Below are 164,945 nucleotides of genomic sequence, written 5' to 3'. Positions count from 1 at the left end.
CCCGGTGAGCTTCACCCCACCGGCCTGAGCCCGGGCCACCAGCTCGGCGACCAGACCGTCATCCACGGCGCCCGCCCCACTCACAACGGCCTCCCCGACCTCGATGTCACTCGCCACGTCAGTCATCAACTGTCGCTTCCAGCTCGGGAGTCACACCGCTCACCGTACAGACCCTTTCTGCGCCGTTCTCGGCGTTCGCTGCCCAGCGTGCCCCGGCGGGCAGGATCGTTGATCCACTGCCCGCCCAGGACGCGGGCGGCGCGGCCACCACTGACCGCCCAGATCGAAGTCAGGTACCTGTAGCCGAACCGTCCTGCGGCCCCGTACGCGTCCGTCAGCGCGGGACCCGCCGCAGTCCCCGCGGCAGTCCATGCTGGTGAGCCTGGCCCAGCATCGTCCGCAGGTGCTACGCGTCCCTGTGTCGACGTGTGCGGGAGCGGTACCCGGGACGTTTCCCCTAAGAATGATGCCGGTGCGGCCGAACCAGCGGGCAGCGCCGACGGGTTTCGCCACGGCGTCAAGCCGCGTCCCAGAGTCCTGCGTCCAGGACCCGGGCCGCCTTGGTGATGCTCCCTGGCATCAGGTGCCGGTAGGTGCGGTATGTCTCCTCGATCGACTTGTGCCCCATCCACTCGGCCACGTCGGTGATCGGGATGCCGCTGCCCAGCGCGTTGGAGGCGAAGTAGTGCCGGAAGCCGTACATCCCATCCCGTCCACTGAGGGCAGTTCATTGAAGAGCGTGCGGACGCGTCGGCGTTCCATCGGCTCCGTGTAGTACCCGCTCGGTCCCCGCAGCAGATACCCCTCCTTCGTCGTGCCGTGCTTCGCCTCATGGCGTTCGATCGCCTCCCGTACCGAGCGGGGTAGCGGAACCTCGCGGAACTCCCCCGCCTTGCGGTGCTTCAGCTTCGCCGGCCGGTGCGTGTTGGAGTGGATCTGCTCGTGCACCCGGTACACGTCGTCCGCCACCATGTTGTGGATATTCACGGCCCGGGCTTCGCCGTTTCGTAGTCCGCACCCGGCCATCATCACGATCTCCAGAGCAAGGTCGTCACCCGCGACAGCCAGAGCCTGCTTCAGATAGGCCGTCCGGAATGACCACCCTCTGGCGCACGTACTCCGGCTCTTGCACTCCCTTGATCGGGTCACCCGCCATCGCGCCCTTGTCGTAGGCGTCCGCAGAATCGCCTTGAGGGTGCGCAGGATGTTGACCTGATTGCCCCGGCCGACACCGTCGGCCTCCAACTCGTCCAAGAAACGCTCCACCAAGATGGGAGTTACGGATATCAGCTTCCGTGAGCCCAGGCGCGGAATGATATGGACGTTGATGGAGCTGTTGACGTGCTCGCCCGTGGAGTATGCGGTCATCCGGCGCTGGCGGGGCAGCCACTGCTTCGCGTAGTCCGCGACCGTCTTCTGCCCCAGCTCCCGGCGCGCTTCCACGACAGACGGCGCCGTTCTTCTCCGCATAGATCTGCGTGAGGCGATCGATCGCGTCATCCTGCGTGCCGAACCCGCCCTCCTCGACCTGCTTCCCCAGACCGTTACGGAAACGGATCGTGTACGGGTGCGGGCACCGCGTCGGCCTGGCACAGCCGCAGTCTTTGAAGAACGACCCCATACCGCGGGCGAGTTGACGAGCCACGTGACGCACCTTCCGAGCAGGAGCCGGGCATCCGCGCCCAGGCCCCCGCCGCGGCGATCAGCAAGCCAGGACGCCCTCGCACCCGATGCTGACCATTTGCTGACCTGAGCGGTCCTACCATGCCTCTGACCTGCGCAAACGCCCAGATGCTAGATCTTGGACTTGAACATTGTTCGGAACATGGACCAACTCCCGATGTGTCTGCTCCCTGCCTGCTTCTGCGGGTCAAGGGCGTTGTCCGGAGAGTACATCGATCGGCGTGTCCGGTCAGCTGTCGCCGGGGGTGAAGGATGCGCTGTCGAGGGCCTCGCGCCGCCGTGTCCGCGCCCGCGTCGTTCCCCGCGCAGCGGCGCCCACGTACTTGCCGGCCTGAATTCCGCAACAGCCGACCGTCCTGCCTCAAGTCGGACCGCTCGTGCTTGTGCAGTGGGGGAATGATCAGTGACGCGGACGGCTCCGGTGGTGACGCCGGCGGGGAACGGCCGGACGCGACGGCGTGGCACCGGGCCGTCAGTCACGACCCGGCCACCGTGCAACGCCGGCGGCCGGACGTCTGGCCGGAAATCCCAGTGCGGCGGCGCCACCGAGCCGCGCCGGCCGCAGTTGGGCCCTCCCGCGGGCGAGACCGCCGGCTACGCCACCGGGCGCGAGTGAACAGCTCGCGAGGTGCCGGTAGAGCGGCCGGACCGCGGGACTGATCGACTCAGCCGCCGCTCTTGCGCCTGAACGACCGCTGGCCCGCAGCCGGGCCGTGCGCGGCACGCACCTTCGACCCATCGGAGTTGGCGGCGACATTGGCCGCGTCCGTCTGCGCACCGCGCTTGCGCGCCAGGGCTTCACGGAACTTGCGCTTGAGGTCGTAGTTGCCGTCGCTGTCCGGCGCCAGAGGGGGCGTCTCGGGGGCAGCCGGCTCCGAACCTTCCGTAGATGCGGGCTCTGCGGTCATGGTGACCTCCTGGGTTCGGGGGTGGGCCAGCACAGCTTGTCATGCCGGAGCAGTGCGGGGCGCCGGCAACCCCCGCGATTCAGCCGGAGATCGTGTTCCCCACGAGGTGAGAGGGATGTCCGGGACCCCAGACGTACCCGCCCGCTTCTTGCGGCGTGCCACCTTGACCGGTGTTCCGGTGCCGGAGGGCGGTCCCGCCCCGGCGAAGCCGTCCGTCAGTCCCTGCCGATGACGACCACTTCGTCCTCGGCCGTCCAGCGGCGCCGCTCGTCCTTGGGCGGATTGACCCGCACGCCGTAGCCGGGGCTCGTCGAGGAGTCGTCGTGGCCGCGGTAGCCGATGGCGCACTCACCTCGATGACGTGCCGCGGCCACCACCGTGGCGAAGGACGTCTCACGCCCGGGCAGTACATAGTCGGTCGCCGGCCGCAGGCGGACACCGGTGCCGTCTGCGGAGAACAGTTCCTCGAACACGGCTGCCAGGTGCGGGTTCTGGGAGATCTGCGCCATGAGCAGGCCGATGAGCGTGCCACTGATGATCACGTCGGCTCCGGGGCCGATGGGGGCCAGCGCCCGGTTGCGGTCGTCGATCAGTTCGGTGACAACCGGCAGTGCGCGCCCGGTGGCTTCCTCGAGTTGGCGCAGCAGCAGGAGGGTGACGAGCGTGCGGTTGTCGGGGTCGTCCGGAGGCTGTCCGGGGACGGGGTCCCGGCCGAGCACGATCACACTGTCGTAGGAGTAGACGTCCAGACGTCGCAGGGTTTCGGGTCGGGTGACGTCCCCGTGGTGCAGTGTCAGGCACAGACCGGTACCGCTGGTCGCGTCGGCCTCGTTCACCTGCCGGACCGTCGCTTCACCCTGGTCCGCCACCACGTCGACGGCTGATCCGGGCCGGGCGCGGCGTCGCAGCTGGTCGACTATGAGTGGTGCTCGACGATTCCAGCCCAGCAGGAGAACCCGCTCCGCTCGCGCGGGCGTCGAAGGGCCGGATGCCATCGCCGTCTCCTCGACCAGGTCCACGCAGTCGCCCAGCCAGGCCGTGTCGTCGTCGCGGGAGATGACGACGAGCAGGTCGTCCGCAGCGATGGGTGTCTCCGGCGGCGGGTTGAGCAGGGGGGTGTCTCCTCGCATGATGCCGACGACGCTCGACGTCGGGTAGGACAGCAGCGCGTCGCCGAACGGGCGGCCGGTCAGGGCCGGCTCGGTGATCAGGTAGAACTCGTCGCCGGCGAAGTCGAGGAGTTCCTGGTGAACGAGGGAGAGCCCGGGGCGGCGGGCGGCCTGGACGATCAGCCGGGCGGTGACGGTGTCACTCTCCAGGACGATGCCGCCCGGTCCGGCGGCGAGACAGGCGGCCAGGCGGTACCGGTCGTCCCGGACGGCGGCGACGACGGGCGGACGGGTTCTCTCTCCGGCCAGGACCGCCCTGAGCGCCAGCAGTGTCTTGACCACCTCCGCATCGGCGTGGGGCTCGTCGTGAGGGAGGATCAGCACGACACCGGCCGTGGCCGGGCTGGTCAGGGGGAGCACGGCCGGGTCGGTGGTGGGACCGCTGCGGCAGATCAGCCGCGTACGGCCGGCGGGGCCCACCTTCGTGCTCAGTGCCTCCTCCATGAGGGTCTTGTCCCGGTCGGCCAGCACCGCCACCGCGCCGCGCCGCTGGTTGGCGTTGGCGGCCACCAGCTCGCTCACCACCGTGAAGACCTGCTCCGACCACCCCAGGACCACGGCGTGCCCGTGTTCGAGCACGGTGGAACGGCCCCGCCGCAACGCGGTGAGCCGCTCCGTGAGCGCCGTCGTGATCAGGCCGACGAGCGTCGAGACGTACAGCAGGGTGACCAGTGCGAGCAGCATCGACGTCATCACCCGCAGCGGCGTACCGGTCGCACCGCCCAGCCGCAGTGTCTCCCCGGTGAGGTGCCATACCTTCGCCAGCCGGTCCGTCAGGGACGCCGGCACGTCAGGGTCGGTCCACACCAGCACCGCGCTGGCCGGGACGACGACGGCCAGGCACAGCAGCGCCATCCAGCCGACGAGAGCGGCGGCACCGCGGGCCAGCGTGCTGTCGAACCAGTAGCGGGCTCTGTCACCGAACGGAGTGCGCCGCTGCGCCACCCTTCCCCCCTCCATCGCCTCGCCCTCTCGCAAGGCCGCGTCGGCGCCGCGTACGCGATGCGCCGCGCAGGCCCGCCGGAGAGCACGGATGTGGATACGCATGTCGCAGTGTGCGGGCTCGATCGCCGCGTCGGACGGAGTTCGCGCAGCGTTCATCCCTTCGGGTTTCCCGAGCCCGTCACGTCGGCAGCCCCGCTGTGACGTCAGGGTTTGCCGCCGCTCAGCTCCTTCGAGTCAACGCGGGCGCAAACGTTCATGGAGCGCTGGCTTGGCCCGCCTCCGACGCGGTGAGGCCCGCGAGGAGCCGGATCAGCCGGCTTTCGCTGCCTCGTGCACGGCACTCGCAGCCGCGCGGTTGTCGCGTTCCAGACGTCGTGACCTCGCCCGCAGCCCCAGGAACACCAGCAGTCCACAGGGTGACAGCAGGACGGTGAGGATCAGCAGCGGCCCCATCAGCCAGGCGGAGATGCCCAGCCGCCGCGCCTCCCGGTACATCCACTGCCCGATCAGGAGGTCCCAGGCGATGACCTGAGCCCAGATGGCTCCCGCGCCGTCCGGGAGTGCCGTCAGTTCGCGGAAGGCGACGAGATTCGGATCGCTGACCGTGGTCCAGAGTTCGGGGAACACCGGCACCGCGAGCGCGAAGTAGACGAGCAGGACGGGCAGCACGGTCAGTGGTGACCCGGCGATCCGGGCGGTCGGGCCCCACGCCGGGGCGAGGATCATGAGCAGCCAGACGGGTGTGGCCAGCCAGAAGGCGAGGTCGAAGAGGACTGCGGTCATGACACGAGCTCCTTGGGGACGTCGGCGACGGCGGTGTCGGCCGCCTCGGCACGGGATCGGGTGGGAGCCCGCAGGCACCCGTACGTCCCGAGATTTGAGCCGCAAGACCGGCGTGTCGGTGCCGACGATCAAGTACTACGTCCGTGAGGGCCTGCTGCCTCCCGGCGAGCTGAGCAGCCCGAACCAGGCGGCGTACGACGAGACGCACGAGCGCCGGCTGCGGCTGATCCGCGCCCTTCTCGACGTGGGCGGCCTGAAGGTGGCCGCGATCGCGGACGTGCTGGCGGCCGTGGACGACCCCGACCGGCCGCTGCACCACGTGCTGGGCGTCGCGTCGGATCACCTCGGCACCGGGCACGCCGCGTACGACGACGCCGAGTCGGCGGCCGCGGACGCCGTCGTCGCCGACCTCATCTCCCGGCGCGACTGGCGGGTGCACGCGTCGGACCCCGCCGCGGCCGAGCTGTCCAAGGCACTCGCCGCCATGGCCCGGCTGGGGCACGCGGCGTTCGTCGGAGTGCTCGACGACTACGCCGACGCCGCCGAGCAGGTCGCCGAGGCCGACCTCGGGTACGTCGCCCGGCAGGTGGCGGTCGCGGACGCCGTGGAGAGCGTGGTGATCGGGACCGTCCTGGGCGAGGCGGTGTTCAGCGCGATGCGCAGGCTCGCCCACGCGGACGCGTCAGCCGCGCTGTACGGCACCGATGGGCCACCGGGAGGCAAGGCGAACTGATGTGACCACGGGCGGGAAGGAGCCCGCCGGACCGCCCGCGGGCAGGGCGGCCGAATGCGCCGGACGACGCTGCGCGTAAGCGGGAGAAGCCGGACGCCACGCTGGTGGAACCCGAACTGATGAGGGAAGTCGACGTCGCGCGGGACGCGTCCGGCCGGCGGCGGCATCCCGCGCGCCGGGACCGCACCCGCCCCGCCCTCTCCCCCACCGACGTCCGCCGCCTGCCGCCGCGCTGACGCGGCACGGGCGCGGCGGTCCCGGCCGGCGCGCAACCGGCCGAGCGACGCTCCGGTCCCCGACCACGGCCGCGGCGCGTCCGGCCGACGCGGCGGCGGCGGCGGCGGTTCAGGATGCCGCGCGACGCTTCGCCGGTGCGAAGGCGTACAGGTCCAGGATCTCCGGCCGGGGCGCGACGCCGGGGCCTCCGGCGCGCACCCAGGCGGCGATGTCCTCGGTCGCGTCCGGGTCGTTGACCAATCCCAGCCACACCGGCCGCCCCCCGGCGGCACGGCCCTCGGCGGAGGGCTGTACGACGATGACGTTGGCCTGGTCGCAGACGTCGAGGCAGTCGGAGACGCGCACCGGCGCCACCTCGCGCAGGCGCTCGGTCTGGGCCGTGTGGTCGACGCCGGTCACCTTGGGGCTGCCGCAGCAGCAGTCCCGGCACACGACGATCCGGCACGGTACCGAACCGCTCACCGTTTCGTCGGTCGGGTCGTCGGTCGGGTCGTCGGTCGTCGCTCCGTCAGGCGCGGCGGGCATGGCGCACCGGTCCTCTCTCCGGGGAGATCCGCCCCGGTGGTTCGCGTCGAGGAGGCGACCGCGTGAGTCTCCTGGCTCTCGGGTCGATGCTCGTCCCGGCCTTCCCGCCCGCTGGGGGCCGTGGCCGTGTCGGGATCCGCTCGCCGAACACAGTGGCGGGACCGCGCCGGATTCACACCGGCTTCCTCGTTCCGCCGTCGCCTTTGTCGCCGGCCATCCTCCCATCGCCGGTGCGCCGGCACCACGGTGCCCCTTGTGCTCACCCGACAGCGAGCCGGCGGGGAAGTTCAGGAGCCGTTCCCCGCCGGAGCCGTTCCCCGCAGGGACCTGACCGTCATTCCGTCTCCTGTTCGTGCGGGGCCGTAGCGGGCGGTTCGGCCGGACGGTCCCGCCCCCCGTCCCGGCCGGACGCCACCACGAGGAGGAGTCCCACGACGACGGCGCCGGCGGCGATCCGGCCCGCGGCGCGCAGCGTCCAGCCCAACTTGGTCACACCGTCGCGGGCCCCGGGCGCGCCCAGTCGCTCGGCCCGCCGGGCGGGTCGCAGCAGCCGCAGCGACAGCAGGACCGCCACTGGCAGTTGCAGCAGCCACAGCACGGTACGCGGCCACTCGCCGTACCAGACGTTGGTGCCGTAGAGCAGTGTGTGCCACACGCTCAGCACGTACACGACGATCACGAAGCGGTGCAGCCTGCGCCAGGCGTTCGCGCCGATGCGGTGCCGCACATAGAACAACAGCCCCAGGGGAATCGCCAGGTACAGGGCGCCCTGACCGATCGGGATGGCGATCCGGCCGGTCCCGGAGTCGTACCAGCCCGGCACGAACGTATCCGCGAAGCCCACCCAGAGTCGCTCTGCCCAGGCCACCTTCGTTTCATAACGGACGAGTTCCGCGGCGAACATCAGCGCGTGCGCGAACATCAGCGCCGTCGTGGTCAGGCTCGTGGTGCGGTGCCAGCGCTCCAGCACCTGCCGTGAGACCGGCAGCCGGGCGGGACGCGGTCCCGACAGCAACAGCCCGAGCATGACCGTGCCCCAGGCCCACAGCAGTGCCGACCAGCCGAACGCCTGGCTGAGCAGATACATCCAGTAGGTGCCGGGGTCGTTCATGAACGGCATGACCGCGACCGTGTCCGAGTCCCCCGACTCCATGCGCGCGTACAACAACGCGAAGACGGCCGCGGTGACCAGCACCGCCGCTGTGGCGTCGGGCACGGCGGACCTCAGATCCCCTCGCAGGGCGACGCGATCCGCGGGAGTCCGTTCCCGTCCGGGCACGGGGGTCCTTCCGCTCTTATCCGGCCTCGCGTCTGGCTGCATCAAGGGCCTCCCGGGAGCCGAACACCGCAGGGACGGTGCGCGTGTGTCGTGGGGCAACCAGTCTGACCAGGGGGACAGCGAGGGTCCGAGAGACAATCCGGCCAAGCGGTGACGACACCTGTCGGCCCGTCAGCCACGATGGGGCTGGACGTGGCGCGCTTCCGCGCCCGCGTGTTCGTCCGGGTCCCCGGAAGCGGAAGGGCTCCCGCCGGCACCTTGCCCGCGGGAGCCCTTCGCTGTGCCGCCTGCCGTGAAGGGTGAGAAGATAGTGGGGAGTGTTGATCAGGCGATGGTCCTAGGACCGATGTCGCCGGACCTTCCTCGACGGCGAGGGCGCACTGCGGCACGTTGTTGGCATGCTTGAGCAGGGTGCCGCCTCGCCCGACGTTCGACTACCACGACACCTGCCTCTTCGAAGGCACCATCCACCTGCTGCACGAAGCCGGACGGCTGGATGACGCTGCCCTGGCGCTCCTCGACGAGCGCGGCGCCGAGTTCGTCGAAGAGCACCAGTCCTGGTTCAGCTCGAACCGGATCTGGCTGCTGGGCGAGGCCGGCCGGCACGAGGAGGCCCTCGCCTACGCCGAGACGCTGCCGCCGGACACGTACGGCCTGACGGTCGGCAAGGCGTGGATCCTGGCGGATGACGCCCGCGTGCGAGGTCCAGGTCTCAGGTCAGGACGGTGGGGAGTTCGTGTACGGGCACGGCGTGGACAGCGGCCGGGACGAGGACCGGACGCCCGAGCGGGGTCTTTGTCCGGGGACCGGCGTCGGGATCCGTGTCGGGTTCCCGACGCGAAGGTGCTGGGCGAGGGCCCTGCTGCCGCTCGCGCAGTGCACCGTGCGACGTTCCGGCTCCCGACGGGCGAACCGGCGGCCGGCTGCTTGCGGTCCGGGTCATCCGCGGGCCGCGCGACGGGCCGCGCGGGCCCTGGGCAGGTACCGCAGGCGCTCGGGCAGCAGCGGGACCACCGTGCGCACGACGGTCCCGAAGCGGCGCAGTCTGCGCTCGTCGCGTGCCGTCCAGGGCAGGCCGAGGTGGTCACGGACGGCGGGCGGAAGGAGGCCGGTCGTGACGAAGACGTGCAGCCGCGCCAGGGGCGGGCGGAGCACCGGCCAGAGTCGGCGGAGGAAGGGGCCCGCACCGGGCGGCGGCGGGATCGGCCGTCGGGGGTCGAGCAGTTCCGAGACGACGGCCGTCTTCTCCAGTTCCTCACGCACCATCGTGTCGAAGTACGGCCAGAACTCCTGTGGCGTCCGCGGCATGTCGCGCCGGTTGATGCCGAGGATGCTCCCGAGACGGAGGAGTTCGTCGTAGAGGCGGCGGTCGTCCGTCTCGTCGAGCGGGTGGAACAGGTACTGCGCGGCACTGAGGAAGACGGGGTAGGCGGTGGCGTGCACCCAGGCGTAGTGGGCGGGGGTCAGTGCGTGGTAGGCGCGGCCGCGGGTGTCGGTACCGCTGATGGTCCTGTGCAGCCGGCGGAGCCTGCGGCCCTCCTCGAGGGCCTGTTCGCCGCCGTAGACCCACAGTTGCAGGGAGTCCAGCGAGCGCTCGGCCCGGCCCCAGGGGTCGGTGCGGAACACGGAGTGGTCGTCGACGCCCGCGCCGACCGCCGGGTGGGCGACCTGGAGCACCAGGGCGGCCGGCAGGGAGAGCAGCAGCCGGACGTCACCGGCGATGTCCCAGAGGATGGAGCCCGGCGCGAAGGGGACGGGCTCGACGCGGGTGTCCGGACCGGGTGCGGAACCGGTGTCCGGACCGGGTGCGGAACCGGTGTCCGGACCGGGTGCGGAACCGGTGTCCGGACCGGGTGCGGAACCGGTGTCCGGACCGGTGTGGGTGTGTCCGCCGTCCATGTCACCACGCTCCCGGGGGCCGCCCGGCGGCGGGGTCGGCGCCCGGCCGGCGGGTGGCCCCGCAGGTGGTGGCCGGGAAGACGGCGATCTTCAGTGGCGGCGGTACGAGGGCCGCCGGAAGGCACACCCGTCGCGCCAAGCGCCGCAGGGCGGCAGGCCGCCGCAGAGCGGGTGGGCACGGGTGCGGCGCAGGGCGACCACGAACCCCTCGACGCCCCTGTCCCGCACGGTCGGCAACGGAGCGACGGCGTCGTCCGGCTTCCGTCCCGGGCCGTGCGAGGGCACGGGCGAGCAGGCAGTCGTTCACAGAGGTCTTCATGGTGTCTCTCACGGTACCGGCCCGCCTCCGCGAGCAAAATCGACCCGTATTGCACACCTATGTCACCTGAGCACGCGAACACCTTCCCTACATTTCCTATCGATTTACTGGGAAAGTGTTGACCGGCCGTTCGATGGGTGCGCAGGATGATGCACAAGAGATGAACGGACGTGAACTCGGCCCTGCTCACCCTGAGTTCGACCTCGATCGTGAGGAGGACCCCGCCATGGGCGTTGCCGCCACGCCGTCCCGTCCCGCCTCGGGGTCCGGCCGGACCGGGCCCGGGCGTGCGTACTGGCTGCGCGTGGCCCGCGAGACGGCGGACGACCTGACCACGGACGCGGTGACCCGGGACCAGGCGGGCAAGCCCCCGTTCGACGAGGTGTCCCGGCTGCGCGAAGCGGGGTTGCTGACGCTGCTCGTACCGGCCGAGTCCGGGGGCGGCGGCGCGGACTGGGCCACGGCGTACACCGTTGTCCGGGAGATCGCCGCGGCCGACGGCGCGATCGGCCAACTGCTGGGCTGTCACTACTTCCTGTCGTGGAGCGCCGGGTTCTTCGCCGGGCCCTCTCTGGCCGCCCGGGTCGAACAGCGGTCCGCGGCCGAGCAATGGTGCTGGGGTGGTGGTCTCGCCCGTCAGGAACCCCGTCTGACGCTGGCCGGAACAGGCCGGGGCCGGGTGCTCGACGGCCGGCAGAGCTACACCACCGGGGTCCTGGTGGCCGACCGTCTCATCGTGCGGGCCGTGCGGACCGATACCGGCGAACCCCTCGCCGTCGTCGTCGATCCCACCCGTCATGGCGTGGGGATCCACGACGACGCCGACCCCTTCGGCCAGCGGCTCGCGGCCGGCGGCAGCGTGGAGTTCGACTCCGTGAGGGTGGCCGCCGACGACGTACTCGGATCCCTGTCCGCGGACGAGGACGTCCTGTCGCCCCTGTCCGCTCTGGTGTCGCCGGTCGGGCGTCTCCTGTCGGTCCAGCTCCGGCTCGGCATGGCCGAGGGAGTGCTCGCCGAAGCCCGGGACTACCGCAGGACCGGCCACGCGCCCTGGCACCCGGACCGGCCGGCCGGCCCTCCCCAGGACCCGCAGGTGCTGACCGCGTTCGGAGAGCTCACCGTGCTCACCCGCTCCGCCTCCGCGCTCACCGATCAAGCGCGGGAGGCGGTGCACCACGGGCTGGCACGCGGCGAAGACCTCACCTACGACGAGTACGCGGAGATCTCGGTCCTCGTGGCCGTGGCCGAAGCCGCCGCCTCCCGGGCCGTGCAGGAGTCCACCGCCCGCGCCTTCGACATCGTCGGCGCCCGCTCCGCCTCCTCGCGGCTGGGCTTCGACCGCTTCTGGCGCAACGCCCGGACGCACACCTTGTACGAGCCGGTGGCCCACCGGCTCCGCGATGTCGGGGACTACTTCCTCAACGGTGCCCACCCGCCGTTCGTCCTGCCCGCCTGAACGCAGGACGCCCCCGGAACCGGGGCGGGGCGGCCAGGTCGGCAGGGCGTTCAACGGCTCGGTCGCAGGCGGCGGCGCCTCCCACCGCACCCCCGCCGCGGTCCGAGCCCCGGCCGCCGTGCCGGGGCCCCGGACCCGTCTCCCCACCCGGCGGCCGCCCGCGGCAGTGCCGACCGGAGCCTTGCGGAATACTGGACGCATGCGGATCTCAGCCAGGGCGGATTACGCGGTACGGGCCGCGCTGCAGCTCGCCGCGTCACGGGATGACGGGCCACTGAAGGCCGAGGCCATCGCCGACGCCCAGGACATCCCGCACAAGTTCCTCGAAAGCATCCTCAACGACATGCGCCGGGGCGGTCTCGTCCTGAGCCAGCGGGGCGGCAACGGCGGCTACCGGCTGGCCAGGCCCGCCGATTCCATCAGCATCGCCGATGTCATCCGCGTCGTGGACGGACCGCTGGTCTCGGTACGTGGGGTCCGGCCCCCGGAACTGTCCTACACCGGCCCCGCCGAGTCGCTGCTCCCCTTGTGGATCGCCCTGCGGTCCAACGTGCGCGAGATCCTCGACGGCGTGTCACTCGCCGACGTCGCCTCCGCCCGACTGCCCGCAGGAGTGTCCGCGCTGACCGAGACGCCGGACGCCTGGGTGAACCCCTGACCCTCCGGGTCAGCCGCCGCCGATCCCACTGAGCAAGACGGCGGCGTCCATCATATGAACACCCCCTTGGGGCGGGCGTCGTCTTCTGCCACGATCCCTAGCATCCAGGTAGGAAAACTAGGGATCCATGGGGGGGTGCAGGGCCATGCGCACGCTCGACCGCACCGTCCGCTCGCTGCCGCAGCTGACCTCGCGTCGCCACATCGATTTCGGCCGTACGTCCAGCGCCATCTGTCGGACCGTCTGAAACCCCCCGCGAGCCCCTGTTCGTCATCCCTTGAGAGGACACCTCCGTGTCTGCCGCAAGACCGCTCACCACCCTGCGCACCATCGCCCTCGTGGCGGCGCTCCCGCTCCTGCTGACCGCCTGCGGGTACGGATCCGAGGCCGCCGACGACGCCGAGCAGCCCGCCGCCGCGGCGGGCGCCGAGAAACTCTCCGCCGGTGAAGTGACGATCGGCTACTTCCCCAACCTCACCCACGCCACCGCTCTGGTCGGCGTCGAGGAAGGGCTGTTGCAGAAGGAGCTCGGCGGCACCACGATCAAGACCTCGACCTTCAACGCCGGCCCCTCCGAGATCGAGGCGCTGAACGCCGGGTCCATCGACATCGGCTGGATCGGCCCCTCCCCCGCCATCAACGGCTACACCAAGTCGAACGGCAAGAACCTGCGCATCATCGGCGGTTCCGCCTCCGGCGGCGTGAAGCTCGTCGTCGATCCGGAGAAGATCAAGTCCCTGAAGGACGTCAAGGGCAAGAAGATCGCCACGCCGCAGCTCGGCAACACCCAGGACGTCGCGTTCCTCAACTGGATCGCGGAGCAGGGCTGGAAGGTTGACGCCCAGAGCGGCAAGGGCGACGTCTCCGTCGTCCGCACCGACAACAAGGTCACCCCCGACGCCTACAAGTCCGGTTCCATCGACGGCGCCTGGGTGCCGGAGCCGACCGCGTCCAAGCTGGTCGCCGAGGGTGCGAAGGTGCTGCTCGACGAGTCGACGCTGTGGCCCGACGACAAGTTCGTGATCACGAACATCATCGTGTCGCAGACGTTCCTGAAGGAGCACCCGGACGTCGTCGAGGCGGTGCTGCGCGGTTCGGTGCGGACCAATCAGTGGATCAACGCCCACCCGGAGCAGGCGAAGGCGTCCGCCAACGCGGCGCTGAAGGAGTTGTCGGGCAAGGAGCTGCCCGCCGACGTCATCGACCCGGCCTGGAAGTCCATCGCCTTCCTCGACGACCCGCTGGCCTCCACCCTCGACTCCGAGGCGGACCACGCGGTCAAGGCCGGCCTGCTGGAGAAGCCCGATCTGAAGGGCATCTACGACCTCACCCTGCTCAACAAGGTCCTCGCGGCCGAGGGCGAGAACGAGGTCGACGACGCCGGTCTCGGCGCCGAGTAGTTCGACCACCGGACCCGATGAGTTCCCAGGAGGTGACGACCGTGGCCACCACTGTCACCAGGGCCGCCGAGGACGCCACGGCGGTGACGTACGCCGCCCGTGTCGAGCACGTCTCGAAGTCCTTCCCCGCACCGGGCACGCCCGGCGGACAACAGCTCGTGCTGGACGACATCACACTCGATGTCGCACCGGGGGAGTTCGTCACCCTCCTGGGAGCCTCCGGCTGCGGCAAGTCCACCCTGCTCAACCTGGTGGCGGGGCTGGACCTGCCGTCCGCCGGCTCGATCGGCACGGACGGCAGGCCCGCCCTGATGTTCCAGGAGCACGCCCTGTTCCCGTGGCTGACCGCGGGCAAGAACGTGGAACTCGCCCTGAGGCTGCGCGGTGTCGCCAAGCCGGAGCGCCGGCAGGAGGCGGAACGGCTGCTGGAACTCGTACGGCTCCAGGGCTCGTACCGCAAGCGGGTGCACGAACTGTCGGGCGGGATGCGCCAGCGCGTCGCGCTGGCCCGGGCGCTGGCCCAGGACAGCCGGCTCCTGCTGATGGACGAGCCGTTCGCCGCCCTCGACGCGATCACCCGCGACGTGCTGCACGACGAACTGACCCGCATCTGGCAGGAGACGGGGGTGTCGGTGCTGTTCGTGACGCACAACGTGCGCGAGGCGGTCCGGCTGGCCGGGCGGGTTGTGCTGCTGTCCTCCCGGCCGGGCCGGATCGCCCGGGAGTGGACGGTCGGCATTCCGCAGCCGCGCCGCATCGAGGACAGTGCGGTCGCCGAACTGTCCGCCGAGATCACCGAAGAACTGCGTGGGGAGATCCGCCGCCATGGCCGACACTGACACCGGCGCCCGCACGGACGCCTCCCCGGCGGCCGGGGTCCCACGGGACGCCCACGCCCTGGCGGGACTGGAGGCCGGGCTCGACGCCCTGGACACGGTGCGGACCCCCCGTACGCCGCTGCGCGAGACCCTCGTGCGCAAGGTCCTGCCGCCCGTCGGCGCCGTCGCGCTGGTGCTGGTCGTCTGGCAGCTGCTGGTGTGGGCCGGGGTCGCTCCCGCGTACAAACTGCCCGCGCCGTCCGCGGTGTGGGGCGAGGTGCGCGTCGCCTGGCTGGAGGGCACGCTGCTCGACTACATCTGGACCAGCGTCTCCCGCGGCCTGCTCGGCTTCTTGATGGCGCTCGCCCTAGGTACACCGCTCGGCCTGCTGGTGGCGCGGGTGAGGTTCGTCCGGGCGGCCCTCGGGCCGCTCCTGTCCGGCCTGCAGTCCCTGCCGTCCGTGGCCTGGGTGCCGCCCGCCGTGATCTGGCTGGGCCTGAACGACTCCATGATGTACGCCGTGATCCTGCTCGGCGCGGTCCCGTCGATCACGAACGGCCTGGTCGCGGGCATCGACCAGATCCCGCCGCTGTTCCTGCGGGCCGGCCGCACGCTGGGCGCCACGGGAGCGCGCGGTGCCTGGCACATCGTGATGCCCGCGGCACTGCCCGGCTACCTGGCGGGGCTGAAGCAGGGCTGGGCGTTCTCCTGGCGTTCGCTGATGGCCGCCGAGATCATCGCCTCCTCGCCCGATCTGGGTATCGGTCTCGGCCAGTTGCTGGAGAACGGGCGGAACAACTCCAGCATGTCGCAGGTGTTCCTGGCCATCTTCCTGATCCTGATCGTCGGCATCGCCATCGACCTGCTGGCCTTCAGCCCGCTGGAGCGGTGGGTGCTGCGCGGCCGGGGCCTGCTGGTCACCCGCTGAGCGAACCCCCGGGTGCACCCGGCCGCACCATGTCGGCCGGGTGCACCGGGGGTTCGGTTCGTCAGTGGCCCGCGGTGACGCCCGAGAGCTCGTTGCTGCTCTTCGGCAAGGTCACGGACTTCAGCTTCTCACCGGACTCGATGCCGACGGCGTGCAGCGCCCGCTTGCCCGGCTCGGAGACGTACGCCGTGTGGTCGCGAACGAACAGGGTGGGCCGGGGCTGCTGCCAGTCCAGCGGCTCCTGCCACTCGCCGACGACGGAGATCTTCTTCTCGATCTTGCCCGTCTCGGGGTCGATGACGTGCAGGACGCCGTTGGTGCCGAGGACGAGCGCCTCACCGTGCGGGCCGCGGCCCAGCGAGCGGAACGAGTAGCTGGTGCCCAGGTCGACCAGGCGCAGCTTCGCGGTCCGGGTGTCGATGAGGGAGATGCGCGTGGGCCGCTCCAGTTCGGCCTCGGGGTCGGTCTTGTAGTCGCCGAGGAGGACCGGGGACGCGTCGCTGCCCGCCTGGTTGCCGATGCGGCCGTAGTCGTCGGGGGCCTCGACCTTGGTGAACTCGCCGCCCTTGTAGATCAGTACGCCGTCCTCGCAGCCGACGGCGACGGCCTCGCCCTTCGCGGCGGCCTCGCCGTGGACGCCGGGGCAGTTCTCGGCGCGTTCGATCTCCTTGTTGTCCTTGTCGAGGACGAGGGCACCGGTGCGCTTCTCCTCGGTGCCCAGGGTGCTGAGGAGTTCGCCGTTGCTCAGTTCGATGGCGACACCGTGGTGGGCCTCGGCGGAGGCGTAGGTGCGTCCCTGGGGCTTCTTGCCGCCGGCCAGGTCGTCAGGGTCGAAGACGTTGACCTCACCGGTGCCGTCGGTGAACAGGACGGTCTTGCCGGCGTGGCGGACGACGTGGCCGGGCTTGGCACCCGGGTACTCGACGCCGGTGAAGGCCTGCTCGTCGGCGTTCAGTATGCGGAACCCGGCGTCGGTGGAGACGACGACGTGGGAGGCGTCGCCGGCGGGGTTCACGCGGTTGAAGCCGGGCAGTTCGATGGTCTTGGCGACCTTCAGGCTCTCGCCGTCCAGGACGTACAGGCCGCCGTCGAAGGTGGCGACCAGCGGGTCCTTCACCGGCACGGCCTTGGCCGCCGGCGACTTCTCCGGTGCCGCGGTGTCGGCCGGGGAGCCGTCCCCGCCGCCGCAGGCTGTCAGGACGGTGGCGACGGCCAGGGCGAGGGCGGTGCCGGTGAGGGCTCTGGTGCGGGTCGGCTTGTTCATGGGTGTTCCTCTTTCGTGGTCGGGGTTTCAGTCGCCGGTGAGGCCGTCGGTCATGGCCGTGGTGTTGGCGCGCATCATCTGCAGGTAGGTGGCGGCACCCTTGCCCTGCTCGGTCAGGGACTCGGAGTAGAGCTCGACGACCCGCACCTGGCCGCCCAGTTCCTTGCGCAGGACCTCGGCCAGCCGCTTGGGCTGGGAGGAGTCGGCGAAGACGGTGCGCACACCGGCCTCCCGCATGGCCTCGGTGAGCGAGCGCAGGTCGGAGGAGCTGGGCGAGGCGAGGGTCGTGCCGCTGGGGATGACCGCGCCGATCACGCGGAAGCCGAAGCGGTCGGCGAGGTAGCCGAAGACGTGGTGGTTGGTGACCAGGGCGCGCCGCTCCTCGGGGACGGTGCCGAAGGTGTCCTCCATCCACGTGGTGAGGTCGGCGAGTCGGCGGTCGTAGCGGTCGGCGTTGGCGCGGACGGTCTTCTCGTCGACGCCGTCGACGTGCTCGACGACCTGGTCGGCGATCAGGCCGGCGGCCTCGCGCACCCGGTCGGGGTCGGTCCAGAAGTGCGGGTCGGGCTGTCCGGCCCCGTCCTCGGGGCCGCCGTCGTCGTGCGCCTGGAAGGTGAGGGCGTCCACCGCCTTGCCGGCCTCGAAGGTGGCGACGCCGGACTCCCGGGCGGCGTCGACGTGGCGCAGCACGTTCTCCTCCAGGCCGAGCCCGTTGAAGACGACGAGGTCGGCCTGTTCGAGTTCGGCGGCCTGCACGGCCGACAGGCCGAAGGAGTGCGGGTCGGCGTTGGGCTTCATCAGGACGGTGATGTCGGCCTGGTCGCCGACGATCTCGCGGGTGATGTCGCCGAGGATGTTGGTCGTCACGACCACGCGGGCCTGCTCCTCGCCGCTCGCGCAGGCGGTGGCGGTGGTGAGTGAGGCGAAGGCGACGAGGGTGACGAGCAGGCGGCGCAGCCGCGGCGTGGTGCGCTTCGGTGTCGTCATCGTCCGGTCTCCACCATCAGGGCCGGCTCGATGTCCAGGTCGAAGGTGCGCGCGATGCGCAGGTTGTCGTTGTAGTCGATCTCGTACACGCGTCGGCCCTCGGGGTCGTTGAGGTAGGCGCGGCTGCGGTCGACCTCGATGACCGGGCCGGTCCCGCCCTGCGCGGTGGCGTCCTCCAGCAGCCGCTCGGTGCGGGTCAGGTGCTTGCCGGTGGCGATGTCGTAGCCGTGCAGGGATCCGTCGGTCTGCAGGACGAGCAGCGGGGAGCCCTCGCCGGCGGTGTTGGCGGCGACGACGGGCCCGGTGGGCACCCGGGTCCAGGTGCGGTCGGTGACGTCCAGGACCCATACAGCCCGGTGGCCGGCGGGCGCGGTGAGGGTGTCGCTGCCGGCGCGGTGGTGGAAGGCGGTGGCGCGTTCCTTCGCGGAAACGTCGCCGTCGTACGGGATGCGTTCGGCGGTGAACTCGCCGTCGTCCTCGCGGACGAGCAGGGCGCCGTCGGCGCAGCCGAGGACGACTCCGCGCCGGGTGACGGCGTCGCCGCTCGGGTCCTCGCAGCGGGCGCCGGGGGTGGCGACGCGCTTGCCGTCGCGGTCGTACACCGTGAGTTCGGCGGTTCCCTCGCCGTCGTCCGTGAGGGCGAGCAGGTGCTCCGCGTAGGGAACGACGGCCGCCGTGTGCGTTCCGGGCAGCGTGGTCGGGGAGCCGGTCCGGCCCTTCTCCAGTGCGGTGCGGTCGTAGAGCGCGGTCCGGCCGTCCTCGTCGGTCACCGCGGTCACGGCGGCGTCGCTGCGGACCTGTGCGCCGGAGCCGGCCGGAAGATCGCCGACGGCGCGGATCGCCGCGCGGTAGTAGTGCACGTGGTCGCCGTGGTCCACCATCCAGGAGCCGGCGTCGAGGACCCGGGTGCCGTCGGCGGTGTGGAGGAAGCCGAACCGGCCGTCCGTGGTGAGGCGTGCGGTGTCCTTCGTGCCGGACACCTTGTGCGTCGTGCCGGTGATCAGGTCCAGGACCCGGGTGTTCCCGGTGCCCGGGTCGTTGAGCAGCAGCCGGGACTGCTGCTCGGCGCTCTCCTTGGCGCCTTCGACGTACCCGTGCGGGGTGGTGGCGGAGGGGCTGCTCGACGGGGCGGACGCGTCGTCGTCCTGGGCCGAGCAGCCGGTGACGAGCAGGGCGGCGGCCAGCAGCGCGGCCGGTGTGCGGGCGGCGGTGGCCCGGCGGGCGGGTATGCGGGCAGACAAGACGATCGCCTCGGATTTCGTTCAGTCGGTGGCCGCGGCGGGGGCGCCGCCGGGGCGGGCACGGCGGCGATGGCGCAGTCCGGATGCCAGGTGGGAGAGGAAGAACAGGACCACGGCGAGGGCCGAGACGGTCGCGCCGGCGGCGGTGCCCAGGTGCCAGGACAGCAGCAGTCCGCCGAAGGTGGCGGCGACGCCCAGGACGGTCGCGAGGGCCATGACGCCCCGCACGCTGCGCGCCCAGGGCAGCGCGGCGGCCGGCGGGGCGATGAGCAGGCCCAGGACCAGCAGCGTGCCCACGATGTGGAAGGAGGCGACGATGGCCAGGGCGAGCAGACCGAGCAGGACGGCGTGGGCGAGGCGGGGGCGCAGGCCGAGGGTGCGGGCCTTGCGCGGGTCGAACGCCAGGGCGAGGAAGGCGCGGTGGCCGAGGGCCGAGACGGCGAGGGCCAGCAGCAGCGCCACGCCCAGCAGCACCAGGTCCTGTTCCCGGACGGCGAGGACGTCGCCGAAGAGGAAGCCGGTGAGGTCGACCGCGAAGGACTGCGACCGCGACACGATGATCACGCCCAGCGACAGCATGCCCACGAACAGCAGGCCGATGCCGGTGTCCTGGGACAGCCTCGGGGTCCGGCCGAGGACGGTGACGCCCGCAGTCATGACGGCCGCGCTCAGCAGCGCCCCCACCAGCAGGTTGCCGCCGAACAGCGCGGCGAGCGCGACGCCCGGCAGCAGTCCGTGGGACATGGCGTCACCGAGGAAGGCCATTCCTCTGAGCACCACCCAGGTGCCGGCCAGGGCACAGATCGCCGACACCAACATTCCGCCCCACAAGGCCCTTTGCACGAAGGTCACCTCGAAGGGGCCTGTCAACCACTCCATGGCGAGCACACTACAATGAAAACCATGTTCAAAACACCGCGCCCCTCCCCCGCCCCCACGGAAGAACGGACGCCCCGCGTCCGTTTCACCGGTCTGTCCGCCGGCTATCCGGGCCGCCCGGTTCTGCATCAACTCGACGCACACATACCGGCGTTGGCGGTCACGGCACTCGTCGGCCCGAACGGGAGCGGGAAGTCCACGCTGCTCGGAGTGCTGGCCGGCGTGATCCGCCCCACAGCGGGCGCGGTCCACCACGCCGGTGACCGGTCTCCGGCGTTCGTCCCGCAGCGCGGCGCCGTCGGGGACGCGCTCCCGCTGACGGTCCGGCAGACGGTGGAGATGGGGCGCTGGGGCGACCGCGGACCGTGGCGCCGGCCGACCCGCCGGGACCACGCCCTGGTGGACACGGCGCTCGAACGGCTGGGCATCGGCCACCTCGCCGCGCGCCAACTGGGCGAACTCTCCGGCGGACAGCGGCAGCGGGCACTCATCGCCCAGGGGCTCACCCAGGAGTCGGACCTGCTGCTCCTGGACGAGCCGACGACCGGGCTCGACCCCGAGGCGCGGGAGCAGATCGCGGCGCTGCTGACGGAGCTGGTCACCGACGGGGTGACCGTCGTCCAGGCCACCCACGACCTGGGCGCGGCACGCTCGGCGGACGCGTGCCTCCTGCTCCGCGAGGGACGACTGGCCGCCCGGGGACGCCCGGAGCGGGTGATCACCACCGAGACACTCACCCAGATCTGGCAGCCGGCCTGAGACGGACCGGACGGCCCGCCGGAAACGGGCCGGACAGCCGCCTGCAAACGGGCCGGACGCCCCGCCGGAAACGACCGGACGGCCGCCCGGGGTCCGGATCCGGCCACGACCGGCGCGCCACGCCACGCCCCCGCGACCTCCCGGCTACCGCAAATGAAAACCGTTGTCTTATGCTGGCCGGACGGACGCGAGGCCCGCACCCGCGCGGCACCTCGGCCGCGCTCCCGTACGGGCTCCCCGGCCTCACCGGCCGTACGCCCCGCTACGACCGTTCCCCCCTTCCCGGAAGGAAGCCGCCATGGCCGTACCCAAGCGCAAGATGTCCCGCAGCAACACCCGCCACCGCCGCGCGCAGTGGAAGGCGAGCACGCCGAACCTGGTCCCCGTCACCGTGGGCGGCGTCACCTACCGCGTCCCGCAGCACCTCGTGCGCGCCTACCAGCGCGGCCTGCTGCGCCCCGAGGGCTGACGCGGATGCCCTCCCGACGGCTGCCCGTCACCGTACTGTCGGGCTTCCTGGGCGCCGGCAAGACCACGCTGCTCAACCACGTCCTCTCCAACCGCGAGGGGCTGCGCGTGGCGGTGATCGTCAACGACATGAGCGAGGTCAACATCGACGCCGCCCTGGTGCGCGGGGGCGAGGCCGCCCTCTCCCGCACCGAGGAGCGCCTGGTGGAGATGACCAACGGCTGCATCTGCTGCACGCTGCGGGACGATCTGCTGGAGGAGGTCGAACGCCTGGCCCTGGAGGGCCGGTTCGACTACCTGCTCATCGAGTCCAGCGGCATCTCCGAGCCCATGCCGGTCGCCGCGACGTTCGCCTTCGCCCGCGACGACGGCGCCGTCCTGGGGGACGTGGCCCGCCTGGACACCATGGTCACCGTCGTCGACGCCGCCAACTTCCTCACCGAGCTGGGCACCGGCGACGACCTCGCCGAGCGCGGTCTGGCGCCCTACGAGGACGACGAGCGGACCGTCAGCGACCTGCTGGTCGACCAGGTCGAGTTCGCCGACGTGCTGGTGCTCAACAAGCTGGACCTGGTCGGCGAAGCCGACGCGGACCGGCTGCGCGGGGTGCTCACCCGGCTCAACCCGACGGCCCGTCTGATTCCCGCCGTACGGGGACGGGTGGAGGCCCGCGCCGTCCTGGAGACCGGACGGTTCGACCTGGAGCGCGCGCAGCAGGCGCCGGGCTGGGTGCGGGAGCTGAACGGCGACCACGTCCCGGAGACCGAGGAGTACGGCATCTCCTCGCTGGTGTTCCGCTCCCCCGCCGCCTTCCATCCCGGACGGCTGTGGGACTTCGTCACCGGGGAGCTGGACAGTGGGCGGCACGGACGGGTGCTGCGCTCCAAGGGGTTCTTCACCCTGGCCGGGCGGGCGGGCGTGACGGGCCTGTGGTCGCAGGCCGGTTCCGTCGGCCGGTTCGAGCCGTCCGGCGTGCGGGACGCCGACGCGCCGCACGCGCAGGAGATCGTGTTCATCGGGGTCGGGCTGCGCGAGGCGGACCTGCGCGAGTCACTGTCCCGCTGTCTGATGGCCGAGGGCGAGCCGGTCCCGGCCGACGATCCCTTCCCCGCCTGGGACACCGGTGAGGTCTGCGACCTCGAACACGACCACCGCAGTCCGGCGACGGTCTCCTGAGCGGTGTCGTCATGGCGATCCCCGGGGCGACAGGAAGCACACTCATGCACGAGAGGACCCGGGCCGAGTGGCGGGCAACCCGGCAGCGGGCCGCCGTCCTGCGGGCCCTGCACGCCTGTGACACCTTCGTCTCGGCCCAGGCCCTGCACGCCGCGCTGACGGCGGACGGTGTGACGGTGGGGCTGACCACCGTCTACCGCACCCTCCGCCTGTTGGAGGCGAGCGGCCACGTCGACGTGGTGCGCGACAGTGACGGTGAACGCCTGTACCGGCCCAGGCCGGACGACGGTCACCGTCACTACGTCGTCTGCCGGGAGTGCGGCCTCAGCCTGGCGGTCGACTCGGAAGAGGTCGAACGGTGGGTGGCGAGGATCGCACGCGACATCGGGTTCCACGCGGTGGACCACACCGTCGAGCTGACGGGTGTGTGCGCCCGGTGCCGCCCCGCGAGCGGGGGCCGGCGGGATCAGTGGTCGTCCCAGTGATCCTCGTGGGCGGCGTGCCGGTGGCCGTCATGGACGTAGTCGACGTGGTCGCCGTGCGGGACGGCGACGTGCCCGCAGCCCTCCTGGTGGCGGTGGCCGTGACCCTCGTGCGGGGCGTGGCGGTCGCTGGTGCACTCGTCCACGTGACCGTCGTGGGAGCGGTGGATGTGGCCGTCGTGGACGTAGTCGACGTGGTCGCCGTGCGGGACGGCGACGTGCCCGCAGCCTTCGTGGTGCCGGTGGTCGTGGCCCTCGTGGGTGCGGTGCTCGGTGGCGGACGTCATGACGTACTCCCGGTGCCGTTCGGACGGGCGACCGCCCGTCGTCGACGGCCACTGCCGCGTTACCGGTTCACCGTAGAACGGCGCCCCTCCCCGCGCACGCGGAGCGAGGACCTGGGGTTTCCCGGGCGACCCCCACCCCTGACGTTCCTCCCGCGCACGCGGCGCGAGGTCCGCGCGGACCGGGCCGCCACGCGGGTGACAAGCTGCCGGTGTGACCACGCATGAGACTGTGCACGCGCCCGCCCTCACCCAGATCAGCCGGACCGAGGACGCCACCCCCACCGTCAGGCGGGAGCTGACCGGCTGCTGGGCGGCCGTCATCAACGCCGGCGGTGCCGTCGTCCCGATGGACTGCCCGCTGCCCCCGGTGACCCCGTCGACGCTCGAGCCGGCGATGGAACGGATCGCCGCGCAACTGTCCCCGCAGCGCCTCAGACTGCTGATGGCGACGGTGGGCGGCTCGCTCGCGGGCTGGATGCTGTTGCGCCGGGAGCAGCACCCGCTCGTGGCGCACTGCGGTGTGGTGAACCACGTGCAGACCCATGTCCGTTTCCGGGGTCTGGGCGTCGGTACCGCGCTGATGCGGCATGCGGCGCAGGTCGCGCGTGAGGAGATGGGCCTGGAGCGGCTGCAGCTCACCGCGCGGGACGGTCTGGGCCTGGACCGCTTCTATCGCAAGGCCGGCTGGTCCGAGGTCGGCCGGTGGCCGGGCGCGCTGCGGGTGGCGCCCGGTGACGACCGGGACGAGATCCTCATGAGCCTGGAGCTGTGAGGGCGGCCGTACCCCCGGCGCTCACGTGTCGGCGTCGTCCTTGACCGCCACCAGTACGGCGCTGTCGCCGAACTGCCAGACGGGCGTGACATGCCGGAAGCCCGCCTGCCGCAGCAGCGCGGCATGGCGGCCCGTGGTCAGGTCCTCGTCGCCCGCGCCTCCCCCGAGGCCCGCGAGGCGCTGCTCGCGTTCCGCGAACAGGTCGGCGAGTTCGGGGTCCCGGGCCGCCGCGGTCCACCAGGACTGCCAGTCCTCGTGGGCGTGGCCGCCCGTCCGTTCGGCGCGGCGGCGGCCCACGTACGCGGTGAGGTCCGCGCACGGCGCCTCGTCCGGCGGGAAGTGGTCGCCGTTGACCAGGACGCCGCCGGGGCGCAGCAGGGCCGCGAGACGGCGGTAGGTGTCCAGCAGCACGGGCTCGGGGAGGTAGTGCAGGGCCGTCGTGGAGACGGCGGCGTCCAACGGGCGTTCCAGCCCGAGGGCGTCGGTCCAGCCGTTCTCGCCGATCACCGCGTCGACATAGCGTGCGCTGTCGGAGTGGTGGGTGCGGCCCAGCTCCAGCAGCAGCGGGTCCATGTCGACGGCGACGATCTCCGCCTGCGGCAGCCGGTCGGCGAGCCGGGCGGACAGGGATCCGGGTCCGCAGCCGAGGTCGAGCAGGAGCGGCCGGGCGCGGCCGACCGTGGCGTGCTCGACGACATCCGTGATCACCGTGAACCGCTCCTCGCGGTCCACCGCGTACCGCTGCTGCTGCAGTTCCCAGCGCTCCACCCACGCTTTGGCCGTATCCATGCTCACGCCCATCGCTCGCGCACCTCCACCGTCTGCCGTGCCCGTCTTTCCCGGTCACCTCCGAATCTACAGGTGGAAACGGTTATCAGTTGCCTCTCAGGCCAGTGACTCGAGTACGCTCAGCAACCGGTCGACCTCCTCCACCGTGTTGTACACGTGCAGACTGACCCGCACCGATCCGTCCTTCTCACCCCTCCCGGCCTGGCAGAGGTTGTCGGCGCGCACCATGAAGCCGTGGCTGTAGAGGATGAACCCCAGGTCGTCGGAGGGGATGTCGCGGTGCCGGAACGTGACGATGCCGTGCCGGCGCTGGGCCGCGGGCAGCGCGGAGCCGGCGGCCAGACTGACCTGACACCCGAGGATCTCGTACGGGTCGAGGTGGCGCAGCCGGTCGGTCAGCCGGCCGGTGAGGCCGGCGGTCCAGCGCGCTATCCGGTCCGGTCCGGCCGCCTCCAGCCAGTCCAGCGCGGCCCGCAGCGACACGATGCCCGCCGTGTTGGGCGTCCCCTGCCAGCCGCCCGGACGGAACACCGGCCCGCGCGCGTTGCGCGCCCACACCGCCCCGGTTCCCGGCAGCGCCATCGCCTTGTGCCCGGAGAACACCACGAAGTCGACGTCCAGCTCGCCCACGTCGACGGGCAGATGGCCGACGCTCTGGGCGGCGTCCAGGCAGATCGGCACGTCCGGGCCGACCGCCGCGCGGATGCGGTGCACGTTCATGTCGCCGCCGTAGACGTGGTGGACGTGCGTGGCGGCCACGAACCGGGTGCGCGGGCCGACGATCCCGTCGAGGACGCGGTGGTCGTAGTCGCCGGAGACCTCCTGGTACGGCAGCGCCCGCACGCGGACGTCGACCCCCCGCTCGGCCAGCAGCCTCTGGGCTTCGAGCCAGGGGTCGAGATTGGCCCGGTGGTCGGCGTGCGGCACCAGGATCTCGTCGCCGTCGGTGAGGTACGGGACCAGCCAGTCGCGGGCGACGCCGCGCAGGCCCTCGGTGGTGCCGCTGGTGAAGTGGACGCCGGAGCGGTCCGGTGCGGGATCGTGCAGGAATTCCTTGACCCGTTGCCGGGTCTGCGCCACCAGTTCCGTGGTGCGGTTGGCCCAGGGGTACGTTCCCCGGCCCGCGTTGGCGTTCGACGTGGTGAGGTAGGTCTGTACGGCGTCCAGAACGGCGCGCGGCTTCTGCGACGTCGCCGCGCTGTCGAGGTACGCCGACTCCGGGTGCGCCGTGACGATCGGGAACTGCTCCCTCAACTCCCGCTGCCACAGCGCCTCCTCGTCGTGCCCCGTCCCGGGGAGCGGGCCCGCCGCGCTCATTCGCGCACCAGCGGCGCGCCCGCGTCCCGCCAGGCGACGATCCCGCCGGCCAGGCTGCGCACGTCGGGATGGCCCATCCGGGTCAGCAGGGCGGCGTAGCGCAGGGACTTCTCACCGACGGGGCAGGCCAGCAGCACCGGTGTGCGCTTGCTGAACGGGAGGCCGCCGCGCACCAGTTCGTCGAACACCTCGTCGACGATGTTGACCGAGCCCTCGATGTGCAGGGCGGCGTAGGCGTGCGGGCTGCGCAGGTCGACGACGAGCGGGCGGGGATCGCCCTCCGCGGTCCAGCGGCGGGCGTCGGCGACGGCGATGGCACGGGCCTCCGCCTGCGCCTCGGCGTCGGTGAGGGACGCCGCGGTGTGTCCCCGGTTCACCTGGCCCAGCAGCTCGGGGCGGCGCCTGCGCACGTAGCTGAGGTAGCTCTCGGCCCGGTCGCACACGATGAACACGGCCGTGCGGCGCTCCCCCGTGCCGTCCAACTCGGCGTCCGCGTCCTGGAGATGGCGTACCGCGCCCTGGTAGGCGGCGCCTCCGGTCGGTCCCGACAGCAGTCCGCAGCGGCGGATCAGGGTGACCATCCCGTCGATGGCCTCCCCGGAGGTCACCGACTCGATGGTGTCGTACGTCCCCGGGTCGAACAGGCCGACCTGGTGGACCTCGTCGATGGTGCGGATGCCGGGGATGAAGTCGGACTTGTGGGCGACCAGGCCGAGGACCCGGACGGCCGGGTCGTGTTCGCGCAGGACGCGCGCGACACCGGTGGACGAACCGGCCGTGCCCACGCAGGCGATGAACCAGTCCGGTACCCGGCCGTCCAGGTCCTTCACTATCTCGGGCCCGGTGCCCGCCGCGTGCGCCTCGGTGTTGCGCGGGTTGAAGTACTGGTCGGTGTGCAGGTAGGTGCTGTCCGGATCGGAGAGCGCCCGGTGGAAGTGGGTCAGCGGGTCGTCCGTGTCGGTCGGGTCCAGGCACTCGCTGCGCCCGGGCAGTTCCTCGATCTCGGCGCCGAGGAGCAGCAGCAACTCCTTGATCTCCGGGACCCGCATCCGGTTGGTGACGCTTCTGAACTTCAGTCCGTGCATGCCGGCCAGCAGCGCCAGCGCCTTGGCGGTGTTGCCGCTGGAGAGCTCGACGACCGTCCCTTCGCCATCGGCGCCCTCCAGATGGGGCCGGGCCATGTGCCAGGCGGGCCGGTCCTTGACGGACCCGAACGGGTTGAGCATCTCCAGCTTCGCGTAGAGGTCGATGTTGCGCAGGCCGTGCACGGCCGGGTCGATGCGCACCAGCGGTGTGTTGCCGATGGCCTCGGTGATGCTGTCGTACCTCATGCGGTCGTTCCCCCCGGGGGTGTGATCGGCCAGTAGTCCTCGTCCGGGCACCAGCGCCAGGAATCGCCCTCCCGCTCCACCGCGACCGTCCGCGCGAGCGGCTGCCGCTGGGCGTGGTGGGCGTGGAAGTCCATCGCGTACCCGGAGGTGTTGGCGAAGGCCAGCAGATCGCCCGTGCGCGGCAGCCGGGGCAGGTGGACCAGGCGTCGGGTGATCAGGTCGGCCTCCAGGCACAGGTTTCCGGCGAGATAGACCCCGACCGGTCCCTCCTGCTCCTCGTCCCCGCCCGGCTCGCCGCGCGGCAGCAGCACCGGGTCCATGAGGACACCGTGTTCCTCCAGGCTCATGTCCCCCGCGTTCATGCCGAGGCGCACCAGGTACTGGCCCAGGTCCTCGCCCGCCGGCCGTACGTCCAGCACCCGGGCCAGTGACAGACCGCTCTGATCGACCAGGGCACGGCCGGGCTCGATGTACAGGTCGTGGAGGTGCTCCAGCAGGAGGGTGGCCGCCGGGCGGCCCAGGACCGGGGCGGGCAACGAGAGCAGTTCGTCCAGGTAGCCGGGGCCGGCGGTGGGGCGGTGGGCGGGGTACAGCGCGGCGGTCCCGCGCACCGTGCCGCCCTCGTTGCGCAGTCCGTAGCCGTGACCGCGCCAGGTCAGGGGCGGGCGGACGCCGAGCACCGCCTCGCTCAGCGCGGTGGTCCAGCGTTCCCACTCCTCGGCGTCGGCGAGGTATCCGACGCCGAACCCGCCGCCGATGTCGACGGCACGCGGCGCGAGTCCGCGCGCCCGGCACTCGTCCATGAACAGCACGCACTGCTCCAGGGCCCGTGCCTTCTCCTCCACACCGGTGGTGTCCAGGTGGTAGGCGACGCCCGTCAACTCGACCGCGTCCGCGTGCCGTTCGAGGGCGGACAGCAGTACCTCCGCCTCGCGCACGGGGGTGCCGAAGCGGCTGCGCCGCGCCAGCAGCCGGGTCCCCGTTCCCCCCTGAGCGGTGGACTCGAAGCCGGACAGGCGCACCAGTACGGCGACCCGGCCGAGACCGTGCCCGCGCACCAGGCCGGCCAACTGCTCCAGCTCGCCGGGCGAGTCGAGGTTCACCGTCGCCCCCACCCGCGCCGCCAGCCACAGGAACTCCGCGTCCTTGGGACCGGTCGCCATGATCCGGTCTCCGGTGAAGCCGCTGCCCAGCGCATGCCGCAGTTCCTCCAGCGAGGCCACGTCGATGCCGACGGCGGCACCGTCCTCGGCCGCCAGTCGCCGCACCAGGGCGCTGGACCGGTTCGCCTTGTGCGCGAAGTACACCCGCCCCGACAGGTGGTGGCGGCGGTAGACGGCGCGGAAACGCTCCGCGTTCTCGGCGACGACCTCGGGGAGCAGCACGTTGAGCGGCGACCCCAGTGCGTCGACGAGCGAGTGCAGAAACGTTTGGGCCCTCAGCAGCGAGGCGAGCGGCGGATCGATCCGCGGCCTCAGATACAAGGGCACGTCCACATGTGACCCCTCCCGTGTCGTCCGACCGTCGATCCGACGATCGTTCGGGGGTAGTCGTTTCCATCTACACCCGTCGCTAAGCCTCACCAGGGCCTATGCGGTGCGGAGTTCACTGTTCGTGAGGGGCGGTGGCGAGTACGCGGTTGAGCGCGCTGCCGGGGCGGCCGGTCAGTTCCTCCCAGGTGCCCTCCTCGGTGACGCGGCCGGCTTCGAGGACGGCGATGCGGTCGGCTCGGCGGATGGTGGCGCGGCGGTGCGCGATGACGAGGGTGGTGCGCCCCTCCTCGTCCAGTGCCGCGGCGAGCCGGGCGTCGCCGGCGTTGTCCAGGTGGGCGGTGGACTCGTCGAGCACGAGCACCCTCGGCCGGGCCAGGAGCGCGCGGGCGAGGGCGATGCGGGCCCGCTGACCGCCCGACAGGGTGGAGCCGCGCTCGCCGACCGGTGTGTCCATCGGGGCGATCCGGTCGACACCGCACAGGCGGGCCGTCTCGGCGAGCAGACCGTCGTCCGCGTCGGGGGCGGCGAGCCTGAGGTTCTCGGCGAGGGTGCCGTGGAAGAGGGGCGTGTCCTGGCCCACCAGCGCGAGGGCACCCCGGAGTTCGGCGTCGCTCACCTCGCGCACGTCGACGGGGTCGCCGTCGGCAGGGAGCAGCTCGACCGCTCCTGCGGACGGGTCCCAGAAGCGGGCCAGCAGGTGGGCGCAGGTCGACTTGCCGGCCCCCGAGGCGCCGACCAGTGCGAGGGTCCGCCCCGCGGGGACGGTCAGCTCGACGCCGTCCAGCACGGGTCCGTTGCCGTAGTCGAAGCGCACCCCGCGCAACCGGACACCCAGCGGGCCGGGGGGCAGGGGGCGGGGTGCGGCGGGCGGCGGGGCGAGGGCGGGGGCCTTGACGGCCGCGTCGACCCTGGCGGCGGCCGCGCGCAGGGCCACGGCCTGGCTCAGCGACCTGGCCGACTCGGCGACCGGGCCGAGGACCGACAGGGCGAGCGCCATCGCCGCCGGAGCCCAAGCGCCGTGCAGGCGTCCGGCGGTCAGGGACTGCGCCGCCGCGGCCACCACGCCGAGCACGGCGGCCACGATCAGCAGGTCGCGGACCGCGGAGGCGACCGCCTCCCAGGTGGCCTCGGCCCGCTGTGCCGCGCCCACCTGCCGGCCCCGCTCGGCCAGCCGCCGGCGCCGTTCGGCCAGGGCGCCGAAGGCGAGCAGTTCACGCAGCCCGTCGACGGTCTCCACGGTGTCCGCCGAGAGCCTCGCGGCGGCCGTCCGGGTGCGGCTGCCGCGCGCCGCGCGGGGGCGGGCGTCGGCGAAGGGCGCCGCGGCGAGCAGCACCGCGACCGGCAGCACGGCCGCCAGCAGCCACGGCTCCACCGTGGCCAGGACCACGGAGCCGCCGGTGAGGACCGTGCCCGCCGCCAGCAGTTGGGCGGTGGTGTGGGCGTAGAAGAACTCCAGCGCCTCCACGTCCGCCATGGCCGTGGCGGCGAGGTCCCCGCTGCGCCGGCCGGCGACCCGGGCGGGCGCGCTGCGGGCGAGGCCGTCGAAGACCCGTACGCGCAGGGCGGCGAGGACCCGGTAGGCCAGGTCGTGCGAGAGGTCCATCTCGCGCCAGGTCATCAGGGCGCGCACCACGACGAGGGCGACGAGCGCGGTGACGGTGGCGGCGGAGGGGGCGCGGTTCTCGATGACGGCGGTGCCCACCGTGTGCGCGGCGAGCGTCACCAGCGCGACGAGAACCCCCTGTTCCAGGAGTGCGGCGGCGCAGGTGCGGGCCGTCATGGCGCGGTGCCCGGCGAGTGCGGGCAGCAGGGCGCGCAGGGAGCCCCGCGCGGGCAGGCCGGCCTCGGGGCCGGTGGTGTCGGCGGTGCCGGTCATGCGGCGAGTCCTCCCGGGTGGGTGTGGCCGGCCTCGACGAGCCGCGCGTAGACGCCTCCGGCCTCGACCAGTGCGGCGTGGTCGCCGACGGCGTCGACCCGTCCGGCGTCGAGGACGACGATGCGGTCGGCGTGCCGGACGGCGGCGAGCCGGTGGGCGACGACCAGGACGGTCCGGCCGCCGGCGGCCTTGAGCAGTTCGCGGACGATCCCGGCCTCGCGGCGTTCGTCGACCGCGCTGGTCGCCTCGTCGAGGACGAGCACGGGTGTGTCCGCGAGCAGGGCCCGCGCGAGGGCGAGCCGCTGGCGCTGCCCGCCGGAGAGGGTGGCGCCGCGCTCGCCGACCACGGTGGCGTAGCCGTCGGGCAGGGCGGCGATCTCGTCGTGGATGCCGGCGGTGCGGGCCGCGCGGACCAGTTCGTCGTCCGTCGCGTCCGGGCGGGCCAGGCGCAGGTTGTCGGCGACGGTGGCGTGGAAGAGGTACGTCTCCTGCGACACGACGGCGATGCCCTGCCGCAGCGAGTCGAGGGCGTACGCGGTCGTGGGGCGGCCGTCGAGGGTGATGCCGCCCTCCCGCGGGTCGTGGTGGCGCAGCAGCAGGGCGAGCAGTGTGGACTTGCCCGCGCCGGACGGGCCGACGATCGCGGTGGTGCGTCCCGCCTCGGCGGTGAAGGTGACGCCGTGCAGCGCGGGTGTCCCCGCCCCGTCGTAGGTGAACGCCACGTCCTGGAACCGTATTTCGGGCGGTCCCGCCCAGTGTGCCGGAGCGGTGGCGGTGTCCGGGACGGCGGGCTCGGCGGTGCGCAGCGCGGCGATCCCGTCCGCGGCCGACACCCCCAGGTATCCGGCGTGCCACTCGCGGGCCAGGTCGCGGACCGGGCGGAAGCACTCGGAGGCCAGCAGCAGCACCAGGTAGGTGCCGGTCGCGGTGGTGGATCCGGTGACGGCCGACCAGCACGCGAGGAGCGCGGCGGCCGCGGTGCCGCCCTGGATGGCCAGGTCGGTGAGGCCGGTGTCGACCAGGGACACCCGCAGTTTGGCGACGGTCGCCCGGTGCAGCGCCGCCGAGCGCCGCTCCAGGCGTTCGCGGGTGCGGCCGACCGCGCCGGCGGCCCGCAGGGCGGGCATGCCCTGAAGCGCCTCCAGGTAGTCGGCGCCCAGTCCTTCGTAGGTGTCCCAGTGTTCCTTGCCGCGTTCGGCGAGGAGCCGGTCCCAGGCGCGCGGTCCGGCGAGGGCGAGCAGCAGGGCGGGGACCAGGCCGAGCAGGGCGGCCGGTTCCACCGCGGCCAGTGCGGCCAGCACCAGGGGCGGCACGGTCAGGGTGATCAGGAGCTGGGGCAGGTAGCGGGAGACGTAGGCGTCGACGCCCTCCACACCGTCGACGAGGGTGGTGCGTACGGCTCCGGCGCGGGCGGTGGTCAGGTGGGCGGGACCCAGTCGGCCGAGGTGGGCGACGAGTTCGTCCCGCAGGGCGACCCTGACCCGGGCTCCGGCGCGGGTGGCGGTGCGCCGCTGCCAGGTGGTGAGCGCGGCGCGGGCGGCGACGACGGCGAGCACGGCGGCGAGCAGCCACGGCAGCCCGCCGGTGTCGCCGCGGGCCAGACGGGCGAGGGCGAGGGCCAGCAGCGCGGCCTGCACGAGGTGGGTGAGGGTGCCGGCCCCTTGCAGGAGGGTGGCCGTGAGCAGGGGGCGCCGGGCGTGCCGGGCGGCGCGGCGCAGTTCGGGGTGGACGATCACGTGGTGTTCTCCTCGTCGGCGGGGCGGGTGCCGAGGGCCAGTCCGTGGACGATCCAGTCCCGGCCCGGTGGGGCGCCGAGCGCGGCGCCGAGGTCCGCCCGCTGCCAGGAGCCGACGGGCCGGGCGGCGAGTCCGTGGCGGCGGGCGGTGAGGTGGGCCAGGTGGACGGCGAAGCCGGCCCGCAGGTGGGTACGGCGGATGAGCGGCGCGCCGGCGTCCGCCGGGCAGCCGTGGGCGAGCAGGACGGCGCCCGCGTCCGCGATCCACGCCTGGCCGGCGGCCCAGGCCGCGAGCGTCGGGCGGGCCTCGCCGGACGCCCGCCGCCGCGGTGACGTGCCGTCACCGGCCGGCTCGACCAGCCCCGGCCGCGGTCCCCCGACGGCGGCACACCAGCCCACCTCCCCGGCCCCCGCCCACGCGGCCACGGCGAGCACCGCCGACAACGCCCGCGGCGTGGGGGTCCCGGTCAGCGGCGGGGGGTCACTGCGGCGGGACAGCAGCTCGGGGGGCGTGGGTGGTGGGAAGGACGGGAGGAGGTCCGCGAGCGAGGGCGGTCGGACGGACACGGAGGGGCCGGGGGGCGGGAGCGGCTCGGCGGACGCAGCAGCACCGACCGGCGAGGGCAACCCGGCAGACACACCAGCACCGATCGGCGCGCGTGCTCCGGCAGACGGAGACGGACCGACCGTCGAGGGCAATCCCGCAGACACAGAAGAACCGGCGGGCGCGCATGCTCCGCCAGGCGCAGCGGAACCGACGGTCAAGGGTGCTTCAGCAGACGCGGAATGACCGCTCGGCGGGGGAATGTGCACCGCGGCGAGCGGGCTGTCGGTGCGGCCGTTCAGTCGGGGCTCCGTGGCGGTCGCGCCCAGTGCGTGGGCCGCGAGGTAGAGGGCTCCGGCGGCGTGTCCGGTGTCCAGGAGCAGCAGCGGCCAGGCCCGGTGGGCGTAGTGGGAGACCGTGCGGCGCGCGGTGACGGAGAGTTCGGCGGTCACGCCCGGCGGCGTGCCGTCGGGTTGCCGGCCGAGGCGGTGGACGCGGTGGCGCAGCGGGTCGTAGCCGTAGCGTCCCGGCGGTAGCGAGCAGCCGGTGCCCACGACGAGTTCGGTGTCGACCGGGTGGAGCGCGCCTGCGGACGAGGCGGGCCGCAGGCGTCCGGAGTCGTCCGAGGCCGCCAGGGAGAGGCGCAGCAGCGCGCCCAGGTCGAGCTCCCCCGGGCCGGCCTGGGGGACCGGGAGCGGCGGGCCCGGCCAGGCCCGGACGGCGGGCCCGGCGGGTGTGTCGGGGCCCGGCCGCTCGGCGGAGCGGGCGCGGGCGAGTGCGGCGACGAGGTCCACCGGACGGTCGTCGCGGGTATGTTCCACGGGAGCGGACCTCACATGTGGGGCGGGGGCGCGAGGGTGAAGTCCTCCGGTGCGCTCGGCGCGGTCGTGCGCCAGCCCCGTCGCAGGGCGGTCTCGGCGAGCCGCGGGCAGCCGAAGTAGCCGAAGGCGGCGGGGGCGTTGGGGAGGAGCCCGGAGACGAGGACGCGGGCGACGCGCAGTGCCGTCTCGGCCACGTCCTCGGTGGTGAGGTCGAACGTCATGACGCGGTGGCCGCCCTCGCGGAGCGCGCGGTCGAGCCGGTCCCGGCTGCCGGGTTCGACCGCGTCGAGGGGCACCGTGCCGAGGGCGGGCTCGGTGAAGCGCCGCGCCTCGGCGGCCATCCGCTCGTCCAGCCAGACCTGGACGTGGGCGCCGAGGTCACGGACGTGCTCGAACTGCGGGCCGCACACGTCGAGGTAGCGGTGGTCGGGGCGGTGGTCGAGGTAGAGGCCGCGGGCGAGCAGGCCGGCCTCCACGGCCTGGAACACCCAGCCGTCGGGGCCGGTCAGGCCCTGGGTGAAGACCCAGGTGTGGACGGCTTCCAGCACGGCCTTGCGGGCGGCCTCCGCCGGGTCGTACTTGCAGGCGAACCCGGCGGCGTACAGGCCGAGCCGCGGATCGTGCACGAGGGCGGCCATGCAGGGGGCGAACTCCGAGGGCATCTCGACCAGATGGACGTCGAGCGCGGATCCTGCGAGGTCGTCGGCGAGGCCGGGCACGGTGTCCGGGTCGATGCCCCGGGCCGGGCCGTCGAGGTGCCACCACAGTTCCAGCGCGTCGCGTTCGACGATCTCCAGCAGGCAGCGTTCGACGGCGTCGTCGAGGCCCTGCCCGGTGGCGATGCCGGCGTAGTTGAGGTGGTGGGTGCGGGGCAGTGAACGCAGGTCGCCCTGGCGCCAGTTGAGGTGGGTGAGGGCGACGGGCGCCCACACCGCGGCGGTGCCGCCGTCCGGCAGCCGCTCCTCGCCGCGCGTCCACAGGGCGGGGGTGTCGGGGGTGAGGGGCCGGTACGGGAACTTCTCCCGGGCGTACTGCCAGGGCGCGTAGGCGGGCAGGTCGCCGGGGCCGTACAACCGCAGGCCCTGGTCGGACAGTTCGGCGGCGGTGGCGCGCAGCGGGGCGTCGGGGTGGCCGGGGGGCGGGACGCGGTTGCCGCAGTACCGTTCGATTCCCTCGGCTATCGCGGCGATGCGCGCCCCTTCGGGGTCGCCGAAGGTGGTGCCGAGGGAGACCCGGTCGGCGGGCCACAGGCCGAGTCTGCGGGCGTCGGATATCTCGGCGGTGAGCGCGGTGTAGCGGGGCGGGGCACCGGCGGGGTGCTCGACGGGCTTGACCTTGCGGACGATGCCGCAGACGGGATCGACCAGGGCTTCCAGCGGCAGCGCCGTCATCGCAGGATCTCCTCGGCGGGCTCGGTGGGGGTGGGACGGGTGGGGAGCACGTGCAGCGTGAGCGCCACGCTCTCGGGGTCGACCTCGCGTGGCGAGGGGAGCAGGCGGTCCGCCGTGACCGGGTCGGCCCCGGTGTGGGGGTTGCGGGCGTGGGCCGGGAAGTGGTGTCCGGCGATCTCCAGGCGGAGCCGGGTGCCCGCCCGCAGCCGGCGCGCGAGCCGGCCGAGCTCCACGGTGAACCCGGTTTCCCGGCCGGCCGGGTCCGCGCGCCGGACGACGCCTACGGCGAGCCGTCGCGCCGCCCCTTCCGGGGTGAGGGCGACGAGCCGTACGGCCCAGTCGGCGGACGGGGTGCCGGCGGTGGCCCGCAGCCGTACCCGTACGGGTCCGAGCGCGTCGAGCGGGCGGGGCAGCGGCGGGGTGGCCAGCAGGCACCGGTCGGGCGGCCCCCCGGTGGGGACGGTGAGGTCGTCGGAGCGGACCGGACGGTCGGGGTCGGCGGTGAAGGCGGCGCCGTGCAGCAACCGGACCCGCAGGGTGCGCGGTCGGCCCTCGGTGGCGGCGGGCACCCACAGGTTGCCTCCGCCCAGCGCCAGCGCGCCGTGGCGCCCGGGGGCGAGTTCGCCGCCGAGGGCGCGACGGGTCCAGCGCACGTACAGGTCGCCGAGTGCCACCCGGTGGGCGGGTCCGGCGTCGGGCCCGGGCGCGCCGGCCAGGCCGTGGCCCCAAGGGCCCAGCAGCAGTCGCGCCGAGGGCCCGCCCCAGGCGCGCCACAGCGCGACGGTGTCCTCGGTGAAGTGGTCGTGGTGGCCGCCCACCGCGAGCAGCGGTACGGCGGCGTGCGCCGCCCGCGTGGTGAGGCGGCCGCGGTCGTGGTGCCGCCACAGGCCCGCCCAGGAGGGCAGGTCCCGGCCCAGTCGTCGCGGGAGGGCGGTGAGCGGCAGGTGGGTGAGCAGCCCGGGGTCGGCGGCGAGGGCCTTGTCCAGGGCGCTCTCGTCCGAGTCCGGCCGGTCGCCGTGGGCGGCCCACCAGCCGGCGCGGGTCAGCAGCCGTTCCACGCCGGAGGGTTCGCGGGCCGTCTCGGCGGCGCCCAGTGCCGGAACGGCGGCGATGACGGCGTCGGGCCGGGCGTCGCCGGGCGCTTCGAGGGCCAGCACGACGGCGCAGTGGGCGGCGTAGGAGGCGCCGGCGGCGACCAGCCGTCCGTCGCTCCAGGGCTGCCGCCGGATCCAGCGGGCCGTGGCCGCTCCGTCGGCGGCCTCGTTCCGGTAGGGGTGCCACTCCCCCGGTGACGCGAAGCGGCCCCGCACGTCCTGGACGACGGCGGCGAAGCCGCGGCGGGCCCAGCCGCGCGCCTCGGCCCGGTGGCGTGTGCGGTCGTACGGGGTGCGGATCAGGACGGTGGGGAAGGGCCCGTCGCCGTCCGGGAGATGGGTGTCCGTGGCGAGCCCGCCGACCGTCGCGGTGGGCGGTGTCATCCGTTCTTCTTCGGCATCGGGGCGGCGCCGGGCACCGGGAGGGCGTTGGGCATCGGGGCGACGTCGGGCACCGGCAGGACGGGGTGCTCGGTGACGGTGAGCGTGCGCAGGTCGACGCGGCGCAGCCGGCGCCGGGCGGGGAGGCCGCCGGTGTCGGGGGCGTCGGTGGCCCACCGGTGGAGGTCGTCGGCGAGCAACGCGGCGAGCAGTCCGGCGGCGGGCCCGTTGAGCCCGCCCGGCGTGCCGGAGGTGCGGGGTCCGCTCCAGTAGGCGGCCAGTTCGCGGTGGGCGGGGGTGGCGGCGAGGCGCCGGGCGCGGACGTGGACGGAGGTGACGTCCCCGGGAGCGGCGGCCAGCGGCTCCAGGTACGCCTGCCTTCCCTCGCGGTGGCAGCGCAGCCAGGCGACGCCGTGCCCGGGCAGCCGGTCGGCGGCGTCCCACAGTCCGCCGGGGACGGGTCCGTCGAGGCACCACACCACGGCTGCGGGGTCGTCGCGCAGCAGGTCCTCCAGGTGTTCCGGCGGCGCGGCGGGGGTGTGCGGCGCGGCGCCCAGGGCGGTCAGCTGTGCGGCGAGCGGCCGGGTCAGGACCGGGTCGCCGAGGAGCCGTACGGACCGGCGGGCGGCGGGCCACTCGGAGTGCCGCGGCTCCTCCGTCAGGTAGCCGGCCTCCCCGAACGCCCGCAGGACGCGCCGGAGTTCACCGTCGTCCGGGGCCGGTGCGGTGCCGGAGAGCACGGCGAGCAGGGTGTCCTGGTCGGCGCCCCCCGTCCTGACGCCGAGGAACTCGCCCTCGGCGGTCCGCAGGGCGAGACCCCGCCCGGGCACGGCGACGACCTCGACACCGGGTGCGAGCCTGCTGCGGGACACGGCGATCCTCCTGGCGAGTGGGGCGGGTGAGGGGTGTGGGCCCGCCCGGAAGGCAGGGGGCGGGCCCACGGTCGAGGGGGTGAGCCCTCGCTTACTCCTCGGTGTCCTCGAACGGGTTCTCGACGAGGGCGTTGGAGTGGGAGGCCGAGTCGTGGGCCAGCTGGCCCGGGTCGGCGATGGGCGCGAAGACCTGCTCGTTGTCCATGAACTCTCCTTTGTCATCAGGGAGATACGGCGTTCGGATGAGCGCCATGACAGGAACCCTAATGAATCTGATTTTCATATTCAAGATCGGGGAGGGGGTGATCTGGGTAACACACCGGCCAGCCGCCCTCGGGGTCCCGGCCGACCCGGCCCGCCACCCTGAGGACATCCGCCAGCAACCCCGGCGTGACGACGTCCTTCGGCGTACCGTCGGCCACCACGCGGCCGTCGCGCAGGGCCACGACGCGTTCGGCGAACCGGGCCGCGTGGGCCAGGTCGTGCAGCACCATCACCACGGTGAGCCCGCGTTCCTCCCGCAGCCGCACCACCGTCTGCAGCACGTCGAGCTGGTGGTGCAGGTCCAGGTAGGTGGTCGGCTCGTCCAGCAGCAGGACGCCGGTGTCCTGGGCCAGCGCCATGGCCAGCCGCACCCGCTGCCGCTCACCCCCGGACAGCGCGTCGACGTCCCGGTCGGCCCACGCCTCCACCCCGACGTCGCGCAGCGCCCGGTGCACGACGGGGTCGTCGCCCTCGCGCAGCATGCCCAGCGGGCCGCGCGCCGCGTACCGCCCCTGGCGCACCAGATGACGTACCGTCATACCCGGCACGGCGGGCGCGGATTGGTGCAGCAGCGCCACCCTGCGGGCCGTGGCGCGCCGGGAGAGCCGCGCGACGTCGTCCCCGCCGAGCAGCACCCGCCCCGCGTCCGGCCGCAGCAGCCCGGCGGCCAGCCGCAACAGGGTCGACTTGCCGCAGCCGTTGAGGCCGATGAGCGCGGTCAGTTCCCCCGGCCACACGGTCAGGTCGACCCCACGCAGCACGGGTCGTGCGGGGTAGCCGAAGTGGACCCCCTCGACGTGGATCCCCACGGACTCGGTCATGCTCTGTCCTTAAGTCGACTTCAGAACGAACGGCTCGGCGTGCGGCGCACGACGACCAGCAGCAGGGCGGCACCGAGGCCGGCAGTGAGCGCGCCGACCGGCAGCGTGAGCCGTCCGGAGTCCAGCCCCGCGGCGAGCAGCCGCGAGGACAGCTGCGCCGCCGCGTCCGCCCCGCAGACCACGACCGCGCCCACCAGGGCCGCGCCGGGCAGGCTCACCCGCAGGTCCGCACCGAACAGGGCCACGGCCAGGTGCGGGACGAGCAGTCCCACGAAGCCCAGCGCCCCGACGGCGGCCACCGCACCGGCGGTGAGCGCCACCGCGCACAGCAGGGCGAGGGTGCGGGCCCGCCGGGCGGCGAGGCCCGCGGTGAGCGCGATGTCGTCGCCGCAGCGCAGCAGGGTCAGCGGCCCGGCCAGCAGCCAGGCCGCGGCACCCCAGACCAGCGCCCACGGCCACAGCAGGTGCCAGTGCTCCCACACCCGGCCCTCCGTGGTGCCGACCAGCCACTGGACGACGCTGCCCAGTTCGCCCGGTTCCACGAGCAGCACCATGGCGGTGAGCCCGCCCAGCACCGCAGAGACCAGGACACCCTGGACGGCGGTCTGCGCCGGGTCGCCCCGGCCGCGCCCGGCGAGCAGCCACAGCAGGGCCGCTCCCGCGCATCCGCCGGCGCACGCGGCGAGCACCACGGCCAGCGGCGAGTCCCACCCGGCGAGTCCGAGTGCCGTCGCGGTGACGGCGCCGAGCACCGCGCCCGGGGTCACGCCGGTCACCTCGGGACCGGCGAGGGGGTTGCGCAGCGCGGACTGCAGGACCAGCCCGGCGACGGCGAGGCACGCTCCCGCGCCGAGCGCCACCAGCAGCCTGGGCACCCGCAGGTTCAGCAGGATGTGACGCTCCGTCGTGTCACCGCCGCCGCCCAGGACCTCCCAGACCGTGCCCGGGGACATTCCTCGCCCCGCCACCAGTTCGACCGCCGCGCACACGACGGCCAGTGCCGTGAGCGCCCCGAAACGCCGGCTCACCGCGCGTCCTCCGTTGCCGTCGGCCCAGGGGCGGGACGGGCCCCGACGGGGCCGTCACTCCCGGACTGCTCTTCACGTGCGTCCTGCGGCGCCCCCGCGCCGGCGGGGACGGCCCGTACACCCGGCGCCGGCGTGTGCCCGGCGGTGGACCCCGCCGTGGCGCGCCGGGCCCGGGTGCGGCCGCCGGACCGCATCAGGGCGACCCCGGCGGGCACCCCCAGCAGGGCCGTCCAGGCGCCCACCGGTGTCTCCACGGGCGCCAGCGCCAGCCGGGCCGGCACATCGGCGACGGTGACGACGACGGCGCCCCACACGGCGGACCAGCACAGCCAACGCACCGCCCCCGCGCCGGGGTTGAACCAGCGGGCCAGGTGCGGGGCGAGGAAGCCCACCCAGGCGACGGGCCCGCACACGGCCGTCACCGGGGCGATCAGCACCACGGCGATGGCCAGCGCGGCCAGCCGTGCCCGCTGGGCGCGCACCCCCAGCGCCTCGGCGTCCTCGTCGCCGAGCCGCATCACCGACAGCACCGGGGCGCACACCACCAGGGCGGGGGCCGCGACGAGCAGCCACGGCCACAGGCCGGTCACGTCGTCCCAGGTCCGGGCGGAGAGGGAGCCGAGCAGATAGCGGTAGATCAGCTGGAGGTCGAGCTGGTCGGCCATCACCATCAGCACGAGCAGCGCGGCCTGCAGCGCGGCGGCGACCGCCGCGCCGGTCAGCAGCACGGCGGACGGGCTGCGGCCGAGCCCGGCGGCGAGCAGGGTGAGCCCGCCGCCGAGGGCGGCCCCCCCGATGGCCAGCAGGGGTTGCACGGCGGCCGGCAGGGACAGCGCGAGGACCAGCGGCGCGGCCACCCCGAGCGCCGCCCCTGAGGAGACGCCCAGCATCTCCGGGACCGCCAGCGGATTGCGCAGGGCCTCCTGCAGCACGAGTCCGGCGGCGCCCAGGCAGGCGCCGGCGACGATCGCCAGCACCAGCCGGGGGACGCGCAGTTCGGTGACGACGATGCCGGCGAGCGTGGTGTCCCCCTCCAGCACCGCGCCGACGAGCCGGTGCGGCGGTACGTCGGGGGTGCCGAGGCTCAGGGCGCAGACCGAGGAGACCGCCAACAGGACGACCGCCAGGAGCGGTTGCGCTGCCGGTGCGCGGAGTGCGGGCCGCCGTGAGCGCACCGCGGCCGGGCCCGGTTCGGGCGCGCTCACCGCAGCGCGGCCGCGGCCTCGTCGAGGACGATGCCCAGCGACCGGGTGCCGCGGCCCTTGGCCCACACCTCCGAGTTCACCTCGTGGACGTCGCCGTTGCGCACGGCCGGGATCTTGCTCCAGAGGGGGTTCTTCGCCAGCTTCTCCGAGAGCTTGCCGTCCGCGTCGCCGAAGCTCATGGTCTCGACGAACAGGACGTCGACGTCGGCGGCGAGGATCTCCTCCAGGCTGTAACTGCCCTCCACGCCACGGGACTTCCAGGGGTAGTCGGTGAACTTCGGGAACAGGCTGGCGGTCGCGTCGGCCTCGGGGGTGGCGACGCCGAAGTTCTCGTCACTGCCGTAGATGATGAGCGCGGTCTTGTCGCTCGGGGTCTTCTCGGCCGCGGCGAGCGTGGTCCGGAATGCCTTCTCGGCCTTCTCCCCCTCGTCGGTGCGGCCGGTGAGCGCGGCGACGTCGCGCAGATAGCCCACGCTGTCCTCCCACGTCTCGGGCTGCATGGCCCAGAAGGTGGTGGCGTCCTTCAGCGCCGGGGCGAGCTTGCCGTGGGTGTCCCCCAGACCGATCACGAGGTCGGGCTTGTGGGAGAGGATCGCCTCCACCTCCGGCGCGATGAACCCGCCGGGGATGACGTCCACCTCCTTCGCCTTCCGCTCCCCCAGGAAGTCGGGGTGTGCGAGCAGGGCGCTGTTCGTGGCCGTCGGGACGATGCCCAGCTCGGTCAGGATGTCGTCGCAGAGCGCGAACAGGCAGACGATGCGCTCCGGCTGCTTCTTCAGGGAGACCTTGGTGCCGCCCGTGTCGGTCAGCTCCGTGGTGGCCTCGATGGGCTCGACGGTGACCTCGGTCTTCGCGGTGGGCCGGGCCTTGTCGCTCGTGGATCCGTCGTCGGACGACGTACCGCAGCCGGCCAGGAGCGAACCCACGGCCGCCGCGGTGATGCAACCGCGGACGAGCCGCGACGGTGAACGCAGCATCGATGCCCTCGCTTCTCTCTTCTCGGAAACCCGGAACGCACCGAAGATACATGATAATCGTTTTCACAAACCGGTTTTCTGGAGGAACGGACCCATGCCCGATGCCGCTTGCGTGCTGCTCGCCTCCGACCACGTGGAGGGATACGTCCATGTGCTGACGGTGCCGGACGGCACGGTCACCGCCCGTCTCACCGGCCGTCACCTCTCCGAGCACGCCGGGTTCCTGGCGCTGCCCGGCGGGCGGGTGGCCTGTGTCGACGACCGCCGGGGTGAGCTGCTGGTGCTCGATCCCTTCGGTGACGAGCTCGTGGAACGCGCGGTCCCGGTCGCCGTACCGGCCGAACACCTCGCCTGCGACCCGTCCGGCCGTCTGCTGGCCGTCACCACCGGCCTGGGCCGCAACACCGAGCCGTGGTCGGACCTGTTGACGGTCGTCGACCTGGCCACGGGAGAGGCGGCCCGGGTGCGCACCCGCGTCGGCGAACCGGGGGTGACGGTGCTCGGCGGTGACGATCCGCTGGTCGTGCTGCGGCACCGGGAGCCCGGCGCGCTCGCCGTCCACCGCTTCGCCGATCTCCTCGCGGCAGCGCCCGGCTGCCCCCCGGTCACTCCTCACGCCGTGCTGCCGCTGCCGGACGACGGGCACGGGGACGCGCAGGCTCCCGCCTCGCGGGAGGTGTTCGCGGCCACGGGCGAGGGGGTGCACCGGGCCCGGCGCGACGGCGACGGACTCGTCGCCGGGACGGTGATCCCCTGGGGGTCGTCCGCCCGGGGCTGGTACCTGCGCCTCGACACCCGCCGGCAGGCCCTGTGGAGCACGCTGCGCGGTGGCGCCCCCGATCCGCTGCGGTGGCCGGAGTGGACCAACCAGGCGTGGCGCCACGACCTGGCGACGGGCCGCACCCGGCCCACCGAACTCGGCCCCGGTCTGGTGTTCCGGCTGGCCCTCGCCCGGGACCACACCGCCTTCACCCGCATCCACCCCGACGGCGACGAACTGGTCCTGCTCGGCACCGACGACACCGTCCGCCGCGTCCCCCTGCCCGCCATGGACGGCGCCCCGCGGCGCGGCGGCACCCCGTGGGAGGGGGTCCAGCGCCGCGCGGTGGCCGCCTCGCCGGACTCCGACTGGGTCGCCGTCACCCGCGGCGGCCACGGCGAGGTGCACCTCGTCCACGCCGGAACCGGCGAGGAGGCGGCCCGCCTGCGGCCGGGCACGCCGCTCCACCACGGCGGCCACCTGGTGCTGCGCACACTCGACGACGGCGCCGACGGGGATCCGGTGGGCCGGTGACGGGGCCGACGTCCGCCGTGGGCCGGTGACAGGACACACGGCTGCCACTGGCCGCGAAGCCCCCACCGTGGGCCGGTGAGCGGGCCGCCCGGCCGACTGTGGCCCCCGGTGGGAGGGGGCCGCAGCCGAGCCCGCCCGGAAGGAATGAACCGCGCGGGTCTGTTCACCCGGACGGCATGGTTCGGTCCAACGACGAGGTCGCCGCACTGCTCGCCGAGTACGCGGACCTGATCTCGATCACCGGCGGAGAGGCGTACCGGGCGCGCGTCTACGAGAAGGCCGCCCGCGCCATCGGCGGCCACCACGCCGACGTCGCCACGCTCGACGTCAAGGGACTGCGGGAGATCCCCGGGGTCGGCAAGTCGATCGCCGAGAAGGTCACGGAGTACTTCCGCAGCGGCAGCGTGTCGGCGGTGGAGGAGCTGCGCGCGAGGATCCCCGCCGGTGTGCGCCGGCTGACGGCCATCCCCACCCTCGGCCCCAAGAAGGCCCACGCCCTGTACGAGGAGCTCGGCATCTCATCGGTCGACGAGCTGGTGGACGCCGTTCACGCGGAGAAGCTGAGGGACCTGAAGGGCTTCGGACCCCGGACGGAGGAGAAGATCCTGCGCGGCGTCGAACTCCTGCGGTCGGCCGGTGACCGTGTGCTGCTGGACGTGGCCATGGAGCTCGCCGAGGACCTGGTGGGCCGGCTGTCCGAGGTGCCCGGCTGCCGGCGCTGCGCGTACGCCGGGTCGCTGCGCCGCGTCCGGGAGACGATCGGGGACATCGACGTCCTCGTCGCGGCCCGGAGGTCGGCTCCGCTGATGCGTGCGTTCACCGAGCTGCCCTACGTCACCGAGGTCGTCGCGCAGGGGACGGCCAAGACCTCGGTCCGCACCGACCGCGGCCTCGCCGTCGACCTGCGGGTCGTCTCGCCGGATGCGTGGGGTGCGGCGTTGCAGTACTTCACCGGCTCGAAGGCGCACAACATCCGCACCCGGGAGCTGGCCGTACGCCAGGGGTTCAAGCTGTCCGAGTACGGGCTGTTCGACGCCGAAAGCGGGGAAAAGATCGTCTCGGAGACCGAGGAGGAGGTGTACGCCCGGCTGGGCCTGCCCTGGATCCCGCCGACGCTGCGCGAGGACCGCGGGGAGATCGAGGCGGGGCTGGGCGGTGACCTGCCCGAACTTCTCCAGGAGGCGGACCTGCGGGGCGACCTGCACACGCACACCGACCTGACCGACGGCCTCGCCCCCCTGGAGAACATGGTGGCCGCGGCCGCCGAGCGCGGCTACGCCTACTACGCGGTGACCGACCACGCCCCGAACCTGTCCATGCAGCGGATGACCGACGAGCGGATGCTCGCCCAGCGGGAGCAGGTGCGGAAGCTGGACGGTGCGTACGGCAGGCGCGGCGGGCGCGGTGGAATGCGGCTGCTGCACGGCACGGAACTGAACATCGATCCCGACGGCGAGGTGGACTGGCCGCCGGAGTTCCTGGCCGGGTTCGACCTGTGCGTGGCCTCCGTGCACTCGCACTTCGACCAGACCCGCGAGCAGCTGACCCGTCGGATCGTGCGGGCCTGCGAGAACCCGTTCGTCAACATCATCGGCCACCCCACCGCCCGCATCATCGGCAGGCGGCCGGGCATCGACGCCGACCTCGACGAGGTGTTCGCGGCGTGCGCGCGGACCGGTACCGCGCTGGAGATCAACTCCCACCCGGACCGGCTCGATCTCCGGGACGAGGACATCCTGCGGGCCAGGCGGCACGGGGTGAGGTTCGCCGTCGACAGCGACGCGCACTCCGTGGTGCACCTGTCCCACGTCCGCTACGGCGTGGGGACGGCGCAGCGCGGCTGGCTCACCCGGAACGACGTGATCAACACCTGGCCGGAGGCCCGGCTGCGGCGCTTCCTCCGCGAAGGGCGGAAGGAGCGGACACGACGCGGTACCGACGCACACCCGTAAGAGCCCGAACAAGGAAAGGAAAGACCATGCCCGCCACTCGCCCACCCGACTTCGAGCACGCCATCCACACCACGAACATCTGGCTCAAAGCGGTATCGGAGGCTCTGGGAACGGACGACCGCCACCTCGCCCACCGGGTCCTGCGCGCCTGGCTGCACACGTTTCGCGACCGGCTCACCGTCGACGTGGCCGCCCACTTCGCGGCGCAGCTTCCCGAACTGCTGCGGGGCGTCTACTACGACGGCTGGAGCCCCAGCGCCGTACCGATCAAGTACGACCGTGACGGCTATGTGAACCGTTTCGTCCAGGAAGCCAGGGTCAAGGCCGAGGACGTGCCCCAGATCGCCTCCGCCGTCACCGCCGTCGTACGGGCACACTTCTCCCCCGGGACCCTGGAGTCGGCACTGGAGCAACTGCCGCACGACATCCGCGGGCTGCTCCTCCAGCCGGCCGCCTGACCACCGGACGGCAGCCGCGCGAAGGCCGATATCGCGTGAGGCCGGTATCGCGCGAAGGCCGTATCACGCGAAGCCGGTACCACCAGGCGGCCGGTATCACCAGGCGGCAGCCGGGCGCGGGCCGGCACCGCGGGTCAGCGGCGCAGGGCGGTCTCCCGCTGCATGTACGACAGTTTCTCGGGATTGCGCACGGCGTAGAGCCCGGTGACGAGGCCGTCGTCGACGCGTACCGCCACGACGGTGTCGATCGCGCCGTCGAGCCGGAGGATCAGCGCCGGGTGGCCGTTGACCTGCGCCGGCCGCAGCGACGCACCGGCGGGGAGCCTGCCCATCCCGGCGTGCAGCAGCCGGGCCACCTTGTCGGCCCCCACGACGGGCCGCAGGACGGCCTGCTTGATGCCGCCGCCGTCGCCCAGGAGGACGACGTCAGGCGCCATGATGTCGAGCAGGCCCTGCAGATCACCCGTCTCGACCGCCCGTCGGAACGCGTCGAGCGCGCCCTTCGTCTGGGCCGGTGACACGGCCCCGCGCGGCCGGCGCGCCGCGACATGGGCGCGGGCCCGGTGCGCGATCTGGCGGACCGCGGCCGGGCTCTTGTCGACGGCGTCCGCGATCTCGTCGTACTCGAGGTCGAACACCTCGCGCAGCACGAACACCGCCCGTTCGGTCGGCGTGAGCGTCTCCATCACCAGCATCATCGCCATCGAGACGCTGTCGGCGAGCTCGACGTCCTCGGCCACGTCGGGCGACGTCAGCAGCGGCTCGGGCAGCCAGGAACCGACGTAGGACTCCTTGCGGCGGCCGAGCGTGCGCAGTCGGCCCAGCGCCTGGCGCGTGGTGATCCGGACCAGATACGCGCGCCGGTCCCGCACGGTGTCCAGATCGACGTCCGCCCACCGCAGCCAGGTCTCCTGCAGGACGTCCTCCGCGTCGGCGGCCGAGCCGAGCATCTCGTAGGCGACGGTGAACAGCAGGTTGCGGTGGGTGATGAACGCCTCGGTGGCGGGGCCGGTGCGTCCGCCGCCCGTGGACCGCCCCGCCGCGTCCCCGTCGCGCTCGCTGTACTCGCCCCTCACGGCTGCTCCCGCCTGTTCGCCTTCGATGATCGCCACGCGCACAAGACGCCGGTCACCGCCGTTCTGTGACATCCCTGCGTCGTGGCTCACGTCACACCACCACCCCGTCACAGGGAGCGGTCCGCCGGCATCTCGTGTTCGTCAACGCAACACCACACGTGAGGACGACGTCATGGACGCTCGATTCAACCTGTTCGAGAACAAGATCGCCGCCAAGTTCGCCAAGCGGTTCGCAGGAGCCGCCCTGGTGATCCAGGACTCGCCGCTGCCGAAGTCCACGCAGGAGCTGGTGTCGCTGCGCGCCAGCCAGATCAACGGCTGCGGTCACTGCGTCGACATGCACGTCAAGGAGGCCGCTGCCGCCGGCGAGAGCGCGGTCCGGCTCCACCTGGTCGCCGCGTGGCGCGAGTCCACGGTGTTCAACGAGGCCGAGCAGGCCGCTCTGGCGCTCGCCGAGGAGGGCACCCGGCTCGCCGACGCCCACCAGGGCGTGTCGGACGAGACGTGGGCCCAGGTCCGCAAGCACTACGACGACGACCAGATCGCCGCGCTGGTCGCCCAGGTCGCCTTGATCAACGCCGCCAACCGGCTCGCCGTGATCGTGCACCAGAAGGGCGGCTCCTACGAGGCCGGCATGTTCACCGCCGCACTCGACGCCTGACCGACACCGAAACCGGGCCCGTCCCCGGATCATCCGATCCGGGGACGGGCCCGCGTCGTTCGCACGGCGCTACACCGCCGGGGGCGCCGACAGCTTCACCGGTGTCGGCAGGCTCGGCCGGCCTGCGTGAGCCGGCCTTCCTGCGGGACCGCACGCCGGTCGATGAGGGCCGTCAGCAGATCTACGGCACGCAGATCGCCGGCGTGAAGGACGGAGCACCGGTTCCGTGGCCCTGTGAAGAGCCCGAGCGCATGGACGAACTCCGTGCGGAAGTCGGCATCGAGCCCTTCGACGAGTACGTCGCCAAGTTCTCCATGACCTGACACCCCGTTCCGGGCCTTCTGCTTGACCTGAACCTCGGTCGAGGTCCTAGCGTGCGCCGAAAGTGATCACCGGCCGACGGCAGGAGAAGACAGCGATGATCCTTGTGACGGGTGCCACCGGAAACATCGGACGCGCTCTGGTACGGCAGTTGCACAGGTCCGGCGCCTTACCCGTACGAGGCCTGACCCGTGACGCCGCCCGAGCCTCGTTCCCCGACGGAGTCGAAGCCGTCGAGGGCGACCTCGCCCGGCCCGTCTCGCTGAAGCCGGCGCTGGACGGAGTGCGTTCTCTGTTCCTCGTGCCGGGCACGGGTGCGGACGCGGACGTTCTCACGGCCGCCCGGCAGGCGGGTGTGGAGCACGTGGTGCTCGTGTCCTCCATCACGGTGCGAACCCATCCGCACCTGCCCGCCGCCGCCGAGAACCTGACCGTCGAGCGGCTGCTCCAGGGCAGCGGGATGAGCTGGACGATCCTGCGTCCGACACAGTTCGCGTCGAACGCCCTGTGGTGGGCGGAGTCGATCCGGGAGCACCGGTCGATCCGGGTGCCCTATGCGGACATCGGACTTCCCGCCGTCCACCCGGCAGACATCGCGGCGGTGGCACGGGCGGCGCTGTCCGAGCCGGGTCACGGCGGGCGGACGTACGCGCTGACCGGGCCGGCACGGATCACTCCCCGGCAGCAGGCACAAGCGATCGGGGCGGCCCTGGGACGCGACGTGTCCGTCGTGGAGATCAGCCGGGAAGAGGCGCACCGGCAGATGGCCTCCTTCATGGGAGACCGGACCGCGCACGCGGTGCTCGACCTGATGGGTGGGGACGTCAACGACGAACTGCTCAGGGTGCACGACACGGTTCCGCGTGTTACCGGCTCCCCTGCCAAGCCCTTCCGACAGTGGGCCGCGGAGAACGTCGCCGCGTTCCGCTGACGGCCCGCGAGGACAGGCTGAGAGCACGCCTGATCGCTCGGCACGAACATGCACCATCCGCTACGGCGGCACAACGGCGTGATGATCCACTGGCACGTCGAGCGGGAAAACGTCTGCATCTACTCCCAGCTCAAGAGCTGTCCGTCGTCCGAGGTCGCGGCCATGATCGAGGGCCTGCTGCGGCACCGCACCGGTGCCGGGATCGAGTCCGGCCACGTCGACACGCACGGCGCGAGCGTCGTCTCTGCCGGCGCAGCCGGCCGATCACGCACGCGGACACGATGAGGGACTTCCCGGGCTTCATCGACCGGGCCCCCGACCCGCGAGCCGGCCTCGCGATAACTCCTCCACCATGTGATCCAAGTCACATGTAGTTCCTGTCAGCAATCCGGGTGCTGTTCCGCTCAATCACCGAAGGCAAGCGAACCGACAGGAGCTATTCATGAAGCACCGCATCGTCGTTCTCGGCGCCGGCTATTCCGGGGCCTACGTGGCCGGGAACCTGGCCCGCCGGCTGTCCCCGGCGGACACCGGGATCACCGTGGTCAACGCTGAGCCGGACTTCGTCCAGCGGCTGCGGCTGCACCAGTTCGCGGCCGGCCAGGAGATCGAGGCTCCGAAGCTCACCGACGTCTTCGCGGGCACGGGGATAGGACTGCGCCTGGCCCGTGTCACCGCCATCGACCCCGAGCGCCAGGTCGTCGCCGTGGCCGACGCCGAGGGCGGCGGCGAGCTCGGCTACGACACGCTGTTCTACGCGCTCGGCAGCCACGGGGACGACGGCGGCGTTCCCGGCGTGGCCGAGTACGCCTTCGACGTCGCCGCCCGGCCCTCGGCGCTGCGCCTGCGCGAGCGTCTGGAGAGCCTGGGCAGGCGGGGCGAAGGCGGGAGTGTACTGGTCGTCGGCGACGGGCTGACCGGCATCGAGACCGCCACCGAGATCGCCGAATCCCGGCCCAACCTGTCGGTGACGCTCATCGCCCGCAGCGAGCTGGGCGCCCGGCTCTCCGCCGGAGCCCGCGGCCACCTGCGCCAGGCCTGCGGCCGGCTGGGCATCACGGTCCTGGAGCACAGCGTCGTCGAGGCTGTCGAAGCGGCGCGGGTGCTGTGCGCCGACGGCACCGCCGTGGCGTCCGACGCGACAGTGTGGACAGCCGGGTTCGCGGTCAGCACCATCGCCGCCGTCGGCGGCCTTGAGGTCACCGGCAACGGCCGGATCGTCGTCGATCGCACCATGCGGTCGGTCTCGCACCCGAATGTCTACGCCGCTGGCGACAGCGCCTACGCCATCGGCGACAACGGCCAGCCGCTGCCGATGTCCTGCGCGTCGGCGGGCTGCACCGGCATGCAGGCCACAGCCGCGATCGTGGGACGCCTGACCGGCCGCAAGGTCCCGAACACCAAGCTGGAATACCTGGGCAACCACATCAGCCTCGGGCGGCGGGACGGGATCCTGCAGATGGTCGACGACGAAGCGCAGGCGAAGCCGACGTACATGGGCGGTCGGAAGGCCGCGCGGATCAAGGCGGGCATCCTCAAGATGTCGCTGTGGACCACCTCGCACCCGACGTTCGGCCTACCCAAGCGCAAGCGCCGCCTGGCCGCCGCCCCGGACACGTCCGCGCATGCGTCCGCCGAGAAGGCGGTCGCGTAACCGCCTGGGGTGGCCCGCGTGGACAGCACCTCCACTGATCGCTTCGACACCAGTCGGTTCCAGGCCAGCCGGAACCGACTGGCCTCGCTGGCGTACCGGCTGTTGGGCTCCGCCGCCGACGCCGAGGACGTGGTGCAGGACGCGTTCCTGCACTGGGAGGCCGCCAACCGGCAGCTGATCAAGGTGCCGGAGGCATGGCTGACCAAGGTCGTCACCAACCTGTGCCTCGACCGGCTCCGCTCGGCACAGGCCCGCCGTGAACGCGCCGTCGGCGCCTGGCTGCCGGAACCGCTCCTCGACGGCGACCCGATGCTCGGCCCGGCCGACACGTTCGAGCAGCGCGAATCGGTCTCCCTGGCCGTGCTGACTCTCATGGAGCGCCTGTCGCCCGTCGAGCGTGCCGTCTACGTCCTGCGCGAGGCGTTCTCCTACAGCCACGCCGAGATCGCCCAGATCCTCGTCATCACCGAGTCCGCGAGCCAGCAGCACCTCCACCGGTCCCGGCGCCGCATCACCGCCGCACGCCGCGGCGGCGGCGAGGCCGACCCGGCATCCGCCCGCAGGATTGTCGAGGAATTCCTCGCCGCCGCCTCCTCGGGCCGCACCGAACAACTGGTGGCGCTGCTCACCGACGACGCGACCGCGATCTCCGACGGCGCCGGCCTGACCGAGAAGCTGCGGCGATACGACACTCCGCAGCGCATCGCCGCCATCGCACGGGCCGGCTTCAAACCCACACCCGCGAAACGGCGACTCGCCGGCGGCACGCCCACCATCCACTACGCGCTCGTCAACGGCGCCCCCGCCATCCTCTTCGTGCTCGGCGACCGGGTCGTCGGCTCCGTGACGTTCGACATCACCAACGGCAGGATCGCGACCGTGCGCGGCATCGCCGCCCCCACTCGCCTCGCCCGCCTCACCGAAGCCTGGCAGCAGCACCAACCGGACACGCCGCTCATCGCCCAGTGGTGATGCGCCCGCGTTTCATGGTGCGCTCGTGGAACACCTGCCGCGCAGCGATCGCGTGAGCGACGACTTCCAGCGCGTTGAAGCGCACGACTGCCCGATGTCCACAGTCGCGGGCGGCGGTCGACAGCGGGGTACCGCGGTGCTCTTTCTGTACCGCGACTACTCACACCCGGTTCTCTTGCCGTGTCCTGGCGGCCCTCGTGGTGCACTCCGCCCACACCGTCTTGCCACCCGGGTGGTGGGATTCGCAGCCCCAGGCGTCGGCGAGCGAGGCGACGAGAAGCAGGCCCCGTCCGGACTCACCGTCGGCATCGGCCTCCGGTGTCCGCACGGGCAGACGTTCGCCCCGCGCGTCGGTGACCTCGATCCGCAGGGTGGTGGGTGTCAGGGTGAGGGCGAGGCGTGCGTTCCTGCCCCGCACCCGGCCGTGCAGGGCGGCGTTGGCGGTCAGTTCCGCGATGAGGAGGGACACCGTGGCCGTGTCGTCGTCAGTGGCGGCGGCTTCCGGCCATCCCTGCTGTGTGGCGAGCCAGTGCTCGGCGGCATGGCGGGCGCCGTGCGCGCCCCGCGCCGTGGTGGGAAACATGATGCGGAAGTGGCTCGTGACGACGGTCGGTTCACCGGGTGCGGTGACAGTTTCCTGATTCACATCACCGAGGGTGACCGACACGTCCTACCGTGTGGAGCACTCCGGGCGGTACGCAGGGTGACTGTCCCGGCGCGGACGGTGTGATGTACGGGCGTACGGCCATGACCTGACCGGGGGGTCGCCGGTTCGTCCCCGGTACAAGGAAACAGGGTGGTGGTACGGCATGGGATCACAGCCGGGTACGGGAGTTCCCACGGGCGGCGAGGCGGACGGCACGGACGAGGTCGCGGACCTGTTCCGGGCTCTCGGCCGGCAGATCAAGGTCGCCCGGGAGCGGGCCGGGCTGAGCCAGAAGGAGCTGGGCGACCGGCTCGGGTACGGGGAGGAGACGATCTCCTCGGTCGAGCGGGCACGACGGACGCCTCAGCCCGCACTGCTGGTAGCAGTGGACCAGTTGCTGGAGTGTGGGGGTCTGCTGGCTTCTGCGGCGGAGGACGTGGAGCGGGCCAAGACGCGGCGCCGGGTGCGGCATCCGGAGTGGTTCCGGGATTATGCGCGGTTGGAGGCGGAGGCGGTTGAACTGCGCTACTTCGCCAACCAGGCGGTGCCCGGCTTGTTCCAGACCCCGGACTACGCCCGCGCCGTCTTCGCCAGTCGACAGCCGTTTTTCGATGAGGAGACCATCGAACAGCGAGTAACCGCGAGGATGGCTCGGCAGGAGTTGATGACACGGTGGCCACCACCGACTGTGAGCGCAACCATTCAAGAAAGCATTCTGCGTCAACCCTTCGGCGGTCCAGACGTACAGCGCGGACAGTTGGAACAACTGCTGCGGACGGGACGCTTGCGTCATGTGGAAATCCAGGTCATGCCGACCTCGAGCGAAGAGCACGCAGGTATGGGCGGCCCCTTCACGCTACTCACCCCCAAAGGCAAGCCGCAGGTGGCCTATCTGGAAGTCCAGCACATCAGCCGCCTCATCACTGACCAGGAAGAGGTGCGCGTTCTGGCCGCGAAACATGGCAGCATCCGAGGGCAGGCGCTCACCCCACGCGAGTCCTTGCGCCTCATCGAGAAGATGCTGGGAGACCTATGAACACCGAACAGCTCGCACAGCTCACCTGGTTGAAGAGCAGCTACAGCGGCGATGAAGGCGGCGAGTGCGTCGAAGTCGCCCCCGCCACGACCGTCATACACGTACGGGACTCCAAGGAACGCGGCGGACCGCAGCTCGCGTTCCCGCGGCGCGCATGGTACGGGTTCGTCGCGGGTCTGGGGCGGGACCGCGACCGTATCTGACCCACTCCCCCGATGCGATGCCCCGTCCGAGGTCAGGTCGCCGTTCACGGACCGAAGGACGGTGGACGGGCCGGGCGTTGCCCGGGACGGTGGTGAGCAGCTACAGCAGCAGCCGGGGCGCCGCGGCGCACTTCCTCCACGCAGCCGGGACCGGTGTGGAACGGGGGTTCGCCTCCGTCGGAGTCGGCCCGAAAGGATCGGATCGGACGGTCCCTGTCTGAAGTGGCGGAGGCCGGATTGAGGCAGCGAGCGGCCCCCGGCCGGTGTGCACCGGCCGGGGGCCGTGTCGGAGGGTACGGGTCACGCCTGCGCGGCCGGCTCCTGGGTGAAGGCCGCGTGGAAGCGGCGCGTGTGGTCGACCCGGCGTTCCGGGCCGGTCAGGGTGACCGTCGCCGTGAGGCGGGCGTCCGTGCTCGACGCGGAGAGACGCAGCTCCAGGTCCCCGGGTTCGATGACGCGGTGGCCGTCGCGGCCGGTGAAGGAGGCCACGTCGGCCGGGACCGTGACACGGACGCGGCGGGCCTCCCCCGGCTCCAGCGGCACCCGCGTGTAGCCGACAAGGCGCTGCACCGGCTGGACGACGGAGGCGACCGGGTCGTGCAGGTAGAGCTGGACGACCTCGGTGCCGGACCGGTCACCGGTGTTGCGGACGGTGAGTGTCAGGGCGAACTCGCCGTCGGTCGCGGCCTGTTCGGCGTCCACGGCGAGGTCGCTCCAGGCGAACGCCGTGTACGTCAGGCCGTGGCCGAAGCCGAACGCCGGGGTCGGGTCGATGTTGGACACCTCGCTGGCCTGGGCGAGGCGTGCGCCGAGGTAGGTGGTCGGCTGGGCGCCCGGCCCGCTCGGCACGCTGACCGGAAGCCGACCTGAGGGGTTCGTGCGGCCGCTGAGCACCCCGGCGATCGCGTGGGTGCCCGCGACCCCGGGGAAGAAGGACTGCACGATCGCGGCGGACTCGGTGACGGCGCGGCCGAGCGCGTACGGCCGTCCGGCGAGCAGGACGGTCACCACCGGCCTGCCGGAGTCGAGCAGCGCGTCGAGCAGCTGCTGCTGGGCGCCGGGCAGGACGAGGGACTCCGCGTCACAGCCCTCGCCGCTGGTGCCGCGCCCGAACAGGCCCGCGCGGTCACCGAGGACGGCGACGACGACGTCCGCCTCGCGGGCCGCCTCCACCGCCTCGCCGATACCGGCCAGGTCCCCGTCGTCGACGCCGGTGCCGCGGGCGACCGTGATCTCCGCGTCGGGGAACTCGGCGGCCAGGGTGTCCCGGAGGGTGGGCAGGTCGATGCCGACCGGGGTCTGCGGGTGGTGCACGCCGACGTGCAGCGGGAAGGAGTAGCAGCCGAGGACGGCGGTCGGCTCGGCCGCGTTGGGGCCGACCAGGGCGATGCGGCGCGGCCGGGCGAGCGGGAGGGTGCCGTCGTTGGTGAGCAGGACGACCGCCTTCTCGGCGATCTCGCGGGCCAGTTCGCGGTTCTCGGGCCGGTCCAGGTCGACCTTGCCGCGCAGCGCGTCCGGGTCGTCGAAGTCGACGCCGTCGAGCGCGGGCGGCACGGGGCTCCAGTCCGGGTCGAGCAGGCCGAGCATCGCCTTCTGGCCGAGGACGCGGCGCAGGGCGCGGTCGATCACCGACTCCGGGATCCGGCCCTCGGCGACGGCCTCGGCGAGCGGCGCGCCGAACGTCTTGACAGTGGGCAGTTCGATGTCGACGCCCGCCCTCAGCGCGGTGCCCGCGGCGTCGGCCCAGTCGCCCGCGACGCCGTGCAGGGTCTTGAGGAAGGCGATGCCGAAGTAGTCGGCGACGACGGTGCCGTCGAAGCCCCACGTCTCGCGGAGCAGCCCGGTCAGCAGCGTCTCGTCGGCGGCGGCGGGCACACCGTCGATGTCGTTGTAGGCGTGCATCACGGACCGGGCGCCGCCCTCGCGGATGGCCATCTCGAACGGCGGCAGCAGGACGTCGGCCCGCTCGCGGGCGCCCATGGGGGCGGGGGCGAGATTGCGTCCGGCACGGGAGGCCGAGTAGCCGACGAAGTGCTTGAGGGTGGCGACGATGCCGGCGGACTCCAGCCCCTGCACGTATGCCGTGCCGATGGTGCCGACGAGGTACGGGTCCTCGCCGATGGTCTCCTCCACCCGGCCCCAGCGGGCGTCGCGCACCACGTCCAGGACGGGGGCGAGACCCTGGTGGACGCCGACGGAGCGCATGTCGCGGCCGATGGCGGCGGCCATGCGGCGCACCACCTCGGGGTCGAAGGTGGCGCCCCAGGACAGCGGGACGGGGTAGGCGGTGGCGCCCCAGGCCGCGAAACCGGCCAGGCACTCCTCGTGCGCGACGGCGGGGATGCCGAAGCGGTTCGCCGAGGCGATGCGGGCCTGGGTGCGCTGCAGGGAGAGCGCGCCGAGCGCGGGGTCGACGGGGACGGTGCCGAAGGGGCGGGTCAGCTGGCCCAGTCCGGTGGGCAGGAGCGCGTCGAGGTCGACGGCCTCCTCCATGTCGTGCTGGTGCGGGGCCACTTCGCCGCCGTTGTCGGAGGCGCCGACCCACACGCCGTACAGCTGGGCGATCTTCTCGTCCAGGGTCATCGCGCCGATGAGCGCGTCGACTCTGACGGCGAGGGGGTGGGTGGAATCGTTCCAGAGGGGGATTTCGGGGGTGGTCTCTACGGCCACGTTGGCGGTCACTTTCCTCCGACACCCATCAGCCCCTGGACCAGGGCGCGACGGGCGAACAGGTAGACGAGCAGGATGGGCACCATGGACAACACCACGGCCCCCAGCAGACCGGGGATGTCGATGCCGTGTGCGGTCTGGAAGTTGTACAGACCCAGGGTGACCACCTTGGTGGAGTCGGACTGGGTCAGGACGAGCGGGAACAGGAAGCCGTTCCATGCCTGGAGTGCGGAGAAGACCACGATCGTGGACAGTCCGCCCCTCGACAGCGGCAGGACGAGCTGGAAGAACATGCGCCGCGGGGTGGCGCCGTCCATGGCCATGGCCTCATACAGCTCCGTGGAGATGTCGCGCATCGCGCCGCTGAGGATCAGCGCCGACATGGGCAGGCAGAACGCGGCCGTGGGCAGGATGACGCCGAGCAGGTTGTCGTACAGTCCTGCCTCGCTGATCAGGTAGAACATCGGCACGATCACGGCCTGGGCGGGGATGGCGAGGCCGAGCAGGAACAGCCGGAAGATCGCCGACGTGGTCCTGCCCCGGCTGCGCACGATGGCGTAGGCGAGCGGCGGGACCAGCAGCAGCACGATGCCGATGACGCAGGCGGTGACGACGAGCGTGTTGAAGAAGTACTGGCCGAAGCCGGAGTCGAAGGCGGCGGTGTAGTTGTCCAGGGTGAAGCTGTCCGGGATCGAGACCGGGCCGTTGTCGGCGTAGTCCTGGCGGGTGCGCAGGGTCGCGGCGAGCATCACGTACAGCGGCAGGCCGACCAGGAAGAGCCAGAACAGGGAGCCGGCGCCGGCCAGGTAGTGGGGACGGCGCCTCATGACACACCCTCCATGGTGCTGCGCATCTTGTCGTAGCCGGAGACCCGGACGACGACCAGCGAGATGATCGTGGCCGCGACGACCAGGGCCAGGGCGATGGCGGAGCCGGCGCCGAAGTCGAAGCCCTTGAACGCCTTGTCGTACATGTAGTAGGCGCTGATGGTGGTGTCGGTGCCGGGGCCGCCCTGGGTCAGGATGAGGACCGTCTCGAACGTGGTCAGGCCTCCGACGATCATCAGGATCATCGAGGTGATCATCGAGTTGCGCAGCTGCGGCAGTGTGATGTGGAAGAACTGCCGGTACCGGCCCGCTCCGTCGATCTCCGCGGCCTGGTAGAGCACCTGGGGGACGGCCCGGGCGGCGCCCTGGTAGATCAGCGTGTGGAAGGGGGTGAACTGCCAGGTGCTGACGAACGCCAGCACCCCTATGGCGGTGGCCTGTTCACCGAACAGGTTGCCGTCGCCGAACAGCCAGGGGGCGTCGGCCGGGATGCCGAAGTTCGGGTCGAGCAGCGCCCGCCACAGCACGGAGACGGCCGTCGCGGACAGCAGCAGCGGAATGAAGTAGATGACGGACAGTACGGCCCGGTTGCGCTGGTGGCCGGCGGCCCAGACGCCGAGCACGATGCTCAGCGGCGTCTGGATGACCACGCCGAGCACGGTCAGGAGCAGGGTCAGCCAGATGCTCTTGAGCATCACCGGGTCGTCCATCAGGCGCGACCAGTTGTCCGTGCCGACGAACTCGGGCGAGCTGATCCCGTCCCAGCTCATGAAGGACAGCACCGCCACCATGATCAGCGGGACGATCGCGAAGAGGGCGAAGAACACTGCGGCGGGCAGCGCCCAGGCGAAGCCGGGGCGACCCACCTTCGTTGCGGACGAGGCGGGCGGCCGCCGCCGGGACCCCTTGCGGGGGCCGGCGGCGGGCCGAGCGCTCGTGATCTCTGTGGTCATGAGCCGTTCGTCACTCGGTCGGGAGGGCCTGCATGGCCTGGATGAAGCCGTCCGTGTCGAGCTGTCCGTTGAAGAACTGCTGGACGGCCTTGTGCATGTTCGAGCTCGCCTTCTGCGGGTACGCCTGGTCCCAGGACAGCTGGAACGACGGGGCGTCGGCGACCAGGTCGTACTGGAAGCGCGAGTACTCGGGGGTGCCAGAGCTGTCGATGAAGTCGTCGGTGTTGGTCGTGGTCGGCAGGTTGCCGATGTCGAGCTGTGCCTTGACGAACTCGTCGGAGTACATGAGCTTCAGGAACTCGGCGACGGCCTCGGGGTGCTTGGTCTTCTTCATCACCGAGTAGTAGTTGTTGGTGTTGCCGGCGACGTTGGCCGGATCGCCCTTGCCGCCCTCGACGGTCGGGAAGGCGGTGTAACCGAGGTCCTTCTCGGCGAACTCCGCGTGGTCCGTCAGCTGCTGGGAGTAGTACCAGGAGCCCATCAGCTCGAAGCCGGCCTTGCCCGAGGCCACCAGTGCGACCGAGCCGCCGTTGGTGTACTTGACGGAGTCGTAGTTCTTGCCGAAGGCGCCGGCGTCGACGAGCTCCCTGATCATGTTCAGGGCCTTCTTGCTGTCCGGGCTCTCCCAGGCGCTCTTGTCGCCGCCGACGGCCTGCTTGAAGAGGTCCGGGCCGGCCACGCGGTCGAAGAGGTACTGGAACCACATCTGCGTCGGCCAGACGTCGCCGCCGCCGAGCGCGATCGGCGTGACGCCCTTGTCCTTGAGCTTCCCGACCGCGTCGAGCAGTTCGTCCCAGGACTTCGGCGGCGTGACGCCCGCCTCGTCGAGGACCTTCTTGTTGTGGAAGAGCAGGACCGGCTGGGTGCCGCGCATCGGGATGCCGTACGGCTTGCCGTCGACGACCGCGCTGTTGAAGACGGACGGCAGGAACTTGTTCTCCAGCTCCGGGTTCTTCTTGATGAAGTCGTCCAGCGGCATCAGCAGATCGGCCTTGACGAACGGCTTGATGCTGCCGCCGCCCCAGTTGAAGAAGACGTCCGGCGCCTGGGGCGTGCTGATGATCGTCTGCAACTTCTGCTGGTAGTCCGCACCGGGGATGGTGTCGAGGACGGCCTTGACGTCGGACGTCTTGTTGAACGTCTCGACGATCCGCTCCTCGACCTTGTTGCTGGCGTCCCCGTAGACCAGGACATGGATCTTGCCGTCGTCCGACGACGCCCCGCCGTTCCCGTCCCCGCAGGCCGAGAGACTCAGCGCCAGGGCGAGCGTCGCACCGCAGGCGACCAGTCTGGGCAAGCGCGCACGTGTGATCATCGTTCGCCTTTCGAAAGTTTCGGCGCCTTCACCGAAAGTCCATGCCGTGGGACAGTAGGTCAGACGGGAGTTTCGGTCAACGGTCGGGTCGGTACTCGCCCAAACCGTTATCGACGGGCGGTGCCTTATCCTGCGGGTATGCACGAAGACCACGAGGTGAGCGGCAGAGTGACCATCGCCGAGGTCGCGAAAGAGGCCGGTGTTTCGATGCCGACAGTTTCGAAGGTCCTCAACGGCCGTTCGGATGTCTCCCGCGCCACCCGGGCCAAGGTCGAGCGGCTTCTCGACACCCACGGCTACCGCCGGCGCAGCCAGGCGGCGTCCCGCTCCCCGCTCATCGAGATCGTCTTCCACGAGCTGGACAGCATCTGGGCGATGGAGCTGATCCGGGGCGTGGACAACGTTGCCAGGGAGAACCGCGCGACGGTGGTGCTCACCGAGAGCGGCACCCGGCACACGCCCGCGCCGGAATGGCTTCCCGGCGTACTGCGACGCAGACCGCTGGGCGTCGTGCTGGTCTTCTCCACGCTCCCGGAGGAGATCAAGCGCCAACTCAGGGCGGCGGCCATCCCGTTCGTCGTCATCGACCCGGCGGGCGACCCCGACCCGGACGTCCCCTCGGTCGGCTCCGCGAACTGGGCCGGCGGCCTCGCCGCCACCCGCCATCTCACCGACCTCGGTCACGAGCGGGTGGCGATCATCACCGGCCCCGAGGACATGCTGCGCTCGCACGCCTCGACGGCTATCGCTCGGCCATGGCGATGGCGGGCCTCAAGACCGATCCTCGTCTGATGCGCTTCGGCGACTTCCACGTGCAGGGCGGCTTCGACAACGCCATGGAACTGCTGGAGGGGCCCGACCGGCCGACGGCCGTCTTCGCGGGCAGCGACCTCCAGGCACTCGGCGTACTGGAGGCGGCCCGGCTCAAGGGTCTGCGCGTACCGGAGGACCTGTCGGTGGTCGGCTACGACGACGTACCGCCGGCCCAGTGGTCGAGCCCGCCGCTGACCACGGTCCACCAGCCGCTCAGGCACATGGCGGAGGAGGCGGCCCGCATGCTGCTCCGCCCGGACGACCCCGGCACGGCCGCCCAGCGCATCGAGCTGGCGACACACCTGGTGACCCGGCAGAGCACGGCCCGGCTGGAGGGGCGCGAGGCGACGGCGCGCCCCGGAAACACCGAGTCCGCTCGCCCGATCGGAAACTGACGCGCGAAATGCCGGTCAGGGGTCCGGTGCGTCTCCGGGGAGCTTGAGGGGCCTCTCGGCGGTGCTCCGGGGCCTCTCGACGCCGCTCCGGAAGTCCTTGGGGAACACTCCGCAGGCGCGCCGAAAGGTGCGGCAGAAGTCGGCGGGGTGCCGGAATCCCCACCGGGTCGCGATCTCGCCGATCGTGCGGTGCCGCAGCCGGGGGTCGGCGAGGTCGGTGCGGGTGCGTTCCAGCCGGCGGCGCCGGAGATCACGGCGCCGACCGTCCCGGGCTCCGTGCGGCCTGTCCCTGTCGTGGCGCTGCTTGTCAAGGGACTGCGGTTCATCCGTGACCCTGACGTTCGTCCGCAGCAAGCCGGCCGAAGTCGCGCGGCTCAACAGCCGACCGCCGGCAGCCCTCGGAGTCCCGACTCCCCGGCCCCACCGCCAATGACAGCTGGTGATCGGGCTCGCGAGGGGCAGGCCGACCCGACCGATGGGCGCTTGTGGCGGGACGGTCGCTGAGGTGGTCTCGGTCGGTCAGCCTGCTGTCGGGCCCGGCTCTCGCGTGAACCCGTGGCTCCGCTCCACTTTCGCCACATGCAGCGTGTAGCTCTGGTACCACTCGGCTCGCCCGCGCTTCTGCGCCGCGCGGTGCTCGGCGTTGGTCCGCCACTCCGTGAGGGCCTCGGCGTCGCGGAAGTAGCTGACGGTGATACCCAGCCCGCCAGGAGTCTGCGCGTGCTCCATCCCCAGGTACCCCGGGACATCCTTCACCAGGTCTTCCATGCGTGCGTTGGACTCACTGAAGCCGCTCTGGTCCTGGGCTCGCACCGTAGTGAAGACAGCCACGTAGTAGGGGGGTTCATAGGCCCCGACGGGCACGACAGGCGCTTCCGAGTGATTGCTCGTGGCGCCACCGTGAGGCGGGATGCGCCGCCGCGCGTCCACCTCTATCTCGATCTTCATCCGCGGGTCGGCGAGACCGCACATGAGCATCGTGGCGGCCGGCCGAACATCTCCGAAGCAGCGGCGCAGGACCGGCCAGCAGGATTCGAAGTCTGCGCGGTCGGGCAGTAGATAGCGCACGCGCACCACGTCGGCGAAGGTGCACCCCGCCTCGGCCAGTGCGACCTCGATGTTGCGCAGGCACTGCTCGGCCTGCTCCACCACATCGTCGGAGATCGTCATGGTGGCGTAGTCGAAACCGGTCGTCCCGGACACATGCACCCAGTCGCCGTCGACCACAGCACGGGCATAACCGATCTGCTCCTCGAAGGTCGAGCTGCTGAGGACCGCGCGTCGCTCCGTCATGCGCCGAACGCTAGATGACCAGCACTGATACGTCTAATACGGCCGCACGCATGACCTGATATCTCTAAGCGTATGGAGCGCCCCGAACTCCCCCTACCGCAACTGCACGCCTTCGTCGTGCTCGCAGAGGAACTTCACTTCGGCCGGGCGGCCGCCCGCCTGGGCATCGCCCAACCGCCGCTGAGCCAGCAGATCCGCCGTCTGGAGGACAAGGTCGGTCACGCGCTGTTCACCCGCGCCCCAGGGCGCATCACCCTGACCCCAGCCGGCAGCGAACTGCTGCCCGCCGCCCGGCGGGCACTCACCGACCTCTCGGACGGTCTGGCCGCAGCCCGGGCCGTCGGCAGTGGCAGTGCCGGCCGCCTACGGATCGGCTTCGCCGGCTCCCTCGCGCTGACGGTCCTGCCCGGCCTGCTGCGCACCTTCCGTCACCAGTTCCCCGGCGTGCACCTGGACATCCACGAGATGACCACCGCTCCGCAGATCGCCGCCCTGCACGACAAGACCATCGACATCGGTCTACTGCGCGAACCCCCCTCCGACGAGACGGAGCTCGGCTTCAGGACGGTACTCAGCGAGCCTTTCGTGGCCGTGCTGCCGTCCACCCATCCTCTGGCCACCCAACGGACCGTACAGCTCGCACAGTTCGCGGACTCGCCCTTCGTGCTGATGCCCCGCACGGTCGGCCCGTCACTGCACGACCAGATCATCGGCCTGTGCACCTCAGCGGGTTTCACACCGCGGATAGTCCAGCACGCAGTGGAGTGGCAAACCGTGTGCGCCCTCGTGGGAACCGGTCTGGGCGTCTCCCTGGCCCCGGCGAGCATCCGACGCATCCGCCTCAAAGGCGTCGCCTTCCGCAGGATCGAACCCCGCACCGCCCGCACACGAGTGGCCGTCGCCTGGCGCGAGAACGACCATAATCCCCTGGTCAGATGCCTGCTGGCGGCCATCAGCCAGGATCCGCCGAACAGCACACCCAGCCGCTCGTCGGGCTGACGATTCGAACACAACGGACGATCATTCGGGCAACCTCGATCGCCCGCAGCCACTGCCGCAGCGCCTCGGCGGCGTCGCCGAGCTGCGCGATCTCCGCCCGCCGGGCCACCAGTTCCCCGGAGCGCGTCCGCAGCACGGCCGCCGGCAACGCCTCCCGGGTCGGGACGTGCCGGTACAGCGTGGCCGGCCCGACGCCCGCCTCCTTGGCCACCGCCTCCAGCGACGTGCCGACCCCGTACTTCAGGAAGTGCCGCTGCGTCGCTTCGAGGAGGGCGGCACGGTTGCGCTGGACGTCTTTCGGGCATGGAGGCGCACTTACGGGAGGACGATGTTGCGGCCGGGGCCGCCTTCGAGGGCGTCCTTTCCGGTGCCCCCGCAGACGAGGTCGTCGCCGCCTTCGCCGTCCAGTGTGTCGTTGCCGGGGCCGCCGAGGACGATGTCGCGGCCGTCCCCGCCCATGGCGTGGTCGTCGCCGGGGCCGGCGTGCACGGTGTCGTCACCGCCGTAGCCCTCGATCATGTCGTCGCCCCGGCCGCCCCACATCTGCTGGTCGCCGCTGTCACCCATCAGGTGGTCCATGCCGTCGCCGCCGTGCAGGGCGGCGGGTCCCATGACCATGTCGTTCCCCGCGCCGCCCAGCACCGTGCGTGCGGTGTGGGCGTGCAGTTCGTCGTCGCCGGGGCCGCCGTTGACGGTGCCGATCCCGGGGGTGAAGGCGGCGATCGTGTCGTTGCCGTCGCCGAGGAAGACGTCGATCCTGTCGGGCCGGGGGCTGTCGGCGGGCAGTTCGCAGACGACGGAGGTGGTGTCCTCGGCTCTGGAGTACGCGCAGTGGTCGCCCGGTTCGAGCGGGACCACGTCGCTGAAGCCGATCCGCCGGATCCCGTCGCTGGTGTACATGGAGAAGATGTTGAGGTTGTTGGTCTGCCCTGCGGCGGCGGTGAAGACGATCGACTGAGTCGCCCAGTCGGCTCCGACGCGGGCCTTCGCCTCGGTGGCGGTGGCGGCGGCTGCCGGGCCGACGGCGAGGCCGGCGGTGAACAGGGTCACGGCGACCGCGCTGACGGCGGCTCGGTTTCGGTTCATGAGACCTCATCTCGGTGGAGTGACGGTGGACCGACCTGCTCGGCGTGGTGCTGCCGGGGACCGGGCGGACCCGGTCGTGAACGCAGTCTCCCCTGTGCGTCCGGATCTGCAAGACCGCGAATTGACGCGGTCGGACTCGCCGAGGCGCAAACAGTGTGGGAGCGTCGGGTGATCGACCGGGAGGAGCTCGTCGAGGCCCTGGCCGCTCCGGACGTGGCGGGAGTGCCCGCTGCGGGGTGCGCGGGGCGGTATCGGCGGTGGTCGAGAAGGCCCTTGACGCGGGGGCCGTCGTGCCGCACTGGCACGAGGCGGCGACCGTGGAGGTGCTCGCGGTGGCCTACCGACGGATCGTCGAGCTGGTGGCCGCTACGTGGCTGAGGGCGGAGGGCCCGGCGGGGGAACCATCATTCGACTCCCGGCTCACGGCAGATTGCCTGCTCTCCGCCCACCCCTGTAATCAACTCCGTTCGTTTCATTGACATTTCACTCCGACGTCCTACCGTTGGGAGCGCTCCCATCACAGCCTTGCAACGGGAAGGAGTTCCCCCCACATGCGCACACAGAGTCCGTTAACCGGGCGTTCGCGGTCGTCCCTCCGCCGGCCTCTCCAGGCGCTCGTCATGCTGTTCGCCGTGGTTGTCGGCGCACTGACCTGGTCGGCCCCCGCCCAGGCTCACGGCACCATCGTCGGCCCCGCCTCCCGCGCGTACCAGTGCTGGAAGACGTGGGGCAGCAACCACACGAACCCGGCCATGCAGACCGAAGACCCCATGTGTTGGCAGGCCTTCCAGGCCAACCCCGACACCATGTGGAACTGGATGAGCGCGCTCCGCGACGGCCTCGGTGGCCAGTTCCAGGCGCGGACCCCCGACGGGACGCTCTGCAGCAACAACCTCTCGAGGAACGCCAGCCTGAACAAGCCCGGGCAGTGGAAGACCACCACCGTCGGCAACAACTTCTCGGTCCACCTGTACGACCAGGCGTCCCACGGTGCCGACTACTTCAAGGTCTACGTGAGCAAGCAGGGCTTCGACCCCAAGACCCAGACCCTGGGCTGGGGCAACCTCGACTTCATCACGCAGACCGGCCGCTTCGCCCCGGCGCAGGACATCACGTTCCCCGTCCAGACCTCCGGCTACACCGGACACCACGTCCTGTTCGTGATCTGGCAGGCCTCGCACCTCGACCAGGCCTACATGTGGTGCAGCGACGTGAACTTCGGCTGAGCCGGGGAGCGCCGCACACGGCACCGGCCTCTGCCGGGCGCCGGTAACCCGCCGCCCGGCCGGCCGAGCTCCGTCGGGGCAGGGGACCCATTTGGTCACCCTGCCCCGACGGGGCTTCCCGCGCTTCCGGCGTGTTCGGCGGGGAAACACCAGTTCGGTGCGGTCCCGGCGGACCATGATGCTGCTGGCCTCGTCGGGCGGCAGCCCGGTCCCGGCGATTGCTCAACCGGCCGAGAGGCCCTGCGCTGTCTCCTGATCCGCCGCGGGATCTCCTTCCAGCGCACGAAAACCTGGAAGGAGTCCCCGGACCCGGACTTCGACACCACGCTGGACCGCATCGAGTTCGCCCTCACCGAGCGGCCGGGCCGGACGTTCGCTCCGGACGAGTTCGGGCCGCTCTGCAACCGCCCGACCGCGGGATCGTGCTGGGCTCCGGTGTTGCCGACGTTCTACACGCAGTACGGCCCCGGACACGCGAGTGTGGTCCGGTACGCCCACGGCCGATGGCCGCGACACCGGTGGGGCACGGCACGTCACCGGGGCGACGGTGGTGCGCCGGCGCCCGTTGGTGCGCACGCGTTCCGGGGTACTCGCCCGTTGCCGGGGCGCCGGCCACCGCGGACGGCCGCACCATGAGGACGGCCGCACCATGAGGAAGGACACCGCCTCATGCATCACGATGAGATCATCGGAAAAGTGCAGGCTCTCAGTCAGCTGCCGGACCGGGGGTCGGCCGACCGCGCGACCCGGGCCGTGCTGAGCACGCTGGCCGAACGGCTGCCGCCGGGGCTGGCGGGCCATGTGGCCGCCCAGCTGCCGCCGACCCTGGCCACCCCCATGCGGCAGGCCACGGACTCCACCGCCGACGGGCCGGTGAGCTCCTCGGGCGAGCGCTTCGGGCTGACCGCGTTCGTCGGGCGGATCGCCGGTCGCGCGGAGACGGACGAGGACGCGGCCCTGCGCGAGGCCGCCGCCGTACTGGAAGTGCTCGACGCAGCTCTCGCCCCCGAGCTGACGGAGAAGGTGGCCGGGGCGCTGCCCGCGGACATCCGGGGCCTGCTTCCCGTCGGCCGTGCCGCCGAGGACACGGACTGAGGAGGTGACCGGGCATGGTCGTGGCATCCGTGACGGTTCCCTCGGGTGGGGCAGCCCTGCCCGGTGATCTCGGCCTCCCCTCCGGGGCTCGCGGGATGGTGCTGTTCGCGCACGGCAGTGGCAGCTCGCGGTTCAGCCCCCGCAACCGTGCCGTCGCCACCGCGTTGCGGGGGGCGGGGTTCGGCACGCTGCTGCTGGACCTGCTGACCGAGGAAGAGGACCGCGAGGACGAAGCGACGGGCCGGCACCGCTTCGACATCGACCTGCTGGCCGGACGTCTGGCGCATGCCGTCGACTGGCTGGGGCGACGCCCGGACACCGCGGACCTCGCGGTGGGCCTGTTCGGGGCGAGCACGGGAGCGGCGGCGGCACTGGTGGCGGCCGCCGAGCGTCCCCGGCGGGTGTCGGCGGTCGTGTCGCGGGGCGGACGCCCCGACCTGGCGGGCGACGCGCTCGAACTGGTCGCGTGCCCGGTGCTGCTCGTGGTGGGCGGCGACGACGAGACGGTACTGGGCCTCAATCGCCAGGCCGCCGACCGCTTGTCCGCGGTGCACCACGTCCACGTCGTACCCGGCGCGACCCATCTGTTCCCCGAACCCGGAGCACTGGAGCAGGTCGCCGACCTCGCCGCCGGCTGGTTCCGCGAGCACCTGTGACGGGCAGGCGGCGGCGAGCCGCGGCGTGGTGCGTGCCGCGGCTCGCCCGTGCTCAGCCCGCTCTCAGCTCCCGCTCAGCCCGTGCTGCAGGTGACGGTCGGCCAGGTCCAGTTGCCGTTGGCCTGGATCGTCACCCCCCAGTTGTCGCCGCTGCCGTTGGACTTGGCGACGAGGGTCTGGCTGTCGGGATAGGACGCGCTCGCGTTCCAGGTCGAGGAGACCTTCGCCGGGGACGGCACCTTCATCGTCACGGTCCAGTTGCTCGCACCGCTCACCGAGACATTGAGGTTGTACCGGTCGCTCCAGCGGCTTCCCGCGGACAGGGTGGCGGTACACGCACTGCCGCCACCGCCGCCGGAACCGTCGGGGGCGACGGCGCGGCCGGTCCGCGGGGAGATCATGCCCGCGCACAGGCCGCGGGAGGCCAGGTTCTGCGCGATGCGCGGGATCGCGGCGACGGTGTTGGCCGGCCAGTCGTGCATCAGGATGATCTGGCCGTCATTGAGCCGGGAGGCGGCCTGAACGATGGCGTCGGTGCTCGCGTTGTTCCAGTCCTGCGAGTCGACGTCCCAGATGATCTCGGTCAGGCCGTACTTGCTCTCGACCGAACGCAGCGTCGAGTTGGTCTCCCCGTACGGCGGACGGAACAGCTTCGGCGTGCCGCCGCCGGCGGCCGCGATCGCCTGCTGGGTGCGGGAGATCTCCGAGTCCATCTGTGCCTGGCTCAGCTGAGTCATGTGCGGGTGGGTGTAACTGTGGTTGGCGACCCACATGCCGGCGTCGACCTGGGCCTTGACCAGGGAGGGGTTGGCGGCCGCGTACTGGCCCTGGTTGAACATCGTGGCCCGCAGGCCGTTCTGCCTGAGCGCGTTGAGCAGGCTCGTCGTGGTGCCGGCCGACGGGCCGTCGTCGAAGGTGAGTCCGACGTACCCGTTGCAGGCGGCGGCGTACGACGGGGTGGCGTCGAGGGCCGAGGTCACGGTGCCCGCCAGGGTCAGGGCGGCGACGGCCAGTCCCGACACCAGGGTTCGGGTGGCCGGCGGTCGTTTTCCGGTGGTCATGTGCGGTGGTCCTCCTCGGACGGTGGTCAGCCGGCGCTGCAGGAGACCGTCGGCCAGGTCCAGTTGCCGTTGGTCTGGATCGTCGCGCCCCAGTTGTTGCCGCTGCCGTTGGACTTGGCGACGAGGGTCTGGCTGTCCGGGTAGGACGCGCTGACGTTCCAGGTCGAGGAGACCTTCGCCGGGGAGGGGACCCTCATCGTCACGGTCCAGTTGCTGGAGCCGCTCACCGAGACGTCGAGGTTGTAGCGGTCGCCGAACTTCTCGCCGGCCGACAGCGTCGCGTTGCAGCCGCCGTTGTTGCCGCCGCCACCGCCACCACCGCCTCCGCCGCCGGAGCCGGACTCACTCACCGTGATGTTGGAGCTGCCGCTGCTCTGGTAGCCCTCGGTGGCCATGATCATGTAGTTGTGGTTGCCCAGGTTCATCCCCTTGCCGGCCCACGCGTCGAAGTGGTTGCCGCTGGTGATGGTGCCGCCGGTGCGCTTCGACTGCCGGACGCTCCAGTACTGGTCGAAGGTCCTGGTGCCCTCGATGGAGGGGGCGTTGTACCGGGTGGTCTTGTAGATGTCGTACGTGCCGCCGTCGGTGGTGACGGTGCCCTTGTACTCGCCGGTGGGCCGGTAGGTGCCCCAGTTGTCGACGATGTAGTACTCGATGAGCGGGCTGGTGGTCCATCCGTAGAGCGTCAGGTACGCGTTGCCGGACGGGTTGAAGGAGCCGGAGTAGTTGACGGTCTTGCGACCGCCGGTGCTCCAGCCCTTGCCGGCGACGAAGTTGCCGGTGTTCCTCCACTGGGTGCTGTAGTTGCCGCCGGATCCCAGGTCCATGGAGACGGTTCCCTGGGAGTCGGTCCAGAACGAGTACCACCAGCCGTTGTTGGTGCCGGTCTGGTTCGTGGTGACGGCGGCGGTGGCGGTGGTGGCGGTCAGGAGCAGCGCGGTGACGGCGGCCAGCGCGATGGTCCAGACACTCCTGACGCTGAGCAACAGGCGGCCGCGTCTGCGGCTCTTCGGGTGAACGGCCACGTTCATGTGGTGCGCCTCCTGTGACGGCTCGGTGGGGAGGTCAATGCCGGACAGTGTTGGCCTGCGCGCGTCGACCGTCAACAGTTTCGGTGAAGATTTCGAAATCTTCGAGTGATCAAATCGACGAGTGGATCTGCGTCATCACAGCTCAACGCCATCACTGAACCGGTTGAGCCGCAGGGTGCCACGGCGAGCGTCGGGTACGCATCGAACCTCGATGCAAAGACGACGAAAGTTTCGAAGAAACCCCGGATCGCCGGGTCGTCGTCATGGGACGCGACCGGGACTTCCGCCCCCGCCGAACCCCCGCAGGTGCGGCACGTACGGCGAACGCGTTGCCCGACTCCGGCAGTTCACGGGGATGGTGTCCCGTCACTCGTGACCTCGCCCTCCCGGCTCACATGGGTGTCGTCCAGCGCGGGGCCGTCTCCGCCCAGGCGGTGTCCCAGTCGGCCAGGTTGCGGCGGCGCAGGGCGAGGCCGGTCAGGGCGTGGGCGGCGGCGCCGGTGAGGGCGACGCCGATGGCGGCGAGAAGGGCCCAGCCCATGGTGCGGCTGCGGATCTCCTTGCGGGTCAGCGGCGGGCCGGTCGCCTCGCCGTCGGCCGTGATCCAGACGCGCACGGTGGTGCCGGCGGTCAGCCCCGGCTGGACCTCCGTCCGTGTGGTGCGGGTCCGCCCGTCGCGGGTGACCACGCGGACCTCGACCGGGTAGCGGGTTCTCTTCTCCTCGTCCGAGCCGGGCTCCGGGTGACGGGGGGCGTCCCGGGTCAGGGTCGCGGTCGTCTCGTACCGGGTCAGGGTCTGATGGCGGGCGGTGTCCTCGTAATGGCGGCGGGCGGCGTCGCCCACGAGGGCGGCGGCCACCGGCGCCACGGCCAGTACGGCGATCAGCAGCGCGAGACCGGCCCAGGCCTGGAGTGCGTCGGTGCGGCGGCGCAGCGGGTTGTGCCGCCAGCGCCACAACAGGGGGCGTGGGGGAGGGCCGGGGGGTGGCTGCGCGGGAGGTGTCTCGCCCGCCACGACATGGCTCCTTTCGGTGTCGGGATACAGACGGCGGCGGGACGGGTCAGACGGTTCCGGTGAGCGACGGGTGGTGGTGCGCCGCGGCGAGCAGGCCGGCGGCGCCCCGGACGGCGGCCGTGTGCGGGGACGGCACCGGCTGGACCGGGCAGCCGAGTCCGCCCGGGAGATCACGGGTGATGTCGGGGCGCAGCGCGCCCCCGCCGGCCAGGAGGACGCCTCGGCGCAGGGCGACGCGGGTGAGCGCGGTACGGTCCTGCCGCAGCATCGCGGTCACCATGTCGACGACCGCTTCGGTGATCTCGCCGGGTGCCGTGCCGTCGGTGAGGTCGTCGGTGCCCAGCGCGGTGCGGCGGGCGTCGGTGACCGCGCCGTCGGCGAGCAGCACCACCTCGGTCAGGTGGGCGCCGATGTCCACGACCAGCAACGGCCGGACGTGGTCGGCGCCCGCGGCCAGGGCCACCGCCCGCGCGCCCGGGACGGTGAGTACGGCGCGCGGGCGCAGGATCCCGACGGCCGTACGGGCGGCGGTCCGGAAGGGGAGCCCGCCCAGGACCGGCGCCGTGACGACGACCAGGGGGCGGCCGAACCGGGGCAGCCGGTGCCCGAGCAGCCGGTCCAGCATCCGGGCCGTACCGGCGGTGTCGACGATCGTGCCGCGCTGGACGGGATGGACGGCACCGGTGCCGGGGAAGGTCACGGTGGGCACGTCGAGGACCATGCCCCGCCCGGCGATCCACGCGCGTGTGCGGGCGCTGCCCAGGTCGAGCGCGAGACCTGAGCAGCGCCGGCACAGCGGCCACTGCCGGTGCCGTGCGGATGCCGGTCGGGGATGCCGGATCACGGTCACCGGCCGGCCTCCCTGACCTGCTGGCAGCGCCCGCAGTAGCGGGCCTGGGGGACGATCAGCAGGCGGTGGCGTTCGACGGGACGGCGGCACAGGTGGCAGGCGCCGTAGCGCCCGGAGTCCATCCGGGCGAGCGCCGCCTCGACGTCGGCGAGCACCATGCGGGCGGAGGCGGCGAGTTGGACGCCGACCTCGATCCGGGCGGCGTTCGCCCGCAGGCGCCGGTCGTCGGCACGGCTCGTGGAGCCGGCGGCGAACTGCCGCAGCTGCTCCTGCCGGAACAGCCGCTGCTCGTTCAGGTTCTCGCGCAGCGCGGCGAGGTCCTCGGGGGTGAGGACCGTGTCGCGCTCGCCGATGGTCTGGTGGGACACCACTGCACCCCTTGGGTTTGGGCAGAGCGGGAGCGAAGGACGGGACGAAGGGTCAGATCGCGCGGCGCTGGCAGGTGACGCAGTGCCGGGTGTGCGGGAGGATCTCCAGCCGCTCCGGCGGCACGGCCTTGCCGCAGCCCAGGCAGACGCCGTAGGTGCCGTCGTCGACGCGGGCGAAGGCCTCGTCGATCTCCGCCAGGACCCGCTCGATGGCGTCCTTCTGCGTGGACATCAGGTGGTCGTCGGGACTCTGCCCGGTTTCGTCGAGGGCCTTGAGCTGTGCCACCCGGGTCGACCGGGCGTGTTCGAGGCGCTGCCTGACCTCGTCGGCGGCCGGGGAGGCGACACGGATCTCGGTGCGGGGGTCGGTGCGGGGCAGGTCGAGCGACACGGGGTCCTCCTCGGTGACGTACGGGTGATGTCCTCACCCTCGCCCGTTCCTCGCTCCGGGCCCATCGGGCGCGGTACCCATCTGTGCGGGGTCCGGGGACCCACCCCGCACGGCATGGGTCGGGCGGGCAGGCGGAAATGGGGCACGGGGCCCATCGACGCGGCCCGCCCGGTCCGTGCACGCTGGCCGCTGTCCGCCGGGACCAGGAGGCCGCTGCCGCATCAGGGCGCACGGTGACCGACAGTAGAGGCAGACGAGAAAGAGGAAGGCGTGACCTCCGTGTCCCTGTACTGGCGGATCTTCGGGCTCAACGCGGTGGTGCTGGGCACGGCCACCGCGCTGCTGCTGTGGGCTCCGGTGACCGTGTCCGTTCCGGTGCTGCTCACCGAGGCGGTGATCCTCGTCGCCGGGCTGGGCGTCATGCTCGTCGCCAACGCGGCCCTGCTGCGCATCGGGCTCGCCCCGCTGGACCGGGTGACCCGGCTGATGACCACCGTCGACCTGCTGCGTCCCGGCCAGCGGCTGCCCGTGCGCGGGGGCGGTGAGGTCGCCGAGCTGGTCAGCACCTTCAACTCCATGCTGGAGCGGCTGGAGGGGGAGCGCGTCGCGAGCAGTGCCCGCGCGATCCTCGCCCAGGAGGGCGAGCGGCGCCGTATCGCCCAGGAGCTGCACGACGAGGTCGGGCAGAGCATGACGGCCGTGCTGCTGGCCCTGAAGCGGGCCTCGGACGAGGCGTCCGAGCCGCTGCGCGGTGAACTCCAGCAGGCACAGGAGATCACCCGGGGAAGCCTCGACGAGGTCCGCCGGCTGGTGCGCCGGCTGCGTCCGGGCGTACTGGACGATCTCGGCCTGGTCAGTGCGGTCACCTCGCTCGCCACCGAGTTCGCCACGCACACCGGGCTGCGCGTGCTGCGCCGCTTCGACTCCGATCTGCCCGCTCTCGACCACGAGACGGAGCTGGTGATCTACCGTGTGGCACAGGAGGGTCTGACCAACGCCGCGCGGCATGCCGAGGCGCGGCGCGTGCAGGTGAGCCTGCGCGGTGCCGACGCGTGCGTCGTCCTCGAGGTGAGCGACGACGGGCGCGGCATCGGTGCCGCACGGGAGGGTGCCGGGCTCCGCGGGATGCGGGAACGGGCCCTGCTGATCGGGGCCGCCCTGGACATCTCGAGCCCGGACGGGACCTCCGTGCCAGGAACCGGTACCCGGATCCGGCTGACCGTGCCCGCCGTCAGGAAGCAGTCATGACCCACCAGGACACCCACGACGGCCACCGGCCGGGGACGACGATCCGGATTCTGCTCGCCGACGACCACGCGCTGGTGCGGCGCGGGGTCCGGCTCATCCTCGACCGGGAGCCGGACCTGGAGGTGGTCGCCGAGGCCGGTGACGGTGCGGAGGCGATCGCCATGGCCCGCACCCAGGACGTCGACCTGGCCGTCCTGGACATCGCCATGCCGCGGCTGACCGGTCTGCAGGCCGCCCGCGAGCTGACCGCGCTGAGGCCGGGGCTGCGCATTCTGATGCTGACGATGCACGACAACGAGCAGTATCTGTTCCAGGCGCTCAAGGCCGGGGCCGGCGGTTACGTGCTGAAGTCCGTCGCCGACCGCGATCTGGTCGCCGCCTGCCGGGCCGCGATGCGGGACGAGCCGTTCCTGTACCCGGGCGCGGTGACCGCCCTGATCCGCAACTACCTCGACCGGGTGCGGCACGGGGAAGAGGCGCCCGAGCAGTTGCTGACCCCGCGCGAGGAGGAGGTGCTCAAGCTCGTCGCCGAGGGGCACTCGTCGAAGGAGATCGCCGAGCTGCTGTTCATCAGCGTCAAGACGGTGCAGCGGCACCGCGAGAACCTGCTGCACAAGCTGGGGCTGCGGGACCGCCTGGAACTGACCCGGTACGCCATCCGCGCCGGGCTCGTCGAACCTTGACCACCGACCGGCGGGGCCGCGCCGCCCGCTTCCCGTTCCGCGCCGCCCGCTTCCCGCTCGGCACCGCCCGCTTCCCGTTCCGCGCCGTCGCGGCCCTCGCCGCGCTCGCGGCCGTCCTGTTGACCGCCGGGTTCACCATCGGCACCGCGCTCGTCCCCACCGCCCCGGCCCCGGCCACCGCACCGTTCTCCCCCGCGTCCCCCTCCCCCGCGACGTACTCGACCGACACCCGTCCCTACAGCGACGACGCCTACGTCGGTGCCCGCACCCTGCTCGCCAGGCCGGAGCGGGACACCGGTGAGCGCACGGGGTTCGCCGGTCCTCTGCCCTTCACCGCGGCGCACACACCGCCGATTCCGCCCCGCCCGGCGCGTCCCGCGCCGGTGGCCGGGCATGCGCCGCCCGCCGCCGCGCACATGCCGTTCGATCCGGGGCGGGCTCCGCCCACGGCCTCCAGCACCTGAGATCCCCCTCTTCCTTCCTTTCCGCGTGCCTGCTGGAGGCATCTGTGAAACGTCCCGCCCGCGTCAGGGCGTTGTTCGCGTTCGCCGTGATCGCCGTATCCGTGTTCATCGCCGCCACCGTCCCGGTCCGTCTCGGGCTCGACCTGCGGGGCGGCACCCAGATCGTGCTGGAGACCCGTTCCACCGACACCGCCGAGGCCGACGTCGAGGCCACCGACCGCACCCTGGAGGTCCTGCGCGGCCGCATCGACGCGCTCGGCGTCGCCGAACCGAGCATCGTCCGCTCCGGTGACCACCGGATCATCGTCGAACTGCCCGGCGTCCAGGACCCGAGGAAGGCCGCCGACGTCCTGGGCCGTACCGCGCAGCTCTCCGTCCACCCGGTGCTCGGCGCCGCCGCCGCGTCCGGGGAGCCGCAGGGGAAGGGCGAACGCCTCCTGCCCGACGAGTCCGGTGAGCGGCTCCGGCTGGGCAGCGCGTCGCTCACCGGCCAGGACGTGAAGGGCGCCGAGGCCCTCTTCGACCAGCAGAGCGGCGCCGGCTGGCACGTCACCGTGGACTTCGAGGACGGCCGGGGGTGGGCCCGGCTGACCGGTGAGGCCGCCTGCCACCCGGCGGGCGATCCGCAGCGCCGGGTCGCGATCGTGCTGGACGGCAAGATCATCTCGTCGCCGCAGGTCGACCCGTCCGTGTCCTGCGGCGCGGGCATCACCGGAGGGTCCACCCAGATCACCGGTTCCTTCACCAGCGACGAGGCCAAGGAGCTCGCCCTCCTCGTCCACGGCGGCGCCCTGCCGGTGCCGGTCGAGACGGTGGAGCAGCGGACCGTGGGCCCGACGCTGGGCGCCGAGGCCATCGAGGCCAGTGCCTGGGCGGCCGTCGTCGGCACCGCCCTGACCGCGCTCTTCATCATCGTCGTCTACCGGCTCATGGGCGTCCTGGCGACGCTGGCCCTGCTCTGCTACGGCGTCATCTCCTACGCCGGTCTGGCGGCTCTGGGGGCGACCCTGACCCTGCCCGGCCTCGCCGGTTTCGTGCTGGCCATCGGTATGGCCGTGGACGCCAACGTGCTGGTCTTCGAACGGGCCCGGGAGGAGTACGGTGCCCGCGACCGGCCCAGCGGCCGCTCGGCCCTGACCGCCGGGTTCAAGGGCGCCTTCAGTGCCATCGCGGACTCCAACGTCACCACGCTGATCGCGGCGGCGCTGCTGTTCGTGCTCGCCTCCGGTCCGGTGAAGGGTTTCGGTGTCACGCTGGGCATCGGTGTCCTCGCCTCCATGATCAGTGCCCTGGTGATCACCCGGGTTCTCGCCGAGTTCGCCGTCGCCCGCCGCCGGGTGCACCGCCGTCCCGGGATCACCGGTCTGGCCTCCATCGGCCGGGTCCGTGCGTACCTCACCCGCCGCGACCCCCAGCTGATGCGGCGCCCGCGCCGCTGGCTGGCGATGTCCGCCGTCGTGCTCGTCGTCGCCGGCGCGGGCATCGCGGTGCGCGGGCTGAACTTCGGTGTGGAGTTCACCGGCGGCCGGCTGATCGAGTACTCCACCGGCACCGCCGTCGACCCGGACCGGGCCCGCGCCGCCCTCGCCGACGCCGGCTTCCCGCAGGCCGTCGTGCAGTCCTCCGGGGAGAACCGGCTGACGGTGCGCACCGAGGAGCTGACCAACGCGCAGGCCGTCGAGGTGGCCGACGCCATCGACGAGGCCGGCGGCGGGGCGGAGAAGGTCCGCGACGAGCTGATCGGCCCGAGCCTCGGCGACGAGCTGCGCCGCAACGCGCTGATCGCGCTCGGTCTGGCACTCGGCGCGCAGCTGCTGTACCTGGCCGTCCGGTTCCGCTGGATGTTCGGTACGGGGGCGGTGGCCGCCCTGGCACACGACGTGGTGATCCTCACCGGAATCTTCGCCTGGCTGGGCAAGCCGATCGACGGCGTGTTCCTGGCCGCGCTGCTCACCGTGATCGGTTACTCGGTGAACGACTCCGTCGTGGTCTTCGACCGGATCCGCGAGCTGTGGCGGAAGGACGCCAGGGCGCCCCTGGCCCAGGTCACCAACCGGGCGATCCTGCAGACGGTGCCCCGCACGGTCAACACCGGTATCGGCGTGATCTTCATCCTGGCCGCGCTGGCCCTGCTGGGCGGTGACTCGCTCACCGACTTCGCGCTCGCCCTGCTGATCGGCGTCGGCGTGGGCACGTACTCGTCGGTCCTGACCGCCTCGCCGCTCGCCGTCGAACTCGGCGCGTACACCGGCGCCGGCGGTGACGGCCGCGGTCGGGGCCGGGGCCGGGGCGCTTCCGGGCGCGCGACGTCCGGCGCCGGGGAGCGCCCGGGCCGGGCCAGGACCACCAGCGGGAGGAAGTGACGCCGAGCGGTCCCCCGAAGCCGCCGGCACACGCGAGCGCCGCCGCCGACCCCGGTTGTTCCGGAGTCGGCGGCGGCGCGGTGCGCGGCCGGCCGTGGGTGCTCCCCGCGCGGGGCCCTCGTGAGGGATCTACACCGCCGCCGGTGCGCCGCGGTCGTGGTCCGGTTCGTGCTCCTGCGCCCGGGCGGCGAACTGGGTGCGGTGCAGTTCGGCGTAGCGTCCGTCGGCTGCCAGCAGCTGTGCGTGCGTGCCGCGTTCCACGATCCGCCCGGCCTCGACGACGAGGATGAGGTCGGCGGCGCGGACGGTGGACAGCCGGTGCGCGATCACGACCGCCGTCCTGCCCTCGAGGGCCTCCGTGAGGGCCTCCTGGACGGCGACCTCGGAGGTGTTGTCCAGATGGGCGGTGGCCTCGTCGAGGATGACGACGCGCTGGCGGGCGAGCAGCAGCCGGGCGATGGTCATGCGCTGGCGTTCGCCGCCGGAGAGCCGGTAGCCGCGCTCGCCGACCACCGTGTCGAGACCGTCGGGCAGGGACCGTACGAGGTCGTCGAGACGGGCCCGGCGCAGGGCGTCCCACAGGTCGGGCTCGCTCGCGTCCGGGGCGGCGAGCAGCAGGTTGGCGCGGACCGTGTCGTGGAAGAGGTGGCCGTCCTGGGTGACCATGCCGAGGGTGGCGCGCAGTGAGCCGGCGGTCAGGTCGCGGACGTCGACGCCGCCCACGCGGACGGCTCCGGCGTCGACGTCGTAGAGCCGTGGCAACAGCTGCGCGATGGTCGACTTGCCGGCGCCGGAGGAGCCGACGAGGGCGACGGTCTGCCCGGGTTCGGCACGGAAGGAGATGCCGTGCAGGACCTCGTCGCCGCCGCGCGGGTCGAGGGAGGCGACCTCCTCCAGGGAGGCCAGGGAGACCTTGTCGGCGGGCGGGTAGCCGAAGCGGACGTCGTCGAACTCGACGGAGACCGGGCCCTCGGGCACCTCCCGCGCGTCCGGCTTCTCCTGGATGAGCGGCTCGAGATCGAGGACCTCGAAGACCCGCTCGAAACTGACCAGCGCGCTCATCACCTCCACCCGTGCACCGGCGAGCGAGGTCAGCGGGGCGTAGAGCCGGGTGAGGAGCAGCGCCAGCGCCACCACGGCGCCGGGTTCCAGGGCGCCGCGCAGGGCGAACCAGCCGCCGAGGCCGTAGACCAGGGCCAGGGCGAGGGCCGAGACGAGGGTCAGCGCGGTGATGAACACCGTCTGCGCCGTGGCCGTGCGTACGCCGATGTCCCGCACCCGGCGGGCCCGCACCGCGAACTCCTCCGACTCCTCCTGCGGACGCCCGAACAGTTTCACCAGGGTGGCGCCGGGCGCGGAGAACCGCTCCGTCATCCGGGTGCCCATGGCCGCGTTCAGGGTGGCGGCCTCGCGCTGCATACCGGCCATGCGGCGGCCCATGCGCCGCGCGGGCAGCACGAACACCGGCAGCAGCACCAGCGCGAGCAGGGTGATCTGCCAGGACAGGGTGAGCATCACGGCGAGGGTGAGGACCAGGGTGACCAGGTTGCCGACCACGGTCGACAGGGTGTTGCTGAAGGCCCGCTGGGCGCCGATGACGTCGTTGTTGAGACGGGAGACGAGCGCACCCGTACGAGTGCGTGTGAAGAACGCGACCGGCATCCGCTGCACGTGGTCGAACACCGCTGTCCGCAGGTCGAGGATGAGTTCCTCGCCGAGTGCCGCGGACAGCCTCCGGCCGAGTACGCCGAGTGCCGCCTCCACGACCGCGATCACCGCGATGAGCAGGGCCAGACGGACGACGGTGGCCTCGTCGCCGCCGGACACGATCGTGTCCACGACGCGCCCGGCGAGTACGGGGGTGGCGACGGCGAGCGCCGCGGTCGCCGTGCCGAGCAGCACGAACAGGGTCAGACGGCGGCGGTGCGGGCGGGCGAAGGCGCCGATGCGGCGCAGCGTCGCCCGGGTGACGGGGCGGTGCTCGTCCTCGGCGGTCATGACGCTGCGCAGCTGTGTCCACGCGGTGGTCTCCATGCTCATGTCCGAGACGGTAGTACCTCAAGCATGATTGAGGTCAACGACGGCGCCGTCCCGCGCCACCGGCCGCCGCCCAGCCGTCACCGGCCGTCCGGCCGGCCGCAACCCGCCGTTGGCGCGCGGCGGACAGGCTCGGTGGCCGTGACGGGGACGATCCGCCGGATCCTGTGTGTACTGCCGCTGCTGCTGGTGACCGTGGTCGCGGTGCAGCACCGGTCGGTGCTGGCCGAGGGCTTCGCCCAGCTGGGGACCGCCCGGTGGCCCTGGCTGCTGGCCGCGGCCGGCGCGACCTGTCTGACCTGGGTGGCGGCCGCGTGCACCCGGCAGGGCGCGGTCCCCGAACGGCTCCCCGCACGGCGGCTGCTGGTCACGCAGTTCGCGGCGGGCGCGGCGAACCATCTGCTGCCCACGGGACTGGGCGCGAGCGCGGTCAATCTCCGGTTCATGACGGTGTGCGGGCTGCCCGCGGCCCGTTCCTCGGCCGCCCTGGCCCTGTATCTGCTGGCGGAGTCCGTCGGCCGGGTGGGTCTGCTGGCCGCCCTGCTCGTCGCGTTCCCGGGCGCGCTGCGGTTCGCATCGCTGCTGCCCGAGGGCTGGTTCGGCCCGCTGCTGCTCGCGGTCGGTGCGGTGCTGCTCGTCGCGGCGGGTGTGCTCGCGGCCGTACGGCGGTTGCGGGCGGCGGTGTGGTCGTTCCTGCGGACGGCGCTGGGCGAGGCGCGGTCGGTGCACGCCCTGCCCTCCCGGGCGCTGGCGCTGTGGGGCGGGGCGCTGGCCTTCCCCGCGTTGCAGGCGGCCTCGCTGGTGCTGGTGGGACGGGCGTTCGGGCTGTCGGTGCCGCCCGCCCACATGGCGGTGGCGTATCTGGCGGCGACGGTCGCGGTGGCGCTGGTCCCCACGCCGGGCGGGCTGGGCTCGGTGGAGGCGGCGCTGGTCGTGGCGCTGGTGGCGGTGGGCGGGGCCGCGGCGGTCGCCACGGCGGTGGTGCTGGTCTTCCGGGTCATCACGGTGTGGCTGCCGCTGGTGCCGGGCGCGGTGACACTGGGTGCGCTGGTGCGGCTGAAGGTGATCTGACCGGCGGGGTGGGACGGCACGGCCCGTTCACGGATCCGTGAGGCCGGAAGGAGGCCGGAACCAGGGCGGGGCGAGACCGGGATCAGGGCGGAACGAACGCGGGACGAGGCCGAGGCCGGTACGAACCGCCCTTCGGGATGCGGCAGGATGAGCGATCGTGCCGACCGCGGGCCGGACGGTCCGGCGCCCGAGTACATCCGGTAGCGAACGAGCAGGTGACGACACGTGACACGACTTCACATAGGGCCGTTGGCCGCAGTGTTCGCCGGAGGTGAGCGGTGACCCGCGCGCTCACCATGGACGATCTGGTGCTGGCCGGCATCGCCCTCGCCGCGGGCCTGCTGGCGGCGTTCCTGTTGCGGATGCTGCTGCGCTGGCTGGGCCGGCACGCGGACCGCACCCGCTGGCGCGGGGACGACGTCGCCGTGGACGCGCTGCGCATGATCGCGCCGTGGGCGGCACTCGCGGCGGGCGCGGCCACCGCGGCGGCGGCGCTGCCGCTGACCCGGACCGTGCAGCACAACGTCAACCAGACGCTGACCCTGCTGGTCATCTTCGCCGCGACCGTCGCGGCGGCGCGGGTGGTGGCGGGGCTGGTGCGCTCGGTCACCCAGTCCCGCTCCGGTGTCGCCGGGTCGGCCACGATCTTCATGAACATCACCCGGATCCTGGTCCTGGCGATCGGTTTCCTGGTGGGGCTGCAGACGGTGGGCATCTCCATCGCCCCGCTGCTCACCGCCCTCGGCGTCGGCGGTCTGGCGGTCGCGCTGGCGTTGCAGGACACGCTCGCCAACCTGTTCGCGGGCATCCACATCCTCGCCTCCAAGACCGTGCAGCCGGGTGACTACATCCGGCTGAGCAGCGGCGAGGAGGGCTATGTCGAGGACATCAACTGGCGCCAGACGACCGTCCGTGAGCTGTCCAACAACCTGGTGGTCATCCCGAACGGCCAGCTCGCCAAGACGAACATGACCAACTTCATGCGGCCCGAGCAGCAGCTGACCATCCTGGTCCAGGCCGGGGTGTCGTACGACAGTGACCTGGAACAGGTGGAGCGGGTCACCATGGACGTCGTCGCCGAGGTGATGACCGAGATCACGGGAGCCGTGCCGGAACACGAGCCGGCGGTGCGCTTCCACACCTTCGGTGACTCCCGTATCGGCTTCACCGTCATCCTGGGCGTCGGAGAGTTCAGCGACCAGTACCGGATCAAGCACGAGTTCATCAAGCGCCTGCACCGCCGCTACCGCGAGGAGGGCATCCGCATCCCGTCGCCCGCTCGGACGGTGGCGCTCCAGCAGGGCGCGGTGGTCATCCCCCAGCAGCGCGACACCGAGCCCGCGCCGGACGACATGACCACCGGCCGGCCGGTCTGAGGGTCCCGGCGGGCGATCTCCCGCCACGACCCGCGTGATCGTGGCGGGAGGTTGCCCGGAACTCGGCGTGGACCCCTGTCGAGCCGGGGGCCGTCACAAGATATCTTGATGTCGAGCAATGTTGCAGACGTGGAGCGGAGCACCCGGTGACTGACTCGACCATCATCTATACGCACACTGACGAGGCCCCCGCCCTGGCGACGTATTCCTTCCTGCCGGTGGTCCGGGCCTACGCCTCTCAGGCGGGTGTCACCGTGGAGACGCGTGACATCTCGCTGGCCGGGCGCATCATCGCCCTGTTCCCGGAGTACCTGACCGAGGACCAGCGCATCCCGGACGCCCTCGCCGAGCTCGGTGACCTGGCCAAGACGCCCGCGGCCAACATCATCAAGCTGCCGAACATCTCGGCGTCGATCCCGCAGCTCAAGGCCGCGATCGCCGAGCTCAAGGGCCAGGGCTACGCGCTGCCGGACTACCCGGACGACCCGAAGACCGACGAGGAGCGCGAGATCCGCGCCCGCTACGACAAGGTCAAGGGTTCCGCCGTGAACCCGGTCCTGCGTGAGGGCAACTCCGACCGCCGCGCCCCCGCCTCGGTGAAGAACTACGCCAAGACCCACCCGCACCGCATGGGCGCCTGGACCGCCGAGTCCAAGACCAACGTGGCGACCATGGGTGAGAACGACTTCCGCTCCACCGAGAAGTCGGTCGTCGTCGCCGAGGACGGCGCCCTGCGTATCGAGCTGGTCGGTGACGACGGCACCACCACCGTGCTGCGCGAGTCCGTACCCGTCCTCAAGGACGAGGTCGTCGACGCCTCCGTGATGCGGGTCGCCGCGCTGCGCGAGTTCCTCACCGCGCAGGTCGCCCGCGCCAAGCAGCAGGGCGTGCTGTTCTCCGTGCACCTGAAGGCCACGATGATGAAGGTCTCCGACCCGATCGTCTTCGGCCACGTGGTGCGCGCCTTCTTCCCGAAGACGTTCGCGCGGTACGGCGAGCAGCTCGCCGCGGCCGGCCTCACCCCGAACGACGGTCTGGGCGGCATCTACAAGGGCCTGGAGTCCCTGCCCGAGGGCGCCGCGATCAAGGCGTCCTTCGATGCCGAGCTCGCCGAGGGCCCGGCGCTGGCCATGGTCGACTCCGACAAGGGCATCACCAACCTGCACGTCCCCTCGGACGTCATCGTCGACGCCTCCATGCCGGCCATGATCCGCACCTCCGGCCACATGTGGGGCCCGGACGGCGAGGAGGCCGACACCCTCGCGGTGCTCCCGGACTCCAGCTACGCCGGCGTCTACCAGGCCGTGATCGACGACTGCCGCGCCAACGGCGCCTACGACCCGTCCACCATGGGCTCGGTCCCGAACGTCGGTCTGATGGCGCAGAAGGCCGAGGAGTACGGCAGCCACGACAAGACCTTCGAGATCCCCACCACGGGTACGGTCCGCCTGGTCGACCGGAACGGCGACACCGTCCTCGAGCAGGCCGTGTCCGCCGGTGACATCTTCCGGGCCTGCCAGACCAAGGACGCCCCGATCCGCGACTGGGTGAAGCTGGCCGTCACCCGCGCCCGCGCCACCGGCGACCCGGCGGTCTTCTGGCTGGACGAGGACCGCGCCCACGACGCCAACCTCATCGCCAAGGTGAAGCAGTACCTCACCGAGCACGACACCGAGGGCCTGGACATCCGGATCCTGAACCCGGTCGAGGCGACCAAGCTGTCGGTGGAGCGCATCCGCCGCGGCGAGAACACCATCTCCGTCACCGGCAACGTGCTGCGCGACTACCTGACCGACCTGTTCCCGATCCTGGAGCTGGGCACCAGCGCCAAGATGCTGTCGGTCGTCCCGCTGATGGCGGGCGGCGGCCTGTTCGAGACGGGTGCGGGCGGCTCGGCGCCGAAGCACGTGCAGCAGCTGGTCAAGGAGAACTACCTGCGCTGGGACTCGCTCGGCGAGTTCTTCGCCCTGGTGCCGTCGCTGGAGCAGTACGCCGCGACCACGGGCAACACCCGCGCCAAGGTCCTCGCCGACACCCTCGACCGCGCCACGGCGACCTTCCTCAACGAGGACAAGTCCCCGACCCGTCGCGTCGGCGGCATCGACAACCGCGGCAGCCACTTCTACCTGTCCCTGTACTGGGCGCAGGAGCTGGCCCGGCAGACCGACGACGCGGACCTGGCCAAGGCCTTCGGTCCGTTCGCCGAGACGCTCGCCGCGAACGAGCAGAAGATCGTCGACGAGCTGAACGCCGTCCAGGGCAAGCCGGCCGAGATCGGCGGCTACTACCAGCCCGACCCGGCCAAGGCCGCCGAGATCATGCGCCCGTCCGCCACGTGGAACGAGGCGCTGGCGTCCCTGAGCTGACGTAGGTCCGGGCGCCTTCGCACTCCGCCCCGGCCCGGCCACGCGCCCGGCCGGGGCGGAGCCGTGTCCGCCTGCCGTCCCGGCACGGGGCCGGCAGGGCGTCGGTCAGTGCCCGGGGCACGACCACCGGAAATCGGGGACCAGCAGCGATGTCAGTGCCGTGTGGCACCTTGGTCATGTCGTGCACCACTGACAACGCCCTGGGAGCAACCGTATGACCGATGTGCCGCCGTCCTTCGCGTTCCTTGCCGGTGCTCCGGACTCCCCCGTGATCCTCCATGTGCCGCATTCCGCGCGGGAGATACCGGGTGATGTGCGGTCCGGGATCGTGCTGGAGGACGCCGCGCTGGAGCGGGAGCTGGACCACATCACCGACGCCCACACCGCCGGGATCGCGGAGGCGGCGGTCCGTGCGGCTGGTGTCGCGCCGTGGCGGTTCGTGAACCGGCTCTCGCGTCTGGTCGTCGATCCGGAGCGGTTTCCGGACGAGCGGGAGGAGATGCTGGCCGTCGGGATGGGCGCGGTCTACACGCGGACCACGCACAAGGACGTGCTGCGGTCCGACGGGTTCGACGCCGGGCCGCTGATCGAGCGGTACTTCCGTCCGTACGCCCGGGCGATGACGGAAGCGGTCGCCGACCGGCTCGCCGCGACCGGGCGGGCCGTGATCATCGACGTGCACTCGTATCCGAGCGCGCCGCTGCCCTACGAGTTGCACGGCGAGGGGCCGCGGCCGGAGGTCTGCCTGGGCACCGACTCCTTCCACACCCCGCCGGGGCTGCTCGCCGCCGCACGTGAGGCGTTCGCTCCGTGCGGGGAGACCGGGCTGGACAGCCCGTTCGCCGGGACGTACGTACCGTTGGAGTTCTACGGGAAGCGGGCCGAGGTGACCGCGCTGATGGTGGAGATCCGCCGGGACACGTACATGTCCGAACCGGGCGGTCCCGCGGGGCCGGGGCTGCACCGGCTCGGCTCGGCACTCGCCGCACTCGTCGACGCCGTCTCCCGCTGACGCCACCACCACGGCGGCACGGTCCCGGCGACAGCGCACAGTCGCGGGCCCGGCAGGCTTCCGCTGCCTCTGCCGCCCGCCGGCCTTCCGCTTCCGCCGGGCGGACTCCACACCCACCCGGCTCGGGACCGCCACGTCACGGGGGCGGCCATGTCACGGGGACGGGCGTGGCCCGGCGCGGAACCCGGCGCGGAGCGGAAGCCGGCAGGGTGTCGGTCGACGGTTCGCGGCGCGGTGGATCGGTCGGCCGACACGGCACGGAAGGGACGAGGGCGAGGTCACGTCGTCGAAGACCCGGCCCCGCCTCCCTCGCCCCTGCCCGAAGGGCTCAGGCGCGCAGCCACTCCGTCACGACCACGTCCCCGCCGGTGTGCAGGCGCAGGGCGAACGGCCCGGAGGGGGGCGTGTCGGCGGTGAAACGGCCCATGTCGTCGGCCGCGAGCGGGGTGACGGCCTGCGGCCCCCCGAGCACCTCGATGCGGGCCGACTGGGGCGGCAGCACCTGGCCCATCAGACCCTGCGCGGTCACCTCGACGTCCAGGGTCACCTCGCCGGCGTTGAAGGTGAGCATGCGCGGCGCGTCCGTCACTCCCCTGACCGGGATGGCGTCGACGAGCGAGTCGAAGGTCAGCGCGGCCACGCGGGCGTCGAGGTCGTGCAGCGCGTAGGCGTCGACGGCGATCTGCAGCAGCGCCGGAGGCAGCGGGTCCAGGACGGCCGCCGCCTGCCGGAGTTCCTCCTCCAGCAGCCCGGTGTCGAAGTCCTCGCCGGGATCCGCGTCGAACCCGGCGTCGTCGTTCATGTCGCTCATGTCGTTCACAAGGTCCCCCGTGCCTCGAGCCGGGCCCGCAGCCGGCGCAGACAGCGCTGGCGCAGCGGCCCGATGCTGCCCACCGCGATGTCGAGCGCGGCGGACACCTCCTGGTAGCTGGGCGGCGGCGACGCGATCAGAACGCGCAGCAACTGCCTGCACCGCTCGCCCAGTTCCTCGAACTCCTGCCACAGTCGCCGCACGCGTTCGCTCTGCGCGGCCGCCTCCTCCGTCTCCAGCAGCGACTGCTCCGGCGTACCGTCCTCGCTGACCCGGTCCAGCAGCTGCGGATCGTCCGTCAGCATCAGCCGACGCGCGTTGCGGTGCACCTTCAGGCACTCGTGGCGCGCGGTGCTGGCCAGCCAGGAGCCCGCCTTCTCCGGTTCGCGGATCCGCCCCAGATGCTGGGTGAACCGGAACCACACCGTCTGGTAGACCTCGTGCGCGTCGGCGTCGGAGAGCCGGTGCGCGCGCACCACGGACCACACCAGTGGGCCCAGCCCTTCCACGATCGCCTTCCAGGCCGCCGCGTCACCGTCGACAGCGGACTGGACCAACGCGCCGACTTCGTTACGCTCCACGGTCCCACCCCTCGTGTACGGCACGTCATCGTACGCCGCGGAGGGGACCACTCCGCTCCTCATGCCCGTGCGGAGGGGGGTGAGATCTGCACCGGCCGCCAGGTGGGCGGAAGGAGCGCCGGGACGTGCGCCCCGCGCACTTCGGCGACCTCGGTGGTGGTGTCCATCAGTTGCCGACGCGCCTTGCGCGGGTCGGTCTGCGCCTGTGCGGTCATGAGGGAGGCGATCATGCCGACGGCGACGGGCGTGGCGAACGACGTTCCGCTCCACTGCGCGAGCCCTTCGAACATCACCTGGTCCGGCTTGGCGGAGCCGCCGTCCTCACTCAGTACGCCGGTGTGGCGCGGGTGGTGGCAGGTGCAGGGGTAGGTGAAGCCGTAGCGGCAGCTGTCGTAGGTGGAGTGCTGGTACACGTACGGCACGGGGGTGTCGAAGCCGGTGAGGGCGCTGGTGAGGCGCTCACCGGGGGCGTAGGCCTTCACCCAGCCGCCGTGGTTGCTGAAGCAGGCGCCGAATTCGCCGTCCCCGCGCAGCGCGCCGACGGACAGCACGGCGTTCTCGTAACCGGGCAGGTCGGCGTAGGCGGCGGGCCAGAAGGGGGTGGCGCTGCCGTTGTTGCCGGCGGCGGCGACCAGCAGGGTGGGCTGCTCACGGAGTTCCCGCATGAACGCGTCGACGCCGAGGAGGCCGTCGGTGCGGCCGTTGGAGGTACCGGCGGACAGGCTGATGACGTCGGGCCAGCCGTCCCGGTCGACGGCCTCGAAGAGCTTCTCGCCGAACTCGGACTCCAGGATGGCGCCGGCGTCGTTGAGCGTGCCGCGGACGGTGATGTCGGTGTTGGGGGCGACGGCGGCGACGAGTCCGGCGATGAACGTGCCGTGGCCGCAGTACTGCTTCAGTGCGCCGTCCTCGCCGCACTCCTCGAGCTGGGCGTCGCCGCGGGTGTGGGCGAGCAGCGGGTAGGAGCGGTGGTCGTGCATGAGGCCGGTGTCGATGACGAGGACACGTACGGCGCTGTCCGGGTCGTGGGCGGCCTCGGCCGCGGCCGGGTTGGGCTGCCCGCCGGGCGCCACGGGTACGGGCTCGTCGCCGGGGCAGGCGTTGACCGCGATGGACACCACGTGGTTGCGGCTGATCAGCCGGCGCCCGGCGCGGCCCTCGGTCGCCGAGAGCGCGCGCAGTGCGCCCGCGACCGCCGGGTCGCCGCTGCCGTCGCCCTGTCCCGGGTCGGCGACCTGGATGCGGGTGATGCCGGAGCGGTTGGTCGCCGGGCCGGCCCGGCGCACCTGGTCCGCGCTGAGCCCGGCGAACGTGGTGAAGTGCTGTCGCACGGTGTCCTCGACGACGCGGGCCTCTTCTCCGTCGCGGGCGAGGACGACACCCTTCTCGTAGAGGAACTCGCCCGCGTCGTCCGGACCCATCGCCAGGGGGACGCCGGGCATCGTGCGTTGGATCTGGGCGAACTGCTCGCGGAATCGCTGTGGTGCCATGGCATGTCCTCCACCGGGGAGATGGCGGCCGGGGCCGCGGAGCTGTCGTGATACAGAGCCCTGGAGCGGTCGTTTGATACAACGTCACACCTGTGGTGCGTGGTTGCGGACCACTACCATCGTGGGGTGACAGCGGGAAGCGACACGGTGCTGGAACTGCTGCCGATGGTGTTCGCCGCCCCGGGTGAGGCGCTGGCGAGGGCGGAAGAGGTGCTGGGTGACCGCCCCCGGGCCCTGCATGCCTCCGTCGCCCATCAGGTGATCGGTATCTGGCAGCGGGACTTCGGCGACATGCGGCTCGCCCTGAGCCATCTGCGGCGGGCCCGCGCCTGGGCGGCGCGCGCGGACTCGGCCGAGCGGGAGGCGGACGTCCTCGCCACGCTCGGGGTCGCACTGGTGCACGCGGGGCGCACCCGGCAGGGGATGGACGCGCTGCGGCGGGGTGTCGAGCGCGGCACCGGCCACACCCGCGCCCGGGTGCTGTTCCGGCGGGCGTACGCGTGGTGGGTGCTGGGCCATCACAAGGAAGCGCTGGAGGACGTACGGCGGGCGATTCCCGTACTGCGGCAGGCCGAGGACGTCATCTGGACGGCGCGTGCGCTGACGCTGCGGGCGACCGTGCACCTGGCGCTGGGCTCGGTGGACCGGGCGGACGCCGACTTCACGGCGGCCGAGGCGCTGTGGGACACCACCGGCCAGGAGCACGACAAGGCGGACGCCGTGGAGAGCCGGGGGCTGGCCGCGTTCCGCTCGGGCGACATCCCTGCCGCGCTCAGGCTGCTCGACGAGGCGGAGGAGCGGTACGCCAAGCTGGGCACGCCGACGTTCATGCTGAACATCCGGCGCTGCGAGGTGCTGATGGCCGCCGGGCTGCCCGTGGAGGCGCTGGCCGAGGCGGACGCGGCGATCAGGGCGTTGGACGGGATCGGCGGGCAGTCCACGCGCAAGGCGGAACTGCTGCTGGCCGCCGCGCGGGCGGCCCGGCTGGCGGACGATCCGCAGACGGCGATCGCACGCGCGGCGCTCGCCGTGCGGCTGTTCGCGGGGCAGCGGCGCACCTGGTGGGAGACGCACGCGCGGCTGGTGCTGATCGGGGCCCGGCACGCGGCCGGACGCGGTTCGGGCCGGCTGGTCGCGGACGCGGCGGCGGTGGCGGAGAGACTGGTCGCGCTCGGCGCTCCGGCCGCGCCCGAGGCGTCTCTGCTCGCGGGCCGGATCGCGCTGGACCTCGGGTGGACGACGGACGCGGAGCGGCATCTGGCGTTCGCCGCGCGCAGCAGGCACAACGGGCCGCCGCTGGCGCGGATGACGGGCTGGGCCGCGCAGGCGCTGCGCGCGCAGGCCGCCGGTTCCCCGCGGGGGGTGCTGGAGGCCTGCCGGCGCGGTCTCGACGTGCTCGACGACCACCGGATGACGCTGGGCGCCTCGGAACTGCGGGCCCGTGCCACCGCGCAGGGCGCGGAACTGGCCGCCCTCGCCCAGCGGGCCAGTCTGGTCTCGGGCGGGCCGCGGCGGCTGATGGTGTGGAGCGAACGCTGGCGGGCGACCGCCCTGTCCACCCCGCCCACCCGGCCACCGGCCGACCCCGCGCTGCTCAGCGGCATGACCGCCTACCGGGAGATCGCCGCCCGCGCGGAGGAGGCCCGTATGGAGGGCAAGCCGGTGCCCGCACTGGAGCGGGAACAGCGTCGCCTGGAACGGGAGATCCGCTCACGGACCCTGCACATGCGCGGTGAGGCTCCCGACGGCGGGGACCGCTTCGACGTCGGCCGGCTGTTGGAGCGGCTGGGCAGCGACGACGGACAGCTGGTGGAGCTCGCCGTGCTCGACGGGCGGGTGCAGGTGCTGCTGTGCGGGCGGGGGCGGGTACGGCGGTTCGAGGCGGGGCCGCTGGCGGCGGCGGAGACCGAGGCCGAGCATGTGCAGGCGGGGTTGCGGCGGCTGGCCCATCCGGGGGCGGAGGCGCGGCTGCCGGTGGTGGAGGCCGCGGGCCGGCGGCTGGAGGAGCTGCTGCTGGGGCCGGCCGCGGCGCATCTGGGCGACGGTCCGGTGGTGATCGTGCCGCCGGGGCGGCTGCACCGGGTGCCGTGGGCGTTGCTGCCCTCACTGCGGGAGCGGGTGCTGAGTGTGTCGCCGTCGGCGAGCAGCTGGCTGCGCGCGAAGGAGACAGCGCCGCCGTCCGGGGGCCGCCAGGTACTGGTGCGCGGCCCGGGCCTGGCCACCGGCGGTGCGGAGGTGCCGGTGCTGGCCGACCGCTACGGCGGGGCGACGGTTTTGGAGCACGACGACGCCGCGGTGCCGCGTGTCCTCGGGGAGCTGGACGGGGCCGGGCTGGCGCACATCGCCGCGCACGGCTCGTTCCGTGCGGACGGTCCGCTGTTCTCCTCGCTGAGGATGGCCGACGGGCCGCTCATCGTGCACGACTTCGAGCGGCTGGCCCGCAGCCCGTACCGGATCATCCTGTCCTGCTGCGACACCGCCCGGTTCGCCACCGTGGGTGCCGACGAGCTCCTCGGCCTGGTCACCGCGTTGCTGCCGCTGGGCACGGCGGGCGTGGTGGCGTGCAGCGCGCCGGTCAACGACGCGGCGGTGGTACCGCTGATGGTCGCCCTCCACAAGGGACTGGACGCCGGTCTCTCCCTGGCCGAGTCCCTGCGCGACGCCCGCGCCACCCAGCCGGCCGACGCCCTGCACCGCGCCACGGGCTGGGCGTTCACGGCGTTCGGCGCGGCCTGAGCCCGTGGAACGGACGGCAACCGGTCCTTGAGCAGACGGCAACCGGCCGAGGGACGGACCGCAACCGGCCCAGGAGCACACGGCAACCAGCCGAGGGACGGACCGCAACCGGCCCAGGAGCACACGGCAACCAGCCCAGGAGCACACCGCAACCGGCCGAGGGACGGACCGCAACCGGCCCAGGAGCACACCGCAACCAGCCCAGGAGCACACCGCAACCAGCCCAGGAGCACACCGCAACCGGCCCAGGAGCACACCGCAACCAGCCCAGGAGCACACCGCAACCAGCCCAGGAGCACACCGCAACCAGCCCAGGAGCACACCGCAACCGGCCGAGGGACGGACCGCAACCAGCCCAGGAGCACACCGCAACCGGCCGAGGGACGGACCGCAACCAGCCCAGGAGCACACCGCAACCGGCCCAGGAGCACACGGCAACCGGCCGTGGGACGGGCGACAGCAGAATCGCCGAGGTCCTGGGCCAACGCCACACCGGTCAGGCCGGCTGAGTCCGCAGTGGGTCCGTGAAGCGGCCCAAGGTCGCCCGGCTGGGCGTGCCCAGTCGGGTGTACGCGCCGTAGAGGTGGTTGCCGACCGTGCGGACGGAGAGCGTGAGGCGTTCCGCGATCTGGCGGTTGCTCAGGCCCTCGGCGGCCAGGGTGACGATCTGCCGTTGCCGCGCGGTGAGTTCGCCCAGGACCAGGCCCGCCAGCGCCGGTGTGCGGGCGCCCTGGCAGCGGCGGGCGAGTGCGGCGGCGCGGGTGCGGGCGGTGCGGGCGGCGTGCGGTTCGCGGTGGGCCGGTACGGCCTGGGCGTACGCCTCGGCGGCGAACAGCAGGAAGCCGCGCCGCTGAAGCTCCTCGGCCACCCGGTCCAGTGCGGGTCCGTCGGCCCGCGCGAGCGCGTCGGCGTGGTCGGCGAAGACACCGTTGAGCCGGCCGGCGGCCCGTTCGGGGCTGCCGAGGCGTACGGCGTCGTACGGGTCACCGTCCGCCTCGGGGATCCCCTCCGCGAGGGTGAGTGCGGCGCGGCAGGCCGCGTCGGCGGGGGCGGTGCGCAGGCCCTCGCGTGCCCAGGCGGCCGAGTCCCGCAGTTCGCCGCGCAGCCGCGCGTACCGGGCGCGCAGGGCCGCGTACCCGGCCGTGACCGGCTCTCCCTCGCCCACGAGCCAGTCCCCCACGGGCGCCGGGACGGCCGCCACGTCGGCCCGTGCGATCCGTCGGGTCAGCTCAGCCGCCTCGGCGTCCAGCGCGGGGGCGCAGTCCTCGGGTGCGTGGGCGAGTCGGCGGGCCCGGAGCCGGCCGGCGGCGGCCCGCAGGACCTGGCCGTGCACGGGGTGGGCCAGGCTGATGCCGCCGAGGTCGTCGACGTGGATCAGGCCGTCGGTCTCCAGGCGTTCCAGGACGGTGAGGTCGAGGTCGTCGGCATCGAGCGGCAGGGGTTCGGCGAAGGCGAGGCGGTCGAGCGTCTCACGCTCCTCGGGGCGGGCCCGGTCCAGGAGGCGGCCGGTGCGTTCGCGTACCGCCGGGGTGAGCGGCAGCGGCCCCCGCCAGGCCCAGGTGTCGGTCCCCGGGACGCGGATGTCCCGCCCGTGTTCGCGTACCGCGTCCGTGAGTTCCCGCAGCAGCCGCAGATCCCCGTCGCACAGCCGGTGCAGCCGATGCGCGGTGAGCGGCTCCGGGGTGTGGTCCGCGTCGGCGGCGAGCAGCCGCGCGGTGTCCTCCCGGGGCAGCGGCCGCAGGGCCAGTCGGGGCAGCAGTTCCCCGGTCCACAGCCGGGACACGGCGGCGGGCACCGGCTCGCCGTCGGTGACCACGACCAGCAGCCGGATGCCGCCGCACACGGCGAGCTGGTGGACCAGGGCGGCGGAGGCGTCGTCGAGCAGATGGGCGTCGTCGACGAGCAGCGTCCGCATCCCGGAGAGGTGCCGCAGCGCGCGGTGCGGCGTGACGGGCTCGGGCAGCAGCGGGGCGAAGGCGGCGAAGGGGAGGTGCCGGGTCTGCGGCGTTGCCGTGACACGGGCGCAGTCCGTGCCCCGCACGGCCTCCGTGACGAGCCGGGTCTTTCCCCGGCCCGCCGGTCCGGTCACCACGAGGCCGCGCCGCGCGCCGGTCAGCGAGCGCCCTACCAGGTCGAGTTCGTCCTCCCGGCCGGTGAACGGCCAGGGCGACCGAAGGGTCGTCGCGTCCTTCTCGTACGGCCCGATGGCATCCCGTCGCATAGTCGTCACGAGAACGGGAGCACGGGTACTCACCCCTGATACAGGGTCACTTGAGCAGACCCCGACTCAGGCGCCCCGACCCCACCGCACGGCAGCCTGTGGTCCATGACCGCTCGCCACTGCTCGCTGCCGCCGCAGCCGGCCCCCGCGTTCGCGCCGGGCCTGGCCGCCGAGCGGCTCGGTGCGCTGATCGGCGGGCGGCGGCTGTGGGTCAACGGAACCGTGCTGCACTACTGCTTCTTCGCCGGCGACACGGCGGGTTCGGAGATCGCGGTTCCCCGAACCGGGCGGACCCGGTGGATTCCCTGGGGCGGTGCCAAGGAACAGCAGGACGTCGTGCGCGAGTGCTTCGACGAGTGGCGGGGGCTCGGGCTGGGCCTGAGGTTCACCGAGGTCCACGACCGCACCGAGGCGGAGCTGCGCATCGGGTTCCAGCCCGGCGACGGCTCCTGGTCGGCCGTCGGCCGCGACGCGCTCCGGGTCGGCATGCACGACCGCACCATGAACTTCGGATGGGACCTGACCGCACCGGGCGAACGCGCGACGGCCCTGCACCAGATCGGGCACGCGCTCGGGATGCTGCACGAGCACCAGAGCCCGTACGCCGGTATCCACTGGGACGACGAGGCCGTGTACGCCGAGCTGGCGGGCCCCCCGAACCACTGGAACCGGGACAGGACATACCACAACATCCTGCGCAAGTTGGGCGCTGACGAGGTCAACGGCTCCGTCTGGGACCCGCAGTCGATCATGCAGTACGCGTTCCCGCCGGGGCTGATCCTGGAGCCGGAGCAGTACCGCGGGGGTGTGCACCCCGCCGGCACCCTCTCCCCCGCCGACAAGGACTTCGTGCTCCGCCGGTACCCGCCGGCCGATACGCCGGGGCCGCCCGCGCTGTTGCCGTTCCGCTCGGTGCCGCTGGGTCTGGGCCCCGGTGAGCAGGCGGACTTCCGTATCGATCCGCCTCAGACCCGTGACTACACGGTGGGCACCTTCGGTGAGGCGGACCGGGTCGTCGTGCTCTTCGAGGAGCGGGACGGGGAGCCACGCTTCCTCGCCGGTCACGACGACGGCGGAAGCCCGCGCAACGCGACCATCGCGGCCCGGCTGGTCAAGGGCCGCCGCTATTACGTCCGTATCCGCCTCTACTCCGCGTGGGGTTCCGGCGAGACGGCGGTCATGTGCTGGTGAGGGCACGGCAGGACCGTCCACGGACATCCGAGCCACAGTCCGGCGCCGGGGAGCGGCCGGGGACGTCACCTTCGGGGGGAGGGTGACGTCCCCGGCCCACGCCACCACCGCTCGACCGGTTCGGTCGGCGTGAACGTGCTCGCGTTGCGGGCCGTGCGCTGCGGGTGAAGACTGGGTCACAGGGACGCCCCGTACGGTCCGAGCCGGATCTCGATCTCCATCTCTTCCGCGCAGCCGCCGCCCGCAGATGGGCAGAGCCCGCGTTGGACGCGCAGCAGGACGCGAATCGCATCTGGAACCCTCATGGCCAGAACCCTCCGGCGACATGTCTCCCGCACGGTCGGCGTATCTGTCGTGGCTACAGCGCTTGCGTTGCCCGCAAGTGTGACCGGTGCCGTGGCGGCGTCTCACGTCGGCGACCGGATCACGGCTGAGATGCCCGCCCAGACAACGCCCCCTCCACCCCCGTCCGAGCCCCCGCCACCGCCGAGCGATACGCCCACGCCGGCACCGACGCCGAGCGACACATCGGCACCGACCCCGGGCGACACATCGGCACCGACGCCGGACGACACACCCGCAGCGACCCCGGGCGACACGTCGGCACCGACCCCGGGCGACACGTCGACACCGGAGAGTCCCGCGCCCCCTGCGACGGATGAATCGAAGGAGTCCGACGGTGCTCCGAAGACCGATCAGGACTCCGGACCCGGCGTAGAGCCGAATCAAACGGTGTCCGAGTCCGCCACGGAGCAGAAGCAGGAGATTGAAGACGTAACCACCGAGCTGAGCAAGGAAACGGTGAAAGTGCCCGTGGAACTGGAGCCGTCCGTCGAGCAGTTGACCGCCGTACTGCAGGAGGCCCAGGCCCCGGAGACACCGCCGCAGGCAAAGGACGGAATCATCGGCACCGCGAAGAACATCGCTGCCGCACTGAAGACGATCAAGGATTCCAGCGTGCCCGCCGAGGTACGGGAAGAATTGATCGGGATCGTGAAACAGGTGACGTCCGTACTGGATGCGGCCAGTGACCCGAGCGTGCCGCCCGAAGAGCAGTCCCTGATCATCCTGACCGTACAGAGGTCGACGACCGTCCTGAAGCTGATCTGTGACCCGGCGACGCCGCAGGATCTGCGGGAACATCTGATCAACACCGTGAAGCAGTTGAACCGCGTCGTCCTGAGGCGGAGCCACGGCGGGGACATGAGGGGAAGCAGCCCCGTGCAGGGAAGTCTCGAGTCCGAGATGACGATCGGCGTCGCGCTGGCCACGATCAGCGAGTCCGAAACGTCCGGCGGAGACCGTGAGGGCCTCGCGGAAACCGCGTACGAGGCCAGTTCGTCGCTGCAGGCGACCAGTGACCCCAGGGTGTCGGAGGAGGACCGGGACAGAGAGCAGAAGGAACTGGACGAGAAGATGGACCGGCTGGATGAACAACTGGAGGAGACCGCTGCCGCGCAGGGCCTGCCGGACGCGACACCCGGCAAGGCCGCCGAAGTCTGCGCCAATGCCGTGTTCAAGTCCGTCCCGGAGCCCAAGCTCATCGGGGGCCTGACAGACCTGACTCCCGCGAAGTGGGACACCGAAGGGGTGAAGGACTACTGGAAGTCCCAGGAATCCGGAAATAAAATCCTCGATGTGCAGGCCCAGTTGCAGAACAACAAGTTCGACAATGCCCCATTCGACGTCGCGCGGCTCATCCCCAAGCTCGCCGAGTTCGTACCGGCCGACAAGCTGTTCGGCATCGTCGGCACTCCGGGACTGCACTGCCTGAAGTCGGCTCTGCAGCTCGACCGGCAGGGGGTAGCGGCAGGAACCTGGGTCGAGAAGGCCCAAGGGATGGCGTGAAACGACGTCAACCGCTGCCGATCCCGGAGGATTTCAGCAATTCCGCGACAGACATCTCCGAGTCGGCGTAAGCCGTCGAGGCACCATATCTGCCCACATCCCTCTCCTCTTCCGAACGGGCAACCTGGCCCTCGAAGTGAAATGACGAGATGGAATAGACGGGTCTTTCGCTGGGAGACCAGACCGCCGTCACATATCGCGGTTTGCGCGTCACGTTGACCAGGTTGTTGTTGTGTCGCACCCTGCCGTGATAGTAGAGCTCTTCCCCACACCTCTCCGGCGGGCAGTAGTAACGGCCCTCGGCCTTGTCCCACGACCGGTGGGGCCGCCTGAATTGATCTACGTCGAGTTTCCCCCGGTCCTTCCTCATGTAGGTGATCTGCAGGACGACATTGATCGTGTCGAACTCGGTGTTGACTGGAATTTGCACAACGCGCTTCAGAGAGAATTCCTGCCCGACGTCCAGCCAGTCACCAGGACGATAGAGGCGTTCACTGCTGATCTTTGTGAATTCCAACCGATCGACGTAACGTTCGGCATCCTCCGCACGATTCTCATCCAGGCTTCTTCTCCACTCCTCCAGACGGTCATCGCCATCGATGTATTCGGAACTTCGGCCGTATACCGTGTAGTCATCATTGATGATGTATACCGGGATTCCTCCGGCGTTCTTCATGTACAACGTCAACGGGACCTGCAGGAACGGCCGTATGTGGTCGGCCCGCGACGTGCCGAACTCTGCCTTCAGGATGAAGCGCATCGGAGCCGCTGCCGGTTGGTACATGGTGGAGTACGCCAGGCTCACGGCGGTCAAGAGCGATGTCGCGAGGACACCGGCCGCGAATGTCTTGGGACGCCGCATTCCCCGCCACGACCTCTCGCGGACGAGGAGCCAGAGCGCCCACACGGACCAGCACCAAGCAGGCATGAAGACGAGCAGGTAAGGCGTGTACTCTCGTTCGTCGAACCACATGAACAGCAAGAGGCTGTCCGTGGCCAGCGCGACAAGCACTCCGAGCAGGACGATCGCCCCGGAGTTCCTGCTCTGCCGTTTCCCCCAGTAGTCGACCACCGTGATCGCGGCCGCACCCTGTACCACTCCGGACAGGACGAACAGGGCCCCACTTATTCGTTGCGCGAAGGTCAGCGCGCCGATGGCGTCCGGCCATCCGATGACGACGTTGAGGGCCATGGAGGCGAGCAGTCCCGCCATCATCAGCGCGGCGGCCGTGCGCCTTCGTCCGGCACGGTCGGGCCATGTACCACTGCCCCCTCCGCGCCAGCACACGGATGCCGGGTCCTCCATGTCCATGTCTTCGGGATAACCGAGGTCGCCGAGCATGTCCCGCAGCTGACGCAAAGACCAGGCGCTGCCGACCCTCTTGCTGCCGACGACGACCTTGCGCAGACCACGCTTGTCCGGAGCCTCGACGATCACCCATGGACGAATGCTCATGGCCTCAGGCTCAAGCCCGGACCGGCACCCCGCATGTGGGGCTCCCCCGTTCGGTGGCCCCAGAAACGATCAAGGGCCTTGCCTCACCGAAGTGAGACAAGGCCCTGAGCCGGGCCGACGGCCCGTCGCGTGTCGGGACGACAGGATTTGAACCTGCGACCCCTTGACCCCCAGTCAAGTGCGCTACCAAGCTGCGCCACGTCCCGATGCGTGTCGCGCGGTGAACCGCGTGATCACGCAGGTCAACCCTACCGCATGTGCGCGGTGGCACCAGGACGGCGGGATTTCAGCCCGTGCGGCGGAGGGCGGCCGGTTCCGGTTACGGGGTGCCCGTCCCCGCGGAGGCGGATGCGGAGGCGTCCGGTACGAAATGACGCCGCCCCCGGTGCGGTTCGGCGACGCCGGTACGCAGCGCAGGGCGATGAGTGATGTCACCGCGACGACGGCCACGGGGATCCAGAACAGCCGACGGTGGTCGAGAGCGGTGACGATCGGGCCGGCCGCCGCCATGCCGACACCACCGCCGGCTGCGATCACGGCGGACAGATCGCTGATGCTGCCGCTCACCTCGGATGCCGCGGCATCGGGCACTCCGGCGGCCGTGGGAAGCGGTCGCGGAACGGTTGGCGTGGGACGAGCGGTGCGTGCGGGGCAGGGCCCGTGGCGGAAGGTCGTACGCGGTGGTGCGGAAGACGGATACGGGGTGTGATCGCCGTGGACTGCTAAAGTGGAGGTACCCCTCCACTGTGGCGGAGGCAACCCTCCGTTTCAATCGAGGCCCTCCGGAGGCCACCGTGACCGCCCAGCCGTTCCCCGTCAGCGAGATCGTGGCGTCCCGGCGACCGCACCGTAAGGACGCCGCCCGCAACTACGACGCCCTGCTGGCCGCGGCCCGCGAGGCGTTCGCCGAGCACGGCTCGGAGGCTTCCCTGGAGGACGTCGCACGCCGCGCCGGCGTCGGCATCGGCACGCTCTACCGCAATTTCCCGACCCGTCGGCACCTGTTCGAGAGCGTCTACGCGGGCGAGGTGAACGACCTGTGCCGGTTCGCCGAGGAGGTCACCGGCCAGGAGCCGTGGGAGGCGCTGGCCTCATGGCTGCGCCGGTTCGTGGACTACACGGTGACCAAGCGGGCCATCCGGGAGGCGCTGGACGGCGAGTCGGAAATCTTCCTGGCCTGCCGCGAGTCGATGTACGCGGCGGGCGCCCCGCTGTTCGAACGGGCGCAGGGAGCCGGGCAGGCCCGCCGGGACATCGCCTTCGACGACCTGCTGCGGATGGTGGCCGGGATCACCGCGACGAACTTCCTCGACGACGCCCAGCGTGACCGGGTGCTGTCCGTCGCCCTGGACGGTGTGCGCGCGGCGCGCTGACCCCGGCGCGGCGTCGCGCCGCGCGGAGACACCGGTACACCTCGGTGATGTCGAGGAGCACTTCGGGCTTGAAGCCGCACATCTCGGGCTGGTGCGGCTCGAAGTAGAAGACGGGCGGGGCGCCGATGATCTCGCCCTCGCCCGGGTAGCCGATGGCCTGGGCCAGGACGCGGGCCTCCAGGGCCATGCGGTGGGCGGCCGGGTGGTCGCCGTTGTACGGGTCCTCGACGGGGTGGGTGAGCACGACGTCGGGCTGGGTGGCGCGGTAGACCTCGACCAGCCGGTCGGTCAGCTCCGGGGTGGCGATCAGGGGGTAGTCGCCCGCGTCGAGTTCGTGGTTGAGCTCCGAGTAGGTCAACGGTTCGCCGCCGGCCACGGCCTTGCGCATCGCCGTGCCCAGTTCCGCCGGTTCGGCGAGTTGTCCGTCGGTGACGGCGGCGGCAGCCTTGGCCGCGCAGAGCCCTTCGAGGACCAGGCGGCACTCGGTGATGGCGACCGCCTCCTCCGCCGACGTTCAGCGCGGGCGGATTGTCCTGTCAAAAGGTTGACATGACGCCGGGGTCCGAAGAGGGTGAGCGGACAGAACAGGGACCGGGCCGGAGAGAGGCTTTCATGGTGGATGCGCTGGGTGTCGCCGTCGTCGGATTCGGCTGGATGGGGCGGGTGCACACCCAGGCGTACGCGCGCGTGCGGCACCACTATCCGCAGCTGGCCGTCCGGCCCGAGCTGGTCACGGTCGCCGAGGAGGTGCCGGGCCGGGCCGAGGAGGCCGCCGCGCAGTTCGGGTTCGCCTCGACGACCCGCGACTGGCGGGAGGTGGCCGCCGATCCACGGGTGAAGGCCGTCAGCATCACCGCCCCGAACTTCCTGCACCGCGAGATCGGTGTCGCGATGGCCGAGGCCGGCAAGCACATCTGGATCGAGAAGCCGGTGGGCCTGGGCCCGGACGACGCCCGTGCCGTCGCCGACGCGGCCGCCAGGGCGGGAGTCCAGGGCGCGGTCGGCTTCAACTACCGCAACGCGCCCGCCGTGGAGGAGGCCCGGGAACTGATCGCCTCCGGTGGGATCGGCACGGTCACCCATGTCCGCGTCCGGCTGTTCAGCGACTACGCCGCCCACCCCGAATCCGCCCTGACCTGGCGCTACGAGCGGGAGCGCGGCGGCAGCGGGGTGCTCGGCGACCTGGCCTCGCACGGCGCCGACCTGGCCCGCTTCCTGCTCGGCGACATCGCCTCGCTGACCGCCGACACGGCGATCTTCCTCCCCGAGCGGGCGCGTCCGTCCGGCGCCACGGCCGGCCACTCCCGCGCGAGTGGCGGCGCACTCGGCCCGGTGGAGAACGAGGACTACGTCAGCTGCCTGCTGCGCTTCGCGTCCGGCGCGCGCGGGGTGCTGGAGGCCTGCCGGGTGTCGGTGGGCGAGCAGAACAACTACGGCTTCGAGGTGCACGGCACCAAGGGCGCGGTCTTCTGGGACTTCCGGCGGATGAACGAACTCCGCGTCAGCCGCGGCACCGCCTACCAGGACCAGCCCGTCAGCACCGTGTACGTCGGCCCGGGCCACGGCGAGTTCGGTGCCTTCCAGCCGGGGGCGGCGAACGCCATGGGGTACGACGACCTGAAGGTGATCGAGGCGTACCGCTTCCTGCGCTCCGTCGCCGAGGGCGTCCCGCACGGCGCGACCCTCGCCGACGCCGTGCACAGCGCCACCGTGCTGGACGCGATGGCGCGGTCGGCCGAGAGCGGCACCTGGGTCACCCCATAGGCGTGGCGGGCATGTTGTAGGGGGTCACCACCTGGATCGCGGACGGCAGGGTGGGGCCCGCGGGCGGCAGAGCGCCGTGGGCGCGCATCATGACGTGGCAGGCCTCGCGCACGTCGTGGCGCAGATCGTGGTGGAGCACGGCGGACAGCCGGTGCTCGCGCAGCAGCCGGGTGTTGTCGTGGTCGAGGTCGTGGGCGACGAACACCGCGCAGTCGCGCCTGGCGTCCTCGAAGGCGCGCAGGGTGGCGATGTTGCCACCGCCGATCGAGTAGACCGCGCGGATCTCCGGGTCCCGGTCCAGGGCGGCCCGGACCAGGTCGTACTGGGTGGCGTCCAGACCCTGGCCCTCGGCGATCTCCACCAGGGCGCGCTCGGGATGCCGGGCGCGCATGGCGCTGCGGAAGCCCATCTCGCGCTCCTCCTCGTTGCGGAAGAAACCGCTGGAGAGGCTGGTGAGCACATTGCCGGGCCGGTCGCCCAGCCACTGCCCCATGAGATAGGCGGCGGTGGCGCCCGCAGCGCGGTTGTCGCTGCCGACGTACCCCACCCGGGCGCTCGCGGGCAGGTCCGTCACCAGGGTCACCACCGGGACGCCGGCCGCCGCGAGCCGTCCGACGGCGGCGGTGACCTCGGGCACGTCGGGTGCCTTGAGGATCACCCCCTGCGAGCCGCGCCGGCCGATCCGGTCGAGTACGGCGACCAGCTCGCCGGCCGGACCCGTCTCGCGGAAGTGGTAGCGGGAGCGGACCACCGCGGGGTGCAGGGAGGGCAGTTCGGCCTCCAGGGCGGCGCGCACGGCGGTGGAGAACCGCTCCGGCGACTGCATCACGATGTCCACCATGAACGTCCGTCCGACGAGACGGACCTGGGTGCGCTGCCGGTCCAGATCCGCGATCGCCCGGTGCACCTCACGGGCGGTGCTCTCCCGTACCCCGCCCCGGCCGTTGAGGACCCGGTCCACCGTGGCCTCGCTCAACCCGGCCTGACGTGCGATTTCCCGGATCGGGAAGGGGTGGCCCATGCGGCGGCTCCTGAGGGGTTTTTGATGGCTTCCTGCTGGTTGTTCGAAGGGTTTGTACTGACAAGAATGGCAGAGCCGCGTCGCTCCGTGACCCGAAGGGACGACCTCATGTCCGCATCCGCCCACCAGCAGACCCCCGCTCCGGCCGCCTGGCTGTCCGAGCGGGACTGCGACCTGCACGCCTTCCGCGCGCTGGTCGAGCAGTCGACCGAGGCCGGCGCCTACCCGCACGCCTCGGCCGTCGAGCGGAACGTGCTGCTCTACGACGCCGACCGGCTCGCCCTCGCCGGCCGCCGGGAGGTCCAGGCCGAACTGGTGCGCGCCCTCGCCGACGGCCCCGGCATCCTGGTCGTCCGCGGCGCCTTCCCCGACCCGGCGGTGGTCGACCGGACCACCGCCGTGTTCGACGCCCTGATCGCCGAGCAGCGCGCCTCGGGCGCCACCGCCGGTGACCACTTCGCCAAGCCGGGCGCCAACGACCGGGTGTGGAACGCCCTGGAGAAGGCGGCTCTGTACGACCCGCAGGCGTTCGCCGACTACTACGCCAACGACGTGATCGCGCTCGTCTCCGCGGCCTGGCTCGGCGCCGGCTACCAGGTCACCTCCCAGGTCAACGTGGTCAACCCGGGCGGCGCCGCCCAGACCGCGCACCGCGACTACCACCTCGGCTTCCTCTCCAACGAGGTCGCCGCCGCCTACCCGGCGCACGTGCACCGCCTCTCCCCCGTACTCACCCTCCAGGGCGCGGTGGCGCACTGCGACATGCCCGTCGAGTCCGGGCCCACGCTGTACCTGCCGCACTCGCAGAAGTACGAGCCCGGCTATCTCGCCTGGCGACTCCCGGAGTTCCGGGCGTACTTCGAGGAGCACCACGTACAACTGCCCCTGGCCAAGGGCGACGCGGTGTTCTTCAATCCCGCGCTGTTCCACGCCGCCGGCGCCAACCGCTCGCCGGACATCCGGCGCATGGCCAACCTGCTCCAGGTGTCCTCCGCGTTCGGGCGGGCGATGGAGACGGTGGACCGCGAGGCGGTGACGGGCGCCGTCTACCCGGTGCTCCTGGGCCGCAAGGCCGAGGGGGCCGGCGAGCAGTGGCTGGAGAACGTGATCGCGGCGAGCGCCGAGGGCTACGCCTTCCCCACCAACCTCGACAGCGACCCGCCGGTCGACGGTCTGGCCCCGCCCTCGCAGGCCGACGTCGTACGCCGGGCGCTGCGCGAGGGGTGGACCGCGCGGACCCTGCGGAACGAACTGCGGGCCGGCGCCAAGCGGCGCGAGAGCTGAAAGGAATCCACAACCGATCATGGGACTTCTCGACGACAAGGTCGTCCTCGTCAACGGCGGCAGCCAGGGGGTCGGCGCCGCCGTCGCGCGGGCCGCGGTCCGCGAGGGGGCGGTCGTGGCCGTCACCGGGCGGCGTCCGGAACCGGGTGAGGCGCTGGTGGCCGAACTGGCCGCCGCGGGCGGCACGGCGATGTTCGTCCGGGCCGACCTGGCGGACGCCGGGCAGGCGAAGGCGTCCGTCGCGCAGGCGGTCCGGGCGTACGGGCGCGTCGACTGCCTGGTGAACTCCGCGGGCCTGACCTCGCGCGGAACGCTCCTGGACACCACGCCCGAGCTGTTCGACCAGCACGTCGCCATCAACCTCAAGGCGCCGTTCTTCGCCATGCAGGCCGCCGTCGCGGACATGGTGCGGCGCGCGGAGCCCGGCACGATCGTCAACATCATCACCTCCTCGGCACACGGCGGCCAGCCGTTCCTGGCGCCGTACGTCGCCGCGAAGGCCGGGCTCATCGGCCTGACCCGCAACGCGGCGCACGCCCACCGGTGGGACCGGATCCGGATCAACGGCGTGAACATCGGCTGGACCGCCACCGAGGGCGAGGACGCCACCCAGCGCACCTTCCACGGCGCCGGTGACGACTGGCGCGAGCAGGCCGCCGCGCGGCTGCCGATGGGCAAGCTCGGCCGGCCGGACGAGATCGCCGACTTCGTGGTCCTGCTGCTGTCCGACCGTTCGGGCGTGGTCACCGGCTCCGTGATCGACTGGGACCAGAACGTCCTCGGCGGCCTCGACTGACCTCCCCCACTCCCCGCTCGTACGACCCCCGCAAGCAAGGAGCACGTCCCCCATGCGTATCGGAATCCTCGGCCTCGGCCGCATCGGCGCCTTCCACGCCGAGACCCTGTCCGGGCTCGGCGTCGTCGAGTCCCTCGTCGTCTCCGACCCGTTCGCGGACGCCGCGAAGGCCGCCGCCGAGCGGTTCGACGCCGAGGTCGCCGACTCCCCCGAGGCGGTGCTCGGCGCCGGGGTGGACGGCGTGGTCGTCGCCGCCGCGACCGACGCCCACCCGGAGCTGATCCTCGCCTGCGTGGAGGCGGGCGTCCCCGTCTTCTGCGAGAAGCCGGTGGCCCGCACCATGACCGAGGGCGTACGGGTGCTGAAGGCCGTCGAGGGCCGGGACGTGCCGGTCCAGATCGGCTACAACCGCCGCTTCGACGCGGGCTTCGTCGCCGCGCGGGCCGCCGTGCGGGGCGGGGAGCTGGGCAAGCTGCACACCGTCCGCTCGACGACGCTGGACCCGGCGCCCCCGCCGGCCGCGTACATCGCCGCGTCCGGGGGCATCTTCCGCGACTGCTCGGTGCACGACTTCGACATCATCCGCTGGGTCACCGGCCGCGAGGTGACCGAGGTGTACGCGGTCGGCGGCAACCGGGGCGCCGACTACATCAAGGAGGCCGGCGACGCCGACACCACCGGCGCGATCCTCACCCTGGACGACGGCACCATCGCGGTGGTCTCCAACAGCCGCCACAACGCCCGGGGGCACGACGTGCGCATGGAGATCCACGGCTTCGCGGACTCCATCGCGGTGGGTCTGGAGGACAAGCTGCCGCTGCGCTCGGTGGAGGCGGGCGTCACCTTCCCCGCCGGCGTCCCCCACGACTTCTTCATGGACCGCTTCACGGCCGCCTACCGCGCCGAACTGACCGCGTTCACCGAGGTGGTGGCGGGCGCCCGCCCCTCGCCGTGCACGATCGCGGACGCCCTGGAGGCGGGCTGGATCGCCGAGGCGTGCACACTGTCGCTGCACGAGCACCGTCCCGTCACCCTCGGGGAGGTACGGCAGGCATGACCGACACCGGCCGGGAACCCCTGCGCATCGGAATCCTGGGCGCCGCTCGGATCACCGAGCGCTCCCTGATCGCCCCGGCCCGGGTGGGCGGCCACCGCCTCGTCGCGGTGGCCGCCCGCGACCGCTCCCGCGCCGAGACCTTCGCCGCGGCCCATGGCGTGGAGCGAACCCTGGGCTCGTACGCCGCGTTGCTGGCCGACCCCGAGGTGGACGTCGTCTACAACCCGCTCGCCAACGGGCTGCACGGCCCGTGGAACGTGGCGGCGCTGGCGGCCGGCAAGCACGTCCTGACGGAGAAACCGTCGGCGAGCAACGCGCGGGAGGCCGAGGAGGTGCGGGAGGCGGCCGCGAGGTCCGGCACCGTCTTCATGGAGGCCTTCCACTACCTCTTCCACCCGGTCACCCGGCGTCTGCACGAGCTGCTGGCCTCGGGCGAGCTGGGCGAGCTCCGCCACGCCGAGGCCATGGTGGCGACTCCCGCCCCGCAGGACACCGACCCCCGCTGGTCGCTCGCGCTGGCCGGCGGCGCCCTGATGGACCTCGGCTGCTACAGTCTGCACGCACTGCGCATGCTCGCCCCGTGGGCGGGCGGCGCGCCCCTCCTGCTCGCGGCGCGGGCGGGCGAGCGGCGGGGCGCTTCGGGCGTGGACGAGTGGCTGGACGCCGAGCTGGGGTTCCCGGGCGGCGCGACGGGCACCGCCCGCTGCCACATGGCGTACGACCGCCTGGAGATGAGCATCCGGGTCGTCGGCAGCCGGGGCGAGGCGACGGCCCCGAACTTCGTGCTCCCGCACAGGGACGACCGTGTCGTCGTCCGCACCGCGGACGGCGAGCGCACGGAACACCTCGGCACACGGTCGTCGTACACGTACCAGCTGGAGGCGTTCGCCGCCCGGGTGCGCGAGGGCGCGCCGCTCGCGCTGGGCACGGACGACGCGGTGACGACGATGCGGCTCATCGACGCGTGCTACGAGGCGGCGGGGTTCGCTCCGCGCCCGCGGACCAGGCTCGGCGGCTGAGGCAGCACCGGCTCACAGGGTTACGGCCGTCCCCGAGGGGGGCGGCCGTAGCGCGCGGTGTCACCGGTACAGCGGCGGCTTCTCCACCAGGTCGACCTCCACCCGGCCGCCCTCTTCCAGTGCCCGGACCCCGGCCTCGCAGACGGCCGCTGCGGCGTAGCCGTCCCAGGTGCTCGGGCCGGTGATCTCGCCTCGGCGGGTGGTGTCGACCCACGTCCGGAGCTCGTCGTCGTAGGCCTGGGCGAAGCGGTCGGTCCAGTCCTGGGCGATGGTGCCGCCCCAGTGGCCCGCCATGTTGGTGACCAGGGCGTGGCCGTCGCCGATGCGGGCGGTGCCGCGTTCGCAGACCACCTCGGCCTGCACCTGGTAGCCGAAACCGCAGTTGACGAAGATCTCGACGTCGGAGAGCGCGCCGCCGTCGGTCTCCAGGACGACGAACTGCGGATCGCGCAGTCCCTCGGGCGCGCCGGCCGACGGGGCGGGGCGCAGCACCGTCACGGCGGTGATCTCGTGGCCGAGCAGCCACCGGGTGGCGTCCACCTCGTGGGCCACGGAGTCGCTGATCAGCATGGAGCTGGTGAAGAAGGGCGGGCTGGCCACGTTGCGGTGCCGGTTGTGCAGCATCAGCGGGCGGCCCAGCCGGCCGGTCTCCAGCAGGGCCTTGAGCCGCACGTACTCGGTGTCGTAGCGGCGCATGAAGCCCACCTGGACGCGGCGGTGGCCGAGCGCCTGTTCGGCTTCGAGGACGCGCAGCGCGGAGGCGGCGTCCGGGGTGAGGGGCTTCTCGCACAGGACGGGCAGATCGTGCTCGAACGCGGCGAGCAGGGCGGCCTCGTGGGCCGGCCCCGGGGAGGCGATGAGCACCGCGTCGACATCGGCCGCGGCCATCGCGGCGGCCGGGTCGGTGTGGGCGGTGCAGCCGTCGACGCCCGCGGCCACGGACCTGGCGCGCTCGGCGTCGACGTCCACGACGGCGGTGACCCGCGCGCCGCTGACGACCCGGTCGATACGGCGTACGTGGTCCGCGCCCATGCGTCCGGTGCCGATGACGGCGATGCGCAGTGGCTCGCGCCGGTTCATCGCCTCTCGCCTCCCCCGCGGGTCGTCAGGCGCCGCAGGACCGCAGGAACCTGCGGGTGCGTACGGCGATCGGCAGCGGCTTGTCCGGCTCGCAGGGGTACATGTCCTGCTCGACGATCGCGAACAGGTCCACGCCCAGCTTCTGGGCGGCCGTGAGGACCGGGCCCAGCTCGGGGACACCGGCGGGCGGTTCGCACATCACTCCGCGCTGGACCGCCGGTCCGAACGGGATCTCGTTCTTGACGACGTCGGCGAGGATGTCCGGGTCGACCTGCTTGAGGTGGAGATAGCCGATGCGCTCGCCGTAGGTCTCGATCAGCTTGACGCTGTCGCCACCGCAGTAGGCGTAGTGGCCGGTGTCCAGGCAGAGGTTGACCAGGTCGGAGTCGGTCGAGTCGAGGAAGCGCTCGACGTGCTCCTCGGTGTCGATGTGGGTGTCGGCGTGCGGGTGCACGACGATGTCCAGTCCGTAGGTGTCCCGCACCTCGCGGCCGAGGCGCTCCATGCCCCGGGTGAGGTGGCCCCACTGCTCGGTGGTGAGCTCGGGGGCCTCCAGGATCTCGGCGGTCTTGTCGTCGCGCCAGAAGGACGGGATGACGACGAGGTGCTTCGCGCCCATGTCCCGGGTGAGGGCGGCGACCCGGCTGACCTGTTCCCAGGTGGCGTCCCACTCGGACGGGCCGCGGTGCAGGCCGCAGAAGATGGTGCCGGCGGAGACCTTCAGGTTCCGCCGGTTCACCTCGTCGGTGAGGCGGGCGGCGTCGGTCGGGAGGTAGCCGTAGGGTCCGAGTTCGATCCAGGAGTAGCCGGCCTCGGCGACCTCGTCGAGGAAGCGCTGCCAGGGCACCTGCTGCGGGTCGTCGGGGAACCAGACGCCCCAGGAGTCGGGGGCGGAGCCGACCCGGATGCGGTCGAGCGCGACTGCCATGTCAGGACTGTCCTTCCGGAGTTGCGGCTGCGGGGGCCTGGAGGTCGTCCTCCTCGGGCAGCTCCTCGGTGTCGACACCGCGGACCTGCGCCAACTCGTGCTTCAGGGCGGCCAGTTCGGCGCCGCCGGCCATGTGGTTGGTGAGCTCCTCGAGGCTGACCTCGCTGCGGCCGGCACTCAGTTCCATCGTGCCCAGGCGCAGCACGCTGAAGTGGTCGCCGACCATGTAGGCGTGGTGGGGATTGTGGGTGATGAAGATGACGCCGAGGCCGCGGTCGCGGGCCATCGCGATGTACTTCAGCACCACGCCGGACTGCTTGACGCCGAGGGCGGCCGTCGGCTCGTCCAGGATCAGCACCCGGGCACCGAAGTAGACGGCGCGCGCGATGGCGACGCACTGGCGCTGGCCGCCGGAGAGGGTGCCGATGGGCTGTTCCAGGTCGTCCAGGACGATGCCCATGTTGCGCAGTTCCTCGTCGGCCGTCTTCTTCATCCGGTCGATGTCGAGGCGGCGGACCGGCCAGGGGCCCTTGGTCATCTCGGAGCCGAGGAAGAAGTTCCGCCAGACCGGCATCAGCGGGACGACCGCGAGGTCCTGGTAGACGGTGGCGATGCCCTTGCCGAGGGCCTCGCGCGGGGTGGAGAAGCGCACCGGTTCGCCGTCTACGAGGAACTCGCCCTCGGTGTGGCGGTGCAGACCGGAGATGATCTTGATGAGGGTGGACTTGCCGGCGCCGTTGTCGCCGAGGACGCAGGTCACCTTGCCGGGGTGGACGGTGAGATCGACGCCGTGCAGGGCGCGGATGTTGCCGTAGGACTTGCCGGCGTCGCGGAGTTCGACCAGGGGGCGGTCTTGGTCGGTCGCGGTGTCCTTGAGTACGGCGCCGTGGCTGCCGGTGGTCTTGTCGGTCATTGCGGTCACCTCCGGGTCGCCGTGCGCTGGACCCACAGATTGATGAGGACGGCGCCGAGCAGCATCACGCCGAGGAACGCCTTGAACCAGTCGGGGTTCCAGCCGGCGTAGACGATGCCCTGCTGCACCATGCCGAACATGAAGGCGCCGAAGACCGGGCCGATCGCGCTGCCGGCGCCGCCGGTCAGCAGGCAGCCGCCGATGACCGCCGCCGCGATGTAGATGAGCTCCTGGCCCACGCCCTCGCCGGACTGCACGGTGTTGAAGGAGAACAGGTTGTGCATGCCGACGAACCAGGCGCCGAAGCCGACCAGCATGAACAGCGAGATCTTGGTGAAGGTGACAGGGACGCCGACCGCGCGGGCGCTGTCCTTGTTGCCCCCGACCGCGAAGACCCAGTTGCCGTACTTGGTGCGCAGCAGGACCCAGGTGGCCAGGGCCGCGAAGACGAGCCACCACACCACGGTGATCTTCACCTGGACGCCGGCCACGTCGAAGCTGGACGCGAAGATCGCCTTGGCCTGGTCGAAGCCGTCCATGTCGCTGATGCTGTCGGTGGCGACGTTGCCCGTGACCAGCTTCGTCACCGCCAGGTTGACGCCCTGCAGGATCAGGAAGGTGCCGAGGGTGACCAGGAAGCTCGGCAGCCCGGTCCTGACCAGCATCCAGCCGTTGAACATGCCGACGGCGAGGGACACCACCAGGGCGACGATCACGCCCACCCACACGTTCAGCGTGAGCTGGTAGCTGAGCATGCTCGCGGTCAGCGCCGAGGCCACCACGGCGACGCCGGCCGAGAGGTCGAACTCGCCGCCGATCATCAGCAGGGCCACGGGCAGCGCCATGATCCCGATGACCGACGACTGGTAGAGGATGTTCGCCATGGAGCTGCCGTCGCGCACCGGCGGCGCGGCGAACAGGAAGAACACCATGACGGCCACGGCGCCGAGGAACACACCGACCTCGGGCCGGGCCAGCAGGCGCAGCGCCAGCGGGCGCCGCACGGTCCGGCCGTCGGCCTGTTTCGGGCCGGGGGCCGGCGGTGGGGTGTTCACCGCCGGCTCAGCCTGTTGGGCCATGCTCATCACCGCGTGCCCTTCGCGGCGTACTCGGAGACCGCCTCGACGTTGGACTCGTCGACGAACGCCGGGCCGGTCAGCACCGGCTCCTCACCGCCACCGCTGTAGTTGCCGTTGTTCTCGTAGAGCCACAGGCCGTCGACGGCGAGGTAGCCCTGCAGGTAGGGCTGCTGGTCCACGGCGAACTGGATGTCGCCGGCCTCGATCGCCTTGGTCAGCTCCTTGTTGAGGTCGAAGGTGGCGACCTTCGCCTCGCTGCCCGCGTCGCCCACCGACTGCACCGCGGTCGGCGCGAAGGGCGCGCCGAGCGTGACGACGTAGTCGATGGAGGAGTCCTGCTTCAGCTTGGCGGTGATCGTCGACTTCACCGACGGCATGTCGGTGCCGTTGACGTTGAGGATCTGGGTCTCGCCCTCGAAGGTCTCCTTCACCCCGTCGCACCGCTGGGTCAGGCCGACGTTGCCCTGCTCGTGGATGACGCAGACGGCGTTCTTCGCGCCGACCTCGTTCAGCTTCTTGCCGAACGCCTCGCCCGCCACCGACTCGTCCTGGCCGAAGAACTCGAGCAGGCCGAGGTCCTTCCAGTCGCTCAGGCCGGAGTTGAGGCCGACGACGGGGATGCCGGCCGCCTCCGCCTTCGCTATGACGTCCTTGAGCGCGTCCGGCTTGGCGAGGGTGACCGCGATGCCGTCGACCTTCTGGTCGATCGCGTTCTGCACCAGGGTGGCCTGGCTGCCGGCGTTCGGGTCGGCCGAGTAGACGAGCTTGACGTTGTCCTTGGCGGCCGCGGCCTCGGCGCCCTTGCGGACGATGTCCCAGAAGGTGTCGCCGGGGGCCTGGTGGGTGACCAGGGCGACCGTCATACGCGGCGTGCTCGCCTTGCCCGCCGAGGCCTCGGCGCCGCCCTCCTCGGACTTCTTGCCGCCGGAACCGCTGGAGCAGCCGGCGAGCGTCAGGGCGGCTGCCGCTGCGACCGCGACGAACGGCGCGACTCTGCGGGAGCGGGTGTGAGAAGAGCGGTCCATCTGTCCTGCACCTCACTGTGCTACACGGGGAAAGGGCGGGAGTCCGAGGATCCGGTGCCCGGAGCCTCGGGAGTCCGGGAGTGTGCCGTAGAACACGGCGGTTGTGCTGGGACGCGATCCAATCCACAGAACCGCCTGCTGTCAATACTTTGTTAAGACATCATTTCACGAGCTAGTCCGAATGTAAGTACAAACTATTGACATCGCCGCCCTTCGAGACCTACACCTGGGAAGCAGCAGGTCCCTGGAATGCACGTCCCACCGTGGCAGGGCGTCCCGGGACCCGCATCCCCAGCACCTCGAGGAGCGTCGATCAATGGCCGACTCACCACAGTATTTCGACCTGATCACCATGGGCCGCATCGGGGTCGATCTTTATCCGCTGCAGACCGGTGTCCCGCTGTCGCAAGTGGAGACATTCGGGAAGTTCCTGGGCGGTTCGGCCGCGAACGTGGCGGTCGCGGCCGCCCGCCTGGGCCGCTCCACGGCGGTGATCACCCGCACCGGGGCCGACCCCTTCGGCACCTATCTGCACGAGGCGCTGGTGGATTTCGGCGTCGACGACCGCTGGGTCACGCCGGTCGCCGCGTACCCCACCCCCATCACGTTCTGTGAGATCTTCCCGCCGGACGACTTCCCGCTCTACTTCTACCGCCGCCCCAAGGCCCCCGATCTGGAGATCCACGCCGACGAGCTGGACCTGCCCGCCGTCCGCGCGGCCGGTGTCTTCTGGGTCACCGGCACCGGTCTGAGCGAGGAACCGAGCCGCTCGGCCACCCTCGGCGCGCTGGAGGCCCGTGGCAGGGCCGGCATCACCGTCTTCGACCTCGACTGGCGCCCGATGTTCTGGCGCGACCCCGGACAGGCCCGTCCGTACTACCGCGAGGCCCTGCGGCACGCCACGGTCGCGGTCGGCAACCTGGAGGAGTGCGAGGTCGCCACCGGGGTGCGCGCGCCCGAGGCCTGCGCCGAGGCGCTGCTGGCCGCGGGTGCGGAGCTGGCCGTGGTCAAGCAGGGCCCCGAGGGCGTGCTCGCCGTGCACCGCGACGGCACCCGGGCCGAGGTGGAGCCGGTGCCGGTCGAGGTGGTCAACGGCCTCGGCGCGGGCGACGCCTTCGGCGGCTCGCTCTGCCACGGTCTGCTCTCCGGCTGGGACCTGGAGCGGACCATGCGCCACGCCAACGCCGCCGGCGCCCTCGTCGCCTCGCGCCTCGCCTGTTCGTCCGCCATGCCGACCGAGTCGGAGGTCGCGGACCTCCTCGCGCGGGCCGCGTCGCCGCACGCGGCGGGCCTGCCGAGCCAGTTCTGAACGGAGCACTTGCCTTGAACCTCAGCATCCCCGACCTCACCACGGTCCGAGCCCGGAACCCGGAGGCCGTCGCCGAGGCGGCCGCCCGCCGGTCCCGCCGCCCGCTGATCGGCGACAGCGGCCGGCTGATGATCGTGGCCGCCGACCACCCCGCCCGGGGCGCGCTCGGCATCGGCGACCGGCGCCTGGCCATGGCCGACCGCGCCGACCTGCTGGAACGTCTGTGCATCGCCCTGTCCCGGCCGGGCGTGGACGGGGTGCTGGCCACCGCCGACATCCTGGAGGACCTGCTGCTGCTCGGGGTCCTGGAGAACAAGGTCGTCATGGGCTCCATGAACCGCGGCGGCCTGGCCGGAGCGGCCTTCGAGATGGACGACCGCTTCACCGGCCACCGCGCCGAGGACATCGCCCGGCTCGGCTTCGACGCGGGCAAGCTGCTGGTCCGCGTCGACTACGACGACCCGGGCTCGCTGACCACCCTGGAGTCGGCCGCCCGCGCCGTCGACGCCATGGCGGAACGCCGGCTGCCGGTGTTCGTGGAGCCGTTCATCTCGCGCCGGGTGGACGGCCGGGTCCGCAACGACCTGTCCGCCGAGGCCGTGACCCGCTCCATCGCCATCGCCTCCGGTCTGGGCGGCACCTCCGCCTACACCTGGCTGAAACTCCCGGTCACCGACGACGTCGACGACATGGCGGAGGTACTGCGGACCTCGACGCTGCCCGTCGTCCTCCTCGGCGGCGAGGTCGGCGACCAGGAGGCGGCGTACGAGCGGTGGGGCAAGGCGCTGCGGCTGCCCACCGTGCAGGGCATGGTGGTCGGCCGGTCGCTGCTCTACCCGGCCGGAGGCAGTGTGGAGGCGGCGGTCGACACGGCCGTCGGTCTGTTGTGAGAAGCCCGTTCCTAGACGGAGGCATGGCATGACGTATCACCTTCCCGCGGGCTCGGCCCCCTCCGGCCCCTACCTCGTCGACGTGAGCCCGAAGACGGCCGGCTGGGGCCACTCGAGCCTGCGCGTGCTGGAGCTGCCGCCGGGCGGCACGCACACCTTCGACGCGGGCGAGAGCGAGTGGATCGTGCTGCCGCTGAGCGGCGGCTGCACCGTCACCACGGCCGACGACTTCGGGCACGACGCGTTCGAACTCACCGGCCGCACCGGCGTGTTCGACGGCGTCACCGACTTCGCCTACGTACCCCGCGACGCGCACGCGAGCGTGACCTCCGCCGCCGGCGGACGGTTCGCGCTCACCGGCGCCCGCTGCACCCGCCGGCTGCCCGCCCGCTACGGTCCGGCCTCCGGCGTACCGGTGGAGCTGCGCGGCACCGGGAACTGCTCCCGGCAGGTCAACAACTTCGGCGCGGCCGGCGTGTTCGAGTGCGACAAGCTCATCGCCGTCGAGGTGCTCACCCCGGGCGGCAACTGGTCCTCCTTCCCGCCGCACAAGCACGACGAGCACCGGCCGGGCGAGGAGTCCGTGCTGGAGGAGATCTACTACTTCGAGTTCGCCGGCCACGACGGCACGCCCGGTCTCGGCTACCAGCGGGTCTCCCCGTCCGGCCCGGGCCGCGAGACGGACGTGCTGGCCGAGGTCCGCGACGGCGACGTCGTCCTCATCCCGGACGGCTGGCACGGGCCGTCCATGGCCGTGCCCGGCCACCACATGTACTACCTCAACGTCATGGCCGGCCCCGGGGCCGAGCGCGCCTGGCTGATCTGCGACCACCCCGACCACGCCTGGATCCGCGGCACCTGGCCGGACCAGCCGGCCGACCCCCGACTCCCCCTCTACACCGCACCGGAGAGGTCCGCATGAGCGCCACCACCCGCCGACTGACGACCGCCCAGGCGCTGGTGCGGTTCCTGTCCGCCCAGTACACCGAGCGCGACGGCGTCAGGCGCCGGCTCGTCGCGGGCACGTGGGGCATCTTCGGCCACGGCAACGTGGCCGGCATCGGACAGGCGCTGGTCGAGTCCGCCGACGTCATGCCGTACCACCAGGGCCGCAACGAGCAGGCGATGGTGCACGCCGCCGTCGGTTACGCCCGTCAGCTCAATCGGCTCTCGGCGCAGGCGGTGACGACCTCCATCGGCCCCGGCGCGACCAACCTGGTCACCGGCGCCGCCCTCGCCACCGTCAACCGCCTGCCGGTGCTCCTGCTCCCCGGTGACTACTTCGCCTCACGGGCCGCCGACCCGCTGCTCCAGCAGCTGGAACACCCGGTCTCGGCCGACGTATCGGTCAACGACACGCTGCGCCCGGTGTCGAGGTACTTCGACCGTGTCACCCGCCCCGAGGCGCTGATCCCCTCCGCGCTCAACGCCATGCGGGTGCTCGCCGACCCGGCCGAGACCGGTGCGGTGACGCTGGCCCTCCCGCAGGACGTGCAGGCGGAGGCCTACGACTGGCCGGAGGATTTCTTCGCCGAGCGCGTCTGGTACGTGCGCCGCCCCGCACCGGACCCGGCCGAGCTGACGGCGGCGGTGGAGGCCGTACGGGCCGCGCGGCGTCCGCTGATCGTGGCGGGCGGCGGGGTCCACCACAGCGAGGCCGAGGAGGCCCTGAGGGCGTTCGTGGACGCCACCGGCATCCCGGTCGCCTCCACCCAGGCCGGCAAGGGCTCGCTCCGCCACGACCACCCCGCCGACCTCGGCGGCATCGGTCACACCGGCACGGCGGTGAGCGACGAACTCGCCCGCACCGCCGACCTGGTGATCGGCGTCGGCACCCGCTACACCGACTTCACCACCGCCTCCGGCACCCTCTTCCAGAACCCGGACGTGCGCTTCCTCAACCTCAACATCACCGGCTTCGACGCCCACAAGCTGGCGGCGCGCACCCTGGTCTGCGACGCGCGGACCGGTCTGGAGCGGCTCACCGAGGCGCTGGCCGGGCACCACGTGGACGAGGCGTACACGGCCGGGTACCGGGCCGGCAAGGAACGCTGGGAGGAGGTCGTCGAGACCGCCTACCGGGCCGCCGACGACTCGGCCGTACCCACCCAGACGCAGGTGCTCGGCGCGCTCGACGCGGTCGTCGGCGACGAGGACGTGGTGATCAACGCGGCCGGTTCGCTCCCCGGCGACCTGCACAAGCTGTGGCGCTCGCGCAGCCCGCGCCAGTACCACCTGGAGTACGGCTACTCCTGCATGGGCTACGAGATCCCGGCCGCCCTGGGCGTGCAGCAGGCGGCTCCCGGAACCCCGGTCTGGGCGCTGGTCGGCGACGGCACCTATCTGATGGCGCCGACGGAGATCGTCACCGCCGTCCAGGAGGGCCTGCCGGTCAATCTGGTGCTGATCCAGAACCACGGCTACGCCTCCATCGGCGGCCTGTCCGAGGAGACCGGCGGCGAGCGCTTCGGCACGGCCTACCGCTACCGGGCCGACGACGGCACCTTCACCGGCGCCCCGCTGCCGGTGGACCTCGCCGCCAACGCCGCCAGCCTCGGCATGGACGTGCTGCGCGCCAAGACCGTGCGGGAGCTGCGGGGCGCGCTGGCCGAGGCCCGCGCCTCCGAGCGGCCGACGTGCGTGTACGTCGAGACCGACCCGACGCCCACCGCTCCGCCGGCCGAGGCCTGGTGGGACGTGCCGGTGGCCGAGGTGGCCGCCCGCGAGCCCGCCGTCCGGGCCCGCGAGCGGTACGACTCCCAGGTCGCCGGCCGCCGCCGTCACCTGTAGCGACTCGTGACCCCCGCTCGCGCTCTCATCAGGGAGGAACTCCGTGGCGAAGACCGGTGACCCCGCACGTGCCGTGACCGAACCCGCGTTGAGCACCCTGGACTTCGCCCTGGACCGGGGCAGTCCGGTGCCGTTGTACTACCAGCTCGCGCAGCAGTTGGAGGCGGCGATCGAGCACGGGGTCCTCGCCCCGGGCAACCTCCTGGGCAACGAGGTCGACCTGTCCGTGCGCCTCGGCCTGTCCCGCCCCACCGTCCGCCAGGCCATCCAGTCCCTTGTCGACAAGGGACTGCTCGTCCGGCGGCGCGGGGTGGGCACGCAGGTGGTGCACAGCCAGGTCAGGCGCCCCCTGGAGCTGAGCAGCCTCTACGACGACCTGGAGGCTGCCGGACAGGGCCCGACCACCGAGGTCGTGCGCAACGAGACGGTCCCGGCGTCCGCCGACGTGGCGGCCTCCCTGGGCCTGGCCGAGGGCGCCGAGGTCGTCCTGCTGGAGCGGCTGCGCCGCACCCACGGCCAGCCGGTCGCCCTGCTGTGCAACTACCTCCCGTCGGGCCTGCTGGGCCTCGACAGCGCCCGCCTGGAGTCGACGGGCCTGTACCGGATGATGCGCTCGGCGGGCATCACCCTGCACAGCGCCCGTCAGACCGTCGGCGCCCGCTCGGCCACCGCTCAGGAGGGCACCCGCCTGGACGAGAAGGAGGGCGCGGCCCTGCTCACCATGCAGCGCACGGCCTACGACGACACGGGACGGCCGGTGGAGTACGGCACCCACATCTACCGTGCGTCCCGGTACTCGTTCGACTTCCAGCTGCTGGTCAGACCGTGAGCCGCGGGACGGCGGTTCAGTGCGCCGCGTCCAGCCGGGCCCGCTGCTCCGCCGACAGCTCCAGCTCCACGGCCCCCAGGTTCTCCTCCAGCTGAGCCGGCGACGACACCCCGGCCAGCGGGAGGATCGGCAGCTCGTGGCCGATCTGCCAGGCCAGCACCACCTGGTTGAGGGTCGCCCCGGTCTCCTGGGCGACCTCACGCAGCACCGCGAGGCGGGCCGGGGTACCCGGGTGGTCGTAGTCGCCGGGCAGCCGTTCGGGGCGGGAGTAGGCGCCCTTCAGCAGCGGCGAGTAGGCGACCAGGGTGAGTGCGGGCTCGGCCCGCAGCAGGCCGGCCAGCTCGGCACCGGCGTGACCGAGGCTGCCGTCGGGGAAGAGGTCGCCGGGGACGTCGGTGCGGGGGCGCAGATAGCTGTGCTGGTACTGGAGGACCTCGTAGCCGGGCAGCCCGGCCGCCGCCGCGAGGGCGCGGGCACGCTCCACCCGCCACATGGCCTGGTTGCTCACCCCGAGCAGCCCCACCGTGCCCTCGGCGACCAGGGCCCCGAACCCCTCGACCGTCTCCCGCTGGGGCACGGTGTGGTCGTCGATGTGCGCGTACAGCAGGTCCAGCCGCTCCGTCCCGAGCCGCTCACGACTGCGCTCGGACGCCTCCCGGATCACCTTCGCGGACAGGCCCTCGGGGTTGTCGGTGTAGCTCGTGCCCGGGGCGAGGGGGCGTGCGCCGAGCTTGGTCGCGACGACGATCTCGTCGCCGACGCCGCGGCTGCGCCGCCAGCGGCCGAGCAGTTCCTCGCTCTGGCCGCCCTGCCCGCCGTCGGTCCAGAACGCGTAGTTGTCGGACGTGTCGATGAAGTTCCCGCCGGCCTCGACATAGCGGTCGAGCAGGGCGAAGGAGGTCTTCTCGTCGGTCACCGATCCGAACAGCATCGCCCCGAGCGCGAGCACGCTCACGTCGCGGCTGTGCGGACCGGTGCCGATGGTGCGGTACTTCATGCCTGATCCCTCCCGTTCGCACCCCGTCGTCGGGGCACGGAACGGGAGTCTTCCTGTTGAAGCGCGCTTCAAGTCAAGTGCGCCCAGGGCACCTTGGGGAGTCAAGGGGCGAAGGGGCCCTCCAGTGCCGCCCACTGGAGCAGCATGATGGTCTTGGCGTCGTTGATCCCGCCGGTGCGGATCATCTCCAGGGCCTGCCGGAAGGGCAGTTCGAGGATCTCGATGTCCTCGCCCTCCTCTTCGAGTCCCCCGCCCTCGTGGGTACGGGTGGAGGCGCCGTAGGCGGCGGCGTAGAAGCTCACGCGTTCGGTGACCGAACCGGGGCTCATGTACACGTCGAAGACGTGCTGGACGGGGCCGATGGTGTGCCCGGTCTCCTCCACCACTTCGCGCCGCACGGCGATCTCGGGGTGCTCGTCATCGTCGTCGAGCAGACCGCCCGGCGTCTCGATGAGCATGCCGTCCGGGTGGCCGTTGACGTACACGGGGAAGCGGAGCTGGCGGGTGAGCAGCACGGTTTCACGGTCGGCGTCGTAGAGGAGCATCGTCGCCCCGTTGCCGCGGTCGTGCGTCTCGCGTTCCTGGGTCCTCCAGGTACCGTCGGCGTGCCGGAAGTCGAAGGTCGTGGTCCGCTCCACGTACCAGTGGCTGGACAGCAGTTTCACGTCCCGGACCCTCACCCGGGGGTTGCCGGTGAGGTCCCGGCCGGTCCGGTCGAGCCCGGTGCGGCCCCGGCGGTCCGGGGAGTCGACACCGGCGGTCATCGCCGGGCCGCCGGGCGTGAGGGCAGATGCACAGTGGTCATACCCGCTTCTATCACGCACCGCCGCGGGCCCGGCCCGGCCGGACGCCCCCGGGGACACGAGAGGCCGCACCGGAGAGCTCCGATACGGCCTGCCGACCCGCTGTGCCGCAAGTCGGGACGACAGGATTTGAACCTGCGACCCCTTGACCCCCAGTCAAGTGCGCTACCAAGCTGCGCCACGTCCCGTCGCGCTCACGTGCGGTGAACCGCGTGATCGCGCGAACAGCACTTTACCTCACGCCCGGGCCCGCGCCGAAGCGGGCCCGGGCGCGGGACAATCGGCGTATGGGCAGCATGGACAGCACTTCCTCGGACCGGACGGCCGCCGCCCGGGACCGGGACAGCGACGGGCGGGCGCGCAACGCCCGGCCGCGGGACGGGCTCGGGCGGCCCCTGCCGTACGGCGCGCAGGGCGTGCCCCGACAGCCCGAGGGGGTGGTGCGGCGGCCGGAGGAGAGCGTCGCGGAGGCGCAGCGGCTGCTGGACGAGGGCAAACCCTTCCACGCGCACGAGGTCTTCGAGGACGCCTGGAAGTCCGGGCCGCAGGAGGAGCGCGAGCTGTGGCGGGGGCTGGCCCAGCTCGCCGTGGGGCTCACCCACACCGCGCGGGGGAACGTCGCCGGCGGGGCGCGGCTGCTGCGGCGCGGGGCCGCTGCGGCGGAGGCGTGGGCGGCGGGAGCCGGCGCGGCCGGGGCGCATCCGCACGGGATCGATCTGCGGGGCGTCGTGGCCTGGGCCCGGGAGCTGGCGGCGGAGGTGGAGCGGGGTGGTGGCGTACCCGTCGACGCGGGGGCGCGGGCGCCTCGGTTGCGCGGGGCCGCCGGATAGCGGAGCGGAGGGCCGCCGGTGACAGGGCGGGGTGCGGTGCGGGGGCTGTCCGGGCCGTGCGGCAGACTCGGGGCGTGCGAGAGATTCATGTCATCGGTATCGGCGCGGGCGACCCCGACCAGCTGACCCTGCAGGCGGTCAAGGCACTGCGGGACGCGGATGTGTTCTTCATCCTGGACAAGGGCGAGGCGAAGGCGGACCTGACCCGGCTGCGCCGGGACATGCTCGAGACGCACCTCCCGGAGCGGGCGTACCGCGTCGTCGAGGCACGTGACCCGGAGCGGGACCGGACGGCCGGCGGTTCGGCGTACTCCCCCGCCGTCGGGGACTGGCGCAGCGCCCGCGCGGACATCTACGAGCGGCTGATCGCCGAGGAGCTGGGCGAGGACGAGACCGGCGCGTTCCTGGTGTGGGGCGACCCGTCGCTGTACGACAGCACGCTCGGCATCCTGGAGGAGGTCCTGGAGCGCGGGGCCGTCTCCTTCACCCATGACGTCGTGCCGGGCATCAGCAGTGTCTCGGCGCTCGTCGCCCGGCACCGGACGGGGCTCAACCGCGTGGCCCGCCCGGTGCAGATCACCACGGGCCGGCGGCTCGCCGAGGGTTTCCCCGAGGGCGTGGACGACGTGGTGGTGATGCTGGACGCGCACCAGACCTTCCGGGCGTACGCCGGTCAGGACGTCGACATCTACTGGGGCGCCTATATCGGCACCCCGGACGAGATCCTCGTCTCGGGGCCGATCGACGAGGCCGCGCCCCGGATCGAGCGGCTGCGCGCGGAGGCACGCGAGCGCAAGGGCTGGATCATGGACACGTATCTGCTGCGTCGCGGACCGGGCGAGGGCTGATCCGTTCGGTCAGGGCCGTACGAGGGCGTCCAGTCGGCGCAGGGCCTCCGGCACGTCGGGGACCGCGGTGACTCCGTCCGGCAGGGGCGGGCGCCGTACGACCACGACCGGCAGTGCCAGGTCGCGGGCCGCGGTGAGTTTGGCGGACGTGGCCGATCCGCCGCTGTCCTTCGTCACCAGGACGTCGATGTGATGGTCGCGCAGGAGGGCCGTTTCGCCGGCCACCGTGAAGGGTCCCCGGGCGAGCAGGACGTGCGTGTGCGGCGGCATGGGCGGCTCGGGCGGTTCCACCGACCGGACGACGAAACGGACGTCGGTCAGGTGGGCGAAGGCGGCGAGGCCCAGGCGGCCGGTGGTGAGGAGGACCCGGTGTCCGAGCCGGGGCAGCAGGCCGGCCGCGGCCCGGAGGGAGGGGACCGGGTGCCAGCGGTCCCGGGGGCCCGGTCGCCAGCCGGGACGGCGCAACACCACCAGGGGCAGTCCGGTGGCGGTCGTGGCCCGTGCCGCGTGCGCCGTGATCGTCTCGGCGAACGGGTGCGTCGCGTCGACCACGGCGTCCACGCGCTGCTCGCGCAGCCAGTCCGCCAGTCCCTGAGCCCCGCCGAAACCGCCGACGCGCACCTCGCCCGCGACCGCGCCCGGCCGCGTCACGCGCCCGGCCAGCGAGGTCGTCACCCGGGTTCCGGGGCGGGCGGTGAGCGCGGTGGCCAGTTCGCGTGCCTCGGTGGTGCCGCCGAGGACGAGGACGTGAGGGGACATGGCGCCGAGGGTACGAGGCCCGGCTGCCCCGTTCGGCTCCGGCCCTGGTGGCGTGGGCTTCGGTACCGGGCCGGACACCTTCGGCACCGGCCCGGATGGCCCATGCGGCACCGGCCCGAAGCGTCTTTCGGCAGCGGTACGGACACCGGGCCCGGCACCTGTCCGCGCGCCGTCCGGCCGCCGCGGTGACCGGCATCCGACATCCGGCCGCACACACGTCCGCCCACGTCCTACGATGACGCCGGTGACTGGAGGAATCATGGCCGTGGACTTGAGCAGGCGGGGCTACCGCGTTCAGCGGTGGGCGGCGCGGGGGGCGCTGACCGCTGCCGCGCTCGCGGTGGCGACCCCTCTCGTCTACGGCGGGCTGCGCGGGCTGCTCCTGCTGGTCTGCGGGATCGCGGGACTGGGGCTGAGCGCCGCCGCCGTGTGGTGGACGCTGACCCTGCGGGGCCCGCTGCGGTGGGGGGCCGCGCTGATCGCCGTCTGCGTGCCCGCCGGTCTGGTCGCGCTGTTCGCCGCCACCCTGTTCTGGGCGTTGGTGGTGTCGCTGGCCCTGTGGGGCCTGGCGGTGTGGAGCGGCCGGTTCGCGCTGCGCGGAACGGGCAGCGAGCGGGCCGCGACACGCGAACGGCGGCTGCCGCCGCCCCGGCGGCCGGTACTGATCATGAATCCCCGGTCCGGCGGCGGCAAGGTGGGCCGGTTCCGGCTGCGGGAGAAGGCGGAGCGCATGGGTGCGCGGGTGGTGCTGCTCGAACCGGGCAAGCAGCACGACGTCACCGAGTTGGCCCGGGCCGCCGTCGCGGACGGCGCGGACCTGCTGGGCGCCGCCGGCGGCGACGGCACCCAGGCCCTGGTGGCGGCCGTGGCCGCCGAGCACGACATCCCCTTCCTGGTGATCAGCGCCGGAACCCGCAACCACTTCGCCCTCGACCTCGGCCTGGACCGCGGGAACCCAGCCGCCTGTCTCGACGCGCTCACCGACGGCGTGGAACTCCGTGTGGACCTGGGGTTCGCGGGTGAGCAGCCGTTCGTGAACAACGCCTCCTTCGGCGCGTACGCGGCAATCGTGCAGAGCCCCACCTATCGCGACGACAAGATCGGCACCAGCCTGGACATGCTGCCCGATCTGCTCAGCGGTCAGCAGGGGCCCCGGCTGGTCGCCCGCGCGGGGGACACGACGCTCACCGCGCCGCAGGCCGTGCTGGTCAGCAACAACCCCTACCGCACGGGCGATCCCTTCGGACTCGGGCGGCGGGAGCGGCTCGACTCCGCCGTGCTGGGAGTCCTCGGGGTCAGGCTGGAGGGTGCCGTGGGCGCCGCCGCGCTGCTGCTGAACCCGGATCCGAGCGGGCTCACCATCCTGACCGCCTCCGAGGTCGTCATCGAGGCGAACCGCCCGGAGATCGAGGCCGGGGTCGACGGGGAGGCGATGGTGCTGCCCGCACCCGTCCGCTGCCGCATCGCACCGGGCGCGCTCCGCGTCCGGGTCCCGCGCAAGCGGCCCGGCGTCACCAAGGCCCCGCCCCGCATGGACTGGCGGCGGCTGCGCAAGCTGGCGGCGACGGTCGGCCGTACCGCCGCGCCGAGCCGGCTGCACCGCCCGTACTCCGCACCGGCCGCACCGGCCGCCGCACCGGACGCGCCGCCGGAGCCGCCGCGGCCGGACGCACCGCACGAAGGGTTGGGTCCGGGTGAGCCGACCGCACCGGCCGGGTCCCGCTCAGCGCACCAGTAGCTGTACGCCGCCCACGACTGTCGCCGCGATCACCAGCTGCTCGAAGAGGCGCTGGTTGATCCTGTTCACAGCCCATCTGCCGAGGAACGCGCCGGGCACCACGAACAGCACGAGCGCCGCGTCGAGCAGCAGCGAATCGGCGTCGATCAGGCCGAGACCGGCGCTGAAGGGCAGCTTGGAGGTGTTGACGATCAGGAAGAAGAACGCCGAGGTCCCGAGGAAGCCGAGCTTGCGGAAGCCCGCGGAGAGCAGATACATCGACATCACCGGGCCGCCCGCGTTGGCGACCATGGTGGTGAAGCCGCCGAGGACGCCGTAGGAGCGGGCTTTGGCGCGGCCGGCCCGGGTGGTGACCCCGTCGGGCTCCTCCTCGGCGTCGGCCTGGCGCCGCCGCCACACCGTCACCCCGGCCATCAGCAGCAGGATCGCTCCGATCGAGGTCCGTACGATCCCGTCGTCCGCCCACATCAGGAACACGGTGCCGACGACGACGCCCGCCGCGACCGCCGGGAACAGCCGCCACAGCGTGGGCCAGTGGGCGTGCCGGCGGTAGGTGAGGACGGCGAGCACGTCCCCGGCGATCAGGATGGGCAGCAGTACGCCGGTGGAGGCGCGGGCGGGCAGGACGGCGGCGAAGATGGCGAGGCTGACCGTGTTGGCCCCGCTGACGGCGGTCTTGGAGAAGCCGACGAGCAGGGCCGCGAAGGCGAGCGCGGCGAATTCCCAGCCGGTGAGGTGCCAGAGCGTCATCGTGTTCATGCGGAGGCCGATGCTATGTGCAGGCAACCGGCGCCGGTAAGGACCGTCTCGCCTGATGGCTGCCGTGCGCACCGGCGCCGTACCCGTGCCCGCGGCGCAGACCGTACCCGTGCCCCCGCGCCGACGCCGGGCCCGGACCCGTAACCCGTACCCGTACGGCCGCGCCGGCGCCGTACTAGTCCGTGACGCGCGTGGATGTTCCAAGGCGAGTGGGGCGGAACCGGGCTCAGGCGGAGACGCGGGCGATGGTGCCCGCGGTGAGCGTGGCCAGCATCTCCTGCAGAGCAGTCACGAAGTCCAGCTTGAACGCGGTGAGTGAAAGGTCGGCTTCGTAGGCGGCGAGCATCGCCGGGGAGGGCCGTGCGTGTGTCCACACGGCGCCGACGGCCATGATCATGGCTGCGGTCAACTGCGGTGCGCTGTCGCCCAGCTCAGGAAGGTGCTGGTGGGCCAGCGCCGCCATGTCGGCGACGTTGGCCACGGCCGCGCGCTTATAGCGGGCGGCCACCTGCGGGGAAACGTTGTGTTCCAGTACGCCCGCCTGCGCGCTCAACAGGTCACACAGGACCCGGCGTTGGGCGAGGGAGCCCGCGATGACGGCGGCGAACCGCTCCGTACGGCAGCTCACCGGAGCGTCCTGGTCGATGCCGGCGTGCGCAAGGGCAGGCAAGTCGGCCACCCACTGCCGCCAGGCGCGGTCGAGCAGCTCCAGCAGGATCGCCTCACGCGATTCGAAATAGCGCAGCACATTGGACTTCGCCAGCCCGACGCGGCGGCTCAGCTCGTTCAGGCTGATCTCGCCGATGGGCATCTCCTCGAGCATGGCGGCGGTGGTGTCGAGGATGGCCTGGCGCCGTACCTCACGCTGCTCCTCACTGCGCGCGCGCTGGAAGTTCGTCATGCTCCCAGGTTACAGACTGTCGGTCTTTTGACATCAGACCGGCGGTCTCCTACGTTGGGGGTCGCAGCCAAACAGACCACCGGTCTGAAAAAGGGGGGAGGTCTTGGGCTGCCCACCAGGACCGACGCCCTTCATCGACGAAGTCGTCAACGGGGGCTGTCTCGACGTCATCGACCGACTCTGGGCGGACGACGCGATGTGGCGCGGCGGCAGCCTGGCAGAACACCGCGGCACCGACGCCTGCAGGAAGTTCCTGGCGGCCCAGTGCCGCCGGCTCCTTCAGCGGCATGCGCCCGGACATCATCCAGTTCGTCGCCGAAGCCGCCTTCGCCGAGGACATCCTCGGCATGCTCTTCCAGCTCGGTATCACGAAACCGCCGAGCGCCGCATGACCGAGCACAAAGCAACGAATCCGAGGAGCGTGACAACGGTGAACCACTGGACTCCCGACGACATCCCCGATCAGACCGGCCGCACGGCGCTGATCACCGGCGCGAACGGCGGGATCGGACTCGCGACCGCCCGCGCGCTCGCCGGGCACGGGGCTCGCGTCATCCTGGCCGGCCGCAGCCAGACCAGGCTGAACCAGGCCGCGGAGGCTGTGCGCGCCGCGACCCCCGAGGCCCGGACGGACACCCTCGTGCTCGACCTCTCCGACCTCTCCTCCGTCCGCGACGCGGCCACCCGAATCGCCGAGACCGAGACGGTTGACCTGCTCTTCAACAACGCCGGCGTGATGAACCTGCCCGAGCGGCGAACCACCCACGACGGCCTCGAGATGACGGTCGGCACCAATCACCTCGGCCACTTCGCCTTCGACGCCCAGGTCTGGCCCGCCGTGCGCCGCTCGTCCGCACCGCGCGTGGTCACCGTCAGCGCCATCGCGGCGCGGTGGCCGATGGGCAGGCTGGACGACCTGATGAGCGAAAAGAGCTACCGCGCCATGGGCGCCTACGCCAAGTCCAAGCGCGCCAACATCGTCTACACCCTCGAACTCGCGCGCCGCACTGCGAGCAGCCCCGTCAAGGCGCTCGTCGTCCACCCGGGGTCGGCGATGACCGGTCTGCAGCAGCACGGCAACAGCGCTCTGAGCCGCATGGTCACCTCGATCGCCGCACGCCTGCTCATGGGCTCGGCCGAGGGTGCGGCCTGGCCCTCCCTGTACGCGGCGACCAGCCCGTACGTCCATTCGGGCTGGTTCATCGGCCCCGCCGGCAGGGACCAGACCTCCGGCACCCCCAAGCCCGCCAAGCTTCCCGCAGGCGCCGACGACCCCGCGGAGGGCAGGCGGTTGTGGGCGGCGAGCGAGCAGCTCACAGGTGTCCCCTTCGACCTCGAAGCCGGGACCGCCATCTAGGGTCCGTCTTCACAGGTCGCTGGATGGCGGATCACGGTGGCGTGGCGCGCCGTCATGAACTCATCGATGAGAAGTGGGAATTACTCGCTCCGCTCATTCCACGGGCCGCGACGGTTCGGCCGCCAGTGGAGGACCGCCGGGTGATCAACGGCATGGTCTACACAATGAGGACCGGGATCTCCTGGCGGACCTGCCGGAACGGTACGGGCCGTGGAAGACGGTCTACACCCGCTTCCGCCGCTACGCCTTCGACGGAGTCCTCACCCGGGCCCTGCAGCAAGTGCAGGCCCAGACGACCGGCCGAGGGCGTGAGCGTCCGGTTCGTCCATCCGCCCGGTCCCCCTTTTGCGGCCCGTGGCGGTGGCGTACTGGTGGGCGCGGACGATGGGGGAGTCGATCCGAACCAGCCACCCGATGTCACCGGCCGCGTCCAGGAACGCCACCGCCGCCAGAAGGGACGTCGCGGCGGCAGACCGCCCGTGTTCGACCCGGAGGTCCACCGCAGGCGCGACATCGTCGAACGCTGCTTCAACCGGCTCAAGGGCTTCCGAGGCGTCGCGTCCAGGTACGACAAGACCGCCACCTCCTAGGAAGCAGCGGTCTTGCCTGCCTCGTTCCTGCTCGGGGCGAGACCTGTTCGAAGACGGATCCTAGTGCCGCTCGACGAGCACCGCGCTGCCCTGCCCCACGCCCACGCACATGGTCGCCAGGCCCCGTTCGGCGCCGGTGCGGCGCATGCGGTGCAGCAGGGTGGTGAGGATGCGGGCGCCGGAACAGCCCAGCGGGTGGCCCAGGGCGATCGCGCCGCCGCTGGGGTTGACCAGGTCGGGGTCGATGCCGAGCTGGTCCACGCAGGCCAGGGCCTGCGCCGCGAACGCCTCATTGAACTCGGCCTCCTGGAGGTCGCCGACAGCCCAGTCGGCGCGGGCCAGCACCTTGCGCGTGGCGGGGACGGGGCCGATGCCCATGACGTCGGGGTGGACGCCCGCGGAGGCGCCGGCGACGTAGCGGCCCAGCGACTCGAGTCCCAGCTCGTTCAGGGCCTCCTCGCTGACGAGGATCAGGCCCGCGGCGCCGTCGTTCATCGGGGACGCGTTGCCCGCGGTGACCGAACCGCCCGCACGGAACACCGGCTTCAGCCGGGCCAGCTTCTCGAGCGAGGTGTCCTCACGGATGCACTCGTCGGCGTCGACCACCACGCCGTCCGGGCGGTGAACGGGCAGGAGTTCGTCGTCGAAGTGACCGTTCTTGCGGGCGTTGGCGGCCCGCTGGTGGCTGCGCAGGGCGAACTCGTCCTGGCGTTCGCGCGGGACGCCGTAGCGGGCGGCGACCTCCTCCGCCGTCTCGCCCATGGCCAGCAGGCCGTGCAGTTCCTTCATCGCGGGGTTGACCAGCCGCCAGCCGAGGCGGGTGTCGGCGGTCTCCATGCGGTGCGGGAGGGCCTCGTCGGGGCGGGGCAGGACGAAGGGGGCGCGGCTCATCGACTCGGAGCCGCCCGCGATCACGATGTCGGCCTCGCCCGCGGCGATGGTGCGGGCGGCGGTGGTGACGGCCTCCAGTCCGGAGGCGCACAGCCGGTTGACCGTGGCACCGGGGACCGACTCGGGGAGCCCGGCGAGCAGCGCGGCCATGCGGGCGACGTTGCGGTTGTCCTCGCCGGCCTGGTTGGCGGCGCCCCAGTAGACGTCGTCGACGCGGGCCGGGTCCAGCGCGGGCACGTCGGCGACCAGGCCGCGGATCACGGCGGCGGCGAGGTCGTCGGGCCGTACGGCCGAGAGGGCTCCACGCAGTTTGCCGATGGGGGTGCGGCGGGCGGCCGCGAAGTGGACGGGACGCACGACAGGACTCCTGACCCGAGGGCGATGACTCTGCTCGACCGGCGGCCATCTAAATTAGCACCGCTAGTTTTCGACTATAGACGGCCGGACGGTCGCGGGGAAGCTTCCCGGAACCGCGCCCACGGCCCGTCCGGCACCCGGTGCCGGGTTTGTGCCGGAGGGGCGGGGGCACCCGCGCGTTCGTGAACGACACATCGAGCAAGGAGGAGCAGCACCCCATGACCGTCGTGAAGAGCACCCTGCCCGACGAGGCCCGCCGGGTTTCCTGCGAGGCCCTCCAGGACACCCTGGTCGACCTGCTCGGGCTGTCGCTGATCGGGAAGCAGGCGCACTGGAACGTCGTGGGTCCCCGGTTCCGGTCCATCCACCTCCAGCTGGACGAGGTGGTGTCGGCCGCGCGCGCCCAGGCCGACACGGTGGCGGAGCGGGCCGCGGCGCTCGGCGTGCCGCCGGACGGCCGTCCGGAGACCATCGCCAAGGTGTTCTCCCTGCCGGCCCCGGCGCAGGGCTGGCTGCGCGACACGGAAGCCGTACGGGTCATGACGGAGGCGCTGGGCGCCGCGGTCGCCCGGCTGCGCGAGCGCATCGACGCCACCGAGAAGGCGGACCTGGTCACCCAGGACCTGCTGATCTCGATCACCGCGGAACTGGAGAAGCAGCGCTGGATGTTCGAGGCGGAGAACGTCCCCGGCGAGTCCTGAGCGCCCCGGCACGGCACACACACGCACACAAGGGGCACATCATGAGCGACGCCCTCGAAATCGACGCGCTGTGGGACGGCTTCCACCGCGTGGTGAACATGACCTCGCCGGAGCTCGCCGCCTGGCTGCGGGTGAGTGACGCCGACGAGACGACCGAACCGCTGCCCGACCAGGCCGGCACCGAGACGGGGCGGCACGTCCTGGCCATCCTGCAAAAGCGCCGCACCGACCTGACCGAGGACGACCTGCGCGTGATGGAGGAGGTCGTGGACGCCGTCACCGCGCAGACGGACCCGGGGAACGAGCCCGCGGCCGAGGACACGCCCCGTCGGCACCGGCTGATGACGCTCGGACACGACCCGCTCAAGGCGTAGCCGTGGCCGGCCGGGACGAGCGGGCCGTGGTGCGCGCCCTCGTCGAGGCGCACGGCCGGACGTACGCGCAGGAGGCGGGCATCGACCTGAGGGACACACCGCAGCCGCTGTACCGACTGCTGGTGCTGGCCCATCTGCTCAGCGCCCGCATCAAGGGGTCGATCGCCGTGGCCACCGCCCGTGCCCTGTACGAGGCGGGGCTGCGCGATCCCCGCCGGATGGCCGACGCCGACTGGCAGGAGCGGGTGGACGCGCTCGGCCGGGGCGGCTACCGGCGCTACGACGAACGCACCGCGACCCAGCTCGGCGAGGGCGCCGAGCTGTTGACCGAGCGCTGGGGCGGCGACCTGCGCCGGCTCCGTCAGGAGGCGGACGGCGAGGTCGCCGAACTGCGCCGGCTGCTCCAGGAGTTCCCCGGTGTGGGCCCCGCCGGTGCGGACATCTTCCTGCGCGAGGTCCAGCGCGTCTGGCCGGAGGCCGCCCCTTATCTGGACGCCAAGGCCCTCCAGGGCGCGGAACGGCTGAGGCTGCCGAAGGACCCGGACCGGCTCCTGTCCCTGGCGGGACACGCCGAACCGGCCGTCCTGGCGGCGGCGTTGGTCCGCGCGGCGCTCGACAAGGATGTGGCCGAGGACTCCCTGAGCCGGGCCGCGTCGCGGTGACTCGACGTCAACCGGGCCGTCCCGCCCCCCTTTCGCGGGACAATGTGATCACCGCGCGGCACAATGGCCGGGCGGCCCGACCCGGCCGTACGGGCAAGGGAGAGGGAGAGACCGTGAGTGAGAGCCACACCCCGCCGAGCGGCTCGGCGAGGCTGGACACCGGTGTGGCGCACAACGCGCGCGTGTGGAACTACTGGATCGGCGGCAAGGACAACTACGCGGTCGACCAGCAGGTCGGCGACCACGTCGCCTCGATCAACCCGATCGTCCGGGACATCGCCCGCGCGGACCGGGAGTTCCTGGGCCGGGCGGTGACGTATCTGACCCGCGAGCGCGGCGTGCGGCAGTTCCTCGACATCGGCACGGGCCTCCCGACCGCGGACAACACCCATGAGATCGCCCAGCGCATCGCGCCGGACGCGCGGATCGTGTACGTCGACAACGACCCGATCGTGCTGGTGCACGCCCGCACCCTGCTGACCGGCACCGGCGAGGGCGCCACCGACTACATCGACGCCGACGTGCACGACCCGGACGCCATCCTGGAACGCGCCGCCGGGACCCTGGACATCTCCCGCCCCGTCGCGGTGATGATGCTGGGCATCCTCAACTTCGTACTCGACACCGGCCAGGCCCGTGACATCGTGCGCCGGGTCATGGCGTCGGTGCCCTCCGGGAGCTTCCTGGTCCTCACCCACCCCACCTTCGACCCCGAGGTCGGCGGCGAACTGCAGGTTCCCGCCATGGAGTTCTGGAACAAGAACGCCACTCCCCCGATCACGGCCCGCGGCGCCGCGGACATCGCCGCGTTCTTCGAGGGCCTGGAGCTGGTCGAACCCGGCCTGGTGTCGTGTTCGCGGTGGCGTGCCGCCTCGGACTCCGCCGTCGTGGTACCGCAGTACGGCGCGGTGGCCGTGAAACCCTGACCCGGAGGGCGGGCCGGTCGGACGTGGGGGCGATCACACCCGTTCCGGAGCGGCTACCCCCACGCCCCGACCGCTGAAAGTATGATCAAGCAATGTCTGACATGACCGAAACCACGCCGGGTTGGCTGTCCTCCGACGATCTGGAGATGGCGCGCGCCCACATGCCGATCCTGTACGTCGAGGCCGTCCCCGTGCGTGTCGACGACAGCGGTGAAGTCACCAGCGTCGGTCTGCTGCTGCGCATGGGGCCGGAAGGAACGGTCAGCCGGACTCTGGTGTCCGGCCGGGTGCTGCACCACGAACGCGTCCGGGACGCCCTGCTGCGCCACCTGGAGAAGGATCTCGGCCCGGTGGCGCTGCCCCGCGTCCCGGCGTCGCTCCAGCCGTTCACGGTCGCCGAGTACTTCCCCACCCAGGGCATCACCCCCTTCCACGATCCTCGTCAGCACGCGGTGTCGCTGGCGTACATCGTGCCGGTGACGGGCGACTGCCGGCCCCGGCAGGACGCGCTGGACCTGGTGTGGTTCAGCCCGCAGGAGGCCGTGTCGCAGGCGGTCCAGAGCGAGATGCCCGGCGGGCACGGGGTGCTGCTGAAGCAGGCGCTGGCCCACGCGGGCTGCGCCGTCTGACGACGCCGGCAGGGCTCAGTCCGTGCTCTCCGGGTGGGTGAGGTTGGTCCCGGTCGACGGGTCGAAGACATGGGCCTTGCCCATGTCGATGCGGAGGTCGACGGGTGCGCCCTCGCGGGCGCGGGTGGCGGCGTTCAGCCGGGCCACGATCTGCTGCCCGGCCCCGGCCCCGGTGTCGCGCGCGCCGGAGTCCGTGGCGAGTTCCTCCAGTTCGGCGGTGGTCACCGGCCCGCCCTCGGCACTGAAGTAGACGTAGGCGTCGGAGCCCAGCGACTCCAGCACGTCCACGGTGGCGGTGACGAGGGGGCCGCCCGTCTCGCGCGCCAGGCTCGCGTCCTCGAACGCCTCGGGACGGAGCCCGACGATGACCTCGCGGGGCGCGTTCCGCTCCTCCAGCGCCCGGCGCATGCGGTCGTCGAGCGGCAGGGCGCCCAGCGGGGTGCGCAGGACGCCCTCGGAGAGGGAGGCGTTGAGGAAGTTCATCGCCGGGGAGCCGATGAAGCCCGCGACGAACAGGTTGCGCGGCAGGTCGTAGAGCTGGGCGGGGGTGCCGGTCTGCTGGACCAGGCCCTGCCGCATGACGACGACCCGGTCGCCGAGGGTCATCGCCTCGGTCTGGTCGTGGGTGACGTACACGGTGGTGGTGCCCAGGCGGCGCTGCAGCCGGGAGATCTGGGTGCGCATCTGCACGCGGAGCTTGGCGTCGAGGTTGGACAGCGGCTCGTCCATGAGGAAGGCCTTGGGGTCGCGGACGATCGCCCGCCCCATGGCCACCCGCTGGCGCTGTCCGCCGGAGAGGTGGGCGGGCTTGCGGTCCAGGAACTCGCTCAGGTCGAGCACCCGGGCGGCCTCCTCGACCTTGCTGTCGATGGTGGCCTTGTCCACCCTCGCCAGCCGCAGCGGGAACCCCATGTTCTCCCGCACGCTCATGTGCGGGTACAGGGCGTAGCTCTGGAACACCATGGCGACGTCGCGCTCCTTGGGGGCGAGGTCGTTGACGACCCGGCCCCCGATGCGCAGGGTGCCCTCGGTGATGTCCTCGAGCCCGGCGATCATGTTCAGGGTGGTGGACTTGCCGCATCCGGACGGGCCGACCAGGATCACGAACTCGCCGTCGGCGATGTCGATGTCCACGTCCCGCACGGCGAGGGATCCGTCGGGATAACGCTTGGTGACTCCCTTGAGGACGATCTCGGCCATGGGTGGTGCCTCCTTGCCTTCAGTCTCATCCCTTGACCGCGCCGGAGGTCAGTCCGGCGACGATCCGCCGCTGGAAGAGCAGGACGAAGATGATGATCGGGATGGTGATCACCACGGCTGCGGCGGCGATCGACCCGGTGGGCTGCTGGAACTGCGAGCTGCCGGTGAAGAACGCGATCGCGGCGGGCACGGTCCGCGCGGACTCGGTGGAGGTCAGCGAGATCGCGAAGAGGAAGTCGTTCCAGCAGAAGATGAACACGAGGATGGCGGTGGTGAACACGCCCGGCGCGGCCAGCGGCACGATGACCAGCCGGAAGGCCTGCGCGGGCGTGGCCCCGTCCACCTTGGCGGCCTTCTCCAGGTCCCAGGGGATCTCCCGGAAGAACGCCGACAGGGTGTAGATCGCCAGCGGCAGCGAGAAGGTCATGTACGGGATGATCAGCCCCGCCCAGGTGTCGAAGATGCCGATGATCCGCTCGATGTTGAACAGCGGGGAGACCAGGGAGATCGGCGGGAACATGGCGATGAGCAGCGACATGCCGATGAGGACCTGTTTGCCGGGGAACCGCAGCCGGGCGACCGCGTAGGCGGCCATGGTGCCGAGGATCACCGCGATCACGGTGGCGATCAGGGCGATGCCGATCGAGTTGATCAGCGCCCGGGTGAACTCGGAGGTCTCGAAGATGCCCCGGTAGTTCTCCCAGGTCCAGTCGCGGGGGATGTAGTTGCCGTCGGTGAGGGTGGCGGGGTCCTTGAAGGACAGGGCGGCGATCCACCACACCGGGAACAGCGCGTACAGCACCACCACGATGTTGACGACGCCCCATCGGGTCGCGTGTGTCTTGCCCACGGCGGCCATCAGCGTTTCACCTCCGCGCCCGGTGCGGCCGCGCCGAACAGCTTGACGAAGGTGAAGGCGATGATCCCGACGCAGAGGAAGATCAGGACCGAGATCGCCGACCCGATGCCCAGGTTCAGCGCGGTGAACAGGTTGTCGTAGCCGAGGATCGACAGGGAACCGGTGCCCTGGGCGCCCGCGGTCAGGACGTAGATGTTGTCGAAGATCCGGAAGGCGTCCAGGGTGCGGAAGAGCAGGGCGACCAGGATCGCCGGTTTCATCAGCGGCAGCATGACCTTGGTGAACCGCTGCCAGGGGGTGGCGCCGTCGACCATCGCCGCCTTCAGGGTCTCCTCGGGGACCAGGGCGAGACCGGCCAGCAGCAGCAGCGCCATGAACGGGGTGGTCTTCCACACCTCGGCGAGGATGATCAGCCAGAGCGCGGGCCACTGTTCGGTGAGCGGGGCGTCGCCGCTGGGCAGCAGCTCGGCGAGATAGCCGAGTTCGGGGGTCCAGGCGTACTGCCAGGAGAAGGCGGCGACGACGGTGACGATGCCGTACGGGATCAGCACGGCGGTGCGCACCGTGCCGCGCAGGAAGAGCGTCCGGTGCATCACCAGGGCGAGGCCCATGCCGAGGGCGAGCTCGATGGCCACGGACACGGCGGTGACGAACAGCGTGACCCAGAAGGCGTCCCACCAGAACGGCGAGGACAGCACCGCCCCGTAGTTGCTCAGCCCCACGAACTCGGCCCGGGCCGGGAAGCGCAGGTCGTAGCGCTGGAGGGACAGATAGATCGCGTAGCCGATGGGGTAGGCGGTCACGGCGATCATGACGAGGACGGCCGGTGCGCACAGCAGCCATCCCAGGCGGCGTTCCTGCTGAGCGCCGACCGAGACGGCCGCCTTGCCCTTCGTCGGCTCCGCCGTCGTGCTCACGGGATCACACCCTCGGATCGCAGGGCCTCGTCGATCTGCTCCCCGATGGTGCCGACCGCGCTCTCCGGCTTGATGCCGGACGGCGGGGACAGGGTGTGGGAGACGGCGATCGACACGTTCTGGTAGGCGGGGGTGACCGGCCGCACGCTCGCCGACTCCAGGGCGTCCAGCACCTCCTTGGAGAAGGGGTACGCCTTCATGAACGCCGGCTCGTCGTACAGGGCGCGCAGGGTGGGCGGCAGTCCGCCCTCGAGCGCGGCGGTGAGCTGGTTCTCCCGGTCGCGCAGGCACAGGGCGGCCTCGAAGGCCAGGTCGGGGTGGCGGGAGTAGGCGCTGACGGCGAGGTCGATGCCGCCGATGGTGGGGCGGGCGGGGCGGTCGGCGTCGACCCGGGGATAGGGCGCCCAGCGGAAGTCCTTGAACAGCTTCGGGTTGTTCGCCTTCATCGACGGATAGACGAACGGGTAGTTGAGTTCGAAGGCCGCCACCCCCGTCTCCATCGCCAGGCGGTTCTGGTCCTCCATCTGGTTGGGCAGGGAGGGGTCGGCGGCCGGGGAGCGGGCGAGGTCCCGCATGATCGAGGCAGCTCGCACGGCGGGCGGTCCCAGGGAGGGCTCGGTGGCGCGCGGGTCGAGGATGGAGCCGCCGGCGCTGTTGATCACGCTGTTGAACCAGACGGTCAGGCCTTCGTACTGGGCGCCCTGGATCTCCACGTAGTGCGGTTTGCCCTGCCGGGCGAGGTCGCGGGACATCTCCAGCATCTCGGACCAGGTCCTGGGCGGGGTGGGCACCAGATCCTTGCGGTACCACAGGAGTTGCGTGTTGGTGTTGTACGGGACGGCGTAGAGCCTGCCCTTCCAGGTGGCGGTCCGCAGGGGGACGCTGAGCGTGCCCTCGGTGGCCCGGCGCTTCGTCTCGCCCGTCCACTCCCGGATCCAGCGCGCCTCGGCGAACTCGGCGGCCCAGGTGACGTCCAGACCCAGGATGTCGAGTGAGTCGTCCTCGGCGGCGAGCCTGCGCACCATCTGCTGGCGTTGGCCGTCGGCGGCCCGGGGCAGCTTGTTGTAGCTGATCCGGTAGCGGCCGCCGGACGCCTGGCTGCACCGGTCGGCGGCTTTCTGCAGCGCGCCGGAGTCGTCGGGGAAGTTGTACCAGTTGAGGGTGGGGCGGTCGGTGTCCTCGTCGCCGCCGCAGGCGGCGAGCGTCGACGCCAGCAGAGTCAACGCGACCAGCGCCCGCGTCCGTCGCACCACGCGCTCCACACCTCGCTTCCGGGATCGCGGCGCGGGTGTCGGACCCCGCGGCATCGCCTACTCGGCGAACGTTAAGCAGCACATGGAGCGACATCAAGGACATTTGTATCAATTCACCCGACGGCCTCGGCGAGGACGCGTTCGATCGCGATCATGCCGTCCCCGCCCGGCACGCGGACGTGCGCCCTCGACCGCGGCGGCAAGGCCGGCCTACGGGCCGGCGGACGGGGAAACGACGAGGAGGCCGCCTCGGGTGTCCCCGCCACGGCCTCCGCCCCGGGAACGCGCTAGGGAACCGAACGCTGGACCTGCTGGGACATGACGAGCCTGACGTTCCGCAGTCGCGCCTCGGCGTTCGTGTGCGCGGCCTTGGCCACCAGGCGCCCGCTGTCCACCGCCTTCCCCGGCCCGGGGTTCGGTGGTACGGGATGGCCGTGACCCGGGTAGGGCTGTGGCGCTTGGTACTGCCCCGGGTAGGGCTGTGGCGCCTGGTACTGCCCCGGGTACGGCTGCTGGAACGGTGGCACGCCCGGAGGCACCGGTGCCGGACCGTACGGGGGAGCACCCGGCACTGCCGCCGCCCGGGCCTCCGCCATGAGGACATCCTCCAGCGCCTCACCGAACCCGAGTCCCACGGCGTACGCGTCGGCACGGAACTCGGCCCTCCGGTGCAGCCGGGCGATGACCAGCGGGCCGGCCGCCACCGGCAGGACGAGCCACCACATCCCCTCCACGAAGGTCATCAGGAAGAGAAACTGCACGATCATCAGTGACAGGCAGCCCCCGCAGGCGATGCCGGCCCAGTGTTTCGTGCGGAAGAGGAGGAACAGGAGGGCGAGGACCGCCCGCCCGGCCGCCCGCGCGGGCAGCGCGTACCAGTCGGCCAGCATCGCCGCCCAGGTGTGGCCGCCCACGTGGTGGCCGAGCTCGTGCGCGAGCACCGCTCCGAGACGGGAGTTGGGCAGCCGCTCCATCGCGTGCCGGGTGACGGCGACGATGTGCCCGGCGGCGGCCGTCGCGTTCAGCTCGGTGCGCTCCTGGATCCAGAGCTCGTACGTCTCCCGGTCCACCCCGGCCCGCCGGGTCACCTGTTCCCACACCACGTCCAGCCGCTGGGCCTCCTCCGGCGTGGGACCGCGCATCCCGAACAGATACCGGGCGATGGCCGATTCGACCCCGCGGTGGAAGACGAGAGGTCCGGAGAGCAGCCAGGCCACCGGAACGATCAGGGCGAGGACGGGGGTGATCAGGCCGGACACGACGGCGACCACGGCCAGGCTGATCAGCCCGAGGGGCACGGTCACCAGCAGGTGGGACAACGCGGCGCCGTCGATGCCCCGCTGTGCGGCCTTCACCATCCTGCGGCCCTGGTCCAGGGCCAGGTCGTCGTGGTCGGCGGCGGGCCCGGGGACCGGCGCCGGATGCGCCGTGGGCCCCAGGGGCGCGGCGTACGGAGTGGCCGACGGTGCGTAGGCGGTGGCCGGCGCCTGCGGTGAGCCGCCCCCGGCCCTCGGCGCGGGCACCGCGTCGCCGGGGTAGGACGGCGAGTCCACGCCGGGATACGCCGGCGGCGTCTGGTCCCGTAAGGCCGTCGGCACGCCCACCGAGTACGCGGGCGGTTCCCCGTCGGCGAACGAGGGACCCGCATCACCCGGGAGCACGGGACGAGAAATCTCACCCGAATACGCCGTCGGCACGCCCACCGGGTACGCGGGCGGGACCTCGCCGGCGTACGAGGGGGCGGCATCACCCGGATACGCGGGAGAAGGATTCGCGCCCCGAGACGCGGACGACGCATCCCCGGGGTACGCGGGCGCCGCGTCTGCCGGGTACACCGGAGGCACCTCGGCACCCTGGTGCGCGGGAGGGGTCTGCCCCGGATACGCGGGCGGGACGTCCGCGGGATACCCGGGTGTCGCCGCCCCTCCCGAACCCGGCGGGGGCGGGCCCTCATCGCCCGGATACGGCGGCGGAACCTGCTCCCCCGGATACGGCGGAGGGGGAACGTCCTCATGGTCGGACATGACGGTGTGTCTCCTGACGGTCTTCTCGTGTGAATCGTCGGCGGCGCTCCCTCTGCCTCGGCTGCCCTAGGCCTGTCTGACAGTTCCCGCCTGCCTCGCGGGCGACGACGCGAATGGTCAGACAGGCCCTAGCTAGCCGACGAGCAGCGCACCGGGCAGGAGGACGAGCGCCACCGTGAACCCGGCCATGCCCGTCCTCAGCCAGCCGTACTTGAGCGAGACGATCCGGCTGTTCTCCCTGAGCGAGGCGAGGACGGCGGCCCTCGGGGCGCGGTCGGTCTCGCGCAGCGCCTCCTCCAGGGCCTCCAGGCCTTGGCGGGCGGCGCCACGTATGTCCGCGAAGTGAGTGAGGGGGGCGCCCGGCTGCCAGTCGGCCGTCCGGTAGCGGGGCACGACGGCCATGAGCAGGGCCACGAGCGAGACGAGGAAGCAGGCGACTCCGGCCCACCACATCGTCTGGCCGAGTGCCGAGAGGTCGGCGGAGCGCCATCCGCGCGCGGTGAGCACGCCGACGAGCGCGGCGGTCGTCATGCCCTGAGCGGCCACGAGGACCGACCCCTTGGTGTCGGCGCGGGCGGCCTCCTGGCGCAGTTCGCCCAGGAGCCGCTCCGCCGTACGCTGTGCCTGCGGCTCGGTCCGCACCGGGGTCGGTGCGGGGTCCGGATCGGATCGGGGTTCGGGAACGGCGGCACTCATCGCGGCGGTTGCGGGGGCGCGGGGTAGCCGAAGACCGGTCCGTCCTCCGGCTGGGGCGGGGGCGTGCCTCCGGGGCCGGGCTCGGTCTCAGTCTCGGTCTCGGGCGGTGTGCCGCCTCCGTACGTCACCGCAGGCTCCGGCGCGGTACCGGGCGCCTGGCCCCCCGGCGGATCCGGGGACACCGGCCCCCCGGCCGCGGGCAGTGGCTGTGCCGCACCCTGGGACAGCTTCGCGCTCAGGACTTCCTTGATGACGTTGGCCGCGAGCCGGCGCGGCTCGTCCATCTGGTGTTCCTCGAGGCCGCCGGGGCCACCGCCGAGAGCCTGGAGTGCGACCGTGAGCTGGTTCTGCATCGTCAGCAGCTGGTCCTGGCGCAGGTTCTCCATCACGAGGCGGGCGTCTTCCGGGTGCCGGGCGAGCTGGAAGGCCATGGCGGCCGGGCCGCCGCGCTCCAGCCAGTAGGCGTAGTACTCGATCTTCTTGGCCTCGATCTCCTGGAGTTCCAGCTCCTGACGGCCGCGGGCGAGACTGCGCTGGTGATCGAGCGCCTGCCGCTGGAACTCGATGCGGTGCTGCTGCTCGCCCTGCACGAGAGCGCGCTCGGCCGCCAGTTCGTCCTCCCGCATCAGCAGGGCGTGCCGGGGTTCCAGTTTCTGGCGCGCGAAGGCGATCTCGCGCAGTTCACGCTCCTGTTCGAGGGCTGCCTCGTCACGCCGGATCTGCAGGCCGCAGCGGATGTCCAGCCCGGCCCGCACGCCCAGGTGGCCGCCGGCCTCCAGGGCCTTGCGGGCGTGGAGTTCGGCCTCCGCGCTGTCCTCCATCGCGTAGCCGCGGAGTACGGGCCGTATGGCCTGCTCGACGAGGCGCTGCACCATGGCCGGCACGTTCCGCTCGCCGCTTGCGACGAAGGCGGCCGGGTCGAGGACCTGCCAGGTGCAGTTCAGCGACACTTCGAAGAGGAAGGCGTCGTTCTGGCTGGTCAGGGACAGGACGGTGGCGGCCTCGTGCCACCCCATGTCCACCTCGTACACGCTGGTCCATCGCCGGGTGGCCAGCTCGGTGCGGCTCGGCCGGCTCGGCGGGAGGTAGGTGTCGAGGCCGCCCTGGGCCGTGGTGAACACGAGGGCGTGGTCGATGCGCGTGGCCCGCAGCGGCTTGAAGCGGGACAGCTCCTGGATCGTGACCACCGGGTCGACGAGTACGGAGTGACGGTTGGCGTCCTGCTGCCACTGGGGCGGCTGGCTCATCATCGTGACGGTGCTCCTTTGGAACGGTTCGGACGTCGTGTGCCCTTTGAACGGTTCGGACGTCGTGTGCCCGAGGACGTCATGCCGAGGGGTTCACCGCGGTCGCCGCACTCACCGGGAGGGTGTCGCGGCGGCGGTACGGGCGTCCACGTGCGGCGCGGACACCAGGGTGTGCAGCCGGAGGGCCACGGCGGGCGGTGCGGAGTCGGCCTCGCCGCGCAGGTTCTCCAGGAGGTAGGCGAGCCGCCGGTGGTCCTCGGCGGAGACCACGAGGAGAGCCATCAGCTCGGCGAGCGCGGTCTCGGCCCCCCGGTCGTCCTCGGCGGCGCGGACCCATTGGCGCATGGTGCTGAGTCCGGAGGCGGAGCACACCGGGTCGTTGAGGACGCGGCGCCACAGGGCGGCGAGGGCGTGCCGCAGCACCGCTCCGTCCGTGCCCTGTCGCGGGTCGGCTCGCGCGAACAGGTCGAGCAGCAGGGGGCGTCCCGTGCCCGCGGGCCCGTCCGTGGGTCCGCAGGCATGGACCATGGTCCGTAGTACGAAGTCCCTGGTGGTGCCGTGGGCGAGGCGCGGCAGGGCGTCCCACAGGCCGGCCGCGGCGTCCCAGTCGTCACGCGCGGCAGCCTCCTGCCCGGCCGCGAGCAGCAGGGCCGCGGCGGACTGGGCGAGATCGTCGCGCTCCTCCGCCCAGCCACGGGCAGGTGTTCCCCGGGACTCCATGCCGCGTACGGCCTCGGTGAGCGCGGCGAGTGCCTCCTGGGGGAAGGCGTCTCCGACCAGGGCGTAGCAGCGGACGGCGGTCCAGCGCAGGCGGTGGTCCGGGGCGGTGCACCACTCCGCGAGGATGCGGGAGACGTGCGGGGCACCCAAGTGGTGGGCGAGGGCGAGCGCGTTGGCAGCGGCGAGCCGTGCGCGCAGTCGGCGGTCCGCCGCCCAGGAGCGGATGAGCAGGGCCATGGCCGACGGCAGGTCGGCCTCGGCCATGACGGCGGCGGTGGCGGCCGCGCGGGTACGGACCACGGGCCGGGGGTCGTCGGCGAGGCGACGCAGCCAGGCCACGAGCGCGGGCCGGGCGGACGGATGACCGGTCCACACCTCGCGGAGCAGGGTGATGGCGGTGAGCCGGTCCCTGAACTGCACCTTCGTCTGGAGCACCGGGCCCCAGTCGGTGTCCTCGGGCTCCTGGTAGCGGTCGGCGAGTGCCTGCTCGACCCGTTGGGCGCTGGAGGTGCCGAAGACGGGGATCCGAGCCGGCTCGCCCGGGTTCTCGATGCGCTGGAGGAAGCCGAAGAGGACGTCGCTCAGCTCCGCGGTGAGGGGGTAGGGGGCCTCGTCGAAGGTGGCGAGGGCGATGAGGAACGCCTTGTCGTGCAGGGTGTGGTCCGCGCTGTCGAACCACTCCCTGACCTGCCGTTCGGCGGCGTAGTGGCCGAACGCCCCGATCTCGGCCAGGGACACCGTGCCCCGGGCGTAGCCGGCGACGCGTGCGGCGAAGCGGGCGGTGTCGGCGACCGGCCGGTGGTGGGCGAGGACGGACCGTACCTCGTCGAGGGCGAGAAGCTCGTCCACGCCGCGCCCGCCGATGTCCTCGTTCCTGAGGTGTCCGGCGAGCAACGCGGCGGGGGCCGGTGGCTGCCAGGGGACGGGGGCCACCCCGCCGTGGACGACGGGGTGGGGTCCGACGACGAGGACGAGGTGGCTTCCGGTGGCGTGGAGCCGTTCGCTGAGGGCACGGATGTGGTGCTCGCGCAGCGGGCGTTCAGCGCTGGTGGCGAAGTCGGCGACGAGGTGGCCGCAGCCTTCGCGCAGCTCACCGGCGAGTCGGCCGGGCGGGAGCGCCGGGTCGAGGGCCCGGTAGGAGCGTGCGCCGACCGCGCGGAGCAGCATGAGGGCGGCTGCCCTGCGGCCGGTGGTGGCCGGTCCGGAGAGCAGGGCCACCCGGTGGTTCCTGAGATCGGCCAGCGCTTGGGCGAACGGGCTGCCGGGCTCCCATGGTTCGTCCGGTTCCCGGCCGTCGGCGGGAGCGGTGTCGTCGGCCCCGGCGCCGGATCCGTCCCGGGGCGGGTAGACGAAGTTCCGTGCCAGGGCCTCGACCTCGGTGCCGGGAATCTCTCCGGACCGTTCCTCGGTGTCCGCGCCGAGGTGGTACTCCACCTTGCTGCCGCCGAGGATGACGTCGCCGGTGACGTGGCCACCGCTGACTCCGTGCTGGTCGCCGCCGACAAGGGAGCCGCCGATCCGGGCGGAGTGTCCGAGCATGATGCCGGGGCTGTGCCGATAGAGGTCCCGGCGGGAGTCCCAGGCGTGTTCCGTCTCGTCCTCGGCGCCCGCTGACTCCTCGGCGCCGGTGGCGTCGGCGGCTCCGTCCGGGGTGTCCGGGGCGGTCGCGGACCGTTCCGGGTGCGGACCCTGCCCGTCCGGGCCGGCCTGGTGGTCCTGGGGTGTGTTCACCGCCGGCTCCCGTCCGTGGTGCCGTCCTCGGTCCGGGTGCCGCCGAGCACTACGTCACCGGTGACCTGGCCACCGCTCACGCCTTGCTGGTCGCCACCGACGAGGGAGCCGTGGATCACGGGCGCGCCGTGGAAGTGGAACACGGCTCCGGCGGACCGCTCCTGGGGAGCGGGGGCGGGAGCCGGAGCGGCGGTCCGGCCCGCGGCGGGAGCGGGCGGGTGAGCCTCGGCCGCCTCGGCGGCTTGTGCGGGAGCGGAGGATCGCGCGGGAGGGGAGTCGGGTTCCGGAGCCGGTGCGGTGATCCGGGCGGTCGGGGTCCGGCCCGATGAGGCGCCCTGGTGGATCCAGGCGGGCAGCGTACCGTCCTTCACGGTGACGTCCGCCTGCCGGAAGAGGTCCGGCCGGACCCCCCGGTGACCGTGCCGGACCACACCCTCGTACACCGGCGCGCTCACCGCGAGAACGCAGTGCTCGTCCCGGCGCTCGGCGAGGGCGGACCGCAGTACGTCGGCGTCGAGCAGTCGGCAGGCCTGGTTGAGGTCGTGTCCGACGAGTCCCCCGGTGGTCCCGGCGTGCGGGTCATGGGCCACCTCGCCGACGGCGAGGACGATCCTGAGCCGCATTTGGGCGCTGTCCGAGGCGAGCAGGTTGTGCTCGTGGAGGAGTTCGGGAGTGGTGGTGACCAGTGTCCGCAGCAGTACCGTCTTGGCCACGTCCCCGCTGAGCAGCACGATCAGGCCGTCGCCGCGGTCTTCGCGGTACTGCTGGGTGGCCTCGACGCCGGCGGCCTCCAGTGTCTCGTCCACGATCTTGTTCAGGGTGCGCCGCAGAACGGCCTGCACCACGTCGTCGCGACGGCTGAACCTCTCGATGTCGAGGAGCAGGATGGTCCGGTTGACAGGCTCGCGCATGGCCGCCTTCCGCTGGTGGAACGGCCCGCTCAGGGCCTTGTGGACATCCAGAAGATGCCAGCATCCGGGAGTACGGGGCGACGGAAGTTAACACATTCGGAATGTGACCACGTGCACAGAATGCGGGCTGCGCCGGCTGGTCCCGCGTCCTCGGTCAGCCGTTCCCGGAGCGCGTCATCTGCCGCAGCACGTCAGGGCGTACGACGATGATCCCGCGCCGCCCGGTCCGTACGATGCCCCGCTCCCGCAACTGCTTGAGGAGTCGCGCGACGGCCTCGCGGGAGGCTCCGACCGAGCCTGCGAGCTCGCTCTGGGTGAGCCCGGCCGTGAGCTGCACTCCGTCCTCCGACTCCTCGCCGTGGGTGTGGATGAGTTCCAGGAGGAGCAGGGCAAGCCGCTCCTGCACGGTGAGGGCGGCGAACTGTACGCGCCGCCGGTCGCTGTCGCGGGTGCGGTCAGCGGTCAGGGCGAGCAGCTTGCGTGCGACATCGGGTCGCTCGTCGAGCAGGGATCCGAACCGGTCGGCGTCGATGGCGAGCGCCTCGATCCGATCGAGCGCGGTGACGGTCGCCCCGCGCGGCCGTCCGCTGAGCAGTGCCTGCTCTCCGACGATGTCCCCCGGTCCCCGGAGGGCGAGGAGCGCCTCGTACCCGTTGGGCGCCGCCGAGGTCACCTTGGCCCAGCCGGAGAGGATGATCAGGACGTGGGACGAGGGTTCGTGCTCCCGCAGCAGGACCTGTCTCGCGGGAAAGGTCAGGGGATCGCCGCGGTGGAAGAGCGCCTGTCGGTCATCGGTGTCCAACCGGACCACGAACGGGACCTGGTCCTCGAACTTCCTCAACTGTCTCTCCCCGGCTACCCCTTCGGGCCGCCCACGATCAGGCCGCAGGCCGGGAGATTAACGCATCCCGGCTCTCCGGGGAGGCCGGCGGTCGACGGACCACGGTCACGATCTGCGGCTTTCGGCCACGGGCGTGGGGTGCGACCGCCACACCCCGGACACACCAAAGGCCGCCTTCCCTTTCTGAGAAGACGGCCTCCGACCTGCGAAAAGCAAAGTCGGGACGACAGGATTTGAACCTGCGACCCCTTGACCCCCAGTCAAGTGCGCTACCAAGCTGCGCCACGTCCCGTTGCCCGTCTGACCTGGGGATTCCCCCGGCCGAACGCGCACGGAAACCATACCGCACTCGGAGCGGTGATCGCGCACTCGTTTACCGGGGGCACACCTCGCGGAGACCTTGACCTCAAGTTCGGTTGAGGTCGCACGATCGCCGTATGACGATCGCCGAGGAACGCACACATGCGTACGGTTACACGGATCTAGCGGCCCTGATGGGGCTGATGACCGGTGACGAGAAGCACGGTCCGGCCGCGACGTCCACGCTGGACGTGCTGTGGGTGCTCTACGACCGGGTGCTGCGGGTCGGGCCGGACCGGATGGACGACCCCGGGCGGGACCGGTTCCTGCTGTCCAAGGGGCACGGGCCGATGGCGTACTACGCCGTACTGGCCGCCAAGGGTTTCCTGCCGGTGGAGTGGCTGCCGGGCTTCGGCTCGTACGACTCCCCGCTCGGCCACCACCCCGACCGCGTGCTCGTGCCGGGGGCGGAGATCGGCAGCGGGTCGCTGGGGCACGGGCTGCCGATCGCGGTCGGTACGGCGCTGGGGCTGCGTGCCCAGGGGCTCGACGAGCCACGGGTGTGGACGCTGATCGGGGACGCCGAGCTGGACGAGGGCAGCAACCACGAGGCGATCGCCTTCGCCGGGCCCGCCGGCCTGGAAGGGCTGCACACCGTCGTCGTCGACAACTCCTCCGCCTCGTACGCCCGGCCCGGCGGGATCGCCGCCCGCTTCGACGCGGCGGGCTGGTCGGCGCTCACGGTCGACGGCCGTGACCACGACGCACTCCACGCCGCGTTCACCGCGCCGCATCCGGGACGGCCGCACGTGGTCGTCGCCCGGGTCGAACCGAAGAACGCGTGACCGCCCCCGTCGCCCCACCAGTGAAAGGACTCTGTTCCGTGGACACCATGCGTGATCGTTTCGCCCCTGTCGTCACCCGGCTGCTCGACGAGGATCCGCGGGTCGCGGTGGTCCTCGCCGAGATCGGCGCGGACGGCTTCGCCGAGGCACGGCGCCGGCACCCGGACCGGGTGGTCAACGTGGGCATCCGGGAACAGCTGCTGGTCGGGGCAGCGGCCGGGATGGCGCTGACCGGGCTTCGGCCCGTCGTGCACACCTTCGCGAGCTTCCTCGTCGAGCGGCCGTTCGAGCAGGTCAAGCTGGATTTCGGCCACCAGGGTGCGGGAGCGGTGCTGGTGAGTGCCGGCGCCTCCTTCGACTGGCCGGCCGGCGGGTACACGCACATGGCACCGGGTGACGTGGCACTGCTGGACACCCTGGACGGCTGGACCGTGCACGTGCCGGGGCATCCGGACGAGGCCGAGACGCTGCTGCGGCAGGCGGTGGCCGCCGGTGACGACAAGGTGTACGTGCGACTGTCCGCCCAGTCCAACACGCGCGGGCTGCCCGTGGACGGGGAGCGCTTGCGCACCGTCAGGGAGGGACGCACCGGGACCGTGGTAGCCGTCGGACCGGTGCTGGACGCCGTACTCGACGCCACCCAGGACCTGGACGTCACCGTGCTGTACGCCACCACCGTCCGCCCCTTCGACGCGGCCGGCCTGCGCCGCGCCACCGGGACGTCGGGGACGGACGTCGTGCTCGTCGAGCCGTATCTGGCGGGTACGTCGACGGCGGCGGCGAACGACGCGCTCGCCGACGTGCCGCACCGGGTGCTGGGGCTGGGTGTGGGCCGGGCCGAACTACGGCGGTACGGGCGGGTCGACGAGCATGTCGCCGCGCACGGTCTCGACGCCCGGTCGCTGCGGGCACGCATCGGCGGGTTCGTCGGCGCGGGCCGGCAGGCACCGGTGGGGGCGTGAGGCGGTCAGCCCCTTCCCGCCCTTCCGGGGCGGACGCCCTCCGGCAGGCCCGGGCGGCGTCCAGGTCCGAGGCGGCCGGACGGTGCCTGCGCGCGGACCAGGTCGCGCGGCGGGCACCACCGACGGGGCGGCCGAGACGACCACGCCCCCCACCCCGGCGAACAGCGCACCCTCCGGGCGCCCGGCACCGACGCCGCCGGTCGCCGGCAGCCGGAGCCCCCCTCCGGCCCCGGCTGCCGATCACGGTCCCGGATCATGCCACGGCGCACTGACAAAGCCCCCCGGGGTTTTCAGCCGACGGGCGGCAGGCCCAGCCGCGGGTGCGCCTCCAGCAGCCGCGGCGGGGCCGCCTGGCGCCAGGAGTCGGCGAGGATGTCGCGCAGTTCGCCCTCGTCCTCCAGGGCGGCGAGGCGGACCCTGACCCAGGCGAACTGTGCCTCGTGGTCGGCGATCCAGAACTTCTCCGGTTCGGCGAGGGCCAGTTCGTCGCGCTCCTCCTTGGGGCAGCGCACGGCGATGGAGGTCTCCTCCTCGGGCAGGGTGGCGAACATCTTCCCCGCGACCCGGAACGTGGGCATGCTCCAGGCGATCTTCTCCGTCGTGTCCGGCAGGGACAGGGCGATCCGTCGTACGTCTTCGGCATCCGGCATGGCAGGCACCGTAGCGGCTGCCACTGACAATCACCTGGTGGCAGGCGATATCGCGCCCGTTCCCAGACGCTTGTAGTGGATCGTCGTCGGCCGCAGCACCCCGGCCGGGTCCGCCGCGTAGTCGGGGATGGCGCCGACGGGGACCCAGCCGGCCGAGCGGTGGAGGCGCTCGGCGGGACGGCCGGTCTCGGTGTCCAGGCGCAGCAGGGTGACGCCCCGCGCGGCGGCCGCCTCCTCCGCGACGGCCGGCGGCCTGCGGCCCAGTCCCCGGCCGCGGGCCGCGCGGTGCACCATCAGCATCACCAGTTCCGCGCGGTGGACGCTGTTGGGCTTGTCGGGGAGGGCGAGGCTCACGGTGCCCAGCACCCGGCCGGGTTCCTCGTACGCCGCCCACACGGCGAGCCGGCCGGCGGCGACGGCCCCGGACCGCTCCCTCCACCAGGCAACCGCCTCCGCACGGCCCAGCGGGGCGAGAACCCGACGGGACGATATCCCGGAGCGGGGATGGCGGGCCGTGGCCGCGGTCACTGGCGTCCCGGACGCCGCCGGCGTGCGCGGCAGTGCGGGCGCGCCCGCACCACCCGCCCGGACCGGATCAGCAGTCCGCGCGCGGTTCGACAGCGGGCCGGCCGCCTCGGTCGGGGCCGGAAGGAGAGAGGTCACACGCATGACAGCCCGGACTGCCCGCGGACGGTGGCCGGTTCCCTACGCGTCCCCGGCCGCCGCGCGGAGCGCGTCCAGCACCGGGCGGATCAGCGGGTGCTCCTCGGCGCCCCGGCGCACGGCGGCGAAGACCCGGCGGGTGGGCGCCACACCGTCGACCGGGCGGACGACCACGCCCGCGAGGTCCATGCCGCGCAGCGCGGAACGGGGCACCAGGGCGACGCCCACGTCCGCCGAGGCGAGGGCGACCACCGCGCGGAAGTCGTCCGAGCTGTGTTCCAGGCGTGGCTGGAACCCGGCGCTCTCGCAGGCCAGTACGACCACGTCATGGCACGGGTTGCCGGGGTACGGCCCGATCCACGGGTCCTTGGCCAGTTCGGCGAGCGGCACCTCGGCGGAGTCGGCCAGCCGGTGGGTGACGGGGACGACCGCGTCGAAGGGTTCGGCGTACAGCGGTACGTGGGTCAGCCGGGGGTCGTCGGAGGGCGGCGCCCCTCGGTACTCGACCGCCACGGCGACGTCGACCTGCCGGTCCAGGACCATCGGTGTGCTGGCGTCGCCCTCGGCGTCCTGGACGCGGATCCGGATGCCGGGCGACGTCCCGGCGAGACGGGCCACCGCCGGCGCGACGACCTGGGCGATCCCGGTGGCGAAGGCGGCGACCGTGACGGTGCCGGCCTCTCCCGATCCGTAGGCGGCCAGTTCGGCCTCGGCCCGCTCGAGTTGGGCGAGGACCGCGTTGGTGTGGCTGAGCAGGATTTCGCCGGCCGGGGTCAGCCGTACGCCCTTGGCGCCGCGTTCGACCAGGCGGTGGCCGGTCTCCTGCTCCAGCGCGGCGAGCTGTTGGGAGACGGCCGAGGGGGTGAGGTACAGCGCGGCGGCTGCCGCCGTGACCGTGCGGTGGTCGGCCACCGCACGGAGGATGTGGAGCCGCCGCGCCTCGATCATGAGATCGATTGTCTCAAATGCAGCGGTGAGCTCCGCTCACGCGTCGAGCTCCGCCCGTGCCGCCACGAAGGCGTCCACCGCGCGGTTCACGTCCTCGGTGGAGTGCGCGGCGGACAGCTGGACGCGGATGCGGGCCTGGCCCTGCGGCACCACCGGGTAGGAGAAGCCGATCACGTACACACCGCGCTCCAGCAGCAGCTCCGCCATGCGTCCCGCGCGGGACGCGTCGCCGATCATCACGGGGGCGATGGCGTGGTCGCCGGGGAGGATGTCGAAGCCCTCCTCGGTCATCCGGCGGCGGAAGAGCGCGGTGTTCCCGGCGAGCCGGACGCGCAGGTCGTCGGCCGACTCCAGCAGGTCGAGGACCTTCAGGGAAGCGGCGGCGATCACCGGGGCGAGCGTGTTGGAGAACAGATACGGGCGGGAGCGCTGGCGCAGCAGGGCGACGATCTCCGCACGGGCGGCGACATAGCCGCCGGAGGCGCCGCCGAGCGCCTTGCCGAGGGTGCCGGTGACGATGTCGACGCGGTCCATGACGCCGTGCAGCTCGGGCGTGCCGCGCCCGCCGGGGCCGACGAAGCCGACGGCGTGCGAGTCGTCGACCATGACCATGGCGCCGTGGCGGTCGGCGAGGTCGCAGATCTCGGCCAGCGGGGCGACGTAGCCGTCCATGGAGAAGACGCCGTCGGTGACGATCAGCGTGCGGCGGGCGCCGCCCTCGGCCGCCTCCTTCAGCTGCCGCTCCAGGTCCGCCATGTCACGGTTGGCATAGCGGAAGCGGCGGGCCTTGGAGAGCCGGATGCCGTCGATGATCGACGCGTGGTTCAGCGCGTCGGAGATCACCGCGTCCTCCGGGCCGAGCAGCGTCTCGAAGACGCCGCCGTTGGCGTCGAAGCAGGAGGAGTACAGGATCGTGTCCTCCTGGCCGAGGAACGCCGACAGCCGCGCCTCGAGCTCCTTGTGGACCTCCTGGGTACCGCAGATGAAGCGGACGGACGCCATGCCGTAGCCCCAGCGGTCCAGTGCCTCGTGGGCGGCGGCGATCACCTCGGGGTGGTCGGCGAGGCCGAGGTAGTTGTTGGCGCAGAAGTTGAGGACCTCGCCGGGACGGCCGCCGGCGGTGACGTTCACCGTCGCGGACTGCGGGGTGCCGATCACGCGCTCGGGCTTGTGCAGTCCGGCGGCGCGGATCTCGTCGAGGGTGGCGCGCAGGTCGTCGCGCACGGAGTCGAACATGGAGGGCTCCTGAAGGTGCTTGCGGGTACGGGGAGTCATGCGGTCCAGTCGAGGATGACCTTGCCGCCCTTGCCACTGGCCGCGTCGTCGAAGGCGGCCTCGAAGTCGCGGTATCCGTAACGGCCGGTGATCACCGGGGCGAGGTCCAGACCGCCCTCCAGCAGCACCGACATGGCGTACCAGGTCTCGAACATCTCACGGCCGTAGATGCCCTTGATGGTGATCATCGAGGTGACGACGCGGGCCCAGTCGACCGGGAACTCGTCGGTCGGCAGGCCGAGCATCGCGATCCGGCCGCCGTGCGTCATGTTGGCGATCATGTCCCGCATCGCCTCGGGGCGGCCGGACATCTCCAGACCGATGTCGAAGCCCTCGCGCAGGCCGAGCGTGTGCTGACCGTCGGCGATGGTCGACTCGGCGACGTTCAGCGCGAGGGTCGCGCCGATCTTGCGGGCGAGTTCCAGGCGCTCCTCGCTGACGTCGGTGATCACGACGTTGCGGGCGCCGGCGTGCCGGGCCACGGCGGCGGCCATCAGGCCGATCGGACCGGCGCCGGTGATCAGGACGTCCTCGCCGACGAGCGGAAAGGACAGGGCGGTGTGCACGGCGTTGCCGAACGGGTCGAAGATCGCGGCGACGTCGAGGTCGACGGGCACCCGGTGCACCCAGACGTTGGTGGCGGGGAGCACGACGTACTCGGCGAAGGCGCCGTCGCGGCCGACGCCGAGGCCGACCGTTGCCCGGCACAGGTGGCGGCGGCCGGCGAGGCAGTTGCGGCACTTGCCGCACACCAGGTGCCCCTCGCCGCTGACCCGGTCACCGGTGGTGACGTCGGTGACGTCGCGGCCGGTCTCGACCACCTCGCCGACGAACTCGTGCCCGAGGACCAGCGGGGTGGTGATCGTCTGCCGGGCCCAGCCGTCCCAGGACCGGATGTGCAGGTCGGTGCCGCAGATACCGGTGCGCAGCACCTTGATCAGCACGTCGCCGGGTCCGACGGCGGGCTCCGGTACGTCCGCGAGCCACAGCCCGGGCTCCGCCTTCTCCTTGACCAGCGCCTTCAACGCTACGGCTCCTGAGGGTGAGTCCCGGCTCCGGAGCATGCCGAAGCAGTCCCGGTCCGGGAAGAGGAGTGGAATCGCACTGCAATCTGCCGTACAACACCCTCACCGGTCCATCGAGGATTTCTTAAGCGCGGCCACAGCTTTGCTTCACACCTCACCCGTCCGGCCGCGCCGCCCGCCCGCCCTCACAGCGGCAGCCCGTCGTCCTTCCGCCGCTCCAGCCGTACGACGAGATCCGCGGCCTGCGTCTTGATGGCGGCGAGCCCGGGCTGTCCCCAGGCCCGTGGCTGGATGTCGGTGACGGAGACGGTGCCCAGCACCATGCCGGTGCTGTCGATGAGCGGCGCGCCCAGATAGGAGCGGATGCCGAACTCGTCCACCACCGGGTTGCCCGCGAACCTCGGGTAGTCGCTCACGTCCTCCAGGACCAGCGCCTTGCGCCGGGCCACCACATGGGGGCAGAAGCCGTGGTCGCGGGGCAGCACCCGGCCCAGCAGGGCGCCGGTGCCGTCGGCGCGCACGACCGGCGCGACGGCCGGGGTGTGCAGGCCCGCGAAGAACTGCCCGTTCTCGCCGAGGAAGTTGACCATGGCGTACGGCGCTCCCGTGAGGTCGGCCAGGGCGTACGCGAAGGCGTCGAGGGTGGGCTCGGGGCGTTCCCCCAGTCCCAGCCCGCGAAGCCTGCGGGTGCGGGCCGGGGCCTCGTTGTCCTCGGGCGTGAGCAGCAGACGACCGGCCGGGCGTGGCGGGTCGTAGCTCATGGGCGGGTTCCCAGGATGTGGGCGAAGTGCATATGCGGGCTCCATGAGTGTGTATGGGGGTCACATGTGGGCGCCATACTCCGTCGCGGCGGCCGGGGCGTGGGCGAGGAGGTGGCGGACGAGGGTCACCAGGGTCTGGACGCCGGAGCTGGAGATCCGGGCGTCACAGCACACGACGGGGACCTCCGCGGGGAGGTCGAGGGCGGCGCGGACCTCTCCGGGGTCGTAGCGGAAGGAACCGTCGAACTCGTTGACGGCGACGATGAATCCGAGGCCGCGCTGTTCGAAGAAGTCGACCGCCGCGAAGCACTCCTGCAGGCGCCGGGTGTCGGCGAGGACGACCGCGCCGAGCGCGCCCTCGCAGAGCTCGTCCCACATGAACCAGAAGCGTTCCTGGCCGGGGGTGCCGAAGAGGTACAGCACATGCTGCGCGTCGAGGGTGATGCGGCCGAAGTCCATGGCGACGGTCGTCTCGACCTTGTTCTCGATGCCGTCGAGGTTGTCGGTGCCGGCGCTGACCGTGGTGAGGAGTTCCTCCGTGCTGAGCGGCGCGATCTCGCTGACCGCGCCGACGAAGGTCGTCTTGCCCACGCCGAACCCGCCCGCCACCAGGATCTTGAGAGCGGTGGGGAACGTGTCGTCACCGTGGACTGCGCCGCCCACGTGGTCAGAGCTGTCGTCGTAGTCCATCGAGCACTGCCTCCAGAAGGGCCCGGTCCGTCGGGTTGTGGTGGAACGCGGGGGGTTTGTCGGTCAGCGCCCCGCATTCGACGAGGTCCGCCAGCAGCACCTTGGTGACGGCCACCGGCAGCCGGAGATGGGCGGCGACCTCGGCGACCGGGACGGGGGCGCGGCACAGGTCGAGGGCCAGCGCGTGCTCGGGGCCGAGATGGCCGAAGGGGGTGGCGCCGGTGGCCCGCACCTGTGACATGAGGTCGAGCGCGACGGTGGGGCGGGTACGGCCGTTGCTGACCGTGAAGGGGCGCACCAGCCGACCGGCCGCGTCGTCGAGCCAGGGCCCTTCGCCGGCCGCCGTCACGCTCAAGACCTCATCGCCTGGGATTCGACGCCCTGCTGCCGGGGAGCGGTCATCAGATACGGGCGCACGGACTTGACCAGCATCGCCATCTCGTAGCCGAGCACCGCCGCGTCGGCCTCGCGGCCGGCCAGCACGGCGAGGCAGGTGCCGGAGCCGGCGGTGGTGACGAACAGCAGCATCGAGTCGAGTTCGACGACGACCTGCCGGACGTCACCGCCGTCGCCGAAGCGGTTTCCGGCGCTGCGTCCCAGGGAGTACAGGCCGGAGGCCAGGGCGGCCATGTGGTCGGCGCTGTCCGGGTCGAGGCCGTGCACGGACTTCACCAGCCCGTCACAGGACAGCAGTACGGCGCTGTTGGTGTGCGGTACGCGTTGCACGAGGCCGCTCATCAGCCAGTCGAGATCGGATACCTGGGCGGTCGGCGCATCGCTCGCCATGGTGGATCGACTCCTTGGGGTACGAAGGTCTGCGGGAGCGCTGGTGGTGGGGAGTGGGGTGATCATCCGGCGGGCGCGCTCCCGTCGTGCCGGGCGGTGTGGTCGGTGCGGGATCCGGGGGCGGCCGGCCGCGGTGTGCCGGGCGGCTCCTGGTGCAGTTCCGCGAGGCCGATGCCCCGTTGGAAGGCCGCCATCAGATGGGGGTCGTGGCCGACGACGTCCTCGGTGTCCTGGCGGGGCACGGGGCCGTCGCGGAGCTGCGGCGCGATGTGTTCCTGGGCGCGTCGGCGGGGCAGCCGGGGTTTCCCCATGGTGCCGCGCACCGTGCCGGTGCGGGGGGTGAGGGGCGTGGTCCCGTGGTCCGCGAGGGCACTCGGGTCGGCGTGGGGGACGTCCGGTGCGGCCCCGGCGGGGTGCGGGCGCACCTCGCGGGCGCCGCGCAGGGGCAGGGGCGGGGCGGCCCCGCCGGGGTCGGACGACGTGACGGGAGCGTGCGGACGGGGCGGTGGTGCCGCGGGCGTGAGCGGCACCGCGGGTGGGCTCACCGGCCCACCGCCGTGCACGGTTCCCGACGCGGGCACCGACGACATGTGACGGGCCATCGGGTGCGCGTCGGTGCCACCGTCGTGCGCGTACTGCCCCGTGCCGGTGCCCATTTCGGTACCGACGCCCGTGCCCGTGACGCCCTGTCCGCCACCGGCGGCCCCCGGGTCGCTGCCGAGCAGCGGCTGTGGCACCACGAGCACGGCTTGGACTCCGCCGTAGATGTTGGACTGGAGCCGGACATGGATGCCGTGCCGCTTGGCGAGCTGCGAGACCACGAACAGTCCGATGCGGCCGTCGGCCAGCAGGCTGGCGACATGCACCTGGTCGGGGTCGGCGAGCAGGGCGTTCATCCGGTCCTGCTCGCCGATGGGCATCCCGAGCCCGCGGTCCTCGACCTCGACGGCGAGCCCGGAGGTGACGAGGTTCGCCCGCAGCAGCACCTGGGTGTGCGGGGCGGAGAACACCGTGGCGTTCTCGACGAGTTCGGCGAGCAGGTGGATGACGTCGGCGACCGCGTGCCCGCGCAGCGTGCCGTCGATCGGCGGCACGAGCTTGACCCGTGAGTACTGCTCGACCTCGGCGATCGCCGAGCGCAGCACCTCGGTCATGGAGACCGGGTTGCTCCACTGCCGTCGGGAGACGGCCCCGCCGAGCACGGCGAGGTTCTCGGCGTGGCGGCGGATGCGGGTGGCGAGGTGGTCGACGTGGAAGAGGCCCTTGAGCAGGTCGGGGTCCTCCATCTCGTTCTCGAGCTCGTCGAGGATCGAGATCTCGCGGTGCACCAGGGACTGCAGACGCCGGGCGAGGTTGACGAACACCTCGAGCTTCTGTTCGCTGCCCGCCTGGCTGGAGAGCTGGGCGGCCTGTACGACGGCGGTGACGGCGCCGTCGTGCGCGCGGGCGAGGTCGGCGGCGAGCAGGTCGAAGTCGTCGGCGTCGTCCGCCTGTTCGGCGCTGCGCGCCGGCGGGGGCGGGCCGTCACCGCGGCGCAGTGTCTCGACGAGGGCGCGCAGGTCGCCCTCGCGCCTGGCGGTGCTCCGGCGCAGGGTGCCGATGCGGTCGTGCACGGTCCGGGCGGCGCGGTCGGCTGCCACGGCGGCGATGACGATGCCGGCGAAGGTCACCGATGTGGCGCCGCCGAGCACGGCCCACAGGGTCGCGCTCGGCCGCACCCCGGTGGAGCGGACGGTGAAGAGCACGGCCGCACAGGCGCTGAGGGCCACCGCGACGGGCGGCAGTACGGCGAGACGCAGCAGCTGGGGCCGTAGCGGTGCCTCGGGCGGCGCGGGAGCGGTCCGGGCGGGTGGCCGCCCGTGCCGTCCGCCCTCACGCCGGTCCGTGCGGGTGGCCGGGCCGGTCCGGGGGGACCTGGGATCGGCGGGGTTCGTGTCACCGCCACCCCGCTCACGGGCCACCACCACGGTGCCCACGGGCGTCGGCCTGCCGGTCGTGCCCCCGGCACCGGCCGGACCCGGGGCGTCGGCCGGGTCCGGGCGTCGGGGCCCTTCGGCCCGTCCACTCCCTCGTCCGCCTTGTGGCTGCACGTACCGGTCCCCGCTCCCTGATCCCGACCTCATCGACGCGGCTCCTGGGCGCGTCACGCCCTGCGGCATGATGCGCCGCGTCGCCCGACCGACACTCACCGTAGTCGCCACCGCATCATGTGCGGTGGGCAGTTGACAAACTCGTACGGACAGCATCCCGCTCTGGTATGAGGCTTCGTACGACAGACCGATAACCCGCCCGAGTCGGGGATCGAGAACGAGTAGAGAGTGATCCGAGCTGGTCACAAGCGGTCAGCCGGAGTCGGCCGAGAGGGACGCCTCCCCCACCCCCGAATCCGCAGCCGGCCGCCTCATGCCGACGAGGTCGACCCGGCGGGGATCCGTCGGGGGCACCAAGACACCCCTGCCTCACGGCCAGAGCATCACTCACCGTAGTCGCGGTGCGGAAGGGCGCCCGTACGCCGGTGAAAAGCGACAGGGCCCTTCCGTGCCCGCACGGGAGCGGACGGAAGGGCCCTGGCACCAAGGAGGCAGCCGTCGTGCGACGGCCGGGAGGGGGCGCGCGGCCCCGGTCCCTCAGCGGTCGCCGGCGAGATCGAGGTCGCCCTCGACGGGCGGCGCGGCCTGCACGGCCGGTGCGGCGCCCCGGCTCCCGGCGGAGGTCCAGTGGCGTGCGACCGGCGCCGACAGCGCCCGCCACCAGGGTTCGGTCGGCAGCTCCCCGGCCGGCTCGAAGGGCTCTCCGGGCCGCGGGAACGCGACCGCCTGGCCGACCGCGTCCGCGGCGTCCGCCATCCACTCCCCGGGCTCCGCCCACGGGTGCGGCGCCAGATTGAAGGTGCCCCAGTGGATGGGCAGCAGCACACCCGCCGGGTCACCGCCCTGCAGGTCGAGATGCGACCGGACGCCCTCCTCGGGGGTCATGTGGATGTCGGGCCAGTAGTCCGAGTACGCGCCGACCTGGATCATCGTGGCGTCGAACGGACCGTGGTCGGCACCGATGTCCTTGAAGCCCTCGAAGTAACCGGTGTCACCGCTGTGGTAGATCCGGTGCTCCTCACCCGCCACCACCCAGGAGGCCCAGAGGGTGTGCTGGGTGTTGCGCAGTCCCCGGCCGCAGAAGTGGCGGGCCGGAGTGGCGGTCAGCGTGAGCCCGCCGACCTTCGTCGTCTCGTGCCAGTCCAGCTCGCGCAGCCGGTCGGCGGACACTCCCCAGTGCTCCAGGTGCGCACCGACGCCCAGGGGCACGGCGAACAGGGTGTCCGTGCCCGCCAGCGCCTTGATCGTGGGCAGGTCCAGGTGGTCGTAGTGGTCGTGCGAGATCACGACCACGTCGACCGGGCCGAGCGCCGCCAGCGGCAGGGGCACGGGGTGCAGTCGCTTCGGCCCGGCAAAGGGGAAGGGCGAGCAGCGCTCACCCCAGACGGGGTCGAACAGGACCCGGTGCCCGTCGATCTCCGCGAGCACGCTGGAGTGGCCCATCCAGGTCAGGCGCAGACCGGTGGCGGGCGGGCGGGAGATGTCGGCGAGAGTGGTGGGGTGCAGCGGGACGGCGCCCTTCGGGGCGCGCCGGGACCGGCTCTCCTTGTCGAGGTAGATCTTCGCCAGGTCCCGCGTCGAGCCCGACGGACGGATCCTGGCGATGCCCCCCGGGTTCTGGAACACGCCGTCCTCGAAATGCGGGGATCTGCGGATGCGCGCCATGCGCTCACCACTCGGGTCCGCGCCGAAGGCCACGGGCCGCAGGGCGCGGAGCCCGGAGCTCTGAAGACGGAAACCGGCCACGGTACCTCCAAGTGGAGTCGGTCAGACACTTCATTATGTGCGGCCGGTCCGACAGCGCGGTGCCGGATGCGGCCGGGACGGCGGGAACGGCCGCGACGGTTCGCGCACCATGAACACGTCCACCGGATCCTCGGCCTCGACCGTGAACCCGTGCCGCTCGTACAGCCGTCGGGCCGGACTGCCCCGCAGCACGTTCAACCGGACGACGGCACCGGCGCGGTCGCACCGCTCCAGCAGCGCGCGCAGTACGCCCGAACCGATGCCGTCGCCCTGACGCTCCGGGGCCAGGTAGAAGTGCTCCAGCCAGTGGGAGTCCCCGGCCGGCCGCAGCGCCACGCAGCCGGCGAACGCACCGCCCACCTCGATCACCCGGGTGTGGGCGGGGTCGAATCCGTCCCGCAGCCGCTGCCGCACGCGCTCGGCGTCGTACCGGCCGAGTCGTTCCAGATCCGCCCGGAGCACGAGCGCGCGCACCTCGGCCACCGCCTCGACGTCCGCCATGGTCGCCGGCCGCACACCCCAGCCCTCCATGATCATCACACTACCGCGAGGGCACTCACGCCACCGCCGAGATCCGCACCTTGATGGCGTCCGGCGACAGTGTGCCCTTGGCCGTCACGTGGTCCCCCGAGGACTCCCCGCGCAGGCGGCGGCCGATCCACGGCACCAGGTACTCGCGGGCCCACTGGACGTCGTCCCGGCGGATCTCGAACGTTCCGCGGGGCGGCAGGGGCGGCCAGGGCTGTTCCGGGTCGGCGGGGACCTCCAGGCCGAGGGCCTGGCCCGCGCGGAGCGCCACGCGGGTGTGCCCCTCGGGCGACAGGTGCAGCCGGTCGGAGTCCCAGGCCCTGCGGTCCTGGACGCTCCTGAGGGACCACAGGTCGAGCACCGGGCAGCCGTACCGGTCGGCGACGGCCCGCACGTGCCCGTTGTACGTGGCGATCTTGCCGCGCAGGTGTTTGAGCAGGGGGATGCCGCGGGTGTCGAACCCGGTCGTCACCATGACCGTGCCGGACACGGCGGCGAGCGCGGCGATCGCCCGCTCGAAGCGCTCGGCCACCTCGTCCGGGTCGCTGCCCGGGCGGAGGATGTCGTTGCCCCCCGCGCAGAACGAGACCAGGTCGGGAGCGAGTTCGACGGCCCGGGGCAGCTGGTCCGCCACGATCTGGTCCAGCAGCTTTCCGCGCACCGCCAGGTTCGTGTACTGGAAGTCGCCTTCGGGCCGGAGGTCGGCGAGAAGCACGGCGAACCGGTCGGCCCAGCCGACGAACGCCCCGTCGGGGCCGGGGTCGCCGACGCCCTCGGTGAAGCTGTCCCCCACCGCCACGTACGACCCGATCACTGCTCTGCTGTCATTCTTCGAATCGTCTGCCACAACCGCTCATGATTCACCCTCGAATGTGACCTACGCGACCGTAGAAAGGGTTGACGGTCGGTGAGATAGGACACTCCCAAAATGTTGGCCAACTCCGGAATACGGCGAAGGCCGGACCCGGGGATCGGGGTCCGGCCTTCGACGGCGTGTCAGGCAGGTCGGCTCGGGGGTCAGCCGATGGCGACGCCCTTGGAGCGGAGGTAGGCGACCGGGTCCACGTCCGAGCCGTAGTCCGGCGTGGTGCGGATCTCGAAGTGCAGGTGCGGGCCGGTCGAGTTGCCGGTCGAGCCGGAGAGGCCGACCTGCTGGCCGCCGCTCACCGTCTGGCCGGCCGAGACGGACAGCGAGGACAGGTGGGCGTACTGGGCGTAGTGGCCGTCGGCGAGCTGGATGACGACCTGGTTGCCGTACGCGCCCGCCCAGCCCGCGGAGACGACCGTGCCCGAGCCGACGGCCTTCAGGGAGGTGCCGGTCGGGACGCTGAAGTCGACACCGGTGTGGTAGCCGCTGGACCACATGCTGCCGGCCACCTTGTAGGCGGTGCCGAGACCGCCGCCGGGCACCGGGGAGCTGAAACCGGAGGCGTTCGCGGCCTGGTCGGAGGTGGTCGTCTGCGTGGAGGGGGCCGACGAGGGCTGCTCCGACGGCTGCTCGGACGGCTTCGCGGCGGGCTTCTCGGCCTTCGGCGCCGAGGAAGCGGGCTTCTTCGGCGCGCTCGTGGCGGCCTCGCCGTCGATGGAGAGCTTCAGACCGGGGTGGATGAGCGACGGGTCGTCACCGACCACGTCGCGGTTGTCCGTGTAGAGCTTCTTCCAGCCACCGTCGACGTCCTCCGTCTCGGCGATCTTCGCGAGGTAGTCGCCGGCCTTCACGGTGTACGTGCGGGCGTCGTCGCTCTTTTCGGCGGCGGCCTTCTGGCCGGCGCCGGAAAGGGACTGAACGGCCTTTTCGGGGGCCGTCTGCGGCGTGGCGGCGTGCGCGCCGGTGGCGCCGAGAAGCGGCAGGGCGAGCGCGGCGCCACCGGTTCCGGCGACGGCGATGGAGCGGGTGAAACGCTGGGCCTTGGTACGGCGGTGCTTACCCTTCGCGGGCATGACGATTTCCTCTCCGGCGCCTACGAGGTGAGCTGTCGGGTTCGGGCTGGAGATGCCCGGCCGCGTTGTGGCGCGGCTTAACCCCAAGCCGTCCCGGAGACCGGAACAGGCGGTTGTACCTGTGGGTCCCCCGCTCCTGCCGTACACGGGTCAGTGTGTGCGGGCTCCGGGCGGCGGCAGGATTAGGCGTCCGTCCGGATCGGTGGCGAACGTAAGCGACCCGGACGCGAAGGGACAAGCGCGAGGTTGTCCACGAACGCGCTTTTCGTGATCCACAGGCGGAAATGGCGTCACCGAGCGTAGATCGGTATTCCGATTCCGCTCCGAATTCCCTTGCCATTCCACTGAATTACGTGCACATGGCGACAACACATCGTCACGGATATGACGATGCTCACGCACCCCACCCCCATCTACCTTTTTTTCGGGGCACGTTATATCGAAGAATCCTAATCGGACAGAACGCCTGAATCATCTGATCACAGACGTCGCAGCCGGAACACCGCGGCATCCAGGTCCCCCCGCAGGCCGGCGCGCAGCCCGTGATGCAGCCATACGGCACCCCGGTGCATTTCGCCCGTTTCGAGGCATTCGTACGATGCGGCCGGGTCGAGGCCGCGCAACCGCAGCGCGGGCACGGGCTCTCCGTAGTGCTGTGCCTGAAGGCAGGCGAGGACGACGACGTCGTCGCCGAGGACGTACTGCACCGCGCTCAGCCCGCCCTCCGGCGGGCGCAGGCGGTACAGGTCACCGCGCTGCACGACGGGCCGGATCTCCTTGTAGAGCGCGACCCACTCCCGCGCCTCGGCGAGCTCCTCCTCGGTCCACCGCGCGAGGTCGCCGCCGACTCCGAGCACCCCGGCCATGGCGCTGACGAACCGGAAACGCAGCGAACTGACCCGTCCGTTGAGCATCGCGTTCGGGCTGTCGGTGACCCACGCGGCCATGACCCGGGCCGGGTGGACCTGGCTGAAGCCGTGCTGGACGGCGAGCCGGTCGAGGGGGTCGGTGTTGTCCGAGGTCCACACCTGGTCGGTCCGGGAGAGGATGCCCAGATCGATCCGGCCGCCGCCGCCCGAGCAGGATTCGAAGGCCACGTCCGGGTGGGCCGCCCGCAGGCGGTCCAGCAGGGCGTACAGCCCGCGCACATGGTCGGTCCACAGCCGTTGCGGATACGGGTCGCCGGGCCAGCCCGCGTCGGTGAAACAGCGGTTGAAGTCCCACTTCACGTAGTCGATCGGGGCGCTGGAGAGCAGCCCGTCGAGCTGCCGCCAGAGATGGTCCCGCACATCGTCGCGCGCGAGGTTGAGAACGAGCTGGTTGCGGAACTCCGTGCGCCGGCGGCCCGGCTGGAACTGCACCCAGTCGGGGTGCGCCCGGTACAGGTCGCTGTCGGGGTTGACCATCTCCGGCTCGACCCAGATGCCGAACCGCATCCCCAGCCCGTGCACCTGGTCCGCGAGCGGCTTCAGCCCGCCGGGGAAGCGGTCGGGGTTGGGCGTCCAGTCGCCGAGTCCGGCCCGGTCACTGGTGCGCGTCCCGAACCATCCGTCGTCGACCACGAACAGCTCGACGCCCATCGCGGCGGCCCGTTCGGCGAGCGCCCGCTGCTGCTCCTGCGAGATGTCGAAACCGGTGGCCTCCCAGGAGTTGAACAGCACGGGCCGGTCCCGGTCCGCGTCGGGGACGACGTACGCCCGCTGGTAGGCGTGCCACGCGCGGCTGGCGCCGCCGAAGCCGCCGTCGCTCCACAGACCGGCGAAGACCGGTGTGACGTACGTCTCGTCCGTGCCGAGCATCAGCAGGCCGGAGTCGTCGTGTCCCGCGCCGCCGGTGATCTGCACGCGCGCGTCGGGGAGTTGCGCCACGGAAATGCGCCAGGACCCCGACCAGCCGAGGGCGCAGCCGTAGACCTCGCCCCGCTCCTCGGTCGCGTCGGTGTCGAGCGCGACCCACGGCAGGTGCTGGTGCCCGGTGTGGCCGCGCCGGCTGCCGATGATCTTCTCCCCGTAGGTGAGCGGGGAGCGGGCCAGCCGGGACTCCGCGGCCCAGCGGCCGTGCAGCTGGGAGAGCCGCCACTGCTCCCGGTCGGGCAGGGTCCAGGTGGCGGAGTCGGCGCGCAGCAGCTCGACCGCCGGTCCCCGGTTGTGCAGGGTCACCCGGCGTTCGATCACATCGCCGCACATGCGGTAGTGCAGGGTCACGGTCAGCCCGCCGTCACGGAAACGGAGGCGGAGCTCGCCGTCGTGCGTGTCGTGGCCCTCGAAGACCCACTCGGTGCCCCGCCGTTCGCCGGAGCGCACGGACAGGGCAGGCCGGGTGAACCGGGGACCGCCCTCGACCGGGTACTCCTCGCGCCCGTCCAGCCGGGACTCGAACGGCCAGTCGTCCGGCAGCGGGCGCCGCGCGAGGGCCTCCGCGTCGGCGAGCGCGATCCTGGGGCCCCAGTGCAGATGGACCAGTTCGCCGCGGTCCGTGACGTGGAGCGCGTACCCACTGGCCGGGCCCGAGAGAAGCCACGTACGGCCGTCTCGGGAGACCTGTGTCACCGAAGGGACCTGCGTCACCGAACCTCCCACAGAACCGAACAGGTGCGATCAGACACCAACATCATCGGGGTCGAGGGACGTCCGGGCAATGCCTGTGGACAACTCATTGCCCCAGGCAGGCATGTCGTATCGTCAAGTGGTGCCCGTCGACGAGCCGCGCCGACGCGCCGAGTGGGAGGAGTCCTTCGTGACGCAGCAGATCCCGTCGACCGAACCCGAGCTGGCCAAAGTACGCAACTTCCGCGACGTGGGCGGCCTGCCGACCGTGGACGGTCGGCGGGTGCGGCACGGGGTGCTGTTCCGCAGTGGTCATCTCGCCCACGCGACCGACGAGGACGCCGCCTTCCTGACCTCGCTCGGGCTGCACACGATCTTCGACTTCCGCAACGCGGCCGACCAGAAGCTGGAGGGGCCCGACGTCGAGCTGCCGGGCGTGCGCAATGTGAACCTGCCGCTCAGCGACCCGGCCGACGGCGCCGAGTTCTGGAAGATGGTCCGCGACGGCGACCTGGACGAGCTGCGCTCGATCCTCGCGGACGGCAAGGGCGCGGACCGGATGATCAGCTCCTACCGTCTGATCATCAAGGAGCGCACCGCCGAGCACTCCCAGGTGCTGCGGGCGCTCGCCGACGACAGCGTCCCCGCGCTGATGCACTGCGCGGCCGGCAAGGACCGCGCGGGACTGTCGGTGGCGGTGACGCTGCTCGCCCTGGGGGTCGAGCGGGACGCGATCCTCGACGACTACCTGAAGTCCAACGCCAAGCACCGCCGCTACAAGGTGCATCGCAGCGGCAGCTCCGCCTCGGCCTACTCCCCCGAGGTCATGGAGCTGCTCAGCCCGCTGTTCGACGCGCGCGCGGAGTACCTGTCGGCCGCCTTCGAGACCGTCGAGGAGACCTGGGGCGGCGTGGACCCCTATCTGGAGAAGGGGCTCGGGCTCACCCCCGAGACGCGGGAGCGACTGCGCGAGCGCCTGCTCGACTGAGGCAGGCGGCCCCGGGCCTACTTCTTCGCGCCCACCTCGAACAGGAAGTAGATGAAGCCCGCGAAGAGGTGCCCCACCGCGATGTAGATGAACAGCCTCACCCACAGGGCGCGGGGGAACTTCTCCTCCATGTCCTTGCCGGTCATGACACGTCTCCATGGGTCGGGCCCAGGCACAGCGCGGCCGTGGGACTCTGCAGCAGGGTGTGGACGAACAGCAGCTCGACCCCGTCGGGGTGCTGAGCGGCGATGCGGTGCGGCGTGAGCGAGTCGAAGTGCGCGCTGTCGCCCGGGCCGAGACGGTGCAGGGTGTCCCCGAGGCGCAGCCGCAGCCGCCCCTTGAGGACGTACAGCCACTCCTCGCCGGGGTGGACGCGCACGATGTCGCCCTGGGAGCCGTGCGGCACCTGCACCCGCAGGGCCTGCATGCCGCGCCCGGCGGCACCGGCCTGCCAGTACGTCCAGCCGCCCGCGGCCGTGGACTCCATGTCGGCGGCGCGCACCACGGCGTCCCGGTCGGCGGCCGTCTCGCCGAGCAGCTCGGAGACCGTCGTACCGTAGGTGCGGGCGAGGGAGAGCAGCATCGGCAGCGAGGGCTGGCGCTGCCCGGTCTCCAGTCGGGAGAGATGGGCGGGTGACAGACCCGCGTCGCGGGCTGCGGCCTCCAGTGTCAGGGAGGCCCGTCGCCGCAGGGCGCGCAGCTGCGGCGCGACCACGGGGAGCGCGCCGGCCGGCTCGGCCGGCGGCTCGGTCTCGGAGGAGCTCATGCCTCCATTCAGCCCGAGGTTTGCCTCACGGGCAATTCTATTGCCTGAGAGGCAAACCGCTCGTCTCGACGGCTCAGCGGTGGGCGACCGCCTGCTTCACCAGTGTCCTGCCGAACTCCCACACCAGGCCGCCGTCGTGCGCGTCGTCCATCACCGCGGTGAAGGCGTCCACGAACCGGTTCACGTCCCGCTCGTCGATGATCAGCGGCGGGATCAGTTTGATCACCTCCATGTGGTCGCCGGAGACCTGGGTGAGGATCCGGTGCCGTTGCAGCAGCGGTACCACCACCATCTGCGCGAAGAGTCCCTTGCGGGCGGCCTGGAGCATGGCCCAGCGGCCCCGCAGCCTCAGTGACCGGGGCCGGCCGAACTCGATGCCGATCATCAGTCCCCGGCCGCGGACGTCGGCGAGCAGCTCGTACTTCTCGGTGAGTGCGGCCAGCCGGGTCCTGAGCAGGTCACCGGTGGCCCGGACGTGCGCCACGATCTGCTCGTTCTCCATGACCGACAGCACGGCCAGGCCCGCCGCCATGGCCTGGGCGTTCGCCCCGAAGCTGGCCGAGTGGACCAGCACCCGGTCCATCGAGGAGTAGACCTTCTTGAAGATCCAGTCCTTGCCGATGGTGGCTCCCACCGGCACATAACCGCCGGAGAGCGCCTTGGCCACGCACACCAGGTCCGGCTCGACCCCCGCCTCGTGCTGGTAGGCGTAGAAGTCGCCGGTGCGTCCGAGCCCGGTCTGCACCTCGTCGGCGATCAGCAGCGCCTTGTGCCGGTGCAGCAGTTCCTGAGCGGCGCGCAGATAGCCGGGGGGCGCCTCGTGCACGCCCTTGCCCTGGATCGGCTCGACGATCAGGGCGGCGACGTCTCCCTTCCGCACCTCCCGCTCCAGCGCGTCGAGATCGCCGAGCGGCACGGCCGTGTCGGGCAGCAGCGGCGCGAAGCCGTCACGGAAGCCGGACTCGCCGTTGACGGAGAGCGAGCCGGTGGTCAGTCCGTGGAAGGCGTGCTCGCAGTACAGGACGCGCGGCCTGCCGGTCACGAACCGGGCGAACTTCAGGGCGCCCTCGACCGCCTCCGTGCCGCTGTTGCCGAAGAACACCCGGTCCAGGTGCGGGCTGTGCGCGAGCAGTCTCTCGGCCAGCAGCCCGGGCAGCGGCTGGCAGTCGAAGCGGGTGAGGTCGGCGAGGGAGGCGTCCAGGACGTCGTGCAGCGCCTTGCGGACGACGGGGTGGTGGCGGCCCAGGCCCATCACCCCGAACCCGGCGAGCATGTCCAGGTGGTCGTTGCCGTCGGCGTCCCAGAAGTGGGCGCCCTGGGCGCGCTCGTAGACCTTGTCGAAGCCGATGGTGTGCAGCATGCGCGGGAGCTGGTGGTTGAGGTACCTGGTGTGCAGCTCGTAGCGCTCGGCTCCGCGCTCGGCCAGCAGCGCGCCGAGGTCGAACTCCCCGGTCTGCGCCGGCTCCGACGCGGACTCTGCGGTGGTCATGCCTGGTGCTCCTGTAGGTCCTGGGGCTGTTTCGCGAGCTCCTCCCCGACGGCGAGGCTCGCGCTGATCCGTCCGGCGACCTCGACCGGTGTGAGGCCGATGTCGGCGAGTACCTCCCCGCGTTTGGCGTGCGCGAGGAACTGCTCGGGGATGCCGAACCGCCGCACCGGCACGTCGACCTCCGCGTCGCCCAGCGCGAGCGCCACCGCCGAACCGACCCCGGCCGCTCGGCTGTTGTCCTCGACGACGGCCACCATGCGGTGCTTCGCGGCCAGTTCGGGAAGGACCGGGTCGACGGGCTTGACCCAGCGGGGATCGACGACGGTGCATCCGATGCCGCGCGCCTCGAGCAGTTCGGCGGCCTGGAGACAGACGGGCGCCATCACGCCGACGGCCACCAGCAGCACCTCGGGATCGTCCGCGCGGTGCAGTACGTCCATGCCGCCCATCCGGTCGAGCGCCGGGATCGCCGGGCCCACGGACTCCTTCGGGAACCTGAGCAGGGTGGGCGCGTCGTCGACGGCGACCGCCTCGCGCAGCTGGGCACGCAGTTGCCCGGCGTCCCGCGGCGCGGCGATCCGCAGGCCGGGGACCACCTGGAGGACGGACATGTCCCACATGCCGTTGTGCGAGGGTCCGTCGGCACCGGTGACACCGGCCCGGTCCAGGACGAACGTCACCCCGCAGCGGTGCAGCGCCACGTCCATCAGGAGCTGGTCGAAGGCACGGTTGAGGAAGGTGGCGTAGACGGCGACGACCGGGTGCAGGCCGCCGGTCGCCAGGCCCGCCGCGGACACGGCGGCGTGCTGCTCGGCGATGCCGACGTCCCACACCCGGTCGGGGAACCGCTCGGCGAAGGCACCGAGGCCCACCGGATGCAGCATGGCGGCGGTGATCGCCACGACGTCCTCGCGTTCCTCGCCGATCCGGACGATCTCCTCGCCGAAGACGGACGTCCAGGACGGTCCGCCGGAGGGTGTGAGGGGCGCGCAGGTGAGCGGGTCCATCACGCCGACGGTGTGGAAGTGGTCCTCCTCGTGCGCGAGGGCGGGTTCGTAGCCGCGGCCCTTCTCGGTGAGGCAGTGGACGAGGACGGGGCCGTGGAAGCGTTTGGCGCGCCGCAGCGCGGACTCCACGGCCTTGATGTCGTGGCCGTCGATCGGGCCGACGTACTTCAGGCCCAGGTCCTCGAAGAGGCCCTGGGGGGCGAAGGCGTCCTTGAAGCCCTTCTTCGCGCCGTGCAGCGCCTCGTAGACGGTGGAACCGACCACGGGGGTGCGCTGGAGTACGTCCTTGCCCCAGGCCAGCACCCGTTCGTAGCCGTCGGTGGTGCGCAGGGTCGCGAGGTGGTTGGCGAGGCCGCCGATGGTCGGGGCGTAGGAGCGTTCGTTGTCGTTGACGACGATGATCAGCGGGCGGTCCTTGGCGGCGGCGATGTTGTTCAGCGCCTCCCAGGCCATCCCGCCGGTGAGCGCTCCGTCGCCGATGACCGCGACGACATGGCCCTCCTCCCCCCGCACTTCGCGGGCCTTGGCGAGCCCGTCGGCCCAGCCGAGCGCCGTGGAGGCGTGGCTGTTCTCGATGACGTCGTGCGCGGACTCCTCGCGGGAGGGGTAGCCGGACAGGCCGCCCTTGCCGCGCAGCTTGGAGAAGTCCTGACGTCCGGTCAGGAGTTTGTGGACGTAGCTCTGGTGCCCGGTGTCCCACAGGATGCGGTCGACCGGTGACTCGAAGACCCGGTGCAGGGCGACGGTGAGTTCCACCACCCCCAGGTTGGGCCCGAGATGACCGCCGGTCCTGGCCACCGCGTGCACCAGGAACTCCCGGATCTCATGGGACAGTTCGCCGAGGTCCGCCTCGGACAGCGCCTTCAGGTCATGTGGTTGCCGGATGCTCTCCAGAATCGTCACGCTCGGGCCCCCTTCGAATGCCGTGCTCTTCAACTCACGGTGACGGCCGGCTCCCCCGACGCGATGCCGTCCTTCTCCATCTGCTCGGCCAGCTTCATCGCTTCTTCGATCAGCGTCTCCACGATCTTGGACTCGGGGACGGTCTTGATGACCTCGCCCTTC

Annotated in this window: 150 protein-coding genes, 3 tRNA genes, 10 pseudogenes and 2 riboswitches; of the genes and pseudogenes, 64 read left to right on the top strand and 99 right to left on the bottom strand. The window is 72.1% G+C overall.

Translation table 11 applies throughout. From position 1 onward, the window contains the following. Positions 1-517: 517 nt before the first annotated feature. The 5 genes and pseudogenes from IE178_RS36235 to IE178_RS25670 form a co-directional block, all read right to left on the bottom strand. Positions 518-703: a tyrosine-type recombinase/integrase gene (locus IE178_RS36235; protein WP_318280242.1), complete on the bottom strand. Its 186-nt coding sequence runs from the start codon at positions 701-703 to the stop codon at positions 518-520. Positions 704-1,302: 599 nt separating this feature from the next. Next, positions 1,303-1,368 (bottom strand): annotated as a pseudogene (locus IE178_RS36230) (hypothetical protein); the annotation flags it as partial. 980 nt (positions 1,369-2,348) lie between these two features. Then, positions 2,349-2,591, bottom strand: a complete 243-nt coding sequence (locus IE178_RS25680) for a DUF5302 domain-containing protein (protein ID WP_193513936.1) — start codon at positions 2,589-2,591, stop codon at positions 2,349-2,351. Positions 2,592-2,806: 215 nt separating this feature from the next. Further along, positions 2,807-4,705, bottom strand: coding sequence for a CASTOR/POLLUX-related putative ion channel (locus IE178_RS25675; RefSeq protein WP_193513935.1), 1,899 nt, complete (start codon positions 4,703-4,705; stop codon positions 2,807-2,809). 309 nt (positions 4,706-5,014) lie between these two features. Further along, complete coding sequence (locus tag IE178_RS25670) at positions 5,015-5,488, bottom strand: ABA4-like family protein (protein WP_193513934.1); 474 nt, start codon at positions 5,486-5,488, stop codon at positions 5,015-5,017. Between the two features lie 94 nt (positions 5,489-5,582). Between IE178_RS25670 and IE178_RS25665 the strand changes: the two genes are divergently transcribed. Together IE178_RS25665 and IE178_RS25660 are read left to right on the top strand one after the other, a co-directional pair. After that, the gene (locus tag IE178_RS25665) at positions 5,583-6,221 is read left to right on the top strand and encodes a MerR family transcriptional regulator (RefSeq protein ID WP_318280241.1); all 639 of its coding nucleotides are present in this window, start codon (positions 5,583-5,585) and stop codon (positions 6,219-6,221) included. A 119-nt stretch (positions 6,222-6,340) separates the two neighbouring features. Then, on the top strand, positions 6,341-6,457 hold the full coding sequence (locus IE178_RS25660; protein WP_193513932.1) for an ATP-dependent DNA ligase: 117 nt from the start codon (positions 6,341-6,343) through the stop codon (positions 6,455-6,457). A 109-nt stretch (positions 6,458-6,566) separates the two neighbouring features. Here the strand turns inward: IE178_RS25660 and IE178_RS25655 are convergent, their stop codons facing one another. The 4 genes and pseudogenes from IE178_RS25655 to IE178_RS36225 all read right to left on the bottom strand — a co-directional run. Beyond that, complete coding sequence (locus tag IE178_RS25655; RefSeq protein WP_318280240.1) at positions 6,567-6,983, bottom strand: (2Fe-2S) ferredoxin domain-containing protein; 417 nt, start codon at positions 6,981-6,983, stop codon at positions 6,567-6,569. A gap of 64 nt (positions 6,984-7,047) precedes the next feature. Continuing rightward, positions 7,048-7,197: riboswitch (cobalamin riboswitch) on the bottom strand. Positions 7,198-7,317: 120 nt separating this feature from the next. Beyond that, positions 7,318-8,304 (bottom strand): ferric reductase-like transmembrane domain-containing protein, encoded by a 987-nt coding sequence (locus tag IE178_RS25650; RefSeq protein ID WP_193513931.1) that lies wholly within the window; start codon positions 8,302-8,304, stop codon positions 7,318-7,320. 897 nt (positions 8,305-9,201) lie between these two features. After that, positions 9,202-10,161 carry an oxygenase MpaB family protein gene (locus IE178_RS25645; RefSeq protein WP_193513930.1) on the bottom strand — a complete coding sequence of 320 codons (960 nt, stop codon included), beginning with the start codon at positions 10,159-10,161 and terminating at the stop codon, positions 9,202-9,204. 153 nt (positions 10,162-10,314) lie between these two features. Beyond that, positions 10,315-10,416: pseudogene (locus IE178_RS36225) on the bottom strand (TetR/AcrR family transcriptional regulator); the annotation flags it as partial. Positions 10,417-10,706: 290 nt separating this feature from the next. Here IE178_RS36225 and IE178_RS25640 point away from each other — a divergent pair. From IE178_RS25640 to IE178_RS25620, 5 genes are all read left to right on the top strand, one after another. Next, a complete protein-coding gene (locus IE178_RS25640) occupies positions 10,707-11,936 on the top strand; it encodes an acyl-CoA dehydrogenase family protein (RefSeq protein ID WP_193513929.1) in 1,230 nt (409 codons plus the stop codon). A 199-nt stretch (positions 11,937-12,135) separates the two neighbouring features. Beyond that, positions 12,136-12,594 (top strand): RrF2 family transcriptional regulator, encoded by a 459-nt coding sequence (locus IE178_RS25635; RefSeq protein ID WP_184762502.1) that lies wholly within the window; start codon positions 12,136-12,138, stop codon positions 12,592-12,594. A gap of 293 nt (positions 12,595-12,887) precedes the next feature. Further along, on the top strand, positions 12,888-13,994 hold the full coding sequence (locus IE178_RS25630; RefSeq protein ID WP_193513928.1) for an aliphatic sulfonate ABC transporter substrate-binding protein: 1,107 nt from the start codon (positions 12,888-12,890) through the stop codon (positions 13,992-13,994). Between the two features lie 17 nt (positions 13,995-14,011). After that, positions 14,012-14,833, top strand: coding sequence for an ABC transporter ATP-binding protein (locus IE178_RS25625; protein WP_193513927.1), 822 nt, complete (start codon positions 14,012-14,014; stop codon positions 14,831-14,833). Next, positions 14,820-15,740 (top strand): ABC transporter permease, encoded by a 921-nt coding sequence (locus IE178_RS25620; protein ID WP_193513926.1) that lies wholly within the window; start codon positions 14,820-14,822, stop codon positions 15,738-15,740. Before IE178_RS25625 ends, IE178_RS25620 begins: the two co-directional genes overlap by 14 nt. Positions 15,741-15,801: 61 nt before the next feature. On the opposite strand, the gene aztD is transcribed toward IE178_RS25620, so the two are convergent. Genes aztD through aztB form a run of 4 tightly spaced genes read right to left on the bottom strand, consistent with a single transcriptional unit; the run spans position 15,802 to position 20,111 of the window. Next, complete coding sequence (gene aztD, locus IE178_RS25615; protein WP_193513925.1) at positions 15,802-17,004, bottom strand: zinc metallochaperone AztD; 1,203 nt, start codon at positions 17,002-17,004, stop codon at positions 15,802-15,804. Between the two features lie 27 nt (positions 17,005-17,031). Beyond that, positions 17,032-17,991 carry a zinc ABC transporter substrate-binding protein AztC gene (gene aztC / locus IE178_RS25610; RefSeq protein ID WP_193513924.1) on the bottom strand — a complete coding sequence of 320 codons (960 nt, stop codon included), beginning with the start codon at positions 17,989-17,991 and terminating at the stop codon, positions 17,032-17,034. After that, positions 17,988-19,220 (bottom strand): hypothetical protein, encoded by a 1,233-nt coding sequence (locus tag IE178_RS25605; protein WP_193513949.1) that lies wholly within the window; start codon positions 19,218-19,220, stop codon positions 17,988-17,990. Before IE178_RS25605 ends, aztC begins: the two co-directional genes overlap by 4 nt. A 33-nt stretch (positions 19,221-19,253) precedes the next feature. Next, positions 19,254-20,111: a zinc ABC transporter permease AztB gene (gene aztB / locus IE178_RS25600; RefSeq protein ID WP_184762496.1), complete on the bottom strand. Its 858-nt coding sequence runs from the start codon at positions 20,109-20,111 to the stop codon at positions 19,254-19,256. 15 nt (positions 20,112-20,126) lie between these two features. Between aztB and aztA the strand changes: the two genes are divergently transcribed. From aztA to IE178_RS25580, 4 genes are all read left to right on the top strand, one after another. Beyond that, positions 20,127-20,870, top strand: a complete 744-nt coding sequence (gene aztA, locus IE178_RS25595) for a zinc ABC transporter ATP-binding protein AztA (protein ID WP_193513923.1) — start codon at positions 20,127-20,129, stop codon at positions 20,868-20,870. Positions 20,871-21,168: 298 nt separating this feature from the next. Further along, entirely contained in the window at positions 21,169-21,339 is a 171-nt protein-coding gene (rpmF, locus tag IE178_RS25590) for a 50S ribosomal protein L32 (RefSeq protein WP_193513922.1), read from the top strand. 5 nt (positions 21,340-21,344) lie between these two features. Next, positions 21,345-22,514 (top strand): GTP-binding protein, encoded by a 1,170-nt coding sequence (locus IE178_RS25585; RefSeq protein WP_193513921.1) that lies wholly within the window; start codon positions 21,345-21,347, stop codon positions 22,512-22,514. Positions 22,515-22,558: 44 nt separating this feature from the next. After that, positions 22,559-22,999 (top strand): Fur family transcriptional regulator, encoded by a 441-nt coding sequence (locus IE178_RS25580; RefSeq protein ID WP_184762492.1) that lies wholly within the window; start codon positions 22,559-22,561, stop codon positions 22,997-22,999. On the opposite strand, the gene IE178_RS25575 is transcribed toward IE178_RS25580, so the two are convergent. Beyond that, positions 22,981-23,283, bottom strand: coding sequence for a hypothetical protein (locus tag IE178_RS25575; protein ID WP_193513920.1), 303 nt, complete (start codon positions 23,281-23,283; stop codon positions 22,981-22,983). The two genes, IE178_RS25580 and IE178_RS25575, sit on opposite strands and share 19 nt — an antisense overlap. 211 nt (positions 23,284-23,494) lie before the next feature. On the opposite strand from IE178_RS25575, the gene IE178_RS25570 reads away from it, so the two are divergent. Beyond that, positions 23,495-24,055: a GNAT family N-acetyltransferase gene (locus IE178_RS25570; RefSeq protein ID WP_193513919.1), complete on the top strand. Its 561-nt coding sequence runs from the start codon at positions 23,495-23,497 to the stop codon at positions 24,053-24,055. 21 nt (positions 24,056-24,076) lie between these two features. Here the strand turns inward: IE178_RS25570 and IE178_RS25565 are convergent, their stop codons facing one another. From IE178_RS25565 to IE178_RS25500, 15 genes are all read right to left on the bottom strand, one after another. Beyond that, a complete protein-coding gene (locus IE178_RS25565; RefSeq protein ID WP_193513918.1) occupies positions 24,077-24,856 on the bottom strand; it encodes a class I SAM-dependent methyltransferase in 780 nt (259 codons plus the stop codon). Positions 24,857-24,940: 84 nt separating this feature from the next. Continuing rightward, a complete protein-coding gene (locus tag IE178_RS25560) occupies positions 24,941-26,161 on the bottom strand; it encodes an aminotransferase class V-fold PLP-dependent enzyme (protein ID WP_193513917.1) in 1,221 nt (406 codons plus the stop codon). Then, positions 26,158-27,492 carry a pyridoxal-phosphate dependent enzyme gene (locus tag IE178_RS25555; RefSeq protein ID WP_193513916.1) on the bottom strand — a complete coding sequence of 445 codons (1,335 nt, stop codon included), beginning with the start codon at positions 27,490-27,492 and terminating at the stop codon, positions 26,158-26,160. The genes IE178_RS25560 and IE178_RS25555 overlap by 4 nt, the downstream gene beginning before the upstream one ends. Next, positions 27,489-28,988, bottom strand: a complete 1,500-nt coding sequence (locus IE178_RS25550; protein WP_318280238.1) for a Y4yA family PLP-dependent enzyme — start codon at positions 28,986-28,988, stop codon at positions 27,489-27,491. Before IE178_RS25550 ends, IE178_RS25555 begins: the two co-directional genes overlap by 4 nt. A gap of 109 nt (positions 28,989-29,097) precedes the next feature. After that, positions 29,098-30,861, bottom strand: a complete 1,764-nt coding sequence (locus tag IE178_RS25545; RefSeq protein WP_193513915.1) for an ABC transporter ATP-binding protein — start codon at positions 30,859-30,861, stop codon at positions 29,098-29,100. Further along, the gene (locus IE178_RS25540; RefSeq protein ID WP_193513914.1) at positions 30,858-32,597 is read right to left on the bottom strand and encodes an ABC transporter ATP-binding protein/permease; all 1,740 of its coding nucleotides are present in this window, start codon (positions 32,595-32,597) and stop codon (positions 30,858-30,860) included. The genes IE178_RS25545 and IE178_RS25540 overlap by 4 nt, the downstream gene beginning before the upstream one ends. After that, positions 32,594-33,961: a nitroreductase family protein gene (locus tag IE178_RS36220; protein ID WP_318280237.1), complete on the bottom strand. Its 1,368-nt coding sequence runs from the start codon at positions 33,959-33,961 to the stop codon at positions 32,594-32,596. Before IE178_RS36220 ends, IE178_RS25540 begins: the two co-directional genes overlap by 4 nt. Before the next feature lie 11 nt (positions 33,962-33,972). Beyond that, a complete protein-coding gene (locus IE178_RS25530; RefSeq protein WP_193513913.1) occupies positions 33,973-35,352 on the bottom strand; it encodes a YcaO-like family protein in 1,380 nt (459 codons plus the stop codon). After that, positions 35,349-36,830 (bottom strand): CocE/NonD family hydrolase, encoded by a 1,482-nt coding sequence (locus IE178_RS25525; protein WP_193513912.1) that lies wholly within the window; start codon positions 36,828-36,830, stop codon positions 35,349-35,351. Before IE178_RS25525 ends, IE178_RS25530 begins: the two co-directional genes overlap by 4 nt. Further along, the gene (locus IE178_RS25520; protein ID WP_193513911.1) at positions 36,827-37,699 is read right to left on the bottom strand and encodes a hypothetical protein; all 873 of its coding nucleotides are present in this window, start codon (positions 37,697-37,699) and stop codon (positions 36,827-36,829) included. Before IE178_RS25520 ends, IE178_RS25525 begins: the two co-directional genes overlap by 4 nt. A 91-nt stretch (positions 37,700-37,790) precedes the next feature. Then, the gene (gene amiA / locus IE178_RS36215) at positions 37,791-37,904 is read right to left on the bottom strand and encodes a streptamidine family RiPP (protein ID WP_241270818.1); all 114 of its coding nucleotides are present in this window, start codon (positions 37,902-37,904) and stop codon (positions 37,791-37,793) included. A 58-nt stretch (positions 37,905-37,962) separates the two neighbouring features. Then, positions 37,963-38,784 carry an ABC transporter ATP-binding protein gene (locus IE178_RS25515; RefSeq protein ID WP_193513910.1) on the bottom strand — a complete coding sequence of 274 codons (822 nt, stop codon included), beginning with the start codon at positions 38,782-38,784 and terminating at the stop codon, positions 37,963-37,965. Positions 38,785-38,804: 20 nt separating this feature from the next. Next, a complete protein-coding gene (locus IE178_RS25510) occupies positions 38,805-39,812 on the bottom strand; it encodes a FecCD family ABC transporter permease (RefSeq protein ID WP_193513909.1) in 1,008 nt (335 codons plus the stop codon). Continuing rightward, a complete protein-coding gene (locus tag IE178_RS25505; protein WP_193513947.1) occupies positions 39,809-40,924 on the bottom strand; it encodes a FecCD family ABC transporter permease in 1,116 nt (371 codons plus the stop codon). The genes IE178_RS25510 and IE178_RS25505 overlap by 4 nt, the downstream gene beginning before the upstream one ends. Positions 40,925-41,013: 89 nt before the next feature. Further along, a complete protein-coding gene (locus tag IE178_RS25500) occupies positions 41,014-41,994 on the bottom strand; it encodes an ABC transporter substrate-binding protein (RefSeq protein WP_193513908.1) in 981 nt (326 codons plus the stop codon). Between the two features lie 94 nt (positions 41,995-42,088). On the opposite strand from IE178_RS25500, the gene IE178_RS25495 reads away from it, so the two are divergent. The 3 genes from IE178_RS25495 to IE178_RS25485 all read left to right on the top strand — a co-directional run bounded on the left by IE178_RS25495 (position 42,089) and on the right by IE178_RS25485 (position 45,698). Further along, positions 42,089-43,288, top strand: coding sequence for a hypothetical protein (locus IE178_RS25495; protein ID WP_193513907.1), 1,200 nt, complete (start codon positions 42,089-42,091; stop codon positions 43,286-43,288). Positions 43,289-43,464: 176 nt separating this feature from the next. Further along, positions 43,465-45,240, top strand: coding sequence for a DNA polymerase/3'-5' exonuclease PolX (gene polX / locus IE178_RS25490; RefSeq protein ID WP_193513906.1), 1,776 nt, complete (start codon positions 43,465-43,467; stop codon positions 45,238-45,240). Positions 45,241-45,266: 26 nt separating this feature from the next. Continuing rightward, on the top strand, positions 45,267-45,698 hold the full coding sequence (locus tag IE178_RS25485; protein ID WP_184762485.1) for a DUF2267 domain-containing protein: 432 nt from the start codon (positions 45,267-45,269) through the stop codon (positions 45,696-45,698). 134 nt (positions 45,699-45,832) lie between these two features. Here IE178_RS25485 and IE178_RS25480 read toward each other — a convergent pair whose 3' ends face one another. Beyond that, on the bottom strand, positions 45,833-46,774 hold the full coding sequence (locus IE178_RS25480) for an RNA polymerase sigma-70 factor (protein ID WP_318280249.1): 942 nt from the start codon (positions 46,772-46,774) through the stop codon (positions 45,833-45,835). A 172-nt stretch (positions 46,775-46,946) separates the two neighbouring features. Here IE178_RS25480 and IE178_RS25475 point away from each other — a divergent pair, with 172 nt between their 5' ends. The 6 genes and pseudogenes from IE178_RS25475 (at position 46,947) to IE178_RS25450 (ending at position 51,313) form a co-directional block, all read left to right on the top strand. After that, positions 46,947-47,435: a carboxymuconolactone decarboxylase family protein gene (locus IE178_RS25475; protein ID WP_193513905.1), complete on the top strand. Its 489-nt coding sequence runs from the start codon at positions 46,947-46,949 to the stop codon at positions 47,433-47,435. Between the two features lie 101 nt (positions 47,436-47,536). After that, positions 47,537-47,758: pseudogene (locus tag IE178_RS25470) on the top strand (DUF6624 domain-containing protein); the annotation flags it as partial. 95 nt (positions 47,759-47,853) lie between these two features. After that, positions 47,854-48,687, top strand: a complete 834-nt coding sequence (locus IE178_RS25465; RefSeq protein WP_193513904.1) for an SDR family oxidoreductase — start codon at positions 47,854-47,856, stop codon at positions 48,685-48,687. Between the two features lie 55 nt (positions 48,688-48,742). Next, positions 48,743-48,933, top strand: a pseudogene (locus IE178_RS25460) (Tn3 family transposase); the annotation flags it as partial. A gap of 196 nt (positions 48,934-49,129) precedes the next feature. Continuing rightward, the gene (locus IE178_RS25455) at positions 49,130-50,341 is read left to right on the top strand and encodes an NAD(P)/FAD-dependent oxidoreductase (RefSeq protein ID WP_193513903.1); all 1,212 of its coding nucleotides are present in this window, start codon (positions 49,130-49,132) and stop codon (positions 50,339-50,341) included. 18 nt (positions 50,342-50,359) lie between these two features. After that, positions 50,360-51,313 carry a sigma-70 family RNA polymerase sigma factor gene (locus IE178_RS25450; RefSeq protein WP_193513902.1) on the top strand — a complete coding sequence of 318 codons (954 nt, stop codon included), beginning with the start codon at positions 50,360-50,362 and terminating at the stop codon, positions 51,311-51,313. Positions 51,314-51,473: 160 nt separating this feature from the next. Here IE178_RS25450 and IE178_RS25445 read toward each other — a convergent pair whose 3' ends face one another. Further along, positions 51,474-51,959 (bottom strand): ATP-binding protein, encoded by a 486-nt coding sequence (locus IE178_RS25445; RefSeq protein WP_193513901.1) that lies wholly within the window; start codon positions 51,957-51,959, stop codon positions 51,474-51,476. 163 nt (positions 51,960-52,122) lie between these two features. On the opposite strand from IE178_RS25445, the gene IE178_RS25440 reads away from it, so the two are divergent. Both IE178_RS25440 and IE178_RS25435 read left to right on the top strand, forming a co-directional pair. Further along, a complete protein-coding gene (locus IE178_RS25440) occupies positions 52,123-52,995 on the top strand; it encodes a helix-turn-helix domain-containing protein (RefSeq protein ID WP_193513900.1) in 873 nt (290 codons plus the stop codon). Further along, positions 52,992-53,198 (top strand): DUF397 domain-containing protein, encoded by a 207-nt coding sequence (locus IE178_RS25435; protein WP_193513899.1) that lies wholly within the window; start codon positions 52,992-52,994, stop codon positions 53,196-53,198. Before IE178_RS25440 ends, IE178_RS25435 begins: the two co-directional genes overlap by 4 nt. A 300-nt stretch (positions 53,199-53,498) precedes the next feature. Here the strand turns inward: IE178_RS25435 and IE178_RS25430 are convergent, their stop codons facing one another. The 4 genes from IE178_RS25430 to IE178_RS25415 are packed head-to-tail and all read right to left on the bottom strand — an operon-like array spanning position 53,499 to position 58,963. Then, entirely contained in the window at positions 53,499-55,880 is a 2,382-nt protein-coding gene (locus tag IE178_RS25430; RefSeq protein WP_193513898.1) for a beta-xylosidase/alpha-l-arabinosidase, read from the bottom strand. Further along, the gene (locus IE178_RS25425; protein ID WP_184762476.1) at positions 55,877-56,695 is read right to left on the bottom strand and encodes a carbohydrate ABC transporter permease; all 819 of its coding nucleotides are present in this window, start codon (positions 56,693-56,695) and stop codon (positions 55,877-55,879) included. The genes IE178_RS25430 and IE178_RS25425 overlap by 4 nt, the downstream gene beginning before the upstream one ends. Continuing rightward, positions 56,692-57,648 carry a carbohydrate ABC transporter permease gene (locus IE178_RS25420; protein WP_193513897.1) on the bottom strand — a complete coding sequence of 319 codons (957 nt, stop codon included), beginning with the start codon at positions 57,646-57,648 and terminating at the stop codon, positions 56,692-56,694. The genes IE178_RS25425 and IE178_RS25420 overlap by 4 nt, the downstream gene beginning before the upstream one ends. 10 nt (positions 57,649-57,658) lie before the next feature. After that, positions 57,659-58,963: an ABC transporter substrate-binding protein gene (locus IE178_RS25415; RefSeq protein WP_184762474.1), complete on the bottom strand. Its 1,305-nt coding sequence runs from the start codon at positions 58,961-58,963 to the stop codon at positions 57,659-57,661. A gap of 138 nt (positions 58,964-59,101) precedes the next feature. On the opposite strand from IE178_RS25415, the pseudogene IE178_RS25410 reads away from it, so the two are divergent. Continuing rightward, positions 59,102-60,171, top strand: a pseudogene (locus tag IE178_RS25410) (LacI family DNA-binding transcriptional regulator). A gap of 15 nt (positions 60,172-60,186) precedes the next feature. Here the strand turns inward: IE178_RS25410 and IE178_RS25405 are convergent. The 3 genes and pseudogenes from IE178_RS25405 to IE178_RS36205 form a co-directional block, all read right to left on the bottom strand. After that, positions 60,187-60,525, bottom strand: coding sequence for a helix-turn-helix domain-containing protein (locus IE178_RS25405; RefSeq protein ID WP_318280235.1), 339 nt, complete (start codon positions 60,523-60,525; stop codon positions 60,187-60,189). A 165-nt stretch (positions 60,526-60,690) separates the two neighbouring features. After that, the gene (locus IE178_RS36210; protein WP_318280248.1) at positions 60,691-61,002 is read right to left on the bottom strand and encodes an antibiotic biosynthesis monooxygenase family protein; all 312 of its coding nucleotides are present in this window, start codon (positions 61,000-61,002) and stop codon (positions 60,691-60,693) included. Between the two features lie 84 nt (positions 61,003-61,086). Beyond that, positions 61,087-61,464, bottom strand: a pseudogene (locus IE178_RS36205) (RidA family protein); the annotation flags it as partial. Positions 61,465-61,536: 72 nt separating this feature from the next. Here IE178_RS36205 and IE178_RS25395 point away from each other — a divergent pair. Next, on the top strand, positions 61,537-62,463 hold the full coding sequence (locus tag IE178_RS25395) for a LysR family transcriptional regulator (RefSeq protein WP_193513895.1): 927 nt from the start codon (positions 61,537-61,539) through the stop codon (positions 62,461-62,463). Here the strand turns inward: IE178_RS25395 and IE178_RS25390 are convergent. After that, positions 62,417-62,842 (bottom strand): TetR/AcrR family transcriptional regulator, encoded by a 426-nt coding sequence (locus IE178_RS25390; protein ID WP_318280246.1) that lies wholly within the window; start codon positions 62,840-62,842, stop codon positions 62,417-62,419. The two genes, IE178_RS25395 and IE178_RS25390, sit on opposite strands and share 47 nt — an antisense overlap. Beyond that, positions 62,779-63,549, bottom strand: a complete 771-nt coding sequence (locus IE178_RS25385) for a calcium-binding protein (protein WP_193513894.1) — start codon at positions 63,547-63,549, stop codon at positions 62,779-62,781. The genes IE178_RS25390 and IE178_RS25385 overlap by 64 nt, the downstream gene beginning before the upstream one ends. Before the next feature lie 551 nt (positions 63,550-64,100). On the opposite strand from IE178_RS25385, the gene IE178_RS25380 reads away from it, so the two are divergent. The 3 genes from IE178_RS25380 (at position 64,101) to IE178_RS25370 (ending at position 66,526) form a co-directional block, all read left to right on the top strand. Further along, positions 64,101-64,775 carry a lytic polysaccharide monooxygenase auxiliary activity family 9 protein gene (locus IE178_RS25380; RefSeq protein ID WP_498370644.1) on the top strand — a complete coding sequence of 225 codons (675 nt, stop codon included), beginning with the start codon at positions 64,101-64,103 and terminating at the stop codon, positions 64,773-64,775. Between the two features lie 669 nt (positions 64,776-65,444). Further along, positions 65,445-65,870 carry a DUF2267 domain-containing protein gene (locus IE178_RS25375; RefSeq protein ID WP_184762465.1) on the top strand — a complete coding sequence of 142 codons (426 nt, stop codon included), beginning with the start codon at positions 65,445-65,447 and terminating at the stop codon, positions 65,868-65,870. Between the two features lie 14 nt (positions 65,871-65,884). After that, complete coding sequence (locus IE178_RS25370) at positions 65,885-66,526, top strand: dienelactone hydrolase family protein (RefSeq protein ID WP_193513890.1); 642 nt, start codon at positions 65,885-65,887, stop codon at positions 66,524-66,526. A gap of 74 nt (positions 66,527-66,600) precedes the next feature. Here the strand turns inward: IE178_RS25370 and IE178_RS25365 are convergent, their stop codons facing one another. The 6 genes from IE178_RS25365 to IE178_RS25340 all read right to left on the bottom strand — a co-directional run bounded on the left by IE178_RS25365 (position 66,601) and on the right by IE178_RS25340 (position 71,242). Then, entirely contained in the window at positions 66,601-67,587 is a 987-nt protein-coding gene (locus IE178_RS25365; RefSeq protein ID WP_193513889.1) for a polysaccharide deacetylase family protein, read from the bottom strand. Positions 67,588-67,613: 26 nt separating this feature from the next. Further along, complete coding sequence (xynA, locus tag IE178_RS25360) at positions 67,614-68,618, bottom strand: endo-1,4-beta-xylanase XynA (protein WP_193513887.1); 1,005 nt, start codon at positions 68,616-68,618, stop codon at positions 67,614-67,616. A gap of 391 nt (positions 68,619-69,009) precedes the next feature. Next, a complete protein-coding gene (locus IE178_RS25355) occupies positions 69,010-69,633 on the bottom strand; it encodes an Rv1733c family protein (protein ID WP_193513886.1) in 624 nt (207 codons plus the stop codon). A 46-nt stretch (positions 69,634-69,679) separates the two neighbouring features. Then, positions 69,680-70,483 (bottom strand): rod shape-determining protein, encoded by an 804-nt coding sequence (locus IE178_RS25350; RefSeq protein ID WP_193513885.1) that lies wholly within the window; start codon positions 70,481-70,483, stop codon positions 69,680-69,682. Further along, the gene (locus IE178_RS25345) at positions 70,480-70,851 is read right to left on the bottom strand and encodes a TraR/DksA family transcriptional regulator (RefSeq protein ID WP_318280234.1); all 372 of its coding nucleotides are present in this window, start codon (positions 70,849-70,851) and stop codon (positions 70,480-70,482) included. Before IE178_RS25345 ends, IE178_RS25350 begins: the two co-directional genes overlap by 4 nt. 52 nt (positions 70,852-70,903) lie before the next feature. Beyond that, a complete protein-coding gene (locus IE178_RS25340; protein ID WP_193513883.1) occupies positions 70,904-71,242 on the bottom strand; it encodes a TraR/DksA family transcriptional regulator in 339 nt (112 codons plus the stop codon). 279 nt (positions 71,243-71,521) lie between these two features. Here IE178_RS25340 and IE178_RS25335 point away from each other — a divergent pair, with 279 nt between their 5' ends. Genes IE178_RS25335 through secD form a run of 4 tightly spaced genes read left to right on the top strand, consistent with a single transcriptional unit; the run spans position 71,522 to position 76,000 of the window. After that, positions 71,522-72,490: a HAMP domain-containing sensor histidine kinase gene (locus tag IE178_RS25335; RefSeq protein WP_184762833.1), complete on the top strand. Its 969-nt coding sequence runs from the start codon at positions 71,522-71,524 to the stop codon at positions 72,488-72,490. Further along, positions 72,487-73,173 carry a response regulator gene (locus IE178_RS25330; RefSeq protein WP_193513882.1) on the top strand — a complete coding sequence of 229 codons (687 nt, stop codon included), beginning with the start codon at positions 72,487-72,489 and terminating at the stop codon, positions 73,171-73,173. The genes IE178_RS25335 and IE178_RS25330 overlap by 4 nt, the downstream gene beginning before the upstream one ends. Then, a complete protein-coding gene (locus IE178_RS25325) occupies positions 73,170-73,637 on the top strand; it encodes a hypothetical protein (protein ID WP_193513881.1) in 468 nt (155 codons plus the stop codon). The genes IE178_RS25330 and IE178_RS25325 overlap by 4 nt, the downstream gene beginning before the upstream one ends. A 44-nt stretch (positions 73,638-73,681) precedes the next feature. Continuing rightward, positions 73,682-76,000: a protein translocase subunit SecD gene (gene secD / locus IE178_RS25320; protein ID WP_193513880.1), complete on the top strand. Its 2,319-nt coding sequence runs from the start codon at positions 73,682-73,684 to the stop codon at positions 75,998-76,000. A 129-nt stretch (positions 76,001-76,129) separates the two neighbouring features. On the opposite strand, the gene IE178_RS25315 is transcribed toward secD, so the two are convergent. Next, positions 76,130-78,034: an ABC transporter ATP-binding protein gene (locus IE178_RS25315; RefSeq protein ID WP_193513944.1), complete on the bottom strand. Its 1,905-nt coding sequence runs from the start codon at positions 78,032-78,034 to the stop codon at positions 76,130-76,132. Positions 78,035-78,178: 144 nt separating this feature from the next. Here IE178_RS25315 and IE178_RS25310 point away from each other — a divergent pair, with 144 nt between their 5' ends. The 4 genes from IE178_RS25310 (at position 78,179) to IE178_RS25295 (ending at position 83,862) form a co-directional block, all read left to right on the top strand. Then, positions 78,179-79,108, top strand: a complete 930-nt coding sequence (locus tag IE178_RS25310; protein ID WP_318280233.1) for a lysylphosphatidylglycerol synthase transmembrane domain-containing protein — start codon at positions 78,179-78,181, stop codon at positions 79,106-79,108. A gap of 278 nt (positions 79,109-79,386) precedes the next feature. Next, entirely contained in the window at positions 79,387-80,484 is a 1,098-nt protein-coding gene (locus tag IE178_RS25305; RefSeq protein WP_184762453.1) for a mechanosensitive ion channel family protein, read from the top strand. 146 nt (positions 80,485-80,630) lie between these two features. Further along, complete coding sequence (locus IE178_RS25300) at positions 80,631-82,850, top strand: NADP-dependent isocitrate dehydrogenase (protein ID WP_193513878.1); 2,220 nt, start codon at positions 80,631-80,633, stop codon at positions 82,848-82,850. A gap of 214 nt (positions 82,851-83,064) precedes the next feature. Next, positions 83,065-83,862 (top strand): N-formylglutamate amidohydrolase, encoded by a 798-nt coding sequence (locus IE178_RS25295; protein ID WP_193513877.1) that lies wholly within the window; start codon positions 83,065-83,067, stop codon positions 83,860-83,862. Between the two features lie 328 nt (positions 83,863-84,190). Here IE178_RS25295 and IE178_RS25290 read toward each other — a convergent pair whose 3' ends face one another. Genes IE178_RS25290 through IE178_RS25280 form a run of 3 tightly spaced genes read right to left on the bottom strand, consistent with a single transcriptional unit; the run spans position 84,191 to position 86,744 of the window. Beyond that, positions 84,191-84,673 (bottom strand): hypothetical protein, encoded by a 483-nt coding sequence (locus tag IE178_RS25290; protein ID WP_193513875.1) that lies wholly within the window; start codon positions 84,671-84,673, stop codon positions 84,191-84,193. Positions 84,674-84,678: 5 nt separating this feature from the next. Then, positions 84,679-85,254 (bottom strand): RNA polymerase sigma factor, encoded by a 576-nt coding sequence (locus IE178_RS25285; protein ID WP_184762449.1) that lies wholly within the window; start codon positions 85,252-85,254, stop codon positions 84,679-84,681. 59 nt (positions 85,255-85,313) lie between these two features. Next, positions 85,314-86,744, bottom strand: a complete 1,431-nt coding sequence (locus IE178_RS25280) for a S8/S53 family peptidase (protein WP_184762448.1) — start codon at positions 86,742-86,744, stop codon at positions 85,314-85,316. Between the two features lie 165 nt (positions 86,745-86,909). On the opposite strand from IE178_RS25280, the gene IE178_RS25275 reads away from it, so the two are divergent. Beyond that, a complete protein-coding gene (locus IE178_RS25275; RefSeq protein ID WP_193513943.1) occupies positions 86,910-89,480 on the top strand; it encodes a CHAT domain-containing protein in 2,571 nt (856 codons plus the stop codon). A 496-nt stretch (positions 89,481-89,976) separates the two neighbouring features. Here the strand turns inward: IE178_RS25275 and IE178_RS25270 are convergent, their stop codons facing one another. Beyond that, entirely contained in the window at positions 89,977-91,701 is a 1,725-nt protein-coding gene (locus IE178_RS25270) for a LuxR family transcriptional regulator AbsR2 (protein WP_193513874.1), read from the bottom strand. A 105-nt stretch (positions 91,702-91,806) separates the two neighbouring features. On the opposite strand from IE178_RS25270, the gene absR1 reads away from it, so the two are divergent. Beyond that, on the top strand, positions 91,807-92,892 hold the full coding sequence (gene absR1 / locus IE178_RS25265) for a beta-glucuronidase AbsR1 (RefSeq protein WP_193513873.1): 1,086 nt from the start codon (positions 91,807-91,809) through the stop codon (positions 92,890-92,892). Between the two features lie 732 nt (positions 92,893-93,624). Continuing rightward, positions 93,625-94,740, top strand: a complete 1,116-nt coding sequence (locus IE178_RS25260; protein WP_184762445.1) for a hypothetical protein — start codon at positions 93,625-93,627, stop codon at positions 94,738-94,740. Between the two features lie 7 nt (positions 94,741-94,747). Here IE178_RS25260 and IE178_RS25255 read toward each other — a convergent pair whose 3' ends face one another. The 3 genes and pseudogenes from IE178_RS25255 to IE178_RS36195 all read right to left on the bottom strand — a co-directional run. After that, on the bottom strand, positions 94,748-96,196 hold the full coding sequence (locus IE178_RS25255) for a Yip1 family protein (protein ID WP_184762444.1): 1,449 nt from the start codon (positions 96,194-96,196) through the stop codon (positions 94,748-94,750). A gap of 132 nt (positions 96,197-96,328) precedes the next feature. After that, positions 96,329-96,402: transfer RNA gene (locus IE178_RS25250), tRNA-Pro, on the bottom strand. Positions 96,403-96,568: 166 nt separating this feature from the next. Next, positions 96,569-96,775: pseudogene (locus IE178_RS36195) on the bottom strand (MFS transporter); the annotation flags it as partial. 215 nt (positions 96,776-96,990) lie between these two features. On the opposite strand from IE178_RS36195, the gene IE178_RS25245 reads away from it, so the two are divergent. Beyond that, positions 96,991-97,569 (top strand): TetR/AcrR family transcriptional regulator, encoded by a 579-nt coding sequence (locus tag IE178_RS25245; RefSeq protein WP_193513872.1) that lies wholly within the window; start codon positions 96,991-96,993, stop codon positions 97,567-97,569. Here the strand turns inward: IE178_RS25245 and IE178_RS36190 are convergent. Continuing rightward, positions 97,487-98,071: pseudogene (locus IE178_RS36190) on the bottom strand (PIG-L deacetylase family protein); the annotation flags it as partial. The gene IE178_RS25245 and the pseudogene IE178_RS36190 sit on opposite strands and share 83 nt — an antisense overlap. A gap of 110 nt (positions 98,072-98,181) precedes the next feature. Between IE178_RS36190 and IE178_RS25230 the strand changes: the two are divergent. Then, entirely contained in the window at positions 98,182-99,333 is a 1,152-nt protein-coding gene (locus IE178_RS25230; RefSeq protein WP_193513871.1) for a Gfo/Idh/MocA family protein, read from the top strand. On the opposite strand, the gene IE178_RS25225 is transcribed toward IE178_RS25230, so the two are convergent. After that, on the bottom strand, positions 99,323-100,354 hold the full coding sequence (locus tag IE178_RS25225) for a LacI family DNA-binding transcriptional regulator (protein ID WP_193513870.1): 1,032 nt from the start codon (positions 100,352-100,354) through the stop codon (positions 99,323-99,325). The genes IE178_RS25230 and IE178_RS25225 overlap by 11 nt on opposite strands. A 108-nt stretch (positions 100,355-100,462) precedes the next feature. On the opposite strand from IE178_RS25225, the gene IE178_RS25220 reads away from it, so the two are divergent. The 4 genes from IE178_RS25220 to IE178_RS25205 are packed head-to-tail and all read left to right on the top strand — an operon-like array spanning position 100,463 to position 104,510. Continuing rightward, positions 100,463-101,638, top strand: coding sequence for a phytanoyl-CoA dioxygenase family protein (locus tag IE178_RS25220; protein ID WP_193513869.1), 1,176 nt, complete (start codon positions 100,463-100,465; stop codon positions 101,636-101,638). A gap of 19 nt (positions 101,639-101,657) precedes the next feature. After that, positions 101,658-102,434, top strand: coding sequence for an SDR family oxidoreductase (locus IE178_RS25215; RefSeq protein ID WP_184762439.1), 777 nt, complete (start codon positions 101,658-101,660; stop codon positions 102,432-102,434). Positions 102,435-102,486: 52 nt separating this feature from the next. Further along, on the top strand, positions 102,487-103,491 hold the full coding sequence (locus IE178_RS25210) for a Gfo/Idh/MocA family protein (protein WP_193513868.1): 1,005 nt from the start codon (positions 102,487-102,489) through the stop codon (positions 103,489-103,491). Then, positions 103,488-104,510, top strand: a complete 1,023-nt coding sequence (locus IE178_RS25205) for a Gfo/Idh/MocA family protein (RefSeq protein ID WP_193513867.1) — start codon at positions 103,488-103,490, stop codon at positions 104,508-104,510. Before IE178_RS25210 ends, IE178_RS25205 begins: the two co-directional genes overlap by 4 nt. Before the next feature lie 60 nt (positions 104,511-104,570). On the opposite strand, the gene IE178_RS25200 is transcribed toward IE178_RS25205, so the two are convergent. The 5 genes from IE178_RS25200 to IE178_RS25180 are packed head-to-tail and all read right to left on the bottom strand — an operon-like array spanning position 104,571 to position 109,535. Then, entirely contained in the window at positions 104,571-105,590 is a 1,020-nt protein-coding gene (locus IE178_RS25200; protein ID WP_184762436.1) for a Gfo/Idh/MocA family protein, read from the bottom strand. Positions 105,591-105,615: 25 nt separating this feature from the next. Next, a complete protein-coding gene (locus IE178_RS25195; RefSeq protein WP_193513866.1) occupies positions 105,616-106,518 on the bottom strand; it encodes a sugar phosphate isomerase/epimerase family protein in 903 nt (300 codons plus the stop codon). A gap of 1 nt (position 106,519) precedes the next feature. Beyond that, positions 106,520-107,431: an ATP-binding cassette domain-containing protein gene (locus IE178_RS25190; protein ID WP_184762434.1), complete on the bottom strand. Its 912-nt coding sequence runs from the start codon at positions 107,429-107,431 to the stop codon at positions 106,520-106,522. Between the two features lie 5 nt (positions 107,432-107,436). Beyond that, entirely contained in the window at positions 107,437-108,516 is a 1,080-nt protein-coding gene (locus IE178_RS25185; protein ID WP_184762433.1) for an ABC transporter permease, read from the bottom strand. Beyond that, the gene (locus IE178_RS25180) at positions 108,516-109,535 is read right to left on the bottom strand and encodes a sugar ABC transporter substrate-binding protein (protein ID WP_184762432.1); all 1,020 of its coding nucleotides are present in this window, start codon (positions 109,533-109,535) and stop codon (positions 108,516-108,518) included. Before IE178_RS25180 ends, IE178_RS25185 begins: the two co-directional genes overlap by 1 nt. 316 nt (positions 109,536-109,851) lie before the next feature. Between IE178_RS25180 and iolC the strand changes: the two genes are divergently transcribed. From iolC to IE178_RS25155, 5 genes are read left to right on the top strand one after another with little or no spacing between them, the layout of a single operon-like run. Continuing rightward, positions 109,852-110,844: a 5-dehydro-2-deoxygluconokinase gene (gene iolC, locus IE178_RS25175; protein WP_184762431.1), complete on the top strand. Its 993-nt coding sequence runs from the start codon at positions 109,852-109,854 to the stop codon at positions 110,842-110,844. A gap of 14 nt (positions 110,845-110,858) precedes the next feature. After that, positions 110,859-111,734 (top strand): Cgl0159 family (beta/alpha)8-fold protein, encoded by an 876-nt coding sequence (locus IE178_RS25170; protein WP_184762430.1) that lies wholly within the window; start codon positions 110,859-110,861, stop codon positions 111,732-111,734. A gap of 28 nt (positions 111,735-111,762) precedes the next feature. Then, complete coding sequence (gene iolB / locus IE178_RS25165) at positions 111,763-112,656, top strand: 5-deoxy-glucuronate isomerase (protein WP_193513865.1); 894 nt, start codon at positions 111,763-111,765, stop codon at positions 112,654-112,656. Then, on the top strand, positions 112,653-114,524 hold the full coding sequence (gene iolD / locus IE178_RS25160; RefSeq protein ID WP_193513864.1) for a 3D-(3,5/4)-trihydroxycyclohexane-1,2-dione acylhydrolase (decyclizing): 1,872 nt from the start codon (positions 112,653-112,655) through the stop codon (positions 114,522-114,524). Before iolB ends, iolD begins: the two co-directional genes overlap by 4 nt. 43 nt (positions 114,525-114,567) lie before the next feature. Further along, positions 114,568-115,353, top strand: coding sequence for a GntR family transcriptional regulator (locus IE178_RS25155; protein WP_193513863.1), 786 nt, complete (start codon positions 114,568-114,570; stop codon positions 115,351-115,353). 16 nt (positions 115,354-115,369) lie between these two features. On the opposite strand, the gene IE178_RS25150 is transcribed toward IE178_RS25155, so the two are convergent. The 3 genes from IE178_RS25150 to IE178_RS25140 form a co-directional block, all read right to left on the bottom strand. Beyond that, positions 115,370-116,350: an aldo/keto reductase gene (locus IE178_RS25150; RefSeq protein ID WP_184762426.1), complete on the bottom strand. Its 981-nt coding sequence runs from the start codon at positions 116,348-116,350 to the stop codon at positions 115,370-115,372. Positions 116,351-116,451: 101 nt separating this feature from the next. Continuing rightward, on the bottom strand, positions 116,452-117,114 hold the full coding sequence (locus IE178_RS25145; RefSeq protein ID WP_193513862.1) for an NUDIX domain-containing protein: 663 nt from the start codon (positions 117,112-117,114) through the stop codon (positions 116,452-116,454). 153 nt (positions 117,115-117,267) lie between these two features. Continuing rightward, a tRNA-Pro gene (locus IE178_RS25140) sits at positions 117,268-117,341 on the bottom strand. A gap of 99 nt (positions 117,342-117,440) precedes the next feature. Between IE178_RS25140 and IE178_RS25135 the strand changes: the two genes are divergently transcribed. Both IE178_RS25135 and cobF read left to right on the top strand, forming a co-directional pair. Beyond that, positions 117,441-117,983 carry a DUF309 domain-containing protein gene (locus IE178_RS25135; RefSeq protein ID WP_193513861.1) on the top strand — a complete coding sequence of 181 codons (543 nt, stop codon included), beginning with the start codon at positions 117,441-117,443 and terminating at the stop codon, positions 117,981-117,983. Positions 117,984-118,057: 74 nt separating this feature from the next. Beyond that, entirely contained in the window at positions 118,058-118,831 is a 774-nt protein-coding gene (cobF, locus tag IE178_RS25130) for a precorrin-6A synthase (deacetylating) (protein ID WP_193513860.1), read from the top strand. Positions 118,832-118,840: 9 nt separating this feature from the next. On the opposite strand, the gene IE178_RS25125 is transcribed toward cobF, so the two are convergent. Next, a complete protein-coding gene (locus IE178_RS25125) occupies positions 118,841-119,590 on the bottom strand; it encodes a cobalt-precorrin-6A reductase (protein WP_184762422.1) in 750 nt (249 codons plus the stop codon). Positions 119,591-119,849: 259 nt separating this feature from the next. Here IE178_RS25125 and IE178_RS25120 point away from each other — a divergent pair, with 259 nt between their 5' ends. Then, positions 119,850-121,328: a diacylglycerol/lipid kinase family protein gene (locus tag IE178_RS25120; protein WP_318280244.1), complete on the top strand. Its 1,479-nt coding sequence runs from the start codon at positions 119,850-119,852 to the stop codon at positions 121,326-121,328. On the opposite strand, the gene IE178_RS25115 is transcribed toward IE178_RS25120, so the two are convergent. Both IE178_RS25115 and IE178_RS25110 read right to left on the bottom strand, forming a co-directional pair. Then, positions 121,314-122,087 carry a sulfite exporter TauE/SafE family protein gene (locus tag IE178_RS25115; protein ID WP_193513859.1) on the bottom strand — a complete coding sequence of 258 codons (774 nt, stop codon included), beginning with the start codon at positions 122,085-122,087 and terminating at the stop codon, positions 121,314-121,316. The genes IE178_RS25120 and IE178_RS25115 overlap by 15 nt on opposite strands. A gap of 226 nt (positions 122,088-122,313) precedes the next feature. Beyond that, positions 122,314-122,988 carry a TetR/AcrR family transcriptional regulator gene (locus IE178_RS25110; RefSeq protein ID WP_193513858.1) on the bottom strand — a complete coding sequence of 225 codons (675 nt, stop codon included), beginning with the start codon at positions 122,986-122,988 and terminating at the stop codon, positions 122,314-122,316. Between the two features lie 421 nt (positions 122,989-123,409). Between IE178_RS25110 and IE178_RS25105 the strand changes: the two genes are divergently transcribed. The 3 genes and pseudogenes from IE178_RS25105 to IE178_RS36185 all read left to right on the top strand — a co-directional run bounded on the left by IE178_RS25105 (position 123,410) and on the right by IE178_RS36185 (position 124,935). Further along, positions 123,410-124,345 carry an oxidoreductase gene (locus IE178_RS25105; RefSeq protein ID WP_318280232.1) on the top strand — a complete coding sequence of 312 codons (936 nt, stop codon included), beginning with the start codon at positions 123,410-123,412 and terminating at the stop codon, positions 124,343-124,345. Positions 124,346-124,368: 23 nt separating this feature from the next. Beyond that, positions 124,369-124,542: pseudogene (locus IE178_RS36635) on the top strand (transposase); the annotation flags it as partial. Between the two features lie 174 nt (positions 124,543-124,716). Then, positions 124,717-124,935: a hypothetical protein gene (locus IE178_RS36185; protein WP_318280231.1), complete on the top strand. Its 219-nt coding sequence runs from the start codon at positions 124,717-124,719 to the stop codon at positions 124,933-124,935. A gap of 60 nt (positions 124,936-124,995) precedes the next feature. Here the strand turns inward: IE178_RS36185 and IE178_RS25095 are convergent, their stop codons facing one another. Continuing rightward, positions 124,996-126,183, bottom strand: coding sequence for a thiolase family protein (locus IE178_RS25095; RefSeq protein ID WP_184762416.1), 1,188 nt, complete (start codon positions 126,181-126,183; stop codon positions 124,996-124,998). Positions 126,184-126,401: 218 nt separating this feature from the next. Between IE178_RS25095 and IE178_RS25090 the strand changes: the two genes are divergently transcribed. The 5 genes from IE178_RS25090 (at position 126,402) to IE178_RS25070 (ending at position 129,475) form a co-directional block, all read left to right on the top strand. Further along, positions 126,402-126,884 carry a Dps family protein gene (locus IE178_RS25090; protein WP_184762829.1) on the top strand — a complete coding sequence of 161 codons (483 nt, stop codon included), beginning with the start codon at positions 126,402-126,404 and terminating at the stop codon, positions 126,882-126,884. Between the two features lie 41 nt (positions 126,885-126,925). Then, the gene (locus IE178_RS25085; protein WP_184762415.1) at positions 126,926-127,258 is read left to right on the top strand and encodes a DUF3140 domain-containing protein; all 333 of its coding nucleotides are present in this window, start codon (positions 126,926-126,928) and stop codon (positions 127,256-127,258) included. A 2-nt stretch (positions 127,259-127,260) separates the two neighbouring features. Further along, positions 127,261-127,920, top strand: coding sequence for an HhH-GDP family DNA glycosylase (locus IE178_RS25080; RefSeq protein ID WP_193513855.1), 660 nt, complete (start codon positions 127,261-127,263; stop codon positions 127,918-127,920). A gap of 113 nt (positions 127,921-128,033) precedes the next feature. Next, entirely contained in the window at positions 128,034-128,846 is an 813-nt protein-coding gene (locus tag IE178_RS25075) for an SAM-dependent methyltransferase (RefSeq protein WP_193513854.1), read from the top strand. Positions 128,847-128,938: 92 nt separating this feature from the next. Next, positions 128,939-129,475, top strand: coding sequence for an NUDIX hydrolase family protein (locus tag IE178_RS25070; protein WP_184762412.1), 537 nt, complete (start codon positions 128,939-128,941; stop codon positions 129,473-129,475). 15 nt (positions 129,476-129,490) lie between these two features. On the opposite strand, the gene IE178_RS25065 is transcribed toward IE178_RS25070, so the two are convergent. The 11 genes from IE178_RS25065 to IE178_RS25015 form a co-directional block, all read right to left on the bottom strand. After that, positions 129,491-130,675 (bottom strand): ABC transporter ATP-binding protein, encoded by a 1,185-nt coding sequence (locus tag IE178_RS25065; RefSeq protein WP_184762411.1) that lies wholly within the window; start codon positions 130,673-130,675, stop codon positions 129,491-129,493. 25 nt (positions 130,676-130,700) lie between these two features. Continuing rightward, positions 130,701-131,534 (bottom strand): carbohydrate ABC transporter permease, encoded by an 834-nt coding sequence (locus IE178_RS25060; protein WP_221491972.1) that lies wholly within the window; start codon positions 131,532-131,534, stop codon positions 130,701-130,703. Then, entirely contained in the window at positions 131,534-132,451 is a 918-nt protein-coding gene (locus tag IE178_RS25055) for a carbohydrate ABC transporter permease (protein WP_184762410.1), read from the bottom strand. The genes IE178_RS25060 and IE178_RS25055 overlap by 1 nt, the downstream gene beginning before the upstream one ends. Then, positions 132,448-133,704 (bottom strand): ABC transporter substrate-binding protein, encoded by a 1,257-nt coding sequence (locus IE178_RS25050; protein ID WP_229875944.1) that lies wholly within the window; start codon positions 133,702-133,704, stop codon positions 132,448-132,450. Before IE178_RS25050 ends, IE178_RS25055 begins: the two co-directional genes overlap by 4 nt. A 287-nt stretch (positions 133,705-133,991) precedes the next feature. Then, entirely contained in the window at positions 133,992-135,302 is a 1,311-nt protein-coding gene (locus tag IE178_RS25045; protein WP_193513853.1) for a M48 family metalloprotease, read from the bottom strand. A 558-nt stretch (positions 135,303-135,860) separates the two neighbouring features. Next, a complete protein-coding gene (locus IE178_RS25040; protein WP_318280230.1) occupies positions 135,861-136,424 on the bottom strand; it encodes a Pycsar system effector family protein in 564 nt (187 codons plus the stop codon). Next, on the bottom strand, positions 136,421-137,671 hold the full coding sequence (locus IE178_RS25035; RefSeq protein ID WP_193513852.1) for a PE-PGRS family protein: 1,251 nt from the start codon (positions 137,669-137,671) through the stop codon (positions 136,421-136,423). Before IE178_RS25035 ends, IE178_RS25040 begins: the two co-directional genes overlap by 4 nt. Positions 137,672-137,782: 111 nt before the next feature. Then, a complete protein-coding gene (locus IE178_RS25030; RefSeq protein ID WP_184762405.1) occupies positions 137,783-140,122 on the bottom strand; it encodes a hypothetical protein in 2,340 nt (779 codons plus the stop codon). Continuing rightward, positions 140,119-141,033 (bottom strand): hypothetical protein, encoded by a 915-nt coding sequence (locus tag IE178_RS25025; protein ID WP_193513851.1) that lies wholly within the window; start codon positions 141,031-141,033, stop codon positions 140,119-140,121. The genes IE178_RS25030 and IE178_RS25025 overlap by 4 nt, the downstream gene beginning before the upstream one ends. A gap of 154 nt (positions 141,034-141,187) precedes the next feature. Next, the gene (locus IE178_RS25020) at positions 141,188-141,874 is read right to left on the bottom strand and encodes a Crp/Fnr family transcriptional regulator (protein WP_184762403.1); all 687 of its coding nucleotides are present in this window, start codon (positions 141,872-141,874) and stop codon (positions 141,188-141,190) included. Positions 141,875-142,092: 218 nt separating this feature from the next. Beyond that, a tRNA-Pro gene (locus IE178_RS25015) sits at positions 142,093-142,166 on the bottom strand. 145 nt (positions 142,167-142,311) lie between these two features. Between IE178_RS25015 and IE178_RS25010 the strand changes: the two genes are divergently transcribed. Further along, positions 142,312-143,019: a thiamine pyrophosphate-binding protein gene (locus IE178_RS25010; RefSeq protein ID WP_184762402.1), complete on the top strand. Its 708-nt coding sequence runs from the start codon at positions 142,312-142,314 to the stop codon at positions 143,017-143,019. 38 nt (positions 143,020-143,057) lie between these two features. After that, a complete protein-coding gene (locus IE178_RS25005) occupies positions 143,058-143,981 on the top strand; it encodes a transketolase family protein (RefSeq protein ID WP_193513850.1) in 924 nt (307 codons plus the stop codon). A gap of 290 nt (positions 143,982-144,271) precedes the next feature. Here IE178_RS25005 and IE178_RS25000 read toward each other — a convergent pair whose 3' ends face one another. The 15 genes from IE178_RS25000 to IE178_RS24930 form a co-directional block, all read right to left on the bottom strand. Next, complete coding sequence (locus tag IE178_RS25000; protein WP_193513849.1) at positions 144,272-144,631, bottom strand: MmcQ/YjbR family DNA-binding protein; 360 nt, start codon at positions 144,629-144,631, stop codon at positions 144,272-144,274. A 30-nt stretch (positions 144,632-144,661) separates the two neighbouring features. Beyond that, the gene (locus tag IE178_RS24995; protein ID WP_318280229.1) at positions 144,662-145,159 is read right to left on the bottom strand and encodes a GNAT family N-acetyltransferase; all 498 of its coding nucleotides are present in this window, start codon (positions 145,157-145,159) and stop codon (positions 144,662-144,664) included. Between the two features lie 177 nt (positions 145,160-145,336). Beyond that, a complete protein-coding gene (locus tag IE178_RS24990) occupies positions 145,337-146,242 on the bottom strand; it encodes a LysR family transcriptional regulator (protein ID WP_184762399.1) in 906 nt (301 codons plus the stop codon). A gap of 36 nt (positions 146,243-146,278) precedes the next feature. Then, positions 146,279-147,478, bottom strand: a complete 1,200-nt coding sequence (locus tag IE178_RS24985) for a glycine C-acetyltransferase (RefSeq protein WP_193513940.1) — start codon at positions 147,476-147,478, stop codon at positions 146,279-146,281. A gap of 35 nt (positions 147,479-147,513) precedes the next feature. Then, a complete protein-coding gene (gene tdh / locus IE178_RS24980) occupies positions 147,514-148,542 on the bottom strand; it encodes an L-threonine 3-dehydrogenase (protein WP_193513848.1) in 1,029 nt (342 codons plus the stop codon). 185 nt (positions 148,543-148,727) lie between these two features. Then, the gene (locus IE178_RS24975; protein ID WP_184762397.1) at positions 148,728-149,303 is read right to left on the bottom strand and encodes a GAF domain-containing protein; all 576 of its coding nucleotides are present in this window, start codon (positions 149,301-149,303) and stop codon (positions 148,728-148,730) included. Between the two features lie 60 nt (positions 149,304-149,363). Further along, positions 149,364-149,993 (bottom strand): GTP-binding protein, encoded by a 630-nt coding sequence (locus tag IE178_RS24970; protein WP_193513847.1) that lies wholly within the window; start codon positions 149,991-149,993, stop codon positions 149,364-149,366. Further along, positions 149,971-150,342, bottom strand: a complete 372-nt coding sequence (locus tag IE178_RS24965) for a DUF742 domain-containing protein (RefSeq protein ID WP_193513939.1) — start codon at positions 150,340-150,342, stop codon at positions 149,971-149,973. Before IE178_RS24965 ends, IE178_RS24970 begins: the two co-directional genes overlap by 23 nt. Before the next feature lie 2 nt (positions 150,343-150,344). Beyond that, entirely contained in the window at positions 150,345-150,779 is a 435-nt protein-coding gene (locus tag IE178_RS24960) for a roadblock/LC7 domain-containing protein (RefSeq protein WP_184762394.1), read from the bottom strand. 62 nt (positions 150,780-150,841) lie between these two features. Then, positions 150,842-152,755 (bottom strand): sensor histidine kinase, encoded by a 1,914-nt coding sequence (locus tag IE178_RS24955; RefSeq protein ID WP_318280228.1) that lies wholly within the window; start codon positions 152,753-152,755, stop codon positions 150,842-150,844. Positions 152,756-153,406: 651 nt separating this feature from the next. After that, on the bottom strand, positions 153,407-154,615 hold the full coding sequence (locus tag IE178_RS24950) for an MBL fold metallo-hydrolase (RefSeq protein ID WP_318280227.1): 1,209 nt from the start codon (positions 154,613-154,615) through the stop codon (positions 153,407-153,409). 33 nt (positions 154,616-154,648) lie between these two features. After that, positions 154,649-155,146 (bottom strand): GNAT family N-acetyltransferase, encoded by a 498-nt coding sequence (locus tag IE178_RS24945; protein ID WP_193513845.1) that lies wholly within the window; start codon positions 155,144-155,146, stop codon positions 154,649-154,651. 25 nt (positions 155,147-155,171) lie between these two features. Continuing rightward, on the bottom strand, positions 155,172-155,957 hold the full coding sequence (locus IE178_RS24940; protein WP_193513844.1) for an SGNH/GDSL hydrolase family protein: 786 nt from the start codon (positions 155,955-155,957) through the stop codon (positions 155,172-155,174). Positions 155,958-156,160: 203 nt separating this feature from the next. After that, on the bottom strand, positions 156,161-157,084 hold the full coding sequence (locus IE178_RS24935; protein ID WP_193513843.1) for a M23 family metallopeptidase: 924 nt from the start codon (positions 157,082-157,084) through the stop codon (positions 156,161-156,163). A 2-nt stretch (positions 157,085-157,086) separates the two neighbouring features. After that, a riboswitch (cyclic di-AMP (ydaO/yuaA leader) is annotated at positions 157,087-157,250 on the bottom strand. Between the two features lie 313 nt (positions 157,251-157,563). Further along, positions 157,564-159,651 (bottom strand): alpha-galactosidase, encoded by a 2,088-nt coding sequence (locus tag IE178_RS24930; RefSeq protein ID WP_438874413.1) that lies wholly within the window; start codon positions 159,649-159,651, stop codon positions 157,564-157,566. Between the two features lie 169 nt (positions 159,652-159,820). Between IE178_RS24930 and IE178_RS24925 the strand changes: the two genes are divergently transcribed. After that, on the top strand, positions 159,821-160,618 hold the full coding sequence (locus IE178_RS24925; protein ID WP_193513937.1) for a tyrosine-protein phosphatase: 798 nt from the start codon (positions 159,821-159,823) through the stop codon (positions 160,616-160,618). A gap of 17 nt (positions 160,619-160,635) precedes the next feature. Here the strand turns inward: IE178_RS24925 and IE178_RS24920 are convergent, their stop codons facing one another. From IE178_RS24920 to IE178_RS24900, 5 genes and pseudogenes are all read right to left on the bottom strand, one after another. After that, positions 160,636-160,764 carry a DUF6126 family protein gene (locus tag IE178_RS24920; protein WP_184762390.1) on the bottom strand — a complete coding sequence of 43 codons (129 nt, stop codon included), beginning with the start codon at positions 160,762-160,764 and terminating at the stop codon, positions 160,636-160,638. After that, a complete protein-coding gene (locus IE178_RS24915; protein ID WP_193513842.1) occupies positions 160,761-161,384 on the bottom strand; it encodes a helix-turn-helix domain-containing protein in 624 nt (207 codons plus the stop codon). The genes IE178_RS24920 and IE178_RS24915 overlap by 4 nt, the downstream gene beginning before the upstream one ends. A gap of 73 nt (positions 161,385-161,457) precedes the next feature. Then, a complete protein-coding gene (locus IE178_RS24910) occupies positions 161,458-162,873 on the bottom strand; it encodes an aspartate aminotransferase family protein (RefSeq protein WP_193513841.1) in 1,416 nt (471 codons plus the stop codon). After that, positions 162,870-164,783 (bottom strand): 1-deoxy-D-xylulose-5-phosphate synthase, encoded by a 1,914-nt coding sequence (gene dxs / locus IE178_RS24905; protein ID WP_193513840.1) that lies wholly within the window; start codon positions 164,781-164,783, stop codon positions 162,870-162,872. The genes IE178_RS24910 and dxs overlap by 4 nt, the downstream gene beginning before the upstream one ends. Before the next feature lie 29 nt (positions 164,784-164,812). Then, positions 164,813-164,945, bottom strand: a pseudogene (locus IE178_RS24900) (flavodoxin-dependent (E)-4-hydroxy-3-methylbut-2-enyl-diphosphate synthase); the annotation flags it as partial.

The organism is Streptomyces griseoloalbus (assembly GCA_014650015.1).
Classification (GTDB): Bacteria; Actinomycetota; Actinomycetes; order Streptomycetales; family Streptomycetaceae; genus Streptomyces; species Streptomyces griseoloalbus.
The sequence above is the reverse complement of the archived record's forward strand: the minus strand, read 5'-3'. Positions and strand labels throughout refer to the sequence as shown.

Bases quoted from the DNA above. Each gene is read 5' to 3' on its own strand.
- IE178_RS36235 (WP_318280242.1), bottom strand. From the start codon at position 703: ATGTACGGCTTCCGGCACTACTTCGCCTCCAACGCGCTGGGCAGCGGC.
- IE178_RS25680 (WP_193513936.1), bottom strand. From the start codon at position 2,591: ATGACCGCAGAGCCCGCATCTACGGAAGGTTCGGAGCCGGCTGCCCCC.
- IE178_RS25670 (WP_193513934.1), bottom strand. From the start codon at position 5,488: ATGACCGCAGTCCTCTTCGACCTCGCCTTCTGGCTGGCCACACCCGTC.
- IE178_RS25660 (WP_193513932.1), top strand. From the start codon at position 6,341: ATGAGGGAAGTCGACGTCGCGCGGGACGCGTCCGGCCGGCGGCGGCAT.
- IE178_RS25655 (WP_318280240.1), bottom strand. From the start codon at position 6,983: ATGCCCGCCGCGCCTGACGGAGCGACGACCGACGACCCGACCGACGAC.
- IE178_RS25650 (WP_193513931.1), bottom strand. From the start codon at position 8,304: ATGCAGCCAGACGCGAGGCCGGATAAGAGCGGAAGGACCCCCGTGCCC.
- IE178_RS25645 (WP_193513930.1), bottom strand. From the start codon at position 10,161: ATGGACGGCGGACACACCCACACCGGTCCGGACACCGGTTCCGCACCC.
- IE178_RS25640 (WP_193513929.1), top strand. From the start codon at position 10,707: ATGGGCGTTGCCGCCACGCCGTCCCGTCCCGCCTCGGGGTCCGGCCGG.
- IE178_RS25635 (WP_184762502.1), top strand. From the start codon at position 12,136: ATGCGGATCTCAGCCAGGGCGGATTACGCGGTACGGGCCGCGCTGCAG.
- IE178_RS25625 (WP_193513927.1), top strand. From the start codon at position 14,012: ATGAGTTCCCAGGAGGTGACGACCGTGGCCACCACTGTCACCAGGGCC.
- IE178_RS25620 (WP_193513926.1), top strand. From the start codon at position 14,820: ATGGCCGACACTGACACCGGCGCCCGCACGGACGCCTCCCCGGCGGCC.
- aztD (WP_193513925.1), bottom strand. From the start codon at position 17,004: ATGAACAAGCCGACCCGCACCAGAGCCCTCACCGGCACCGCCCTCGCC.
- aztC (WP_193513924.1), bottom strand. From the start codon at position 17,991: ATGACGACACCGAAGCGCACCACGCCGCGGCTGCGCCGCCTGCTCGTC.
- aztB (WP_184762496.1), bottom strand. From the start codon at position 20,111: ATGGAGTGGTTGACAGGCCCCTTCGAGGTGACCTTCGTGCAAAGGGCC.
- aztA (WP_193513923.1), top strand. From the start codon at position 20,127: ATGAAAACCATGTTCAAAACACCGCGCCCCTCCCCCGCCCCCACGGAA.
- rpmF (WP_193513922.1), top strand. From the start codon at position 21,169: ATGGCCGTACCCAAGCGCAAGATGTCCCGCAGCAACACCCGCCACCGC.
- IE178_RS25585 (WP_193513921.1), top strand. From the start codon at position 21,345: ATGCCCTCCCGACGGCTGCCCGTCACCGTACTGTCGGGCTTCCTGGGC.
- IE178_RS25580 (WP_184762492.1), top strand. From the start codon at position 22,559: ATGCACGAGAGGACCCGGGCCGAGTGGCGGGCAACCCGGCAGCGGGCC.
- IE178_RS25575 (WP_193513920.1), bottom strand. From the start codon at position 23,283: ATGACGTCCGCCACCGAGCACCGCACCCACGAGGGCCACGACCACCGG.
- IE178_RS25565 (WP_193513918.1), bottom strand. From the start codon at position 24,856: ATGGGCGTGAGCATGGATACGGCCAAAGCGTGGGTGGAGCGCTGGGAA.
- IE178_RS25560 (WP_193513917.1), bottom strand. From the start codon at position 26,161: ATGAGCGCGGCGGGCCCGCTCCCCGGGACGGGGCACGACGAGGAGGCG.
- IE178_RS25555 (WP_193513916.1), bottom strand. From the start codon at position 27,492: ATGAGGTACGACAGCATCACCGAGGCCATCGGCAACACACCGCTGGTG.
- IE178_RS25545 (WP_193513915.1), bottom strand. From the start codon at position 30,861: ATGACCGGCACCGCCGACACCACCGGCCCCGAGGCCGGCCTGCCCGCG.
- IE178_RS25530 (WP_193513913.1), bottom strand. From the start codon at position 35,352: ATGACGGCGCTGCCGCTGGAAGCCCTGGTCGATCCCGTCTGCGGCATC.
- IE178_RS25525 (WP_193513912.1), bottom strand. From the start codon at position 36,830: ATGACACCGCCCACCGCGACGGTCGGCGGGCTCGCCACGGACACCCAT.
- amiA (WP_241270818.1), bottom strand. From the start codon at position 37,904: ATGGACAACGAGCAGGTCTTCGCGCCCATCGCCGACCCGGGCCAGCTG.
- IE178_RS25515 (WP_193513910.1), bottom strand. From the start codon at position 38,784: ATGACCGAGTCCGTGGGGATCCACGTCGAGGGGGTCCACTTCGGCTAC.
- IE178_RS25500 (WP_193513908.1), bottom strand. From the start codon at position 41,994: ATGCTGCGTTCACCGTCGCGGCTCGTCCGCGGTTGCATCACCGCGGCG.
- IE178_RS25495 (WP_193513907.1), top strand. From the start codon at position 42,089: ATGCCCGATGCCGCTTGCGTGCTGCTCGCCTCCGACCACGTGGAGGGA.
- polX (WP_193513906.1), top strand. From the start codon at position 43,465: ATGGTTCGGTCCAACGACGAGGTCGCCGCACTGCTCGCCGAGTACGCG.
- IE178_RS25485 (WP_184762485.1), top strand. From the start codon at position 45,267: ATGCCCGCCACTCGCCCACCCGACTTCGAGCACGCCATCCACACCACG.
- IE178_RS25475 (WP_193513905.1), top strand. From the start codon at position 46,947: ATGGACGCTCGATTCAACCTGTTCGAGAACAAGATCGCCGCCAAGTTC.
- IE178_RS25465 (WP_193513904.1), top strand. From the start codon at position 47,854: ATGATCCTTGTGACGGGTGCCACCGGAAACATCGGACGCGCTCTGGTA.
- IE178_RS25455 (WP_193513903.1), top strand. From the start codon at position 49,130: ATGAAGCACCGCATCGTCGTTCTCGGCGCCGGCTATTCCGGGGCCTAC.
- IE178_RS25440 (WP_193513900.1), top strand. From the start codon at position 52,123: ATGGGATCACAGCCGGGTACGGGAGTTCCCACGGGCGGCGAGGCGGAC.
- IE178_RS25435 (WP_193513899.1), top strand. From the start codon at position 52,992: ATGAACACCGAACAGCTCGCACAGCTCACCTGGTTGAAGAGCAGCTAC.
- IE178_RS25425 (WP_184762476.1), bottom strand. From the start codon at position 56,695: ATGAGGCGCCGTCCCCACTACCTGGCCGGCGCCGGCTCCCTGTTCTGG.
- IE178_RS25420 (WP_193513897.1), bottom strand. From the start codon at position 57,648: ATGACCACAGAGATCACGAGCGCTCGGCCCGCCGCCGGCCCCCGCAAG.
- IE178_RS25415 (WP_184762474.1), bottom strand. From the start codon at position 58,963: ATGATCACACGTGCGCGCTTGCCCAGACTGGTCGCCTGCGGTGCGACG.
- IE178_RS25395 (WP_193513895.1), top strand. From the start codon at position 61,537: ATGGAGCGCCCCGAACTCCCCCTACCGCAACTGCACGCCTTCGTCGTG.
- IE178_RS25385 (WP_193513894.1), bottom strand. From the start codon at position 63,549: ATGAACCGAAACCGAGCCGCCGTCAGCGCGGTCGCCGTGACCCTGTTC.
- IE178_RS25380 (WP_498370644.1), top strand. From the start codon at position 64,101: ATGCGCACACAGAGTCCGTTAACCGGGCGTTCGCGGTCGTCCCTCCGC.
- IE178_RS25375 (WP_184762465.1), top strand. From the start codon at position 65,445: ATGCATCACGATGAGATCATCGGAAAAGTGCAGGCTCTCAGTCAGCTG.
- IE178_RS25370 (WP_193513890.1), top strand. From the start codon at position 65,885: ATGGTCGTGGCATCCGTGACGGTTCCCTCGGGTGGGGCAGCCCTGCCC.
- IE178_RS25365 (WP_193513889.1), bottom strand. From the start codon at position 67,587: ATGACCACCGGAAAACGACCGCCGGCCACCCGAACCCTGGTGTCGGGA.
- xynA (WP_193513887.1), bottom strand. From the start codon at position 68,618: ATGAACGTGGCCGTTCACCCGAAGAGCCGCAGACGCGGCCGCCTGTTG.
- IE178_RS25330 (WP_193513882.1), top strand. From the start codon at position 72,487: ATGACCCACCAGGACACCCACGACGGCCACCGGCCGGGGACGACGATC.
- IE178_RS25315 (WP_193513944.1), bottom strand. From the start codon at position 78,034: ATGGAGACCACCGCGTGGACACAGCTGCGCAGCGTCATGACCGCCGAG.
- IE178_RS25295 (WP_193513877.1), top strand. From the start codon at position 83,065: ATGACCGATGTGCCGCCGTCCTTCGCGTTCCTTGCCGGTGCTCCGGAC.
- IE178_RS25290 (WP_193513875.1), bottom strand. From the start codon at position 84,673: ATGAGCGACATGAACGACGACGCCGGGTTCGACGCGGATCCCGGCGAG.
- IE178_RS25280 (WP_184762448.1), bottom strand. From the start codon at position 86,744: ATGGCACCACAGCGATTCCGCGAGCAGTTCGCCCAGATCCAACGCACG.
- IE178_RS25275 (WP_193513943.1), top strand. From the start codon at position 86,910: ATGGTGTTCGCCGCCCCGGGTGAGGCGCTGGCGAGGGCGGAAGAGGTG.
- IE178_RS25270 (WP_193513874.1), bottom strand. From the start codon at position 91,701: ATGCGACGGGATGCCATCGGGCCGTACGAGAAGGACGCGACGACCCTT.
- absR1 (WP_193513873.1), top strand. From the start codon at position 91,807: ATGACCGCTCGCCACTGCTCGCTGCCGCCGCAGCCGGCCCCCGCGTTC.
- IE178_RS25255 (WP_184762444.1), bottom strand. From the start codon at position 96,196: ATGAGCATTCGTCCATGGGTGATCGTCGAGGCTCCGGACAAGCGTGGT.
- IE178_RS25230 (WP_193513871.1), top strand. From the start codon at position 98,182: ATGGTGGATGCGCTGGGTGTCGCCGTCGTCGGATTCGGCTGGATGGGG.
- IE178_RS25225 (WP_193513870.1), bottom strand. From the start codon at position 100,354: ATGGGCCACCCCTTCCCGATCCGGGAAATCGCACGTCAGGCCGGGTTG.
- IE178_RS25220 (WP_193513869.1), top strand. From the start codon at position 100,463: ATGTCCGCATCCGCCCACCAGCAGACCCCCGCTCCGGCCGCCTGGCTG.
- IE178_RS25215 (WP_184762439.1), top strand. From the start codon at position 101,658: ATGGGACTTCTCGACGACAAGGTCGTCCTCGTCAACGGCGGCAGCCAG.
- IE178_RS25210 (WP_193513868.1), top strand. From the start codon at position 102,487: ATGCGTATCGGAATCCTCGGCCTCGGCCGCATCGGCGCCTTCCACGCC.
- IE178_RS25205 (WP_193513867.1), top strand. From the start codon at position 103,488: ATGACCGACACCGGCCGGGAACCCCTGCGCATCGGAATCCTGGGCGCC.
- IE178_RS25200 (WP_184762436.1), bottom strand. From the start codon at position 105,590: ATGAACCGGCGCGAGCCACTGCGCATCGCCGTCATCGGCACCGGACGC.
- IE178_RS25195 (WP_193513866.1), bottom strand. From the start codon at position 106,518: ATGGCAGTCGCGCTCGACCGCATCCGGGTCGGCTCCGCCCCCGACTCC.
- IE178_RS25190 (WP_184762434.1), bottom strand. From the start codon at position 107,431: ATGACCGACAAGACCACCGGCAGCCACGGCGCCGTACTCAAGGACACC.
- IE178_RS25185 (WP_184762433.1), bottom strand. From the start codon at position 108,516: ATGAGCATGGCCCAACAGGCTGAGCCGGCGGTGAACACCCCACCGCCG.
- IE178_RS25180 (WP_184762432.1), bottom strand. From the start codon at position 109,535: ATGGACCGCTCTTCTCACACCCGCTCCCGCAGAGTCGCGCCGTTCGTC.
- iolC (WP_184762431.1), top strand. From the start codon at position 109,852: ATGGCCGACTCACCACAGTATTTCGACCTGATCACCATGGGCCGCATC.
- iolB (WP_193513865.1), top strand. From the start codon at position 111,763: ATGACGTATCACCTTCCCGCGGGCTCGGCCCCCTCCGGCCCCTACCTC.
- iolD (WP_193513864.1), top strand. From the start codon at position 112,653: ATGAGCGCCACCACCCGCCGACTGACGACCGCCCAGGCGCTGGTGCGG.
- IE178_RS25150 (WP_184762426.1), bottom strand. From the start codon at position 116,350: ATGAAGTACCGCACCATCGGCACCGGTCCGCACAGCCGCGACGTGAGC.
- IE178_RS25145 (WP_193513862.1), bottom strand. From the start codon at position 117,114: ATGACCGCCGGTGTCGACTCCCCGGACCGCCGGGGCCGCACCGGGCTC.
- IE178_RS25135 (WP_193513861.1), top strand. From the start codon at position 117,441: ATGGGCAGCATGGACAGCACTTCCTCGGACCGGACGGCCGCCGCCCGG.
- IE178_RS25125 (WP_184762422.1), bottom strand. From the start codon at position 119,590: ATGTCCCCTCACGTCCTCGTCCTCGGCGGCACCACCGAGGCACGCGAA.
- IE178_RS25120 (WP_318280244.1), top strand. From the start codon at position 119,850: ATGGCCGTGGACTTGAGCAGGCGGGGCTACCGCGTTCAGCGGTGGGCG.
- IE178_RS25115 (WP_193513859.1), bottom strand. From the start codon at position 122,087: ATGAACACGATGACGCTCTGGCACCTCACCGGCTGGGAATTCGCCGCG.
- IE178_RS25110 (WP_193513858.1), bottom strand. From the start codon at position 122,988: ATGACGAACTTCCAGCGCGCGCGCAGTGAGGAGCAGCGTGAGGTACGG.
- IE178_RS25090 (WP_184762829.1), top strand. From the start codon at position 126,402: ATGACCGTCGTGAAGAGCACCCTGCCCGACGAGGCCCGCCGGGTTTCC.
- IE178_RS25085 (WP_184762415.1), top strand. From the start codon at position 126,926: ATGAGCGACGCCCTCGAAATCGACGCGCTGTGGGACGGCTTCCACCGC.
- IE178_RS25070 (WP_184762412.1), top strand. From the start codon at position 128,939: ATGTCTGACATGACCGAAACCACGCCGGGTTGGCTGTCCTCCGACGAT.
- IE178_RS25065 (WP_184762411.1), bottom strand. From the start codon at position 130,675: ATGGCCGAGATCGTCCTCAAGGGAGTCACCAAGCGTTATCCCGACGGA.
- IE178_RS25060 (WP_221491972.1), bottom strand. From the start codon at position 131,534: ATGGCCGCCGTGGGCAAGACACACGCGACCCGATGGGGCGTCGTCAAC.
- IE178_RS25040 (WP_318280230.1), bottom strand. From the start codon at position 136,424: ATGAGTGCCGCCGTTCCCGAACCCCGATCCGATCCGGACCCCGCACCG.
- IE178_RS25035 (WP_193513852.1), bottom strand. From the start codon at position 137,671: ATGAGCCAGCCGCCCCAGTGGCAGCAGGACGCCAACCGTCACTCCGTA.
- IE178_RS25025 (WP_193513851.1), bottom strand. From the start codon at position 141,033: ATGCGCGAGCCTGTCAACCGGACCATCCTGCTCCTCGACATCGAGAGG.
- IE178_RS25010 (WP_184762402.1), top strand. From the start codon at position 142,312: ATGACGATCGCCGAGGAACGCACACATGCGTACGGTTACACGGATCTA.
- IE178_RS25000 (WP_193513849.1), bottom strand. From the start codon at position 144,631: ATGCCGGATGCCGAAGACGTACGACGGATCGCCCTGTCCCTGCCGGAC.
- IE178_RS24990 (WP_184762399.1), bottom strand. From the start codon at position 146,242: ATGATCGAGGCGCGGCGGCTCCACATCCTCCGTGCGGTGGCCGACCAC.
- IE178_RS24985 (WP_193513940.1), bottom strand. From the start codon at position 147,478: ATGTTCGACTCCGTGCGCGACGACCTGCGCGCCACCCTCGACGAGATC.
- IE178_RS24975 (WP_184762397.1), bottom strand. From the start codon at position 149,303: ATGAGCTACGACCCGCCACGCCCGGCCGGTCGTCTGCTGCTCACGCCC.
- IE178_RS24970 (WP_193513847.1), bottom strand. From the start codon at position 149,993: ATGGACTACGACGACAGCTCTGACCACGTGGGCGGCGCAGTCCACGGT.
- IE178_RS24960 (WP_184762394.1), bottom strand. From the start codon at position 150,779: ATGGCGAGCGATGCGCCGACCGCCCAGGTATCCGATCTCGACTGGCTG.
- IE178_RS24945 (WP_193513845.1), bottom strand. From the start codon at position 155,146: ATGGAGGGCTGGGGTGTGCGGCCGGCGACCATGGCGGACGTCGAGGCG.
- IE178_RS24935 (WP_193513843.1), bottom strand. From the start codon at position 157,084: ATGCCCGCGAAGGGTAAGCACCGCCGTACCAAGGCCCAGCGTTTCACC.
- IE178_RS24920 (WP_184762390.1), bottom strand. From the start codon at position 160,764: ATGACCGGCAAGGACATGGAGGAGAAGTTCCCCCGCGCCCTGTGGGTG.
- IE178_RS24915 (WP_193513842.1), bottom strand. From the start codon at position 161,384: ATGAGCTCCTCCGAGACCGAGCCGCCGGCCGAGCCGGCCGGCGCGCTC.
- IE178_RS24910 (WP_193513841.1), bottom strand. From the start codon at position 162,873: ATGACCACCGCAGAGTCCGCGTCGGAGCCGGCGCAGACCGGGGAGTTC.